We start from the raw sequence: 225,571 nt of genomic DNA, 5'->3' as shown, positions 1-225,571 counted from the left end.
CCGCGGAGGACTCGGCCGAGGCCCCGGCGGGCGAGGTCCGCTGGCTGCGCGCCGTGCCGTAGAAGAGATTCAGAGCTACCGCGACGTCCGTCGTGGTCCGGACCGTTACTCCCGTGGCCTCACCGTCCGTGGGTAGTTACGGCAGAGGGCGCTACGCGCCCCACGGTCCGCGGTGGCTAAGGGCGGCGGGCGCTGCGCGCCCCATGGTCCGTGGCGGTTAAGGCGGAGGGCGCTGCGCCCCACGGTCCGCGGGTAGCTGCGGCAGACGGTCCGTGGGCGGCTACGGCAGAGGGCGCTGTGCGCCCCATGGTCCGAGGGTGGCTGCGGCAGAGGGCGCTGTGCGCCGCATGGTCCGTGGCGGTTAAGGCGGAGGGCGCTGCGCCCCACGGTCCGCGGGTAGCTGCGGCAGAGACGGTCCGTGGGCGGCTACGGCAGAGGGCGCTGTGCGCCCCATGGTCCGCGGGTGGCTGCGGCAGAGGGCGCTGTGCGCCCCGAAAACGGCCCGCCGAAGCGCCCACGGACACCCGCCGACCCCGACGCCAGGAGACCGGTCGCAACGCCCAAAAAGCGCACCTGAGCTGGGGAAAGACCGAAAGTGGGTAAGTCGATTTCGTGCCCGGCCCGGGGCCGTGTACGCTTAGCGAGCGCGTGTGCGGGAACGTATGCGACGCGCCCCCTTAGCTCAGTCGGCAGAGCGTCTCCATGGTAAGGAGAAGGTCTACGGTTCGATTCCGTAAGGGGGCTCGAGACCGGGCTTGAGACATCGAGTCCGCCGCGGCGGTGTAGCTCAGATGGCAGAGCAAGCGGCTCATAATCGCTGTGTCGCCGGTTCAAGTCCGGCCACCGCTACAGAAGCACCACGGGACGCCCGATTGGGCGTCCATCTGTGTGAGCCGCTATGATGGTTCGCTGGATCTGTTTCCGCCCCACCTGAACGCTCTGAAGGAAGGCACTTCCGCCATGGCCAAGGCGACCGACGTTCGTCCGAAGATCACGCTGGCGTGCACGGAGTGCAAAGAGCGGAACTACATCACGAAGAAGAACCGCCGCAACGACCCGGACCGCATCGAGCTGAAGAAGTTCTGCCCGCGTGACGGCAAGCACACCGTCCACCGCGAGACCCGGTAGTCGCGGCCCCAAGCGCGACCATCGACGAAGCCCCGGCCGCTCGGCCGGGGCTTCGTCGCGTCCCGGGCCGGTAGCAGAGAACGCGGTGGGGAGTCAGGCCCGCGGCTGAGAAGGCGGTGGGACAGCCAGGCCGGCGGCCGGGAAGCGGTCGGAGAGCCAGGCCCGGCGGCCGGAAAGACGATGGATCAGCCACGCCGGCGGGCGAGAAGGCGGTGCAGGGGCGCGGCCGAGCGAGAGCCGGGTGCGGGATCCTGCGATACAGAGTGAGCCGGCGGGCGAAAGATGGCCGCCGAGGTAAGCCGAACCTGAATGAGTGCCGGCCGCGGAAGACGGACGGGCGTGTCACAGCGCCGGGCGCGGACATGGCGGCGAACGGGACGCCGAGCCGGGCCGGGAGACGGCGCCGGGTGGGACGCGATGCCCCCCCGCGGCCCGGCGCCGGACGTGGCGTGCCCCTGAGGGTGAGAAAGTTGCGTGCGGCAGGTGTCGATCGCAAAGGCGGCGGCCTGCGACCGGTGGTGCCGCGCGTTACCGGTAAATTTCAGGGTATGCCGTTGGATCAGTCGTTCATGGGCCGGGTTTACCCGCCGACCCCGCCGTACGAGGTAGGACGGGAGAAGATCCGTGAGTTCGCGGACGCGGTCTTCGCCGCCGACCCCGTGCACCGTGACCTCGCCGAGGCGCGGGCCCGGGGGTACAGCGACGTGATCGCCCCGCCCACGTTCGCGATCATCCTGAGCCAGAACGCCGGGCAGCAGCTCGTCGATGATCCCACGCTCGGCATGGACTACAGCCGGGTCGTGCACGGCGGGCAGACCTTCCGGTACGTGCGGCCCATCCAGGCCGGCGACCACCTCGTCACGGTGATGACCGTGGAGGAGATCACCAGCCGGGCCGGGCACGGGTTCCTGACCACTCGCCACGAGGTGGCGACGGTCGAGGGCGAGCCCGTGGTGACCGTCTGGACCCGGCTCGTCATCCGTGGGGAGGGCTGAACGATGCAGCCAGGCACCGAGTTCCCGGCCCAGACGTACCAGCTGACGCGGGCCACGCTGGTGCGCTACGCGGGCGCGTCCGGCGACTTCAACCCGATCCACTGGAGCGACCGCCAGGCGACCGCCGTCGGACTGCCCGGTGTCATCGCGCACGGCATGCTGACCATGGGTCTGGCGGGTCAGGCGGTGGCGTGCTGGGTGGGCGGTACCGCCGCAATCGTGGAATTTTCCACCCGGTTCGCCAACCCGGTCGTCGTGCCCGACGACGACAAGGGGACCGAGGTTGTGATCAGCGGCGTGGTGAAGAAGATCCATGAAGACGGCCTCGTGCAGATCGACGTGACCGCTACGTGCCAGGGGGACAAGGTGCTGGGTGCCGCGAAGGCACTCGTGCGCAACCACGAGGACAACCGGTAGAGGGGGGTGGTTGGGATATCCCGCCACCAACCCGTACACTGGTCCGCCGTGGGGTGAGCAACTCGACACCGGCCCGTCAGGGCCCGTCGGAGGGCATTCCTCACGAAGGGGTGTGGCGCAATTGGTAGCGCAGCGGTCTCCAAAACCGCAGGTTGCAGGTTCGAGTCCTGTCGCCCCTGCGCCGAAGGCCTGACCTGGGTCTGGTGCGCTCGGCCATACGGCCGGGTCGTCGACCACAGCGGTCACGGTTGGTCCGACCGCGTGCCACCGGCTCTCGCCGGTGTCTCGCGACTTGAACCGAACCGGTGGTCTACGGGTCCAAAAGGCCCGGGGTCTTGCTGCCGGCCGACACGGACCGAGCACTCGCGAGATCACGGAAGAGGGCGAAAGTGGCCGAACGCAGGCGACGCGGGACCAATCCCGCCGACGATCGCCGTGAAGAGGAGCTCAGCGCCGAGGACGCCGCCATCGAGGAAGAGTTCGCCGACGAGCTGGACGGCCTCGACACCGCGGACGACGTCGATGACGAGGTCGACGAGGACGATGACCTCGACGACGACGACGAGACCGCGAGCAAGAACGGTCGTTCCAAGGACAAGGTCAAGGACGCCAAGTCCGAGGACCTGAAGACCAAGGACGGCAAGAAGGTCAAGGTCAAAGAGGGCGGCTCGAACAACATCTTCGCGCGGCTCATCAACTTCATCCGCGAGGTCGTCGCCGAGCTGCGTAAAGTTATCTGGCCGACCCGCAAGGAGCTGACCACCTACACCCTCGTCGTGGTGGTGTTCGTGATCATCATGCTGGCCATCGTCGGCGGCCTCGACTTCGGCTTCGCCAAGCTCGTGCTCTGGTCCTTCGGCAACGGCAACGCCGACCAGTAACGGCGCTGGCAACGCCGGCCGGAAACGGCATCGGCGGCGCCGACCGAACCGGCGACGCTGACCGGAAACGGAACCGGCGGCGCCGGCCCGAACCGGCGACGCTGACCGGAAACGGCATCGGCGGCGCCGGCCGGAACCGGCGCCGGCCAGCAACGGCGGCGTCGGTGGCCGAGGGCGCCGGCGACGCCGGCGCCACAGGGGCGGCACCAGCACAGACGGCGACCGAAGATCAGACAGACGGAAGTGAGCAGCGTGCAGGAATTCGACGAGACGCCCGGTACCGACGACGACGAGCAGCACGAGGAAGCGTCGACGGTGATGACGGCCGCCACCCCGACGGTGGCGACCGACGCCGAGGACCCCGTCGCCGAGCTGCGTGCCGCACTGCGCTTCGCGCCCGGTGACTGGTACGTCGTGCACTCCTACGCCGGCTACGAGAACAAGGTCAAGACGAATCTCGAGACCCGCATCACGAGCCTCGACATGGAAGAGTTCATCTACCAGGTCGAGGTCCCGACTCGTGATGAGGTCGAGATCAAGAACGGCAAGCGCACCCAGGTGCAGAACAAGGTCTTCCCCGGCTACATCCTCGTCCGGATGGAGCTGACCCCGGAGTCGTACTCGTGCGTGCGCAACACGCCGGGCGTCACGGGCTTCGTCGGCGCGACCGACCGGGCCGACCGCCCGGCGCCGCTGTCGCTCGACGAGGTGCTCAAGTGGCTCGCCCCCGTCGTGCAGCAGGAGGGCGGCAAGAAGGCCGGCGGCAAGGCCGAGATCAAGGTCCTCGACTTCGAGGTCGGCGACTCGGTCACGGTCACAGATGGCGCCTTCGCCTCGCTGCAGGCCACGATCAGTGAGATCAACGCCGACCAGCAGAAGCTCAAGGTGCTCGTCTCGATCTTCGGCCGCGAGACCCCGGTGGAGCTCAACTTCAACCAGGTCACGAAGATCTAATTAGCCTGCGGTACGCTTGAGCGTCCGGCCTCGGTTGCCGGGCGCTCAATCGTGCCTAGATTCAGCACGAACCGAATTCCAGCCCAGGAAGACGAAAGCAGCCATGCCTCCGAAGAAGAAGCTCGTCAAGACCTTCACGCTTCAGTTGCCGGGCGGCCAGGCCACCCCGGCGCCGCCGGTCGGTCCCGCCCTCGGTCAGCACGGCGTGAACATCATGGAGTTCGTCAAGGCGTACAACGCCCAGACGGAAGCCATGCGCGGTGACATCATTCCGGCGCAGATCAGCGTCTACGAGGACCGCACGTTCACGTTCATCCTCAAGACGCCTCCGGCCGCCCGTCTGCTGCTCAAGGCCGCCGGCGTGCCGAAGGGCTCCGGTGTTCCGCAGTCGACCAAGGTCGGCTCGATCACCAAGGCCCAGCTGCGCGAGGTCGCCGAGAAGAAGATGGCCGACCTGAACGCGAACGACATCGAGATGGCCGAGCGGATCATCGCCGGCACTGCCCGTTCCATGGGCATCGTCGTCAAGGACTGAAGCACCGCCGAAGAGTGGGAGGACGCCCCCGGGCGTCCGCACTGAGACCACAGGAGAAATCAGCGACATGTCGCAGCACGGCAAGAACTACCGCAAGGCCGTCGACCTCGTCGACCGCAACGCGCTCTACAGCCCGATGGCCGCCGTCAAGCTGGCGAAGCAGACGACGACCGTGAAGTTCGACCCCACCGTCGAGGTGGCCATGCGCCTGGGCGTCGACCCGCGCAAGGCCGACCAGATGGTCCGGGGCACGGTCAACCTGCCGCACGGCACCGGCAAGACCGCCCGCGTCATCGTCTTCGCGCAGGGCCCCAAGGCCGCCGAGGCCGAGGCTGCCGGCGCGGACGCCGTCGGCACGGACGAGCTGGTGGCCCGGATTCAGGAAGGCTGGCTGGACTTCGACGCGGCGATCGCCACGCCCGACCAGATGGCCAAGATCGGCCGGATCGCGCGGATCCTGGGCCCGCGCGGCCTGATGCCGAACCCGAAGACGGGCACGGTGACCATGGACGTCACCAAGGCGGTCAACGAGATCAAGGGTGGCAAGATCACCTACCGCGTGGACAAGCACTCCAACCTGCACCTCATCATCGGCAAGGCCAGCTTCAGCGAGCAGCAGCTCGTGGAGAACTACGCGGCCGTGCTGGAGGAGGTCAACCGGGCGAAGCCGTCCGCCTCCAAGGGCAAGTACCTGCGGAAGATCTTCCTCACCACCACCATGGGCCCGGGCATCCCGGTCGACCCGGGTAAGACGCGGAACCTCCTCGAGGACGACAGCGTCACCCCCGGCGCGGAGTAGCCAGCAGACTCCCAGCCAAGCGGGAACACCCGGGACAGCGTGTCTATGGCACGCTGTCCCGGTGCGTTTCCGGGACGTGTGGTTTCGATATGGCCGCCGTGCACCCTGGACGCTGCGCGGCGTCGACCTGGCCCTCGAGCCGGGGGAGACGGCGGTCGTGGCCGGCCCGAACGGCTCCGGCAAGTCCACGCTGCTGCAGCTCGCCGCGGGGGTACTGCGGCCGGGCCGGGGCCTGGTGACGGAGCGGCCGGCGGTCGTCGGCTGGGTCCCCGAACGCTTTCCGGCGGATCAGCCGTTCACCGCGCGGGCCCTGCTGAAGCACATGGCGGCCATTGGCGGCCTGGACGCCACCGAGGACATCGAGCGGTGGGCGCGCCGGCTGCACTTCGAACACTTCCTCGACGTCCGGCTCAACCGGCTGTCGAAGGGCTCCGCCCAGAAGGTCGGCCTCGTGCAGGCCCTGCTGCAGCCGCCCGGGCTGCTGGTGCTCGACGAGCCCTGGGAGGGCCTCGACGCGCAGACCCGGGAGCAGGTGCCCGCGATCGTCGCCGAGGTCGTCGGGCGCGGCGGGTCGGTGCTGGTCAGCGACCATCTGGGTGAGGTCGCGCGGCTGCCGGGCGCGCGCCGCTGGCACGTCCGCGACGGCGAGGTGCTCGCCGGCGAGCGGCCGGGGCGCAAGAAGGTGATCGAGCTGGCGGTCGACGCGGCGGAGGCGGGCGATGCGGTGTCGCGGCTGCGTTCGGCCGGATTCGACATTTTGACGGTACGCGACGAGGTGCCGCTGTCATGACCGCCCTCATCCGCATGCGGCTGACCGGCTTCGTGCAGACCGGCCGGGCCGCCGCCCCGCTCCTGGCCGCGCTCGTGGTGCTCTCCGTGCTCTACGGCGGCGGCCAGGCCCAGGCCGGCGAGGCCTACGGGGTCTCCGCGGCCGTCCTATTCGCGGTGTTCGCCTGGCAGACCAAGGTCCTGCTCGACGTCGAGCCCGATGTGCAGCGCCGACTCGGCCGGGTCGCGGTCGGCGGCGCCGGGCGGGAGATCTCGGCCGGGCTCGTCGCCGCGGTGCTGGCCGGGCTGCCCCTGGTCCTCATCGCGATGATCCTGCCGTGGGTGGTCGGCGGCGTGACCACCCCACGCGCGGGCGACCCGTCCCTGTCGACCGGCATCGCGCTGGGCCTCTGGGCGCACCTGCTGCTCCTGCTGCCGGCCGTGGCCCTCGGCGGCCTGGCCAGCCGCGCGGTGACCGTGCAGGCCGCCCGCGGGCTGACCGTGCTGGTCGCCGGCGTCGTGTTCGCGATCGTCTTCGGCCTCAAGAGCTTTCCGGTGCCCTGGCTGGCCCCGCCGGTGATGACCACCGCGCGCGACACGATCGGCGCGGCGCATCTCCCCGCATTGATCGTCACGACCCTGTGGGCCGTCGCCTGGAGCGCCGTCTCCGTCCTCGCATACGGCCGAATCCGGATGCATCGCGCCTGATTTGGCGCGGCGCAGGTCGTCACGTACTGTGTTACACGAAAACCCGAAGACCGCTGGTCATGTCCGCGTGAGCGGATATCGAAGGCCCCGCCGCAATGCGGGCGACCCGCGCAGGGACGCGAAACTGGTGTGAATGCCGGCGCAGTCATGTGCCGCCCTCCGCTCCGAGCGCCCCTGCGCCCGGGGCGTTTTTCATTGCCCGGGGCCGTGATCGGCACCGAAGCAAGAGAGGAGGGACATGGCGGACAAGCCGGTTCGAGACGACAAGGCCACGGCTGTCGCGGAGCTCACCGAGAGCTTCCGGGGCGCCTCGGCCACCGTGCTGACCGAGTACCGCGGCCTCACCGTGGCGCAGCTGAAGACCCTGCGCCGCAGCCTGGGCCGCGAGACCACGTACGCCGTCGCGAAGAACACGCTCGCGAAGCGTGCCGCGACGGACGCAGGTATCAGCGGGCTCGACGATTTGTTCTCCGGTCCTACCGCGCTCGCCTTCGTCGGCGGCGACCCGGTGGAGGCGGCCAAGAGCCTCCGCGAGTTCGCGAAGGCCAACCCGATGCTCGTCATCAAGGGCGGCGTCTTCGAGGGCAAGGCCATCAGCGCGGACGAGGTCCGTCGCCTGGCCGACCTGGAGTCCCGTGAGGTGCTGCTGGCGAAGCTGGCCGGCGCCATGAAGGGCAACCTGAGCAAGGCCGCGGCGCTGTTCCAGGCTCCGCTGTCCAAGGCGGTCCGCACCGCCCAGGCTCTGGTCGACAAGCGCGCGCAGGAAGCCGGTGGCGCGGCCGAATAGTGCGGCCCGCCCCGAATATTCAAACTTTCGAGAGGAAACGCCACCATGGCGAAGCTGAGCACCGACGACCTCCTCGAGGCGTTCAAGGAGATGACCCTGATCGAGCTCTCCGAGTTCGTGAAGGAGTTCGAGAAGGTCTTCGAGGTCACCGCGGCCGCGCCGGTCGCCGTGGCCGCCGCCGGCGCTGCGGCCGCCCCGGCCGAGGCCGTCGAGGAGCAGACCGAGTTCGACGTCATCCTCGAGGGTGACGGCGGCAAGAAGATCCAGGTCATCAAGGTCGTGCGCGAGCTGACCGGCCTGGGCCTGAAGGAGGCCAAGGACCTCGTCGAGGCCGCGCCGAAGGCCGTCCTCGAGAAGGCCAACAAGGACGCCGCCGACAAGGCCAAGGCGAAGCTCGAGGCCGAGGGCGCCAAGGTTACCCTCAAGTAACTTTGCCCCAGGGCATGGGCGGTCGCCGGACTCCGGCGGCCGCCCTTTTCGTGAGCAACTTGTAAGGACCCCAAGATCTAGGGTGTCGACCACAACACTTAGTGGTCGGGGTGCGAGATATCTGTCACGAAGCCCCGACGCGCGCCGGAACCCTTGACGTGGTGACCGGCGGGCAGGCACGCTAATCAGGCACTGCCTTCCGCGGACGCGGCGGCCGGGCGGACCGACTAGATGTGCCCCGATCCTTCTTGGGTCGGCTCAGCGCGCATCGACAGGGAAACCGCAGGCCACAACCGACGCGAGCGGCTCGGCCGGTGGAGAAACGATCTTCGCAAAAGGTCGTTGGAAACATCGTGCACGATGCCGCTGGACAGCGGTGAGCCTCTCGGCTACACTGCTAGTTTGCGCTGTCTTCTGACTTCACCTTCGGCGTGAGGTGTCCCTTCGTGGGCTCCTCCACATCGGAGGTCGTCAGGCTGCACGCGAAACGGCCTGTCTGCAACACCGGTCCTCGGAAGGACGCATCTTGGCAGCTTCCCGCCCTGCGAAGACCAGTTCGAGCGCTTACGCTCCCCGCCGGGTCTCCTTCGGCAGGATCACCGAACACCTTGAGGTTCCCAACCTCCTTGCCATCCAAACCGACTCGTTCGACTGGCTGGTTGGCAACGAGAATTGGCAGAGCCGCTCGGCCGGTGATCAGCACGCCCGTTCCGGGCTCGCGGAGATCCTCGAAGAGATCAGTCCCATTGAGGACTTCTCCGGCACGATGTCACTGTCGTTCTCGGCGCCGCGCTTCGACGAGGTCAAGGCCCCGATCGAGGAGTGCAAGGAGAAGGACCTCACCTACTGCGCCCCGCTGTTCGTGACCGCGGAGTTCACCAACCACACCACCGGCGAGATCAAGAGCCAGACGGTGTTCATGGGTGACTTCCCGATGATGACGCCCAAGGGCACCTTCATCATCAACGGCACCGAGCGCGTCGTGGTGAGCCAGCTTGTCCGCTCCCCGGGCGTGTACTTCGACAAGCAGCCGGACAAGACCTCCGACCGCGACCTCACCAGCGTCAAGGTCATCCCGAGCCGGGGTGCCTGGCTGGAGTTCGACATCGACAAGCGCGACACCGTCGGTGTCCGCATCGACCGCAAGCGCCGGCAGGCGGTCTCCGTCCTGCTCAAGGCCATCGGCTGGTCCGCCGAGCGCATCCGTGAGAAGTTCGGCTGGTCCGAGCTCATGATGACGACGCTCGAGAAGGACCACATCGCCGGCCAGGACGAGGCGCTGTTGGACATCTACCGCAAGCTGCGGCCTGGTGAGCCGCCGACGCGGGAGAACGCGCAGAACCTCCTCGACAACCTGTTCTTCAACCCGAAGCGGTACGACGTCGCCAAGGTTGGCCGATACAAGTTCAACAAGAAGCTCGAAGTCGGCGTGCCGATGCACCAGGGCGTCCTGACCGAAGAGGACATCGTCGCCACGGTCGAGTACCTCTGCCGCCTGCACACGGGCGAAGAGGGCTACGAGGCCGACGACATCGACCACTTCGGCAACCGGCGCCTGCGCACGGTCGGCGAGCTCATCCAGAACCAGGTCCGCGTGGGCCTGTCCCGGATGGAGCGCGTCGTGCGCGAGCGCATGACGACCCAGGACGTCGAGGCGATCACGCCGCAGACCCTGATCAACATCCGCCCCGTCGTGGCGGCGATCAAGGAGTTCTTCGGCACCTCGCAGCTGTCGCAGTTCATGGACCAGACCAACCCGCTGGCGGGCCTGACCCACCGGCGCCGGCTGAGCGCGCTCGGTCCGGGTGGTCTGTCTCGTGAGCGGGCCGGCTTCGAGGTCCGTGACGTGCACCCGTCGCACTACGGCCGCATGTGCCCGATCGAGACCCCTGAGGGTCCGAACATCGGTCTCATCGGCGCGCTGTCGACGTTCGCGCGGGTCAACCCGTTCGGCTTCGTCGAGACGCCGTACCGCAAGGTCGTCGACGGCCGGGTGACCGACCAGATCGACTACCTGACCGCGGACGAGGAGGACCGGTTCGTCAAGGCGCAGGCCAACGCTCCGCTCAAGAGCGACGGCAACTTCGCCGAGGACCGGATCCTGGTCCGCCGGAAGGGCGGCGAGGTCGACAACGTCCCCGCCGACCAGGTCGACTACATGGACGTGTCGCCGCGGCAGATGACCTCGGTCGCGACCGCGATGATCCCGTTCCTCGAGCACGACGACGCCAACCGGGCACTGATGGGCGCGAACATGCAGCGCCAGGCCGTGCCGCTGGTCAAGGCGGAGTCGCCGCTGGTCGGCACCGGCATGGAGTACCGTGCCGCGGTCGACGCCGGCGACGTGGTCGTGGCCGAGGTCGGCGGGGTCGTCGAGGACATGTGCGCCGACTACGTCACGGTCCACCAGGACGACGGCCACCGCCGGACCTACCTGCTGCACAAGTTCCGCCGCTCCAACTCCGGCTCCTGCGTCAACCAGAAGCCGGTGATCTTCGAGGGCGACCGGGTCGAGGCGGGGCAGGTCATCGCCGACGGTCCGTGCACCGACGAGGGCGAGATGGCGCTCGGGCGAAACCTGCTCGTGGCGTTCATGCCCTGGGAGGGCCACAACTACGAAGACGCGATCATCCTGTCCCAGAAGCTGGTGCAGAACGACGTCCTCACCTCGATCCACATCGAGGAGCACGAGGTCGACGCGCGCGACACCAAGCTGGGGCCGGAGGAGATCACCCGCGACATCCCGAACGTCAGCGAGGAAATGCTCGCCGACCTCGACGAGCGGGGGATCATCCGGATCGGTGCCGAGGTCGTCACCGGCGACATCCTCGTCGGCAAGGTCACGCCCAAGGGTGAGACCGAGCTGACCCCGGAGGAGCGGCTGCTGCGCGCGATCTTCGGCGAGAAGGCCCGCGAGGTGCGCGACACCAGCCTCAAGGTGCCGCACGGCGAGACCGGCACGGTCATCGGCGTGCGCACGTTCAGCCGCGAGGACGGCGACGAGCTGTCCCCGGGCGTGAACGAGCTGGTGCGCGTCTACGTGGCCCAGAAGCGGAAGATCCAGGACGGCGACAAGCTCGCCGGCCGCCACGGCAACAAGGGTGTCATCTCCAAGATCCTGCCCGTCGAGGACATGCCGTTCCTCGAGGACGGGACCCCGGTCGACATCGTGCTCAACCCGCTCGGCGTGCCCAGCCGTATGAACATCGGCCAGGTGCTGGAGACCCACCTCGGGTGGGTCGCCAAAACGGGCTGGAAGATCGACGGCGACGACACGGAGTGGAAGCGGGCGCTGAAGGCCATCAACGCGGGGGAGTCCGAGCCGGACACCAACGTGGCGACCCCGGTCTTCGACGGCGCCAAAGAGGAAGAGATCGCCGGCCTGATGAGCAGCACGCTGCCCAACCGGGACGGCAACCAGCTCATCGGGGCCAGCGGCAAGGCGCGGCTGTTCGACGGCCGCTCCGGCGAGCCGCTGCCGGACCCGATCGCGGTTGGCTACATCTACATCCTCAAGCTCAACCACCTGGTCGACGACAAGATCCACGCTCGCTCCACCGGCCCCTACTCCATGATCACCCAGCAGCCGCTGGGTGGTAAGGCGCAGTTCGGTGGCCAGCGCTTCGGTGAGATGGAGTGCTGGGCGATGCAGGCCTACGGCGCGGCCTACGCGCTGCAGGAGCTGCTGACGATCAAGTCCGACGACGTCCTCGGACGCGTCAAGGTCTACGAGGCGATCGTCAAGGGCGAGAACATCCCGGAGCCGGGCATCCCGGAGTCCTTCAAGGTGCTCCTCAAGGAGCTGCAGTCGCTGTGCCTGAACGTCGAGGTGCTCTCCAGCGATGGTGTGGCCCTCGAGATGCGTGAGACGGACGATGAGGTGTTCCGCGCGGCCGAGGAGTTGGGCATCGACCTCTCGCGGCGCGAGCCGAGCAGCGTCGAGGAAGTCTGATTCGCCGGTGATGCCCCTCCCCTCGGAGGGGCATCACCGCCGACCTAGCAATTACCCGAGCAACTGAATCGTGAGGACATAGACGAAGTGCTCGACGTCAACTACTTCGACGAGCTCCGCATCGGCCTGGCCACGGCCGACGACATCCGGCAGTGGTCGCACGGCGAGGTCAAGAAGCCAGAAACGATCAACTACCGCACCCTGAAGCCGGAAAAGGACGGGCTCTTCTGCGAGAAGATCTTCGGCCCGACCCGGGACTGGGAGTGCTACTGCGGTAAGTACAAGCGGGTCCGCTTCAAGGGCATCATCTGCGAGCGCTGCGGCGTCGAGGTGACCCGGGCGAAGGTCCGCCGCGAGCGCATGGGCCACATCGAGCTCGCCGCGCCGGTCACGCACATCTGGTACTTCAAGGGTGTGCCCAGCCGCCTCGGCTACCTGCTCGACCTGGCGCCGAAGGACCTCGAGAAGATCATCTACTTCGCGTCGTACGTGATCACCAGCGTCGACAAGGAGGCCCGCCACCGCGACCTGGCCACCCTCGAGAACGAGGTGTCGGCCGAGAAGCGGCAGGCGGAGAACGCGCGCGACTCCGAGATCGAGAAGCGGGCCGCCAAGCTGGAGCAGGACCTGGCCGAGCTCGAGGCCGAGGGTGCGAAGGCCGACGTGCGCCGCAAGGTCAAGGAGGCCGGCGAGCGCGAGATGCGGCAGATCCGCGACCGCGCGCAGCGCGAGATCGATCGTCTCGACGAGGTCATGGACACGTTCCGCAAGCTGGAGCGCAAGAACCTCATCACCGACGAGCTGCTCTACCGCGAGCTGCGCGACCGGTTCGGTGAGTACTTCAACGGCGCCATGGGCGCCGAGGCGATCAAGGCTCTGCTGGAGAACCTCGACCTCGAGGACGAGGCCGAGCTGCTGCGCGAGACCATCCGCAGCGGCAAGGGCCAGCGCAAGATCCGGGCGCTCAAGCGCCTCAAGGTCGTCGCCGCGTTCCTCAACACGTCCAACTCTCCGCTGGGCATGGTGCTGGACTGCGTCCCGGTCATCCCGCCGGACCTGCGCCCGATGGTGCAGCTCGACGGTGGCCGCTTCGCCACCAGCGACCTGAACGACCTGTACCGGCGCGTCATCAACCGCAACAACCGGCTCAAGCGCCTGATCGACCTGGGTGCCCCGGAGATCATCGTCAACAACGAGAAGCGGATGCTGCAGGAGGCCGTCGACGCGCTGTTCGACAACGGCCGCCGCGGTCGTCCCGTCACCGGCCCGGGCAACCGGCCGCTGAAGTCGCTGTCCGACATGCTCAAGGGCAAGCAGGGCCGATTCCGGCAGAACCTGCTCGGCAAGCGCGTCGACTACTCCGGCCGTTCGGTCATCGTCGTCGGCCCGCAGCTCAAGCTGCACCAGTGCGGCCTGCCGAAGCAGATGGCGCTGGAGCTGTTCAAGCCGTTCGTGATGAAGCGCCTGGTCGACCTCAACCACGCGCAGAACATCAAGTCGGCCAAGCGCATGGTCGAGCGTCAGCGTCCGGTCGTGTGGGACGTGCTGGAGGAGGTCATCGCGGAGCACCCGGTGCTGCTCAACCGCGCGCCGACCCTGCACCGCCTGGGTATCCAGGCCTTCGAGCCCCAGCTGGTCGAGGGCAAGGCGATCCAGATCCACCCGCTCGTCTGCACCGCCTTCAACGCCGACTTCGACGGCGACCAGATGGCCGTGCACGTGCCGCTGTCCGCGGAGGCGCAGGCCGAGGCCCGCATCCTCATGCTGTCCAGCAACAACATCCTCAAGCCGGCCGACGGCAAGCCGGTCACCATGCCCACCCAGGACATGGTCATCGGCCTGTACCACCTGTCGCACATCCAGAAGAACCTGCTCGGCGAGGGACGCACGTTCAGCTCCGACGCCGAGGCGCGGATGGCGTTCGACAACGGCGAGCTGCACCTGCAGGCGCCGGTGCGGATCCGGCTCAAGGAAATCGTCGGGGTCGACAACGGCGTCGGTGCCGAGCCGTGGGAGGCGCCGGAGGGCTGGCAGCCGGGCGAGCCGGTCGTGGTCGAGACCACGCTCGGGCGCGTGCTGTTCAACGAGGCGCTGCCCGTGGGGTACCGCTTCGTGAACTACGAGATCCGCAAGGGTCAGCTGTCGGCGATCGTCAACGACCTCGCCGAGCGCTTCCCGAAGGTCTCCCTCGCGGCGGCCCTCGACGCGCTGAAGCTGGCCGGCTTCCACTGGGCCACCTGGTCCGGCGTCACCATCGGCATGGAGGACGTCATCCAGCCGCCTCGTAAGCGCGAGATCCTCGAGCGCTACGAGAAGGAGGCCGAGCGGATCGACAAGCAGTACCAGCGTGGTCTCATGACCGCCGAGGAGCGTCGCGGCGAGCTCATCGAGATCTGGACCAAGGCGACCGGCGAGGTGGCCAAGGAGATGGAGAGCGCGCTGCCGCGCGAGAACCCGTTGTGGAAGATGATCAACTCGGGTGCCCGCGGTAACCTCCTCCAGCTCCGTCAGATCGCCGCGATCCGTGGCCTGGTGGCCAACCCGAAGGGCGAGATCATCCCGCGGCCGATCAAGGCCAGCTACCGGGAGGGTCTGTCCGTGCTGGAGTACTTCATCTCCACCCACGGTGCCCGCAAGGGTCTGGCCGACACCGCGCTGCGGACCGCCGACTCGGGTTATCTGACCCGTCGTCTGGTCGATGTCTCGCAGGACGTCATCATCCGCGAGGAGGACTGCGGGACCGACCGCGCCATCCCGATGGCGGTCGGCGAGCTGGCCGACGACGTGCTGCGTATCCACCAGCACGCGGAGACCGGTGTGCACGCGCGCACCCTCGCCGACGACGTCCGCAACAAGGACGGCCAGATGGTCGCCGAGCGGGGCACGGACATCAACTCGATCGTGGTCGACCAGCTGATCGCCGCGGGTACCGAGAACGTCCGGGTCCGCAGCGTGCTCACCTGCGAGTCCAAGCTGGGCGTCTGCGGCGCCTGCTACGGCCGGTCGCTGCCGACGGGCAAGACGGTCGACGTCGGCGAGGCGGTCGGCATCATCGCCGCCCAGTCGATCGGTGAGCCCGGCACGCAGCTGACGATGCGTACCTTCCACACCGGTGGCGTCGCGGGTGAGGACATCACCCAGGGTCTGCCGCGTGTCACGGAGATCTTCGAGGCCCGCGTGCCGAAGGGTAAGGCGCCTATCGCCGACACCCCCGGCCGCGTGCGCATCGAGGACGGCGAGCGGATGCGGAAGATCATCATCGTGCCGGACGACGGCAGCGAGGAGATCGTCCACGACAAGCTCAGCCGCCGCGTCAAGCTGCGGATCCAGGACGGCGAGCACGTCGAGGTCGGCGAGAAGCTCACCGAGGGCACGATCGACCCGCACGAGCTGCTGCGCATCATGGGTCCCCGGGCGGTGCAGGTGCACCTCACGTCCGAGGTCCAGGAGGTGTACCGCTCGCAGGGCGTGCTCATCCACGACAAGCACATCGAGATCATCATCCGGCAGATGCTCAAGCGGGTGACGGTCATCGACTCCGGCTCGACCGAGTTCCTGCCGGGCGTGCTCGTCGACCGCGCGATGTTCGAGGCGGAGAACCGCCGCGTCGTCGCCGAGGGCGGTGAGCCGGCCGCTGGTCGTCCGGTGCTCATGGGCATCACCAAGGCGTCGCTGGCGACGGAGTCGTGGCTGTCCGCGGCCTCGTTCCAGGAGACGACCCGGGTGCTGACCGACGCCGCGATCCACGCGCGCAGCGACTCGCTGATCGGTCTGAAGGAGAACGTCATCATCGGCAAGCTCATCCCGGCGGGTACTGGCATCAGCAAGTACCGCAGCATCCGGGTCGAGCCGACCGAGGAGGCGAAGGCGAAGGTCTACTCGATGACGGGCTACCCGGAGGCCGACTACGGCTTCGGGCCCGCGAGCGGCCAGGCCGTCCCGCTGGACGACTTCGACCTGGGCTCCTTCCGCTAGTCGAACCGGCCAAGGGGCGGGGACTCTCAGGGGTCTCCGCCCCTTCGTCGTTCACCGGATAGAGTCGGGTGGTGAGCTCTCCCACGCGGCATCCGCTCGATCCGGATCCGGTCCGGGCGACCAAGGCCAACGCCGTGTTCGGGCTCGGCCTGCTGTCCGTGGTCACGGGTCCGTTCCTCGGTGGGGTGATCCCGGCGACGCTGGCGCTGCTCATGGCCCGCGACTCGCACCGGGAGCTCGTCGCCGCGGAGGGCTTCCTGCTCGGCGCCCGGCGGCTGCGCAACGGCGTCCGGCTGGCCTGGACCGGGATCGTGCTCGCCATCGCCGGCCTCGTCGTGCTGGCGATCATCGGCCTGCTGCACTACGCCCGGCAGCGCGGCACCGACTTCGACCCGACGGTGAACTAGATGTCGTACCCGCCGTACCAGCCGCAGCCGCCCGCGTATGGGCCGCAGCCGCCCGCGTACGGGCCGCCACCGCCGATGTACGCGCCGCCCCCGCCCTCGCCCGCGCTGGCCCCCGCCATGCGCGTCGACGCCATCCAGGGCACCCCGTTCGGCGTCGCCTATCCGGCCGTCCCCACCAGCCCGAGCGGCCCTTCCATCGGCTCGCTGGTCGCCGGCATCGCCTCGATCCTCGTGGCCCTCTTCGCGATGTGCCTGGGATTCACCGGATCGTCGGAAGGCTGGGGCCTCGCCGCCGCCGGCGCGTTCACCGTCCTGGGTATCTTTCTCGGCGCGGGCGCGGCCGGCCTGGGCCTCGCCGGCACCCGCCAGATCCGCCGGGCCGCCGGCAGTGGGCGCACGGTGAGCGGGCGGGGCATGGCCATCACCGGGATTGTGCTGGGCTGCGTCGGGGGCGGGCTGGCCATGGTCGTCGTTCTGCTCACGTTTTTGATGAGCTGACCGGCGAAAACGGGCCCCCCGGACACTTCGATCGGCGACCAGGTACTCTTGGTGTGAAGAGTGTTCCGTCGGCGGATGCCTCGGGCGATTTTGACCAGCGTCCTTACGGTGGGTACTCTTTCCCCTCGTGCCCGGCTTTGCCGGGCAACTCGTGCGTGCGCCCACATCGGTCCCGCTCCGCGGGAGTGAGAGTGGGTGCGGACCACAACCCCGGGCTGGGATCAATCGGGCCGGGTCGCGGATCTGGCGACACGCCCGACCGCGGGTGCCGGTCCCGCCGGGAAAGACACTAGAGAAGAAGACGTGCGGCCGCGAGGCCGAAGGGAGAGGCAGGCCCAGTGCCTACGATCCAGCAGCTGGTCCGCAAGGGCCGCCAGGCGAAGCTGAGCAAGACGAAGACGCCGGCGCTCAAGGGCAGCCCGCAGCGACGTGGCGTCTGCACGCGTGTGTACACCACCACGCCGAAGAAGCCCAACTCGGCGCTGCGCAAGGTGGCCCGTGTGCGGCTGAGCAACGGTATCGAGGTGACGGCCTACATCCCCGGTGTCGGTCACAACCTTCAGGAGCACTCGATCGTGCTGGTCCGCGGCGGCCGGGTGAAGGACCTCCCCGGCGTCCGGTACAAGATCATCCGTGGTTCGCTGGACACCCAGGGCGTCCGCAACCGCAAGCAGGCTCGCAGCCGTTACGGCGCGAAGAAGGAGAAGAGCTGACATGCCGCGTAAAGGCCCCGCGCCGCGCCGGCCCCTCGTGGCGGACCCGGTCTACAACTCCCTGCTCGTGACCCAGCTGATCAACAAGATCCTGGTCGAGGGCAAGCGCCAGCTCGCCGAGCGCATCGTCTACACCGCTCTCGAGGGTGCCCGCGAGAAGACCGGCACCGACCCGGTGGTGACGCTCAAGCGCGCCATGGACAACGTCAAGCCGACCCTCGAGGTCCGCAGCCGCCGCGTCGGTGGCGCGACCTACCAGGTGCCGGTCGAGGTTCGCCCTCCCCGGGCGACGACGCTGGGCCTGCGCTGGCTGGTCACCTACTCCCGCGCCCGTCGCGAGAAGACCATGACCGAGCGGCTCATGAACGAGCTGCTGGACGCGAGCAACGGCCTCGGTGCTTCGGTGAAGCGCCGCGAAGACACCCACAAGATGGCGGAGTCCAACAAGGCCTTCGCGCACTACCGCTGGTAAGCGACGCTTCCCCAGCATCCGACGAGAGACGAAGTAGGGATTTGTAGTGGCTGCCGCAGACGCCGCCCTCGCCAAGGTCCGCAACATCGGCATCATGGCGCACATCGACGCCGGTAAGACGACGACGACCGAGCGCATCCTCTTCTACACCGGCATCACGTACAAGATCGGCGAGGTCCACGAGGGCGCGGCGGTCATGGACTGGATGGAGCAGGAGCAGGAGCGCGGCATCACCATCACCTCCGCCGCCACGAAGTGCGAGTGGAAGGGCCACACGATCCAGATCATCGACACGCCCGGCCACGTCGACTTCACGGTCGAGGTCGAGCGGTCGCTGCGCGTCCTCGACGGCGCGGTTGCGGTCTACGACGGCGTTGCCGGGGTGGAGCCGCAGACCGAGAACGTCTGGCGTCAGGCGGACAAGTACAACGTCCCGCGTATGTGCTTCGTCAACAAGCTGGACCGGACCGGGGCCGACTTCTTCCGCTGCGTGCAGATGATGGTCGACCGGCTCAACGCGACCCCGCTGGTCCTGCAGATCCCGATCGGGCTCGAGAGTGAACACATCGGCGTCGTCGACCTGCTGGAGATGCGCGCGCTGACCTGGCGCGGCGAGACCCAGAAGGGCGAGGACTACGCGATCGAGGACATCCCGGAGCACCTGGTCGAGCAGGCCAACGAGTACCGGGACAAGCTCCTCGAGACCCTGTCCGAGACCGACGACGACATCATGGTCCGCTACCTCGACGGCGACACCTTCGACGTCAAGGAGCTCAAGGCCGCGATCCGCAGGGCGACGATCGCCGGCAAGCTCAACCCGGTCGTGTGCGGCTCGGCGTTCAAGAACAAGGGCGTTCAGCCCATGCTCGACGCCGTCGTCGAATTCCTGCCGTCGCCGCTGGACATCCCGGCGGTCGAGGGCGTTGCGACCGACGGTGAGACCCCGCTGCTGCGCAAGCCGTCGAACAGCGAGCCCTTCTCCGCGCTGGCGTTCAAGATCCAGACGGACAAGCACCTGGGCAAGCTGACCTACGTGCGCATCTACTCCGGCACGCTCGACTCCGGCGCCCAGGTGGTCAACTCCACCAAGGACCGCAAGGAGCGGATCGGCAAGATCTACCAGATGCACGCCAACAAGCGTGAAGAGCGTCCCAACGCCCAGGCGGGGGACATCATCGCCGTGCAGGGTCTCAAGCAGACCACCACCGGCGACACGCTGTGCGACCCGGCCAACCCGGTCATCCTCGAGTCGATGACGTTCCCGGAGCCGGTCATCCAGGTGGCCATCGAGCCGAAGAGCAAGGCCGACCAGGAGAAGCTGGGCACCGCCATCCAGCGCCTGGCCGAGGAGGACCCGACCTTCCGCGTCAAGAACGACGAGGAGACCGGCCAGACGATCATCGCCGGGATGGGCGAGCTCCACCTCGACATCCTGGTCGACCGCATGCGCCGCGAGTTCAGCGTCGAGGCCAACATCGGCAAGCCGCAGGTGGCCTACCGCGAGACCATCAAGGGCACCGTGGACAAGATCGACTATGTCCACAAGAAGCAGACCGGTGGCTCGGGGCAGTACGCGAAGGTCATCGTCAAGCTCGAGCCGCTCGAGATGTCGGCCGACGGCGCGACCTACGAGTTCGTCAACGCGGTCTCGGGCGGTCGCATCCCGAAGGAGTTCATCCCTTCGGTGGACGCCGGCGCCCAGGACGCGATGCAGTACGGCGTGCTCGCCGGCTACCCCATGGTGGGTGTGAAGCTGACGCTGCTGGACGGCCAGTACCACGAGGTCGACTCGTCGGAGATGGCGTTCAAGATCGCTGGTTCGATGGTGATGAAGGAGGCGGCCCGCCGGGCCACTCCGACGCTCCTTGAGCCGCTGATGGCCGTCGAGGTCACCACCCCGGAAGAGAACATGGGTGATGTCATCGGTGACCTCAACTCCCGGCGGGGCACCATCCAGGCGATGGAGGAGCGTGGCGGCGCCCGTGTCGTCCGCGCCACCGTGCCGTTGTCGGAAATGTTCGGCTACGTCGGCGACCTGCGGTCGAAGACTCAGGGCCGAGCGAGCTACTCGATGCAGTTCGACTCCTACGCCGAGGTTCCCGCGAACGTGGCGAAGGAGATCATCGCGAAGGCAACCGGCGAATAAGTTCCCAGTCCGGCTCGTAGGCCGCTACGCGGAGTTCGAGTCGGACCGGGCCTGCACTCGCCGGTAATGGCCGTGAGGCTGTGTCAGCGGGGCTGAGGCTTCAAGTTTTTTGGAGCCGGCCAGACCCAAGTCGACCGGGTGCGTCGGCGCTTCCAGCGTCGGCGCACCGTGAACCAAGAAGTCCACAGGAGGACACCAGTGGCGAAGGCGAAGTTCGAGCGGACTAAGCCGCACGTCAACATCGGCACCATCGGTCACATCGACCACGGTAAGACGACGCTGACGGCGGCCATTACCAAGGTGCTGCACGACGAGTTCCCGGACCTCAACCCCTACACGCCTTTCGACGAGATCGACAAGGCGCCGGAGGAGAAGGCCCGCGGTATCACGATCTCGATCGCGCACGTCGAGTACCAGACCGCGAACCGGCACTACGCGCACGTCGACTGCCCGGGTCACGCCGACTACATCAAGAACATGATCACCGGTGCCGCGCAGATGGACGGCGCGATCCTGGTGGTGGCGGCGACCGACGGCCCGATGCCGCAGACCCGCGAGCACGTGCTGCTGGCCCGCCAGGTCGGTGTGCCGTACATCGTCGTGGCGCTGAACAAGAGCGACATGGTCGAGGACGAGGAGCTCCTCGAGCTCGTCGAGCTCGAGGTCCGTGAGCTGCTGTCGAGCCAGGAGTTCCCGGGCGACGACGCTCCGGTCGTGCGTGTCTCGGCGCTGAAGGCGCTCGAGGGCGACGAGCAGTGGACCGGCGCGCTGCTGGAGCTGATGAACGCGGTCGACACCGCGATCCCGCAGCCCGAGCGTGAGACCGAGAAGCCGTTCCTCATGCCCGTCGAGGACGTCTTCACGATCACCGGTCGTGGCACGGTCGTGACCGGTCGCGTCGAGCGTGGCATCCTCAAGCCGAACGAGGAGGTCGAAATCGTTGGCATCAAGGCCAAGTCGATGAAGACCACCTGCACGGCGATCGAGATGTTCCGCAAGATCCTCGACGAGGCGCGTGCCGGCGAGAACGTCGGTCTGCTCCTGCGTGGTATCAAGCGCGAGGACGTCGAGCGCGGCATGGTCGTGGTGAAGCCGGGCAGCAACACCCCGCACACCGAGTTCGAGGCGACCGTCTACATCCTCTCCAAGGAGGAGGGTGGCCGGCACACCCCGTTCTTCCAGAACTACCGGCCGCAGTTCTACTTCCGCACCACGGACGTCACCGGCGTCGTCACGCTGCCCGAGGGCACCGAGATGGTCATGCCGGGCGACAACACCAGCATGTCGGTGCAGCTCATCCAGCCCATCGCGATGGAGGAAAACCTCCGCTTCGCGATCCGCGAGGGTGGCCGCACCGTCGGCGCCGGCCGTGTGACGAAGATCATCAAGTAGCACCAGAGGTACCCCGATTTCACTTTGTCGCAGTACATGCGGCATAATGGTCGGGTTGCGTCGTGGGGCGGTCGAGACGCTCGCTGAGAAGTCTCGACCGCTTCTGCGCGGCGTCGGTCCAGTGGGCCGGCGCTGATCCCCTCGACTGGGCGTGGCACGCCCTGGGGTTGGTCTCCACAGCGGAAATCGCGTGTGGCGGAGCCTGGCCCTTGGCCGCGACACGCCCGACCGCGGGGGTCGGACAAAATCAATAGGCGGCACCGGACCCTGCGGGGTTTGGCGGGGCTGCGAGGCCCCGCATGAGAGAGGGAACTGAAGCCACCATGGCGGGACAGAAGATCCGCATCCGGCTCAAGGCCTACGACCACGAGGTCGTCGACTCCTCGGCGCGGAAGATCGTCGAGACGGTCACGCGCACCGGGGCTCAGGTCGCTGGGCCGGTGCCGCTGCCCACTGAGATCAACCGCTACTGCGTGATCCGCTCGCCGCACAAGTACAAGGACTCGCGCGAGCACTTCGAGATGCGCACGCACAAGCGTCTGATCGACATCATCGACCCCACCCCGAAGACGGTCGACTCGCTCATGCGGCTCGACCTTCCGGCCGGCGTCGACATCGAGATCAAGCTGTAGGGACTCTGACTTATGGACAGGCAAGTCAAGGGCATCCTGGGTGAGAAGCTCGGCATGACCCAGGTCTGGGACAACGGCAAGGTTGTCCCCGTGACCGTGGTCCAGGCCGGCCCGTGCGTCGTGACCCAGGTGCGCACGCCCGACAACGACGGCTACTCGGCGGTCCAGCTGGCCTGGGGCCAGATCGACCCCCGCAAGGTCAACAAGCCGCGCGCCGGCCACTTCGCCAAGGCGGACGTCGCGCCGCGCCGGCACGTGGTCGAGCTGCGCACCACCGACGCCGGCGAGTACGCGCTCGGCCAGGAGATCAGCGCCGACACGTTCGCCACCGGCCAGCGCATCGACGTGACCGGCCGCACCAAGGGCAAGGGCTACGCCGGCGTCATGAAGCGGCACGGCTTCCACGGTCTGCGGGCCAGCCACGGTGTCGAGCGCAAGCACCGCTCGCCCGGCTCCATCGGCGCCTGCGCGACCCCCGGTCGCGTCTTCAAGGGCGTGCGGATGGCCGGTCGCATGGGTGGCGCGCGCTTCACCGTGCAGAACCTCACGGTTCAGGCGGTCGACGCCGAGCAGGGTCTGATCCTGATCCGGGGCGCCGTCCCCGGCCCGAAGGGCAGCCTCGTGCTCCTGCGCACCGCGGCCAAGGTCGAGACGAAGGCGCAGAAGGGCGGGATCACGCGATGAGCACCGTCGACGTTCGTAAGGCCGACGGCACCACCAACGGCTCCGTCGAGCTCCCCGACGACATCTTCGACGCCCAGGCCAGCATTCCGCTGCTGCACCAGGTCGTCGTCGCCCAGCTCAACGCCGCCCGCCAGGGCACGCACAAGGCGAAGAGCCGCGGCGAGGTCGCCGGCGGCGGCAAGAAGCCTTACAAGCAGAAGGGCACCGGTCGCGCCCGCCAGGGCTCGATCCGCGCGCCGCAGTTCACCGGTGGTGGCGTGGTCCACGGCCCCGTGCCGCGCGACTACACCCAGCGGGTGAACAAGAAGATGAAGGCCGCCGCCCTGCGCGGTGCGCTCTCGGACCGCGCCCGCGAGGGTCGCATCCACGTCGTCGAGACCTTCGTCGAGGGCGAGTCGCCGAAGACGAAGGACGCGCTGACCGCGCTCCGCGGCATCACCGAGGCCCGCCGGGTCCTGGTGGTGCTCGCCCGCGACGACGAGGCCAACTGGCTGAGCCTGCGCAACGAGCAGTCGGTGCACCTGCTGGTCGCCGACCAGCTCAACACCCACGACGTGCTCGTGGCCGACGACGTGGTGTTCACCACCGCGGCGCTGGACGAGTTCCTCGGGGTTCCGGCCGAGTCCGGCGCGAGCGCCGACGCCGACACCAACGAGGAGGGCTGAGCCATGGCGACGATCGCAGACCCGCGTGACGTGATCATCCAGCCGGTGGTCTCGGAGAAGAGCTACAGCGAGCTCAACCGCAACTGGTACACGTTCCTGGTGCACCCGGACGCCAACAAGACCGAGATCAAGATCGCGATCCAGCAGATCTTCAACGTCCGCGTCCTGTCGGTCAACACCATCAATCGCGAAGGCAAGCGCAAGCGCACCCGCACGGGTTGGGGCAAGCGCAAGGACACGAAGCGGGCGATGGTGAAGCTCGCCGAGGGTGACCGGATCGAAGCCTTCGGCGGACCGGTCAGCTGAGGGGTATAGACGATGGCTATCCGTAAGTACAAGCCGACGACGCCCGGTCGTCGTGGTTCGAGCGTTGCCGACTTCGCGGAGATCACCCGATCGACGCCGGAGAAGTCGCTGCTCGTGCCGCTGCCGAACAAGGGCGGCCGCAACGTGCACGGGCGGGTCACCGCTCGGCACCAGGGCGGCGGGCACAAGCGCCAGTACCGGTTGATCGACTTCAGGCGCGCGGACAAGGACGGGATTCCCGCCAAGGTCGCGCACATCGAGTACGACCCCAACCGCACCGCGCGCATCGCCCTGCTGCACTACGCCGACGGCGAGAAGCGCTACATCATCGCCCCGAAGGACCTCAAGCAGGGCGACCAGGTCGAGGCGGGCGTCGGCGCGGACATCAAGCCGGGCAACAACCTGCCGCTGCGCAACATCCCGGTCGGCACCACCGTCCACGCGGTGGAGCTGCGCCCGGGCGGCGGCGCCAAGCTGGCCCGCTCGGCCGGCGTCGGCATCCAGCTGCTGGGCCGCGAGGGTCAGTACGCCACGCTGCGCATGCCCTCGGGCGAGATCCGGCGTGTCGACGTGCACTGCCGTGCCACCGTCGGCGAGATCGGCAACGCCGACCAGTCGAACATCAACTGGGGCAAGGCCGGCCGCATGCGGTGGAAGGGCAAGCGCCCGACCGTCCGTGGTGTCGCGATGAACCCGATCGACCACCCGCACGGTGGTGGTGAGGGCAAGACCTCTGGTGGCCGCCACCCGGTCAACCCGAAGGGCAAGCCGGAGGGCCGCACGCGGCGCAAGGGCCAGCCGAGCGACCGTCTCATCGTCCGTCGGCGTTACGCCACCCGGAAGCGCGGCTAAGGAGCCTGAGCAATGCCTCGCAGCCTGAAGAAGGGCCCGTTCGTTGACGACCACCTGATCAAGAAGGTGGAAGTCCAGAACGCCAAGAATTCCAAGAACGTCATCAAGACCTGGTCGCGCCGGTCGACGATCGTCCCCGAGATGCTCGGGCACACGATCGCCGTCCACGATGGGCGCAAGCACGTACCGGTCTTCGTGACCGAGGCGATGGTCGGGCACAAGCTCGGCGAGTTCGCGCTGACCCGCACGTTCAAGGGTCACGAGAAGGACGACCGGAAGAGCCGCCGCCGCTAAGGCAGCCGATAGGAATCAAGAGGATTTCCCGATGCCAACGAAGAGCGAGGCGGCGCTGCCCGGTGCGCGGGCAATCGCGCGGCACGTGCGCGTGTCGCCGATGAAGGCGCGCCGTGTGGTGAACCTTGTGCGCGGCCTGCCCGCGCGCGAGGCGCTCACGGTGCTGCAGTTCGCGCCGCAGTCGGCGAGCGAGCCGGTCTACAAGGTGCTTGCGAGCGCCATCGCCAACGCAGAGAACAACGAGCGTCTCGACCCCGATTCGCTCCTGGTCGCGGCGGCGTACGTCGACGAGGGCCCGACGCTCAAGCGGTTCCGGCCGCGGGCGCAGGGCCGGGCGTACCGGATCCGCAAGCGCACCAGCCACATCACGATCGTGGTCGAGAGCGTCCCGGCCGCCCAGGCCCGCGCGGCGAAGGCCGGCGTGGCCAAGGCGACCAAGGCCGCGAAGGCCGTGACGCCGGAGGTCGACGAGGTCGACGAGGTCGACTCGCCGCCCGCGAAGAAGGCGGGTGCGAAGAAGGCTCCGGCCAAGAAGGCCGCGCCCGCCAAGCAGGCGGAGGCCACGAAGGCGGACGCCGACGAGGCTGACGCCGAGGAAGGGACCGAGTAATGGGTCAGAAGGTTCACCCGCACGGGTTCCGGCTCGGCATCAGCACCGACTGGAAGTCGCGCTGGTACGCGGACAAGCTCTACAAGGACTACATCGCCGAGGACGTCAAGATCCGTCGGATGATGTCCAAGGGCCTGGAGCGCGCCGGCATCGCCAAGGTCGACATCGAGCGCACCCGCGACCGGGTCCGCGTGGACATCCACACGGCCCGCCCGGGTATCGTGATCGGCCGTAAGGGCGCCGAGGCGGACCGCATCCGCGCCGAGCTCGAGAAGCTCACCGGCAAGCAGGTGCAGCTCAACATCCTCGAGGTGAAGAGCCCGGAGTCGGACGCGCAGCTCGTTGCGCAGGCCGTCGCGGAGCAGCTGTCCAGCCGCGTCAGCTTCCGCCGCGCGATGCGCAAGTCGATGCAGTCGGCCATGAAGAACCCGCTCGTGCGCGGAATTCGGGTGCAGGTCTCCGGCCGTCTCGGCGGCGCGGAGATGAGCCGTACCGAGTTCTACCGCGAGGGTCGCGTGCCGCTGCACTCGCTGCGCGCGAACATCGAGTACGGCTTCTTCGAGGCCCGTACGACCTTCGGCCGCATCGGCGTGAAGGTCTGGATCTACAAGGGCGACGCCGTTCCGGGTCGCGAGGCGCCGGCCGAGGCCGCCGCTCCGCGTGGCCGCCGTGAGCGTCCCGACCGGCCCGAGCGTCCGCGCCGCGGTCGTTCCGGCTCGTCCGGTACGACCGCCGGTGGCACCGAGGCCGGTCGCGCCGCGGCCGCCGCGCACGCACAGGCCGCCGCCACCGAGAGCGCTCCGGCCGCCGAGGCCGCGCCCGCTCCGGCAGAGACGCAGCAGGAGGGCTGACGAATGCTTATCCCTCGTAAGCCCCCGAAGGGCTTCCGCAAGCCGCACCACCCGGACCGTCACGGTCCGGCCAAGGGCGGCACGCGAGTGGTCTTCGGCGAGTTCGGTATTCAGGCTCTCGAGCCCGCGTACATCACGAACCGCCAGATCGAGGCGGCCCGTATCGCCATGACCCGGCACATCCGCCGTGGTGGCAAGGTCTGGATCACGATCTTCCCGGACCGCTCCATCACCAAGAAGCCGGCCGAGACCCGCATGGGTTCCGGCAAGGGTTCGCCGGAGTGGTGGGTGGCCAACATCAAGCCGGGCCGGATCCTCTTCGAGATGTCGTTCCCGAACGAGCAGATCGCCCGGGAAGCAATGCGCCGCGCGATCCACAAGCTTCCGCTGAAGTGCCGGATCGTCACGCGCGAAGGGGCTGATGTGTGATGGCCGCCGGTATCAAGGCGACCGAGCTGCGGGATATGTCCGACGAGGGCCTGGTCGAGAAGCTGCGGGAAGCCAAGGCGGAGCTGTTCAACCTCCGCGTCCAGTCGGCCACCGGCCAGCTGGACAACCACGGGCGTCTGCAGACCATCCGCAGGGACATCGCCCGGATCTACACGATCATGCGCGAGCGCGAGCTGGGACTTTCGGCCGCGCCCGACGCTGTGGCTGAGGTGGCGTGAACATGAGCGAGCAGACGACCGAGTCGGGCACCGAGACCGAGGTGCGCGGCCGCCGCAAGGTCCGCGAGGGCCTCGTGGTGAGCGACAAGATGAACAAGACCGTCGTCGTGGCGGTCGAGGACCAGGTCAAGCACCCGCTGTACGGCAAGGTCATGCGCCGCACCAGCAAGCTCAAGGCGCACGACGAGCAGAACGCGTGCGGCGTCGGTGACCGGGTGCTGCTCATGGAGACCCGCCCCCTGTCGGCGACCAAGCGCTGGCGGGTCGTGGAGATCCTCGAAAAGGCCAAGTAAGGCCGTCGTTCCGCCAAGCTCGGCGCCGGGCGTGCCCGGCGCCGAGAACTGGCAGACATTAGGAGACAAGCGTGATTCAGCAGGAGTCGCGGCTGCGCGTCGCCGACAACACGGGTGCCCGGGAAATTCTGTGCATCCGTGTGCTCGGTGGCTCCGGCCGCCGCTATGCAGGCATCGGCGACATCATCGTGGCTACGGTGAAGGACGCCATTCCGGGCGCCGGCGTGAAGAAGGGCGACGTGATCAAGGCCGTCGTCGTCCGCACCACGAAGGAGCGGCGCCGGCCGGACGGTTCGTACATCCGGTTCGACGAGAACGCCGCCGTGATCATCAAGGATGGCGGCGACCCGCGCGGTACCCGTATCTTCGGCCCGGTCGGGCGTGAGCTCCGGGACAAGCGTTTCATGAAGATCATCTCGCTCGCGCCGGAGGTGTTGTAGCCATGAAGGTGAAAAAGGGCGACACCGTCCTCGTCATCGCCGGCAAGGACAAGGGGTCCCGCGGCAAGGTCCTCTCGGCTATGCCGCGCGAGGACAAGGTCGTCGTCGAGGGCGTCAACCGGGTCAAGAAGCACACCCGCATCCGCACCACCCAGCGGGGCTCGAAGACCGGCGGCATCGTGACGCAGGAAGCCCCGATCCACATCTCCAACGTGATGGTGATCGACTCGGACGGCAACGCCACCCGCGTCGGCTCCCGCGAGGACGAGAACGGCCTGAAGACCCGCGTGTCCCGCCGTTCGGGTAAGGAACTGTGATGACGACGGTCGAGAAGGTGAACCCGCGCCTGAAGCAGCGCTACCGCGACGAGATCGCGGGCGCTCTGCGGGAGCAGTTCAAGTACGCCAACGTCATGCAGATCCCGGGCGTGGTGAAGGTCGTCGTGAACATGGGTGTCGGCGAGGCTGCTCGCGACTCCAAGCTCATCGACGGCGCGGTGCGCGACCTGGCCACCATTACGGGCCAGAAGCCGCAGGTCCGGCGGGCGACCAAGTCGATCGCGCAGTTCAAGCTGCGCGAGGGCATGCCGATCGGCGCCAAGGTCACCCTGCGCAACGACCGGATGTGGGAGTTCCTGGACCGGCTGCTGTCGATCGCGCTGCCGCGTATCCGCGACTTCCGCGGTCTGGACGGGCGCAAGCTCGACGGCAACGGCAACTACACGTTCGGTCTCACCGAGCAGTCGGTGTTCCACGAGATCGACCAGGACCGCATCGACCGGCCGCGAGGGATGGACATCACCGTGGTCACCACCGCCCGCACGGACGAGGAGGGTCGCGCGCTGCTCAAGCTGCTCGGCTTCCCCTTCCGTGAGAACTAGGGAGAACTGACCATGGCGAAGAAGGCCCTTGTCCTCAAGGCCGCCGCGAAGCCCAAGTTCGCGGTCCGCGCTTACACCCGCTGCCAGCGCTGCGGCCGGCCCAAGGCCGTCTACCGCAAGTTCGGCCTGTGCCGCGTGTGCATCCGCGAGATGGCGCACCGGGGCGAACTGCCCGGCGTTTCCAAGGCTTCCTGGTAATCCTCCTTCGCCGCAGGCCCACCGAGCCGGTGCGGAACCGCGGCGAGAAAGGCAAACAAACCCATGACCATGACCGACCCGATCGCAGACATGCTGACCCGTCTGCGCAACGCCAACCAGGCGTACCACGACCGGGTGTCGATGCCATATTCGAAGATCAAGGCGAACATCGCCGAGGTGCTCAAGGCCGAGGGCTACGTGTCCGCGTGGCTGGTTCAGGACCCCGAGGAAGGCAAGGTCGGCAAGACCCTTGTCGTCGACCTCAAGTACGGCCAGAACCGTGAGCGCAGCCTCGCCGGCATCCGGCGCGTGTCGAAGCCCGGCCTCCGCGTCTACGCGAAGTCGGTCGAGATGCCGCGCGTGCTCGGCGGCCTTGGCGTGGCCATCATCTCGACGTCCCAGGGTCTGCTGACCGACAAGCAGGCTCGCAAGCGAGGGGTGGGCGGGGAAGTCCTCGCCTACGTCTGGTAAGGGAAGGCATCACATGTCTCGAATCGGACGTAAGCCGATCACGGTGCCCAGCGGCGTCGACATCAAGGTCGACGGTCCGCGCATCACCGTCAAGGGCCCCAAGGGCGAGCTGTCCCACACGCTGGCCGAGCCGATCACGGTCGAGCGGGCCGAGGATGGCAGCTTCAACGTCGTCCGCCCGAACGACGAGCGGAAGTCCAAGGAGCTGCACGGCCTCTCGCGCACGCTGATCTCCAACATGGTGATCGGCGTCACCGAGGGCTACCGCAAGAGCCTGGAGATCGCCGGTACCGGTTACCGCGTGACCGCCAAGGGCAGTGACCTCGAGTTCGCGCTCGGGTTCTCGCACCCGGTGCTGGTCACGCCGCCGCCGGGGATCACCTTCTCGGTCGAGAAGCCGACGGTGTTCCACATCGCCGGCATCGACAAGCAGCAGGTCGGCGAGGTCGCCGCCAACATCCGCAAGATTCGCCCGCCGGAGCCGTACAAGGGCAAGGGCGTGCGGTACCAGGGCGAGGTCATCCGCCGCAAGGCCGGAAAGGCTGGTAAGAAATGAGCGCCACGCTGCTCAAGCGCCGCAACTCCGGTGGCGTTGCCGCCGCGCGCCGCACGGGGCGTGCTCGCCGGCACTTCCGCATCCGCAAGCACGTGGGTGGTACCGCCGAGCGTCCTCGCCTGGTGGTCACCCGTTCGCTGCGGAACGTCACGGCGCAGATCGTCGACGACCTCAAGGGCCACACGCTGGCCTCGGCCTCGACGCTCGACGCGACCATCCGTGGCACCGAAGGCGACAAGAAGGCCCAGGCGGCGAAGGTGGGCAAGCTGCTCGCCGAGCGGGCCCGGGCCGCGGGTGTTGGCAAGGTCGTCTTCGACCGTGGTGGCAACAAGTACGCCGGGCGCCTCGCGGCCCTGGCGGACGCCGCCCGCGAAGCCGGACTCGAGTTCTAAAAAGGAGAAACGTTCATGCCTGGTCCTCAGCGCAGGGGCGGCGGGTCCGGTAACACCCAAGAAGGTGGTGGCGGCCGTCGCGAAAATCGTCGTGACGGCGGCGGTCGTGGTAACGCGCCCGCCGAGAAGACCCCCCACCTCGAGCGGGTCGTCGCGATCAACCGTGTTGCCAAGGTCGTAAAGGGTGGTCGTCGCTTCAGCTTCACCGCCCTGGTCATCGTCGGCGACGGCGACGGCACGGTCGGCGTCGGCTACGGAAAGGCCAAGGAGGTGCCCGCGGCCATCGCCAAGGGCGTCGAGGAGGCCAAGAAGCACTTCTTCAAGGTTCCGCGGCTCGCGGCGTCCATCCCGCACCCGGTGATCGGCGAGGACGCGGCCGGTGTCGTGCTGCTCAAGCCGGCCTCCGCCGGTACGGGCGTCATCGCCGGCGGCCCGGTCCGTGCCGTCCTGGAGTGCGCGGGCATCCACGACGTGCTGTCCAAGAGCCTCGGCTCCTCCAACGCCATCAACATCGTCCACGCGACGGTGGCGGCGCTGAAGATGCTCGAGTCGCCGGAGGCCGTGGCCGCGCGCCGTGGCCTGCCGGTCGAGGACGTCGCGCCGGCCGCCATGCTGGCCGCACGTGCCGGGGCGGGGGCATAGCCATGGCCCGTCTGAAGGTGACCCAGATCCGGTCCGAGATCGGGGGCAAGCAGAACCAGCGGGACACGCTGCGTTCGCTCGGCCTGAAGCGGATCCGCGACGTGGTCGTCAAGGAGGACCGCCCGGAGATCCGCGGCATGATCCACACTGTGGCGCACCTCGTCACCGTGGAAGAGGTGGAGTAATCCGATGACGATCAAGCTGCACCACCTGCGGCCCGCCCCGGGTGCCAAGACCGCGAAGACCCGTGTGGGTCGCGGTGAGGGCTCCAAGGGCAAGACCGCCGGTCGTGGTACCAAGGGCTCCAAGGCCCGCAAGAACATCTCGGCGGCGTTCGAGGGTGGGCAGATGCCCCTCCACATGCGCCTGCCGAAGCTCAAGGGCTTCCGCAACCGCAACCGGATCGAGTTCCAGGTTGTGAATCTTGCACGCCTCGCGGAGCTCTTCCCGCAGGGCGGCGAGATCGGCGTGCCCGAGCTGGTCGACGCCGGCGCCGTCCGCAAGGGCGAGCTGGTCAAGGTCCTCGGTGACGGGGAGCTCGGCGGCGTGAAGCTGCAGGTCAGCGCGCACAAGTTCAGCGCGACGGCCAAAGATAAGATCGAGGCGGCCGGCGGCTCTGTGAAGCTGCTCGGCGGCGACAGCGAATAGAACGCTATCGTGGCGTCCACCGTCCCGGTGGGCGCCACGCGGCGCCTCAAAAGCCGGACGTGATGTGCCCCGGACATCCTGTTAGAGTCCGTTGCGCAGTAACACGCTCGACTCATACGTTCGACAGCGTCCCAAGCACCACCCGGACCCCACCTCGTCGGCCGAACGACCGGCCGCCTTGCGCAGGAGGATGAAGTTGCTCTCCGCCTTTGTTAGTGCGTTCCGAACGCCTGACCTGCGCAAGAAAATCCTGTTCACGTTGCTGATGATCGGCATCTACCGGCTCGGCGCGACGCTGCCCAGCCCGGGCGTGTCCTACGGCAACGTGCAGAAGTGCCTCAACATCGTCGAGAACAGCAAGGACAACCAGGTCTTCACCCTGTTGAACCTGTTCTCCGGTGGGGCATTGCTCCAGCTGTCGGTGTTCGCGCTGGGCATCATGCCCTACATCACCGCGAGCATCATCCTCCAGCTGCTGACGGTGGTGATCCCGCGCCTTGAGCAGCTGCGCAAGGAAGGCCAGTCCGGCCAGGCGAAGATCACGCAGTACACGCGGTACCTGACCCTCGGGCTCGGCATCCTGCAGGCCTCGGCGTTCGTCGCCCTGGCGCGGTCCGGCCAGCTCTTCGGCGGCGCCTGCGACCAGTCGCAGTACCCGATCATCCCGGACACCGGCAAGATCCCGATGTGGCTGACGCTGACCGCCCTGGTCGTCACCATGACCGCCGGCACCGGCGTCATCATGTGGCTGGGTGAGATGGTCACCGACCGCGGCGTCGGCAACGGCATGTCCGTCCTCATCTTCACCTCGATCGCGGCCCGGCTCCCGCTCGAGGGCATCCAGATCTGGCAGGACAACAAGACCACGTTCTTCGTGATCGTCGGCCTGGCGGTCGTCGTCATCGCCTTCGTGGTCTTCCTCGAACAGGCCCAGCGGCGCATCCCGGTGCAGTACGCGAAGCGCATGATCGGCCGGCGCATGTACGGCGGCACCTCGACCTACATCCCGCTGAAGGTCAACCAGGCGGGTGTCATCCCGGTCATCTTCGCCTCGTCGCTGCTCTACATCCCGCAGCTGATCACGTCCTTCGCCGGCACCAGCTCGACGAACAAGACGATCCTGTGGATCAACCGGAACATCGTGCCGCAGAACAGCGCCTGGCACATCTCGATCTACTTCCTGTTGATCATCTTCTTCACGTACTTCTACGTGTCCATCACCTTCAACCCGACCGAGGTGGCGGACAACATGCGGAAGTACGGTGGTTTCGTGCCCGGCATCCGCCCGGGCAAGCCGACCGCCGAGTATCTTGACTTCATCCTCAGCCGCATCACCCTCCCCGGCGCGCTCTACCTGGGCATCATCTCGATCCTGCCCAACCTGCTCATCGGGATCGTGGGCGGCGGGCAGGCTCTGCAGAACTTCCCGTTCGGCGGCACGGCGGTCCTCATTATTGTTGGTGTTGGCCTCGAAACGGTGAAGCAGATCGAGAGCCAGCTGATGCAGCGCAACTACGAAGGGTTCCTCCGGTAGTGAGGCTGGTGCTGGTAGGTCCCCCCGGGGCGGGCAAGGGGACCCAGGCCGAGTACATCGCCGCGCATCTCGCCGTGCCCAAAATCTCCACCGGCGACATCTTCCGCGCGAACGTCGGGCAGGGCACGCCGCTCGGCGTAGAGGCCAAGCGCTACATGGACGCCGGCCAGCTGGTGCCCGACGAGGTCACGATCAACATGGTGTCCGACCGGCTGGCCGAGGGCGACGCGGTCGACGGCTTCCTGCTCGACGGCTTCCCCCGCACGGTGCCGCAGGCCAACGCGCTCGACAAGCTGCTGGCCGACCTCGGCACCGGCCTGGACATCGTCCTCGAGCTCGTCGTGGAGAACGAAGAGGTCATCCGCCGGCTCTCGGGCCGGCGGACCTGCCGTGGCTGCGGCAAGATCTGGCACGTCGAGTTCGACGCGCCGACGCACGACGAGGTCTGCGACCGGTGCGGCGGCGAGCTGTTCCAGCGCGACGACGACAAGGCCGAGACCATCGCCGAGCGGCTGAAGGTCTACGCCCGCGACACGTCGCCGCTGGTGGACTACTTCGGCGCACAGGGCAAGCTGGTGGGCATCGACGCGACGGGTCCGGTCGAGGACGTCACCGTGCGCGCGATCGACGCCCTGCGCTCCTACGGCGCCTGAACAACACGACGGGTAAGTTTCATGGCCCCTCACCAGCTCGAGATCGAGCTCAAGACGCCCGAAGAGATCGGCCTCATGCGCCGTGCCGGGCTGGTCGTCGCCGACGCACTGGAGCGGATGCGGGCCGCGGTCGCGCCCGGCGTCTCCACCGCCGAGCTCGACCGCATCGCCGAGGAGACCATCCGGTCCGCGGGTGCCGTGCCGTCCTTCAAGGGCTACCACGGGTACCCGGCGTCGATCTGCTCCTCGGTCAACGACCAGGTCGTCCACGCAATCCCGAGCCCGCGGCAGGTGCTGCACGAGGGTGACCTCATCTCCATCGACTGCGGCGCGGACCTCGACGGGTGGCACGGAGACGCCGCGATCACGGTCGGCGTCGGTGAGGTACACCCGGATCTGCTGCGGCTCGTGCGGGTCGCCGAGGACGCCATGTGGGCCGGCATCGCCGCGGCCGCTCGCGGGGCGCGTTCGGGCAAGGGGCGGCTGACCGACATCTCGTTCGCCATCCAGTCGGCGATCCGCAAGGCCAGCCGCTTCGGCATCGTCGAGGGCTACGGCGGGCACGGCATCGGCAGCGCCATGCACCAAGACCCCTTCGTGCAGAACTCCGGCCGCCCGGGCAAGGGCCCGATGCTGCGTCCGGGCATCGCGCTGGCCATCGAGCCCATGATCACCAAGGGGAAGCCGAAGGTCGCTGAGCTCGACGACGGCTGGACCGTGGTGACCGTCGACGGCTCGGTCGCGGCGCACGTCGAGCACACCATGGCTCTCTGCGACGACGGCGTCTGGGTGCTCACCGCCCACGACGGGGGTCGTTCCCGCCTCGGTGACCTGGTCACCGCCCGTGAGCCGGTGCCGGCCGGCGAGTAAGGGAAAAGCCGGGGTGGAGGTGCACGTGCCTCGGTGCGATGCTGTGTGCAGTGTCCGAAGGGGGAGCGGTGGCAGACCGGCGGGAAGACCTGCGCGCGGCCGATGTGGATCGGCAGTTCGTGGCGGAGCGTCTGAAGGCGGCACTCGACGAGGGCCGGCTGTCGCTCGGCGAGTACGACGACCGGCTCAAGGAGACGTACTCCGCGCGGACCTACGGCGACCTGGACGACATCCTCAAGGACCTCCCCGGCTTCCATCCGATGGGCGGCTCGCAGCTGGAGCCCAGCGAGCCCGTCGCCGACGAGCCGGACGAGCGGCCCCGCCGGTCGGGTGACGGCAACCCCAAGTGGCTGGTCGGCATCTGGAGCGCCTGGCTCGTCGCCGTGTCGGTCAACGTGGTCATCTGGGCCCTGGTGAGCCTGTCCGCCGGCGAGCCCGTCTACTTCTGGCCGATGTGGGTCGCGGGCCCCTGGGGTGCGGTGCTGCTCGCCTCGACCTTCTCGGTCAAGGCGCTCGGCCACAACCCGGAGAGCAACCAGCGGCGCTACCGCGACAGCTGAAACACCGCTCGGCCGGTCCGTTTCCGCCGGCTGCAGGCCCCGATTTGGTGCACGGGGCGCACACGCGTAGACTTGCCCATTGGCGCAAAGCGTCCACTCCGGCATGCCCCCACGCGCTTCTAGTGGCAGGACCGGAGCCGCGGCTGGCTTCAGGCCTTCTGGCCTGGAGAAATGGATGCGAGCGTCAACCACCAGACCCGATGTCAGGTAGCGGAGGACATGCCGAAGAAAGACGGGGCCATCGAGATCGAGGGCCGAGTGATCGAGCCACTTCCGAACGCGATGTTCCGGGTGGAGCTCGCCAATGGCCATAAGGTCTTGGCGCACATCAGCGGCAAGATGCGGCAGCACTACATCCGCATCCTGCCCGAGGACCGTGTTGTCGTGGAGCTCTCGCCCTACGACCTCACCCGCGGGCGCATCGTCTACCGCTACAAGTAATCGGTATCCGGTACCCAGTTAACGGTCGGGTTCTGTCGTGCCCGTTCGTACGAGCGCGCACGCAGCGAGAGTTAGGCAAACCGTGAAGGTCAAGCCGAGCGTCAAGCGGATCTGCAACAACTGCCGGGTCATCCGGCGGCACGGCCGGGTCATGATCATCTGCAGCACCGACCCGCGCCACAAGCAGCGCCAGGGCTGAGTCCCTAGCACCCGCTTCAGTTATTTGCCCGTTCCAGCCTCGGGCGGCCCGCCGATTCGGCGTGGCCTGCGTGGGGTGCACCCTTGGTCGGAGGCCAGGGCCCGTCTGTGGGCAGACGGGAGTGGAGCGGGTACAGACCTCCGCACACTTGAGGAGCACGCCCACCTATGGCACGTCTCGTCGGTGTCGATCTCCCGCGCGAAAAGCGCACGGAGATCGCACTCACCTACATCTACGGCATCGGGCGTACCCGGGCCGTCGAGACCCTGGCCGCCACCGGAATCGACCCGAACAAGCGGGCCCGGGACCTGACCGATGAAGAGGTCGTGCAGCTGCGCGACCACATCGAGGCGAACTACAAAGTTGAAGGCGACCTGCGCCGCGAGGTCGCCGCGGATATCCGCCGCAAGGTCGAGATCGGCTGCTACGCCGGTATCCGGCACCGTAAGGGCCTGCCGGTGCGCGGTCAGCGCACCCGGACCAACGCGCGCACCCGCAAGGGTCCGAAGCGCACGGTCGCCGGCAAGAAGAAGCCGGGCAAGAAGTAATCCCGCCGGTCGAGATCAGAAACGAATCTAGGAGCGCATAGAGAATGCCGCCGAAGGCTCGCGCCGGCGCGACCGCTGTCAAGAAGGTCCGGCGCAAGGAACGCAAGAACGTCGCCCACGGGCAGGCGCACATCAAGAGCACGTTCAACAACACGATCGTGTCGATCACCGACCCGACCGGTGCCGTCATCTCCTGGGCCTCGGCCGGCCAGGTGGGCTTCAAGGGCTCGCGCAAGTCGACCCCGTTCGCCGCGCAGCTGGCCGCCGAGGCCGCCGCTCGCCGCGCGATGGAGCACGGCATGCGCAAGGTCGACGTGTTCGTCAAGGGCCCTGGCTCCGGCCGGGAGACCGCGATCCGCTCGCTGCAGGCCGTGGGCCTGGAGGTCGGGCAGATCTCTGACGTCACGCCGCAGCCGCACAACGGCTGCCGTCCGCCGAAGCGCCGCCGGGTCTAAGGGAAGAGACGAACTATGGCTCGCTATACAGGTGCCGACTGCCGCCGTTGCCGGCGCGAGAAGATGAAGCTGTTCCTCAAGGGCAGCAAGTGCGACGGGCCGAAGTGCCCGTTCGAGTCGCGTCCCTTCCCGCCCGGCCAGCACGGCCGCGGCCGGCCGAAGGAGACCGAGTACCTCCTGCAGCTGCGCGAGAAGCAGAAGGCCCGCCGCATCTACGGCGTGCTGGAGCGTCAGTTCGCCGGCTACTACGAGGAGGCCGTGGCCAAGCCGGGTAAGACCGGCGAGGAGCTGCTGCGCATCCTCGAGTCGCGGCTGGACAACGTCGTGTACCGGGCCGGCCTGGCCACGTCGCGCGACGCGGCCCGCCAGCTCGTGAAGCACGGCCACATCGTGGTCAACGGCCGGAAGGTCGACATCCCGTCGTACCGCCTGCGTGAGCACGACATCGTGCAGGTGCGGGAGAAGTCGCGGGAGCTCACCCCGTTCCAGATCGCGCAGGGCCTCGCGGGCAGCAAGACCGTCCCGGCCTGGCTCGAGTTCATCCCGAGCGAGTTCAAGGTCCTGGTGCACAGCCTGCCGGCCCGGCAGGTCATCGACACCCAGGTCCAGGAGCAGCTCATCGTCGAGCTCTACAGCAAGTAGCAACATTGTCGGCGGAGCCTGGTCCGGGTCGATCATCGCGAAGCGTCATCGAGCCAGACCAGGCGTAGGCCGTGCGGCCACCGCCGATCCGGAGCGCGTCATATAGCGGGCGCGCAACGAACTGGAGGAAAAGAACGTGCTCATCTCACAGCGGCCCAGCCTCGCCGAAGAGTCGATCAGCGAGGTCCGTTCCAAGTTCACCATCGAGCCCCTCGAGCCGGGCTTCGGGTACACCCTCGGCAACTCGCTGCGGCGCACCCTGCTCAGCTCGATCCCGGGCGCGGCGGTCACCAGCATCAAGATCGACGGCGTGCTGCACGAGTTCACCACGATCCCCGGGGTCAAGGAGGACGTGGTCGAGCTCGTCATGAACATCAAGGAGCTGTGCGTCAGCTCCGAGCTGGACGAGCCGGTCTCGATGTACCTGCGCAAGCAGGGCCCGGGCGACGTCACCGCGGGCGACATCCAGCCCCCGGCCGGCGTCTCCGTGCACAACCCCGACCTGAAGCTGGCCACGCTCAACGGCAAGGGCCGTCTCGACATGGAGCTCACGGTCGAGCGGGGCCGTGGCTACGTGACGGCCAACCAGAACAAGCAGCAGGGCCAGGAGATCGGGCGCATCCCGGTCGACTCGATCTACTCGCCGGTGCTCAAGGTGACGTACCGCGTCGAGGCGACCCGTGTCGAGCAGCGCACCGACTTCGACCGGCTCATCATCGACGTCGAGACCAAGGCGTCGCTGACCCCGCGTACCGCGCTGGCCTCGGCCGGCTCGACGCTGGTGGAGCTGTTCGGCCTCGCGCGCGAGCTGGACGAGACCGCCGAGGGCATCGACATCGGCCCGTCGCCGCAGGACGCGCAGCTCGCGGCCGACCTGGCGCTGCCGATCGAGGAGCTGGACCTCACCGTCCGGTCGTACAACTGCCTCAAGCGTGAGGGCATCAACTCCGTGGGGGAGCTGATCAGCCGCACGGAAGCCGACCTCCTCGATATAAGGAATTTCGGTCAGAAGTCGATCGACGAGGTCAAGATGAAGCTCGCCGGGATGGGCCTGGGTCTGAAGGACTCCGCCCCGACGTTCGACCCGGCCCACGTCGTGGACTCCTTCGCCGAGGTGGACTACGACGCCGACGACTACCGCGAGACCGAGCAGCTGTAGTTCAGCCGCTGTATTAGAGGAGTCCCAACAATGCCCACGCCCACCAGAGGTCCCCGCCTCGGCGGCAGCCCCGCGCACGAGCGGCTGATGCTGGCGAATCTCGCCACGTCGCTGTTCAAGCACGGGCGCATCACGACGACCGAGACGAAGGCCAAGCGGCTGCGCCCGCTCGCCGAGCAGCTCATCACCAAGGCCAAGCGCGGCGACCTGCACGCGCGCCGTCAAGCGCTCTCCGTGGTGCGGGACAAGGACGTGGTGTTCCAGCTGTTCGACCAGATCGCGCCGCGGTTCAGCAACCGGCCGGGTGGCTACACCCGCATCGTGAAGACGGGCCCCCGCAAGGGCGACGCGGCTCCGATGGCGATCATCGAGCTGGTCGAGGAGCTCGAGGTGGCCGCCCCGAAGGCGCCGCGCAAGACCGCCGCTCGTAAGGCCGCCAAGGCCGACTCGATCGCGGTGCTCGCCGGCGACGCGGACGAGGACGAGACCCCGGCCCCGGCCGCCGCGTCGTCGTCCTCGGACGAGGGCGACACCGAGGCGAAGGACGAAGAGACCAAGGCCTGATCACCGGTCGAGGTTTGTCGGCCCGGCACCCTTTCGGGGGTGCCGGGCCTTCTTTTGGGAGTTGTACCCCATGAGCGTTCGCGTCCGCCTGGACGTCTCCTACGACGGCACCGACTTCTCCGGGTGGGCCGTGCAGCCGGGCCGCCGGACGGTCGCCGGCGAGCTCCTGGGGGTGCTGGAGCGCCTCTTCGGCTCGGTGGAGGGCCTGACGGTCGCGGGGCGCACGGACGCGGGCGTGCACGCGACCGGGCAGGTGTGCCACATCGAGGTCGCCGAGGAGCGCTGGGCCGCGCTGGAGGCCGCGCTCGTGCACAAGCTGGCCGGGCTCCTCCCGCCCGACGTGCGCGTCCTGGCCGCGGCCGCGGTGCCGCCGGAGTTCGACGCGCGCTTCTCGGCGCTGGCGCGGCGGTACGAGTACCGCGTGACGGACGCCCCCTTCGGTGCCGAGCCCCTCCGCCGCCGCAACACCCTGGCCTGGCCGCGCCCCCTGGACCTGGCCCGGCTGAACGAGGCCGCGGCGGGCCTGGTGGGCGAGCACGACTTCGCCGCGTTCTGCCGGCGCAAGGAGCACGCGAGCACGATCCGCGCCGTGTCGCGGATGGACTGGCGCCGCGACGCCGACGGCATCGTGGTGGCCACCGTGTCGGCGGATGCGTTCTGCTGGTCGATGGTGCGCAGCCTGGTGGGGGCCCAGCTGGTGGCGGGGGACGGCCGGCGGCCGACCTCGTGGCCGGGCGCGCTGCTCACGCGGACGGTCCGGGCCGACGAGGTGATGGTGGCGCCGGCGCACGGCCTGACGCTGGTCGAGGTGACGTACCCGGCGGACGCGGCCGCGCTGCGGGCGCGGGCGGAACTGACCCGCCGGCGCCGCGACCTCTGACCCCTGTCGGCGCCCCGGCCGGCTCGCAAAGCTACGCCTTGCAGTCTGCGCACCGCGGCCAACCGTCAAGCCGGACGCCGCACCGCGTGTTCGATAAGTCGGGCGCTCCGCGCCGCGACTTATCGCTTATTTCAGCATTTTTCGCGCGCTGCGGCTTACGCCCGAATTGGCAGGCGACAGGGCTAGTTCGACGGCGCCGAGGCGGGCAGGGACGCGGCCGGGGTCGCCTCGGGCTGGATGACCGAGCGGTTCTCGATGATCCCGTTGTCCAGGTACGTCTCGACGATGTCGTACGTGATCTGGTTCGGGTACGGGTCGCCCTGGGCGAAGTTGTTGCCGTCGACGCGGGCGATCACGCAGTACGTGATGAAGTGCCCCTTGTAGTTCCACCCGAGCTGCGTCGGCGCGCGCACGAGGGCGTCGGTGCCGGTGCCCGCGCCCACGCTCATGCCCGCGAACCGGCCCTTCTGGCCGTCGACGATCGGCTTGATCCCGTCGAAGGTCTTGGCCGCGACCTGCTCGCTCGTCACGTTGAAGATGCCGGCCGTGATGAGGTACTCCTGGTTCGGCGACTTCATCGTCGCGCGCACGACCTCCGTGCACCCCGCGCCCGCCAGCAGGGTCGCCAGCTGCTCGGTCGCGGCCGCCTTGCAGTCGTTGGACGCCTTGGTGGCGAGGATGACATACGGCGGCTCGTCGGGCACCGCGACGATGTTGTTGCTCGGGAACACCTCGGCCTCGGTCAGCGCCTTCGGGTCCACGTCGCGGCTGCTGATGTCGCGCTTCTGCGGCGCCGACGACGAGCCGGACTTGGCCGAGTCCGGGCCGTTCTTCTCGTCCTTGAAGATGAACCAGGTGCCCACGCCGCACGCGCCGAGCACGACCAGCACCGCGATCGCGCTGAGCGTGGCGACCCACCGGTGCGGACGCGGCCCGGGGCGCACCGGGTCGACGACGGCCCGGGGGCGGTCGAGCCGGTCGTCACGGTCGGGCGGTCCGCCGCGGTCGGAGCGGCGGGGCGACTCGCGCAGGGCGCGCTTGGTCCCCCCGGTGGTGTATTCGCCGGTGTACTCGCCCGTGCCCCGGCCGCGCCTACGCACGCCGGACGGCTCGTCGTACGGGTCGTAGCCCATCTCGTCGTCGGGCGCGCGGCGCTGCTGCGGGGGCTCGTCGTACGCGGGCCGGCGCCGCATCGCCTCGTCGCGCCGTCGCACGCCGCTCTCGTCGCGACGCACGGTCTCGGGCGGGGCCGCGGCCTCGAACCCGGCGCGGGCGCGGCGGCCGGTGTCCTCGAAGCCGCGTGGCTCGTCGTCGTACGGCGGGCGGCTCCGGCGCCCGCGCGGGTCCTCGCCGGGCCGGAACATCGTCGTCTCACCCGCGTACGGCGCGCCGCTGCGCGGGCCCGCGTCCTCGAAGCCGCGCGCGGGGGCGTCGGCCGGCGGGACGCCGTACACGCGGGCGGAGCCGTTCGTGCGCGCGCCGTCGGCCGCGTCCCGGGTGGCGTCGCGCCGCCGCCGCACGCCGCTGTCGTCGCCGGGGCGGAACATCGTGGTCTCGCCGGCGTACGGCACACCGTGCCCGCCGTTCGCCTCGTCCCCGAAGCCGTTGCGGCGGGGGTCGGCGTCGGGCTCGGCCGCGCGTCGGCGGCCGCCCAGGTCTCCCGTGCGCGGCGAGTCGTCGGCGGCCCGGCGGCGCCCACCACCGGTCACGTCGGCGGCGCGCTCACCGCCGCGGGGGCCCAGGTCGCCGGTCAGGCCGCCCCGGACGCTCAGGTCGCCGTTCGCGCCGCCGCGGGGGCCCAGGTCGCCGCTCATGCCACCGCGGCCGCTCAGGTCGCCCCGGGCGCCGCTCAGGTCGCCCGGGGCGCCGTTCGCGCCGCCACGGGCCCCGTTCGCGCCACCACGGGTCGTGAGGTCGCCGGTCCGGGGGCCGAGGTCGCCGGTCCGAGGGCCGAGGCCGCCGGTGCGTGGGTCGGCGTACGCGGCCGGCTGCTCCTCGGCGGCGCGGCGGGCCCGGCGGGCGGCGCCGCTCGTCGGGGCCGAGTCCGGGCGCATGTTCGGGAAGATCGGCACCAGCGGCGGCGGGTCGGCCGTCGGGGCGGCCGCGGCCAGCTCGGTGAGGGGCTTGATGATCGGGGTCAGCTCCGGACCGCGATCGTACGACTGCGCATCGCGCTCCCGGGCCCGCCGCCGGCCGCGCGGCTCGTCGCTCGCGGGCGGGACGGGGATCTGCTGGTCGAGCGGGGGGCGGGCCGGGGGCGCCGGCATCCGGCCGAAGGTGCCGCTCGGGGAGTCGTCGGCGGCCCGGCGGCGGCCGCCCGGGGCGGTGGCGTCCGGGGTCGACCAGCCGTCGACGTTGGCCGGGCGGGCCGGGGGCGGGGCCGGCGGGAGCGCGCCCGGGCCGAAGACGCCGCTGGGGGATTCGTCGCGGGAGCGGCGGCCGCGCACCTCACCGGTGCGGGGGTCGCCACCGCGCGCGTCACGGAGATCGCCCGTGCGCGGATCGCCGCCCCGGGAGTCGGAGCGCAGGTCGCCCGAGCGTGGGTCCGAGCGGAGGTCGCCGGTGCGTGGGTCCGAGCGGAGGTCGCCCGTGCGGGGATCGGAGCGCAGGTCGCCGGTGCGCGGGTCGGGGCCCGTGCGCGAATCGGGGCCCACGCGGCGCAGGGCCGTCGTACGGTCGAACGAGCCCGAGCGGTCCATCGGGTCGGGACGGTCGAAGGACCCGGCCCGCTCGCCCGTGCCCGAGCGCTCCAGACGACCCGGGCCCGGCCCGTCGAAGTCGAAGGGGTCGGGCGGCGGCGCGGAGAAGGGGTCGGGCTCGCCCCGGCTGCTGCCGCGTAGACCGGCCAGCCAGTTGTCGGCTTCGTCCGCCTCGTCCCGGCGGAACGAGTCGGAGCGCCGCTTCCGGCGCTGCTCGTCCCGAGAAGTCATGTCGCACAGGGTAGCCGACGTCGCCGTGCGGTGGCTTGTCGGCGATGTCTCGTACCTCTCGAACGGGTGGCCGCCGAAACCGCCGGTCACCTGCGCGTGGACAATGCGTTGCGAACGGCGGGGCAGGAGGGGCATGTTGGCAGGCGAGCACTACTTCTCGGCCGACCCGGCGGTGGCGCACGAGCGGCACGAGGTCGTCTTCCACGCGCTGGACCAGGAGTTTCGCCTGGCCTCCGCGTCCGGGGTGTTCTCGTGGAGCGGCCTGGACCGGGGCACCGCGGTGCTGCTCGGCGAGGCCCCGCTGCCGGGCCCGCAGACCGAGGGCGCGCTGCTGGACCTGGGCTGCGGGTACGGCCCGATCTCGGTCGTCCTCGCGACCGCGGCGCCGCGGACGACGGTCTACGCGATCGACGTGAATCAGCGCGCGCTCGAGCTGGTGCGGGAGAACGCTGGCGGGCGCCGCATCGTCGCGGCGATGCCCGACGAGGTGCCGGCGACTGTCAGCTTTGCGCAGATCTGGTCCAACCCGCCGATCCGGGTCGGCAAGGCGGAGCTGCACGCGCTGCTGCTGCGCTGGCTGCCCCGGCTCGCCCCGGACGGGGTCGCGTGGCTGGTCGTGGCCAAGAACCTCGGCGGCGACTCGCTGCAGCGCTGGCTCGCCGAGCAGGGCTTCGCGGCCGAGCGCCACGCCTCCGACAAGGGTTTCCGGGTACTCAAGGTCGGAAAACCGCTTTCGTAAGGTACGACTGCCGATGAAGCTCTTCAGACGTGGGATATGTGGACGTCGCAGGGGTCGGGCACACGCTGCCGGACGGCCGTGAGCTCTTCTCCGAGGTCTCGTTCCGGGTCGGCGAGGGCGCGAAGGTGGCGCTCGTCGGGCCGAACGGGGCCGGCAAGACGACCCTGCTGAAGATGGTCGCCGGCGACCTGCCGGTGCACGAGGGCGCCGTGGCGCGCTCCGGCGGGCTGGGCGTGATGCGCCAGTTCATCGGCATGATCGGGGACGACCGGACGCTGTACGACCTGGCGCTCGACCTGGCCCCGCCGCGCCTGAACGAGATCGGCCGCCGCGTGGCCGACGCCGAGCGCGGGCTGGCCGACGGCACCGAGAAGTCGCAGCTCAGGTACGCCAATGCGCTCGCGGCGTGGGGCGAGGCGGGCGGGTACGACGCGGAGGTCCTCTTCGACACCGCGAGCGTCGCCGCGCTGGGCCTGCCCTGGGACGCCACCCGCGACCGGCCGGTGCGCACGCTCTCGGGCGGGCAGCAGAAGCGGTTCGCGCTCGAGCTGCTCCTGCGCGGCGAGGACGAGGTGCTGCTGCTGGACGAGCCGGACAACTTCCTCGACGTACCGGGGAAACGCTGGCTCGAGGACCGTCTGCGCGAGTCCGCGAAGAGCGTGCTGTACGTCTCGCACGATCGCGAGCTGCTGGCCCGGTCCGCGGATCGCGTGGTCGCGGTCGAGGGCGGCTCCGCGTGGGTGCACCCGGGCGGGTTCGCGTCGTGGCACGAGGCCCGCAGCGCCCGCCACGAGCGCCTGGACGAGCTGCGGCGCCGCTGGGACGAGGAGCGCGAGAAGCTCAAGGCGCTCGTGCTGATGTACCGCACGAAGGCCGCCTACAACGACGGGCTGGCCTCGCGCCTGCAGGCCGCCGAGACCCGGCTGCGCAAGTTCGAGGAGGCCGGGCCGCCACCGGCGCCGCCGAAGGAGCAGGACATTCGGATGCGGCTTTCCGGCGGGCGTACCGCCAAACGCGCCGTCATGTGCGAGCAGCTCGAGCTCGACGGGCTGACCTACCCCTTCGACCTGGAGATCTGGTACGGCGACCGCGTGGCCGTCCTCGGCGGCAACGGCACCGGCAAGTCGCACTTCCTGCGGCTGCTGGCCCGCGGCGGCACCGACCCGGACGGCCCGCAGATCGGCATGGAGATGACGCCGGTGGCGCACGGCGGCCGGGTGCGCCTCGGCGCGCGGGTGCGGCCGGGCCACTTCTCGCAGACCCACGACCGCCCGGAGCTGCTGGACAAGACCCTCGCCGAGATCCTCTGGCGCGGCGACGACTGGCGCACCGGCCTGCCGCGCCCGCAGGCGATGCCGGCGCTGGGGCGGTACGAGCTCGCGGCCCAGGCCGACCAGCGCTTCGGCAGCCTGTCCGGCGGCCAGCAGGCCCGGTTCCTGGTGCTGCTGCTGGAGCTGTCCGGGGCGACGCTGCTGCTGCTCGACGAGCCGACCGACAACCTCGACCTGGCCAGCGCCGAGGCCTTGGAGGAGGGCCTGCGCGGCTTCGACGGCACGGTGATCGCGGTCACGCACGACCGCTGGTTCAGCCGCTCCTTCGACCGGTACGTGCTCTTCCGCGCCGACGGTGAGGTGGTGGAGGTACCGGAACCGGTCTGGGAGGGGCGCGGATAACGGACCGGTTGTGCGGTCCGTCGGTCACCCTCCGTGGTGATCTGGCGCCCGTGGAGCCGACTGTTGTACTCACGATCGGGGCGTCCGACTGCTCCGGCGGCTCGGGCCTGCAGGCCGACCTGCGGACCCTGGCCGCGCTGCGGATGCACGGCGCCTCGGTCGTGACCGCGGTGATGTCGCGCAACACGCGCGACACCGCCACCCTCTTCCCGCAGCCGACGAACGTCGTCACCGCGCAGCTCAGCAGCGTGCTGGAGGACCTGCGGGTGGCCGCGGTGAAGACCGGCATCCTGCCCACGCCGGAGACGGCCGTGGCGATCGCGGCCCGAGCGCGCACCGGCGCCCTGCCCAACCTCGTCGTCGACCCGGTCCTCACGGCGGCGTCGGGCTCGCGGATGGGGCTCATCGCGGCGTACGAGCGGCTGATCCCCCACGCGAGCGTCCTCACCCCGAACCGCGAGGAGGCCTCGGCCCTGCTCGGCTGGAACGTCTTCACGCCGGAGGACATGGCGACGGCCGCGTCCCAGCTCTCCGCGCGCGGCCCGCGCTGCGTGGTCATCACCGGCGGCGACTTCGCGGCCGGCACCGACGCGATCGACGTGGTCTGGTCGGACGGCGAGGCGCGCCAGCTGCACAGCCCGCGCATCGCGAGCCGCAACACCGACGGCAGCGGCGCGACCTTCGCCACGGCCGTGGCCGCGCGCCTGGCCACCGGCGACGAGGCCGATGTGGCGGTGTCCTGGGCGAAGGGCTTCGTGGGCCGCGCGATCGGCGACGCGACGGACTGGCGCCTGGGCGGCGGCACCGGCCCGATCGACCAGTTCGGCTGGTCCTCCCTCACCCTGCGCTGAGCCGCGGCGGGTGGTGGATGATGCATGCCATGGACGAGAAGACGCTGATCCACCAGATCTCGACGCTTGTCGACGAGGAGCACGGGTTGCGCACGCAGCTGCAGACAGGCAAGATCACCGAGCAGGAGGAGCACGACCGGCTGCGCTCGCTCGAGGAGCAGCTCGACCAGCTCTGGGACCTGCTGCGGCGCCGGCGCGCGGCGAAGCTCCAGGGTGTTTCGCCCGACGAGGTCGAGGTGCACTCCGTCGACGAGGTCGAGCACTACCTGCAGTAGCTAGTCCACCCGCAGGCGGTAGCCGCGCTTCACCACCGTCTGGACGAAGGCCGAGCCGCCCAGGGCCGCCCGCAGGCGGGCCACCGCCATCTCCACCGCGTGCTCGTCCGCGCCCCGCGGCAGCTCGCGCAGGAGGGCCGCCCGCGACAGGACGCGGCCGGGCGAGGCGGCCAGGGCGCGCAGCACCGCCATCGGGCCCGGGGCCAGGGGCTTCAGGGTGCCGTCGATTATCGCGGCGTGCCCGCGCAGGGTCACCGCGGCGCCCGCGACGTGCAGGGTGGGGGAGCGCTTGGGCAGCTCGTCCACCAGGATGCGCACGAGGGCGCCGAGCCGGGCCCGGGCCGGCGCGGCCACCGGGACGCCCAGGCGCTGCAGCGGCGCCGCGGTGACGGGGCCCACGCAGGCCGCCAGGACGTCGGTGCGCAGGGCCTCGAGCACGTCCGGCGCCTCGGGGCCGGCCACGCGCAGCAGCGAGCTGACGGCCGGCGCCGACGTGAACGTGACCGAGTCGACCAGGCGCGAGCAGATCAGGTCGACCAGCCGGCGCAGGGGCGCGGGGTCGACGGGGGGAGCCCAGCGGTACACCGGGATCTCCACCACGACCGCGCCCGCGTCGCGCAGGGCGGACGTGAACTCGGGGTGGGGCTCCCCGTGCAGCTGCAGGGCGATGCGCCGCCCCGCGATACTGCCCGGGTAGCCGCCCGACGTCAGGTAGTCGAGGACCTCGTCGCAGCTCTCCGTCTCCGGGGACCAGGCCTCCAGCATGCCCGCCGCCCGCACGGCGCCCTTGGCCTTCGGGCCGCGCGCGATCAGGTACGCGCCGTCGAGCCGCGCCCGCAGCGCCTCGCCGAGGCCCCAGCCCTCCGCGGCCTCGATCCAGCCCCGCAGGCCGATGCCCGTGGTGGCGATGACGATGTCGGGCGGCACGTCGACGCACGAGATCGTGGCCGCCTTGAGCTCGGTGTCGTCCGCAACGGGCACGATGCGCAGCGCCGGGGCGAGCACCACCCGGGCGCCGCGCCGCTCCAGGAGCGCGCTGAGCTCGTCGCGGCGCCGGTCGGCGGTCACGGCCACGGTGAACCCGGCCAGGGGCAGGTCCTCGCCCGAGTCCGGCCGCACCTCGATCGTGCTGCTGGTGCTCACGGGCGATCTCCAGAACCGGACGTCGTGAGGGCGGCGGCGATCTCGACCATGCCGTCGGCGATGCGCACCTCGTACACCGGCACCCGCACCCCCGGCTCGTCCAGGCACTCCCCGGTGGCCAGGTCGAACGCCTGCTTGTGCATGGGGGAGGCGACCACGGCCCGGTCGCCCCGGCTGCCGACGATCCCGCGCGAGAGCACGGCCGCGCCGCTGATCGGGTCGACGTTGCCGATGGCGTGCACGGTGCCGTCGGAGGTCCGGAAGAGCGCCACCTGGTCCCCGCCCACGAGGGCGGCCACCCCCCGGTCCGGCTCGAGGCGGACGAACGGGCAGACGACGGTCCAGCTCATGGGCGTGCTCCCAGGACGAGGGGGACAGGCTGTCCGCGTTCGGATACGAAGGTGATCGTCGGGTCGGGGGTGCCGGGGGCGTTGACGAACGAGACGAACCGCGCCAGGCGCTCCGGGTCCTCGACGGTCGCCCGCCACTCGTCGGCGTACGACGTGACGTGGCGGGCCATCATGGCGTCGAGCTCGGCGGCGATGCCGAGGGAGTCCTCCACGATTACCGAGCGCAGGTAGTCGAGGCCGCCCTCCAGCCCCTCGATCCAGGCCGCGGTGCGCTGGAGCCGGTCGGCGGTGCGGATGTAGAACATCAGGAACCGGTCCACGACCCGGATGAGCTCCTCGGTCGGCAGGTCCGAGGCGAGCAGGTCGGCGTGGCGGGGCCGGAAGCCGCCGTTGCCGCCGACGTAGAGGTTCCAGCCGTTGTCGGTGGCGATGATGCCGAAGTCCTTGCTCCGGGCCTCGGCGCACTCGCGGGCGCAGCCGGACACCGCGGACTTGAGCTTGTGCGGGGCGCGCAGGCCGCGGTACCGCAGCTCCAGTTCGATCGCCAGCCCGACCGAGTCCTGCACGCCGTAGCGGCACCAGGTCGACCCGACGCAGGACTTCACGGTGCGCAGCGCCTTGCCGTACGCGTGCCCGGACTCGAACCCGGCCCCGACCAGCCGGCTCCAGATCGCGGGCAGCTGCTCGACCCGGGCGCCCAGCAGGTCGATGCGCTGGCCGCCGGTGATCTTGGTGTAAAGGTTGAAGTCCCGCGCCACCTCGCCGATCACGATCAGCTTCTCCGGCGTGATCTCGCCGCCGGGGATGCGCGGGACCACCGAGTAGGTGCCGTTGCGCTGGATGTTGGCCAGGAAGTGGTCGTTGGTGTCCTGCAGCGAGGCCTGCTCCCCGTCGAGCACGTAGTCGTTGTGCAGCGAGGCGAGGATCGAGGCGACCGTCGGCTTGCACACGTCGCAGCCGCGCCCGCGCCCGTGCTCCTCGATGAGCTGCGAGAACGTGCGGATCTCGCGGATCCGCACGATGTCGAAGAGCTCGGCGCGGGAGTACTCGAAGTGCTCGCACAGCGCCTTGGAGGCCGCGACACCGTTGGAGACGAGGATCTTCTTCAGCAGCGGCACGCAGGACCCGCAGCTCGTACCGGCCCGGGTGCACTCCTTGATCGCGGCGACGTCGGTGCAGCCCTCCGCGATCGCGGCCACCACCTGGCCCTGGGTGACCGCGTTGCAGCTGCAGACCTGCGCCTCGGCCGGCAGCGCCACGTCGCCGGCCACGTCCCCGGCCAGCAGGGCGAGCGGGTGCCCGGGCAGCGGGCCGCCGACGCTGGCCCGCAGCGTGGGGTACGCGCTCGCGTCCCCCACGAGGATGCCGCCGAGCAGCGTCTGGGCGTCGTCGGAGAGCACCAGCTTCGCGTAGCGCCCGTTCGCCGGGTCGAGGTACACGATGTCGAGGAGGTCTTCCCGGCCGCCCGTCCCGGAAGGCAGGGCGTCGCCGAAGCTGGCCACGTCGACGCCGAGCAGCTTGAGCTTCGTCGAGGTGTCCGCGCCGGGGAACTCGGCGGCCCCGCCGAGCAGCCGGTCGGCGACGACCTCGGCCATCGCGTAGCCGGGCGCGACCAGCCCGTAGCACTGGCCCTCGATCGCGGCGCACTCGCCGACGGCGTAGATCGCGGAGTCCTCGGTGCGGCAGCCGGCGTCGACGAGCACGCCGCCGCGCGCCCCCGTGGCCAGCCCGGCGGCCCGGGCGAGCTCGTCGCGGGGCCGGATGCCGGCCGCGACCACCACGATGTCGGCCGGCACGTGGGCGCCGTCGGAGAGCGTCAGGTTGAGCCGCCCGCTCGGCGAGGTCTGGCGGATCGCGGTCGTGCCGGCGCCGAGGTGCACGCGCACGCCGAGGTCCTCCACGAACCGCCGCAGCACCGCCCCGCCCGCCGCGTCGACCTGCACCGGCATCAGCCGCGGGGCGAACTCGATCACGTGGGTGCGCAGGCCCAGCAGGCGCAGCGCGTTGGCCGCCTCCAGGCCGAGCAGCCCGCCGCCGATCACCGCGCCGACCTCGCGGCCCTGCGCGTGGTCCCGGATCGCCTCGAGGTCGTCCAGGGTGCGGTACACGAACACGCCCGCCTGGTCCACCCCGGTGATCGGCGGCACGAAGGCCGAGGACCCGGTCGCGAGGACCAGGGCGTCGTACTCGTACACGCCGCGTCCGGTGAAGACCTTGCGCGCGGCCCGGTCGATCGACTGCACCGGCTCACCGAGTCGCAGGTCGACCCCGTCGGGCAGGTCGTAGGTCAGCTCCTGGGCCGAGACCCCGTCGAAGTACGCCGACAGGCGCACCCGGTCGTAGGCCGGGCGGCTCTCCTCGGCGAGCACGGTGATCTGCCACCGGCGCCCCGCGTCGCGGGCGGTCAGGGCCTCGGCGAACCGGTGCCCGACCATGCCGTGGCCGACCACGACCACCCTCATCGACGAACCTGAGTCAGCCACCGCTTCGGACATGGCCAAAGGCTGCCGAAGGGCGGTTTCGCTCCAAAGTCCCGAATGTTTCGCGCCTGCTAAGAGCGCCTCACACGCGGCTCAAGCAGGGCGTTACCGAGCCGTGTTGGATTCGACGCCGCATTGTAGATTGGCGACCGTCCGCGGCTGGGTAGAACAACCAGGGACCCCTATGTACTAGGAGGAAGCAGATGCGCACGACCGGCAAGGTCGCACTCGCGGCCGTTGCGGCGCTCAGCATCGGGCTCACCGGATGCAGTGGCGACAGCGCCAAACCCGGGGCTGGCACCTCGGCGGGAGCTTCCGGCGCCACCGGCGCGGGCGGCGGCACGTCGGGCGGCGCCTCCACCGGCGCCTCGGGCGACACGAACGGCACCACCGGCGGCGGCCAGGGCAGCGTCGCGTCCTGCCTGGTCGGCAGCTGGAAGGCCGACAACATCACCGGCAAGCTCTCCGGCCCGGTGGGCGGCACCTTCCAGGGCGGCAGCGGCACGCTGCTGACCATCGACTCCGGCGGCAAGACACAGGTCGACTTCGGCTCGATGCAGCCGGTCACCTTCACCTTCTCCGTCTCCGGCAACGACGTGAAGGGCAGCTTCTCGTACGGCGGCAAGGTCAACGGCGCGATCAAGAGCCCGTCCGGCACGACCGGCACGCTCGAGCCGACCGGTTCGGTGGACTTCAGCACCCTCACGGTGACCGTCGACCTGACCGCGCCGGTCGCCCAGCGCGTCGCCGACAAGGTCGCGATCTCCGAGTTCGCCGGCACCGGTACCGCCAACACCGGCGGCGCGGTGGACTCCCAGCCGATCCTGAAGAAGAGCGCGTACGAGTGCGGCAGCGGCACGCTGAAGCTCTCCCCGCCCGCGGGCGCCGACGACACCGGCACCTGGACGTTCAAGAAGGCCTGACCAAAGCCCGGGCGGCGGATCTCACAAGCCGAGATCCGCCGCCGTGGGGGAAACGTTTCGACCTCGATAACTTCGTCGCGACGACCCGAAACGGGCCGTTCGTAGCGTCCACGGTCATGACGCTTGCCGTGGAGAAACCGCAGTCTCAGCCCGAGCCGCGCCGCGGCCGGTGGATCGACGACTGGCACCCCGAGGACCCCGAGTTCTGGATGCGGACCGGCGCGAAGATCGCCCGCCGGAACCTGATCGTCTCCATCCTCTCCGAGCACATCGGCTTCTCGATCTGGAGCCTGTGGTCGGTCTTCGTACTCTTCCTGGGGCCGAAGTACGGCTTCGACCCGGCCCAGAAGTTCCTGCTCACGACCGCGCCGACGCTGGTCGGGGCGGTGCTGCGGCTGCCGTACACCTTCGCCGTGGCCCGGTTCGGCGGCCGCAACTGGACGATCTTCAGCGCGCTGCTGCTCCTGGTGCCGACCGTCTTCGCGGGCATCGTCCTGGAGCCGGGCGTCTCGTTCACCACGCTGCTCATCGCCGCCTCCGTGGCCGGCGTCGGCGGCGGCAACTTCGCCTCCTCGATGGCCAACATCAACGCCTTCTACCCGCAGCGGCTGAAGGGCTGGGCGCTGGGGATCAACGCCGGCGGCGGCAACATCGGGGTGGCCGCGGTGCAGCTCGTCGGGCTGCTCGTGCTCGCCACCGCCGGGGTGGCGCACCCGCGCCTCATCGTGCTGATCTACCTGCCGCTGATCGTCGTCGCCGCGCTGCTGGCCGCCGTCTTCATGGACAACCTGACGCACGCGTCCAACGACCGGCGGGCGATGCGCGACGTGATCAAGGATGCCCACGCGTGGATCATGTCGCTGCTGTACATCGGGACGTTCGGGTCGTTCATCGGCTTCGGGTTCGCCTTCGGGCAGGTGCTCCAGGTGCAGTTCAAGGCCGACTTCGATACCCCCGTGAAGGCGGCCTACCTCACCTTCCTGGGTCCGCTGCTCGGCTCGCTGATCCGCCCGTTCGGCGGCATGCTGGCCGACCGCTTCGGCGGTGCGGTGATCACCTTCTGGAACTTCGTGGCCATGGCGCTCGGCGCGGGCACGGTCCTGCTCGCCTCCCGCCAGCACTCCCTGCCACTCTTCGTGACCGGGTTCGTGTTCCTGTTCGTCTTCAGCGGCCTCGGCAACGGCTCGACGTACAAGATGATCCCGGCGATCTTCCGGGCGAAGTTCCCGCACGACGAGCGCACCGCGCGGCGGCTGGCGACCGCGCTCATCGGCGTGGCCGGGGCGGTCGGGGCGGCCGGCGGCGTGCTGGTGAACCTCGCGTTCCGGCAGTCGTTCCTGACGTACAAGACGGGTGACGGCGCCTATCTCGTGTTCATCGGGTTCTACGCGCTGTGCTTCCTCGTCACCTGGCTGGTCTACCTGCGCCGTTCGCCCCGCCGGTTGGCCGGGGTGTGAGCGGTACCGAGCGTAGCGAGGTGGGCGCTCACCAGAAGCACAGCCTGACGCTCAGGCCGGTGCCGGAGCCTGCGGAGGCGCCGGTCTGAGCGACCCGGATTTGGTTCATCTGGGGGCGCCGAGTATCGTGGACTGCTGTTGTGCGATGACAAGGCGTCCCCACTGTTCGGGTACGCTGGGTGACTGTGCGCCCGGACTAATCGGTTCAGCGCCATCATCGAGGACGCACCCCGGACCGACGACGTGGAAGACAAGGTAGACCTGTGGGTACGTACAGCCCGAAGCCGGGCGAGATCGAGCGCGTGTGGCATGTCATCGACGCCACCGACGTGGTGCTCGGCCGCCTGGCCACGCACGCTGCGACGCTGCTGCGCGGCAAGCACAAGCCGACGTTCGCCCCGCACGTGGACACCGGCGACTTCGTCATCGTGATCAACGCCGGCGCGGTGGCGCTGACCGGCAACAAGCGCCAGACCAAGGTGGCCTACCGCCACTCCGGCTACCCGGGTGGTCTGAAGCGGGTCGGTTACGAGGAGCTGCTCACCAAGAACCCCGAGCGGGCGATCGAGCTGGCCGTCAAGGGCATGCTCCCGCACAACCGCCTGGGCGCGCGCCAGATCCGCAAGCTGAAGGTGTACGCGGGCGCCGAGCACCCGCACGCCGCTCAGCTGCCCCAGCCGTTCGAGATCAAGCAGATCGCGCAGTGAGCGCGGACGAAGGACTGAGCGTGACCGACGAGACCATCGACGCCCCGGCGCCGGCCGCTGACGCGACCGTCGAGGCTCCGGCCGCCCCGGCCGCCGCTGCCCCGGCCCCCGCCGCTACGGCTACCGCCCCGGCCGCCGCCGCTACCGCCCCGGCGGCCACGGCTACCGCCCCGGCGGCCACGGCTACCGCCCCGGCGGCCACGGCCACGGCCACGGCCACGGCCACGGCCCCGACCACGGCCACAGCCACCAGCGCGGCGCCGACCCGTGCCCGCCGCGCCGGCCAGCCGATCCAGACCGTTGGCCGCCGCAAGGAGGCCATCGTCCGGGTTCGCCTGGTCCCCGGCACCGGCAAGTTCACGCTGAACGGCCGCGAGCTGGAGAACTACTTCCCGAGCAAGGTGCACCAGCAGTCGGTGCGGGAGCCGCTCGTGATCGTCGAGAAGGCCGAGGCCTTCGACGTCTTCGCCAACCTGCGTGGCGGCGGCACCACCGGCCAGGCGGGCGGGCTGCGCCTCGCGATCGCCCGCGCCCTGATCGAGAACGACCCGGACGACCGTCCCGCCCTCAAGAAGGCCGGCTTCCTGACCCGGGACGCCCGCGCGACCGAGCGCAAGAAGTACGGTCTGAAGAAGGCCCGTAAGGCTCCTCAGTACTCGAAGCGCTAACGAAGCATCTCGGCCGGGTGCCACCCTGGAGGTGGGCACCCGGCCGTTTCGTGTTGCGCGGGCGGTACGCCGGCCGATGTGCCGGTTGGAGCGCGCGGTGGGTTCGACCTTGGGAGGTTTCGCGATGGGGCGACTCTTCGGCACCGACGGAGTTCGTGGGCGGGCCAACGCCGACCTGACTCCGGAGCTGGCGATGGCGGTCGCCATCGCGGCGGCCCAGGCGCTGTTCGAGCATGATCACTCCCACGCGCCGGTCGCGGTCGTCGGGCGGGATCCGCGCGCGAGCGGCGAGATGCTGGAGTCGGCCGTCGTGGCCGGCCTGACCAGCGCGGGGGCCAACGTGGTGCGGGTCGGCGTGCTGCCGACACCCGCGGTGGCGTACCTCACCGGCGTCCTCGACGCCGACATCGGCGTGATGCTCTCGGCCTCGCACAACCCGATGCCCGACAACGGGATCAAGCTCTTCGCCGCCGGTGGGCACAAGCTGCCCGACGAGGTCGAGGACGAGATCGAGCGCCTCATGGACGGCACCAGCCACCGCCGTCCCACCGGCGCCGGGGTCGGCCGGGTCACCGACTACGCCGACGGCGAGGACCGCTACGTCCGGCACCTGCTGACCTCGCTGCCCAGCCCGCTGGCCGAGCTCACCGTCGTGGTCGACTGCGCCAACGGCGCCGCCTCCTCCGCCGCGCCCGAGGCCTACCGCCGCGCGGGCGCCTCGGTCATCGCGATAAACGCGGACCCCGACGGTCTCAACATCAACGACGACTGCGGCTCCAACCACATCGCGCAGCTGCGCCGGGCTGTCGTCGAGCACGGCGCCGACCTGGGCATCGCGCACGACGGCGACGCCGACCGCTGCATCGCGGTGGCGGCCGACGGCACCGAGATCGACGGTGACCAGATCATGGCCGTCCTCGCCCTGTCGATGCGCGAGGACGGGCTGCTGACCGAGGACACGCTCGTCGCGACCGTGATGAGCAACCTGGGCCTCAAGCTGGCCATGGCCGAGGCCGGCATCCGGCTGCTGGAGACCAAGGTCGGCGACCGGTACGTGCTGGAGGAGCTGCGCGCCAAGGGCCTCGCGCTCGGCGGCGAGCAGAGCGGGCACATCGTGATGCCCGCGTTCGCCACGACCGGGGACGGCGTGCTCACCGCCCTGCACCTCATGGGGCGCATGGAGCGCACGGGCAAGAGCCTCAAGGAGCTCGCGGCGGTGGTACACCGGCTGCCGCAGGTGATGATCAACGTGCCCGTGCTCGACCGGGCCGCGGCCGCCCGCTCGCCGCAGGTGCTCGACGCGGCCAAGCAGGTCGAGGGCGAGCTCGGCGGCACCGGCCGGGTGCTGCTGCGCCCCTCCGGCACCGAGCAGCTCGTGCGCGTCATGGTCGAGGCCGGCACGCAGGAGATCGCCAAAGAGGCGGCCGAGCGGATTGCTCACATCGTGCGAACGGTGTCGCCTACCCAGTAGTAACGTGCGCCCATGACAGAAGCCCGCACCGTCATCGTCACCGGCGCCTCCCGGGGTATCGGCAAGGCGAGCGCCCTGGCCTTCGCCGCCGAAGGCTGCAACGTCGTGCTCACCTCGCGCAAGATCGAAACCCTGGACGAGGTCGCGGCCGAGATCACCGCGCAGTTCCCGGGGGCCGGCGTGCTCACCCACGCCGCCCACGCCGCCGAGCCCGACCAGGCCGAGGCGGTCGTCGCGGCGGCGATGGAGCGCTTCGGCGCGATCGACGTGCTGGTGAACAACGCCGGCACCAACCCGTACTTCGGCCCGCTCATGGACATCGACCCGGTGCGCGCCGAGAAGACCGTCCGGCTCAACCAGTTCGGCCCGGTGCTGTGGAGCCAGCTGGTGTGGAAGGCGTCGATGTCGCAGCGCGGCACGGGCGCCATCGTCAACGTCGCCTCGGTCGGCGGCGTGCTCACCGAGCCCGGGATCGGCTACTACAACGCGACAAAGGCCGCCGTCATCCACCTGACCCGCCAGATGGCCGCCGAGCTGGCCCCGGTGCGGGTCAACGCGGTCGCGCCCGGGATCGTGCGTACCCACCTGGCCCGCGGGCTGTGGGAGAACAACGAGGACTTCCTCAGCGACAAGCTCCCCCTCGGCCGCATCGGCGAGCCGGACGACATCGCCGAAGTCATCACCTTCCTGGCCGGTACTGCGTCACGCTGGATGACGGGCCAGACCCTGGTGGTCGACGGCGGCGCCCAGATCCGTTCGTCGCTCATCTAGGGTCGGCTGTTCGTGCGCATTTCCCGTGCGCGTATACGACACTTTCGCGCACGGGTTCTGCGCGAAAGTCTGCTACGGTACGGGGCATGTGCGGAATCGTGGGGTACGCCGGCGCCCGGCCGGCCTTGAACATCGTGCTGGACGGGCTGCGGCGGCTGGAGTACCGCGGCTACGACTCCGCCGGCGTTGCGATCGTCCAGTCAGGCGACCCAGGCCACGTCGGTGGGGACGTAGTCGGCCGGCGCCGGCATGGTGAGCTGCTCACCGCCAAGCGCGCCGGCAAGCTCGCCAATCTCGAGAAGGCGCTCGCCGACGAGGCCGGCCACAGTCTCGGCATCGGCACGACCGGCATCGGGCACACCCGCTGGGCCACGCACGGCGGGCCGACCGACCGCAACGCGCACCCGCACCGCTCGTTCGACGGCCGGGTCGCGGTCATCCACAACGGCATCATCGAGAACTTCGCCAAGCTGCGGGCCGAGCTGGAGAACAGCGGCATCGAGTTCGCCAGCGACACCGACACCGAGTGCGCCGCCCACCTGCTCACCCAGGCCCTGGCGGACGCCGAGGGCGACACCCCGGGCGCGCGGCTGGCCGAGGCCATGCGGGCCGTCTGCCGCCGCCTGGAGGGCGCGTTCACGCTGCTCGCCGTCGACGCGCAGGCCCCCGGCGTGGTCGTCGGGGCCCGGCGCAACTCCCCGCTCGTGGTCGGCCGCGGCCCGGGCGAGAACTACCTCGCCAGCGACGTCTCCGCGTTCATCGAGCACACCCGCGAGGCCGTCGAGCTCGGCCAGGACCAGGTCGTGCTCATCACCGCCGACGACCTCGTGATCACCGACTTCCTAGGCAACCCCGCCGAGGGCAAGCCGTTTCACATCGACTGGGACGCCTCGGCCGCCGAGAAGGGCGGCTACGACTACTTCATGCTCAAGGAGATCGCCGAGCAGCCGCACGCGGTCGCCGAGACCCTCCTGGGCCGGCTCAACGAGCACGGCGACCTCATGCTCGACGAGGTCCGCCTCACCGACCAGGACCTGCGCGACGTCGACAAGGTGTTCATCGTCGCCTGCGGCACGGCCTACCACGCGGGCATGGTCGCCAAGTACGCGATCGAGCACTGGACCCGCATCCCCTGCGAGGTCGAGCTGGCCAGCGAGTTCCGCTACCGCGACCCGGTGCTCGACCGCTCCACGCTGGTCGTGGCCATCTCCCAGTCCGGCGAGACCATGGACACCCTGATGGCCCTGCGCCACGCCAAGGAGCAGAAGGCGCGGGTGCTGGCGGTCTGCAACACCAACGGCTCCACCATCCCGCGCGAGTCCGACGCCGTGCTCTACACCCACGCCGGGCCGGAGATCGCGGTCGCCTCCACCAAGGCGTTCCTGACCCAGCTGGTCGCCTGTTACCTCGTCGGGCTGCACCTGGCCCAGGTCCGCGGGGTGAAGTACGCCGACGAGGTCGCCGCCGTCGTCGCCCAGCTCCAGGAGATGCCGGCCAAGGTCGAGCAGGTCCTGACGATGATGGCCCCGATCCGTGAGCTCGCCCGCGACCTGGCCGAGGCCAAGAGCGTGCTGTTCATCGGCCGGCACGTGAGCTACCCGGTGGCCCTGGAGGGCGCGCTGAAGCTCAAGGAGCTGGCGTACATGCACGCCGAGGGCTTCGCCGCCGGCGAGCTCAAGCACGGCCCCATCGCGCTGATCGACGAGGGCACGCCGGTCGTGTGCGTGGTGCCCTCGCCCCGGGGCCGCGGCGTCCTGCACGACAAGGTCGTCTCCAACATCCAGGAGGTCCGCGCCCGCGGCGCCCGCACGATCGTGATCGCGGAGGAGGGCGACGTGGCGGTGAAGCCCTACGCGGATCACCTCTTCCACGTCCCGATCACCCCGACGCTGCTCGCCCCGCTGGTCACCACCGTGCCGCTGCAGGTGCTGGCCTGCGAGATCGCCTCGGCGCGCGGCCACGACGTCGACCAGCCGCGCAACTTGGCCAAGTCCGTGACCGTCGAATAGGGACGGTGTGGTTGGGTTGTCTCTGTGAGAGCAGCCTGGCGGGTCGCGCAGGTACGCGCGGCCGAAGAGTCCGTGATGAAGACCCTGCCCGACGGCGCGCTCATGCAGCGCGCCGCGGCGGGGCTGGCCCGGCGCTGCGCCGACACCCTGCCGAGGGTGTACGGCAGCCGCGTCCTGCTCCTCGTCGGCCCCGGCAACAACGGCGGCGACGCGCTCTACGCCGGCGCGCGGCTGGCCCGCCGCGGCGCGCGCGTCGACGCGCTGCTGTTCGACCCCGACCGGGTGCACCGCGGCGGGGCCGACGCCCTGTACCGCGCGGGCGGGCGCCTCGGCGAGCGGGCCCCGGACCAGGCCGACCTGGTGGTCGACGGCATCCTCGGCATCGGCGGGCGCGGCGGCCTGCGCGAGCCCGCCGCGGCCAGGGTCGCCGACATCGCCGGCATCCTGCTCGGCGCGCCCGTCATCGCCGTCGACGTGCCCTCGGGCGTCGACGCCGACACGGGGGCCGTGAGCGGCATGGCGGTGCACGCCGACATCACCGTGACCTTCGGCGTGCTCAAGCCGGGCCTGCTCGTGGGCGCCGGGGCGGTACACGCGGGAATGGTCGAGCTCGTCGACATCGGCCTGCACGGGCACCTCGACGGCGACCCGGCCCTGTACGTGCCCGAGTCCGACGACATCGCCGCCTGGTGGCCCCGGCCGCAGGCCAACGACAACAAGTACTCCCGCGGGGTCGTCGGGCTCGCGACCGGCTCGGCGAAGTACCCGGGCGCCGCGGTGCTGTCCACCGCCGGAGCGCTCGCGGGGCCGACCGGGCTGGTGCGGTACGCCGGGAGCGCCGCCGACGCCGTGCGCTTCCACCACCCGCCGGTCATCGCGGCCGAGCGGGTCGCCGACGCCGGGCGGGTGCAGGCCTGGGTCTGCGGCAGCGGCCTCGGCACCGACGAGCGCGCCTACGGCGAGCTGCGTGCGGTGCTCGGCGTCCCGGTGCCCGTGATCCTCGACGCCGACGCGCTCACCCTGCTCGCCGACGCCCGGCTGGCCGACTGGCTGCGCGAGCGCGACGCGCCCACCGTGGTCACCCCGCACGACGGCGAGTTCCAGCGGCTCTCCGGCGGCGCGCCCGGCGACGACCGGGTGGCCGCGGCCCTGTCCCTGGCCCGGCGGATGGACTCGGTGGTGCTGCTCAAGGGCGACCGCACCATCGTCGCGACGCCGGACCAGCGGGTGTACGTCAATCCGACCGGGACGGCGGCGCTGGCCACCGGCGGCACCGGGGACGTGCTCGCCGGGCTGCTCGGCGCGCTGCTGGCCGGGGGGCTCCAGGCCGAGCACGCCGCCGTCGCCGCCGCCTACGTGCACGGGCTGGCCGGGCGCCGCGCCGCCGAGGCCGGGCCCGTCACCGCCGCGGACGTGGCCGCCCACCTGCGCGGGGCGGTCGGGAGCTTAACTCACCGGTAACGACCGTTTAGGCTCTTCGGCATGGGTACCGAGGTGGTGAAGGCCGGCAGCCGCAAGCGCGCGGCCGGGATCGTCGGGGCGATCGTCGGTCTCGCCGCGGCCGGGGTCGCGGCGGGGGTGGCCACCGAGCGGTACCTCGTGCGCCGCTCCAAGAACGCCGAGGACCCGTACGCCGAGGAGCCGTTCGGCATCTGGGCCGCCGACGAGGTGTTGTCGGTCACCACCGACGACGGCATCGACCTGCACGTCGAGGTCGTGGACGGCCCGGGCCCGACGCTGGTCTTCGTCCACGGCTTCTGCCTGGACATGGGCACGTTCCACTTCCAGCGCACGTACTTCGAGGGCAAGCACCGGATGGTCTTCTACGACCAGCCCGGGCACGGCCGTTCGGGGCGGCTGACCAAGGGCGAGTACACCATCGACTCCCTCGGCTCCGGGCTCCGCGCGGTGATCCAGGCCACCTGCCCCGAAGGCCCGATCGTGCTCGTCGGGCACTCGATGGGCGGCATGACGGTCATGGCCCTGGCCGAGCAGCTGCCCGAGCTGTTCGAGACCCGGGTCGAGGCCTGCGTGCTCATCTCCACCTCGGCCGGCAAGCTCGACCAGGTCACCTTCGGCTTCCCCGAGGTCGTGGCCCGCTTCCGCCGCCCGCTGCTGCCGATCGTGGGGCTCGCGGGCCCGATCAGCTCGTCCGTGATCGACCGCGCGCGCAAGGCGTCGACCGACCTCGCGTGGCTGCTGACCCGCCGCTACGGGTTCGGCACGTCCCGCCCCAGCCCGGCGCTGGTGTCGTACGTCGAGACGATGAACTCGACCACGTCGACGGAGGTCATCGCCCGGTACCTGCGCACCCTCTACACGCACTCGCGGCTGCTCGTCCTGGGCCCGCTACGCTCGGTCCCCGTACTGCTGGTCTGCGGCGACAAGGACGTGTTGACGCCGCTGGCCCACACGTACGAGATAACGTCGGTGCTGCCCGAGGCGGAGCTGGTCGTCATCGCCGACGGCGGCCACGTGGTGCTGCTGGAGCACGCCGACGAGGTCAACGAGGCCATCGACACGTTCCTCACGAAGGTGCAGCAGTGACGAGAATCCTGTCCACCGTCGAGCAGACGCGGGACTTCGGCAAGACGCTCGCGTCCGTCCTGCGCGCGGGCGACCTGGTCGTGCTCACCGGCCCGCTCGGGGCCGGCAAGACCGCCCTGGCCCAGGGCGTCGGCGCCGGCCTGCACGTACGCGGCGCCGTGACCTCGCCGACGTTCGTGATCGCGCGCGTGCACCAGCCCGACCCCGCACTCGGGGGGACGCTGCCGATGGTGCACGTCGACGCCTACCGGCTCGGCAACGTCGCCGACCCGATCGGCGAGGTGGACGCGCTCGACCTCGACGCGACGCTGGAGAACTCGGTGACGCTCGTCGAGTGGGGCGAGGGGCTGGTCGAGCAGCTCAGCGACGAGCACCTCGAGGTGCGCCTCGACCGCCGCGACGACGACTCGCGCGTGGTGGCCCTGATCCCCCGCGGCGGCGACTGGCCCGCCCGGGTCTCAGACGGGCTGTAGAACCTCCCACACGTCGACCCAGGCCCCCTGCTCGTCCGAGCCCCGGGCGAGCAGGTGGCGCCCCTCGTGGCAGAACGCGGTGCTGACCGCCCGGCCCGGGGTGAGGTCGGCGCGGAAGACCTCCGCCTCGGTCTCCAGGTCGCGCACCGACAGGGTGCCGTCCAGCGCCGCCGCGCGCAGCCGGCCGTCCGGGCTCTCCATCTGCGCCGCGAACGCGTCCGCGCGGCTCGTCTCGGCGTACCCGGTGAAGCGCTTCGGCAGGTCCTCGCCCACGATCCGGTCGAGGCGGGCCCCGGTGGCCAGGTCCCACACGGTCGCGACGTCGCGGCGGTAGCGGCCGACGTGGGCCGCGCCCTCGCCGGTGGTGACGAGGCGCCACTCGGCCTCGTTCAGCAGTACCGCGTCCGGCTTGTGGGCATCCGAGAAGGACGCCGTCACGCGGCCGGAGAGCACGTCCCAGACCGCGAAATGCCCCTCCGCGTCCCAGGTGACCAGGGCCAGCTGCTGCCCCGGGCCCAGCGCGACCTGCGCGTGCCCGCCCCGCCCGGCGCCGCGGCCCGGCCGCAGCTCGGTGACCAGGGCGCCGCTGGCGATCGCGCGGACCTTGACGTACTCGCCGTCGCCCGAGCACTCGACGAGGGCGCGCCGGTCCGGCGTGAGCAGCCAGTCCCCGGCCACGCGCAGGTGGTGGCGCTTGGCGAGCTGGAAGCGCTCGGCCCCGGCCGGCTCCAGGCGCGCGTGCGCGGCCACGGCGCCGGACACGACCATGTCGCCGACCGCGATGCGCTGCTCCAGCAGGATGCCCTCGCCGCGGCCGGAGGAGAGGTCGAACACGCGGTCGTCGGCGGTGCGCACCTGGGCGAGCCGGGTCTCGCGGCCGTACGCCTCCCCCTCCTTCACCAGCCAGCGCACGAGCCGCCCGCGCCCGCCCGGGACGGTCCACGACAGCGGCTCGACCCGCCACGACGGCGGGTCGGCCGGCACCGCTCGGGCCGGGAGCGCGCGCACCCACGCCGCGGCGCCGCGCAGCACCGCCAGCTCCGGGTCGGCCGGGCGGGTCACCGGTACCCCCAGGCCCGTGTGCAGGATCTGGCCGACCCCGGGCAGCCGGGCGCCGCCGCCGACGAGCAGGACGGCGGCCACGTCCGGGGGCCGGATGCCCGCGCGCGCCACCACCGCCCGGGCGCTGGCGATCAGCCACCGGGCGGCGGGCTCGGTGAGCCGGTCGAGGGCGCGGCGGTCCAGCCGGTACGGCGGGACGCCCGCCTCCACCTCCTCCGCCGCCTCCGGCACGTCCGCGAGGCGGTGCTTGAGCCGCCGCACGATGTCCAGCGCGTGCAGGCCGGCCCGCACGCCGGTGTCGCCGCCGGCCGCGAACGCGGGCTCGACCCACTCGGCGAGCGCGGCCCGCAGGTCGGCGACGAGCAGCACGTCGATGTCGCGGCCGTGGCCCGAGCTCTCCTGGCTCAGCGGCACCGGCCGGCCCTGCTGCACCTGCGCGAGCGTCGCCGTCCAGTTCGCCCCGAGGTCGCACACGAGCACGTGGCCGCCCTCGGGCACCTCCACCATCGTCGACGGGTCGAGCACCGCGGCGCTCGCGTCGGTGACGAGCTCGGCGTCGGGGAAGCCGGCCAGGGACGCGGCCGCGACCAGCGCCTCGCGCCGGGGGTCGTGGGTCCGGTACGCCGCCGGCGCGCTCAGCACCAGGCGCTCGACCGGGCCGTACACGCGGCGGGCCTCTTCCACGACCGCCTCCAGCGCCGCGCCGACCAGCTCCACGCCGTGGACCTGCCGATCGCCGAGCCAGACGGGGGCGCTGCCGTCGACCGCGCGGCGGACGCCGTCGACGTACTGGCGGGGATGCTCGTCCCGGGCCTGCTCGGCCGCGGCCCCGACGAGCAGGCCGGACCGGCCGGCCATCGTGGCGCCGCCCGGCCAGCGCAGGGCCCCGGAGGTGCGCTCCCGCACCGGGTGGAGCGCGTCGGGCTGGACGACGGCGGCGGACAGGGCCCAGGAGCCGATGTCCACAACCAGAATCGGTGAATTGACGGCGTCGATAGCGGCCGATGCTAGGTGTCTCTCATTGCGGCGCTGTTAACTCATTTAGAGTTGGGGCCGTGCTGGTGATGGTGGTGGACACGGCGACGGCGGCGGTGACCGCGGCGCTCGCGCGGATCGACGACGAGGTCACACTGCTCGCGGAGCGGGTGACGGTCGACGCGCGCGGCGCCGGCGAGCTGCTGGCCCCGCAGATCACCGCCGTGCTGGCCGAGGGCGGGGCGGCCCCGGGCGACCTGGCCGCGGTGGTCGCGGGCGTCGGCCCCGGCCCGTTCACCGGCCTGCGCGCCGGGCTGGTCACGGCGGCCGCGCTCGGCCACGCCCTGGCGATCCCGGTCTACGGCGTGTGCACCCTCGACGCGATCGGCCTCGGCCTTCCGGGTCGCGCGCTGGTCGCCACCGACGCGCGGCGCAAGGAGATCTACTGGGGCGTGTACGCCGACGGCCGGCGCATCGCCGGACCGGACGTGGCCCGGCCGGCGGCGGTCGCCCTCGACGGCATCGGGCACGCGGCCGGCGACGGCGCGGAGAAGTACGCCGATATTCTCAAGCTTCCCGTCGACGGGCCGCGCTACCCGCCGGCGCTCGCCCTGGCCGAGCTCGCGGCCGACCGGGTGCGCGGCAAGGCGCCCGGCGAGACGCTGACGCCGCTGTACCTGCGCCGGCCCGACGCGGTGCTCCCGGGCGAGCGGAAACCGGCGCTGCAGTGACGGACGCGGTCGTGCGCGACGTCGAGCTCGCCGAGATGCGCTGGTTCCACATCGCGGACCTGCTGCCGATCGAGGACGAGCTGTTCGGCGAGGAGCAGTGGTCGGCGGGCATGTTCTGGAACGAGCTCGCCCTCGGCCACCACTACCTCGTGGCCGTGGACGGCGACCGGGTCGTCGGCTACGCCGGGCTGGCCGTGGCCGCGCCCGACGAGGCCTGGGTGCAGAACATCGGGGTGCGCAAGGACGCCCAGCGGCGCGGGATCGGCCGGCGGCTGCTGGAGGCGCTGCTGGCCGAGGCGCAGCGGCGCGGGGCGCGGCAGGTGCTGCTGGAGGTGGCCGTGGACAACGCGCCGGCCCAGCGGCTCTACGCGGAGTACGGGTTCGAGGCCGTCGGCATCCGCCGCGGTTACTACCAGCCCAGCAACACGGATGCACTGGTGATGAGTCGTGAACAAGGCTGAGCCGCTCGTTCTGGGGATCGAGACGTCGTGCGACGAGACCGGCGTCGGGATCGTCCGCGGGCACACGCTGCTCGCGGACGAGATCGCGTCGAGCGTCGACGAGCACGCGCGGTTCGGGGGCGTGGTGCCCGAGGTCGCCAGCCGGGCCCACTTCGAGGCCATGGTGCCGACGATGCAGCGGGCCCTGGACAAGGCCGGCGTGACGCTGTCCGATGTGGATGCCATCGCGGTCACCGCCGGGCCCGGGCTCGCGGGCGCGCTGCTGGTCGGGGTCGCGGCGGCCAAGGCCTACGCGCTGGCCGCCGGCAAGCCGATCTACGGCGTCAACCACCTCGCCGCGCACGTCGCCGTCGACACGCTGGAGCACGGGGCGCTGCCCGAGCCCGCGGTCGCGCTGCTCGTCTCCGGCGGGCACTCCTCGCTGCTGCGGGTCGACGACCTGGCCGGCGGCGTGGTCCCGCTCGGCGCGACGATCGACGACGCCGCCGGCGAGGCCTTCGACAAGGTCGCGCGCCTGCTCGGGCTGCCGTTCCCGGGCGGCCCGCCGATCGACAAGGCCGCCCGCGACGGGCAGGTCGTGATCCCCTTCCCGCGCGGGCTCACCGGCCCCCGGGACCTCGCCGAGCACCGCTTCGACTTCTCGTTCTCGGGGCTGAAGACGGCGGTGGCGCGCTGGGTCGAGGCCCGCGAGCGCGCCGGCGAGCCGGTGCCGGTCGGCGACGTGGCGGCGAGCTTCCAGGAGGCGGTCTGCGACGTGCTCACGGCGAAGGCGGTCGGCGCCTGCCGGGAGTACGGCATCGACACCCTGGTCATCGGGGGCGGCGTCGCGGCCAACTCGCGGATCCGGTCGATGGCCCAGGAGCGCTGCGAGAAGTACGGCATCACGGTGCGCGTACCGCGGCCGAAGCTCTGCACCGACAACGGGGCGATGGTCGCCGCGCTCGGCTCCCATCTCGTCGCGGCCGGAGCGGCGCCGGGCGACCTCGGGCTGCCGTCGGATTCGGCGATGCCGATCACGCTGGTGACGGCCTGATGTCCGGGGTAGTAGAGTCCAGCGCCGTGATCGTGCGCATGTGGGAGGTCAGGGCGCACCCGGAGGCGTTCGGGGAGCTGCTGTCCTGGGTGTGTGAGGCGATGCTGCCCAAGGTCGAGGTCCACCCGATGCATCTGAGCAGCGAGGTGTACTCGTCCACGGACCAGCGCCTGGTGGTCCTGTCGAAGTGGCGCGGCAGCACCCCCGAGCCGTTCGCCGAGCCGCCGTCGCACCTGGTCGCCCGCAAGCCGCAGTTCTGGGACTTCACCGAAGTCGACCGCTGAATAATGTAAGGCGCTCCGGGCGCCCCTGCGGTTACCGTCGGGGGTTGTGCGGAGACTGCCACAAGCCGAGCCCGGGGAGCCCGACAGCCGATCGGCGGCCCGTTACCTACTCTGGATCGTCCGCGGGCAGCGCTCGCTGATCGCGGGCGGCATCTTCTTCGGCGTCCTCTGGATGGTCAGCCAGGCGCTCGTTCCAGCCGCGATCGGGGCCGGCGTCGACGCCCTGACGCGGCGCGACCGCGCGGGGGTGCTCATCGCAGGCGCGGCGCTGCTCGGGCTGGGGGCGGCCACCGCCGTCACCGGGGTCATGCGGCACCGGTTCGCCGTGTCCAACTTCCTCAGCGCCGGGTTCAAGACCGTCCAGGTCACCGCGCGGCAGGCGACCCGCCTGGGCGCCGCGCTGCCGAAACGGGTGGCGACCGGCGAGGTCGTGAGCATCGGGACCACGGACTTCGACCACATCGGGTACTCGCTGGACGTCAGCGCCCGGGCCGGCGGCGCGCTCGTCGCGCTCGTCGTCGTCACCGCGCTGCTGCTGCGGGTCTCGGTGCCGCTCGGGCTCGTCGTGGTGCTCGGCGTTCCCGTGCTCGTGGTCGTCGTCGGGGCGCTGCTGCGGCCGCTGCACCAGCGCCGGCGGCACCAGCGGGACCTGGCCGGGGAGCTGACCGGCCGGGCCGGCGACATCGTGGCCGGGCTGCGGGTGCTGCGCGGGGTCGGCGGCGAGGCCGAGTTCTCCCGGCGCTACCGCGTGGAGTCCCAGCGGGTCCGCTTCGCCGGGGTCCGGGTGGCGAAGGTGGAGTCGACGCTGGAGGCCGCGCAGATCCTGCTGCCCGGCTGCTTCATCGCGCTGGTCACCTGGCTGGGCGCGCGGTTCGCGGTGACGGGCCGGATCACCCCGGGCGAGCTGGTCGCCTTCTACGCCTATGCGGCGTTCCTGATCGGGCCGCTGCGCACGCTCACCGAGTTCGCCCAGAAGCTGACCCGCGGGCTGGTGGCCGCGGGCCGGGTCGTCGCCGTTCTGCGCCTCGAGCCCGATTTTCAGGAGCATCCGGATTCGGTACCCGCAACAGACGGCGACCTGGACGACCCCGACTCGGGCCTCCTCGTGGCCCGGCACCGGCTCACGGCGGTCGCGGCGGTCCGGCCCGAGCACGCCGAGGCGATCGCGGAGCGCCTGGCCCGGCTGGACCCCTCGTCGAACGCGCGGCTGCACGGGGTACCGCTGCGGGAAATCGCCCTCGCGGACGTCAGACGGCACGTGCTGCTGGCCGACAACGACGCGACGCTGTTCCGGGGCCGGCTGCGCGACGAGGTCGGGGCCGGGGCGACGCTCGCCGACGCGGCCGCCACCGACATCGTCGACGCGCTGCCCGGCGGGCTCGACGCCGAGATCGCCGAGCGGGGGCGGGACTTCTCCGGCGGCCAGCAGCAGCGGCTGCGGCTGGCCCGGGCGCTCGCGCTCGACCCGCCGGTGCTCGTGCTCGTCGAGCCGACCAGTGCGGTCGACGCGCACACCGAGGCGCGCATCGCCGAACGGCTGCCGGCCGCCCGGGCCGGGCGCACGACAGTGGTCTGCACGACCAGCCCACTGCTGCTGGACCGGGCCGACACCGTCGCGTTCGTCGGCGCCGACGGGCGGGTCGCGGCCACCGGGTCGCATCGGGAACTGCTGGACACCTGCCCGGCGTACACCGCGACCGTCACCCGCGGAGAGGACTGACATGCTGCCGACCGCGTCGCGGGCCGAGGTGCGCACGTATCTGCGCACCCTGTTCACCGACTACCCGGGGCGGCTCGCCGGCGTCCTCGCGCTGCACGTGGCCGGGGCCGCGGCCGGGCTCGCCGCCCCGCCGCTGCTCGGCGGGCTGGTCGAGCGGGTCGCGGCCGGGACCACGACGTGGACCGTGGACCGGACCGCGCTGGCCATCGCCGGGTTCGTGGTCGCGCAGTCGGTGCTGGTGCGCTACGCGCGGGTCGCCGCCGCGCAGCTGGCCGAGCGGGTCCTCGCGCGGCTGCGGGAGGAGTTCGTGGACGGGGTCCTCGCCATCCCGCTGTCCACCGTCGAGCGGGCCGGCACCGGCGACCTGCTCAGCCGGGCTTCGCGGGACGTGTCGCAGACGTCGGACTCGGTGCAGACCGCGCTGCCCGCGATCGTGGTCGGCGGGCTGCAGATGCTGCTCACCTTCGGCGCCGTCGCGCTGGTCGCGCCGATCCTGCTGCTGCCCGCCCTGGTCGCGGTGCCGCTGCTCTACGGGCCCTCCCGCTGGTACTTCCGCCGCGCCAACGCCGGCTACCTGCGCGAGACCGCGGCCCTGGCCCGCGTGGCCGACGGGCTCGCCGAGACCGTCGAGGGCGCCCGGACCGTGGAGACCCTCGGCCGGCAGCGGCAGCGCATCGAGCGCACCCAGGAGCAGCTGGAGGGCACCTACGCGGCGGCGATGTACACGCTGCGGCTGCGCACCGTCTGGTTCCCGCTCTCGGAGTTCGGCTACGCCCTGCCGGCCGCGGTCACGCTTGTCGCGGGCGGCTGGTTCGTGCTGGAGGGCTGGGCGACGGTCGGGCAGGTCACCGCCGCGGTGCTGTACTTCGTGTCGATCATCGACCCGCTCGACCGCATCCTCAGCTACGTCGACCAGCTGCAGCTCGGGCTCGCCTCCTTCGCGCGCCTGATCGGGGTGCGGGCCGCGGCCGCGCCGCCGGTGCCGGCCGACGGGCCGAAGCCGGTGGACGAGGTGCTGGTGGCCAAGGACGTCCGGTACTCCTACGTGGACGGCCGCGACGTCCTGCACGGCATCGACCTCGCCGTGCGCCCGGGGGAGCGGCTGGCCATGGTCGGCCCCAGCGGCGCCGGCAAGTCCACGCTGGGCCGGCTCCTGGCCGGGGTGCACGCCCCGCGCGCGGGGGCGATCGAGCTCGGCACGGTACCGCTGGATGAACTGCCCCTCGAGGAGCTGCGCGGCCACGTCGCGCTCGTGACCCAGGAGCACCACGTGTTCATGGGCAGCCTGCGCGACAACCTGACCCTGGCCCGCGCGGGCGCGACCGACGCCGAGCTGTGCGCGGCCCTGGCCACGGTCGACGCGCTGGACTGGGCGCTCGCGCTGCCGGAGGGGCTCGACACCACGGCGCTGTCGCTCTCGCCGGCCCAGGCCCAGCAGCTGGCCCTCGCCCGGCTCGTCCTGGCCGACCCGCACACGCTGGTGCTGGACGAGGCGACGTCGCTCATCGACCCGCGCGCGGCCCGGCACCTGGAGCGCTCGCTGGCCGGGGCGCTGGAGGGGCGGACCGTGATCGCGATCGCGCACCGGCTCTTCTCCGCGCACGACGCGGACCGGGTCGCGGTCGTCGAGGACGGCCGGATCAGCGAGCTGGGCAGCCACGACGAGCTGGTCGCGGCCGGGGGTGCCTACGCCGCCCTGTGGCGGTCGTGGCACGGTGCTCGCGCTACTTGAGGTTCGCGCGTTGCTCGAGCTACTTGAGGCCTCGCGTTGCTCGAGGCGCTCGAGCTACTTGAGGCCTCGCGTTGCTCGAGGCGCTCGAGCTACTTGAGGTTCGCGCGTTGCTCGAGGCGCTCGAGCTACTTGAGCAGCGCGTATATCAGGCCGATCAGCACCACGGCCGCGATCGCCAGCGCGAAGGTGAGGAGCAGCTGGCGGTCGTGCGACGTCTCGTGCACCGGTTCGGGCGCCGGCCTGGCCGGGGTCAACGCCGGCAGGTCGACGATCGCGGCCCGCAGGTCGTCGAGGGTCTTGGCCGCGTAGACGGTCCCGACCCGGTCGGAGAACTCGTCGAGCGTCAGCCGGCCCGCCTCGGTGTGCCGCTGCAGGACCCCGATCACGCGCTGCCGGTCCTCATCCGATGCCCGCACGACCGACATGGTTTCAGTGCGACGCGATCGGCGCCAGGGTCGCGCCGGTGACCTGTACGAGGTCGGCCGGGGCGAGCTCGATCTGCAGGCCGCGGCGGCCGCCGGAGACGTACATCGTGGCCAGGCCCTCCGCCGAGGCGTCGACGACGATCGGCAGCCGCGAGCGCTGCCCGACCGGGGAGATCCCGCCGGTCACGTAGCCGGTGGCGCGCTCGGCCGCGGCGGGCTCGGCCATCGCGGCGCGCTTGCCGCCGACCGCGGCCGCGAGGGCCTTGAGGTCCAGCGAGGCCGAGACCGGCACCACGCCGACGGTCAGCCGCCCGTCGACCGTGGTCACCAGGGTCTTGAACAGCCGTGCCGGGTCGACGCCGAGGGCCGCCGCGGCCGCCTCGCCGTAGGAGGAGGCGCGCGGGTCCACCTCGTAGGTGTGCGGGGTGAACGTCACCTTCGCGCGCGTCAGCAGTGCGGTCGCCGGGGTACCCTTGCTCGCCACTGGCCCACAATAGCGAGATGCAGATCGGCTCGGTCCAGTTGTACCTCGGCCACGGCCACCTGTTCCTGGGCGCGACGAACAGCGTCGACCTGGCGGTGTTCGACGGCGACGGCGCGGTGACCGCGACCGAGCACCACGTCCGCATCGCGGCGCGCCCGCAGGTCGGGCCGGTGCGGGTGCGGCTGTGGCAGGGGGCGGGGCCCCGGGTCGGGCGGCTGGTCTTCGACGGGCTCCTGAAGCTGCCCGACGCCAAGTTCTGCGTCGAGGAGGGCGGGGGGCTCTCGCGGTACGTCACGAAGGTGAACAGCCACAGCCCGCGCGTGCTCATCGCGGTCGACGACCCCGGCCACGCCTCGCGGGTCGAGGTCGTGCTGGAGCCCGAGTTCGTGCCCCGCAGCGCGCAGGTGTGGACCGCGGGCGAGCCGCCGTTCCCGAAGCTGACCGTGTCGCCGACCGCGCCCCGGCACCGGGCCGACGCGTTCGCCGACGCCCTGTCCGGGCACGACTTCGCGCGCCGGCGCCTGGCCGCGGCCCTGCTGGTGGTGGCCGAGGAGCGCCGGCAGCGCAACTCCGAGCAGAGCGTGGCCTTCTACGTCAACGACATCGTGGAGTGGCTGCGCTGGCTCAACGACCGCCTGACCTACGAGATGTGCCGGGACACCGGGCGGCAGCTCCTGGGCCAGCTCGGGCTGCGCCCGGCCGAGGTGCTCGCCGAGGACACGCTCAGCGACCTGCAGCGGCGGCTGGGACATCCACTGGTTTGAGCAGGATCGCGGCGGGTTCGTTGCTGATGCGGGTCAGGGCCAGGACGGCGCTCTGGGAGCCTTCGAGCCTGAGCTGCCGGCGCAGGTCTTCCACGTCGTGGGCCGAGCCGCGCTTGAGGATCTGCAGTGCGCCGATGTCTCTTGCCTTCAGCTCCGCACGGAGCTTCTTGAGGGCGATGGGGAGGCGGGCGATGGTCTTGTACTTCTTCGCGAAATCTGTGGCTATGTCAACATTTGTCGTGACATAGGCGATCGATTCGTCCAGCAGGTTGCCGTTGATGCTCTCCGCCAGCTCCTTGATCAGGTGGGAGCGGACGACGGCGCCGTCCGGGTCGTAGAGGTACTCGCCGAGCGGGCCGACCGGGGCCTGCTCGTTGCCGCGGCCCGTGAGCTCGAAGGTGCGGCCGGCTTTGATGAGCGTCGCGCGCCGGGGGACCTCGGCGAGGGGCCCGCACCAGACGGCCGCCTCGACCACGTCGCCGTCCACCGACACCCACTCGCCCTCGGCCCCGGCCGGCAGCAGCGCGTGGTCGATGCCGGGCGCCAGCTTCAGCACCGTGTTCGGCACCCGCTCGGGCAGGGCGGTGACGAAGTCCCACGGCGGGGAGTACGCGCGCGGGTCGAACACCCGGCGCCCGCCCGATGTGCGGCGGGCCGGGTCGCAGAACACCGCCTCGACGGCGACCAGGGGCGTCCCGGTGGCGTCGCGGGCCTCGACCATCGCCAGGTCGCCGAGGCCGAGCGCCCGGATGTTCGCGGCCGCCACGGCGGCCGTCCCGGGGTCCGCGTCGACGGCCAGCACCCGCATTCCGGCCCGGGCGAACGCGATCGTGTCCGCGCCGATGCCGCAGCCCAGGTCGGCCACCCGGGTCGCGCCGGCCGCGGCGAGCCGGGCGGCCCGGCGCCGGGCGACGGCGGAGCGGGTCGCCTGCTCCAGCCCGGCCCGGGTGAAGTACATCTGCCCGGCATCGGTACCGAACTTCGCCCGCGCCTTCCTGCGCAGCTCGACCTGGGTGAGGGCCGCGGCGGCGAGGGCGGGCGGGAAGCCCTGGGCGCGCAGCTTCTCGGCCGCGGCCAGGGGATCGCCGTCGGGCTGCGCGGCCGCGGCGGCGAGCGCCTCCCGGCCGGCCGGGGTGGTCAGAGCCTCGACGTCCTCGGGCAGCACGGCGTCCTTTGCTGGGATCCAGGGTGAATTCGTGGCGTGTCTGGCACTCTAGTTGACGGAGTGCTAGCCACCGGCATAACCTCCGAGTTAGCACTCTCCTATCGAGGGTGCCAGACATACCCGGCCGGGGCCGGCACCCGCGACGACGGCTTCACCGGGCACTCGATAGCAAGCTCGATACCCCAGGAGGGTATGCCCGTGACTACCGCGACGCAGGTTGCGATCAAGCCGCTCGAGGACCGCATCCTGGTCCAGGCCAACGAGGCTGAGACGACCACCGCCTCGGGCATCGTCATTCCGGACACCGCGAAGGAGAAGCCCCAGGAGGGCACCGTCATCGCGGTGGGCCCGGGTCGCATCGACGACAAGGGCAACCGGGTTCCGATCGACGTAAAGGTCGGCGACACCGTCATCTACTCGAAGTACGGCGGCACCGAGGTCAAGTACGCCGGCTCGGAGTACCTCGTGCTCTCGGCCCGCGACGTCCTCGCCGTCATCGAGAAGTGACCGTTCTTCACTAGAAGCAGTGGCCACCGCCCCGGACCCGTGCGCAAGGCGCGAGGCAGCCGGGGCGGTGTCGCTTTGAAGGGAATCCACCAAGCATGGCGAAGATCCTGAGTTTCTCCGACGAGGCGCGCCACCTTTTGGAGCACGGCGTCAACCGCCTGGCCGACACGGTCAAGGTCACGCTCGGCCCCCGCGGGCGCAACGTCGTCCTGGACAAGAAGTTCGGCGCCCCGACCATCACCAACGACGGCGTGACGATCGCCAAGGAGATCGAGCTCTCCAACCCGTACGAGAACCTTGGCGCGCAGCTGGTCAAGGAGGTCGCCACCAAGACGAACGACGTGGCGGGCGACGGCACCACCACCGCGACCGTCCTGGCCCAGGCGCTCGTGCGCGAGGGCCTGCGCAACGTCGCCGCCGGCGCCAACCCGGCCGGCGTGAAGCGCGGCATCGACCAGGCCGCCGCCGCGGTCGTCAAGGCGCTGAAGGACAAGGCCACCCCGGTCGCGAGCCACACCGAGATCGCGCAGGTCGCCACCATCTCCGCCCAGGACGCCACCATCGGCGACCTGATCGCCTCGGCCATGGAGCGCGTCGGCCGCGACGGCGTCATCACGGTGGAGGAGGGCTCGATCCTCACCACCGAGCTCGACGTCACCGAGGGCATGCAGTTCGACAAGGGCTTCATCTCCCCGCACTTCGTCACCGACGGCGAGGCGCAGGAGGCGGTCCTCGAGGACGCCTACGTCCTCATCACCACGCAGAAGATCTCCGCCATCGAGGAGCTCCTGCCGCTGCTGGAGAAGATCGTCCAGAACAGCAAGCCGCTGCTGATCATCGCCGAGGACGTCGAGGGCCAGGCCCTGTCGACCCTCGTGGTGAACGCCATCCGCAAGACCTTCCGGGTCGTCGCGGTCAAGGCTCCCGGCTTCGGCGACCGCCGCAAGGCGATGCTGCAGGACATCGCCATCCTCACCGGCTCGGAGCTGGTCGCGCCGGAGCTCGGCTACAAGCTCGAGGGCACCGGCCTGGAGCAGCTCGGCACCGCCCGCCGCGTAGTGGTCACGAAGGACCTGACCACGATCGTGGACGGCGGCGGCGAGCAGTCCGAGGTCGCCTCGCGCGTCGAGCAGCTGCGCAAGGAGGTCGAGGCCTCGGACAGCGACTGGGACAAGGAGAAGCTGAACGAGCGCATCGCCAAGCTCTCCGGCGGCGTCGCGGTCATCAAGGCGGGCGCCGCGACCGAGGTCGAGATGAAGGAGCGCAAGCACCGCATCGAGGACGCCATCTCGGCGACCAAGGCCGCGGTCCAGGAGGGCATCGTCCCCGGCGGCGGCGCGGCCCTCGCCCAGGTGACCTCGGTCCTCGACGGCGACCTCGGCCTGACCGGCGACGAGAAGGTCGGCGTGTCGATCGTGCGCAAGGCTCTCGTGGAGCCGCTGCGCTGGATCGCGCAGAACGCGGGCTTCGACGGTTACGTCGTGGTCGGCAAGGTCCAGTCCCTTGACTACGGCCACGGCCTGGACGCGGCCACGGGCGAGTACGTCGACCTCGTGAAGTCCGGCATCGTCGACCCGGTGAAGGTGACGCACAGCGCGGTCGCCAACGCCGCGTCGATCGCCGGCCTGCTGCTCACGACGGAGAGCCTGATCGTCGAGAAGCCGGAGGCGTCCGAGCCGGCGACCGGCGGCCACGGCCACGGCCACGGCCACTCGCACGGCCCGGGCTTCTGACCGGTTCCCCGCGATACGCACAACGAGCCCCGAGCGGTTTGTTCGCTCGGGGCTCGTCCATGTCCACGGCGCGTGCACGTTTACTGAGATCTGTTCCGCCCGACGCACGTTCGTGCGCGAGGAGTGCGCGTGTCGAACTCAGGCGCCTCGGCTCGGGGTTCATTCGTGCACGTTTGCTGAGGCCTGTTCCGTCCGGCGCACGTTCGTTCGTGTGCGAGGAGTGCGCGTGTCGAACTCAGAGGCCCCGCTCGGGGTTCATTCATGCATGCAAGGGTGCGCGAATAGCCACGGCGTTGTCCGTCCGGCGCACGTTCGTTCGTGTGCGAGGAGTGCGCGTGTCGAACTTGGGGGTCCCGGCTCGGGGTTCATTCGTGCACGTTTGCTGAGGCCTGTTCCGTCCGGCGCACGTTCGTTCGTGTGCGAGGAGTGCGCGTGTCGAACTTGGGGGTCCCGGCTCGGGGTTCATTCGTGCACGTTTGCTGAGGCCTGTTCCGTCCGGCGCACGTTCGTTCGTGTGCGAGGAGTGCGCGTGTCGAACTTGGGGGTCCCGGCTCGGGGTTCATTCGTGCACGTTTGCTGAGGCCTGTTCCGTCCGGCGCACCTTCGTTCGTGTGCGAGGAGTGCGCGTGTCGAACTCAGAGGCCCCGCTCGGGGTTCATTCATGCATGCAAGGGTGCGCGAATAGCCACGGCGTTGTCCGTCCGGCGCTCGTTCGTGCCCAAGGACTGCACATCTCGAGCGCAGAGGCCTCCCGCGTGAAGTTCATTAACGCGCGTCGAGTGCACATATCGGCTTCGAAATCTCCACCCATGGTTCGTTTGCGTGCGTGGGATGCACATTTCCGGCGCAGAGTGCTCCGCCCGGTGCTCGTTCATGTGTGCGGGCTGCAGGTGTCGAGCGCCCAACGCATGCAAGGATGCGCATGACGTGCACCCGAGTGCGTGTTTGTGCGTCCGGGGCTGCGTGTGAGGTGCACAGGGCTGTGCGTGCGGGTGTCCGGTAGCGCGTGTGGGGTGCACGGAGTTGTGCGTGCGGGTGTCCGGTAGCGCGTGTGGGGTGCACGGAGTTGTGCGTGCGGGTGTCCGGTAGCGCGTGTGGGGTGCACGGAGTTGTGCGTGTGGGCGTCCGGTAGCGCGTGTGAGGTGCACGGAGTTGTGCGTGTGGGCGTCCGGTAGCGCGTGTGAGGTGCACGGGGCGGTGCCTGCGGGTGTCCGGGATTGCGTGGAGGGCGCGGGGTTGTGCGTCCAGGCTCGGGTGCGTGCGCGAAGTGTTCGTGGGGTGCGCGATGTCGTGCAGCGCTCAAGTCCGTTTGCATGCGCGAGGTGTCCGCGGTGCTCGTCGCGTGCAAACCAGCTCACTCCGGCGTGTGGAGTTCGCGTGTTGAGCGCCAACCGGTGTCCGTTCACCCAGCCCCCGTCGGCAGCTGCCGTGCGATAGGTCGGGCGTTCCGCCGGCCCGGCCGCCGTTGGCGGTTGCCGTGCGATAGGTCGGGCGTTCCGCCGGCCCGGCCGCCGTTGGCGGTTGCCGTGCGATAGGTCGGGCGTTCCGCCGGCCCGGCCGCCGTTGGCGGTTGCGGTGCGATAGGTCGGGCGTTCCGCCGGCCCGGCCGCCGTTGGCGGTTGCGGTGCGATAGGTCGGGCGTTCCGCCGGCCCGGCCGCCGTTGGCGGTTGCGGTGCGATAGGTCGGGCGTTCCGCCGGCCCGGCCGCCGTTGGCGGTTGCGGTGCGATAGGTCGGGCGTTCCGCCGGCCCGGCCGCCGTTGGCGGTTGCGGTGCGATAGGTCGGGCGTTCCGCCGGCCCGGCCGCCGTCCGCGGCTGCCCTCCGATAAGTCGGGCGCTCCGCGCCGCGACTTATCGGATTTATCCCCCGACAGGCGAAAAGTCCAAACCCGGAAAAGGTTAGGGACTCATTACGCCACTTGGTGACGTGTGGATGATCGCAGCATGCTGTAGGCGTGCAGACTCGTAGGTTCGGGGCGCTCGCCGGGCTCGCCGCCGCGGGGGTCGCGCTCGGTGTTGCCGAAGTGGTCGCGATCCTCACCGGGGCGTCCACGTCGCCCCTGCTCAGCGTCGGTGGTGTCGTCATCGACAGCGTTCCGGCGTCCGTCAAGGACTTCGCCGTCGACGTGTTCTACACGTACGACAAGCTTGCGCTCAGTATCGGCACGCTCGTCGTGCTCGCGGCCATCGCCGCGGGCATCGGGGTGCTGGCGACCCGGCGGCGCATCTGGGGGTACACCGGAATCGCGCTGTTCGGGGTTGTCGGAATCGCCGCCGCGCTCAGCCGGCACAACGCGCCCTGGTATGCGTTCGTCCCCACGCTGCTGGGCGCGGCCGCCGGGGCCGGGGTGCTGCACTGGCTGCTGACCCACGAGGCGGGCGACAACGCCACGCCCGAGGAGCGGCGGTGGTTCCTGCGCGCGGCTGGGTACACCATCCTCGGCGCCGCCGTCGTGGGCTTCGCCGGGCGCTGGTGGTCCACCCGCCGCAACGTCGAGGCCGACCGGGCCGCTATCGACCTGCCCAGCGTGCCGCCGAACACGGTCGCCCCGCTGCCGCCCGAGGCCGACGCCAACCTGCCGGATCTGGCCCCGTTCGTCACGCCCAACAAGGACTTCTACCAGATTGACACCTCGCTCGTCGTGCCGCAGCTCACGACCGAGGACTGGAAGCTGCGCATCTTCGGCCGGGTCGAGAAGGAGATCACGATCAGCTGGGCCGAACTGCTGAAACGGCCGATGATCGAGCGGTACGTCACGCTCGCCTGCGTCTCCAACGAGGTCGGCGGCGGCCTCATCGGCAACGCGAAGTGGCAGGGCGTGCGCGTGGACGACCTGCTCGCCGAGGCGCGGCCCAAGGCCGGGGCCGACCAGGTGGTCAGCCGCTCGATCGACGGGTTCACCGCGGGCACCCCGACCGCCGTCCTGCGCGACGGCCGCGACGCCATGCTCGCCATCGCCATGAACGGCGAGCCGCTGCCCGTCGCGCACGGATTTCCGGTGCGAATGGTGGTGCCGGGATTGTACGGATACGTCTCCGCCACGAAATGGCTCGTCGAACTTGAGCTGACCTCGTTCGCCGATTTCGACGCCTATTGGATCAAGCGCGGATGGTCCGCTCAGGGGCCGATCAAGACCGAGTCAAGAATCGACACGCCGCGGGACGGGAGCAATCCCCGGGCCGGCGAGATCATGATTGCGGGCGTGGCCTGGGCGCAGCACCGGGGCGTTTCCAAGGTCGAAATCCGGATCGACGACGGGGCCTGGCAGACCGCGACGCTGCTGCCGGTGCCGTCGATCGACACCTGGCGCCAATGGACCCTGAAGTGGGCGGCCACGCCGGGGCGGCACCGCATCACCGTGCGCGCCAGCGACAACGGCGGCCAGACCCAGACCGACGCCGTGGCGCCGCCGGATCCCGACGGCGCCACGGGGTGGCACTCGATCAACATCGACGTCAAGTAGAGACGTCAGTAGAGGTCAAGCGGCCCTAGCGGGCCGCGGTGCGCGACCGGGCGTTGCCGGCCGACAGCTGCGGCCTCCGCTGCGACGGCACGCCCGGCGCCGGGTGCGTCGAGCCCGGGCGGCCCGGCACCACGCGCAGCGGCTGCTGGGCGCCGGCGTTCGGGGCCGCCATCGGCGGGGTCGGGCGCAGGCCCAGCTTCGCCTCCAGGCGCGCGACGTCGACCCGGGTGTGGCGCCGGTCCGCGGCGTCCTCCCAGCCCAGCGCCAGCAGCCGGAGCCGCTCGCCCTCGGTGAAGCCGCCCCACACGCCGTAGGGCTCCCGCGTGGCCAGGGCCTGCGCGGCGCACTCCGCGCGGACCGGGCACACCCGGCAGACGTTCTTGGCGGCGGTCTCCCGGCGACCGCGCGACGCGCCGCGCTCACCGTCGGGGTGGAAGAACTGGGCGCTGTCCCGTCCGCGGCACAGGCCGAGCCGCTGCCAGTCCCAAATGTCCGCGATCGGACCGGGCAGGCGAGTTACATTCGTCATTCGCTCCTCCTTCCAGGCGTGCGGCCTGGAATTCGCGCGCGGCCCATTTCGGGTACAACGCGCGAGACCGCCACAGGTAACGGCATGTCGTCGGTCAATTTCTCGTAGGCCAATCGCGGCAAAACCACGTCTAGATCTCGCCATTTCGTGTTTCTCTCTTTGAGAGAGAGGAGCACGACGGTGCGTACGATTTTGGTGTGTGTGCGAACGCAGGTTGCGGCACAGACGGTTGCCGCGGCCGCGGCCAGACTGGGAGTGGCACACGCGGTGCGGACCGCCGTCACAATGGTCGAGGCCCTGGCGCGTCTGTCTGAGCAGCCGGCCGACCTGGTGCTGGCGGACCCGTCGCTGGCCCGGCCCGACAGTGCGGAGTTCTCCCGCCGCGTGCTGGCCGTGGCGCCGGGCGCGACCGTGGTGTTCTTCGGCACGGAGGAGCCCCGGGCGGCCGCGGCTGCGATCGCGGCCGGTGCGCGGGCGGTCATCCGCGTCGACACGGCCGATCCGGTCACGACGCTCGCGAAGGCGGTGCTGCTGGTGCTGAGCCAGGTGGGCCGCAGCAACGGCGACCCGGTGCTCCAGGCGCGCATGGGCGCGCCGAGCCAGGCGGCGGGCGGGATGCTGCAGGCCGGGCGCGGGCTGCCCGCAGCGGCGCGGACCGCGGTCGGGATGCCGGGGGCCCGGGTGGCCGGGGCCGGCGTACCGCAGCAGCGCGGCGACGTGCCCGGCGAACCCCCGCGCCGGCGCGTGGAGCTGACCGAGCGCGAGCTGCAGGTGCTCCGCGGCATGGCGGACGGCAAGAGCAACGCCGAGATCGGGCGGGAGCTGTTCGTCTCCGAGGACACGGTCAAGACGCACGCTCGCCGGCTGTTCCGGAAGCTCGGCGCACGCGACCGGGCACACGCCGTAGCGGCGGCATTCCGTGCCGGGCTTGTGAGTTAGCGGCGCTGCAGGCCATCCGGGGCATGCCGCAGCGGTACCCGCCGCGCGGTGAACCTAAACGAGGCCTGCTATCCGTCGCCGTCGTCGGTCGCACTCGCCAGTGCGTCGTGAACCCCGTCAGCGTAACCCCGCGCGTACTCCCATGTGACGTAATGGTCCGGGTCGGGGTCGAAGGCGGGCTCGTGCACGCGCGGGCGCCCCGACGTGAGCAGGTGTTTCAGGTTGCCCCGCAGCAGATCCCAGTCGAAATAATGCGGTTCGTGGCAGTCCTCACACTCGATGACGAGCCCGCGGACGCCGATCGCCGTGAGCAGCGCCTGGTAGATCTCGAGGTCCGCGAGGTCCTCGAGAACGTCCTGGCGCTCGGCGGCGGTCAACGGGTCTTCGTTCCCGCTGTCGTCGAGCTCGGCCGAGGGATCGGCCGGGTCGCCGGCGAACGGGTCGATGGGCTCTTCGTGCACGCCTCAACGGTATCCCCATTCGGCCCTGGTGTGGGGCCGGGCACGGCTCTGCCATGGCGGACGGGTGCGCCGCCGGGGCGGAAGTACGATAAGACGCACCCGCCGGACGACCGAGAGCTGGGATGCGCTTCATGGATTTTTCGCGACCTGACGTGCTGCCTTTGGGCCTGACCTTCGACGACGTGCTGCTGCTTCCGGGCGAATCGGACGTGGTGCCCAGTGGCGTCGACACCTCGAGCCGGGTCACCCGGAACATCACTCTCCGGATACCGCTGGTGTCCTCGGCAATGGACACCGTGACCGAGGCCCGGATGGCGATCGCCATGGCGCGGCAGGGCGGCATCGGCACCCTGCACCGCAACCTGTCGATCGAGGACCAGGCGCTGCAGGTCGACCAGGTGAAGCGCTCCGAGGCCGGCATGGTCACCAACCCGGTGACGTGCTCGCCCGACGACACCCTGGGCGAGGTCGACGCGCTGTGCGGCCGCTACCGCATCTCCGGCGTGCCGGTCACCGACGCCGACGGCCAGCTCGTCGGCATCGTGACCAACCGCGACATGCGCTTCGTGTCCGACCCGAACATCCGGGTCCGCGAGATCATGACCGTCGCGCCGCTGATCACCGCGCGGGTCGGGGTGAGCAAGGACGAGGCCCTGGCCCTGCTGCGCAAGCACAAGGTCGAGAAGCTGCCGATCGTCGACGGCTCCGGCAAGCTGCGCGGCCTGATCACCGTGAAGGACTTCTCCAAGAGCGAGAAGTTCCCGCACGCGACCAAGGACGAGGCCGGCCGCCTGCGCGTGGCCGCCGCGGTGGGCGTCGGCGAGGACTCGTACAAGCGGGCCCGCACGCTCATCGACGCCGGCCTGGACATCGTCATGGTCGACACCGCGCACGGTCACAACCGGCAGGTGATCGAGATGGTGGCGCGGCTGAAGAAGGAGTCCACGGTCGACGTGGTCGGCGGCAACGTGGCCACCTACGAGGGGGCCAAGGCGCTGGCCGAGGCGGGCGCGGACGCGGTCAAGATCGGAGTCGGGCCCGGCTCGATCTGCACCACGCGCGTGGTCGCGGGCGTCGGTGTGCCGCAGATCACCGCGATCATGGAGGCCTCCCGGGCCTGTCGTCCCTTGGGTGTACCGGTCATCGCCGACGGCGGCATGCAGTACTCGGGCGACATCGCCAAGGGCATCGTGGCCGGCGCCGACACCGTGATGCTGGGCAGTCTCCTGGCCGGCTGCGAGGAGAGCCCCGGCGACCTGATCTTCATCAACGGCAAGCAGTTCAAGACGTACCGCGGCATGGGCTCCCTCGGCGCGATGCAGTCCCGCGGCCAGGCGCGCTCCTTCTCCAAGGACCGCTACTTCCAGGACGACGTGAACTCCGACGACAAGCTGGTCCCCGAGGGCATCGAGGGTCAGGTCGCCTACCGCGGCCTCCTCTCCGCGGTGGCCCAGCAGCTCGTCGGCGGCCTGCGCTCCGGGATGGGCTACGTCGGCGCGGCCACGATCCCCGACATGCACGAGCGCGGCCGGCTCATCCGGATCACCGCGGCCGGGCTCAAGGAGAGCCACCCGCACGACATCCAGATGACCGTCGAAGCGCCGAACTACCACTCGCGCTAGAGCGCCGAGCACCCCCCGAATTCAACAGGAGCTGACAATGCGTGACGTGGTCGAGATCGGGCTGAGCAAGAGCGCCCGGCGGGGCTACCACCTGGACGACATCGCGATCGTCCCGACGCGCCGCACCCGCGACGTGGACGACGTTTCCACGAACTGGCAGCTCGACGCGTACCCGTTCAAGATCCCCTGCGTCGCCCACCCCTCCGACGCCACCATGAGCCCGGCCTCCGCGGTCGCGCTCGGGCGGCTCGGCGGCCTCGGCGTGCTGAACGTGGAGGGGCTCTGGACGCGGTACGCCGACCCGACCAAGATCCTCGAGGAGCTGGCCGGACTCGACGACGAGGCCCCCGCCACGCAGCGCCTCCAGGAGGTCTACGCCGAGCCGATCAAGCCCGAGCTGATCGGCGAGCGGGTCAAGGAGATGCGCGACGGCGGCATCACGGTCGCGGTGCGCGTGTCGCCGCAGCACACCCTGGCGCTCGCCCCGGTGATCCTCGACGCCGGCGTGGACATCCTGGTGATCCAGGGCACGCTGGTCTCGGCCGAGCACGTCTCGACCACCGACGAGCCGCTGAACCTCAAGGAGTTCATCGCCGACCTCGACCTGCCGGTCATCGTCGGCGGCTGCACCAACTACCAGACCGCCCTGCACCTGATGCGCACCGGCGCCGCCGGCGTCATCGTGGGCATCGGCGCCGACGAGTGGTCGACCACCGACCGCGTGCTGGGCATCCGGGTGCCGATGGCGACCGCGATCGCCGACGCCGCCGACGCGCGCCGCGACTACCTGGACGAGACCGGCGGGCGATACGTGCACATCATCGCCGACGGCAACATCCAGACCTCGGGCGACATCGCCAAGGCCCTGGGCTGCGGCGCCGACGCCGTGATGGTCGGCGAGCCGCTCTCGCGCAGCGACTCTGCCCCGGCCGGCGGCGCCTGGTGGCACTCGGTCTCGAGCCACCCGAAGCTGCCGCGCGGCTCGTTCGGGTCGGCCGAGCAGACGCTGGGCAGCCTGGAGAAGGTGCTCTATGGCCCGTCCGAGGACCCCGACGGCGCGCTGAACCTCTTCGGCGGGCTCAGGCGGGCGATGGCGAAGTGCGGGTACCGCGACCTCAAGGAGTTCCAGAAGGTCGGCCTGATCCTGGACAAGTGAGCCACCGCCGGGTGCTCGGGCTGAGCCTGAGCACCCGGCGTCGTTCCCGGATCAGCGGGGCAGCGCCTGCTGGAGCTCCGCCCGCAGCGCCGGGGTCAGCATCTCGCCCGCCTGCTTGGCCAGGCGGGCCATCTCGTAGCCGACCACGCCGATGTCGGCGTCGCGGCCGGCCAGCGTGGCCAGGATCGAGCCGTCGCGGATCGACATGACCAGGAAGAAGCCCTGGCCCATCTCCACCACGGTCTGCTTGACCTCGTCGCCGTCGAAGATCCGCGCGGCGCCGCTGGTGACGCTCACCAGGCCCGACGTGACCGCGGCGAGCTGATCGGCGCTGTCACGGGGCAGATGGTCCGATACGGCCACGAGCAGGCCGTCGGAGGAGACCACCACAGCATGGGCGATGCCGGGTACCCGCTCGGTGAACGCGTTGATCAGCCAGCTCAGGTCCCGTGCTTGTTGGCTCAGGGTCACGCCGTGCTCCCTCGATGTTCGTTGATCGGCACCGTGGGCACCTCGTCCTCGTTCGCGGCCCGATGCACGCCACTGTAGAACCGGGTGAGCATGCTGCCCACGCTCGCCGGGTCCGGCTCGGTGTGCGGCATCGTCACCTGCTGGGTCTCTTCCGGCGCCGGAACCGGCTGGTTCGGGTCGCCCGGCAGCTGCGCCTGCGGTACCCGGATCGGCAGGCCGGCGCTGCTCGTGCCGGCGGTCACCGGCTGCCGCTGGGCCGGGATCACCAGCGCCGGCCGCGGGGCCTCGCCGCCCCCGCCGCGCGACCACCAGCGCGTGCCCTTCGGGGCCGGCGCCCCGTTGGGCCGGGACGCGCCGGCGATGATGTCCTCGGCCCGGCCCGGGCCCCGCTTGGCCGGCCCGCCGTTGGGCGGCGCGGAGGCCGGCGTCGCCGAGACCGGTACGGCCGAGACGGGCGCCGCGGACACCGGGACGGCCGAGACCGGGGCCGCGGACACCGGGACCGCGGAGACCGGCGCCGCCGAGACCGGGGCCGATGAGACGGGCGCCGCCGACACCGGGGCATTCGGGACCGGCGCGGCGCGAGGCGCCTGGGGCAGCGGCGGCGCGGCGACCGAGGGCACGTCGGAGTCGGCCTCGTCGTCCGCGGGCTCGCCGTCGACCGGCTCGGTCTCCGGCGGGGCCGGTTGGGAGGGCCGGGACGGCAGCGCCGGCAGCACCGCAGTCGGCGCGTCCACGATCGGCGTGGCGCCGGCCGGGGCCTGCGAGGCACCGCCGTCGACCGGGATCGGCAGGCGCGCCGCCCCGGCCAGCCGGGTGGCCGCACTGTTGCCGTAGAGCCCGACGCCGTCCGGCGGGGTCGCCAGCAGGCGGGCGGGCAGCGTGACGTACGCGGTGACGCCGTCCTCGCTCGCCGTGAGCCGCACCGACACGCCGTGCCGGTCGGCGAGGTGGCCGACCACGACCAGGCCCATCCGCTCGGACGCGGCCACATCGATGGCGATCGGGCTGGACACGCGCTCGTTCGCCTCGAGGAGGCCGGACTCGGTCATGCCGATGCCCTTGTCCTCGATGACGATCGTCGCCTCGCGGGCCTGCTGGGCCGGCCAGCCGGTCACCGTCACCACCGTGTCGGGCGGGGAGAACGTGGTCGCGTTCTCCAGCAGCTCCGCGAAGAGGTGCACGATGTCGGAGACCGCGTGCCCGACGACGAAGACGTCGTTCGACACGTCGTGACGGATGCGGGCGTACTGCTCGATCTCCGCCATCGCCGCGAGCATGACCGCGGACAGCGACACGGGCTGGGCCCACCGGCGGGTCGCCTCGCTGCCCGCGAGGACCAGCAGGTTCTCGTCGTTACGGCGCATGCGGGTGGCCAGGTGGTCCAGCCGGAACAGGTTGGCCAGCTGGTCCGGGTCGGTCTCGGCCGACTCGAGCTGGTCGAGCAGCTGCAGTTGGCGCTCGACGAGCGTCTGCGAGCGGCGGGCCAGGTTGACGAACATCGAGTTGACGTTGCGCCGCATGACCGCCTGCTCGACGGCCAGGCTGACCGCGCTGCGGTGCACGGCGGTGAACGCGTCCGCCACCTCGCCGATCTCGTCGGACGAGCGCACGCGGGTCGTGGTGTCGACGGTGACCGTCTCGCCCCGCGGCAGCGTCCGCAGGCGCTGGATCGCCTCGGGCAGCCGGTGCTGGGCCACGTCGAGCGCCTGGGCCCGCAACTGGCGCAGCGAGCGGGCCATCGACCGGCCGATGAGCCAGGACAGCAGTAGGGCCAGGAGCATGACCAGCACGATCGCCGAGGTGGCGACGATGGCGTTGGTCCGCTGCGTACTGCTCCGGTCGCCGGCGCCGTTGATCGCGTCCTCGAGCATCAGCTTCTCGATGCTGCGGATGTACTCCAGCTCCTGTGTGCTGGCCCGCCACCAGTCCTCGGCGGAGACGCCGACCGCGGCGCCCCGGGACCGGGAGATGATCTCCTGCTGGAGCCGGGCGACGGTGGACACGGCGGTCTGGCGCAGGTTCTGGTCGTACAGCGCGAGATGGCGCGGGCTCGCCGAGGCGCGGAACCGCTCGATCGCGGCGATCTGGCGCGCCTGGATCTCCGAGAAGGTCTCGAAGTCGTCCGGCGCGAACTTCCCGGCGCTGGTCGCGGCGAAGATCCGCCCGCGCAGCTGGTCCTTGAGCTCCTTGGCCTGGGCGAGGTCCATGAGCGAGGAGACCTCGGCCACCGACTGGGAGTCGCCGCCGATGTCGGGGCGGTCCGGCACCAGGTCGAAGAGGTGCTGGATGGTCACCGAGAACTGGTCGAACACCGCCTCCTCGCGCAGCCACCGGTGCGCGACGCCGTCGCGGACCAGGCCGAGGTCGGTGAAGTCGGCGGCCATCCGGTTCTGCACGCCGCTGAAGATCGGGTTCTTGAGCAGCGGGCGGGCCTGCTCGGAGAAGGCCTGCAGGGCGGCGTCGGTCGCGGCCTGGCTCTCGGCCAGGTCGTCGGCGGCCGGATTCGGACCGGACGGCGGCGGACCGCTGGTCGTCTTGGCGAGATATCCGACCGTTCGGTCCCTCTCCAGCTGCAACTGGTGGATGAGATCGGTCAATTGGCGGCCGACCTTGACCCCTTGGGCGAACTGGTCCAGCTTCGTCGCGTCCTGCACGGACACGTTGATCTGTACGCCGGCGATGACCAGGAAGGCCACGGCCGGCAGGACGAGCACGGCCGCGAGCTTCGTGGGCACGCGCCAGTCGCGCACCCGGAACAGGGATGCGCTGCGCCGTTGCGGTTCCCCGGGCCGCCTCCGGCGATGGCTGTTCACCTTCATCACGACGGCCGGAGCCCTCGAGGAAGGCGGCGAAGCGAAGGTCTGCACCCCTCCACACCTTTCGCATGCGTCATCGCGCTGCCGAGCAGCGTGCGGCACTTATCAAACCAGGGTTGCGACCTGTGTCCAACCACGTCATAGTGGCGCAGGTCACAATACTCGAAGCCGGACAGCGGGCTTGCTACGCATTGATCAGACGGGAAGGATACGGCCGTCCGACCTGGCACGCTTCACAAGGAGTCATCCGCCGTGCTCACCCGGGGCCATCGGCCCGCAGTGACCGCCCTGGTGCTGGCGACGGCGTTACTCATGTCGGCCTGCACCGGGTCCGCCAAGCCGGTCGCCACGACGCCCGCCAATGTCGCCATCGGGCTGCTGGTCCCCACGAGCGGGCCCAACGCGCAGCTCGGCCAGCAGGCCACCCTCGGCGCGCGGCTCGCCATCGAGGTGGTCAACCGCGACGTGCCGAACAAGCCGCTGCCCCTGCCCCTCGGCCCCGGCGTCGGCCTGCACGGGGGCACCAAGATCACGCTGCTGACCGGCGACACCGCCAGCGCTCCGGAGAAGATCGAGAAGGAGGCCGGCAAGCTCGTCGACGACGGCGCGGTCGGCCTGGTCCTGGCCGACACGATCGACATCGCCCAGTCGACCAGCCGCTCGGCCGACTATCTCGGCGTCTCCCTGGTCGACGCGCTGAGCACCTCGGACAGCTTCGCCGAGAACAACCGCAACGGGCACTTCCGCATCCAGCCGACCGACCGGAGCTCGGTCAACACCGCGCTCGACCTGCTGTATCGGTACAAGAGCACGAACGGCCAGATCAAGCGGGTCGTGACGGCCGCGGGGGCGCCGAGCGGCGAGCTGATCGGCAAGGAGGTCGCCAACCTCAAGAGCTCGATCGAGGACCTCAGCCAGGCCGCCGGGTACGACGTCGCGGGCAAGGACCACATCCTGCCGCTGGCCGGCAGCGAGGCGGGCCAGCCCAACGGGCAGGTGCAGAAGGGCGATGCGGTACTCGCCATCGTCACCACCCCCGCCGAGGCGACCGTCGCCAACGACCTGGCCGGCCGGCTCAAGGGCACCGCCCCGGTGATCGCGATCGGCCCGGGCGTCGCGGCGCTGGACGGCGTGAAGAACCCGGTGGCGATGCGCACCGCGGGCTGGTCGAACGAGTTCGCCGCCCGCAACCCGACGGCCCAGGTGGTCGGCGCGATGTTCGAGCAGGCGTACCACACCAAGCTCACCGAGGTCGCCGCCGACGCCTTCATGGCGACGCTGACCCTGGTCATGGCCATGGACCAGGCGTCGGACTACTCGAAGCAGTCGGTCCGCAACGCGGTCCAGCAGCTCACCCTGCCGGCGACGCAGACGATCATGCCGTGGAACGGGGTGCGCTTCGACGGCACGGGCGTGAACCAGCTCGCGGCCGCGGTCGTGGAGCAGCGCACGCAGAACGGCTACATGGTCATCCACCCGGCCGAGCTGTCGATCACCCAGGCGAGCCTGTAGTCCTCACCCCAGGTGGGTGCGCAGGGCGCCCGGATCGCTGCGCACCAGTTCGTTGAGGTCCAGCACCGACGCCGAGTCGGGGGAGAGCAGCCGCCGGGGCAGCAGGGGGTGCTCGCGCCGCCAGCCCTTGCGCAGCAGCGCGTACTCGACCACCACCGCCAGCAGCGCCGCGCCCATCCACGGCGGCGGCGCCTCGGCCTCGGCCTCGGCCGGCGGGAGTCCGTGCCGGGCCCGCTCGACGTCGACCGGGCGGCGCAGCAGCGTCCCGGCCAGCTCGTCGCGCCCGTCCGGCGCGCGGCCCAGGACCTCGTTGACGGCCTCGACGTACTGCCGCGCCCGCCGCTCCACGTCCGGCAGGTAGGACTCGACGGGCAGGTCGGCCAGGCGGACCCAGGGCTCGTCGGAGGCCGGCAGCACCTGGGCGGCCAGCGAGCGTAGGGCCGGTACGTCGAGCTCGTCGACGTGGGCCGCGTCCGGGTCCAGGGTCACCAGCGGGCCGTCGGCGGCCGCGCGCAGCTCCTCGGCCAGGCCGGGGTGGCGCGCGGCCAGGTCGCCGCGGTCGAGGTCGGCGCTGGGGGCGCCCCAGCGGGACAGGCGCAGCCGCCAGCCCGCGTGCAGGTCCTCGGCCCGGATCGCGCCCGTCGTGGGCAGGGAGCCGGTGCTGAAGGCCGACATCGTGCCGGAGGCCAGCGGGGAGGCGGCGAAGGCCGAGAACGCCGCGGCGATCGCGGCCGCCTTGAGCAGCGCGCGGGCCGCGTCCTCGACGGCCGAGAGGCCGCCGCCGGCGGCGGTGATCGCGGCGGCGTCGCGGACCTGCTCGGCCTCGGCCAGCAGCGGCTCGGTGGCGGCCAGCAGGCGCGCGTGGCGGATCGCGGCCTTCTCCGAGGCCGGGGCGCGGCGGCGGGCGTCGAGCAGGTTCCGTACGAGATCGGGGTGGCGGGAGGCGGGCAGGGCGAGCTCGTGGGTGAGCAGCACGCGCATCTGGTCGGCGGAGAGGCCCCAGGCCAGGGGCAGGCCGATGACGAGCGCGCCGCCGTCGAACCGCACGGCCGCGGCGCCGCCCAGGTGCACCGAGTGCGGAGCCGCCACATCGGCGAACTTCAGGGCGTCCAGGACCACGGCGTGCAGCGCCGCGTGGTGGTTCGCATCGACGGCCGGCAGCGCGGGCGGCGGCGGCGCGTCGGCCGGTCCCCCCAGCAGCCGGCGACCACGCCAGACGGGCAGCCCGCCGGGAAGTCTCGCCATAGTTGACCAGTCTGCCGCAAACGGCATACGAAACCGAAGGGGCTACCGCCTAAGTTACTCGTGAGTCACTATGGGGCCATGCGCTACGACGTCGTGGTGATCGGGTCCGGTTTCGGCGGCAGCGTGACCGCGTTGCGCCTGGCGGAGAAGGGGTACTCGGTCGCCGTCCTCGAGGCCGGGCGCCGCTTCGCGGACGAGGATTTCCCCAAGACCTCCTGGGACGCACGCCGATTTCTGTGGGCCCCGGCGCTGCGCTGCTTCGGCATCCAGCGGATCACCATGCTCCGCAACGTGCTCGTGCTGGCCGGCGCCGGGGTCGGGGGCGGCTCGCTGGTGTACGCCAACACGCTGTACCGCCCCCTGCCGCCGTTCTACGAGGACCCGCAGTGGCGGGGCATCACCGACTGGCGGGCCGAGCTCGAGCCCTTCTACGACCAGGCCGAGCGGATGCTCGGGGTCGCGACCTACGCCCGCACCACCGCCGCCGACCGGGCGTTCCGGCGGGTCGCGGAGCGCATGGGCGTCGGGGACTCCTTCCACGCCACACCGGTCGGGGTGTACTTCGGCCGCTCGGGCGTGGACCCCTACTTCGGCGGGGCCGGGCCGGAGCGCCGGACCTGCGAGCACTGCGGGGCCTGCATGACCGGGTGCCGTGTCGGGGCCAAGAACACGCTGGTGAAGAACTACCTCTTCCTGGCCGAAAAGCTGGGGGCGCAGGTGTACCCGCTGACGACCGTCACCGCCGTGCGCCCCGCGGAGGACGGCTACGTGGTCGAGACCCGCGGCACCGACCGGCGGCGGCGCCGGACGACCTTCGAGGCCGGCCAGGTCGTCTTCGCCGCCGGCGCGATCGGCACCCAGCGCCTGCTGCACCGGATGCGGGCCGACGGCATCCTGCCCCGGATCTCGCCGCGGCTGGGCACGCTCACCCGCACCAACTCCGAGTCCATCGTCGGCGCGCGCTCGCTGCGCAAGGGCGCCGACTTCACCGACGGCGTGGCGATCACCAGCTCGTTCCACCCCGACGCCAGCACGCACATCGAGCCGGTCCGCTACGGCCCCGGCTCCAACGCGATGGGCCTGCTGCAGACCGTGCTCACCGACGGCGGCCCCTGGCGGCCGCTGCGCTGGTTCGGGGCGTTCTTCCGGCACCCGATCCGGCACCTGCGGGTCCTTTCGGTGTACCGCTGGTCCCACAAGACCGTGATCGCGCTGGTCATGCAGTCGCTCGACAACTCGCTGAACGTGCACTACAAGCGCTCGTGGACGGGCCGGCGGCGGCTCACCACGACGCAGGGGCACGGCGAGCCGAACCCGGCCTGGATCCCGGCGGGCAACGAGGCCGTACGCCTGCTGGCCGAGGAGATCGGCGGGCTGCCCGGCGGCGGCTGGTCGGAGGTGTTCAACATCCCGCTGACCGCGCACATCCTCGGCGGCGCCGCGATCGGGGACTCGGCCGAGAGCGGGGTCGTGGACGCGTACCACCGCGTCTTCGGCCATTCCGGGCTGCACGTCGTCGACGGCGCCGCGGTCTCGGCCAACCTGGGGGTGAACCCGTCGCTGACGATCGCGGCCCAGGCCGAGCGGGCGGCGTCGATGTGGCCGAACAAGGGCGAGCCGGATCGGCGGCCGGAGCTGGGCGCTCCCTATGTTCCCGTGCCGCCGGTGTCCCCGACCCGTCCGGCCGTCCCCGCGGAGGCTCCGGCGGCGCTCCGACTAGGCTTTTCGGCATGACCACGCCACCGCCAGTGCTCGTCGTCGACTTCGGTGCCCAGTACGCCCAGCTGATCGCCCGCCGGGTGCGCGAGGCCCACGTCTACTCGGAGATCGTGCCGAGCTCGATGCCGGTCGCCGAGATGCTGGCCAAGCGGCCCGCCGCGATCATCCTCTCCGGCGGCCCGTCCTCGGTCTACGAGGAGGGCGCGCCGCAGGTCGACGCCGGGCTGTTCGAGGGCGGCGTGCCGGTCTTCGGCATCTGCTACGGCTTCCAGGCGATGGCCGTGGCGCTGCGCGGCGAGGCCGCCCACACCGGGAACCGCGAGTTCGGCGGCACGCCGCTGACGATCGCGTCCGGCGGCGGCGTGCTCCTGCGCGACCTGCCGGGCGAGCAGTCGGTGTGGATGAGCCACGGCGACTGCGTGACCGCGGCCCCGGCCGGGTTCACCGTCACCGCCGGCTCCCCGGGCGCGCCGGTGGCCGCGTTCGAGGACACCGCGCGCCGGCTGGCCGGCGTGCAGTTCCACCCCGAGGTGGCGCACACCCCGCACGGCCAGGAGGTGCTGCGCCGCTTCCTCTACGACATCGCCGGCATCGAGCCGACCTGGACCTCGAACAACATCATCGAGGAGCAGGTCGAGGCGATCCGGGCCCGGGTCGGCGCCAAGCGGGTCATCTGCGGCCTGTCGGGCGGCGTGGACTCCGCGGTCGCCGCGGCGCTTGTCCACCGGGCCGTCGGCGACCAGCTCACCTGCGTCTTCGTCGACCACGGCCTGCTGCGCGCGGGCGAGGCCGAGCAGGTCGAGAAGGACTACGTCGCCGCGACCGGGATCAACCTCAAGGTCGTCGACGCGTCCGCGACGTTCCTCGGGGCGCTGGCGGGGGTGATCGACCCCGAGCAGAAGCGCAAGATCGTCGGGCGCGAGTTCATCCGCACGTTCGAGGCCGCGGCCCGCGAGCTCGACGCCGAGGAGCACGTCGAGTTCCTCGTGCAGGGCACGCTGTACCCCGACGTGGTCGAGTCCGGCGGCGGCACCGGCACCGCCAACATCAAGTCCCACCACAACGTGGGCGGGCTCCCCGACGACCTCAGGTTCGCTCTGGTCGAGCCGCTGCGGACGCTGTTCAAGGACGAGGTACGCCAGATCGGGGCCGCGCTCGGGCTGCCCGAGGAGATCGTCATGCGCCACCCGTTCCCGGGGCCGGGCCTGTCGATCCGGATCATCGGCGCGGTCGACGAGGAGCGGCTGGCGATCCTGCGGGCCGCCGACCTCATCGCCCGCGAGGAGCTCACCGCGGCCGGACTGGACCGCAGCGTGTGGCAGTTCCCGGTGGTGCTGCTCGCCGACGTGCGCAGCGTCGGGGTGCAGGGCGACGGGCGGACGTACGGTCACCCGATCGTGCTGCGCCCGGTCTCCAGCGACGACGCCATGACCGCCGACTGGTCGCGGCTGCCGCACGAGCTGATCGCCAAGATTTCCACCCGGATAACGAACGAGGTCCGGGAGGTCAACCGCGTGGTCGTCGACGTTACGTCGAAGCCGCCGGGCACCATTGAATGGGAGTGAATCCCCCTTCAGGGTGCTGGGGCCCTTGCGACCTGCGGCAAAAGCCGGACAATTTATCTCCGTGACTCCAGCGTTACAGCCGCTGCGGCGCATCGCGGCCTACTGCCTCTGCGCCGACGGCGACACGGTCCTGCTCGTGCGGGCGTCGGCCAAGTCCGGGACGCCCGGCGCATGGTCGCTGCCCGGCGGCGCCGTCGACCACGGTGAGAACCCGGTCGACACCGTCGTGCGGGAGACCGCGGCCGAGACCGGCCTGTCCGTCGCCGTGGTGAAGCTGCGCGACGTGCTGGCCGACATGCGGGCGCTGCCGGCGCGGGGGCTCACGATCCACACCGACCGGCTGATCTACGAGGTCACGATGCGCGGCGGCGCGCTGCGCGACCGGGTCGGCCAGCCCACCGACCTCGCCCGCTGGGTGACGCTGGAGGAGGCGCAGGCCCTGCCGCTGCGGCGGTTCACCGCCGACGCGCTCGGCCTGCCCGACGCCACCGCCGACATCCGGCCCGACGGCACGCCCGAGGTGCCGTCCTTCTACGCGGTGCCCGGCCCCGACGGGCTGCACCGCGCCCAGCGCTTCGCCGCCTACGCGGTCTGCACCGACCGGCGCAGCCGCGTCCTGCTCACCCGCATCGCCGACGGCTACCCCGGCGGCGGCTGCTGGCACCTGCCCGGCGGCGGCACCGACTTCGGCGAGCAGCCCGGCGTCGCGCTCATCCGCGAACTGGTCGAGGAGACCGGCCAGGAGGGCGAGATCGTCGAGCTGCTCGGCGTGGCCAGCCACCGCGACGCGGCCCAGCTCGGGCCCGAGGGTTACCCGATCGACTGGCACGGCGTCCGCGCGTTCTACCGCGTCCAGGTCGCCCGCTCGAGCCGCCCGGTCATCCACGACGTCGGCGGCTCGACCGCCGAGGCGCGCTGGTTCGACCCGGACGACCTCGACGAGCTGCCATTGACGGAGGTGACGGAGGAGGCCCTTCGCGGGGTCGGCCTACGCTGATCACCATGACGCAGACACGGGTGATCACGGTCTACGGCCGGCTGCCGGGCGCGGCCGAGGAGTTCGGTGGTCCGATCCGGCACGGGGAGAACCCGGCGTCCGCGGTGGTGCGGCTGTTCCGCGAGAGCGCCGGGCTGCCGGTGGCGGTTTCGCGGGTACGCGAAGTGCTCGCCCTGACCACCCCTGAGCTCCACGAGGATCGCGTCCTCTTCGACGTCGTCCCCGCGCGGTCCCCGGCCCGGCCGGACGCCGAGCCGGCCGCCGAGTCCGATCTGCCGAAGGGTCAGCGCTTCGCCGCGTACGGGTTCGTTACCGATCCGGCCGGGCGCGTCCTGCTCACCGAGATCGCCCGCGGGTTCCCCGGGGCCGGGCGCTGGCACCTGCCGGGCGGCGGGACCGACGTCGGCGAGCAGCCGGCCGAGGCGCTGCTGCGGGAGCTGTACGAGGAGACCGGCCAGCGCGGCGAGATCGTCGAGCTGCTCGGGGTGACCCACCGGCGCAGTTCCGGGCTCGTGGGCCCGGAGGGGTACCCGATGAACTGGCACGCGGTCCGGGCGCTCTACCGGGTGCTCGTGCCCGAGCCGTCGACACCGAGCGTGACGGAGGCGGCCGGCGGGTCGACCGCGGCGGCGGCCTGGTTCGAGCCGACCGACCTCGATGGCCTGCCCGTCACGGAAGTTGTCCAGTGGGCGGCATCACTGCCCGCAACGGGCGAGTGACCGGCTTCGTTACAATGGACTAGAGGTTAACGCAAAACTACAGGCAGTAGTTCCGCGACTCGCCTGAAACGGCGGTTTCCATCCTGAGGCATCGCCAATCGCGACCTGATATGAGACCGTGTAGATCGCGAGACCGTCTCGCGAAACGGACACCGGGGGTCAAAAGCCCCGGAAAAGCGACCGTGGGAACCTCGTTCCTACAGTGGAGGATCAGTGCCGAGCACACCTTGGCAGCGACGACGCACCACGGACAGTCCCCGCCCCGGTGGCGGTCGGCAATGGGCGGGACGGCTGCGGCGCAGCGGCTCCCTCGCCCGCCAGGTGCTCTTCGCCGGACGCGCCGGACGCCGCGGTGACGGCAATGTCGCCGGCGCGACCACCCTGCTCGTCCCCGCCGCGGAGACCGACGCCCGCACCGGCCGCGTCCGGCTGCCGCGCCTGCGGATGCGTCGCCGTGACGGACTGTCACGAGACCTGACGGCTCTCGCCCCGGTCAGCCCGGCGGTCGAGCTCGCGCCGCCGGTGCAGCTCCCGCCCCAGCTGGACGACGAGCCGCAGTCGCTCGCCATCCCGCTGCTGCCCGGCGAGCGCACCGTCGCCCGCCGCATCCGCTTCGCCCTGGTCAACGCCTGCACCCTGAGCAGCCTCATGCTCGGCCTGTCGGCGATCTTCATCGCGGTCAACCAGGGCGACGTGCGGGTCGCGGCCTCGCTGCTCATCGCCTGCGTCATCTTCGACGGCCTCGACGGCTTCCTGGCCCGCCGGCTCGGCGTGGCCAGCCCCTTCGGCGCGCAGATGGACTCGCTCGCCGACATGTGCTCGTTCGGCCTGGCCGCGCCCGTGGTCGTGTACGCCTGGCTGAACGGCTCCGCGCCCGGCTGGCTGCTCGTCCCGGCCTGCGCCCTGGTCGCGGCGGCCGCGGCGATCCGCCTCGCCCGCTTCAACGTCTCGCCGAAGGACGGCCGCTTCTTCTGCGGCGTGCCGACGACGATGTGCGCCGCGGTGCTCGCGCTGAGCACGCTGATCGCCCCGCAGATGCCGGCCGCCCTGCGCGTCAGCGGCGTGGTGCTGCTCGGCCTGGCGATGGTCTCGAGCTTCCCGTACGCGAAGCTGGCCCGTCTCGTGAAGCTCCCGCCGTGGCTGCTGGTCCTGCCGGTGGTCGGCGCCCTGGTGAACTACCGCATGACGTTCGTCGTGGTGGTCTTCGCCTACCTGGTCAGCGGCCCGCTGCTCTGGATCAAGCACCGCAAGACAGTCTGAGTTTCCGCGCTGCGCTCCCCCTCGGGGGAGCTCCGCTCCACCCAAACCCCCTCCCACACGTGGGTCACCGTCCGGGGGCCAAGGAGCCGGGTTCGTTCGGCTTCGGGCCTTCACGGACCGCACCAAACCTGACGAAGAAGCAGAACGGCCCCGCTCCCTCCTGGGAAGCGGGGCCGTTCTCGTTGGGTCCGATAAGTCGGGCGGTGCGCGCCGCGACTTATCGGATATTTCGGTTACGCGCCGTTTGGGCCGGTTCGGCGCTTACTTCCAGCTCGCGATGACCGTCTGGCCGCCGACGACGCGGTCGCCCGGGGCCACCTCGGGGTCGGCCTGGTCCGCGGGCAGGTAGACGTCGGTGCGGGAGCCGAACCGGATCAGGCCGAAGCGCTCGCCCTTGGCCAGCAGCGAGCCGATCGGGGCGCGCTGGACGATGCGCCGGGCGATCAGGCCGGTGCGCTGGACGACCGCGACCGGGCCGTGGGCCGTCTCCAGCAGCGTGTACGCCGCGACGTTGTGCTCCGCCTCCGGCTTCATCGCCGCCGCGTAGCCGCCGTCCTCGACGAAGTAGTCGACGACCTTGCCGGCCACCGGCGCGCGGTTCACGTGCACGTCGAGCACCGACAGGAACACCGCGATGCGCAGGAACTCCATGTCGCCGAAGCGCTTGTCGTGCATCCGCTCCACGCCGAGCACCTTGCCGTCGCTGGCCGCCACGACCGCCTTCGGGTCCTCGGGCACGTCGCGCTGCGGGTCGCGGAAGAACGCCGCCACCGGGGCCGCGGCCAGGGCCGGGACCAGCCACAGCTTCGACTTCGGCCGGGCCGCCTTGGCCAGCGCGGCCAGGCCGAGCGCGATGCCGGCCGCGGCCACGCCGTTGGAGTCGATGTTCATGCCCCGGGTCAGCGGCACGCTCGACGGGCGCAGCGCCGGCAGCAGGCTCGCGGCCACGCTGTGGTGGGCGGGGGTGTGCCGCAGGCGGTGGATGCGCACCGGCGGGACGTTGCGCAGGACCAGGTCGCTGCCGACGCCGTACAGCGCCGCCTGCCGCTCGACCTCGTCGGCCGCGCCGCTGGGCAGGCGGGTCGCGGGCACCACCACGGTGAGCACGCCGCCGTCGGTGACCAGCTTGGCCAGGCCGGCCAGCACCTCGCGGGCGTCCTCGGCGCTGCCGGTCAGCGCCTCGGCGTGGATCACCACGTCGGAGGGCTCGGCGGTGTCGATCGAGTCGATCACGCGGGTGCGCTCGGCGACCCAGCGGCCCTGGCGCTCCACGTGCTCACGCAGGGCGTCGGCCGCGCCGGGACCGGAGCCGACGAGGGTCAGCCGGTCGTCGGGCAGCAGCGCGTCGATCACCGCGGCCAGCGCCGCGGAGCCGGCGGCCGCGCCGATCACCAGGCCGGTCTTGGGACCGCCGTGGCGGGCGAGCTCGGAGGCGAGGACCCGGGCGGCCCGGTCACCGATCTGGATCGGGCGGCGGGAAGCGCCGGATGTGCCGCCAACGGGAAACTGGGTCATCTCGGAAGGGCTCCTCAAAGGCAGATGATGGTCTGGACCGGCCCAGCCGGAACAGACAGCCGGCCGACGGGGTCACGAACCCCGTCGGCCAGCATATTCCGTGCCGCGATGTACCGGTCCACGTCCTCGCTCGCGAACCCGGGCCCCCCGCCCGGTTCAGTCCGCGTCGAGGTCGTAGTCCAGCCCGTCGCCGTTCGCCCCGGCCTTGCTGCGCTCCGGTTTCTCCTTGTCGGAGCGCAGTGCCCCCAGCAGGCCGAGGCCCCCGAACAGGATCAGGCCCACGGCCACGATCCAGCCGGCGTTCAAATTCACCGAGACGGCCTGGTTGAACAGCCAGACCACCACGATGCCCAGGAAGATCAGGCCGAACGTCAGCGAGACGCCGTCCAGACGGTGTGGCTTCATCGTTCCACCCTCACATCGCCCCACTGCATGTCCAGGTTGAGCTCCAGCTTGCCGCCGCCCGGCCCGTCGGCCCCGTAGTCGGTGACCGTCGTGCTCGTGCGGAAGCCGCCGCAGCCGTTGTTGTCGAAGATGTGGCAGTCGCCGCCCTGGATGTGCACGTTGACGGTGACGTCCACGTTCGGCGGGACCTGGATGTCGAGGTTCCCGGCCCCGACGTGGAACTCGACGACCGTCGGCGACACCTCCTGGGCCACGAAGTTGAGCTGGGTGAGATCGGCGTCGATGTCGCCGATGTCGGTGCTGTACCGATCGTGCAGCTCGTCGAACGAGCCCGGCTGGATGCTGATGTTCTCGCTGCTGTGCGGCATCGTGGTCTGCGCCGCGGCGGTCGCGATCGCCAGAGCGATGCTCAGCACGGCGCCGAGCAGGATCAGGACCCGCGCCCGGCCGAGCCAGGCGCCAGTGATCAGACCAAGGGCGGTGATTGCCAGCGGTACCGCGAAAAATGTGCTCGCCTTGAAATCCGCCACGGTGACCTCGAGCGCCGCGAGGACGCCCAGGGCGAGCAGGATCAGCGAGAACGTGATCCGGCCCAGGCGCGACTTCTCCTTGGGCTTCTTCGGCGGCGGCATAGGGGCCAGGCCCGGGTACGGCGACACCGGCGCGCCGGGCGGCGGGTAGCCGAGGCTGGCCGCGTACGGGCTGCTGGCCGCGTAGGGCCCGTGCGGCGCGAACGGCGGCCGGTAGCCACCCGGCAGCGGGGCCAGGGGCGGCAAGGGCGGCAGCGGCGGCAGCATCGGGGGCCGCGGGCTGGTCATCGCCGGCTTGCCCTCCGCGTACGCCGTGGGCTGCGGCGCCGGGGGAGCGGTGGCCGGCTGGGCGCCGGTCGCGGACTCCTCGGCCGTGCTCACGCCGCCCTGGGAGCCGGCCGGGGGCGCGCTCGCCACGGGTGCGCCCGGGGTGACCGGGGCCTGCGGCGGGGTCGGGGCGGAGCCGAACGAGGGCGCCCCGAACGCCATGGGACCGTACGACGGGTTCGGCGCGCCGGCGGTGGGCTGGTACGACGGGCCGCCGAACTGGGGGCCGCCGAAGGACGAGCCGGTCGCCGCGAACGGGCCGGGCGCCGGGTTCGGCACGGCCGGTGGCACGTACGGCCCGGGGGGCGGCCCCTGCTGCTGGTTGCCCTGCCCGCGCACGACCAGGGCGATCACGCCGACGACCACGGCCAGCCCGACCAGCGCGGCGCCGAAGTTCTGGGACATGACCAGCAGGAACGCGAGCACCGCGCAGACGCCGATGACGATCGCCAGCGGCGCGGAGGTGCCGGAGCGGCCGCGGCCGAGCAGCGCCTCCAGCGGGGAGCCGGTGTCACCCTCGGACGGCAGCAGGAGCCAGCCGAGCAGGTACGCGACGATGCTCACCCCGCCGGCCAGGGTCAGCACGGCGAAGATGACCCGCCACAGGGTGGGGTCGGTGTTGGTGGCGCGGCCGATGGCGGCGCAGACGCCGGCGACGTACCGCCCCTGCTGGGGGCGTACGAGCAGGTTCCGGTTGAACCCGGCCGAGCCGAAGCCGAACGGCGGTGCCCCGAACGGCGGCGGTGGCGGCATGCCTCCGGGCGGCGGCATGGCCCCGGGGGGCGGCATGCTCCCGGGCGGCGGCATCGCTCCCGGCATTGCCCCCGATGGCGGCGGGGGCGGCGGCGCGGCCGGCTGGTCCGTGTCCTCGGCGGGCCACTCGAACGGGGCCGCGGGGTCGGGCGAGGCGTACTCGGCCTCGAGGCGGGGAGCGTCGTCCTTGAGCGTTTTGTCGGTTTCGTCCGCGTCGAGGTCCTCGGTCACCTCGGCGGAGCTGGGGGTGGGGTCGCCGGCGCCGGATGCGGTGAGCGGCGCGGGGTCGTGGGCGGGCTTGCGTTCGTCCACTGGCTCCGCGGCCCGTTCCGCGGCGGCGTTGGCGGCCGGCTCGTCGGCGGCAGGCGGGTTCGTCATGCCTTCCATGCTCGCGGACGGGTGGGGTGGAACGCCTCAGGCATCGACCCTGACGCCACCCTGATTCTGCGGCTCCGGGGCGCTCGGAGTGGTTTCGCCTGGTGGTTCGTGTGACGATCTGAGGTACCGAATCCGCAGTCGAGCAGAGACGAGCCCGATGAGCAGCCCGTTCCCCGTCCGCCGCCTCTACCGCGAGCCCGCCGACCGGGTCGTGGGAGGCGTGGCCGCCGGCATCGCCGCGCACCTGGGTGCGTCGGTCGTGCTGGTGCGGGTGGCGTTCGTGGTGCTGGCCGCCTTCAACGGGCTCGGCGCGCTGCTCTACGCCGCGTTCTGGGCCGTCCTGCCGCTGCAGCCGCACGGGCGCGGCGGCGGGCGCAACGTCAACCAGCTGTTCTCGTTCCTCGCGCTCGGCGTCGGCATCGTGATCCTGCGCCTCATGGTGCAGCCCGACGGCAGCATCTCCTCCGTGATCGGCTGGCTCGCGGCGATCATCGCGCTGGGCGCCGGCATCATCTGGCACCAGGCCGACCCCAAGCGCCGTGAGCGCTGGTCGGCGACCGTGCCGGGGATGCCGTGGCTGGGCTCCGTGATGGACAACAACCGCAAGTCGTACCTCGTCCGCTTCGTCGGTGGCGGCCTGCTCGTCGTGGCCGGGATCATCGGCGTGTTCGTGGTGGGGGTACCGCTGCGGGGTGTGCCCTTCTCCTCCATCGGCTACGGGCTCGGCTTCGCGGCCGTGGCCCTGGCCGGCGTGGGGCTCGCGCTCGCGCCGCTGCTGTACCGCATGTTCACCCAGCTCAGCACCGAGCGCGAGGCCCGCGTGCGGGAGCAGGAGCGGGCCGAGCTGGCCGCGATGATCCACGACCAGGTGCTGCACACGCTCGCCCTGATCCAGCGCAACGCGGGCGACGTCAAGGAGGTACAACGGCTGGCGCGCGGGCAGGAGCGGACCCTGCGCAACTGGCTGTACAAGCCGACGGCCTCGCCCATGGAGAAGCTCAGCGCCGCGCTGGAGGAGGCCTCGGCCGAGGTCGAGGACACCTTCGCGGTCGCCGTGGAGACCGTAGTGGTCGGCGACGTGGACGTCGACGAGAAGGCGGGCGCGATCGTCGCGGCCGCGCGTGAGGCGCTGGTCAACGCCGCGAAGCACGCGAAGGTGCAGACGATCTCGCTGTACGCCGAGGTCGAGCCCGACTGCATCAGCGTCTTCGTACGTGACCGGGGCGCCGGCTTCGACCTGGCCGCGGTGGACGATGATCGCCACGGGGTCCGTGGCTCGATCATCCTGCGCATGCAGCGCCACGGCGGCAAGGCCGAGATCCGCAGCACGCCGGGAGAGGGCACCGAGGTGCGCCTCAGCATGCCGATCGACACCGAGGCCCGGCGCCGCAAGCACCCGGCCAACACCGAAAGCGGAGAGCGATGAGCACCGAAGAGACCCAGCGCCTGCGAGTGTTCCTGGTCGACGACCACGCGATGTTCCGCGCCGGCGTACGCGCCGAGCTAGGCCTGCACGTCGACGTGATCGGCGAGGCGAGCGCCGTGGCCGAGGCGGTCCAGAAGATCTCCGCCCTGGAACCCGACGTAGTCCTGCTCGACGTCCACATGCCCGACGGCGGCGGCCGAGCGGTCCTGGACGCGATGCGCCGCACCCACCCGCACGTGCGTTTCCTGGCCCTGTCGGTCTCGGACGCGGCCGAAGACGTGATCGGCTTGATCCGAGCGGGCGCCCGCGGCTACGTAACGAAGACCATCTCCCCGGACGAGCTCGCCGACGCGATCCGCCGAGTGGCCGACGGCGACGCGGTGTTCTCGCCGCGCCTCGCCGGCTTCGTGCTGGACGCGTTCGCCGCCCGCCCCGACGCGCCCGTGGCCGACCCGGAGCTGGACCAGCTGACGAACCGCGAGCGCGAGGTCCTGCGCCTGCTGGCGCGCGGGTACGCGTACAAGGAGATCGCCAAGGAGCTCTTCATCTCGATCAAGACGGTCGAGACGCACGTGTCAAACGTGCTGCGCAAACTGCAGATGTCGAACCGGTACGAATTGTCGCGCTGGGCCGCCGACCGCCGCTTGGTCTGATCGCCCGCCGCGGATACTGATTGATTGGTGCGCGTATTGGAGCACCGGCCGAACGGCGCGATAATGGTGCCGACGGGCAGCGGTGCGGACGCGCGACGCCATCCATTGTTCGGCCGCGGCGCGGGATCGCCGTAATTGTCGGCGATGACAGGCTCCACGGCCCGCCCATCCGGCGGGACAGGAGATCCGGTCTCCTCAACGGACGGAATCGACGCGCCCGCGCATTCGTTGTGTTCGACCGTCGGGTCCGGTTGGACTGTGCATTCGAGCTGCCTGACCGGCGGAATCGGCGCGACCGGGCATTCGTTTCGTCCGACCGGCTGGACCGGGCATTCGACCTGCTCAACTACCGGAGCCGACTTGCCTGGCGCAAGGGCAGCCGCAGCCCGCTGCTCGTAGCCCGCCTTCGCCTCCGCCGCCCGCCGCGCGAAGCTCGCCCACCCAGCCGCCTCGCTGCCATATTCCCGCCGAAGCTTCTCCGCATACCGCCGCTTCAGCCCCCAGTAGCGACGCTCCTTGCATTCCCGCCGAAACGCATCCTGAGAAGGCGACCAATTCCGCGCCCGAGTCCGATCCCGCATAGCAGCCACTTGCGACCGACTGAACAAAGATATCTGCCCGACCACAAAACAATTATCCCAACCCACCCAGAAACCCGCCGCCCCCCTTCAGATGGCGCACAAATCCGGGACCACCGAATGACGACCCGCACGAACCCGCCGGCAAACCACGGCCAAGAGGAATAACCGCACGCAACAACGAGCAGGGACCACGCTTACACGTTGCGGGAGCGCAAGCTCCCGCCACCATCGGCCGAGCGTCGTTTCGTCGGCCCCAAAGTCCAGGTAAGCCGACATAAACCCCGTCAGGCGAAAACTCCGACATGTCCGCGCGGCGCGGAGCACCCGACATGTCGGGAACAGACGACTCAACCGGTCGAGAAGACCGAATAGCCCTCAGCGAGCCGACCCTCAGGCAGCCCGCCCGCCCGCGCCACCATCGCGTGCCGCTCGCGCAGCATCTCCTCGAAGTCGTCCAGGTGCGAGGTCTGCGAGGCATGCGCGCGCAGGGCCGCGAGCTTGCGCGGGAACGTGTCGGTGACGTCGACGAAGTGGTCGGGCCCGGGCCCGCCGCTGTACCAGATCTCGCGCACGGTCCACGCCTCGAGGCCGATGTCCGTGAACGTGAATGGGTTGCGCGCGTCCGGGTACACCGCGCACGTCGTGGCCTCGCCCGCCGCCAGGTGGTCCGGGTGGCTCGGGCCGGCGAGGCGTTCCCAGCGCCGCAGTGGCGAGCTCGTGAGCACGCGGTCGGGCCGGAACCGGCGGATGGCCGCGGTGATGTCCCGGCGCAGCCCGATCGTCGGTTCGAGAATGCCGTCGCGGTACCCGTCGAGGAAATCCACCTGCTTGACGCCCACGGCCGCGGCGGCCGCGCGCTGCTCCGCCTCGCGCAGGACGGGCATCTCCTCGCGCGGCGTGTCGTCGAAGCCGCCCGCGTCGCCCCGCGTCACGAGCAGGTACGCGACCTCGATGCCGGCGTCGACCCAGGTGGCGATCGTGCCGGCCGAGCCGAAGTCGACGTCGTCGGGGTGCGCGAGAACGCACAGCACGCGCTCGACGTCCGTCAGGGGCGCGGCCGAGGGAGGAAAGGTCATGTTCCTAGTTGTACCGTCTACAGCGGTCCACGGCCCGCGCGCAGGATCAACAGCGCCAGCTGCGTGCCGTCGGCGCCGAGCTCCTGGGAGAAGCGCTCGAGGATCTCGCGCTCGCGGCTGAGGACGAGACGGGTGCCCCCGGCGGCGACGCGGGTCTTGCCGACCTCCTGCGAGATCGAGGCGCGTTCCTTCCACAGTGCCACGAGCGCGGAGTCGATCTCGTCGATGCGGTTGCGCAGGCCGGCGATGTGCTGGTCGGGGGTTGCCGGCTGGGCGTCGGCGGGCTGCTGCTCCATGGTGATGGCGGCCATTTCTCTTCGTTCCTCTGTGTCGGGTGGGCTCCCCGGGAACGCGAACGCCCCGGGCTTTTCGGAGCCCGGGGCGTCGGTAGGTTCTGCGATCAGGCGCGACCTACGGCTGCCGGACTCCGGTAGCCGTAAAAAAAGTAGTAGCGCACCCGCTCGATCACGTAGCCGAGTATGGCACGCCGCCGAGGCCGCCGGAAAGTTGTTCCGCAACTTGGGACACGTCGGTTTTCGGTCAGGCGTACGACCCGCCCGGCCCGGGACGACGGAAACTGTCGGGGGGTCGGCGTAGAGTCGCCCGTGCGATGCATGCCCTCTTCGAAGTACCTCAGTCGCGCCAGCCGCAGCCCGAGGCCCCGGCGGCGCAGTCCAGGCCACCCAAGCGCGAGCTGCTGGACGGGCTCAACGGTCCCCAGCGCGACGCGGTGACGCACGAGGGGCAGCCCCTGCTCATCGTGGCCGGCGCCGGGTCCGGCAAGACCAAGGTGCTCACGAGCCGCATCGCCTACCTGCTCGGCGAGCGCCACGTGCACCCCGGCGAGATCATCGCGATCACGTTCACCAACAAGGCCGCCGGCGAGATGAAGGAGCGCGTCGCCAAGCTGGTCGGCAACCGCGCCCGGCTGATGTGGGTGTCCACGTTCCACTCCGCCTGCGTGCGGATCCTGCGCGCCGAGCACGACCACGCCGGGCTGAAGTCGACGTTCTCGATCTACGACGCCGACGACTCGCGCCGGCTCATGCAGCTCGTCGCGCGCGAGCTCGACCTCGACCCGAAGCGCTACCCGGCCCGCGGCCTGGCCACCCAGGTGTCGAACCTCAAGAACGAGCTGATCGACCCCGAGACGTTCGCCGGCACCGCCAAGGGCCCGGCCGAGCGGTCGCTGGCCGAGGCCTACACGCTCTACCAGCAGCGGCTCACCGAGGCGCACGCGCTCGACTTCGACGACCTCATCATGCGCGTGGTCCACCTGCTGCAGAGCCACCCGGAGGTCGCCGAGAGCTACCGCCGGCGCTTCCGCCACGTGCTCGTCGACGAGTACCAGGACACCAACCACGCGCAGTACATGCTGGTGAAGGAGCTGGTCGGGGAGACCGGCGAGCTCTGCGTGGTGGGCGATGCCGACCAGTCGATCTACGCCTTCCGCGGCGCGACGATCCGCAACATCCTGGAGTTCGAGCGCGACTTCCCCAACGCGCACACGATCCTGCTGGAGCAGAACTACCGCTCCACCCAGACCATCCTGTCCGCGGCCAACTCGGTGATCGGGCGCAACACCGAGCGCAAGCCCAAGCGGCTGTGGAGCGACCAGGGCGCCGGCGAGCAGATCGTCGGCTACGTCGCCGACACCGAGCACGCCGAGGCCGACTGGGTCGCCCGCGAGATCGACCGGCTCTCCGACACGCAGGGCGTGCGCCCCGCCGACGTGGCCGTGTTCTACCGCACCAACGCGCAGTCCCGCGTCTTCGAGGAGATGTTCATCCGCTTCGGCCTGCCCTACAAGGTCGTCGGCGGCGTGCGTTTCTACGAGCGCAAGGAGGTCCGCGACGCGCTGGCCTACCTGCGTGCCGTGGCCAACGAGGACGACACGGTGAGCGTCCGCCGGGTGCTCAACACCCCGCGCCGCGGCATCGGCGAGCGCGCCGAGGCCTGCATCGAGGCCCTCGCGAGCCGCGACCGGATCTCGTTCGGCGCCGCGCTGCGCCGCGCCGCCGAGGCCCCCGGCATCTCCAGCCGCGCGGTCAACGCGATCGGCGACTTCGTGGCTCTGCTCGACGAGCTGCGCACGATGGCCGAGACGGCGATGCCCGAGGAGGTGCTGGAGGCCGCCCTGGAGCGCTCCGGCTACCTCGGCGAGATCGAGGAGAGCACCGACCCGCAGGAGGCGGGCCGCGTGGAGAACCTCCAGGAGCTCGTCAGCGTCGCCCGCGAGTACACCGAGCGCGCCGAGGCCACCATCGCCGTCGCCGCCGAGCAGGGCGACGCGACGGCCGCCCCGCCCCCGAGCGTCGCCGGCTTCCTCGAGCAGGTCTCGCTCGTCGCCGACGCCGACCAGATCCCGAGCGACGACCCCGACCACACCGGCGTCGTCACGCTCATGACCCTGCACACCGCGAAGGGCCTCGAGTTCCCGGTCGTCTTCCTCACCGGCCTGGAGGACAGCGTCTTCCCGCACCAGCGCGCGATGAGCGACCGCAAGGAGCTGGAGGAGGAGCGCCGCCTGGCCTACGTGGGCATCACCCGCGCCCGCCAGCGCCTCTACATCTCCCGGGCCGTGACCCGCTCGGCGTGGGGCCAGCCGTCCTACAACCCGCCGTCGCGCTTCCTGGAGGAGCTGCCGCCGGAGCTGGTCCGCTGGGAGCGCACGGACGCGGCGTACACGAGCTGGTCCGGCCGCGCGGGCGTCGGCGGCCGCTCCTCGGGCGCGACCCAGTCCCGCACGTCGTCGTTCGTCGGCGGCACCCCGAAGGCCGCCCAGCTGGCCGCGAAGCTGGGCCTGGACGGCTCGAAGCTGTCGACGGCGAGCGAGCTGCAGCGCGACATCCCGTCCCTCGCCGTGGGCGACCGGGTCAACCACCAGCGCTACGGCCTCGGCCGCGTACTGGCGGTCGAGGGCGCCGGCCCGCGTGCGCAGGCCCAGATCGACTTCGGCGACCAGGTGATGTGGATCGTCCTGCGCCACGCCGCGGTGGAGAAGATCTAAGGAACGCCGAGCCCGATATGTCGGGCGCTGCGCGCCGCGACATATCGCATTTATACCCTGTCGGGAGATAAATCCGGCTACTGCGGGCGGGGCCGCGGACAGTCGCGGGCGCGGCCGCAGGCAGTCGGGGCCGCGAGCGGCCGCGGGCGCGGGCTGGGCAATAGGCAGTCGCGAGCAGTCGGGGCCGCGAGCGGCCGCGGGCGCGGGCTGGGCAATAGGCAGTCGCGAGCAGTCGGGGCCGCGAGCGGCCGCGGGCGCGGGCTGGGCAATAGGCAGTCGCGGGCAGGGCCGCGAGCAGCCTCGGCCGCAGGCGGCCGGGGCCGCGGGCAGTCGTGGGCGCGAGCGGCCGCGGGCAGGCGCGGCCGCAGACAGGGCCGCGAGCAGGCAGGGGCCGTGGCAGCCGCAGCCGCGGGCAGGCCCGCCGGCAGTCGCAGACGGACCCGCGGACAGTCGGGGCCGCGGGCAGTCCGGCCGCAGCCGGGGCTGCGGGCAGGCGCGGCCGCAGACAGGGCCGCGAGCAGGCAGGGGCCATGGGCAGTCGGGGCCGGGGGCAGCCGCGGGCGCAGGCGGGCCCGCCGGCAGCCGGGACCGCGGACACCCGCAGTCGGGGCCGCAGCCGGAGGCCGCGACCACCCGGGTCCGCAGGCAGTCGCAGTCGCGCCGGGGCGTTACCGGCGTTCGGCCAGGTCCACGACGTTGGCCAGGAGCATGGCCCGCGTCATCGGCCCGACTCCGCCCGGCATCGGGGCCAGGAACCCGGCCACCTCGGCCACGCCGGGCGCCACGTCGCCCACCAGGCGCGCCTTGCCCGCCTCGTCCACGACCCGGGTCACGCCCACGTCCAGCACCGCCGCCCCCGGCTTGACCATGTCCGGGGTCAGCAGCCCGGCCGAGCCCGCCGCGACGATCACGATGTCCGCGTTGCGCGTGTGTGCGGCGAGGTCGCGGGTCCCCGTGTGGCACAGGGTCACTGTCGCGTTCTCGGTCTTGCGCGTGAAGATGAGCCCGAGCGGCCGGCCCGCCGTCGTCCCGCGGCCGATCGCGGTCACCTCGGCGCCGTTGATCGGCACGTCGTACCGGCGCAGCAGTTGCACGATGCCGTTCGGCGTGCACGGCAGCGGGGCCGGGATGTTCAGGACGAGCCGGCCCAGGTTTGTCGGGTGCAGCCCGTCGGCGTCCTTGTCCGGGTCGATCAGCTGCAGGAGGCGCTGCTCGTCGAGGCCCGCGGGGAGGGGCAGCTGCACGATGTACCCCGTGCACGCCGGATCCTCGTTCAGCTCCCGCACCGCGGTCTCCACCTCGGCCTGGGTCGCGGTCGCCGGCAGGTCGCGGCGGATCGAGGCGATGCCGACCTCGGCGCAGTCGCGGTGCTTGCCCGCCACGTACGCGTGCGAGCCCGGATCGTCGCCGACCAGCACGGTGCCCAGGCCGGGCGTGATGCCCCGGGCCGCCAGGGCCTTCACGCGCACGCGGAGCTCGTCCTTTATGGCGGACGCGGTCGCCTTACCGTCGAGAATCGTTGCCGTCACGGAAACCGATCCTGCCATTAGAGTGCAGGGCGTGCTGCTCCGGCGCGGCGTTGTCGCCCTCCTCATCCTGTTCGCCCTGACGGCGTGCGGCGACGAGGCCACCCCGCAGCCGCAGCCGGCGGCCGCGGCGAGCCAGGGGCGCCAGGCCGGCGACGGGTCGGCGGGGCTGCAGGGCCAGAGCGCCCCGCCCGCGTCCGGCGCCGCGCAGGGCAAGGCCGCGCAGGCGCTCGCGTTCGTGCAGAAGCAGCCGGGCACTTTCGGGATCATCGTGCGGGACCGGCAGACCGGGCAGGTCTGGCGGGCCGGGGACACCCGGGCCACGACCTGGACCGCGTCGACCATCAAGCTGGCGATCGCCGCCGACCTGCTCGAGCGGCAGCAGGCCAAGGCGATCACGCTCGCCGCGGCCGACAAGGCGAACCTGGACAAGGCCCTGATCAACTCCGACAACGACGCCGCCACGGCGTTGTGGAACAAGTTCGACGGGCCGGACATGCTCGATCGGTTCAAGGCGACGTACGGCATGGGCGATCTGGCGGTCATCGACGGGTACGACACCTTCTGGCGCAATTTGCGGTGCAGCGCCGAGGACCTCCAGAACCTGATGACCTACGTGCTGGAGAAGCTCGACGCGACCAGCCGGTCGTATCTGGTGACGACGCTGCGCAAGGTGGCGGGCAACCAGCACTGGGGCGTCTGGGCGGCCGGCTCGGCGCTCAAGCCCGGCAACAAGGACGGCTGGGCCGAGAAGCCGGTCGACGGCAAGAACGTCTGGGTGACCCACACCGTCGGGTTCGCCGGCGACGGGGAGCGTTACGTCGTGGCCGCCATGTACGAGCAGAAGCCCGGCGGCACCCTGGAGAAGGGCGCCCATGCGGTCAGCGACGCGGTCGCGACCTACTTCGGGGCCAAGGTGCCCGCCCCGGTCACGCTGCCGTAACCGGGGCGGTTACACAAAAGCTCAGTGGAAGAAGTGCCGCGTGCCGGTGAAGTACATCGTCACCCCGGCGGCGGAGGCGGCCGCGATGACCTGCTCGTCGCGGATCGAGCCGCCGGGCTGCACGATCGCCTTCACGCCCGCCGCGATCAGGGCCTCCGGGCCGTCCGGGAACGGGAAGAACGCGTCGGAGGCGCAGACCGAGCCGGTGACCCGCTCGCCGGCCCGGCTGATCGCCAGGCGCACCGAGTCGACCCGGTTGACCTGCCCCATGCCGACCCCGACGGTCGCGCCGCCGGCGGCCAGCAGGATGGCGTTGGACTTCACGGACCGCACGGCCCGCCAGGCGAAGGCCAGGTCCGCGAGGGTCTCCTCGTCGGCGGCGGTGCCGGTGACGAGGGTCCAGTTCTTCGTGTAGTCGCCGTCGGCGTCGATGCGGTCCGCCGCCTGTACGAGTACGCCGCCGGAGATCTGGCGCTGCTCGGCCGGGGCCGGCTTCCAGGCCGGGGCCCGCAGCACGCGCAGGTTCTTCTTGGCGGTCAGCAGCTCGGCCGCGCCGTCCTCGTACGCCGGCGCCACCACGACCTCGGTGAAGATCTCGCTGATCTGCTTGGCCAGGTCGACGGAGACCGGGGCGTTGACGGCGATCACGCCGCCGTAGGCGCTGACCGGGTCGCACGCGTGGGCCTTGCGGTGCGCGTCGGCGACGTCCGTGCCGATCGCGATGCCGCACGGGTTGGCGTGCTTGATGATCGCGACGCAGGGCTCGGTGAAGTCGTGCGCGGCGCGCCAGGCGGCGTCGGCGTCGACGTAGTTGTTGTAGGACATCTCCTTGCCGCCCAGCTGCTCGGCCTGGGCCAGGCCCGGGGCGGCGGCGGGGTCGGTGTAGAGCGCGGCGGCCTGGTGCGGGTTCTCGCCGTAGCGCAGGGTCGCCGAGTGGCGCAGGGCCGTGCCCGCGAAGCGCTGGTCGTCGCGGGCGAACCAGGCGGCGACGGCGACGTCGTACTCGGCGATGTGCGCGAAGGCCTGCCCGGCCAGCGCCCGGCGCTCGTCCAGCGTGAAGCCGCCGTCGGCGACTGCCTGGAGTACCGAATCATAGGAAGCGGGCGACGTGACCACCGCGACGCTGGGGAAGTTCTTGGCCGCGGCCCGCACCATGGCCGGCCCGCCGATGTCGATCTGCTCGACGCACTCGTCGTCGGAAGCGCCGGAGGCGACCGTGTCGGTGAACGGGTAGAGGTTGGAGACCAGCAGCTCGAACGGCTCGATCCCGAGCTCGCCGAGCTGGGCGGCGTGGGCCTCCAGGCGCAGGTCGGCCAGCAGCCCGGCGTGGACCTTGGGGTGCAGGGTCTTGACCCGCCCGTCCAGCGCCTCCGGGAAGCCGGTCAGCTGCTCGACCCGGGTGACCGGCAGGCCGAGGGCCTCGATGCGGCCCGCGGTCGAGCCGGTGGAGACGAGCTCGACACCGGCGCCGGCGAGGGCGCGCGCGAGCTCCTCGAGACCGGTCTTGTCGTACACGCTGATGAGCGCGCGCCTGATGGGACGGCGGTTAGCCACGGCCCAGCCTGACCTTTCGTTCGTTGACGGTCCAGCCGTCGCGCACCATCCGCCCGACCGTGTCGACCAGCTGGCGGCGCTCGGCCGCTTTGATCCGCTCCAGGAGCGTGTCCTCGGTGTCGTCGTCGAGGACGGGCACCGCGACCTGCGCGATGATCGCCCCGGTGTCGACGCCGCTGTCGACGAAGTGCAGCGTGGCCCCGGCGAGCTTCACGCCGTAGGCGAGCGCGTCGCGCGGGCCGTGGATGCCGGGGAACGCCGGGAGCAGTGCATTGTGGGTGTTGATATAGCGGCCCTGGTACTCGCTCAGGAACCGCGGTCCGACGAGCTTCATGAATCCGGCCGAGACGACCAGGTCGGGCTTGAACCGGGAGCACTCGGCCAGCAGCGCGGCGTCCCATTCGTCCCGAGTAGGGAAGTTCCCGACCTGCGCGACGAACGTGGGCACGCCGTTACGCTCCGCACGCGCCAGGCCCTCGATCGCGGGGCGGTCGGCGCCGACCGCGACGACCTCGGCGCCGTAGGCCGGATCGGCGGCCGCATCGAGCAGGGCCTGCAGATTTGACCCGGAACCGGACACGAGCACGACAAGCCGAACTGTCACCACGAAACTCTATCGGCCGGGTCGCCCCTGCTCAGCGCCGGGTCCGCCGGCATTTGCGGATGAATTCCGACAAAGTACCCGCGCGTTACCGACACTCAACCATTTACCACTGCGCAGAGTTGATCGGGGCAAGTAGGCTGCCGTGGTTCCGTATCCCCTCGGGACTACCCTGGTGCGAACCACCACGCAGCCGACAGTCCCCAGCCTTAGGAGCCAGAAGTCATGGGCTACCCACCACCGGGCCAGGATCCGTACGGGCAGCAGCCCAACCAGGATCCCTACGGCCAGCCGCAGCAGCCGCAGCAGCCGCAGTACGGCCAGCCCCAGTACGGCCAGCCCCAGCAGCAGCCGGGCTACCAGGACCCGTACGCGCAGCCGCAGCAGCCCGCGTACCAGGACCCCTACGCCCAGCCGCAGCAGCCCGCGTACCAGGACCCGTACGCGCAGCAGCCCCCGGTCTCCGGCACGCCGTACCCGACCTCGGGCGGGGCGTACCCGACCAGCGGCGGCGCCTACCCGACCAGCGGCGGGGCGTACCCGGCCGCCGGCTACCAGGCGCCCTACGGCCAGCCCGGCGGGCAGCCGTCGAACACCCTCGGCCTCGTCGGCATGATCCTGGGCATCGCGGCCATCCCGCTGCTGTGCTGCTTCTCGATCGGTCTGCCCCTGGGCATCGCCGCGGTGATCGTCAGCTACCTCGGCATGAACAAGGTCAAGCAGGGCCTGGCGAACAACCGGGGCCAGGCGCTCGCCGGTCTCATCTGTGGTGGCGTGGCCGTCGGCCTCTGGGTGATCCTGCTCATCCTGTCGCTGACCCTGAACCTCAGCACGGGGTACAGCTACCCGTAAATCGATAGCTGCTTGAAAGGGCGTGCGGGATTTATCCGCGCGCCCTTTTTACTCGCCTCTTTTACTCGCGCGCTCTTTTTGCCCGCAGTGCCAGCTTGGTCGCTGCCGTTGCCAGCAGCGCCCCGATCGCGACCATGAACATGGCGACGAAGCCGACCGCGCCCGCGTGCGGCCCGATGTCGGCCAGGCCGTCGGCGCCCATCGAGCCGCTCGCCGCGGCGCTCGCCAGCGCGAGCAGCAGGCCGGCGACGGGCCCGGCCAGGACCGCCGAGCCGAGCAGCGCGAACCAGGAGCGGTCCGGATCGAGGCGCAGCGACCGGCGCGCCAGCAGCCAGCCCGCGACGAGGGCCGCGAGCAGGGGCAGGCCGAGCAGCAGCGGCGCGTAACCGGTCGCGGGGGTTGAAGGCAGACCAGCCAGCAGCGGTACCGCGGGCAGAGACCCCACCGTCACGTGCGCCGCGCTGATGAAGGTCTCCGAGCCGATGGTGAACCCGGGCCCGACGAGGTAGCTGGCGGTCCACGCGGTCACGTCCGGGGCGAAGAACCCGCAGACGACCACGAGGCCGATCTGCCCGGCGATGCCGGTGTGGTAGTCGTCGATGATCTGGCTCGCGTCGCCGCCGCTGAACGCGACCGCCATGCCGGTGGTCGCCGCGCCCGCGCCCAGGATGAGCAGCGCGGCGACGGCCCCGGTGCGGGTCGCGTCGCGCAGCACGCGCGGCGTGCGCACGGCCAGCCGGGCGATGCCGCGGGCCTCGGCGAACGCCCCGAGGGAGCCCGCGACCAGGCCGAAGCCGCCGAAGGTGAACGCGGCGCGGACGATGGGGACGCTGATGCCCTTGTGGCCGGCGATCGTCGCGGCGAGGGCGCCCAGCCCGGCGTACACCACCATGATCCCGGCCCCGGCGCGCGCGGCCGGCCACGGGGACCACGGTATGCGCTTGTGGTGGGCGCGGGCGCCGATCGCGCGGGCCGTGTGCACGCCCGCGCGGTAGACCCGCCACGCGGCGATGGCGGTGAGCCCGAGCGGGGCGAGGCTGACCGGGCCGATGCCGGTCTGCAGCGGTACCCAGTGCGCCAGGACCCAGCCGGCGAGCCCGAGGCGCAGCACCTGCCCGAGCGGGGCGCCGGAGCTGTCCATCGCGAAGAGGAGCCAGACCACGAGCAGGGTCGGCACCAGGGAGACCAGGGCGGCCCAGAACGAGTTGACGACCGCGGCGAGGGCGAGCGGGGCACGGCGAGCCGGGCGCTTGGCGGGGTCCTTGCCTCGCACCGAGCGCCGCTGGATCGGCAGCCGGACGGTCTCGCGGTCGGCGAGCCGGGTCGGCGCCCCCTCTTCCGGGTCTTCAGGGGTGGTGGTCGGCATCGCCTTGTACTTTGCCAAAGTCCGGACGGCCGGTCACTAACCCCGGCCGTCCGAACTGCGTTTAAAGGGCGGTGACGATGTCCCGCATGAGGTTGGCGGTCTCGGTCGGGGTCTTGCCGACCGCGACGCCGGCCGCCTCGAGCGCGAGCTTCTTGGCGTCGGCGGTGCCCGCCGAACCGGAGATGATCGCACCCGCGTGGCCCATGGTCTTGCCGGGCGGGGCGGTGAAGCCCGCGATGTAGCCGACCACCGGCTTGCGCACGTTGGCCTTGATGAAATCGGCGGCCCGCTCCTCGGCGTCGCCGCCGATCTCGCCGATCATGACGATCGCCGCGGTCTCCGGGTCGGCCTCGAACGCGGCGAGCGCGTCGATGTGCGTGGTGCCGATGACGGGGTCGCCGCCGATGCCGATGCACGTCGAGAAGCCGATGTCGCGCAGCTCGTACATCATCTGGTAGGTCAGCGTGCCCGACTTGCTCACCAGGCCGATCCTGCCCGGGCCAGTGATGTCGGCCGGGATGATGCCGGCGTTGGACTTGCCGGGGCTGGCGATGCCCGGGCAGTTCGGGCCGATGATCCGCGTCTTGTTCCCGGTCGCCTGGGCGTGCGCCCAGAACGAGGCCGTGTCGTGGACCGGCACGCCCTCGGTGATGACCACCGCGAGCGGGATCTGCGCGTCGATCGCCTCGAGCGTGGCCGACTTCGTGCCGGCCGGCGGGACGAAGATGACGCTGGTGTCGGCGCCGGTCTGCTCCATCGCCTCGCGGACGCTGGCGAACACCGGCAGCTTGGTGCCGTCGAAGTCGACCTGCTGGCCCGCCTTGCGCGGGTTCACGCCGCCGACCACGTCGGTGCCCGCGGCGAGCATGCGCCGGGTGTGCTTGGAGCCCTCGGCGCCGGTCATGCCCTGCACGATGACCTTGCTGGACTCGGTCAGCCATACCGCCATGGTCGTTACACCCCACTCGCTGCGAGCTCGGCGGCCCGGCGGGCCGCGCCGTCCATCGTGTCCACCCGCTCGATCAGCGGGTTGGCGGCCTCGTCGAGGATACGGCGGCCCTCTTCGGCGTTGTTGCCGTCGAGGCGCACCACGAGCGGCTTGGCGACGGCCTCGCCGCGGTCCTTGAGCAGCTGCAGCGCCTGCACGATGCCGTTGGCAACAGCGTCGCAGGCGGTGATGCCGCCGAAGACGTTGACGAAGACGCTCTTCACGTCGGGGTCGCCCAGCACGATCTCCAGGCCGTTGGCCATGACCTGGGCACTGGCGCCGCCGCCGATGTCGAGGAAGTTGGCCGGCTTGCTGCCGAGGCCCTCGCCCGCGTACGCCACGACGTCCAGGGTCGACATGACCAGGCCCGCGCCGTTGCCGATGATGCCGACGTTGCCGTCGAGCTTCACGTAGTTGAGGTTCTTCTCCTTGGCCGCCTGCTCCAGCGGGTCGGCCGCGGCCTTGTCCTCGAGCTCTTCGTGGTCCGGGTGGCGGAAGTCCGCGTTGGCGTCGAGCGTGACCTTCGCATCGAGGCACAGCACGGTGCCGTCGGTGGTCTTGGCCAGCGGGTTGACCTCGACGAGGGTGGCGTCCTCGGCGACAAACGCGTCCCACAGCTTGACCGCGATCGCCACGACCTGGTCGGCGACGTCGGCCGGGAACTGTGCCTGCTGGACGATCTGCCGCGCGGTCGCCTCGTCGACGCCCTTCACCGCGTCGATGGCGACCTTGGCGACCTTGTCCGGCGCGTCGTGCGCGACGGTCTCGATCTCCATGCCCCCGGCGACGCTGGCGATGCACAGAAACGTGCGGTTCGCGCGGTCGAGCAGGTAGGAGAAGTAGTACTCCTCGGCGATGTCGGCCGTGGTGGTGACCATCACCTTGTGGACCGTGTGGCCCTTGATGTCCATGCCGAGGATGTTTGTCGCGTGCGTGGTCGCCTCGTCGGCGCCCTCCGCGAGCTTGACGCCACCGGCCTTGCCGCGGCCGCCGACCTTCACCTGGGCTTTGATGACGACCCGGCCGCCGAGTTGTTCGGCGATCGCCCGGGCCTCGTCAGGGGTCTCGGCGACACCGCCGCCCAGCACGGGCAGCCCGTGCTTGGCGAAGAGGGCGCGCCCCTGGTACTCGTACAGGTCCACAGTTGGTCCCGTTCCGTCAACCGTGCCGCCTGCCCCATCGCGAGGACGGCTCAACGATCGCAGCCTAGTCACGGGTGAGCGGCCGGGCGCGGCGCGGGTTCCCCGATGTGCCCCATTCCACTTTCAGTTCCGGGATTTTGCTTTCGCTTCCGGGGACACGGGTTTCACTCCCGGGGACACGGGTTTCACTTCCGGGGGACACGGGCGAGACCCGCGTAACCCCCTCGGCGCATCGTCGTTGAGAGCAGTGTCGGCCCGCCCACGGGAAAACCTGCGGGCGAGGCCGGCACCAGAACGGCCGATGCCCTGTCGGTCGAGGGGTGGCGGCGGGGCATCGTGCGATAGAGGGGCCGGACGTGTGAGGGGTGCGTCCGGCCCCTCCCCCTTTGCCTTTTCGGCTTTGACGCCGGCCTATTCGGCGTTCAGCGTCTTCTGAGCCCATTCCACGATGGACTGCGTGGTCGCGCCCGGCGTGAAGATGGCCGCCACACCCAGCCGCTGCAGCTCGGGCAGGTCCTCGTCCGGGATGATCCCGCCGCCGAACACGGTGACGTCGGGGGCGCCCCGCTCGGCCAGCAGCTCGATCACCCGCTTGAACAGCGTCATGTGCGCGCCCGAGAGCACCGACAGCCCCACGGCGTCGGCGTCCTCCTGGATCGCGGTCTCCACGATCTGCTCGGGCGTCTGGTGCAGCCCGGTGTAGATGACCTCCATGCCGGCGTCGCGCAGCGCACGAGCAACGATCTTGACGCCTCGATCATGTCCGTCGAGGCCAGGCTTGGCGATGACGACGCGGGTCCGCGCGCTCATCCTCACGGTCCTTCCCGGCCGTTCGTGGCGGCCACTGGGTTGGGGTCCCGCACCGTCGCGGGGCCTCAGCCGAAGGTACCGCAGCCTTTTCCGCGATGCTTTTCGAGTGGCCTTTTCCGCAGGGCGGGGTGTCGCAACGACCACAGGACATCGGGTTACGCACAACCAACCCGACGGGCATAATCACGCATCTCCCTCGGCGCGGCGCGCACCACAACTTGTGCGGACGATTCCGGCATGACTACGGTGACGTTCGGTTCAGACCATTTTTGATTCATATTCACGATTTCCTGCCGCTTTATGTTCCGGACGGTTCGCGACTCGGAGGTTCCTGCGTTGCCCACAGCAACCTCGCGCGCCAACTACCGGGGCCGCCGCCGGAGGAGCCTCGAAAGCCCGCGCAGCCGGTACCTGGCCGTGCTCACCACCGCGCTTGTCGCCTCGGGGGTCGTGGCCCTCGGTACCGCGACCGCCCTGGGCGAGCCGCACACCGGCGACCTGACCATGCGGTCGACGAGCAACTACGACGACATCACCACCCGGTCGGGCGACCGCGCGAGCCGCGGCGACGTGCACAGCACCGTGACGACGGCCAACCAGCCGGCCCCCGACGTGTGGATCCTGCCGCTGCGCAAGTACACGCTGACCTCGTTCTACGGGGAGCGCTGGGGCCGCCTGCACCCGGGCGCGGCCCAGGGCGCGGCCCAGGGCACCCCCTTCGTGGCCGTAGCCGCGGGCAAGGTCATCCTGTGCCGCTGGAACGCCGGCTACGGCTACAACGTGATGATCGACCACGGCGACGGCATCGTGACCGTGTACGGCCACGCCTCCAAGCTCCTGTGCAAGGAGGGCGAGCAGGTCCGGGCGGGGGATCAGCTAGCCCTGGTGGGCAACACGGGCCACTCGTTCGGTTCACACCTGCACTTCGAGGTACGCCAGAACGACAGAGCCCCTGTCTTTCATGCGCAAACACGGCGTGGACATCCAGAAACACACGGAAGCGATCTGTTCGTAAATAGCTTTCGCGCTTTCCCTGCACGGCGGTGCCCATTGGTCCGGATCATGCGCGCGACGTCGCCCATTGCGGCCGACCCGGTACACATCATGCGTTTCGGCAGCCGGCTTGAGAGCGCAACTCTCGAGCCTGAATACGGTTGCCAGCCCCGCAGTTCCCGCTCGCCGGCCCGACGCCGCTTTCGGGTTCACGGCGGCCGGTGATTCCCGTCCGCGCCCGTGCCGCGTCCCCGGGCGCCCGCGGCCCGTCCCCTGTCCAGCGCCGACGGGCACTGCTCCTGGCCTCACACGACCGGCACTTCCGCTCGGCGCGGACGGCGCCACTCCTGGCCCGATCCTCCGTCCGGTGCCGCCGGGTGCCGCTCTCGGCTTCATGCGGCCCGGTCTTCCGTTCGGCGTGGACGGGCGCCGCTCCAGGCCTCGCACGGCCCGATCTTCCGTCCAGCGCCGCCGGGTGCCGCTCCTGGCTTCATGCGGCGCGGTCCTCTGTCCAGCGCGAACGGATGCCGCTTCCGGTCTCATGCGGTCAGGTCCTCTGCCCAGCGCGGGCCGGCGCCGCTCCTGGCTTCATGCGCCGCGGTCCTCTGTCCAGCGCGAACGGATGCCGCTTCCGATCTTATGCGGTCCGGTCCTCTGCCCAACGTGGGCCGGCGCCGCTCCCGGTCTCATGCGGCGCGGTCCTCTGTCCAGCGCGAACGGATGCCGCTCCCGGTCTCATGCGGCCCGGTCCTCTGCCCAGCGTGGGCCGGCGCCGCGTCCGGCCTTCTGCGGCGCCGTGGTCAGATTGCGCTCAAGTACAGCTGCGTGGCTTTCTCCTCTCGGGTTGCGACCACCGCGTGGCCGTTCGCTGCCTCGATCGTGGCCTCCGGGCAGCGCGTGTTGCAGGCGATCGCGCGCTCCTCGGTCGTCGAGCCGTCGTTCGTCGAGGCGGTGAGGAGGCGGAGGGCCCCCGCCGTGTTGCGCCACAGGAGGTACGCGCGGCCGTCCGCCGTCGTGGCCGCCACCGGCTGGTAGCCGCCCAGGCCGGCCAGGCCGACGTTCCACTGCACCTTGCCCGTCGCGGCCTCGACGGAGGCGAGGTGGGCCTGGGCCGAGCCCGGGTCGGCGTAGACGATGCTCGCGCCCACCGACAGCGGCAGCGTGCCGGGTGCGTCGTGGCGCGGGCCGACCGAGCCGTTGGCCGCGTCCATGTACGTCGCCCGCTGCGGAGCCGCGCCCGTCAGCGTGACGAACCCGGCGCCGACGGGCAGGACCCGCAGCTCGGCGGTACCACGCTGGATCGCGTGCCACGACCAGCGCTCGGCCCCGGTCGCGGTGTCGAGCCCGACGGCGACGTCGTCGACGCCCTGGGCCCGGCAGCGCAGCCCCACCGCGACGGTCTGCGGCGAGCCGGCCAGGTCGGTCACGTCGCACGGCGCCCCGCCGCGGGCCGGGGTCCACCGCCAGCGCTGGGTGCCGTCGTGGGCGTCGATGCCGAGCAGGTCACCGGCGCCGGTCCCGGCCCCGGACAGCACCGCCGTGCGGCCGGCGGCGTGCACGGTCGCCATCTTCCCGGACTGGTACCGCTTGGAGAACCGCTCCGCCCCGCTCGCCGCGTCGAGGGCGGTGACGAGCACCCCGTCGTCGGTGCCGAACACGACCACGACCGCGCCGTCGACCAGCCCCGCGGTCTGGCTGGGTAAGTCGGAGCGCAGGTACTGCCAGGCCGTGCTGCCGCTGCTGAGCCAGACCGCCCGGATGCCGTCGCTCGCGCGGACGACCGCCAGGTCCTTGTGCACGCCCACGAGCTGGGTCCCGGCGAACGCCAGCGGCCAAATCTGCGTCTGCGAGGCCGAGGGAGCCGCGCCGGCGGTGGTCGAGTCGACGAACCTTCCCTCGCGCGCCCAGGAGATGGCGTATCCGGCGGCTACAGCGAGTACAACTGCGAAAATCCCGACGGGAGTCCATCGTCGCCAGTTCGCGCCGGGCAGGCGGCCCACGCCGGTGACGACCAGCGTCGCCCAGCCGAGGACCAGCGCCGCGGTGCCCACGACGGTGACGGGGCCGCCGAGGCCGATGCCCGCGCTCGGCTCGACCAGGCGGGCGAGCGCCACCGCGATCACGGTCGCCGCCGCGGCCGCGACTCCGGCCACCACCGAGATCAGGCGGGAGCGGCGGGGCTCCGTTCGCCCGTACACGACGCAGAGCCCGCTCAGGAGCGGCCCCAGGAAGGCGATGCCGGCGATGGTGACCAGGTCAGGATGCCGGCCGCCGGCCATCGTCCACGGCAGCGCCAGGCCGGCGACGGTGGCTACCACGCCGAGCCCGATTACTACGACGCCTGCTGCGCGAGCGATGAGGTTCACGGAGACAGGATGACGGGTGGGTACGACAGTTTCTATTCGGGCTGGTCGCGGCGCTTCTGGCGGTAGGCGGCCGACTTGGCACGGTTCTGGCAGGCGAGCGAGCAGAAGCGGCGGGACGCGTTCTTCGTCGAGTCGAGGTAGTACGCGTCGCAGGTGTCGGCCGAGCATTGGCCGAGCCGATGGGTCTGGCGCGTACCGATGAGAAAGGCCAGCGCGGTCGCGGACTCGGCCGCCCAGGCGTCCACGATCGGCGCGTCCGCCCCGTGGAAGGCCAGATGCGGCACCCCTCCGGGAGTGGCATGCAGATTTGGTACCGCTCCGAACTCCGCCAGCACCGTGTTCAGCGCGAACGCGGCGGTCAGCAGGTCGCCGGCGATGCACGTGTCGATCGCGATGTGCAGGCGTCGCGCCGCCGAGCCCAGATCGTCGACGTCGGCCGATGACACCTCGAAGTCCTTGGTCAGCGGGTTGGCCGCCAGGTGCGCGAACGCGTCGGCGAGCCCGGTGTCGGCCGGCACCTGCCGACCCTGCCGTACCTCGATCGCGAGGTCGTTGACGATCGCCAGACACAGATCGACCCAGGTCGCAACGTAACTGTCTATCGCCGCTTGACCAGTGATGCCTCCTCCGACTATCGTCACTGCCATAGCTTAACAAGGCAGTGACGGGGGAGGCCCGAAATGCAGTTCGAGTTCACCGACGCCGGCCGCATCCTGGCCGGGATCGCCCTGCTCTCAATCGTGACCATCGAGTTCGGTGGATACTTCCTCACTAAGATCGTGCGCGGCTCGGTGCCGATGACGCCCTTCCAGCAGGCCTTCGCGCGGGCCGGGCATGCGCACGCCGGGGTTCTCGTCACGCTGGGGCTGGTCGGTGTCCTCTACGCGGACCTCGCCCGCCTCGACGGCGTCATCGGATGGCTCGGGCGGGTCGGGATCCTGGCCGCGGCGATTCTGATGCCGGGCGGGTTCTTCGCCTCGTCGGCCGGGAAGGGGCGGACGACGCCGAACGGGGCGATCGTCATGGTGTGGCTGGGGGCGGTCTGCCTGGCGGCTGGGGCGTTGAGCCTGGGGATCGGGGTTCTGACCTCCTGAGGACGAGGGCGGTCGGAGGCGGCGACGGGCCGGACCGGCGGTGAGGTCACGCGGGTGGGCCGCGGTCGGCGACGAGCCAGTCGGCGGTGAGGTCGGCGGCGGGGTTGTTCATCGAGCACGGTGGACGGGTTGTCGCTGCCCGTGGTTGTGGTTGTCGGGCTTGGCGCCGTCGGCGTGACAAGCGGGCCCTTGGGGTTGGGGTTCGGCGAGCGCTGTCGGTGGGTGTCGCTGCTCGTGGTTGTGGTCGTCGGGCCTTGGCGCCCTGGTTGTGGGGCATGCGCGCCCTTAGGGGGTTGGGTCATGGGTGCCCGGCGGGCCGGGTAGAGCGCTTCCCGCGGGCGCCTGATCGTCGAGAGCGCCGGCGCGACCCACCGTGCCGTCACCAGCGGGCCGGGTAGAGCGCTTCCCGCGGGCGCCTGATCATCGAGACCACCGGCGCGACCCATCGCGCCGTCACCAGCGGGCCGGGCTAGAGCGCTGCCCGGGGGCCGAGTTCGAGCGCGCCCTGCGGGTTCGGGTTCACCTCGGGGGCGCGGGGGTTCGGCGTGCCCTTGTGGGTGGAGGTTCAGCACGCGCCCAACGGGCCGAGTTCCAGCGCTCCCCATGGGGCGGGCTCACGCGCACCCTGCTGGGTTTGGGGTTCAGCGCGCCCTTGCGGGTGCGAGTTCGAGCGCGCCTGCAGGTGAAGTTCAAGCGCGTCCCGCAGTTTCGGTTCAGCTTGCCCATCGGGTTGGGGTTCGGCCGGGTCCTGCGTTCGGGTTCGACTCGGGCGTCGGACGAGGGGCCCAACGTCCGATTTCGCAGAGCGGTGTGATGTCGGCTCGTCAGGGCGTTGGCTTTCCATTGAAGCGCTTACCGGCCTGGTGTGGATCGAGCCTGTTTTCGGCTCGGGCGGATGCCTCCCTGAAAAGGGGCCGGCCCCGCTGCCCTTTCGGGGCGGCGGGGCCGGTGTTGGGCTTTGCGTCAGGCGCTCAGGCGCTTCGCGAGGTTCTGGTCCAGGGCGTTCATGAACTCGTCCGTGGTCAGCCAGGGGGCGTCACGCGAGATCAGGAGGGCCAGGTCCTTCGTCATCTGGCCGCCCTCGACGGTGTCGACGCAGACCTGCTCCAGGGTGTTGGCGAAGTTCGTGACCTCGGGGGTGCCGTCGACCTTGCCGCGGTGGGCGAGGCCGCGCGTCCAGGCGAAGATGGACGCGATCGGGTTCGTCGAGGTCTTCTCGCCCTTCTGCCACTGGCGGTAGTGCCGGGTGACAGTGCCGTGCGCGGCCTCGGCCTCGACGGTCCTGCCGTCCGGGGTCATGAGGACGCTCGTCATGAGGCCCAGCGAGCCGAAGCCCTGCGCCACGGTGTCGGACTGCACGTCGCCGTCGTAGTTCTTGGCGGCCCACACGAAGCCGCCCTCCCACTTCAGGGCCGCGGCGACCATGTCGTCGATGAGGCGGTGCTCGTACGTGAGGCCGGCCTCGGCGAACGCGTCCTTGAACTCGGCCTCGAAGACCTCGGCGAAGAGGTCCTTGAAGCGGCCGTCGTACGCCTTGAGGATCGTGTTCTTCGTCGACAGGTACACCGGGTAGCCGCGGTCGAGGCCGTAGCGGAACGATGCGCGGGCGAAGTCGCGGATCGAGTCGTCGTAGTTGTACATGCCCATGGCGACGCCGCCGCCCGGGAAGTTGGCGATCTCGAACTCCATCGGGGCGCTGCCGTCGGCCGGGGTGTAGGTGATCGTGACCTTGCCCGGGCCGGGGACCACGAAGTCGGTCGCCTTGTACTGGTCGCCGTGGGCGTGGCGGCCGATGATGATCGGCTTGGTCCAGCCGGGGACCAGGCGCGGCACGTTGGACATGATGATCGGCTCGCGGAAGACCACGCCGCCGAGGATGTTGCGGATGGTGCCGTTCGGGGAGCGCCACATCTTCTTGAGCGAGAACTCCTCCACGCGCGCCTCGTCCGGCGTGATCGTGGCGCACTTGACGCCGACGCCGTACTGCTTGATGGCGTTCGCGGCGTCGACCGTGACCTGGTCGTCGGTCTGGTCGCGGTACTCGATCGAAAGGTCGTAGTACTTCAGATCGACGTCGAGGTACGGCAGGATCAGCTGCTCGCGGATCTGCTTCCAGATGATCCGGGTCATCTCGTCGCCGTCGAGCTCGACGACAGGGTTGTTTACCTTGATCTTCGCCATCGGCCGGGCGCTCCTCTCGCGCTGCCCTCCCGCCCGGGGAGGTTCTCCTCCGCCATGGGAGGGCTGATTCCTCGCTTAGCAGTACGAGCGTACTGCATGGGCGGCCCAACACCCGAGCCGACCCCTGAGCCCGCGAGCATACTCAAAAATCGTGAAATGTCCGATAAGTCGTGGCGCGGAGCGCCCGACTTATCGCATCGCGCGAAGCGCCGACTTACCGAGCCCGAGAGCGCCGCTACTCGGCCGACCAGGAGGGCCCGGCCGGAGTGTCCTGAATCGTCACGTTCGCCGAGGCCAGCACGTCGCGCAGCGAGTCGCTCAAGGCCCAGTCCCGCCCCGCCCGCGCCGCCGTGCGCAGGTCGACCAGGGCCGAGACCAGCGGCGTGAACCGATCCGGCCCGGCGAACGAGCCGAGCCGCACCAGCATGCCGCGCAGCGCCGCCCGGGCCTGCTCGCGCTCGTCCGAGACGTCGGTGTCCGCGATCCAGTCCTGCAGCGCCTGCTCCAGGTCGAGGGCCGCGGCGACGCAGCCGTCCGGGTCGCGGGCCTCCAGGCACGCGTCGAAGCGGGCCGTCGTCTCCTGGGTCGAGGCGGCCAGCGACGTGAGCGGCGGCGGATCGGCCGGGGCCGGGGTTGGGGCAAGATCGTTACCCGGAACCAAAACAGTGCCGGTGAAGACGGAGAAGGGCAGCGTCGTACCGGCCGGCCAGCGCTGCGAGTTGCCGCCGCGGCGCAGGGTCAGACCGCCGTTGCCCACGACGGTGACGGTGCGCGCGGCCAGGTCGAACAGCCCCGCGGTGTGCTCGTCGACGCCGATGATGAACGCCTCCGGCGGCAGCAGCGGCTCCAGCATCGCCAGGCGCCGCTCGCCGAGGTAGCAGTAGCGGGTGTCGTGGTGCCCGCCCTCGGCGTTGTCGTAGTGCGGGATGATCACCGCGGGCAGGCCGGTGACCTGGTGGAACAGGTCGAGCCCGGGCACCCAGTGGGGGTCGGTGCCGGCCTTGTAGATCTCGTACACCGGGATCGTGTGCGATCCGAGCGTGAGCGCCGCCGCGGAGGCGAAGCAGACGACGCCGTCGGATTCGAGCACCTCAACGAGTACCGATGGGAAAGGCGTTTCGGCCCATTGCCGGAGGGCGTAGGTCGGACTGCCCGGGCCCGCGAACAGCCAGCCGGCCTCCCGCAGGCCCGTCAGCGCGCGCTCGAGCGGCAGGCCCGGCGCGGGCGCGGTGCGCCAGGTGAGGACCGAGAGGCCGCGGCCGGTGCTGTCGGCGAAGTACTTCACCGCCTTGGCCGAGATGTCGTCGGCGTTCTCCTGGAAGCCGTACGGGGTGTCGAGCAGCACCGCCGGTCGGTCCCCGCAGCGCTGGAAGATCTCGCGGTGCGGCTTGACCATCGTCGGTGCGGTCTCGCCCGAGCCCATGATCACCAGGAGGCCCGTCATGCGAGGCTCAGCAGGTCGGCCGCGATCGACGCGGGGTGCTGGGCGTGCAGGTCGTGGTCGCCGCCCGGGTACGGCCGGACCTTCACGTCGCGCAGGCCGGCCAGGTCGGGCGTGTGCGAGCCGGCCGGGATCGCGAGTACGGGGACGTCGATGCGCGGGAAGTACGGCTGCGGCGGGTCGTCCCACATGCTGCGCACGATCTCCATGTGCTGCGGGATGGGCAGGCGGCGGGTCAGCGAGTCGTCGGGGTGCACGGCCAGGTTGAACACCGTCGCCTCGATCGCCCACGGCTCCCAGTCCGGGTGCGCGGACCGCAGCCGCTCGCGCAGCCGCGTCGCGGTCAGCCCGCTCACGTCCGGGGGCCGCAGCCGCGCCTGGCACGCCGCCCAGCTGGAGAACTGCGCCGCGAGGTTGATCCACCCGCCGTCGACGAGGGCCAGGGCGCGCACCCGTTCCGGATGACGAGCCGCCAGTTGTACCACCACGTTGCCGCCCCACGACTGCCCGGCCACGATCGCCGGCGGCAGGCCGAGCCGGTCGAGATCGTCGGCGGCGGTCGCGGTGTCGTACCCGTCCGGCGGGCTCGGCGACTCCCCGTGCGAGCGCAGGTCGGCCGCGTGCACGGGATGGCCCGCGGCCACCAGGTGCTCGGCCACCCCGTCCCACAGCCGGGCGTTCGAGGACAGCCCGTGGACCAGCAGGTACGGCACTCCAGCAAGACCGTCCCCGTGTACGCGAACGTGAAGCCGCATGGATACGCAGCCTAGATGCCGCGGCCCCTCCGGTGGAGGGCCCCGAGCACGCTTTCGACCTTCACGACGCCGGTGACCGCGGCGAGGGCGATCGCCGCGCGCGGCTCGCGCCAGTTCGAGCGCATCGCCGCCTTCGTCCAGCGCCACGCGTCGCGGCGGTTGCCGGTCGCCGCGCGCGGCTCGCGCCAGTTCGAGCGCATCGCCGCCTTCGTCCAGCGCCACGCGTCGCGGCGGTTGCCGGTCGCCGCGGACCAGCAGGCGAGCTGGCCGTACACGCGCCCGGCTCCGGTCGTGGACGCGGCGATCTCGGGATGGCGGGTCATCATCCAGCGCAGCGAGGCCATCTTGGTCCCGTACTCGTACGCGAACATCGACGTGCGCCCCCACAGCACGCGCACGAGCGGATCGTCGACGTGCACGATCTCGCCGCGCTTGGCCGCGCGCAGCAGCAGGTCCCAGTCCTCGTTCTGGCTCCCGGGCGCGTCCTCGGCGACCAGGCCCATCTCGTCGGCCGCGAACGCCGCCCGGCGCACCAGGAACGTCGACGAGTGCAGCATCGACATGCGCGAGCGCACGAGGTCGTCCAGCCCGACGAGCGAGGCCCCCGCCAGCCGCGGCGTGAGCCGGTCGCCGAACTCCACCTCGATCGCCGAGGTGCAGAACTCGGCCTGCGGTCGCTGCTGCAGCGCGTGTACCTGCCGGCGGAGCTTCGTCGGCAGCCACACGTCGTCGTCGCAGAACGCGACCAGGTCGGTGTCGAGCGCCACGATGCCCGTGTTGCGCGCGCCGGCCAGGCCGGGCTTGTGCAGGTTCGGCAGCACGTCGAGCGGGCGCTCGCCGCCGCGGCACAGGCTCGCGTCCGGGTCGTGCTGGTCGAAGATCACGATGGTGCGCACCGGGCCCGGGTAGTCCTGGGCGACGACCCCGGCCACCGCCCGGCGCAGCAGCTCCGGCCGGTCGCGGGTGGGGATGATGACGCCGACGCTCGGCCAGTGCCCGGACGCGATCATCGGGCCCCCCGGTACCCGTACGCGCCGAGCAGTGGCGCGGTCAGCGCGCTCACGACCCGCCGCTGCCGCCCGGGCAGCGAGGTGCGCCAGGCGTCGTCGCGGCGCAGGGGCACCGGCCCGACGGTGAAGCGCATCGGGTTGCCGGCGGCGCTGTGACACGCGCTGAGGTTGGCCGTGCCGTCGTCCAGGAACGGCAGGTCGCCCGGCTTGATGTCGATGAACCTGGACAGCTCGCGCAGGGTCTCGCCGGGCCGCTCCAGCAGTTCCTCGTACCGCACCCGCTGCACCGGTACCCCGCAGCGGTGCAGCGCCGAGAACGCCACGTTGTGCGCGTTCCACAGCAGGGCCGAGCGGCCGGGGGAGTACCGCGTCATCTCCTCCGCGTTGTCGGTCTCCGGGCGGGCGACCTTCTTGGTCCACGAGTAGGCCACGCCCCGGCTGTCGCGGACCATGTGCACGACGCGCAGGTCGATGCTCGGCGCGAACCGCAGGCAGTAGGCGAGCGCGGCGTGCTTGGAGGAGTCGACGAGCACGTCGGCGCCGGAGACGATCGCGGCGGCCTCGTAGAGGCGGGCGTACCAGTCGGCGTACTCCTCGACGAGCAGCCGGTGCGCCGGACTCATCCGGACGCTGGCCAGCCGCGGGATGTGCCGCGTGCGCTCGACGGCGTGACGCAGGGCAGGACCCGCCACACGTCGACGTGGCGCCAGCCGCCGAACGCCTTCTCGCCGACCGCCTGCCAGAAGCCGCACTCCGAGAAGTGATCGCCGCAGGCGCAGCGCTCGTCGCCGGCGATGTCGCGCTCCCAGAGGTGCACGACCTCCCCGAGCGGGACCACGCCGGGCAGTTCCCCCAGCAGGCGTTCGAGCAGCGTGGTGCCGCTGCGCCCGAGCCCTCCGAGGAACAGAACGCGTACCAAGCGTCCTCCTTGGTCGTTTTGATAGATATGCCAGTTTCGCTGGCATCTGGTAGGTCTAACGAGGAATTGCGGACGAACGATGCTGCGCAGCTACTCCCACACCCGTCGAGTGCCTGTCGGCGGGCTGCCCATCGACCCTCTGACCCAGGCCGAGGTCGTCGCTCGAGTGCTGGGCGCCCTGGAACGGGGCCGCGGCGGCTGGATCGTGACGCCGAACGTCGACATCCTGCGGCAGGTGGCGCGCGACGCGGCCTTGCGCGCGCAGCTCAGCGCGGCCGACCTGGTGGTGGCGGACGGTGCGCCGCTCGTGTGGGCCGCGCGCCTCGCGGGCCGCGCGTTGCCGGCGCGGGTGGCCGGCTCGGACCTGATCTGGTCCTTGTCGCGGGGCCTGGCCGAGCACGGCGGCAGCGTGTTCGTGCTGGGCGGCACCCCGGCCGAGGCCGACCCGCCCCCCGCCCGGAGGCGAGCTCTCCCACCGCGACGGCACTGACGGCGCGGCCGCGCGCCCGCCGGGCGGATTCACCCACCGCGACGGCGCAGATCGTGCGGCCGCGCGCCTGGGGGGCGGGTTCACCCAGCGCCACGGCGCGGCCGCACACCTGGCGGACGGGTTCACCCAGCGCGACGGCGCTCACGGCGCGGCCGCGCGCCCGGCGGGCGGGTTCACCCAGCGCGACGGCGCTCATGGTGCGGCCGCGCGCCTGGGGGGCGGGTTCACCCAGCGCGACGGCGCTCACGGCGCGGCCGCACACCTGGCGGGCGGGCGCACCCACCTCGACGGCGCCCACCGCGCGGCCGCACGCCTGGCGGAGGACTGCCCCGGCCTGCGCATCGCCGGCGCGTACTGTCCGCCGTTCGGGTTCGATCGCGACCCGCGACTGTTATGGGCCGTCTGCGCGAGAGTCATCAAGGCTCAACCGCAGATGGTGTACGTCGGGATCGGCTTCCCCCGGCAAGAGCACCTGATCGCGTCACTGCGGGAGGCGCTGCCCGCGACGTGGTTCCTCGGCTGCGGCGCCGCCGTCAACTTCGTGGCCGGCGACATCCAGCGAGCCCGGCCGGCGTTGCAGAAGGCCGGCCTCGAATGGCTGGACCGACTGGCCCGGGAACCGCAAAGGCTGGCTCGGCGGTACCTGCGGGAAGACGCCCCGTTCGCCGCCGCGCTACTGGCCCGATCCCTCCATCACCGTCTGACCCCCGTAGGCCCGCGCACCGAGCGTGAACTACCTGAGGGCGTGCGCAACCTGAGGGCGTGCGCTGCCTGGGGGCGTGAGTCTCGGAAGGCCCGAATGCCCTGAGGCCGCGAGCGCCCTGAGGCCGCGAGCGCCCTGAGGCCGCGAGCGCCCTGAGGGCCGTGATGTCCCGGGCGGCCTGAACCCCTTGAGGACGCGAACTCTCTGCAGGCGCGAGCTACCTGAAAAACAGCTACCCGAATACAGCTACCCGAAAACGGCTGCCTGCTGAAAACAGCTACCTGAAATGCCCAGAGGGAGAGCGCGAAACCACTGCCCAAACTGCGACATCCCCCACGTGGCCCGAGGCGAATTCCACCGCGGTGGCGGGCCGTCCTATTTACCCCTCTAGCTTAACCGATCCGTCCTAATCGACCTTGCGACAAGGATTCGCTCGGTAATCAGGCCGTCTCAACCGTGCGTACCGAATTCATATAGTGCAAGGCCGCTTGACGCAGGGCGGCCTCGGCGTCCTCTTCCGAGGTTGCCACCGCCTCGAACAGGCGGGCGCCCAGGGTCGACGGTGGGGGGAGGGGCACGTCCAGGCCCGCGCGCGCCACCCGTTGCAGGAGCTTGGCCGCCAGGGCCAGGGCCGGCTGGGAGAGGGCCACGCCGTCCATGACCGAGCCCCGGGACTTCTCGGCCTTCTTGATCTGCTCCCAGTTGGCGATGATCTCGTCCAGGCCGCCCACCTCGGTGTCCGCGAACACGTGCGGGTTGCGGCGGATCAGCTTGGCCACGAGGTCGCCGGCCACGTCGTCGATCGTGAAGTCCGACGTCTCCTCGGCCAGGCGGGCGTGCAGGACCACCTGCAGCAGCACGTCGCCCAGCTCCTCGCGCACGGCGTCCGCGTCCTCGTCGCGGATGGCGTCGTAGAGCTCGTAGGACTCCTCGAGCAGGAACGGGGCCAGCGAGGCGTGGGTCTGGGCGCGTTTCCAGGGGTCGCCCGCCTGCGGGTGCATGAGCCGGTCCATCACGGTCACCACGTCGAGCAGCCGCGCGCCGGCCGGGTCCCACGAGCCGTACACCAGCTCGAGGGTGGCCCGCCCGGGCTCGCGGGCCAGGCGCAGACCCAGTTCGCGGGCCAGATCCTCGTCGCCGTCGGGAGCGGCCAGCCAGACCACGGTGCCGTGCGCGTCCAGGGCCGCAAGCAGCGAGTCCAGAACCGAAGGACGCGGCGAAGCCGAGACCGGAGCAAGCGGCGAATCCAGCAGCGGCAACGGCGAGCCAGAGGCCGAGGCCGAGGGAGGAGACGGGAGAACGGTGACCTCAGCGCCCGCGGCGCGCAGGGCGGCGGTCTGCGCAGACTCCGCCGCCGTCAGCACCGGGTGCGCGCGCACCAGGTCCCAGGCCTGCGCGGTCAGCACCCCCGCCGGCAGACGAGGTGACGTCACCAGCAGGATCACGCTGCCCGACACCGCCGTCAGCCCTCCTCGAAAAGTACTCCGTCCCCGTCCGGGAACCCTACGTCAAGGTGCCGCCCGTCGAGGACGACGGGCAGGACCACCGGGCCGTACCGCGGGTTCACCGACACGTCCGCGCCCTCCATCGCCGCGGCGAGCCGGCGGCGCGCGCCGAAGAGCGGGGCCAGGTTGACCTGGGTCTTGAAGCGGTACACGGCGGCGTCGTAGTCGGCGTCGGGGTCGGCCGCGCCCGCGTCGTAGAGCAGGTCCGCCTCGTCGTCGGTGAGCGGGCGGGCCTGCTCGGCGGCGGCCACGGACTGCAGGCCGGTGAGGTAGTCGGCCCACAGCACCACGTACGGGTCGGCCGGTGGCATGCCGAAGGTCTCCGCGATCGTGTCGGCCGGCGCCGCGCGCTCGCTCAGGCCGCGCTCGGCGATGACGCGATGGCCCAGGTCGGCCAGCACGATCAGGGACACGACCTCGGTGCCGGTGGTGCGCACGATCGGCGGCGGGAGGGTGCCCGGGTCCGTGGCGCGGGCCCGGGCGAACGCGGCGAGGCGCCGGTCGGCCTCGGCGTTGACGCCCTGCACGATCGCGTCGACCTCGGCCGTGGTCACCCTGCGGTCGCCGAGGTACGCGGCCACGTCCGGCTGCGAGCGGCAGGCGGTCAGGGCAGAGCCGGCCAGCAGTACGGCGACCAGCCCGGCGAGGCGACGAACACGCATAGTGCAGGAGCTTCTCACGCAGTGCCGGCCGCGGGCCGGAGCGACGCGGGTTCGCCCAGGACCGTTTTGAGCAGTTCCGCCGCCCACTCCAGCAGCTGCGTGTCGCGCATCGGCTCGCCGCCGACGCGCCGGGTCGAGGGCCGGGGCAGCGAGACCGTGTCGGCCGCCGTCTTGTACACCGACTCCGGGTAGAGCCGCTTGAGCCGCATCTGCTTGGAGTCGGGCAGCGGCAGCGGGCCGAACCGCACGTGCTTGCCCTGCAGCGACACGTCCGTGAGCCCGTAGGCGCGGGCCAGGAACCGGAAGCGCGCGACGGCCAGGAGGTTCGCGACGGGCAGCGGCGGCTCACCGTAGCGGTCGCGCATCTCCGCCACGATCTCGTCGAGCGCCGTGTCGTCCTTGGCCCCGGCGATCTTGCGGTAGATCTCCAGGCGGAGCCGCTCGGCCCCGATGTACTCCAGCGGCAGGTGGGCGTCGACCGGCAGGTCGATCTTGACGTCGGGCTCCTCCTCCTCGGGCCGCTCGCCCTTGAACTGCTGCACCGCCTCGCCGACCATCCGCACGTAGAGGTCGAAGCCCACGCCCTCGATGTGCCCGGACTGCTCGCCGCCGAGCAGGTTGCCCGCGCCGCGGATCTCGAGGTCCTTCATCGCCACGTACATGCCCGCGCCGAGCTCCGTGTGCTGCGCGATGGTGGCGAGCCGCTCGTGCGCGTGCTCGGTCAGCGGCTTTTCGGGCGGGTAGAGGAAGTAGGCGTAGGCGCGCTCGCGGCCCCGGCCCACCCGGCCGCGGATCTGGTGCAGCTGGGCGAGGCCGAGCAGGTCGGCGCGCTCGACGATCAGGGTGTTGGCGTTGGGGATGTCGATGCCGCTCTCCACGATCGTGGTGCAGACCAGGACGTCGTACTCCTTCTCCCAGAACCCCACCATGATCTTCTCGAGGGCCTCCTCGCCCATCTGGCCGTGCGCGACCGCGACCCGCGCCTCGGGCACCAGCTCCCGCAGCCGCCGCGCCGCCCGCTCGATCGACTCGACCCGGTTGTGCAGGTAGAAGACCTGCCCGTCGCGCAGTAGCTCGCGGTGGATGGCCGCGGAGACCTGCTTGTCGTCCTGGGCGCCGACGAACGTGAGCACCGGGTGGCGCTCCTCCGGCGGGGTGGCGATCGTGGACATCTCGCGGATGCCGGTGATCGCCATCTCCAGGGTGCGCGGGATCGGCGTGGCCGACATGGTCAGCACGTCGACGGAGGCGCGCAGCTGCTTGAGGAACTCCTTGTGCTCAACGCCGAAGCGCTGCTCCTCGTCGACGATCACGAGGCCGAGCTGCTTGAACCGGGTCGCGGTCTGCAGCAGCCGGTGGGTGCCGATGACGATGTCGACGGTGCCGTCGGTGACCTTCTCCATGGTCAGCTTCGTCTCGGTCGGCGTCTGGAACCGCGACAGCTGCCGCACCTCGACCGGGAACTGCGCGACCCGGTCCGAGAACGTGTTGAAGTGCTGCTGGGCCAGCAGCGTGGTCGGCACGAGCACGGCGACCTGCTTGCCGTCCTGCACCGCCTTGAACGCCGCCCGCACCGCGATCTCGGTCTTGCCGTAGCCGACGTCGCCGCAGATGAGCCGGTCCATCGGTACCGGCTTCTCCATGTCGCCCTTGACCTCCTCGATCGCGGCGAGCTGGTCGGGGGTCTCGTGGTAGGGGAACGCGTCCTCGAGCTCGCGCTGCCACGGCGTGTCGGGCCCGAACGCGTGGCCCTGCGAGTTCTGCCTTACCGCATAGAGCTGGATGAGCTGCGCGGCGATCTCCCGCACCGCCTTGCGCGCCCGCGACTTGGCCTTCTGCCACTCCGAGCCGCCCATCTTGTGCAGCGTGGGCGCCTCGCCGCCGACGTAGCGGGAGAGCTGGTCGAGCTGGTCGGTCGGCACGAAGAGCCGGTCGCCGGGCTGGCCGCGCTTGGACGGCGCGTACTCGATGACGAGGTACTCCCGGTCGGCCCCGTTCACCGTGCGCTGGACCATCTCCACGTAGCGGCCGATGCCGTGCTGCTCGTGCACCACGAAGTCGCCGGCGCGCAGCTCCAGCGGGTCGATCTGGTTGCGCCGCCGGCTGGGCATCTTGCGCATGTCCTTGGTGGACGCGCCCCGGCCGCCGGAGATGTCGGTGCCGGTGATCACCGCGAGCTTGGCGTCGGCGTCGAGGAAGCCGAGCTCGAGCGAGCCCGTGGTCACCGTGACCAGCCCGGCCGCGGGCTCGGCCGCGATCCCCTCCCAGGCGAGGGAGACCCCGAGGTCGGAGCCGCGCAGCACCTCGGCCGCGCGCTGGGCCGGCCCGGAGCCCTCGAAGACGATCGCGACCCGCCAGCCGTCGCCGGTCAGCCGCTTGAGGTCGTCGACGACCCGGGAGGTCTCCCCGTGGTAGAGCGGCACGGCCTGCGCGGCGAGGGTGATCGAGACGGCGTCGTCGGAGACGGTGGTGACCGGCGCCGGCTCCTCCCAGGGCTCGACCGGCCGCGCCGAGTCGGGCGTGGCGGCGAACGGGCTGAGCGACCACCAGGGCTGCCCGAGCGAGGCGGCCGCCGTGCGGACGTCGCCCAGGTGGCGGAAGGCCGCCGCGCCGAGGTCGATCGGGGCCTTGCCGCCGACCGCCGCCGCGGCCCAGCTGGCCTCCAGGAACTCGTCGCTGGTGCGGACCAGGTCGTGGGCGCGGGTGCGGATGCGCTCCGGGTCGCACAGCAGCACGTGGGTGCCCGCGGGCATGCAGTGCAGCACGAGCTCGAGCGCCCCGGTGTCGCCGAGCAGGGCCGGGGCCAGCGACTCCATGCCCTCGACGGGGATGCCTCCGGCGAGCTTGTCGAGCATCTCGGCCAGCTGCGGGTGGTCGGTGGACAGGGCCGCGGCCCGGGCCCGCACCTCGTCGGTGAGCAGCAGCTCCCGGCACGGCGGGGCCCACAGCCGGTCGGCCTTCTCGATGGTGCGCTGGTCGGCGACGGCGAAGGAGCGGATCTCCTCGACCTCGTCGCCCCAGAACTCCACCCGCAGCGGGTGCTCCTCGGTCGGCGGGAAGACGTCGAGGATGCCGCCGCGCACGGCGAACTCGCCGCGCTTGGTGACCAGGTCGACGCGCGCATAGGCCAGCTCGGCCAGCCGCACCGTGAGCGCGTCGAGGTCGGCCGATCCGCCCGGGTGCAGCTCGATCGGCTCCAGGTCGCCCAGCCCCTTGAGCTGCGGCTGGAGCACCGAGCGGACCGGTGCGACAACGACCCGGGGCCGGGGCGCCTCCGCGGTCGGGTGGGCCAGCCGGCGCAGCACCGACAGCCGCCGCCCGACCGTGTCGGAGCGCGGGGAGAGCCGCTCGTGCGGCAGCGTCTCCCAGGCCGGGTAGACGGCGACCGCGTCCGGCTCCAGCAGGCAGGCCAGGGCCGCGGCGAGGTCCTCGGCCTCCCGGCCGGTCGCGGTGACGGCCAGCAGCGGGCGCTCGGCGGCGATCGTGGCGGCGAGGAACGCGCGCACGGCCGGCGGCCCGGTCAGGTCGACCTGGTCGGTGTGCCCGGCGCGGGCGAGGTCACGCGCCCGGGCGAGAGCGGGGTCGGCGAGGGCGGCGGCGGTGAGACCGGCGAGCTTCATGGTGATTTGCACCCAATGTCTCAGAAAAGGACCAACAGCTGCACGGCAAAGAGCCCCGCGCCCAGATGCGGGCGGGGGTGGTCGATGCGGGTTCAAGCGTATCCGGAGGGTATGACAGAAACCGAGACATGGCTCACCGGAACGCCACGGGCCGCGGACGGAGCCGATACGATGCCGAAGAAATCGGACAGCGCCGTCCCCCGCCCGAGCTGACCGCAACTTGGAGGGGACACATGTCCGACGACGCCGCTGACGCCGCTCTGCGCGCCGATATCCGCCGGCTCGGCTCGCTGCTCGGCCAGAGCCTCGTGCGCCAGGACGGCCAGCAGCTCCTCGACCTCGTCGAGGAGGTGCGCGCGCTGGTGCGCTCCGACCCGGAGGCGGCCGCCGAGCGGCTGCACGGGCTCGACGTGGTCACCGGCACCCAGCTGGCGCGGGCCTTCTCGACGTACTTCCACCTCGCCAACATCACCGAGCAGGTCCACCGCTCGCGCGAGCTGCGCCGGATCCGCGTCCGCGAGGGCGGCTGGCTCGAGCGCGCCGCGAAGCTCATCGCCGACCGCGGCGTGGGCGTGCGCGAGATCGGCCAGATCGCCTCGAAGCTCGCCGTGCGCCCGGTCTTCACCGCGCACCCGACCGAGGCCTCCCGCCGCTCGGTGCTGACCAAGCTGCGTGCCGTCGGCGACGAGCTCGACGCCGAGGCCGTGGCCACCGCGCTGGACGGCTCGCTGGAGCCGGACAAGACCCGCACCGCGCGCACCGACCGGCGCCTGGCCGAGCTGCTCGACCTGCTGTGGCAGACCGACGAGCTGCGCCTGGAGCGGCCGGAGCCCAGCGACGAGGCCCGCAACGCGGTGTACTACCTCGCCGACCTGGCCGAGGGCGCGGCCCCGCAGGTGCTCGACGACCTCTACGAGACGCTGCGCGACCTCGGGGTACAGCTGCCGCCGACCGCCCGCCCGCTCACCTTCGGCTCGTGGATCGGCGGCGACCGCGACGGCAACCCGTTCGTCACCCCGGCGGTGACCCGCGACGTGCTGCTCATCCAGCACGAGTACGGCATCCGGATGGCTGAGGGCGTCATCGACACGCTCATCGACGAGGTCTCGGTCTCCAAGCGGCTGCGCGGCGTCTCGCTGGACCTCTCCGCGAGCCTCGCGGCCGACCTCGACAACCTCCCCGAGCTGCCGGCCCGCTACCGCCGGGTCAACATGGAGGAGTCGTACCGCCTCAAGCTGCGCTGCATCCGCCTGAAGCTCGAGCACACCCGGCAGCGCCTGGCCACGGGCACGCCGCACAAGCCCGGACGCGACTACCTCGGCACGGGCGGGCTCATCGCCGACCTCGAGCTCATGCGCGCGTCGCTGGCCCGCAACGGCGGCCAGCTCGCCGCGACCGGCAAGCTCGCCTCGGCGATCCGCACCCTCTCGGCGTTCGGGCTGCAGCTGGCCACGCTGGACGTGCGCGAGCACGCCGACGCCCACCACGAGGTGCTGGCCCAGCTGTACCGCCGCGTCGGCGAGGTCGACTACGCCTCGCTGTCCCGCGACTCCCGCCGCCAGCTGCTCGTCGACGAGCTCAACGGCCGCCGCCCGCTGGCCACCCGCGACACCGGGCTGACCGACTCGGCGCGCAAGACGTTCGACGTGTTCGCCGCGATCCGCGAGGTGCAGGAGCGCTTCGGGCCGGAGGTCGTGGAGACGTACATCATCTCGATGACCCAGGGCATCGACGACGTCCTCGCCGCCGTGGTCCTGGCCCGCGAGTGGGGCCTGGTCGAGGTGAGCGCCGGGGCCGGCTTCGGCGGCGCCTCGATCGAGTCGGCCCGGGCCCGCGTCGGCTTCGCCCCGCTGCTGGAGCAGGCCCGCGAGCTGGAGATGGCCGGGGAGATGCTCGACGAGCTGCTGTCGATCCCGGTGTACCGCGCGATCGTGCGCGCCCGCGGCGACGTGCAGGAGGTCATGCTCGGCTACAGCGACTCCAACAAGGACGCCGGCATCACGACCTCGCAGTGGATGATCCACAAGGCCCAGCGGCAGCTGCGCGACGTCGCGGCCCGCCACGGGGTGCGCCTGCGGCTGTTCCACGGCCGGGGCGGCACCGTCGGGCGCGGCGGCGGCCCGACCCACGAGGCGATCCTGGCCCAGCCGTGGGGCACGCTGGACGGCGCGATCAAGGTGACCGAGCAGGGCGAGGTCATCTCGGACAAGTACACGCTGCCCTCCCTGGCCCGCGAGAACCTCGAGCTGACGCTGGCCGCGGTGCTGCAGAGCGCGCTGCTGCACACCGAGCCCCGCCAGCCCGCCGACGCGCTGGCCCGCTGGGACTCGGCGATGGAGACCGTGTCCTCCGCCGCCTTCGCCGAGTACCGGGCGCTGGTGGAGAACCCGGACCTGCCGGCGTACTTCTGGGCGGCCACCCCGACCGAGCTGCTGGGCGCGCTGAACATCGGCTCGCGGCCGGCCAAGCGCCCCAACGCCGACGCGGGCCTGTCCGGCCTGCGGGCCATCCCGTGGGTGTTCGGCTGGACGCAGTCGCGCCAGATCGTGCCGGGCTGGTTCGGCGTGGGCCGCGGCCTCAAGGCGGCCCGCGAGGCCGGCCTCGGCGACGTGCTGCGCGAGATGCACGAGAAGTGGCACTTCTTCGCCACGTTCCTGTCCAATGTGGAGATGATGCTGGTCAAGACCGACCTGGAGATCGCCTCCCGGTACGTCGACACGCTCGTGCCCGCCCCGCTGCGCCCGATCTTCGAGGTGATCAGCGCCGAGTACGAGCAGACGGTCGCCGAGGTGCTGGCGATCACCGGCGAGCCGAAGCTGCTCGACCGCCAGCCGGTCCTGCAGCGCACGCTCGGGGTCCGCGACAGCTACCTCCAGCCGCTGCACCACCTGCAGGTGACGCTGCTGGGGCAGTACCGCGACAGCAAGTCGGCCGACAGCGGCAACTGGCCCACCGGCCGCCGCTCGTCGCCCGACCCGGCCCTGGAGCGCGCGCTGCTCACCACGATCAACGGCATCGCGGCGGGCATGCGCAACACCGGCTGAGCCCCGGAGTCGCTTCTATGGCAGGCTTGCGAGGTGTCTGTGAACGGCTGGGGTGTCGATGGGTCGGGCCCGGATGGTTCGGACCCAGATGGTTCGGGCCCGAATAGTTGGACCCTGCCGGATGACGTGCTGCGCGACGCGCCGACCTACACGCCGAAACCGTCCGAGCTCGCCGACCTGGAGCTGCTGGTGTCGGGGGCGTACGCGCCCCTGACCGGGTTCCTCGGCTCGGCGGACCTCATCGCGCTGCGCCGCGCCGGCCGCCTCGCCGACGGCACTGCCTGGCCCGTGCCGGTCACCCTCGAGCTGCCCCGCGCCGTCGCCGAGCAGCTCGAGGTGGCCGACCCGCGCAAGCGGGTGCTGATCCTCGCCGACCTCGAGGGCGCCCCGGTCGCGGCCCTGGACGCGACCGAGATCTACCCGGCCCGCAAGACCACGGTCGGCGTGGCCGGCCGCGTCCGGCGCCTCGGCGACGGCGGGCACGGGGCGTTCCGGCGGATGCGCCGTACCCCCGCGGAGGTGCGCGGAACCCTCCCGTCCGGCCGGATCCTCGGGGTCATCGCCGACCGGCCGCTGCACCGCCCGCAGCTGGCCCAGATCGCGCGCGCCGCCCGCACCCTGGCCGCGCACCTCGTGGTGCTCGTCCCGATCGACGGCACCGGCCCCGACGGCCTGGCCCCGGAGGCGCTGGTGCGCTGCGTGCTGGCCGCCCGCGACCGCATGCCGGCCTCCACGATCGTGGCCCTGCCGCTGCCCAACCACGACGGCGACGACATCCGCGACGCGATGCTGCGCACCCGGGTCGCGGCCGCCTACGGCGTGACCCACCTGCTGGCCTCCAGCGAGTCGATGCTCTCCGGCGGCGGCCTGCGCGTGCTGGTGCCGCGCGAGCTGGCCTACGACGGCCGCGACGGCCAGTGGCGCTCCCTGGACGACATCCCGCCCCGCCACCGCCGCCTGCCGCTGACCTTCGCCGAGATCGACGACCACCTCGACCGCGGCACCATCCTGCCGGAGTGGCACACCCCGCCGGCCGTGGCCCGCGAGCTGGCCCGGGCCCGCCCGCCCCGCCGCCAGCGCGGCCTCGTCGTCTTCTTCACCGGCCTCTCCGGCAGCGGCAAGTCCACGATGGCCACGGGCCTGGCCGACGTGCTGCTGGAGACCGGCGAGCGCACGATCACGCTGCTGGACGGCGACATCGTCCGCCGCCACCTCTCCGCCGGGCTGGGCTTCAGCGCCGAGGACCGCGACACGAACATCCGCCGCATCGGCTGGGTGGCCGCGGAGACGGCCCGCCACGGCGGCGTGGCCATCTGCTGCCCGATCGCGCCGTACCGCGACGCCCGCGCGGCCGCGCGGCAGTTCGCGCACAACACGGGTGCGGGCTTCGTGCTGGTCCACGTCGCGACCCCGCTGGCCGAGTGCGAGCGGCGGGACCGCAAGGGCCTCTACGCCAAGGCGCGGGCCGGGATCATCAAGGGCATGACGGGCATCGACGACCCGTACGAGGAGCCCCTCGACGCCGAGCTCAAGATCGACACGACGAACCTGTCCCAGGGCGAGGCCGTGACGACGGTCCTGCGGTACCTCGGCAGCAACGGCTGGCTCGACCCGCGCCCGATTCCGTAGGGTGACCCGGGCGAAACGCCCATTACGAACACAGCGGTCACGGCGTTAGAGGCTGGAGAACCTGACGCCGAAGGGGCCGCCGCTCAATGGACGCCAACCGCCTGCACTCCGCCGAAGCCGCAACCGACCCTTCCGGCGTCGATCTGCTCGGCATGGCCCGGCGCCATTGGTGGCTGGTGCTGGTGTTTGTCCTGGTCGGGCTGGCCGGTGCGATGCAGTTCACATCGATGCAGACCAAGGTGTTCGAGTCGGCCACGTCCGTGCTCGTCTCGCCGATCGGCAACGGGCAGGATGCGAACTCGACAAGCGGGCGCACCAAGGGCGACATCAACCTCGACAACGAGGCCCAGCTCGTCGCCAGCACCACGGTCGCCACCGACGCCGCGGCCCTCATGCGCTCCACCACGCCGCCCGACACGCTCGCCGCCCGGGTGCGCGTCGAGGTGCCGCCGAACACGACCTTCCTCGTGATCACGTTCTCGGCGAGCACCGCGGAGCAGGCCCAGGCCGGCTCGCACGCGTTCGCCGAGGCGTACCTGCGCAACCGCGAGGAGTCGGCCAAGGCCGACGTCGCCGGCCGCATCGCGATCCTCAACGACAAGATCAACCAGCTCAACACCGGGCTGACGCAGATCAACAACAAGCTCGCCACGCTCAAGCAGACCGACCCCAACCGGCCCAACCTCGAGAGCCAGCGCAGCACCGCCACCGCGCAGATCAACACCCTCGCCGGCCAGCTCAACCAGCTGCTCACCACGACCGGCGCCGCGGTCATGTCCGGCTTCGCGGCGATGCTCTGGTACAACGCCCTGGTCACCCCGCTGGCCCTGACGTTCCTGGCGTACGCCGTCCTGTGGCGCAACCAGCAGAGGGGTTTCAGCCAGCCATGAGTCCGATGAAGACCGCGCCCGCCGCGCTGCAGGCCGACGACGAAGAGCTGCGCGCCCAGTACATCGACGAAGTGCTGGCCCTGCTGTACCCGGGCCGTGGCGAGCGGCCCGTGGAGTACCTCGTCATCCCCAACGCGCGCAAGCCCCGGCTGCGGCCAGCTCACCGCCGGGCGGCGGATGCTGCCGCAGTTCCTCATCTGCGGCGGGCAGCGCTGCGGCACCACCTCGCTCTACCGGGCACTGGCCGCGCACCCCGCGGTCATCAAGGCGGTCCTGCACAAGGGCGTGCACTACTTCGACGTCGGCTACCACCACGGGCTGCGCTGGTACCACGGCCACTTCCCGCTGCAGCGGCGGGCCGAGCGGGTGCGCGCCGAGTTCGGCGTGCCCGCGCAGACGTTCGAGTCCAGCCCGTACTACATGTACCACCCGCACGCGCTGACCCGGATCGCCGCCGACCTGCCCGGCGTGCGCCTGGTCGTGCTCGTGCGCGACCCGGTCGAGCGCGCGTACTCCCAGCACGCCCACGAGGTCGCCCGCGGCTTCGAGCCCGAGGTCGAGTTCGGCCGCGCCCTGGAGCTGGAGCAGGAGCGGCTCGCGGGCGAGCGCGACAAGCTGCTCGCCGACCCGCTCGCGACGAGCGCCTCGCCGACTTCCTGGGACATCGGCCGAGCTGGATGCGGAAGTGACCAGCACGCTGGAACGCCCGGCGACCGAGTCACCGGGCGGGATGCTGCGCGGCGCGGCCCGCGGCGGGATCGCCAACCTGGCCGGCACGGTCTGCACCGGGCTGGCCGGCGTCGGGGTCACCTGGCTCGCCGCGCGGGCGCTCGACCCCCACGCGGCGGGCGCGTTCTTCGCGGCCACGGCGACGTTCGGCCTCGGCGTGACCGTGGCCAAGCGCGGGGTACAGACGTCGCTGGTGTATTGGCCGGCCCGGATGCGCGCGGTCGGCGACCTGTCCCGCTTCGGCGAGTGCCTGCGCGTGGCGATGCTGCCGGTGGCGGTCGCCGCGGTGTGCCTGGCGGCCGGGCTGTGGTTCGCCGCCGACCTGCTGCCGGGCCGGCCCGACCTGGCCCGGGCGCTGGCGCTGTTCCTGCCCGCGGCCGCGTTCACCGACGTGCTGCCCGGTCGGGCCGCCGGAACAGGGCTCGTACCTCGGCGCGTGGGTGCGGCCCGGCAGCCTGACCGAGTCCGGCCGGGTCGTGGCGATGACCGCCTGGGAGAAGACGCTCGGGCGCAAGATGGCGATCGTCAACACGTACCGCCCTTCGACGAGGACTTCAACACCGACTCCGACCGCCGCTTCGCGGCCCGCGGCAGCACGATGATGCAGTCGTGGGCCGGCGGCGACAACCGGCTCATCACGATGGGCCGCTACGACGACCTCATCCGGCAGCGGGCCCGCGAGCTCAAGGCGTTCGGCCACCCGGTGCTGCTGCGGTACCGCTGGGAGATGGACCGCCCCAACCTGCGCGCCCAGATGTGGTCGGGCGCGGACTACATCGCCGCGTGGAAGTACGTGCGCAACATCTTCACCCAGGAGCGCGCGACGAACGCCTCGTGGGTGTGGTACCCGACGGCCGAGGGCTTCCAGAACGGCACCGCGGCGAGCTTCTACCCCGGCGACGACCAGGTCGACTGGACCTGCGTGGACGTGTACGCGGGCACGAAGTACGGCACCATCGGCGCCTTCATGCGCCCGTTCCTCGAGTTCTGCGCCCAGCACCCGAGCAAGCCGGTGATGATCGGCGAGTTCGGCATCGCCCGCAGCCGGGGCAGCGCCCAGCGGGCCGCGTGGCTGCAGGACGCCTCGGCCACGTTCAAGGCGAACCCGCAGATCCGCGCGGTGCTCTACTTCGAGTCCGACCCGACGGAGAACAAGGGCCCGACGAACCAGTACATGGTCTCGGACGACCCGGACGTGCTCAGTGCCTTCCGCTCCTCGCTCGCCCAGGACGCGTACTACAAGCCGATGACCGCCTCGCGGCCCTGACGCTCGGCCGCGGCCAGCACGGGGATCCAGCGCCCGGCGTCGAAGACGTTGCCGCCGATCGCCGCCGTCGCCGCGTCGTCGGGCTCGATGAGCGTGAACGCCGGGTCGAGCGCCTCGCGCTGCAGCAGCGGCATGCGGGGCGCGAGCACGTAGACCCGGTCGTAGCCGGCGGCCAGGTCGGCGTTGGTCCGCGAGCGCACGCCGCCGTCCATGAAGCGCGAGCCGTCGACGGGGACGGGCGGGAAGATGCACGGCACCGCGCAGCTGGCGGCCACGGCGGGCACCAGCGGTACACCCGAATCGGCATCCCAGGCGACGGGCTCTCCGGTGGCGGCGTCCACCGCGGTGACGGTGAGCCGGTCGGGCCACTGCTCGATCGGCAGCCGCCGCCCGAACGCGGCCAGCCAGGGGCCGGGCGGCCCGACCTCGGCCTCCAGCGCGATCGCGCCGATCCGCCGGCGCATCTCGGCCGGCTCCAGCGAGGCGTCCTGCAGCAGCTGGAACGCGACGGCGCCGCGGTTCCAGTCGGCGACGATCGGCGGGTCGCCGGGGCCGAGCGGGGCCTCGATCGCCGCGGCGGTGCGCGGGTCGCCGAACGCGGCGACCAGGGCCCCGGTCATGGCCCCGGCGGAGGTGCCGAGGATCAGGTCGGCGCGGCCGAGGTCGATGCCCCGGTCGTGCAGGCCGATGAGGATGCCGAGTTGCCAGGCGACGCCGGTGATGCCGCCGGCGCCGAGGACGAGCGCGGTGCGTTCCATCCATCTTGCTTAACACGCGGCGCTGAACGCCCGTCGCGCGGCGCTGAACGCAGGGACGCCGCCAGGAGGCCGAGCCCCACCAGCAGCACGCCGAGGACCTTCGGCACGCTCGGGAGCGCGCGGTCGACCACGGCCGTGGTGAGCAGGGCGAACACCGGCACGAGGCCGACGAAGACGCCCGCGCGGTCGACGCCGAGCCCGGCGACGCCGGTGTACCAGCACACGAATGCGACAACGGTCAGCACCAGCCCGAGGAACGCCAGCGCGGCCGCCTCCGACGGGTCCGGAAGACGCGGCCGCTCGCCGGCGAAGGGCAACAGCAACAGCAGCAGTGGTACCGCCAGAGCCGTGCTCCAGGCCGAGACGCGCACGGGCCCCAGCCGGGGCAGCAGCGGCGCGGCCAGCAGCGAGAAGGCCGCCTCGCAGCCGAGTACGCCGGCCGCGGCGACGAGCCCGGCGGCGTCGTGCGCGCCGAAGCCGGAGACCAGCGCCGCGCCGCCGACGACCAGGGCCGCGGCCCCGAGCAGGCGCGGGGCGGGGCGGCGGCCCTCCTGCAGCGGGCCGAGCAGCGCCAGCAGCAGCGGGCTGACGCCGACGATGGTGGCGATGACGGCCGGGTCGGCGTGCCGCAGCGCGTACAGCAGCAGGATGTTGAACGCGACCAGCCCGGTCGCCGCGACCAGCGCGAGCCGGACGAGCTCTCGCCCGGTCGGGTGAATCCGTTCCCTCGCGCGCCGGACCAGCGCGAACAGGGCGAGCGCGGCCAGCGCGTAGCGGAGAGCCTGGCCGGTGAGGATCGGATAGCCGACGATCGAGCGGCTCACGACGAATGAGCCGCCGAGAATCGCGCAGGTCAGCACGCAGTAGGCGGAGTGGCGCCGAGTCATGCGCATGAACTTACGAGCGCGAGTGGTACCCGCTACAGTGCCACCGAGCGACGGTTTAGCAGGGCCACTTTCCGCCGATCCGGTGCTTTTGGGCCGGTCGGACGCGGTTTTCGGGTGGAGGTGCTGATCGATTTGTCTGTCTGGGAGGCGCTGGTCGAGCTCGACCGCACCCGGCCGCGGGTCGGTGAACAGCTCGTCGGCGCGCTGCGGGAGGCGATCACGCGCGGCCGCCTCGCCCCGGGGACGCGGCTGCCCTCGACCCGGGACCTCGCCGCCGACCTGGGCGTCTCGCGCGGCCTGGTGGTCGGCGCCTACGAGCAGCTCGCGGCCGAGGGCCGCCTGGTCAGCCGGCGCGGCTCCGGCACCGTGGTGGCCGAGGTGGTCGCGGCCGTGCCCCGCCGCCGCGCCGACGTCCTGGAACGGCGGGCCGCGGTCCCCCCGCTGCGCCCGGGCGTGCCGGACCTCGGCGCCTTCCCGCGCACGGCCTGGCGGCGGGCCTACGAGACGGCCCTGACCAGCGCCCTCGACGCGGACTTCGACTACGGCGACGCGACCGGCGTGCCGCGGCTGCGGGCCGAGCTCGCGGGGTACCTCGGGCGCGTCCGCGCGGCGCTGGTGCCGGCCGACGGGCTGATCGTCACCGCCGGCGTCACCCAGGGCCTGGCGCTGCTGGCCCGGGTGCTGCTGGCCCGGGGCGCCCGCCGCATCGCGCTGGAGGACCCGGGCCCGGCCGCGCTGCGCGAGCACCTGAGCCGGCTCGGCCTCGACGTGGTGGCGGTGCCCGTCGACGCCGACGGCCTCGACGTCGCCGCCCTGGCCCGCACCCGCGTCCGCGCGGTGGTGCTGACCCCGGCGCACCAGTTCCCGACCGGCGTGGTGCTCGCGCCCGGGCGGCGGGCCGAGGTGGTCGCCTGGGCGCGGCGCGTGGACGGGCTGGTGGTAGAGGACGACTACGACGCGGAGTACCGCTACGACCGCGAGCCCGTGGCCTGCCTGCAGGGCCTCGCGCCCGACCGGGTGGCGCTGGTCGGCTCGGTGAGCAAGGTCCTCGCGCCCGGGCTGCGGCTGGGCTGGCTGGCCGCGCCGCCGGAGTGGCTGCCCGAGCTGTGCGCGGCCAAGCACGACGCCGACAACGGCGGCCCCGCCCTGCAGCAGCTCGCCTTCGCGGAGTTCCTGGCCGGCGGCGCGTACGACCGGCACCTGCGCCGCGCCCGCCGCCTGCACCGCGAGCGCCGCGACGCGGTGGTCGCCGCGGTGCGCCGCCACCTGCCCCGCGCGCGGATCGGCGGCATCGCGGCCGGCCTGCACCTGGTCATCGAGCTCCCGCCCGGCGTGGACGACCTGGCCCTCGCGGAGCGCGCGGCCGACGCCGGCCTGGGCCCGCTGGCGCTGTCGACGCTGCGCATGCGCAAGAGCGGCCCGTGCGGGCTGGTGCTGGGCTACGCCGCGCACACGCCGCACGAGCTGGCGGCCGCGGTCCGGAAACTCGCCACGCTGGTGTGAGCGTCCGCGGGGTCCACCCGATACGGTCGGGGCATGTCCCAGCACTTTGTTCCACTCGCCGAGCACATCGCCGACGCGTTGCTCGAGTGTGCGCCCGCGCTGGCCGCCGGCGCCGGGGATCACCGCTTCGACGACCGGCTGCCCGACTACTCCGCCGAGGGGGTGGCCGGCGACGTCGACATGCTGCGCGACGCCTCCGCCGCGCTGAGCCAGATCGACGTCGACGAGCTCGACGGGCAGGATCGGGTCGACCACGCGGTGCTGCTGGCCCGGGTGGAGCGGATGCTGTTCGAGCGCACCGAGATCCGCGAGCACGAGTGGAACCCGCTCGTGCACAACCCCGGCGGCCTGCTGCACGGCCTGATCTCGCGGCCCTTCGCCCCGGCCGAGGAGCGGCTGATGTCCATCGCCGCCCGGCTGAGCGCGGTCCCCGACGCCCTGGCGACCGCCCGCGAGGTGCTCGGCGACTCGCCCCGCGTGCACGTCGAGACCGCGATCGGGCAGTTCGCGGGCACGGCCCGGCTGGTGCGCGAGGAGCTCGGCGAGCTGCTCAAGGAAGAGCCGGGCCTGGCCGAGGTGATCGCGCCGTCCCAGGAGCGGGCCGCGGCCGAGCTCGACGGGTTCGCCGAGTGGCTGCGCGGGCGCCTGGACTCTTCCGACCGCGACCCGCGCCTGGGCCGGCGGCTGTGGGAGGCGCGCCTCTGGCACACGCTGGACACCGAGCTGGGCGCCCGGGCGGTGCTCGAGCGGGCCGAGGCCAACCTCGACCGGGTGAGCGCGGAGCTCTCGGCGGTGGCGGCCGAGCTGACCGGCGGCGCGCCGGGCCCCGACACCGTGCGCGAGGCCCTGGGCCGGGCCGCCGCCGACGGGCCGGACAACGACACCATCGTCGAGCTGGCCAAGGTGTCCCTGGACGAGGCGACCGCCTTCGTGCGCAACCACGACCTGGTCACCCTGATCGACGACCCGCTGGTGATCATGGAGATGCCCGAGTTCGCCCGCGGGGTGGCCGTGGCCTACTGCGACCCGCCGGGCCTGCTGGAGCCCGCGGAGCTGCCGACGTTCTTCTGCATCTCCCCGACGCCCGCGGACTGGTCCGAGGAGCGGGTGGCGTCGTTCTACCGCGAGTACAACAGCCACATGCTGCGCGACCTGACCGTCCACGAGGCGACGCCGGGCCACTTCCTGCAGCTGGCCCACGCCCGCCGCTTCCGGGGCCGGACCCGCGCGCGGGCCATCGGCTGGAGCGGCCCGTTCGTCGAGGGCTGGGCCGTCTACGCCGAGGAGTTCATGGCCGACCGCGGCTTCGGCGGCCCGGCGGTCCGCCTGCAGCAGCTGAAGATGCAGCTGCGGATGAGCATCAACGCGATAATCGACCAGCGCGTGCACTGCGACGGCATGACCGAGGCCGAGGCGATGGCCCTCATGATGGATCGCGGCTTCCAGGAGGAGGGCGAGGCGGCCGGCAAGTGGCGGCGCGCCCTGCTGAGCTCGACGCAGCTGTCGACCTACTTCGTGGGTTACACCGAGATCCGGCAGATCGCGGATGAACGCCCGGCGAACGTCACCCTCCGCGACTGGCACGACCGGATGCTCGCCCACGGCTCCCCGCCCCCGCGCCACCTGCGCACGCTCCTGGATCTCTGACGGACCCGGAGGGCTGTGGTGCGGTCTCCGCCGGCCGCGCGCACAGCCCTCCCGGCCCCTTCCCCACGGACGGTGACCGGCGTGCGGGAGGGGGTTTGGGTGGAGCGGAGCTCCCCCAATGGGAACCGGGGGTAGAGCGCGCGAGATACTGCTCTTGCCGCACCGTGGCGGCCGACCAATCTTTTTCGGCAAGGAGTGACACGACAGTGGCCACTATCGAAGCAATCGGCGCGCGGGAGATCCTCGACTCGCGGGGCAACCCGACGGTCGAGGTCGAGGTCGTCCTCGACGACGGCACCCTGGCCCGGGCGGCGGTCCCCTCGGGCGCCTCCACCGGCGCGTTCGAGGCCAACGAGCTGCGCGACGGCGACAGCAAGCGCTACCTCGGCAAGGGCGTCGAGAAGGCCGTCGAGAACGTCAACGAGCGCATCGCCGAGGCCGTGCGCGGCTTCGACGCCACCGAGCAGCGCCTCGTCGACCAGGCGATGCTCGACCTCGACGGCACGCCGGAGAAGTCCGAGCTGGGCGCCAACGCCATCCTCGGCGTCTCGCTCGCCGTGGCCAAGGCCGCGGCCGACTCGGCCGGCCTGAGCCTGTTCAAGTACCTCGGCGGCCCGAACGCGCACCTGCTGCCGGTGCCGATGATGAACATCCTCAACGGTGGCTCCCACGCCGACTCCAACGTCGACGTGCAGGAGTTCATGATCGCGCCGATCGGCGCCCCGACCTTCCGCGAGGCCCTGCGCACCGGCGCCGAGGTCTACCACACGCTCAAGTCGGTGCTGAAGAAGAAGGGCCTGTCGACCGGCCTCGGCGACGAGGGCGGCTTCGCGCCGAACCTGCCGACCAACGCGGCCGCGCTCGACCTGATCGCCGAGGCCGTCGAGAAGGCCGGCTACTCGCTGGGCAGCGACATCGTGCTCGCGCTCGACGTGGCCGCGACCGAGTTCTTCAAGGACGGCGCGTACGGCTTCGAGGGCGCCAGCAAGTCGTCCGCCGAGATGATCGCGTACTACACGCAGCTCGTCGACGCCTACCCGATCGTGTCCATCGAGGACCCGCTGTCGGAGGAGGACTGGGACGGCTGGAAGGCGATGACCGACTCGCTCGGCTCGCGCATCCAGATCGTCGGCGACGACCTGTTCGTCACCAACCCGCAGCGCATCGCCCGGGGCATCGCCACCGACACGGCCAACGCGGTCCTGGTCAAGGTCAACCAGATCGGCTCGCTCACCGAGACGCTCGACGCCGTGGACCTCGCGCACCGCGCGGGCTTCCGCACGATGATGAGCCACCGCTCGGGCGAGACCGAGGACACCACCATCGCCGACCTCGCCGTCGCCGTGGGCAGCGGCCAGATCAAGACCGGCGCGCCGGCCCGCTCCGAGCGGGTCGCGAAGTACAACCAGCTGCTGCGCATCGAGGACGAGCTCGACGACGCGGCGCGCTACGCCGGCCGTGGCGCCTTCCCGCGCTACCGTTAAACATTTGTTGAGTGCGTGGGTGCGGTCCGCGAAGGCCGCGCCCACGACGAACCCGGCTCCCTGCCCGTAACGGCGACCGAAGTGTGGCAGGGGGTGTGGGTGGGCGGAGCCCTCCACCGGGGAGGGAGCGAAGCGACCGCGAAGGGCAGGGGTGGAATGCAGCAGCGCACCAGGCCCGGCGGGCGTTCGACTCCGCGCAGCCCGAACCGGACCAATGCGCAGCGGGCCGGGCGGGCGCCCTCCCGCCCCATGGTCGCGCGCCGGGCCGTGGCCACCGGCGGCGCCGCGCTGCGCACCCGGGCCCCCCAGCCGCGCCGGTTCACCAGCCGCGCCGTCGTGCTCAGCCTGGTGCTCCTCGTACTGCTGCTGGCATACGCGTACCCGGTGCGGGTGTACCTGGCCCAGCAGGCCGAGATCGAGGCGATGGAGCAGAGCCAGCAGCGGCAGACCGCCAAGGTCGCCGAGATGCAGGCGCGCGCGAAGAAGTGGGACGACCCCGAGTACGTGATCTCCCAGGCCCGCCAGCGGCTGCACATGGTGCTGCCCGGCGAGAAGCCCTACGTGGTGGTCGACCCGGCCAACAACCAGCAGACCGACCCCGCCGAGCGGCCCGGCGCGCCCAAGCCGCCCCGGCCCTGGTACGGCAAGCTCTGGTCGAGCGTCGAGGCGGCGGACAAGCAGTGAGCGACTACGAGAAGGCCACCGACGAGGACCTCGCGGTGGTCGCGGCGCAGCTCGGCCGCACGCCCCGCGGCACGCGGGCCGTCGCCCACCGCTGCCCGTGCGGGCTGCCCGACGTCGTCGAGACCACCCCGCGGCTGCCCGACGGCACGCCCTTCCCGACGCTGTTCTACCTGACCTGCCCCCGCGCCGTGCACGAGTGCAGCCGGCTCGAGTCGTCGGGCCTGATGCGCGAGATGGGCGCCCGCCTCGCCGCGGACCCCGAGCTCGCCGCGCAGTACCAGCGCGCCCACGAGGACTACCTGCGCCGCCGCGAGACCGTCGGGCACGTCGAGGAAATCGACGGCGTCTCCGCGGGCGGCATGCCCACCCGCGTGAAGTGCCTGCACGTCCACCTCGGCCACGCCCTGGCGGTCGGGCCCGGCGTCAACCCGTTCGGCGACGAGACGCTGCGGAAGGCCGGCGAGTGGTGGGCCCAGGGCCCGTGTGTGTCACTCGATGCTGGTGACGACTGAGCGCAGGATCTCGTAGCCCTCGGCGTCGTCCTGCGTGCCCGTGTGCGGCCGGCGGAAACGGCGCACCTCGACCGCGATGTCCGACAGCGCCCACCGCAGCTGGAACAGCATGATCGTGGACGGGCGGACCAGGACGCCGGTGCCCTCGGCGTAGGCCGCGAAGATCGACCCGTCGCCCGGCTCGATCAGCCACAGGTCCCGCTCCGGCGGGGAGACGAGCACCGTGTCCCAGTCGATGAGCCGCCACCCGGTCGGGGTGCGCATGGTGTTGCCCGAGTGCGGCTCGCCGTGGGTGAGCACCGCCCGCACCGGCTCGGCCCGGCTCTGCAGCACGAGCTCGTCGTAGCGGGCCAGCACCCGCTCCAGCGGGCGGCGGTGCTCCTCGAGCAGGTCGGCGGCGGGCACGGCGTAGGGGCCGCAGGCGGAGTCCTCCGCGGGGCCGCGCAGCGCGGCCTCGACCTCGTCGCGGTGCGGCACCGCGAAGTCGTCGACCCGGGCGTGCCGGCGCGCGATCGGCGGGGCCGTGTGCAGCCGGATGATCATGTCCAGGGTGGCCTGGCGGTGCGCGGGGCCGGTGAACGCGTTCCACTCGAAGCTGGCGCCCTCGACGAACGGGTACACGGCGATCGTGAAGGGCCCCTGGTGCTCGCTCACGGCGCCGTTCAGCGCCGGGACCGGGGCGACCACGAAGGAGTGCCCGGTGGCGTGCAGGTCGGCGGCGACCCGCAGGGAGGCGTCGAGCCGCGTCGCGTCGGCCGGCTCGTCGACGGTCACGAACCAGCGCGCGCCCGCGGTGTCGATGAGCTCCCAGTGGTGGCTGCCGAAGCCGACGGGCCGATAGGCGAGCGACTTGACCGGAATACCCCACTTTCGCAGGAGCACCTCGCCGAGCGTTTCCTCGGGGAGCCCGGCCGGTGGGGTCAGCACCCCAAGACGGTACGTCAGACTTCACCCCGGGGCGGGACCGGAGTCCGTTCACATCCAAACAGTCGGATTTTTGACGTTAGCAGGGTGCCCCATTGACGGAGCAGCTCTTCGGTGGTCCGGCCGGCCCTTTCGCCTCGAACCCCATCCGGATCGCCCCGCCGGCCTCCAGGTAGGTGTTGTACGCCTGGGAGCGCAGCACGAGCCGCCCGGGCAGCTGCTCGGCGGTGGCGCCCCACGTCGAGGTGACGTCGACGTCCTTGGGCAGCTCGAGCTGGACGATCCAGCCCATGAGCGGCTGGCTGCTGATGTTGGTCACGGTGACCTCCGCGTTGAAGCCGTCCTTCCACTTGCTCCGCACCGCATAGGCCGCCTTGATCGTTCCGGGCGCGGCGGTACCGTGAACGCTCGGGCTCTGGTGCGGGGGGCCGCTCGTGCGCGCCACCGGTGTCATGGGCCGCCGTGCGGGCCCGTCCTTGGTCACGTACAGGACCGTCATGGTGACGGCCGCCACCGTCATCAGTGCCGTCGTGACCATCAGCACTCGATCGCGTGTCAGGTGCCACATCCGCGCGCCACTACCCTTGCGCCATGGAGGTAACCGTCCGGCGGGCACGAACCGCCGACGTGCGGGGGATTCGGCGCCTGGTCGCGATGTACGTCGCGGACCGGCGGCTGCTCTCCAAGCCCACCGTCGCGCTGTACGAGGCCGTGCCCGAGTTCTGGGTGGCCGAGCGCACGAGCGACGGCGCGATCGTCGGCTGCGGCGCGCTGCACGTGATGTGGGAGGACCTCGCCGAGGTCCGCACGGTCGCGGTCGACCCGCTCCTGCGCGGGCACAAGATCGGCCACCGGATCGTCGCCGAGCTGCTGCAGGCGGCCCGCGAGATCGGCGTGCGCCGGGTGTTCGTGCTGACCTTCGAGACCCGCTTCTTCGCCTCGTTCGGCTTCGCGCCGATCGACGGCACCCCGGTCACCCACCAGATCTACGAGGAGCTCCTGCGCTCCTACGACGAAGGCGTCGCGGAGTTCCTCGACCTGGAGCGGGTCAAGCCGAACACCCTGGGCAACCACCGGATGCTGCTGCATTTGTAGGCTGCACACGTGAAGCGAGTGGCGGCCATCGACTGCGGTACCAACTCCGTGCGACTGCTGGTCGCGGAGGTCGACTCCGATCTGCGCGACGTGTCGCGGCAGATGCGGATCGTCCGCCTCGGCGAGGGCGTGGACCGGACGGGCCGGCTGTCCCCGGCGGCGATCGAGCGGACCCGGCTCGCGCTCGTCGACTACGCCGCGGACATCGCCGCGGCCGGCGTCGACGCGGCCCGCATGGTGGCCACCAGCGCCTCCCGCGACGCCGAGAACGCCGCCGACTTCCGCGCCATGGTGCTCGACACGCTCGGCTTCGCCCCCGAGGTCATCACCGGCGACGAGGAGGCCCGGCTGTCGTTCACCGGCGCGGTGCGCGGGCTCACCGCCGAGGCCCCGTTCCTGGTGGTCGACATCGGCGGCGGCTCCACCGAGTTCGTGGTGGGGGATCGGGACGTTGACGCGGCCATCAGCGTCGACATCGGCTGCGTGCGGATGACCGAGCGGCACCTGCGCGCCGACCCGCCGACCCCGGAGCAGGTCGCGGCGGCCGAGGAGGACATCGCGGCGGCCGTGGACCGGGCCCTGGCCGCGGTCGACGGCTCCCGGGCGCGCACGCTGGTCGGGCTGGCCGGCTCGGTGACGACGGTGGCCGCGCTGGCGCTGGAGCTGCCGGAGTACGACCCCCGGCGCATTCACCGCGCGCGGATCGCGGCCGCCGACGTGGCCAAGGTGACCGCGGACCTGCTGGGCCGCAGCGCCGCCCAGCGCCTCGAGCACCCGGTCATGCACCCCGGCCGCGCCGACGTGATCGGCGCGGGGGCGCTCATCCTGCGGGTGATCGTCGAGCGGGCCGGATTCGACGCGGTGATCGCCTCCGAGTCGGACATTCTCGACGGAATCGCCCTGTCGCTCGCGTAACTTACTCAGGTTTTGCGTGTCGGATTTGTGTCAGCGCAGCTCAGTAGCCCTGCACGCAGCGTCATCCGGTCCGGCGGACCTCGGCCCTCGACTGCTCGCGGGGCTCCGCGTCGTCGCGGGACCACCACCAGCCGTACGTGAGGACGCCGTCGCTGGGCATCGTCATGATGATCTTCGCGAGGAGGGCGCCCTCGTAGGCGTTGAACACGCCCGGCTCGCTCTGCACGAACCGGGTCACGCCGGGCAGCTCAAGGCAGGTGACGTGCAGTTCCAGCCGGCCGGCCTCGCTCGCGGTGAGGATCGTGTGCTCGACGTGCTGCAGTCCCTTGCTGTCGCTGACCGCCTCGTAGTCAAGTGTTATGGCGTTGCCCCGCACCACCGAGGTCACCTTGATCCGGGCGACGAAGGGTCCGGACTCCAGCCCGTCACCGCGTCCGCGGTAGACCCCGGGCGCCGCGGCGAGCCGTTTCAACAGATCGGTCACGGCGGACACCGTAATACGAGCACGCTCGGTAGTGCGCGCATTGGTGCTCAAACGCTATCGTGAGCCGTCTCCAGTGGGTCAGAGGCCGGTTTTCCAAGCTCAACCGTCTTTTTGCCCGTTAGGGTGATCTTTGCGGCATACCCCGGAAGGAAACGCATGTCTGATCAGTACCCGCCGCCCGGCAGCTACCCGCCACCCGGTGGCGGGGGTTACGGCGGTGACCAGCAGCCGCCGTACGGGCAGTCGTCCGGCGCACCCTACGGCCAGCAGCCGCCCGGCGGCCCCTATGGCCAGCAGCCCCCGGCCGGCTCGCCTTACGGTCAGCAGCCGTCGTCCGGCTCGCCTTACGGTCAGCAGCCGTCGTCCGGCTCGCCCTACGGCCAGCCCTCGTCCGGCGCTCCGTACGACCAGTCGTACGGCCAGCCCCCGGCGTCCGGCTCCCCGTACGACCAGCAGCCGGCCTACGGTGCCCCGGCCGCGCCCGGTGGCGCCCCCTACGGCGCCCCGCCGCCCCCGAAGAAGAGCAGCGCCGGCAAGATCATTCTGATCATCCTCGGTGTGGTCCTGGTGCTCGCGCTCGTCTGCTGCGGCGGCATCTTCCTCTTCGCCCGCAGCACCTGGAACGACATCGTCGACAGTGTGAACTCCGACGCGTCGAACGCCAAGGTGGGCGACTGCCTCGCCGGCGACTCGATCAGCGACAACACGTCGAAGAACGTCAGCGTGAAGATCGTCAAGTGCGACGACTCGACCGCGAAGTACAAGGTCGTGGGCATCAAGAACGGCGTGTCCCAGACCGAGGCGCTGAAGGACGAGGCCACCGTCTGCGACGCGTTCTCCGACGCGAAGTACGTGCTTTGGCAGGGTACCGACGTGAGCAGTGGCGACGCCCTCTGCCTCGACGACTCCAAGTAACGCACGACCGCAGTCCTCGCGAGGCGGTCCGCTCCGGGCGGGCCGCCTTTTGCGTGTCCGCGGTGCTGCGTTCTTGATACTACTGTGCATTGCGTACTACTCTGCTTGCCGTGGACACCACCCAGCTGCTCAAGGGGGTGCTCGACCTGGCCGTTCTCGCCGTGCTGCGGGACGAGGACGGCTACGGGTACGACATCCTGCGCCGGCTCCGCGCGGCCGGCCTCGACGACGTCGGTGATGCCTCCGTCTACGGCACCCTTCGCCGCCTCTTCCAGGCCGGCACGCTCACCACCTACGTGGTGCCGAGCGAGTCCGGGCCGCACCGCAAGTACTACGCACTCAACGCCGCCGGCCGCGCCCAGCTCGCCCAGTCCGGCAAGGTCTGGCACGGCTTCGCACAGACCATGGAACGGCTCATCGGGGAGAGAGCATGAGCGGTACGGAGCGAAGCGGAGTGGCCGCTCATCAGGAAGCACAGCTCCCATGCCGACACCGGAGCGAAGCGGAGGGGGCGGCATGAACGCGCCCAGTGGCAGCAGCCTGGAGATCGACTACTACCTGGAGCGGGTCGCGGCCGCGCTCGCCGACCTGCCCCCGGAGGTGCGCGACGACCTCATGGAGGACCTGCCCGCGCACTTCGCCGAGGTCCTCGAGGAGCAGGGCGGCTCGCTCGTCGACCGGCTCGGCCCGCCCGCGGCCTACGCCGCCGAGCTGCGCGCCGCGGCCGGGGTCGAGTCCGGTAGCCCGACGGTCCGGGCCGGCATCGACCTGGACCAGCTGCGGTCCCGGCTGCGTACGCTCGACGAGCGGTCCGGCCGGATCATCGGCTACGAGCGCACCAGCGACTTCCTGCGCCTGCTCCGCCCGGCCTGGTGGGTCGCGCGCGGCGTCGCCGTCGTGGTGCTGGTCTTCGCGCTGGACATCCTCCCGGCCGACCGACTCGACGACCCGATCGGCCTGGTGCTCATGGCCGCGGCCGCGGTCGTCTCGGTGCGCATCGGGGCCACCGGCCGCCCGCGCATGCACCGCCTCGTCGCCGTCGGGGTCAACGCCGTCGCGATCATCGGCCTGCTGGTCGTCGCGGCGAACCTGGACCGGTTCGGGATGAACCACACGTACACCCCGGAGTCCTACAACCCGTACGGCGGCGTCGTGGACGTCTACCCCGTCGACGAGCAGGGGCGCCCGCTGCAGCACGTCACGCTGTACGACCAGGACGGCAACCCGATCTCGCTGGGCGACGCCTGGCGCTGCCACGACGGCCAGGGCCCGGAGCCGGGGTCCGCGCCCGCCTACCCGCTGTGCCCGATCGGCCGCGCCGCCCCGTCGCCGAGCTCGTCCCCGTCGCCGAGCGCCGCCCCGTCGGGGTCCGCGAGCGCGAGCCCGTCGGCGAGCCCCTCGCCGTCCCGCTAACCTTCGGCTGGTGGTAGACGCGCTGGACGAGCTCGACCGGGAGATCTCCGACTGCCGCCGCTGCCCGCGGCTTGTCGCGTGGCGGGAGGAGGTCGCCGTCACCAAGCGGGCGGCGTTCCGCGACGAGGAGTACTGGGGGCGCCCGGTGCCCGGCTTCGGCCCGCACCGGGCGCCCATCGCCATCCTCGGGCTCGCCCCGGCCGCCCACGGGGGCAACCGCACCGGCCGGATGTTCACCGGCGACCGCTCCGGCGACGTGCTCTTCGCGGCGATGCACCGCGCGGGCCTGGCCAACCAGCCCACCAGCACGTCGCGTGACGACGGGCTCACGCTGACCGGCACCCGGATCTTCTCCGCCGTGCGCTGCGCCCCGCCGGACAACAAGCCGACCCCGCAGGAGCGCGACACCTGCGCCCCGTTCCTGCACCGCGAGCTGCGCGAGATCGCGCCTGACCTGCGCGTGGTCATCGCGCTGGGCGCGTTCGCGTGGGCCGCCTTCTGGCCGGCTCTACGAGCCGTCTACGGTGTAGCACCGGCACGGAAGGTACCGTTCGGCCACGGCGCCCTGTGGCAGGCCGAACGCGCCCCCGCGTTGCTCGGTTGTTACCACGTGAGCCAGCAGAACACCTTTACCGGTCGGCTCACGCCAGGAATGCTTGACAAGGTTCTCGCCCGGGCGAAGCAGCTCGCCGGGGCACCAACATAAGACCGACGGGATGCCATGGACCGCACCTTCAGCCGCTGGTTGCCGGTGCTGGGCGTCATCGCCGTCCTGCTCATCGGGGGCCTGGCCGCGTCCATGTCCTCGCCCGAGATCACCAACGTGCCGGTGCCGACGCCCGCGGTGGACGCGCCGACGCCCAGCGCGCTCGCCCCGCAGCAGGAGGAGCCGCCGGCGCCCGGGGCCGACGGCAACCGCGACGACCAGTTCGAGATCCCGGACTGGCTCCTCACGGGCGCGATGCTGCTGTGCGGGCTGCTCGTCCTCGTGCTCGTCGGCAGCCTGCTGTACTACCTGATGAGCAACCGCGCCGCCCGGCCCAAGCCGCGGGTCTTCGTCGAGCCCGAGGCGCCGCGCCCGATGGCCCAGGCCGCCGCCGACGAGGTCATGGCCGCCGTCGAGGCCGGGCTGGTCGAGCTCAGCGACACCGACACCGACCCGCGCCGGGCCGTCATCGCCTGCTGGGTGCGCCTGGAGCGCGCCGCCGCGGCCGCCGGCACCCCGCGCCTGGTCGGCGACAGCCCGACCGAGCTCGTCACCCGCCTGCTGTCCGCCCATCAGGTGAGCCGCCCGACGCTGGAGGGTTTTGCCGAGGTGTACCGCGAGGCCCGCTACGCCACCCACCCCGTCGGCGAGCGCAACCGCCAGGACGCGATCACCGCCCTGCGCCAGATCCGCGCCGAGCTGTCCGGGATCGGCGCGAGCCCGTCCGCGGCGGGGGGTGCCACCGGTGCCCCGTGAGGAGATGGTCGGCCTCGACGAGCTGTTCGACGGCGGCCCCGCGGTCCCGCGCCGCGAGCAGCCGCCGCGGCCGGGCCGGCGGCCGTCGCGCCCGTTCGACTGGCGCTGGTGGGTGCGCCGGCTCTTCGTCGCGTTCGCGCTGACCACGGTCGGCTTCGGGATCCTGTACTTCGTCGGTTACGAGGTGTCGTACCCCCTCGTCCTGCTCACCATCGTGGCCATCCAGGTGATGCGCGAGATGCTGCAGCAGGTGCACGCCGACGACCTGCCCGCCACCGTCACCGGCACCGGCCTCGAGCCGGTCGCCCGGCCCGACGAGAACGCCCGCCCCGACCGGCCCCCGGGCCGCCGCGAACTGCGCGACTCGATCCCGACCGGCGACGGCATCCTGGTGGCCGTGGCCAAGTGGGACGACCGCTTCGTGTGGGGCGAACGCGACCCGAACCGCTTCGCGGCGGTCGTCGTGCCCCGCTTCACCGACCTGGTCGACGCCCGGCTGCGCCAGCGTCACGGCATCACCCTGGCCGGCAATCCGGAACAGGCGCGCCGGCTCGTCGGCGAGGACCTCTGGAAGCTGCTGCACTACACGCCGTCCCGCGTGCCCAGCCCGCAGGACATAGCATCGATCGTCGCAAAGGTGGAGGCGCTATGAAGACGCTCGCACCGGCCGAGGTGGGCCGGATCGCCAAGGTGGTCCTGGACCAGGTCGGCACGGTGGTCGTCGGCAAGCGCGACTCGCTGGAGCTGGTCCTCGCCGGGATCCTCGCCGGCGGCCACGTGCTGCTCGAAGACCTGCCGGGCCTGGGCAAGACGCTTACCGCGCGCTCGTTCGCCCAGGCGCTCGGCATCGGCTTCCGCCGCCTGCAGTTCACCCCCGACCTGCTGCCCGCCGACGTGACCGGCTCGTTCCTCTACGACCAGCGCAACCACGAGTTCTCGTTCCGCGCCGGCCCGGTCTTCACCAACCTGCTGCTCGCCGACGAGATCAACCGCACGCCGCCGAAGACGCAGTCGGCGCTGCTGGAGGCGATGCAGGAGCGGCAGGTCTCGGTCGAGGGCGCGACCTACCGCCTCGACGCGCCGTTCCACGTGCTCGCCACGGCCAACCCGATCGAGTACGAGGGCACCTACCCGCTGCCCGAGGCCCAGCTCGACCGGTTCCTGCTGCGGGTGTCGTTCGGCTACCCGGAGGCCGACGAGGAGTGGGACGTGCTGCGGCGGCGGATGTCGCGGCGCAAGGAGGAGGCCGTCCTCGAGCCGGTAGTCGACTCCGAGACGCTGCTGGCCATGCAGAACGCGCTCGAGGACGTCATGCTGGAGGACTCGATCGGGCGGTACATCGTCGCTCTGACCGCCGCCACCCGCGTCCACCCGCACGTGCTCGTCGGCGCCTCCCCCCGTGGCTCCCTGGCCCTACTGCTGCTCTCGCGCGCCTCCGCGGCGCTGAGCGGGCGCGACTACGTGGTGCCCGAGGACGTCAAGGCGGTGGCCATCCCGGCCCTGGCCCACCGCATCTCGCTGCGGCCGGAGATGTGGCTCAAGCGCATCGACCCGCGCTCCGTGGTCACCGAGGTCCTGGCCCAGACGCCGGCCCCGGCGAGCGGGGCGCTGCCGACCTACGGCGGAAGGCGTGGCTGACCAGGGGGTACCCCGGTCGCACGCGCGGGCGTTCGAGCCGACCCGTGCCCTCGGCCGGGCCGTGCTCGTCGCCGGCGTGCTCGTGCTCATCGCCGTGCTCACCGGCCGCTTCGACCTCGTGGTCATCGCCGTGCCGTTCGCCATCGGCACCGCGGTGTCGCTGGTGCGCCGGCCGCGCCGGGGGCCCACCGTCGAGGCCATCGCGGCCGAGCCGTTCCTGGTCGAGGGGGCCGACCTCGGCGTCACGATCAACATCGGCAACCCCAACCCGGCCGGCTTCGACCTGGTCGTGGTCCGCTCGGTCGTGCCCCGCTGGGTCCGCCTCAGGCACACCGACCGCCCGTATGCGGTGAACGTCGACGGCGGCACCATCTCCGGCGTCGAGCTGGAGGGCCGCATCCTGCGCTGGGGCCGCCACCCGCTCGGCCCGGTGACCGCGCACGCCATCGCCTCCGACGGCCTGCTCGTCGGCCGCGCGGTGCAGACCCCGCCGCTGCCGCTGAAGGCGTACCCGGCGACCGAGCACTTCGACGCGGCCGAGGCGATGCCCCGCGCGGCCGGGCACGTCGGCGGCCACCGCTCCCGGCGCACCGGCGAGGGCGGCGAGCTCGCGGGCGTGCGCCGCTTCGGCCCCGGCGACCGCCTGCGCCGCATCGACTGGCGGGTGTCGCTGCGCACCCGCGAGATCCACGTCGTGAGCACCCTCTCCGACCGCGACGCCGAGGTCGTCGTGCTGCTCGACGCGCTGCACGAGGCCGGGCGCTCCGGCGGCATCGACGGGCGGGCCTCGGTGCTCGACATCACCGTGCGCGCCGCGGCCGGCATCGCCGAGCACTACCTGCACCGGGGCGACCGGGTGGCGCTGCTGCAGTACGGCGGCACCGTCCGCCACCTGCGCGCGGCCAGCGGCCGGCGGCACTACATGACCGCGCTGGAGTTCCTGCTCGACGTCGCCGCCGGCGAGGAGGCCGACGAGCCGCCGCCGTCGTCGTTCGGGCCGCACATGATCCAGGGCAACGCGCTGGTGATGGTGCTCACCCCGCTGCTCGACGTGCGCAGCGCGGCGATGCTGGCCAACCTGGCCCGCGCCGGGCGGTTCGTGGTCGCCGTGGACACCCTGGCCGACCCGGTACTGCGGGTGCGCGCGACGGGCCGCTGGGGCGACGTGGCGTGGCGCATGTGGCGCCTGGAGCGCGAGGCGATCATCGGCCAGCTGCGCGAGCACGGCGTGCCGGTCGTCGCCTGGGGCGGGGCGGGCAGCCTCGACGAGGTCCTCCAGGGCGTGGCCCGGGTGGCGGTCGGGCGGACGGTGACGACGTAATGCTGGACGAGCTGGCGGGCTACTTCTCCGAGCGCATCGGCCGGGTGCGCGACAAGGCCGAGCGGGCCGCGGCCGCGCCGCTGCTGGTCCGCGGCGCCGTCACGGTCTTCGCCGCCCTGAGCCTGGTGCTGGCCTTCCCGCCCGAGGTCATGCGCAACTTCGCGGCGATCGTGCTGGCCGGCATCGTGGCGCTGCTGCCGGCGGTGTTCCCGCGCTCGCGCCTGGTCGGGCTCGCGGTCTTCGCGTGCGCCTTCGGGTGGGTGCTGGGGACGCTGGTGTACGGCGAGAGCGTCTCCGTGCCCCGGCTCATCGGGCTGTCGACGGCGCTGTACCTCATGCACTCCCTGGCCGCCCTGGCCGCGGTGCTGCCCTACGACGCCATCGTCTCGCCGGGCGTGCTCAGCGGCTGGCTGCTGCGGGCCGGCGCCATCGTGGCCGTGAGCGCGGTCGTCAGCGTGGCGATGCTGCTGCTGGTCAAGGTCACGCTCGGCCCTGTGTTCCTCGTCGCATCCCTCGTGGGGGTGCTCGCGGCCGGCGCGCTGGCCTACCTCGTGGCCCGGCGCGCCTCGAACTGACCTGCGACGATGGCCGGGTGCACGCTGTGGCCGCCGTTACACCGCTCGTAACGGTCGTTACATTGTCCGGCTCCAGGCCGAAGCCGGCCCCCTCCCGTGCCTAGCGTTGAGGACGTGGCTGCCAAGCGAATCCTGATCGTCGGTGCCGGGCACGTCGGGCTCTACGCCGCCCTGCGCCTGTCCAAGAAGCTCAACCTGCACGAGGCTGAGGTCACCGTGGTCGACCCCCAGCCCCACATGACGTACCAGCCGTTCCTGCCGGAGTCGGCGGCCGGCAACATCTCGCCCCGGCACAGCGTCGTCCCGCTGCGCCGCGAGCTCAAGCGCTGTCACGTGCTCTCCGGCACGGTGACGAGCATCGAGCACGCGCGGAAGGTGGCGATCGTCCAGCCGATCATCGGCCCGGCGCGCGAGGTGCCCTACGACCACATCGTCGTCGCGCCCGGCTCGGTGTCGCGCACCCTGCCGATCCCCGGCCTGCGCGAGCAGGCGGTCGGCTTCAAGACCATCGGCGAGGCCGTGTACCTGCGCAACAGCGTGCTGGACCGGCTCGACGTCGCCGCGACCACCGACGACGAGGCCACCCGGCGGCGCGCGCTCGCGTTCGTCTTCGTCGGCGGCGGCTACGCGGGCGTCGAGGCGCTGGCCGAGATGGAGGACATGGTCCGCGGCGCGCTGCGGTACTACCCCGAGATCCCGCGCGACGACGTCCGCTTCGTGCTCGTGGAGGCGGCCAACCGCATCCTGCCCGAGGTCGGCGCGGAGATGGGGGCCTACACCGCGGTACAGCTGACGCGGCGTGGCATCGACATCCGCCTCGGCACGCGGCTCGAGTCGTGCGTCGACGGCCTCGTGAAGCTCTCCGACGGCGACGCCTTCGAGGCCGACACGATCGTGTGGACCGCGGGCGTCAAGCCGCACCCGATGCTCGAGGACACCGACCTGCCGCGCAGCCCGCGCGGGGCGATCACCTGCAAGCCGACGCTGCAGGTCGTGGACGCCGACGGCAACGTGGTCGAGGGCGCGTGGAGCGCCGGCGACTGCGCCGCGGTGCCGGACCTCACCGCCGAGGACCCGAACGCCCTGTGCTCGCCCAGCGCCCAGCACGCCGTGCGGCAGGCCTCCCGCCTCGCCGACAACATCGCGGCCGTGGTGCGGGGCCGCGCGCCCGTCGACTACCGGCACAAGCACGTGGGCTCGGTGGCCGGGCTCGGGCTCTACAAGGGGGCCGCGCGGGTGTACGGCATCAAGGTCCGGGGCGTTCCGGCGTGGTTCATGCACCGGACGTACCACCTCAGCCGCATCCCCACCCTGAACCGCAAGATCCGGGTGCTGGTCGACTGGACCCTGCAGCTCGTCCTGCGCCGCGAGGTCGTCGCGCTGGGCTCGCTGCACGAGCCGCGCGAGGCGTTCACCGAGGTGGCGGTGCCGATCCCGCTCCCGGTCCGGTCGTCCGCCGCGCCCGAGCAGAAGGCCGCTTAGCTCCGGGCTCGCCAGACCCAGACGTCTTCGACGCGTTCGCCCGGGCCCAGCAGGGCGTCGAGGGTGCTCCTGAGCGCCCCGGCGCCCGGCTGGCCGTCGGCGAGCACGAAGCAGGAGGCGTGCCAGTAGGCGATGTCCCGGCGCAGGTCGATGCGGTCCTGGTCGGACAGCGCCGGCGGGCTGTCGTTGGCCACCGCGCGGTGCAGCAGCTGCGAGGTCGGCCGCGGGAACACGCCCACGGCCGAGCGGCCGCCGTCGCCGTACGGCCCGATGAACCAGCCCTGCGGTGTGGCGAAGGCCACGTCGGTCGCCGCGGCCCAGCGCATCGCCTGCGGATCGTGCCAGTCCGGCAGCGGCACCGGGACGATCGTGCCGTCGCGACGGCCGCGGCCACCGCCAGCCCGGTGCCCAGGGACGGCAGCAGGCGGCGCAGCGCCGGCCGGGTGGTCGCGGCGAAGACGAGACAGAACAGCCCGAGGGCCAGCGCGGCCAGCAGCAGTACCTCCTCGCCGAGGAAGAACTGCGCCGCGACGAGCCCGCCCAGCAGCAGCCCGGTCCGCACGGCGCGGCCGCGGCCGGGGCCGCGCGCCAGCTCGAACACGCACCACGCGATCGGCGGCACCAGCCACGCGGCCGTCATGTGCAGGTGCCCGTTGGACTGGCTCACCATGCCCGGCGCGAAGCCGCAGAAGGCGCCGCCGATGAGCGCGGCCAGGCGGTGCCGGCCGGCGGTGCGGGCGAAGAGGAGGTACCACCCGGCGCCATTGGCCGCGAGGTTGCCCGCGGTCGCCACCGCGAACGTGACCGGCGCGCCGGACGCGAGGGTCAGCGGGGCGAGGAGCACGCCGAGCCCCACGAGCGAGGCGTTGCCGAGGACGTTGATGCCGTCGGGGGCGTTCAGCGCTCCGGTCACGAGCTGGAAGTCGCCGCGATAGGCCCGGGTGGCATACGCGAGGAACCACTCGTCGAGCGCCTGGTCATTGGCGTTCAGACCGAGCGCGCGGCCCGCCGGATCCGCCAAGAGTCCCTTGGTGACGAGGGCCGCGGCGAGCATCATGAAGAGACAAGCGACGGCATCGCTAATCCATGGACGACGAATGCGCAATGGCTGCGCGGCCGGTGTTGCATGGTCAACCGGAGCAGTGCCCGCCTCGTCGGTCTGTGGGGCGATGGTCACCCGGTCGACAGTAACGGCCAACCCGTTGTCGGTGTTGGCAGTTCATCGGACGGGCTACCGTGAGATCGCGTTCATCGCCCGGGTGGTGGAACGGCAGACACGGCCGCCTTAAAAGCGGCTGCCGCGAGGCGTGCGGGTTCGAACCCCGCCCCGGGCACAGCTGTATTTCGCGTTTCCTTCGGTCGCTCCCCATTGGGGGAGCTCCGCTCCACCCAAACCCCCTCCCACACGTTGGTCGCCGTTTTCGGTAATGGGGCGGATTCGTTCCGTGTGCGGCCCTCACAAACCGCACCAAGTTACCGTTTTTTACGAATCGCCTAAAGCGCACTTCCGGCACCGTAACGCGGCACTGTACGGTGGGCGTTTCCCTCGCGCGCGTTCGCGGTATCCTGGGGGCACACGTGAATGAGAGCCCATGGAGGCCGATCGTGCAGAGTTCCAACCCGGTGCTCACCCGCCTTGGCGAGGCGGCGCGAGCTTCGCGTTATGAGACCGGGTCCGCACCCGGCTATCCGGGCGCGCCCGCGCGTGCCATGACCATGGACGACGTCGTCGTCCGCACCGTCGCCCTGCTCGCCGTGACCGGCGTGGTCGGCGCCGGGGCCTGGATCCTGCTTCCCCCGAGCAGCGGCCTGACCTACTTCGCGGCCTTCATGTCCAGCATCGCCGGGCTGGTCCTGGGCCTCGTCATCTCGTTCCGGCGGGTCACCAGCCCTGCCGTCATCGTCCCCTACGCCGTGCTCCAGGGCGTGGCGCTCGGCGTGTTCAGCCGCGCGTTCGAGAGCTGGTACTCCGGCATCGTCCTGCAGGCCATCGTGGCGACGTTCGGCATCTTCGCCGTCATGGCGGTGCTGTACAAGCTCAAGGTGCTGCGCGCGACGCCCCGCTTCACCAAGTTCGTCATCGGCGCCCTCATCGGCGTCATGGTGCTGGCCTTCGCCAACTGGCTGTTCTACCTGTTCGGCGTGAACCTGGGCCTGCGCGAGTACAGCATGAACGGCCAGGTCAGCTGGCTGCCGATCGTCTTCAGCCTGGTGATCATCGGCGTCGGGGCGCTGACCTTCATCCTGGACTTCGACGCGATCGAGCAGGGCACCCGCTACGGGCTGCCGGAGAAGTACGCCTGGTACTGCGCCTTCGGCATCCTCGTGGGCCTGATCTTCCTGTACTACGAGATCCTGCGCCTGCTGAGCTACCTGCGACGCTGATGACCGACGACGACCGGCTCGGCGCCGCGGTGCGCAAGCTGGTCGGCCAGGTCTCACACTGGACGCCGCCCCGATGGGCGGCGTCCGGTCTGTCTGGGGCCAGCCGGGCCGACCTGATGCACGACCTCGTCCAGTGGATGGCCGACCGCGGCGCGGAGGCCGAGGGCCGGCCGCCGATCCCCGTGCCCCGGCTGGAGAACGACCTGGCCCTGCCGGACCAGCTCCAGGTGGTGGCGGCCGACCTGCACCGCCACGCACCGGAGGCGGTCCAGCTGGCCGCCGCCGAACGGGTGGATGCCCTACGCGGGGCTTTTTGAGTTTCGCGCCGCTCAGGTCAGGTGGGTCAGCAGGTCCTGGCGGGTGATGACCCCGGCCGGCTTGCCGTCGATCAGTACGACGGCCGCGTCGGTCTTCTCCAGCATGGCCACCGCCTCGCTCACCGGCTGGCCGCCGCCGATCATCGGCAGGGGGTCGGACATGTGCCGCTCCACCATGTCGTGCAGGTGTGCCTGACCCGAGAAGAGCGCGTCGAGCAGGTCCCGCTCCGCGAGCGAGCCCGCGACCTCGCCGGTGACGACGGGCGGCTCGGCCTTGAGCACCGGCAGCTGCGAGACGCCGTACTCGCGCATGTAGTCGATCGCGTCGCGAACGGTCTCGTTGGGGTGGATGTGCACCATTCCGGGCACGCGGCCGTCCTTGCCGACCAGGACGTCGGCGACGGTCGGGGTCTGGTCGGCGGTACGCAGGAAGCCGTACCGGGCCATCCAGTCGTCGTTGAAGATCTTGGAGAGGTACCCGCGGCCGCCGTCGGGGAGCAGGACGACCACCACGTCGTCGGGGCCGGCCTCGCGCGCGACCTTCAGCGCGGCGGCCACGGCCATGCCGCACGAGCCGCCGACGAGCAGGCCCTCCTCGCGGGCCAGGCGGCGGGTGAGGTCGAACGAGTCCTTGTCCGACACCTCGACGATCTCGTCGCAGATGGTGCGGTCGTAGGTCGTGGGCCAGAAGTCCTCGCCGACCCCCTCGACCAGGTAGGGGCGGCCGGTGCCGCCCGAGTACACCGAGCCCTCGGGGTCCGCGCCGACGACGCGTACGCGACCCTCGGAGACCTCCTTGAGGTAGCGCCCGGCGCCCGAGATCGTGCCGCCGGTGCCGACGCCGGCCACGAAATGGGTGATGCGGCCCTCGGTCTGGTCCCAGAGCTCGGGGCCGGTGGTCTCGTAGTGCGAGCGGGGGTTGGCCGGGTTCGCGTACTGGTCGGGCTTCCAGGCGCCGGGAACCTCCCGGGCGAGGCGGTCGGAGACGTTGTAGTACGACCGCGGGTCCTCCGGCGCGACGGCGGTCGGGCAGACCACGACCTCGGCCCCGTAGGCGCGCATGACATTCTGCTTGTCCTCGCTCACCTTGTCGGGGCAGACGAAGATGCAGCGGTACCCCTTGAGCTGGGCGACCAGCGCGAGCCCGACGCCGGTGTTGCCGGACGTGGGCTCGACGATCGTGCCGCCCGGCCCGAGCAGCCCGGCCTTCTCGGCCTCCTCGACCATCCGCAGCGCGATGCGGTCCTTCACGCTGCCGCCCGGGTTGAGGTACTCGACCTTGGCCAGGACGGTGGCGGAGATGCCGGCGGTGAGGTTGCGGAGCCGGACCAGGGGCGTGTTGCCCACCAATTCGACGACGTTGTCGTAGTAGCGCACGCCGCCAGCGTAACGGGCGGGCCGGGACTACCTGACGACGTGTCCGGGAATGACGTGGTCGCGCTGCTTCTCCCACTCCAGGAAGCGCTCGAGCTCGTCCATGAGGGCGCCGGCGAAGTACCCGGCCACGGCCAGGTCGTCGACGAGCCCGAACACCAGCAGGAAGGCCTCGGGGACGGCGTCGATGGGGGAGACGATGTACACCCCGGCGACGGCCAGCATCGCCAGGCGGGTGCCCCCGTCGTACTGCCCCTTCATCGTCGCCCTGATCATGCGCGGGATCGCGGCGAGCCGCTTGCCGATCCCGGGGGTGTCGCTGCGGAACACGCGCGCGAGCGCCGTCCACGCCATCCGCCGTCGCAGCCCACTGTCCGCCATGGTGACCGCCCTCTCTGCCTTGCATTGAATGTAACGGGGTCTGTCATCCGGCGCCCGAGTAAGAATGTGGACATGGATCTCGATGAGGCTCGGGCCGTGCTCGCGGAGCAGCACCAGGCCGTGCTCGCCACCCGCCGCGCCGACGGCGGAGTGCAGATGTCCCCGGTCGTGGTCGCCGTCGACGCCGAGGGCCGCGTGGTGATCAGCAGCCGCGTGCCGGCCTTCAAGGTGCGCAACCTGCGCCGCGACCCCCGGGCGGCGGTCTGCGTGCTGCCCGACGGCTTCTACGGCCGCTGGATCCAGGTCGAGGGGGAGGCTGAGATCATTCCGCCGCCGGAAAGCGTTGAAGGTCTGGTCGACTACTACCGGCGGGCATCGGGACGGGAACACGACAACTGGGATGAGTACCGCGCGGCGATGATTGCGGAACAGCGGGTGTTGATCCGGATCACCCTGCACCGGGCGGGACCGGACCGATCCGGATGAGCGACGTTTACTTGGAGGGTGGGCGTTAGCCTCGGGTTCGCGAGGACCTCGGGGATGGGAAGGCGGGGGCGGTGAAACTGCAGTCGGAGCGGGTGAAGCGGATAGCCACCGCGGCGGTGGTCGGCGGCGGGGGCGTAGCCGGGGCGGGTGCGTTGTTCTACGGGCTGGTGCTGGGTCAGGCGCTGCTGGCCCGAAAGACGATTCCGCAGGTGGTCAGCCCCCCGCCGCGCGCGGACGGGATCTACGGGACACACTTCGGCGGCGAGCCGGTGCGCCTGGCGGTGCTCGGGGACTCCTCGGCCGCCGGGTACGGCGCGGAGAGCTCCAGCGAGACGTTCGCCGCCGCCGTGGCGGCCGGGCTGGCCGAGCAGCTGCACCGGCCGGTGCGCATGCGCTGCCTGGCCGTGGTCGGCGCCGAGTCCAAGGGCCTCCCGCCGCAGGTGGAGGTGGCCCTGCGCCAGCATCCGGAGGTCGCCGTCATCTGCATCGGCGGCAACGACGTCACCCACCGGGTCAGCATCCAGACCGCCGTGCAGCACCTGGTGCACTCGGTGCGCACGCTGCGTGACGCGGGCGTCGAGGTCGTCGTGGGCACCTGCCCCGACCTCGGCACGATCCGCCCGATCCAGCCGCCGCTGCGCTGGCTGGCCCGGCGCTGGAGCCGGCAGATGGCCACCGCGCAGACCATCGCGGTGGTCGAGGCGGGCGGTCGTACCGTCTCGCTGGGCGACCTGCTCGGCGAGCTCTTCTACGCCGAGCCCGACCGCATGTTCAGCCTCGACCGTTTCCACCCGTCCGGCGCCGGGTACCTCGCCGCCGCCCAGGCCGTCCTGCCCACCGTCGTCGCCGCGCTCACCGAGCCGGGCCCGGTCGCGGGCGTGCCGGTGGGCCTGGAGCCGGCCCTGGCCGCGGGCGAGGGCGTGCGTTCGCTGCCGCAGGCCGCGGCGGAGGCCGCGTACCGGCCCGGCACCGAGGTCAGCGCGGCCCAGGTGGCCGGGCACGACCGCGGGCCGGCGGGCCGCTGGGCCCAGCTGCGCCGGCGCGTCTGGCCGCGGCTGCCGCAGCAGGCCGAGCGAACCCCGGACCGGGCCGCGGAGCCGGCATGAACCCGCCACCGGCCGGCCGTGGTGTTCCCGTTCACCGGCGGTTTCGCAATTCGTCCGGATTTGCCCCTTGTTTGCCTCACCCGCCCCGTGATTCGATGGACTCGCCCGGAACGGAGGTGACGGCGTGAGTGTCGTCAAACGCCTCGCCAAGCTCGCGACCGTGACGGTGATCGCGGGAACGGTCGGCGGGGCCACCGTGCTCGCCGCGCAGGCGGTCGCCGCCCGCGCCCGCAACTACGCCAAGCCCGACATGCGCCTCGCGATGCGCTCGTCGATCGGCGGTGCCGGCCGGCCCCCGATGCGCCTGGTCCTGCTGGGCGACGCGACCGCCCTCGGCGTGGGGGTCGAACGGGTCGCCGACACCGTGGGCGGCCAGCTCGCGGCCCTGCTCGCCGACGGCCCGTCGGGCCGCCGCGTGGAGCTGTCCAGCGTGGCCGTGGCCGGCTCCCGCTCCTCCGACCTCGCCACCCAGGTCGCCCGCGCCCTGGTCGGGCCGGCCCCGGACGTGGCCCTCGTCCTCGTCGGCACCGACGACGTGACCCACGCGGGCCGCGCCGCCGACGCCGCCGAGCACCTGGGCGCGGCCTGCCGCCGCCTGCACGACGCCGGCATCCCTGTTGTCGTCGGCACCTGCCCCGACTTCGGCGCCCTGCGCGCCTTCGCCCCGCCGCTGCGCCAGCTCCTGGGCCTGCGCAGCCGCCGGATGGCCCGCCTGCAGGCGGCCATGGCCGGCGCCGCGGGCGCGGTGGTGGTCGACCTCGGCGCGCGCACCGGCCCGGTCTTCCGCGCGGACGCGGGCACGCTGTGCCACGACGGCTTCCACCCCTCGGCGGACGGGTACCGGGTCTGGGCCCACGCCCTGCTCCCGGCGGTCGAGGAGGCCGCGGCGGTACGCCCGGCCGCGTAACGGGGTTTGCGCACTGCGTGTGATAATTTTGGCTCTGCGTAGGCGGCGGGTGCGGGGTTACCTCGCAGTAGCATCCGAGGTATGCCGGAAGCTGTCATCGTTGCCACCGCCAGGTCCCCGATCGGCCGTGCCGTCAAGGGATCGCTGCGCGACCTCCGCCCCGACGATCTCGCCGCCACCATCGTGCGCGCCGCGCTCGACAAGGTGCCGCAGCTCGATCCGCGCGCGATCGAGGACCTCTACCTGGGTTGCGGCCTGCCCGGCGGCGAACAGGGCTTCAACATGGCCCGCGTGGTGAGCACCCTGCTCGGGTTCGACCACCTGCCGGGCGCGACGACCACGCGGTACTGCGCCTCGTCGCTGCAGACCACGCGCATGGCCTTCCACGCGATCAAGGCCGGCGAGGGCGACGTGTTCATCTCGGCCGGCGTGGAGTGCGTCTCGCGGTACGCCCGCGGCAACTCCGACGGCCTCCCGCCCGACGCGCAGGCGGCCGTCGGCGGCCCCTGGCAGAACCCGGCGTTCGCCGGCGCGTACACGCGCACCAACAAGCGCGCCGAGGGCGGCGCCGAGGCGTGGCACGACCCGCGCGAGGACGGCGAGCTGCCCGACATCTACGTCGCGATGGGGCAGACCGCCGAGAACCTGGCCGAGCTCGAGGGCGTGACCCGGCAGGACATGGACGAGTTCGGCGTACGGTCGCAGAACCTCGCCGAGGTGGCCATCAAGAACGGCTTCTGGGCCCGCGAGATCACCCCCGTCACCACCCCCTCCGGCGAGGTCGTGTCCAACGACGACGGGCCGCGGCCGGGCGTGACGCTGGAGGGCGTCGCCGGTCTCAAGCCGGTGTTCCGGCCCGACGGGCGCGTGACGGCCGGCAACTGCTGCCCGCTCAACGACGGCGCCGCCGCGGTCGTCATCATGAGCGACACCAAGGCCCGCGAGCTCGGCATCACGCCGCTGGCCCGGATCGTCTCCACCGGCGTGACCGCGATGTCGCCGGAGATCATGGGCATCGGCCCGGTCGAGGCCTCCCGCGCCGCGCTGCGGCGGGCCGGCATGACCATCGACGACGTCGACCTCGTGGAGATCAACGAGGCCTTCGCGGCCCAGGTCATCCCGTCGTACCGCCAGCTGGGCATCCCGCTCGAGAAGCTGAACGTGAACGGCGGCGCGATCGCGGTCGGGCACCCGTTCGGCATGACCGGCGCGCGCATCACGGGCACGCTGCTGAACTCGCTCGACTGGCACGACAAGTCCATCGGCCTCGAGACGATGTGCGTCGGCGGCGGCCAGGGCATGGCCATGGTCCTCGAGCGGCTGAGCTGAGTTTCGCGGTCGCTGCGCTCCCTCCCCATTGGGGGCGCTCCGCTCCACCCAAACGTGGACAAGGGGCCGGAGGCGTCTTGGGTGCGGCCTTCACCGACCGCACCCAGTCGCGCTAATCCAGCTGGGCCGGCACCGCGACCACGTCCACCAGGGCGTCCTTGCGGAGCACGGTGATCTGGAGGCGGGCGCCGATCGCCGGCCCCAGCATCAGGCGCAGGACGTCCTGGACGCCCGTGATCGGCCTCCCGCCGGCCGAGAGCACCACGTCGCCCACGTAGAGCCCGGCCAGCCCGGCCGGGCTCCCGGGTACCACCTCGGCCAGCCGCAGGCCCTTCGACTGCCCGAGGCGCTCGGCCAGGGGCGGCGGCAGCGGTACCGTCGCCCCCGCGACGCCGAGCCAGGCGCGCCGCACGTGGCCGCTGGACATGAGCTCGGACATGATCAGGCGGGTCGTGTTGTTGATGGGCACCGCCAGGCCGAGCCCGATCCCGGCCACCGCGGTGTTGATCCCCACGACCCGGGACGCCGAGTCGGCCAGGGCGCCGCCCGAGTTGCCCGGGTTCAGGGCCGCGTCGGTCTGGATGACGTCGTCGACGAGGCGGGTGTGCCGGCCGTCGCGGACCGGCAGCGAGCGGCCCAGCGCCGAGACCACGCCCGCGGTGACCGAGCCGGCCAGCCCCAGCGGGTTGCCCACGGCCACGACGAGCTGGCCGATGCGCAGGTCGTCGGCGTTGCCCAGGGTCGCGGGCGGCACGCCGGCCTCGCGGATGCGCAGCACCGCCAGGTCGGAGAGCGGGTCGGCGCCGACCACGTCGAAGCGGGTCTGGGTGCCGTTGGTGAACTCGGCGACGCCCCCGTCGGCGCCGGCGACGACGTGTGCGGAGGTCAGGGTGAAGCCGTCCGGGGTGTAGACGACGGCCGAGCCGGCCCCCTCGCCGCGGCGGCTGCGCACGGTCAGGCTGGCCACGCTCGGCAGCAGGGTGGCCGCCACGGTGGAGACGACCCGGCTGTACGCGTCCAGCGCATCAATCTCAGGGTCCATGCTCGGACGAACACCGAACGCGGCCCGTCAATGCCGCATTACGCCAACAGCGATACCGCCGGCAGGTCGAACCAGCGCAGAGCCTCGAAATTGGCGGACACGACGCCGTCGGACTCCACCGCCGCCGGCAGCGATTCGCACAATTCGCGCGCATATCGCAAATATCCGGACAAGTCGGTTTCAGGCGCGCGCTCGTGCCGCGAAGGCCAGGTCAGCTCGCCCTCCTCCGAGTACGACAACTGCGACAAGCGCAGCGGCGGCTCCACGACCCCGTCCCGGTGCTTCCAGAGGCCCGTGTACGGGTCGAAGCGGTACTGCGGCAGCAGCGCCCACCCGTGCGTGGCCACGAGGTGCACGGCCTCGACGATGTACCGGAAGACCGTCTCGGAGATGAAGTAGTTGAAGCTGACCCGCACCCAGCCGGGCTTGATGCCCTCGCAGCCGGCGATGATCTCCTGCTCGAAGCGGTGGGAGCGCTCGATGTCGATGCCCAGCAGCCGGTGGCCGTAGGGGCCCGCGCAGGAGCAGCCGCCCCGCGACTGGATGCCGAAGAGGTCGTTGAGCAGCGAGACGACGAAGTTGTGGTGCAGGTACCGGCCACCCGGCTTTTTGATCACGAACGACACGATCGACAGCCGGGGGGCGTCCAGGTTGCCCAGGATCTCGATGTTGGGGTTGGTCTGCCAGGAGGCGATGGCCTCGCGCAGGAAGCCCTCCTCCAGGGCGCGGATCGTGTCCGTGCCGACCGCCCGCTTGAGCTGGAACACCAGTCCGGCCCGGATCGACTCGACGATGGCCGGGGTGCCGCCCTCCTCGCGGTGCGCGGGGTCGGCGATGTAGTGGTGGTCGGTCGGGTTGACGTAGTCCACCGTGCCGCCGCCGGGCACGGTCGGCACCCGGTTGGTGAGCAGTTCGCGGCGCACGACCAGCACGCCCGGGGTACCGGGGCCGCCGACGAACTTGTGCGGCGACAGGAAGATCGCGTCCTTGTCGTGCATCTCGATCTCGACGTAGGGCGCCGCGGCCGCGAAGTCCCAGAACGACAGCGCCCCGTGCTCGTGCAGCAGCGCCGAGACCGCGTGCGAGTCGGTGACGATCCCGGTCACGTTGGAGGCCGCCGAGAACGATCCGATCTTCAGCGGGCGGTCGGCGTACCGCATGAGCTCCGCGCGGAGCCGTTCGAGGTCGATGTGGCCGTTGTGATCCTCGGGGATCACGACGACGTCCGCGATCGACTCCCGCCACGGCAACTCGTTGGAGTGATGCTCGAAGGGCCCGATGAACACGACCGGGCGATCCGCGGCCGGGATCCGCTCCGAGAGCGCATAGCGGTCCTCCAGCGCGGCCGGCACCCGCAGGCCGAGGATATGCACCATCTTGTCGATCGCCGCGGTGGAGCCGGACCCGGTGAAGATCACGACGGTGCCGGCGTCGCCGCCCACCGCCTCGTTGACGATCTGGCGCGCGTCCTCCCGCAGGCGGGTCGTCTGCAGGCCGGTGCCGGACGATTCCGTGTGCGTGTTGGCGTACCGCGGAAGGACCTCGTCGCGGATGAAGCGCTCGATGAAGTCCAGCGCGCGACCCGAGGCGGTGTAGTCCGCATAGGTCACGCGGCGCGCGCCGAACGGCCCCCACATGACCTGGTCGTCGCCGATGACCGCGGCCCGAATGCGCTGCAAGAGGGGGGTCTCCATGGCGCCATCATTACAGGCGCCACGCCGTCCCCTTTCGTGTGGTCGGGAGAATGTCGCACTCGTTGTCCGGCCCGCCGGACGGTCCGATTGTTTAACGTTTCGTCCGGAGGTGCTCAGGAAGCCTCATGAGACTGGGGGTAGGGAAGTTGGTCAGTGTTGACCAGTCCGAGCCAACAGACGTCGTCGACCGTCTGCTGTGGCGGGACGCCACGCAGATCCTGACTCGGCACAGCGAGTCCGACGGCGAGGGTCAGTGCCTGTGGTGCGGGCGCGAGTGGCCCTGCGCGCCGCGCCGGCTGGCGGAGAACGCCGCCGAGGCGAGCCGCCGCCCGTGGAACGAGGCCTGGACCGCCCGTCACGACCTGTACAGCCTGCGGACGATGCCCGACTGGCGCATCGACCTCGGCCGGCCGAGCGCGTCGCGCGGCGGCTGGCACCGAGCCGGCGGAAACCGGGGAACCTTCCTGTAACACGATCGTTGATACCAGCGGAGACTTCGGGGCGCCCCGCCAGTGCGACGCAGTCCCGCGACACAAAGACCCGCTCGGACTCGGTTGCCGGCATGCCTCCGCCGGCTCCGAACGCCTCCGGCCAGGCGTCCTCCCCAGGGATCGGGCGGGTCTACCCGGCAGGCGAGGGCACCGCTCGTGGTTCCCCCGCATATATCGCGAATTGTGCCCTCGCCTGCCAAAACCCCATATGTGGTACCTCGAGCGCCCCGGCTGCGGCCGGGGCTCTTCTTGGCTGATTTGAGTAACTCTCAGCTACTGCACTGCTACTTTGCGTGAAGTACAGACCCTCAAGTCAGCTTGGCTGTGGAACCCACCGGAGGAGACCACACATGAAACACCCGAAGACTCGTCTTCGTCCCTGGCGGGCACGGGCCGCCGTCATCGGCACCACCGTTGCGGCCGTAGTCATCGGCTCGGTGGCCCCGGCCTACGCGGCGGCCGTACCGCTCACGTTGAGCGCGGCGACCGGCCCGAGCGGCGGCACCAACACGATCACCGCCACGGCGACGACAAACATCTTCACGACGGCCATCACGCCGGCGGCGGAGTTCCAGTACGTCGGCACCGGCACGGCGGCCGCCTGCTCGCCGACCTACCTGGGCGCCGCGGTAATCGCCCCGATCACGGCCCCGAGCGGTACCACGCCCTACGTGCAGACCGCCGGCGTCATCGTCGTGCCGGCTGCGAACGTGAAGAAGCTGGGCGGCACCACCACCAACAAGATCTCCGTCACCGTGCCCACCGGGCTCGCGCTGGCGGCGACGGCCGCCAGCCCGCCCGTACTGCTGCAGTCGACGGCGAAGTACAACCTCTGCGTCTACTCCGGCACCACCACCGGTGCGAGCGGCAGCCCGCTGATCGCCAACGCGGCGTACACGATCGCCGGCAAGCCCACGCTCCTCACCGTGACGCCGGGTAACGGTCCCGCCCTGGGCGGCAACACCATCAGCGTCACCGGCACCAACTTCCCGACGACCGGCATGACGGGGACGCTGGGCGGTCTGGCCCTGACCAACATCGTCGTCGCGGCGGGTGGTACCAGCTTCACGGCCACCGTGCCGGCCCACGCCGCCCAGACGGGGGTGTCGCTGATCATCAACTCGTCGGGCGGCGCGGCCACGAAGACCGCCGCCTACTCCTACACCAACGGCATCGTGATCTCGCCGAACACCGCCATCCCGTGTAGCACGGTCGACATCGACGTGGCGGGCGTGGGCTTCTCGGCGATGGACTTCTCCACCAGCGGCACTCCCGGAACGATCGACAGCAAGGCGCACGTGTACCTGGTCTCGGGCGCCTACGACCCGTCCCCGGCCGCCGCGCCCAACGCCACGAACAAGGCCAACGGCGGTGTCGGCGAGTGCGGCAGCGTGCTGGTCGTCAGCGACACCGAGCTGATCTGCACGCTGGACATGACCAGCTCGCTCAGTGCGGCCGGCGCGCTCATCGTGGCCCCGGCCACCCTGGTGCCGGTGCCGACGGGCACCTACACGCTCACCGTCGTCAGCGATGGCGATTTCGACATCCTGACCGGCGGCACCAACGAGGACCTGGACGCCACCTTCTCGCTGATCACCAGCGGCTCGACCTTCACGGTCGCCCCGTACTGATCCAGCCCGTACGGGAACGGCCCGGGAGCTCAGCTCCCGGGCCGCTTTCGTCGGTGTTCGTGGTTCTCGTGCTCGTCAGCCCAGCTCGTCCCACGTCTTGTCGATCGCGGCCACGCTGTCCGCCTCGGACGGGTGGCCGTCCTGGTCGACGAGCACCGTGAAGACGCTCTTCGTGGCGCTCACCCGCCAGCAGATCAGCAGGTTGGGCTTGTGCGAGACCGGCGCCCCGCGCTCAGGCGGAAGTCCTGGGTGCACAGCGCGTCGCCCACGGCGTGGCCGGCGTCGGCGACCCAGGCCAGTTGCCGCTGCCCGGTGAGGTCGGCGTGCGCGCTCACGATGCGCAGCGTGGTCCCGCCCGGCCCGGTGGTCTCGTTCACCGACGCCGAGGCCGAGGCCCCGCCGGGCGCCGGCGGGAGCGGCGGCCGCACGTTGTTGCTGGCCCGCGCCGCGGCCGAGCGCGCCGCCCCGATCCGCTGCTCGCTCGTCATCGGGCTCGGGCTCGGCGCCTCCGTGGTGCTCAGGACCGAGGCCCCGGCGTGCTCGCGTCAGCACTCGCCGCCGGGGCGGCGGCACTGTCACTGGCCGCGGCGGCGGACGTGTCGCTCGCCGCGACGCTCTCGGTGGCCGTCCTGGCAACCGGGTCGGTGGCCGCGCCGGCGCCGGTCTGCAGGGCCATGAAGCCCCCACCCCCAGTACCGCCGCCAGCCCGACGCCCCCGAGCGCGATCGGCCGCCGCCGCCGCGCCCACCGGGGCACTCTCGTCCCGTCCGCCGGCTGTTGGTCCTCTGCGTGGCCCATGCTCTCGGTCCCCCGCGTGTCTCTACTTCGATGGATGCCCGCCCGCGCGGAAGCCTCCGCGGGGCGGCCTCATGCCCCCGATCATCCCACCGAAGTAGTGACAAAAACCCCCAAATGCGCTACACCCGGACCGCGCCGCTCCAGTGGGGGTGGTCGCCCGTCCGTGGAAGGTCAGGCGGGCGGAGGTGCCGACGGGGGGCGAAGGTCGACCGCGCTGGGCCGCCTTCGCCGGGCCGAGCTCGACGCCATGCAGGCAGAGCCGAGGCGTCTGCGGCGCGAGGCCGCGCGTGAGGTCGCGCTGACCGCCATGCAGGCGGACCGCGGTGCCGGACCCGCCGACGAGGCGCGGGTGTTCACGCGTGGGCAGCTCGCCGAGGCGTGGGGAATTCGTGCCTGACCGGCAACTTCGCTTTCCTGAGCAAGCGTGGCAACAGGTATGAGGCACTTCCCCAGCAACTGCGATGGACAGTCCAGCGTGCGATCTTCCACCTTCTCGATGAGCTGCACTTGCCCGCCGACGGCGTAACCATCTGGTACATGGTCACGCCGCACGACGGGAACGAGGTCATCAGCATTCAGCACGTGCGGGCCGACACCTGACCTGGTGTCGAGGGATCAGGACGGCAGGGTGCCGACGCCGATCGGGCAGGTCATGCCGTTCGGGCCGTGGTTGCAGTACCCGCCCGGGTTCTTGGCGTCGGACAGGTACTGCTGGTGGTAGTCCTCCGCGTAGTAGAACGCCCCCGCCGGCGCGATCTCGGTCGTGATCTCGCCGTGGCCCGCCTGGCGCACGACCGGCGCGAACGCCTGGCGCGACGCCTCCGCCGTGGCCGCCTGGGCCGGCGTGGTGGTGTAGATCGCCGAGCGGTACTGGGTGCCGACGTCGTTGCCCTGGCGCATGCCCTGGCTCGGGTCGTGGTTCTCCCAGAACGCCTTCAGCAGCGTCTCGTACGACACCTTGGCCGGGTCGTAGACCACCTGCACGGCCTCGGTGTGCCCGGTGCGGCCGGAGCAGGTCTCCTCGTAGGTCGGGTTCGCGGTGAATCCGCCCTGGTAGCCCACCGCGGTGGAGTACACCCCGGGAATCTCCCAGAAGATGCGCTCGGCGCCCCAGAAGCAGCCCATGCCGAAGTAGGCGACCTCCAGCCCGGCGGCCCACGGGCCGCGCAGCGGGGTGCCGAGGACGGTGTGCTTCGCGGCGACCGGCATCTCGGTGTCGCGCCCGGGGATGGCCGACTCGGCGGTCGGCAGGTCAAGCTGCTTGGTGTACCGCAGGAACACGATTCGCTCCTTAACTTGAGGCTCTCGGACTCAAGTTTGCCGCAGAAATCGCCGCGAGGCCTTATGAGCCCATTACGGCGGAGACCTTCTCCGCGAAGGACAACGCCTCGTCGTCCGACGCGTATTTCGTCCGCGGCCAGAAGAAGCCCTTGAGGCCGTCGCCCTTGGTCCGCGGTACGACGTGGGTGTGCAGGTGGGCGACGCTCTGGGACACGCGGTTGTTGATGGCGACGAAGGTGCCGCCCGCGGACAGCCCGGTCTCGACGGCCGCCGCGATCTGCCGGACGAAGCCGAAGTAATCCGGAATGTCCGCCGGGTCGAGATCGGTCAGCGTGACCACGTGCGTCTTCGGTACCACGAGCACGTGGCCCTTGAACACCGGGCGGACGTCGAGGAACGCGGCGGCGGTGTCCGTGGACGCCACCAGGAAGCCGGGCGCGGCGCCCGACGCGATCGAGCAGAACAGGCAGTCCGACACGAGCGCCAGCCTAGTCGCCGCTAGGTTGGAGCCCATGACCCACGGCTTCGAGACGCTCGCCATCCACGCGGGCCAGGAACCAGACCCCGTCACCGGCGCGGTCGTGCTCCCGATCTTCCAGACGAGCACGTACGCCCAGGACGCCGTCGGCCGCCCGCGGCTCGGATACGAGTACAGCCGCACCACCAACCCGACGCGCGACTCGCTGCAGGAGTGCCTGGCCGCGCTCGAGGGCGGACGCCGGGCCCTGACCTTCGCGTCGGGCCTCGCCGCCGAGGACACGCTGCTGCGCACGGCGTGCCGGCCCGGCGACCACGTGATCATCCCGGACGACGCCTACGGCGGCACCTTCCGGCTCTTCTCGAAGGTCGCCGAGCGCTGGGGCCTGACCTGGACCGCCGCCTCGATCCACAGTGTCGAGTCGGTCCGCGCCGCGATGACCGACCGCACGAAGATCGTGTGGGTGGAGACGCCGACCAACCCGCTGCTCGGCATCGCCGACATCGCGGCGCTGGCCCAGGTCGCCCACGACCGCGGGGCGCTGCTCGTGGTCGACAACACGTTCGCCTCGCCGTACCTGCAGCAGCCCCTGCACCTGGGTGCCGACGTGGTCGTGCACTCGACCACGAAGTACCTCGGCGGGCACTCCGACGTCGTCGGCGGCGCGCTCATCGGCACCGACGAGCAGCTCATGGGCGAGCTGGCGTTCCACCAGAACGCGATGGGCGCGATCAACGGCCCGTTCGACGCCTGGCTGACGCTGCGCGGCATCAAGACGCTCGGCGTGCGGATGGACCGGCACTGCGACAACGCCGAGAAGGTCGTCGAGTTCCTCTCGCGCAACCAGGCCGTCTCCCAGGTGTTGTACCCGGGCCTGCCCGACCACCCCGGCCACGAGACGGCGGCCAAGCAGATGCGGCGCTTCGGCGGCATGGTGAGCTTCCGCGCGCAGAGCGAGGAGCACGCCGTCGAGATCTGCAACCGCGCGCGCCTGTTCGTGCTGGGCGAGTCGCTCGGCGGCGTCGAGTCGCTGATCGAGCACCCCGGGCGCATGACCCACGCGAGCGCGGCCGGCAGTCCGCTGGAGGTACCGGGGGACCTCGTCCGGTTGTCTGTCGGAATCGAGACGATCGACGATCTTCTGGCCGATCTGGAGTACGCGCTCGCTCGTTGACACACTTGACCGCACCGCTGCGCGGAGCCTTCGGCGACGGCCGCGGCGCCGACGGGGTACGGAGAGGTGTTTCGATGCTGGACCGCGCAACCACCTGGGTAGGGGCCACGGCCAGGGAGATCGCCCGCGCGGTGCGCCGCGGCGACACCTCCGCGACCGCCGTCGTCGCCGATCATCTGGACTCGATCCGGGCCTACGACCGGATCATCGGCGCGTTCCGCGAGGTGCGCGGGGGTGCGGCGATCGCCGAGGCGGAGATCGTCGACGACCAGCCGGACCTGGCCAACCTGGCCCTGGCCGGGGTGCCGGTCGCGGTCAAGGAGAACCTCCCGGTCGCGGGGCTGCCGACGTGGAACGGCTCGTCCGCCGCGCGCGGCCCCGTGGCCGAGCGCGACCACGAGGTCGTCCGGCGGCTGCGCGGGGCCGGCGCGGTCGTCGTCGGCGTGACCCGGATGCCGGAGCTGGCCATCTGGGCCACCACCGACGACGCGGGCACCGTGACCCGCAACCCGTGGCGGACCGACCGCACCCCCGGCGGCTCGTCGGGCGGCGCGGCCGCGGCCGTCGCGGCCGGCCTGGTGCCGATCGCGCACGGCAACGACGGGCTCGGCTCGATCCGCATCCCGGCCGCCTGCTGCGGCATCGTCGGGCTCAAGCCCGGATCGGGCGCGGTGCCGGCCGGGATCGGGGCCAACGACTGGTTCGGGCTGGCCGAGAACGGCATCCTGGCCACCACCGTCGCCGACGCGCACCTGGGCTTCGCGGTGCTGGCCGGCCGCACCCCGCGCGCGCTCACCGAGCCGGGCCCGCTGCGGGTCGCGGTGTCCCTGCGCAGCCCGGTCGCCGGCGTGTTCCCCGACGCCGGGGCGAAGAAGGGCGTCAGCGATGCGGTACGCCTCCTGCTCACCCACGGCCACGGCGCCGTCAAGGCCGACCCGACGTATCCGCCCGCCCTCGCCGCCCGCGTCCTCGCCACCTGGTTCGCCGGGGCGAGCGCCGACGCCGCCGAGCTCGACCGGGCCGCGCTGCAGCCGCGGACCCGCCGGCACGTCGCCCTCGGCGAGCGGGCGCTGCGGCAGGGCCTCGTGCGCGACGCGGACCGCGCGGCGTGGCGCGAGCGCTGCCGCACCTGGTTCGCCGACGGCGGCTTCGACGTGCTCGTGACCCCGGCCCTCGCCTGCGCACCCCCGGCCGCGGTCCGCTGGTCGGCGCGCTCCTGGGCCGCGAACATGCTGGTCAACACCCGCTACGCGCCCTATGCGGCGCCGTGGAACTTCGCCGGCTTCCCCGGCCTCGTGATCCCGGTCGGGGTCCGCGCCGACGGGCTGCCGGCCGCGGTCCAGCTGGTCGGCCCGCCCGGCTCGGAGCTGCTGCTGCTCGCCCTCGCCGGCCAGCTGGAGCAGGCCGCGCCCTGGCGCCGGCACGCGCCCGGCTGGCCCCGCGAGGCGGCGCGGCGCCGATGATCAGGGCGATCTCGGGGCACGCGAGCGCCGCGATGCTCCTCGTCGCGGCGGCCGCGCTGGTCAACCTGGGGATCGCGTTCCTGCCCCTGGCGGATCTGCACGCGCTGCATCACCCCGGTCGCGAGTCCGCGGCGCTCGCGATCACCCTGCGGGCCGGCGGCTGGGTGCTGCTGGCCGGTTGCTGCCTGGGCGCCGCCGCCGCCTGGGCGGGCTGGCTCGTCCGGGCCCGCGCCAACCTGGTCGCCTTCGGGGTGCGCTCCCGCCGGGTCGTCGACAGCGTCGGGCGCGCCCCCGAGGTGCGCCGGCGCATGACGGTCTTCACCTGGGCGTTCCGGGGCACGCTCCTGGCCGGGGCGGCGACGCTGCCGGTGGCGTCGCTGGCCGGGCGGGAGACCGCGGCCGAGATGGGCGGCGTGCGCGCGCAGGCGCGGGCCGGGCAACCGGTCGACGACGCGCTCGCCGCGCACCTGTTCGGCCGGGAGCTGGTGCTGTACCTGCCGGCGGCCGCGCTGTTCGTGCTCGCCGCCGCGTTCGCCCTCCTGCTGATCGCGCACATCACCAGCGCGCAGTACGGGCGGGTGGCCCGCCTGCGGGCCCGAGACTCGGCCGTGGCGTCCGAGGCCGTTGATGGCACCATCAGGGCATGACCGTCTCCTCAGATCTCGTAACCCTGGCCGAGATCGAAGCGGCGCGGCAACTCCTGGCCGGCGTGACCCGCCTGACCCCGGTGGAGCCCTGCCGGCCACTGACCGCCAAGCTCGGCGGCCCGACATGGCTCAAGTGCGAGAACCTGCAGCGCGCCGGCTCGTTCAAGGTGCGCGGCGCCTACGTGCGCCTGGCCCGCCTCTCCGCCGACGAGCGCGGCCGCGGCGTCGTGGCCGCCAGCGCTGGCAACCACGCGCAGGGCGTCGCGCTGGCCGCGAGCCTGCTGGGCATCGACAGCACCGTCTACATGCCGTTCGGCGCCCCGCTGCCGAAGATCGCCGCGACCAAGGGCTACGGCGCGGCGGTCGAGTTCGCCGGCAGCACCGTCGACGAGGCGCTGGTCGCGGCCCAGGAGTTCGCGGAGCGCACCGGCGCCGTGTTCATCCACCCCTTCGATCACCCCGACGTCATCGCCGGGCAGGGGACCGTCGCCCTGGAGATCCTCGAGCAGGTGCCCGAGGTCAAGACCGTGATCACCGGGATGGGGGGCGGCGGGCTGGTCTCCGGCCTGGCCGTGGCGATCAAGGCGCTGCGCCCCGACGTGCGGGTGATCGGCGTGCAGGCCGCGGAGGCCGCCGCGTTCCCGCGCTCGCTGCGCGCGGGCCGGCCGGTGCGGCTGGAGAACTTCGGGACGATCGCCGACGGCATCGCGGTCGGCCGGCCCGGTGACATCACCTTCGAGCACGTGGCCAAGCTCGTGGACGAGGTCGTGACGGTCACCGAGGAGGACATCTCCCGGGCGCTGCTCATGCTGCTGGAGCGCGGGAAGATGGTGGTCGAGCCGGCCGGGAGCGTGGGCGTCGCGGCCCTGCTCGCGGGCGTCGTGCCGGTCGAGACGCCGGCCGTAGCGGTGCTCTCCGGCGGCAACATCGACCCGATGCTCATGGTGCGGGTGATCGAGCACGGGCTGGCGGCGGCCGGGCGGTACCTCACCTTCACCGTGCGCTGCGGAGACCGGCCCGGGCACCTGGCGAAGCTGCTGACGTACATCGCGGAGCAGGGGGCCAACGTCGTCGACGTGGCCCACCGGCGGCAGGACCCGCGGCTGCAGCTGGGGGAGGTCGAGCTGGCGCTGTCGGTCGAGACGCGCGGGTCCGAGCACTCGGACCGGCTGGTCACCGCGCTGCGCTCGGCGGGCTACACGGTGACGTTCGGGTGAGTGGGCATGCCTGCGCCCCGGTCGCGGCGCGTCGAACGGCCACGACCGGAGCGGTCGGCAGGGTCGTCGGTCAGCCGGCGAAGGGCTCGAACGCGATGATCTTCACCTTGATCGCCGCGCCGTTGGGCGCGGTGTAGGTGACGGTGTCGCCCTGCTTCGCGCCGAGAATCGCCTTGCCCAGGGCGGACTCGGGGCTGTACACGGTCAGGTCGGTGGTCGCGGCGATCTCACGCGAGCCGAGCAGGAACTGCTCCGTGTCATCCTCGTCGTCGTCGAACTGGATGGTGACGACGGTGCCGGGCGCCACCGCGTCCGAGGTGGGCGCGTCACCCACGACCGCCTTGCGGAGGAACTCCTTGAGGTACAGGATGCGGCCCTCGGCCTTGCCCTGCTCCTCGCGGGCGGCGTGGTAGCCGCCGTTCTCGCGCAGGTCGCCCTCTTCACGGCGTGCGTTGATCTCGGCGGCTATGGCCGGGCGGTTGGCGATGAGCTCGTCGAGCTCGGCCTGCAGCCGGTCAAAGGCGTCCTGCGACAGCCAGGTGGTGGCCTGGTTGCCGTCGGTGGTCGACACTGAAGATCTCCTTCGGGCACGCTCGGGTCAAACCACCAAAGTACCAGTGACTCGCATCACCGCGGCCACTTGAATTTCCCGAGCCGTCACTTCCCCGTCGTCTGCCCCTTGAACGGGCCGCAGGCGGGCACCTCCACCGTGACGGGCCGGTCGCTCGTGGCGAGCCGGTATGTGACGAACGCCTCGGCCCCGTCGGGCACGTCGACCTGGGCCAGGCCGACCTCCTCGCCGCTGGCCGAGCGGGCCCGGACGCTGCAGGTGGCCCGCTGGTCCGCGTCCTTGCGCACCACGAAGTCGACGGTGATGCCGTCGTCGGTGACGTTGTAGAAGCGCTGGACCTGCGGTTCGTAGTCCTGCGGGCCGTACTGCCGGTACAACTGCCAGGCGACCGCGAGGCCGGCCACGGCGACGACCGCGGCCAGCACGAACACCAGCCAGGTGCGCCGCGGTTGCGGCTCCCGGCGGCGGCCGTAGCGGCCGGGCGGGTACTTGGCTGTGGCGTGCGTCTCTTCGGCAGCGTTCACGGGAGTGCGTCCTCGTCGTTTTTTGTCGGAGGTACCGACAACAATAGGGTCGTTACGTTCCAGCGCCCCGCGGTGGGTCTCTATGGAGGGGAAGCTCGTGACCGAGCAGTTGCGGTTGATGGCGGTGCACGCACATCCCGACGACGAGTCGAGCAAGGGCGCGGCCGCCATGGCGAAGTACTCCGCCGACGGCGTCGACGTCCTGGTCGTCACGTGTACCGGCGGCGAGCGCGGCAGCGTGCTCAACCCCAAGCTCGACCGGCCCGAGATCTGGGAGAACATCGCCGAGATCCGCCGCGCCGAGATGGACCGGGCCCGCGAGATCCTCGGCGTGCGGCAGGCGTGGCTCGGCTTCGTCGACTCGGGCTTCCCCGAGGGCGACCCGCTGCCGCCGCTGCCGGAGGGCTGCTTCGGGCTCGTCGACCCCGAGGTCGGCGCGGAGCCACTGGTCAAGCTGATCCGCAGCTTCAAGCCGCACGTCATCACGACCTACGACGAGCGCGGCGGCTACCCGCACCCCGACCACGTCATGACGCACAAGGTCAGCATGGTCGCCTTCGACGCGGCCAACGACCCGGAGCGCTACCCGGACGCCGGCGAGCCGTGGCAGCCGCTGAAGCTGTACTACAACATGGGCTGGTCGCGGAAGCGCATGACGCTGCTGCACGAGGCCATGCTGGAGGCGACGGGGGAGTCGCCCTACACGGAGTGGCTGAAGGAGTGGGAGGAGCGCCGCGACGGGCAGGACTGGCCCGACCCCGACCAGCGCGTCACCACCAAGGTCCCGTGCGGCGAGTTCTTCGAGGTCCGCGACGACGCCCTGCGCGCCCACGCCACCCAGGTCGACCCGGACGGCTTCTGGTTCGCGGTGCCGATGCCGATCCAGCAGAAGATCTGGCCCACCGAGGACTTCGAGCTGGTCAAGTCCTTCGTCGAGACCACCACGCCGGAAGACGATCTCTTCACCGGCGTAGGCTGAGGTTATGGGCGTGTTGGACGTTCTGGCCGAGAACAACTTCGGCGACACCCGCTCCGGGGGCCTGGCCGGCCCCATGGGGCTGCTCATCATCGTGCTCCTGGGCATCGCGACGGTGTTCCTGATCCGCAACATGACCGCGCGGATCCGCCGCCTGCCGGCCGAGTTCCCCGATCCCGATGCGCCGAAGCCGGAGGACCGCGACGACCCGGCCCCACCGTCTGAGTAGTCATCGCCCTTCATCTGAGTTAGAAACGCATCGCTGGCCACTGTTGCCCCAATCCTGCGTGGCTTAGCCTTCACGAGGTGCGCGTTCCATCACGCTCTGCGCGCATCCCTGTGGGGCAGGGAAGGGGGCACCGGTGATCGCCTTGGCGCGCGCCCAACGATCCCTGCCGACCCGCCTCGTCACCATCATGGTCATCGCCGCCGGGCTGGGCGTCGCCGCCGCGCTGGTGGCCGCGCGGCGCCTGCCCGAGGGCACGGTCGCCGCGGCGCTGAACCGGTTCAATGTTCAGGGGCTGCCGGCGGTACCCGCGGTGCCCGTGGCGCTGCTCACCGGCGGCGCCGTGGCGATGGTCTCGCAGCTCGCCCGCCTGCGCGTGCGGGCCGGCGGCGGCCTGGCCCGGCTCGCCTGGGGCGAGGCCGCGATCGTCGTCCTGCTCGCCAGCCTTCCGCCCGAGGTCGTCCCGATCGTCGGCCTCCTCGGCTTCGCGGCCGCCCACGCCGCCCTGCACATGGTCGACGCCCGCGCGAGCCGGGCCCGCCCGGTGCGCGAGAGCATCTACGGCGTGGCCGCCCTCACGGTGGGCGCCGTCCTGGCCACGGTCGTGATGGTGCTCGTGTGGGGCAGCGGCCCCGAGCGCGAGGGCCTGCCGCCGCGCTTCGTGGTCGCTCTGTGCGCCGCCGCCGCGGTGTACTTCGTGGCCACGTTCGCCCTGGTCGTCCTGCGCATCGTGGCCGCCGGCGGCGACCTGCGGGACACCGTGTCGTCGATGGTGACCAGCACGCCGCTGATGCTCGTCGGCAACGTGACGGTGGGCCTGGTGATCGTCTGGGCCTGCGCCACGAGCGGCTTCCTGCTGCTCCTGCTGCCCCCCGTCCTCTGGCTGATGCACCAGTTCTACGCGAACCGCATCGGCGAGGACGACGAGCGCCGGACGTGGGCCGAGTTCGCCGAGGTGGCCCGCGACCTGAACCGCCTGAACGAGCGGGACGCGGCGCGGGCCGGCATCGCCGGTGCCGTCCGCCTCTTCCACGTGCCGGCGGCCCGGATCGTCCTGTCGGGCGGCCGCTCCCACGGCGAGCTGCCCCCGGGCCCGTACACCAGCCGCGCCCTGACCGTCGGCTCCGTGCCGGTGGGCGAGCTGCAGCTCGCGGGGGCCGAGCCGCAGCGCGCACGGGACCGCCTGATGCTCGCGACCTTCGGCGACGCCCTGGCCGCGGCCCTGCACGACGCGATCACCCACGGCGAGCTGCGGGTCATGAGCGAGCGCACCACCTACGACGCCGTGCGCGACCCGCTGACGGGCCTGCTGAACCGGGCGGCGCTGCTGGCCCGGGGCAACGTGCAGCTCTCCGCGAAGTCCCCGGGCGCCCCGGTGGCCCTGCTCCTGCTGGACGTGAACGACTTCAAAGAGGTCAACAACGCGCTGGGCCACACCGCGGGCGACGAGGTCCTGAAGGTGATCGCGCGCCGGGTCCAGGCCCTGCTCGCCACCGCCGACCCGGCCGCCCCGCTCATCCCGCGCCCGCGCTCGGGCGACTTCTTCTTCACCGCCGCGCATCCGAGCCCCAACGGCGCCTCCTCGGCCCCCGGCCCGGAGAGCGCCCCCGCCGACCTGCACGCCCGCCTGGGCGGCGACGAGTTCGCGATCCTCATCACCGACCTGGCCGCCGGCGCCGACGACCTGGCCCTGGCCGCGGCCGTGGAGCGGGCCCGCCGGCTGGGCGGCGAGATCGCGGCGCCCATGGAGATCGACGGCGTGGTGCTGTCCAAGGAGACGTCCATCGGCGTGGTGGTGGCCCCGGCGGGCTCGGCCGACCTCACCGAGCTCCTGCGGCGCGCCGACATCGCGATGTATCAGGCCAAGAACGGCGGCCAGCCGGTCGCCTGGTACGACCCGGCCCGCGACGACGCCAGCACCGACCGCCTGGCCCTGCTGGCCGAACTGCGCGAGGCCCTGAACACCGGCGCGGGCGACGAGCAGCTGACCCTGGACCTCCAGCCGGCCATCGCCCTGACCCCGGCCTCGGTCCCCGGCGGTGCCGCCCCGGTCACCAGCGTCGAGGCCCTGATCCGCTGGCGCCACCCGCGCCGCGGCCGCCTGATGCCCGCCCAGTTCCTGCCGGCCGTCGAGGCCAGCGAGCTCATCGGCCCCCTGACCCACTGGGTCCTGGAGCGGGCCATCTTCCTGGCCGCGGGCTGGCGCCGGTCGGGCCTGGCCGTGCCGGTGGCGGTCAACATCTCGGCCCGCAGCCTCGCCGAGCGCCAGCTCCCCGAGACGATCAAGGAGCTCCTGGGCCGCTACCGCCTCCCCGCCGAGCTCCTGATCCTCGAGATCACCGAGACCGTCATGCTCTCCAGCTCGCCGGTGATCGACGACGTGCTGTCGCGCATCCGGCGCCTGGGCGTACAGCTCGCGGTGGACGACTTCGGCACCGGCTACTCCGCCTTCACGCTCCTGACCCGGGTCCCGGTCCAGGAGGTCAAGATCGACCGCGAGTTCGTGGCCCAGATGCTCGACTCGCCGAAGGCCGGCGCGATCGTGCAGACCACGGTGGACCTCGCCCGCCGCATGGGCCTGCGGGTCGTGGCCGAGGGCGTGGAGCACCCGGAGCAGCGGGCCCGCCTGACCGAGCTGGGCTGCACGTCGGCCCAGGGCTTCCTGTTCTACCCGCCGCTGTCGCCCGAGGGCCTGCAGTCCGTCCTGCGCGAGCGCCGGCAGGTGCAGCGCCGCCACCTGAGGGCCGAAGGCGCCGGCTGAACCGACCGCACCACCGCCCGAAGACTCTTGCGCCCTCCTATTGGAATGGAGCGTTCCGTTCTGATAGAGTGGTGACATCGCAAGACGGCGACCCCGATGGGAGCGGCAACCATGAACGAGCAGCTGACGAGCACCTGGACCGTGCTGGACGAGGCCCACCGCGCGCTGCGCACCGTCGTCGCCGGCATCCGGCCGGCCGACTGGACCCGCCCGACCCCGTGCGCCAAGTGGAACGTCGCCCAGGTCCTCCAGCACGCGGCCGGCGACCAGCTCGGCTACGCCGCCGCGATCACCGGCACCGGCTGGCCGGCCTTCGACCCCTTCGCCCCGACGGGTCACCTGTCCGACCACACCTCGGCCGCCGTTGAGCCCGGAAGCGGCCTGGCGGCCTTCGCCGAAGAGGCCATGCGGGCCTCCGCCGCGACGTGGTCGACCATCCCGCAGGACGCCACCGAGGTCGCCAGCCCGCTCCCGCAGGGCAAGCTCCCCGGCTGGCTCGGCGCGGGCGCCTGCGCGCTCGACGCCGCCGTGCACGCCTGGGACATCGCGCTGGCCACCGGCCAGGCCTCCCCGCTCGGCAACGCCCTGGCCCGCGACCTGCTCAAGGTCGCGCGGGAGCTCGTGGAGCCGCTGCGCGCCTGGGGTGCGTACGCCGCGGTCGTGCCCGCCGATCCCGCCGACGACGACACGGCCGCCCTCCTGCGCTACCTCGGCCGCGATCCGCACTGGACGGCCTGAACACCGGACGGATGCCCCCGCCCGCCGGCCGCGGCGAGCGGGGGCATCCGTCCGTGGTCACGGCGCGAGCAGACCCCAGGACGCGACCCAGGGCAGGAGCAGCAGCGCGGCGCCGACGGACAGCCCGAGCCGCACCCGGTCCCGCCGGCCGCGGCCGGACCGCCACCACGAGACCGCCGCGGCGATCCCCGCCGCCGTGGTGGCGACGGTGAGCAGCTCCAGCGCCAGCCACGGCACGGGGCGCCCGAGGACCAGCGGGCCGGTCACCTTGCCCGCGGTGGCGAGCAGGAACATGAGGTACGCCAGCGTGCCCACCACCACCGCCGGACCGGCCGCGGCCAGCCAGCGAGTGAGCCACACCGCCCGGGTGCGCCCGCCCCGCCGGCGCAGCGGTGCGGCGAGGAACCCGGCCAGGAGCAGCAGCGTCGTGACGAGGAACGGCCAGGTCCGGTGGTACCACGGCGCCGGGCCGACCGCCGCGGCCGACGAGTCCGACGCCGGGGTGCCGCCCTCGGCCGGCAGTGCCGGGCCGGTCGCTCCCGCGTCGACGATCGCGGCCGACCGCATCCAGGCCACCTCGACCTCGGCCGCGTCGCCCGGCAGGGTCGGCCGCCGGTCGAAGCCCCCCGCGGCGGTGACGTGCAGGTTGTGGTTCACGCCGGGCACTACCCGGAGCTTGTAACGCGTGTTGCCGCCCGCATCCAGCGCGTCCCGCATGATCCGCATGCTCTCGGCCGGCACGCTGTCGCGGTCGAGCTCGCCCCACTCGGCCAGCACCGGCTGGCGCACCCGGCGCCAGAGCGGCGCCGGGTCGAAGCCGGACTCGGCGAACAGCCCCGCGTCGACCGCGGCCGGGAGCACGGCCTCGCGAAGCCCGCGTGACACGGCGCCGGTGACCCCGGCGTGGCGCAGGTACTCGTCGTACTCCCACGCGGTCTCGGCGGCCGGCGTGGTACCGACGGCGCCCACCGTGATCAGGAACTTGACGTCCTCGGAGCGACTCGCGGCGATGGGTGCGGCGAACGCCCCCTCCGACAGTGCCCAGAACCCCAGCCGCGCCGGATCGACGTCCGGCCGGGCGCGCAGGAGCATCAGCCCGGCCAGGGCGTCGTCCGCGAGGACGGAGTAGTCGCGGTGCAGCAACGAGTACCCGGCCGTGCGCTTGTCGTAGATCAGGGTCACGACGCCACGGCGGGCGTAGGCCTCCGCGTCGGGGCGCAGGTAGTCGCGGCCCCGGTTGCCCGCGCCCTCCAGCATCACCAGGCCGGGGCGGCGCCCGGTCGCGCCCGGCCCGGCGAGCACGGTGCCGTGCAGCACCACCCCGCCGTTGCCGGTGAACGTGACCTCGGTACTGGTCAGGCCGGCCGCCTCGGCGTGGGACGGGCCGGCCGGGGCCAGAACCGCCGCGGCCGCCGCCAGAACCGCCGGCACTCGCCATACTCGTCGCATCGACGTCCCTCCTCGTTTCGGGTCGCCGTCGAGCTTGGTCGGCGCAGGGTGCGCGGCCCAGGGTGCCTGCACCTGAATCGGATCGAGGTGCAGGCACCCTGTCGGATGTCCGGCGTGCCGCCTACCTTCGATGCTTGACCGGGGGGAGCGGACATGAGACGTCGCATCAGGGCGCACATCGGTGACATCGGCTCGATCGGGATCGGCGCGCTGCTCGGCGCGGCGGCGCTGCCGCTGCTCGTGCTGCTCGTGATCGCGGGGCCGGCGAGCCTCGTCGGAGGGCTCGGGCTCGCGCTGTTCGCGGGCGTGGCCTGGACGTCGCGGCGCGTGGCGGGGGTCCAGCGGCGCCGCCTGGCCCGCGACCTGGACCGGGAGCCGCTGCCGCCCTATCGGACCGGGCCGGACCGGGCGGCGGCCGCGGCCGGCCCGGTGGGGCGCGCCTTCGCCCGGCTGGGCGTGGTCGCCGCGGACCCGCAGACGTGGCGCGACTTCGCGTGGCTGCTGGTCCAGCTCCCGCTCGGGATCGGCTCGCTCGTGGTGGTCGTGGCCCTGTGGCTGCAGGCGCTCCAGTGCATCGCGGCGCCGCTGCTGCTCGCCCTGCTGCCCCGGCCGGCCGGCTTCGACCCGGTCGTGCTGGAGCTGACCGGGCGGTCGGCGCCGGGGGTGTGGCTGCTGGTACCGCTGGGCGTCGCTTCGGCGCTGCTGACGCCCCTGGTCGCCCGGTGGCTGGTGGCGCTCCAGCGGCGGCTGGGGGCCCGGCTGCTCGGGCCGCGCACGCGGGACGTCCTCGACGCCCGGCTGCGCCGGGTCACCGCCGCCCGGACGGACATCGCCGACGCTTCGGCGGCCGAGCTGCGGCGCATCGAGCGCGACCTGCACGACGGCGCCCAGGCGCGGCTCATCTCGGTCGCGATGAGCCTCGGGGTCGCGGAGGACGTCATCGACGACAACCCCGCCGGCGCGAAGGCGATGCTGGCCGAGGCGCGGGCCGACGCCGGGGCGGCGCTGACCGAGCTGCGCAGCCTCGTCCGCGGCATCCATCCGCCGGTGCTGTCCGACCGCGGGCTGAACGGGGCGATCCAGGCGCTCGTGCTCGGCAGCCGGCTCCCGGTGGACCTCGACATCCGGCTCGAGCGGCGGCTGAAACCGCCGGTCGAGGCGGCGGCGTACTTCGCGATCGCGGAGTCGCTGGTCAACGCGATCCGGCACAGCGGGGCCCGGCGGGTCCGGATCAGCGTGGAGGACCGGGGCCGGCGGCTGGCGATGACCGTGTCGGACGACGGGCGGGGCGGCGCCGAGCCCGAGCGCGGGACCGGGCTGCTGGGCATCCGGCGGCGGCTGTCGGCGTTCGACGGGAGCCTGAGCGTCGTGAGCCCGCCCGGCGGGCCGACGGTGCTGGACATGGAGCTCCCGTGCGGGTCCTGATCGCCGAGGACCAGATGCTGCTGCGCGACGGGATGAGCCGGATGCTGACGGCGTACGGGTTCGAGGTGGTCGCGACCGTCGCCTCCGGCGAGGGCCTGGCCGAGCGGCTCGTCGAGGTGCGGCCCGACATCGCCGTCGTGGACGTGCGGATGCCGCCGACGTTCACGGACGAGGGGCTGCGGGCGGCCGTCGCGGCCCGGCGGGCGGTGCCGGGGCTGCCGGTGCTGGTGCTCTCGCAGTACGTCGAGCGGCTCTACGCGCGGGAGTTGCTGTCCGGCCCCGCGGGCGGGGTCGGGTACCTGCTCAAGGACCGGGTCGGGGAGGTACGGCAGTTCGTCGAGGCGCTGCGGCAGGTGGCGGCCGGCGGGACCGTGATGGACCCGGAGGTGGTCGGGCAGCTGCTCGAGGTCCGGGACGAGCCGCAGGGGTTCACGCCGCGGGAGCTGGACGTGCTGCGGCTCATGGCGCAGGGGATGTCGAACGCGGCGATCGCCGAGGGGCTCGGGATCACCGAGAAGTCGGTCAGCAACCAGATAAACGTGCTGTTCGCCAAGCTGGGGCTGCCGCCCGGCGCGCGTCAGCACGATCGGCGGGTGGTGGCGGTGCTGACGTACCTCGATCGAACCTCGGTGAACCCGCCGCCGGAGGAAGGGACGGCGGGCTGACACACCGGGCAGATGCTCGGCGTTCGGGGTCAGTTGTCCTAGCGTCACTCGATGTGAGCAGGCGGGGGATGGCCGGGGCGGCGGGATTCGCCGTGGCCGCCATGGGGGCGTTTGTCGTGCTCGATCACTTCGGGGGGAGCGAGCGGTTCGCCGATCTGCCGGGCGGGGCCGACGTGCGGCTCGTCGGGCGGTTCACGCCGCAGCAGGTCGAGCGGCTCGCCGCGCTGCCGGAGGCGGAGGCCGTCGAGTGCGACGACACGCTGTACGACGTCGGGATCGCGAGCGGGCGGCTGCAGCTCGACCAGGTGACGGTGCTGACGGCGGTGCACAGCGCCGGGCTGCAGCGGGCCGCGTTCGTGCGCGGGCGGGCGGTGCAGAGCGACGCCGAGCTGCTCGCCGTGGACGGGCGCGGGCTGAAGCTGGGCGACCGGGTCACCGTCACGCGGGGCGGCCGGGGCGTGGCCGGGAGCGTGGTCGGGGTCGTGGCCCGGCCGGCCGGGCAGCCCGACGCCGTGGCGCTGCTGCCCGCCGGGGCCGTCGCCCGGCTCGACGGGGGCGGCGGGTGCCGGGAGGTCGCGGTGCAGCTGCGGCGGCGCAGCCAGGCCACCGCGTTCCAGCGGGCGGCCAAGGGGGTGCTCGGCGGGGACCCGGACGTGACCTACGACGAGTCGTTGCGCGGGCACGTCTGAACAGCGTCAGGCGGGGGTACCCGACCAGGTCATGGACAGGGCCGTGGCGGCGCGCTCGGCCCGGATCTCCATGGCCGAGCCCAGGATCACCGCCCGGTCGGCGACGGCCAGGCGACCGTCCACTGTGTACGTCCGCCGCTCGCTGACGAAGACCGGAGTGTTCGCCGGGGCCGACAGCAGCGCCGCCGACGCGGGGTCCAGCACGCCCGGGCTGATGGTCTCCGTGGCCCGGGCCACGGAGACCTCGATCGACGACAGGGCCGTGTAGAGCGCGGTCGTGGTGAAGTCCAGCGCCAGCAACGCCGCGGACCACGGGGCCGGCACCCACGAGACCTGGTGGATCGACGGGCGGCCGGCGAACCGGCGGACCCGCTCCAGGCGCAGGGCGTCGGGACCCAGTGCCGGGGACTCCAGCAGCGCCACCGCCACCACCGTGGTGTGCACCTCGAAGCCCTGGTCGAGCAGGTCGTCGGTCAGGCTCCGCAGCGAGCCCAGGCGGTAGGCCAGGGGGGACACGAACGTGCCCCGGCCCGGCTGCTGGACGATCAGGCCCTCGTCGCTCAGCTGGCGCAGGGCCTGGCGGAGGGTCATCAGGGTCACGCCGTAGGACGTGCTGAGGTCGCGCTGGGCCGGTAGGGCGGAGCCGGGAGCGTAGAAGCCGCTGTGGATCTTCGCGGCCAGGTCGGCGGCGATGGCTCGGTAGCGGGGCTCGCCGTCTCTTGGCAACCGATCGTCCTCACTCTGCATGGCGGTCAGGTCGACGATATCGCCGCCCTCAGGGACCGGACGTACGCGCCCGCCTCGTCCGGGGTCGCGCCGTCCAGGACCCGGCGCATGACCGCCGCGCCCACCACCACGCCGTCGGCGAGGGCCGCCGCCTCCGCGGCCTGGGCCGGGGTCGAGATGCCGAAGCCCAGCAGCACCGGCCGGGACGTCCTCGCCTTGAGGCGCGCGGCCAGGCCGGCGGCGGTCGCCGCCAGCTCGGCGCGTTCGCCGGTCGTGCCCATCACGGTGACGCCGTAGACGAAGTGGCGGCTGCGCCGGCCGATCTCCGCCAGGCGCGCGTCGGGGGTCGCCGGGGACGCGAGCAGGACCAGGTCGATGTGGCGGGCCACCTCCTCGCACTCCTCCAGGGGCAGGTCGGGCACGATCAGGGCGGTGACCCCGGCCGCGCGGAGGCGGCCGCAGAACTCCGCGGCGCCCGAGCGGATCACGAGGTTGGCGTACGTGGAGGCGACCACCGGTACCGGCGGCGCAGCGGCGGCCAGGTCGGCCAGGATGCGGTCCAGCGTCGCGCCGCGGGACAGCGCCACCGAGGTCGCCTCCTGGATCGTCGCGCCGTCGAGGGTCGGGTCGGAGAACGGCAGCCCCACCTCGAGGTAGGAGGCGCCCGCGGCGGCGAAGGCGGGCAGGTAGGCGGTCCAGTCCGCCGTCACGCCCGCGGTGATGTACGGCATCAGCAGCTTCACAGCGACTCCCGCAGGGTGGCCAGGTCCTTGTCGCCGCGGCCCGACAGGGTCACGAGCACCGTCGAGCCCGCCGGCAGGCCGCCGCGCATGACCCAGGCCAGGGCGTGGGCCGACTCCAGGGCCGCGATGATGCCCTCCGAGCGGGCGAGGTGGTGCGCGGCCGCGACGACCTCGTCGTCGGTGACGGTGACGTACCGCGCCCGGCCGAGATCGCGCAGGTGCACGTGCTCGGGGCCGATGCCCGGGTAGTCCAGGCCGGCCGCGACGGAGTGCGCCTCGGTCACCTGGCCGTCGTCGTCCTGCAGGAACAGGGAGCGCACGCCGTGCAGCACGCCCAGCCGGCCCCGGGTCGCGCCCGCGCCGCCGTCGGCCTCGACGCCGATCAGGCGGGCCGGGGTGTCGACGAAGCCGGCGAAGGTGCCGGCCGCGTTCGAGCCGCCGCCGACGCAGGCGACGACGTAGTCGGGCACGGCCGCGCGCAGCTCGGTCGCGCACTGGCGGCGGGCCTCGTCGCCGATGACGCGCTGGAACTCGCGGACCATCCACGGGTACGGCGCCGGGCCCAGCACCGAGCCCATGCAGTAGTGCGCCGTCGCGACTGCGCCCACCCAGGCCCGCATCGCCTCGCTCGTCGCGTCCTTGAGCGTCCGGGCGCCCGTGTGCACCGGCACGACCTCGGCGCCCAGCATGCGCATCCGGAAGACGTTGAGCTCCTGCCGCTCGATGTCCTTCGCGCCCATGTACACGGTCGCCGATAGGCCGAACAGCGCCGCCGCCGTCGCCGTGGCCACGCCGTGCTGGCCGGCGCCGGTCTCGGCGATGAGGTGCGTGCGCCCCATCCGCTTCGCCAGCAGCGCCTGCCCGAGCACGTTGTTGATCTTGTGCGAGCCGGTGTGCGTCAGGTCCTCGCGCTTGAGCAGTACCGTCACCCCGAGCTCGGCCGAGAGCCGCAGCGCCGGCGTGAGGGGCGTCGGGCGGCCCGCGTACGTGGTCAGCAGGCGGTCGAGCTGCCCGCGGAACGCCGGGTCGGCCCACGCCTCCCGGAACGCGTCCTCGACCTCGCGGCACGCGCCGATGAGCGACTCGGGCACGTACCGCCCGCCGTACTCCCCGAAGCGTCCGAGCGCGCCCGGGTCGCCCATGAGCGGCCCGCGCTGGACCTCCCGGCGCGGACGGATGAGCAGCTCCGCCATGGTAAGCCTCCACAGTTCTAGAACAGCTGACTGTTCTAGAACTGTGGCACGATCCGGCCCTCCTGTCCATACCTGACGCCGGGGCCGCGGCTGAGCCAGAGCAGCAGCCCGCCGACGGCCACGGCGGTCGCCGCGGACGCGGGGGTCACCGGCACGACGACCAGCATCGCGGTGCGGCCGGCGAGGATGCCGCCGAAGCCCACCGCCGACAGGCCGAGCACGCCGAGGGTGCACAGGACCGCCCCGCCGATCGCGGCCACCGTGCCGGGGCGCCCGGGCCCGCCGATCGAGGCCCGGCGCGGCCGGTCGGCCCAGCGCAGTACCGAAACCACCGCCAGGGTCAGGAGGGCCAGCGCGGCGATCCACAGTGGACGCAGCCCCCACCACGCGGCCGAGCCGACCGGCGGGCCGGCGACGCCGAGCGCGAGGAGGCCGCCGAGCACGGCGAAGAGGACCGTGAGGTGCCACAGGAACGCGGTCATCGCGGCGCCGTTGGCGCGGATCACGGCGGCCCACACCCGCGGGCGCTCCAGCCACCGGGCGGCCGGGGCGCGCAGCAGCAGGGCCAGGCCGACCAGCCAGGCCGCGTGGGTGAGCAGCGCGAGGGTCGGCGGCGACATGTTCGACACGGGGGCGCCGGGCAGGCCGACCATGGAGACCGGGTAGGGGCCCGCGGTTGTCAGCGCCACGGTGGCGGCGAGCCCGAGGCCGGCCAGGAGCCCGGCGGCCCGGCGGCCCAGCCGGGCGTCGGCGTAGAGATACCCCAGCTGGTGTACCGCGAGCCAGACGAAGGCGACGTTGAGGTACGCCACCATCGGGACCTCGAACGCGAACCGCAGCACGTCGACCAGCGCCGCGGCCGCCCCGAGGCCGGCCGGCACCAGCCACGCGCGGCGCCCGAGCGCGCGGTGCAGCCGGTGCAGCGGCGGGGCCAGGGCGACGATCCCGAGGTACACCCCCAGGAACCACAACGGCTGCGCGACGGTCCGCATCGCCAGGCGCAACAGCCCCTGGTCGTGGCCGGCGGCCTCCACCGCCAGCGCGACCGCGAGCCACAGGCCGACGAACACGGCCGTGGGCCGCAGCAGGCGCCCGGCCCGGGAGCGTACGAAGTCCGCGTAGCCGCCGCCGCGCCGGCGCACCGACGCGATGGCGGTCGCGTGCGAGAACCCGCCGACGAGGAAGAACACCGGCATCACCTGCAGCAGCCAGGTCACCGGCTGCAGCCCGGGCAGCACCGCGAGCGTGTTCGTCGCGCGCACGCCGGTCGCGGTCGGCTCGACGATCACCATGAGCCAGTGCCCGGCGATGACGACGCCGAGCGAGACGACGCGCAGCAGGTCCACGTAGCGGTTTCTCATACCGTCGAGGGTGGCCGCGCGCGGGTGCCCGGCGGATCGGTACATGTACTCAACCGGCCTGGGTAGCCTGACCCACATGGCCAACCGTCTCGCCGGGGCGACCTCGCCCTACCTGCAGCAGCACAAGGACAACCCGGTCGACTGGTGGCAGTGGTCGCCGGAGGCGTTCGCCGAGGCGCGCCGGCGCGACGTGCCGGTGCTGATCTCGGTCGGGTACGCGGCCTGCCACTGGTGTCACGTGATGGCCCACGAGTCGTTCGAGCACGAGGGCGTCGCGGAGATCGTCAACGAGCTCACCGTGCCGATCAAGGTCGACCGGGAGGAGCGGCCCGACGTCGACGCGGTGTACATGACCGCCACCCAGGCGATGACCGGCCAGGGCGGCTGGCCGATGACGGTGTTCGCCACGCCCGGCGGGGAGCCCTTCTACTGCGGCACCTACTTCCCGCGCGACGCGTTCGTGCGCCTCGTCCAGGCCGTCGCGGGCGCCTGGCGCGACCAGCGCGACGGCGTGCTGCAGCAGAGCGCCGCCGTGGTCGACGCCGTTCGCAAGGTCGCCGAGCGTCCGCCGTCGAACCCCATGGACGATGCGGTACTGCGAGCCGCGGCCGCGACGCTCATGGAGTCGTACGACGAGCAGCACGGCGGCTTCGGCGGCGCGCCCAAGTTCCCGCCGCACATGGCGCTGCTGTTCCTGCTGCGGCACTACGTGCGCACACGGGACGACGCCGTGCTGGCCGCGGTCCGCCACACCTGCGAGCGGATGGCCCGCGGCGGCATGTACGACCAGCTCGCCGGCGGGTTCGCGCGCTACGCCGTGGACGGCACCTGGACCGTGCCGCACTTCGAGAAGATGCTCTACGACAACGCGCTGCTGCTGCGGGTGTACACGCACCTCGACCGCATCGCCGGCAGCGGGACCGGGCGCCGGGTCGCCCACGAGATCGTCGCGTTCCTGGCGCAGGAGCTGCACGACGGGCACGGCTTCATCTCCGCGCTGGACGCCGACGCGGACGGCGAGGAGGGCCTGACCTACGTCTGGACGCCCGCCCAGCTCGACGAGGTGCTCGGCGAGATCGACGGGGCGTGGGCGCGGTACCTGCTGCAGGTCACGCCGGAGGGCACGTTCGAGCACGGCGCGTCGGTGCTGCAGCGGCCCGACGACCCGGAGAACGCCGAGCGCTGGCACGACATCCGCACCCGCCTGCTGGCCGCGCGCGCGACCCGGCCCCAGCCCGCCCGCGACGGCAAGGTGGTCGCGGCCTGGAACGGCCTCGCGATCACCGGGCTGGTCGAGTTCGGCAAGGCGTACAACGACCCTGACGCGATCGCGCTGGCCGTCGAGACCGCCGAGTTCCTGGCCGGCACCCACCTGGTCGGCGGCCGCCTGCGCCGCGTGTCCCGCGACGGCGTCGTCGGCGAGCCGGCGGGCGTCCTGGAGGACTACGGCGCGGTGGCGGAGGCGTTCTGCGCGGTACACCAGGCCACCGGCGACGGCCGCTGGCTCGACCTCGCCCGGCAGCTGCTGGACGTGGCGCTCGAACACTTCCGCGACCCCGCGTCCGGCGGCTTCTTCGACACCGCCGACGATGCCGAGGCCCTGGTGGCCCGCCCGGCCGACATCACGGACAACGCCACCCCGGCGGGCCTGTCCGCGGTGGCGGCGGCGCTCGTGACGTACTCGGCCCTGACCGCCGACACGACGTACCGCGCGGCGGCCGAGGCGGCGCTCGCGACCGTCTCCGTGGTGGCCGCCACGCACGGGCGCTTCACGGGCTACGCGTGCGCGGCGGGGGAGGCGCTGCACTCGGGCCCCTTCGAGATCGCGATCGCCACCGAGGACCCGGCCGATCCGCTGGTCACCGCGGCGTGGTGGCACGCCCCGCCCGGCGCGGTGGTGGTCTCGGGGTCGCCGGATGCGGCGGGTGTACCGCTGCTGGAGGGGCGGCCACTGCGTGGGGGCCTGGCCACGGCGTACGTGTGCCGCGGCTTCGTGTGCGACGCGCCGGTGACTTCGCTGGAGGACCTGGTGGCCAAGCTCGCCTGAGCCGCCGATTCCGCTGCGGGCGTAGTTCGCTCCGTTGGCGCAACGGTGTAATGGTGTAATCGTGTAAGCATGATGATGCGACGAGGAGACGCCCCCTGGGGGCGGGGTGGCGGGCCGCGCAGCGAGCCGCCACCGGCCGACGACGCCACCGCCTGGATCGGCGGGGCGCTGCCCGAGAGCTGGTTCCAGGGGCCGGCCGAGGTGACAATCGACCGCGACGAGATCCTGATCGTGGGGCGGCTCAGCGAGCCGTCCCTGGCCGACGACGCGAGCGACGCCGACCGGGCCGCGGCCGAGCAGGGTCGCATCGCGGGCTTCCGCGAGACGACCCGCGACCAGCGGATCGGGATCGCCCAGCAGCTCGAGCGGCGATACCGCCGCAAGGTCGCCTGGGGCGTGCAGGTCGGCGAGGTGCGGGAGCTGTTCACCACGCACTCGGCGCCGGTGATGACGCGCCTGCGCCAGGCCGAGCGCCAGGTGCTCGACACGCTCGTGGACTCGGGGGTGGCGCGGTCGCGCTCCGAGGCGCTGGCGTGGTGTGTGGCGCTGGTCGGGCAGCATGCGGACACGTGGCTGACCGAGCTGCGGGACGCCATGGAGTCGGTGGACGAGCTGCGCAAGCGGGGCCCGGCGGTCTGACCGCGCGACGCGGCGGCGCCGCTGACAGTCCGGGTAAGTCGGACATATCCGGAATGTTGCCGGCAGTGCCGCCGCTCGTGCGCCATCACGTGCTACCAGTTGCACGCGGCGTACCCCGATTGATCCTGGAATCCGACTTTTCGCCTGGCGGGGTATAAATCCGATATGTCTGGCGCGCCAGCGCCCGACATATCGTCCCTGCGTGGGCCCGCAACGCGGAACGATAGGCTGGCCAGCCTATGGACACCCGAACCGGACTTCCCGTCGTCGGCATGGTGGGCGGGGGGCAGCTGGCCCGGATGACCCACCAGGCGGCGATCGCCCTCGGCCAGTCGTTGCGCGTGCTCGCCGTCTCGCCCGACGACGGGGCCGCGCTCGTCGCCGCCGACGTGCGGATCGGGCGCCACGACGACATCGACGCGCTGCGCGAGTTCGCCAAGGGGTGCGACGTGGTCACGTTCGACCACGAGCACGTGCCCGGCGACCTGATCCGGCAGCTGGTGAGCGAGGGCTTCACGCTGCTGCCGGGGGCCGACGCGCTGCGGTACGCCCAGAACAAGCGCGTCATGCGGGAGCACCTCGGCGCGCTCGGGTTCCCGATGCCGCGCTGGACCGACCGCGACGTCGAGGCGTTCGGCGACGAGGTCGGGTGGCCGGTGATCGTGAAGACGGCGACCGGCGGCTACGACGGGCGGGGCGTCTTCGTCGCGCAGTCCATGGCCGACGTGCCGCCGGGCGTCGAGGTGATCGCCGAGGAGCTGGTGCCGCTGCGGCGCGAGCTCGCCGCGGTCGTGGCGCGCTCGCCGCTCGGGCAGGTCGCCGCGTACCCCGTCGTCGAGACGGTCCAGGAGGGCGGCATCTGCGTCGAGGTGCTCGCGCCGGCCCCCGGGCTGGACGAGGACCTCGCGATCACCGCGCAGCGGCTGGCCATCGACATCGCGACCGGGCTCGGCGTGGTCGGCGTGCTCGCCGTGGAGCTGTTCGAGACGACCGACGGGCGGCTGCTCATCAACGAGCTCGCGATGCGCCCGCACAACTCGGCCCACTGGACCATCGAGGGCGCCCGCACGTCGCAGTTCGAGCAGCACCTGCGGGCCGTGCTCGACTACCCGATGGGCGACACGCGGCTCACCGCGCCCGCCGTGGTCATGGCCAACGTGCTCGGCGGCGAGGCGGGCGGGATGTCCGTCGACGAGCGGCTGCACCACCTGTTCGCCGAGGAGCCGGGGGCCAAGGTCCACCTGTACGGCAAGCAGGTCCGCCCCGGCCGCAAGATCGGGCACGTGACGGTGCTCGGCGACGACATGGAAGACTGCCGCCGGCGCGCCCGGCGGGCCGCCCGCATTCTCGAAGAGGGGTACCAGCATTGAGCGCGCCAGTGATCGAGGTCGGCGTCATCATGGGCAGCGACTCGGACTGGCCGGTCATGCGGCTGGCCGCCGAGGCCCTCGGCGAGTTCGGGATCGGCTACGAGGTCCGCGTGGTCTCGGCCCACCGCACCCCGCACCTCATGCTCGACTACGCGGGTGAGGCCGTGGCCCGGGGCCTGAAGGTCATCATCGCCGGGGCGGGCGGGGCCGCGCACCTGCCCGGCATGGTCGCGTCGGCCACGCCGCTGCCGGTCATCGGCGTGCCGGTACCGCTGAAGCATCTGGACGGCCTCGACTCACTGATGTCGATCGTGCAGATGCCGGCCGGCATCCCGGTCGCCACCGTGTCGATCGGCGGCGCGCGCAACGCCGGCCTGCTCGCGGTGCGCATCCTCGCCGCCGCCGACCCGGAGCTGCTGGCCCGGGTCCGGGACTTCCAGGAGTCCCTGCGCGCGATGGTCGCCGAGAAGGACGCGGCGCTGTCGGCGTCCCTGATCGAGCCCGCCGCGCAGTAATCCGGAGGCGTGGGAGCGGTCGGGAACCTACCCTCGACGGGCATGGGACGGCTGCTGAACGTGATCGATGTCGAGGCGACGTGCTGGGCGGGCCAGCCGCCCGCCGGGCAGGTCAACGAGATCATCGAGATCGGCGTCTGCGTCGTCGACCTCGACGCGCGGGAGCGGGTCGGGCGGGACCGGATCATGGTGCGGCCCGCGCGGTCGGTCGTCAGTCCATTCTGTACGCAGCTGACCGGCATCACGCCCGCCGAGGCCGCGAACGGGGTCTCGTTCGCCGAGGCCTGTGCGCGGCTGCGCGCCGCGCACCACAGCGACTCGCGGCCGTGGGCGAGCTGGGGCGACTACGACCGCAAGCAGTTCGAGCGGCAGTGCGCCGGGCCGCTGCGGTACCCCTTCGGCTCCAACCACACCAACGCGAAGGCCGTCTTCGCCGAGGCGCACGGCGCCCGGAAGCAGGGCATGGCCGGCGCCCTGGCGACGGCCGGCCTGCCCCTGGAGGGCCGGCACCACAACGGCGCCGACGACGCCTGGAACATCGCCGCGCTCGTGCTGCACCTGCTCGAGCGCGACCAGTGGACCTACGGCGCCTGACCCGCCCGGTCCTCTGCACAAACATTTCGCTCGGTCATCACTTCTGTCTCTGCGCGAGGCCGCAAACGAGTTCACGGCGCAACCGTTTGCCGGTTTCTTTCGTTATCGCAGGTGTTGGTGCGAGCGCGACGAGGGCGGTACGGCATGGCGGCGCAGCAGGGCGACAGGCTCCCCCGGTGGACGGCACGAGCACTCGTCGGCGGCGCCGCGGTGGGCTCCGCGCTCGCCTTCGGGTCGGCGGCCGCCGCGCGGCCCGGGTCCGCGCCCGGCGCCGAGCCGGCCGGCGCGGTGAGCACGGTCGTGGTCGCCGGTGTTGCCTCGGTCACACTCCTGCTGCTGCTCGCCGGGGCGGTTCTGGTCGCGGCGCCGCGCTTGCTGCGACTTGTCCGCGTCTTCAATGCCCGGCGCCAGGTTCGCTGAGCAGGGCCGGAAAAGGTCGGTCGTTTCGAACTTCGATCGGTAACCCCACGCAGCCGGTTCGTAGCGGTACAGTGACCGCGACGCTTGGACGGTGAGGGGGATCGATGTCCGATTACTCGGTGGCCGGCGGGGTCGGTTCGTTCGAGTACCGCCGGCGCGACAGCGCGCGCTTCGACGCCGCGCTCGAGGCCGTCGAGGAGGCGGTCGCCTGCTACGCCCGGCTGCGCAACCGCGCCGTGGTGAGCGGCAATGCCGCCGAGGCGGACCGGCTGCTCGCCGGGCAGGCGGCCTGTCTCACCCAGCAGCAGCAGCTGCGGCCGGACGACACCGCGACCGTCGACCGGATCCTCGCCGAGTACCCGGCCCTGATCGCCTGGCTCCGCGACCGCATCGGCTGAGCTCAGAACCCCGGGCGCACCAGCCCGGTCTCGTACGCGTACACGACCGCCTGCACCCGGTCGCGCAGCGCCGGCTTGGTCAGCACGCACGATCCGGTAGGCCGACAGGTCCACAGTGGACGGCAGCGGCACCGGGTCGCCGCCGATCTGCAGCTGTACCGCGACGCCCGCCTCCCGCACCTGCTCCAGCAGCGCCGGCAGCGCGACGAGGCCCGGTGGCGGCCGCCAGGCGTCGCCCACCGACAGCACGCGGCGCCGACCAAACGGCCCCCTCGCTGCCCGCGAACCGGCTGGAGCTCAGCGACAGCAGCAGCATCGCGCCCAGCACGGCGAGGGACACCGCCCAGCCGTAGCGGGTGGCCACCGTGTAGAGCAGGACCGGCACCCCGAGGTCGACGAGCAGGAGGGGCAGGAGCAGCCCCAGGTGTACCGACGCCGCGAAGGTGCCCACCGTGAGCATCGACAGCGGCCAGCGGGTCCGCAGCGCGACCGCGGCCGCGAGCAGACCGCCGGCCGCCCACCACAGCGCGAGCCGGTCGCCGCCGGCGTCGCCGGCCGGGTTGGCCACGACGCCGGACAGCAGCACGGCGACCGCCGGCGCCGCGTCCCGCACCGCCGGATGACGGCGGCCCAGGTCGCGGATACGCCCCCCGAAGACGTCGGCCATGGTCCCGTGAGCCTACGGGCCGGCCGCCAACCGACACATCCATCGCAAGACATATATCGCGTACCTCTGAAGGCTGACGCGCGTAGCGCCGCTCACCCCGCAGGGTGAGCCCATGCATACCTCCAAACGCTGGATCGCGTCCGCGGCCCTGCTCGGTGGCGTGGGCGCGCTGCTCGCCGCGTCGCCCGCGGCCGCCGGGCGCGCCGGGCCGGCCGTCGACTGGAAGCCGTGCCCCACCTACTCCGACGCGGCGCTGCGTGCGCTCGCCCCGCCGGACCGTCTCGAGCAGTACAAGGCCCTCCTGGGACGGATGCAGTGCGGCACCGTCACCGTCCCGCTGGACTACCGCAACCCGCGCGGCCGGCAGATCACCGTCGCGCTGACCCGCCTGCCGGCGACCGACAGGACCCACCGGCTCGGCAGCCTGGCGCTGAACCCGGGCGGCCCGGGCGGCAGCGGGTACCTGATGCCGCCGCGCGTCATGATCACCAATGACACCGACGCCCAGCTCAACGAGCGCTACGACCTGATCGGCTTCGACCCGCGGGGGGTCGGTTACAGCACGAAGGTCAACTGCGCACCGCCCACCGGCGCGCCCGAGCCGCCGCCCGGCGCGCTGTCCAAGGAAACAGCGCGGCAGCTGTACGTCACCGAGGCCGCCTTCAACCAGACGTGCGGCGGCAGCGACCCGGCGTTCCTGAGCCAGTTGACGACGGCCAACGTGGCCCGCGACCTCGACGTGATGCGCGCGGCGCTGGGCGAGCGGAAGCTGAACTTCCTCGGGGTCTCCTGGGGCACGTGGCTGGGTGTGGTGTACCGGACCATCTTCCCCCACAGCGTGGACCGCATGCTGCTGGACAGCGTCGCCATCCCGCGTTTCACCATCCCCGCGTTCGAGGACGGCCGGGCGGCCGCGGCCGAGCGCAACGCCGGCCGCTTCGTGGCCTGGGTCGCCGAGCGCGACGCGACGTACCACCTGGGGTCCACGGCCGCGCAGGTCCGCGCGACGATCATCGCGATGCGCGAGGACTTCGACGCCCACCCGCGGCAGTTCACCGACGTGCCGATGACCCTGGACGGCTCGCTCATCGCGCTCGCCGCGGCCCAGGAGCACCCGGGCTGGGACGTGGCCGCGACCGTACTGGCCGAGCTGCGCACCGCGACCGGCCCGGCCGCGCCGCCGACGGTCAAGGAGGTGCTCGGTGACGACGGAGGCCCCGGCGAGCCGCCGCCGGCCGACCTGCCCGAGCAGGCCAACCGGACGATGAACCAGGCCGCGTTCTGCAACGAGGACACCGCGCGGCTCGGGTTCGAGGCGGACTGGGCGGCGTACCAGCGCCGGCTCGCCGACAACCCGCTGACCGGGCGCGTCAACGGCTTCTCCGCGGGCTGCGCGGGCTGGCCCCTGCCGGCCCAGCCGGTGCGCATCACCCCCGGCGGCGGCCGGCTCGTGCTCGTCGGGCACCGCTGGGAGACCCCGTCGCCGTACGAGTGGACGTGGCAGACCCACGCCATGGTGGGCGGCCAGGTGTACACAGTGGAGGATGACATCCACGGCTCGGTGCTCCTGGTGCCCGAGTGCGCCGCGGACGCGGTGCTCTTCTTCGACACCGGCCGCATCGACGCGGGCTGCCCGGGCCTGGGTGACCCGCCGCCGCGGGCGCTGAGCGCCACCGGCGGCGCTGCGCTCCGGGGTTGGTCGGCCCAGGTGATGTGATCTGATGGGCGGGCGGGCCGGCCGGATCGTACGGTGGAGTGCGTGACACTTCCCGAACCCTTGCAGCGCCTGCTCGCCCAGCCCAACCCGGCCGTCATCGCCACCGTGCGCCAGGACGGCCAGCCCGTCACGGTGGCGACGTGGTACCTCTTCGAGGAGGGCCGCATCATCGTCAACATGGACGCGGGCCGCAAACGCCTCGCGTACCTGCGCGACGAGCCGCGCGTGAGCCTGACGGTGCTGGACAAGGAGAACTGGTACACCCACGTATCGGTGACCGGCACCGTGACCGACCTCACCGACGACCCGGACCTGGCGGACATCGACCGCATCGCCACCGCGTACACGGGCAAGCCCTACCCGAACCGAGAGCGCCCGCGCGTTACCGCGGTGATCGACATCACGTCGTGGCACGCCTGGCCGCCGAACGCCCTCGACGACTGAGCACTGCGAGCCCAACTCGCCATCCTGGTCCACGACGCGACCCTGACGTAGGACCGGAGCGCCCGGACGCCCGAGCCGCTTTTGTGAATTAAATCGGTACGGTAACCGCGTTAATTTGCGCATCGACCTTTTCAGTGGTTTTCGGGTATCCGTGGAAGGTCGGGCCATCGACCCCGGCGTGTGGTCCCAGCGCAAGCCCGCGGCCCTGGTCAAGCTGCTCGCGCTGGCGCCGGGGCACCGATTGCGGCGGGAGCAGGTGACGGCGGCGCTGTGGCCGGAGTTCGAGCCGGCGGCGGCCGCGGCCAATTTGCGCAAGACGCTCCATTCCGCCCGGCGAATTCTTCATTCCGCGGAAGGTGCGGAATTCATCGTTTCGTCGGGGGATCTGCTGTTCCTGCCGCCCGGCGGCCTTTCGGTCGATGTCGGCGATTACTGGTCCCTGGTCGCCGAGGCCCGCGGGAGCAGGAACGTCGATGCGTATGCCGCCGCGATCGCCGTCTACCGGTACGGACTGCTGCCCGAGGACCTGTACGAGGAGTGGGCGGCCGCCCCGCGCGAGGAGCTCAACGTCGACTTCCTCGCCCTGGTCGGGGAGTACGCCGGGCTGCTCGAGGCCGGTGGCAACCTGATCGAGGCGGCCCGCGCCGTGCAGCGGCTGGTGGCCGCGGACCAGCTCGGTGGCTACATGGCGAAGGTCAAGCCGGAGTTCGACAAGCGCGGCGTCAAGCTGATGGCGCTCTCGGTGGACCCGGTCGACCGGCACGCCCAGTGGGCCGCCGACATCGAGGAGACGCAGGGCGCGGCCCCCAACTACCCGATGATCGGGGACGCGGACTTCGTCGTCTCCAAGGCGTACGGGATGCTCGGCGCCGACGTCAGCGGTGACGCGGCCGACCGGACCGCCGCCCAGAACCAGACCGTCCGCGGCGTCTTCGTGATCGGCCCGGACAAGAAGATCAAACTGATCCTGCTGTACCCGATGACCACCGGGCGCAACTTCGACGAGATCCTGCGGGTCATCGACTCGCTGCAGCTGACCGCGCGGCACGCGGTCGCCACGCCGGTGAACTGGCGGCAGGGCGAGGACGTGGTGATCGCCGGCTCGGTCAGCAACGACCGGGCGCGCGAGGTCTTCGGCAGCTGGAAAGAGCCGAAGCCGTACATCCGCATCGTCGCGCAGCCGGCCTGATCATCATGCGCGTCCTGGTGCTGGGTGCGGGCTTCGGCGGGCTGGAGTTGACCACCCGGCTGTCCGAGGCCCTGGGTGACGAGGCGGAGATCACCCTGATCGACAAGGCCGACGGGTTCGTCTTCGGCTTCTCCAAGCTCGACGTCATGTTCGGCCGCACCACCGCGGCAGCGGTACGGCACTCGTACGCGGGCCTGGTCAAGCCGGGTGTGCGCTTCGTGCGGACCACGATCCGGTCGATCGACCCGGCGGGGCGGCGGGTCGAGACCGACGAGGGTCCGTACGAGGCGGACGTCCTGGTCATCGCACTCGGCGCCGACCTGGACCCGGGCGCGACCCCGGGCCTGGTCGAGGCCGGTCACGAGTTCTACACGGTGGACGGCGCGTTCGCGGTCCGCGACGTGCTCGACCGGTTCGCCGGCGGCCGGGTGATCGTCGGGGTCACGTCGACACCGTTCAAGTGCCCGCCGGCCCCGAGCGAGACCGCGCTCATGCTGCACGACCTCCTGCTCGCCCGGGGGCTGCGGGACCGTTCCCGGATCGAGCTGGTCATGCCGCTGGGCGCGCCGATCCCGCCGTCGCCGGCCGCCTCCCAGGCGCTGCTCAAGGCATTCGCCGAGCGGGGCATCGGCTGGCACCCGGACCGGCTCGTGCGCGGGCTCGACCCGAAGCGGAACGTGGCGATGCTCGCCAACGGCGACGAGATGCCGTTCGACCTGTTCCTCGGGGTGCCCGTGCACCGGGCGCCGCAGGTGGTGCGGGACTCGGGGATGTGCGTCGACGGCTGGATCCCGGTGGACTCGCTGACGCTGCGCACGCAGTACCCGGGTGTCTACGCGGTCGGCGACGTGACGAGTGTCGGCACGCCCAAGGCGGGGGTCTTCGCCGAGGGGCAGGCGGCGGTCGTCGCCGCCCAGATCATCGCGGCGCACCGGGGCGAGGGCGACGCGGCGACCTACGACGGCACCGGCATCTGCTTCGTCGAGTTCGGCCATGAGCGCATCGGCCGCGTCCAGGTGACCTTCCGCCGGGGCGAGACCCCGTTCGGCACCTTCGACGACGCGTCGGACGTTTATCGGGCGGACAAGACGGAGTTCGGGTCGAGCCGGGTACGGCGGTGGTTCGGCCGCACCTGGCACTGAACCGCCGCGCGGGGCTCGGGTGGACCCGAGCCCCGCGTTCGGGCGAACGCCGCCGACGCGGTCGCGCCTATGCGCCCGAGGTGCCCGAGATGGCCTTGAGCGCCGTGTCGAGTGCCTGGTCGGCCGGGACGGAGATATCGGGGACCACTCCCACGCCTTCCCAGTTGGTGCCGGTGACGCTGTTGATGGTCCGGGCGGTCGGCACGGTCACGAGGATGTGTTCGGTGACCGGGTGGCGGTCCGTCGGATGGGCGCCGCCACGGGTCGTCTCACCGACGACGACGGCCCGGCCGTGCGCCTGCAGGGTGTACGCCACGTCCTCGCCCCCGGAGAACGTGACCGCGCTGGTGAGCGCATAGACCGGGCGGTCCGCATAGCGCGGCGCGGGAAGGTACGCGCTCGTCCAGAACTGGCGGGTGGCGCCGGTGGACCGCTCGTAGAAGTCGTTGAGGTGCACCTGGTCGTCGCGGAAGAAGTAGCTGCACCACATCGCGGCCCCCTCCGGGGCCCCGCCGGCGCAGGCGCGCAGGTCCAGGATGAGCGCGGAGCTGTGGGCGACCAGCTGCATGGCCGCGCCGATCGCGCCGGCCCCTTGGTCGGCGTACGCGATGCGCCGCAGGTCGATGAGCCCGACGTTCCCGTCCAGCTGCTCGACCCGGCGGACCCCCTGGTTCTCCGCCCTGAGCAGCGCGAGGAACGCGGCCCGCCCGCCGTCCTCGTCCGCTGGGTCCAGCGACTGCGGCTCGTCCGTCCACAGCAGCCGCAGGTGCTTGTCCGGGCACGCCTCCTGAAGGTGCGCGGTCACCGTCGCGCAGAGCGCCGGCCCGTCCAGGTCGTCGTACTCGCCGGCCGCGAGACGGCGCCGGATCGCGGCGTCGATGTCCGCGACCTTCGCCGGGAAGACGTACCCTGCCTCGATCCGATCCAGGGCCTGTCCGATGATCTGTTCGTTTGTGAGCACGGCGGGCCATGATAGACCGCGGCCGAACAGCGGTCCTCAGCCCTGCAGGAGCTGCCGGGCCATCACGATCCGCTGGACCTGGTTCGTGCCCTCGTAGATCTGGGTGATCTTCGCGTCGCGCATCATGCGCTCCAGCGGGAAGTCCTTCGTGTAGCCGTAGCCGCCCAGGAGCTGGACCGCGTCCGTTGTGATGGACATCGCCGCGTCCGAGGCGAAGCACTTCGCCGCCGCGCCGAAGTAGGTCAGGTCGGCGTCGCCGCGCTCCGACTTCGCGGCCGCCGCGTAGGTGAGCTGGCGCGCCGCCTCCAGCTTCATGCCCATGTCGGCCAGCATGAACTGGATGCCCTGGAAGTCGGCGATCGCCTTGCCGAACTGCTTGCGCTCCTGTACGTAACCCAGCGCGAAGTCGAGCGCACCCTGCGCGATGCCCAGGGCCTGCGCCGCGATCGTGACGCGCGTGTGGTCGAGCGTGCGCATGGCCGTGCCGAAGCCGGTGCCCGGGTCGCCGATGATGCGGTCGGCCGGGATGCGGACGTTGTCGAGGTACACCTCGCGCGTCGGGCTGCCCTTGATGCCGAGCTTCTTCTCGGGTGCGCCGAAGCTCACACCCGGGTCGGACTTTTCGACCACGAACGCCGAGATGCCCCGCGAGCGCGCGGTCGGATCCGTGACAGCGAAGACGGTGTAGTACTCGCTCACCCCGGCGTTGGTGATCCAGCGCTTGACCCCGTTGAGCACCCACGTGTCGCCGTCGAGCTCGGCGCGGGTCTTCATGCCCGCCGCGTCGCTGCCCGCCTCGGGCTCGGACAGGCAGTACGAGAACATCGCGTCGCCGCGGGCGACCGGGGACAGGTAGCGCTCCTTGAGCTCGTGGGAGCCGGCCAGGAGGAGAGGCATGGTGCCGAGCTTGTTCACGGCGGGGATGAGCGAGGATGAGGCGCAGGCGCGGGCGACCTCCTCGATCACGATCGCGGTGGCGAGCGCGTCCGCGCCGGCGCCGCCGTACTCCTCCGGGATGTGCGGAGCGTGGAAGTCGGCGGCACGCAGCGCATCGTACGAAGCCTGGGGGAACTCGCTCGTTTCGTCCGCAGTCGCCGCGTTCGGTGCGACCTTTCCGTCACACACTGCGCGCACCGCCTCGCGCACAGCGATGTGCTCCTCGGGCAGCGAATAGGCCTCGAACACGGTAAACCCCCTCGTCACAGCGCTGCTGAACCTCCGTTCAGCGGCCCGCCGTTGTGAGCATACCGACGAGTAACGAAACGGCCGAAGGCACGGTTGCCGCCAAGGGTCTATCCTCGCCGTGGCGACGTCGGCCCGATCCCATAAGGCGAGGGTCGGCCGAGCGGACCTCGATCGAGCGGAGACTAAGGCGTGACCATCGCGTACCCCAGCACCCCACCCGTCGTAGCCGCGCCCTCTGGATCGGCGCGGCCCCGGCTGACCTTCCTGGGCACCGGATACCTCGGCGCGACCTACGCGATCTGCTTCGCGGAACTCGGCTATGAGGTGATCGGCTTCGATATCGACGAGGCCAAGATCGCCAAGCTGGCGGGCGGGGACGTGCCGTTCCACGAGCCCGGCCTGGACGAGCTGCTCCGCAAGAACCTGTCGGCCGGCCGGCTGCGGTTCTCGACGTCCTACGAGGAGGTCGCCGAGTTCGGCGACATCCACTTCATCTGCGTCGGCACCCCCCAGCGCGCCGACGGCATGGCCGCCGACCTCTCCCACGTGGAGAGCGCGGTGTCCAACCTGGTCCCGCACCTGACCCGCAAGGCGCTCATCGTCGGCAAGTCGACCGTCCCGGTCGGCACCGCCGAGTGGATCGAGCAGCTCGTGGCCCGCAACTCCACCGTCGACCTCGGTGTCGAGGTTGCCTGGAGCCCCGAGTTCCTGCAGGAGGGCGTGGCCGTCGAGGACGTGCTGCGGCCCAACCGCGTCATCTTCGGCGTCAAGTCCGAGTGGGCGACCGGCATGCTCTACTCGGCCCACAAGGGCGTGTTCGACCTGGCCGTCACCGAGGACCGCGAGGTCCCGGTCGTCGTCACCGACTTCGCCACCGCGGAGCTGGTGAAGGTCGCGGCCAACGCGTTCCTGGCCACCAAGATCTCCTTCATCAACGCGATGGCCGAGGTCTGCGAGGCGGCCGGCGCCGACGTGACCCAGCTGGCCCGCTCCATCGGCTACGACGCCCGCATCGGCAACAAGTTCCTGCGCGCCGGCGTCGGCTTCGGCGGCGGCTGCCTGCCCAAGGACATCCGCGCGTTCCAGGCCCGCGCCCAGGAGCTCGGCGTCGGCGAGGCGCTGCGCTTCCTGCACGAGGTCGACCTGATCAACCAGCGCCGCCGGCAGAAGATCGTCCAGCTCTCCGCCCAGCTGCTCGGCCGCGGCTACGGCCCGGCGGGCCCCGACCTGGCCGGCACCAAGATCACGGTGCTGGGCGCGACCTTCAAGCCCAACTCCGACGACGTGCGCGACTCGCCGGCCCTCTCGGTCGTGCGCAAGCTCGCCCGCTCCGGCGCCGAGGTCACCGTCTACGACCCGGAGGGCATGGAGCAGGCCCGGGCCGAGGTCGCCGACGTCGCCTACGCCAAGACGCTCAACGACGCCGTCACCGGGTCCGACCTCGTGTGCGTGCTCACGGAGTGGGAGGAGTTCCGCAACACCGACCCGAACTCGCTCTCCCCGCTGGTCTCGGCGAAGCGCGTGATCGACGGCCGGAACTGCCTCGACCAGGCGGTCTGGGTCGCCGCCGGCTGGGAGTACCGCGGCATGGGGCGTCCGGTCGTTTCATAGAGAACCTCCCGAACGGGCACTTCGCTTTCGTAGCCCGTCGAAACAAGGCATTCTTCCCAGTAGGGCGTGAACGGCCGGGGCACCGCAGCGCGGGGTCCCGGCCGAGAGCACCGGGGGAGGAGTGGCGTGGAGACGTACCCGTGCCCAGCGTGTGGTGGGCCGGCCAGCGAGGCCACCGGCTGCCGTTCGTGCGGCCGGCCGCACGATCCGGACGCGGCGGCGCTCGCCCTGTTCCAGCGGACCGTCGCGGCGCTGGAACAGAAGAAGCGCGACCTGACCGAGAACCACCAGATGCTGCGCAAGCAGCTCGCGCACACCTCCGCGCAGCGCGACAGCCTCCGGCGCAAGGTCCGGGCGACGGTCGACGCCGAGCGCGCCGCCCAGGCCGCGAAGGCCAAGCGCCCGCTGCTGGGCCGCCAGCGTGAGGCCGCCCCGCCGGCCGTGACCCAGGCCGCGGCGCCGGTGAGCCCGCCCCCGGAGCCGGTCACCGCCGCCACGACGGCCACCACCACGACGACGAGCGCGACGACCACCACCACCGCCCTGCCGCCGGTACCGCCGAGCCAGCAGCGCTTCTCCCCGCGCGCGCCGCACGCGGTCGAGAGCGGCCACGTGCCCGCCACGAGCCGCATCGCCCCGCTCGACGTGCCCCCGCCGCGCCGGCCCCGCGCCGGCGAGCGCAGCCTCCCGGCCGGCGACCAGCCCGAGGCGACCGAGAGCAGCATGCAGGCGTCGGTCCTGGCGCTGGGCGGCCTGTTGCTGGCCGGTGCCGCGATCGTGCTCACCCTCGACGCGTTCGGCAGCATCGGCACCGTCGGCCGGGTGCTGTCCCTGGCCGCCATCACCGCGATCGCCCTGGCCCTGCCGCTCGTGCTGGTCAAGCGCGGGCTGAGCGCGACCGCCGAGACCGTCGCCTCGGTCGCCCTGCTGCTCGTGCTCCTCGACGGCTACGTGGTGCGCTCGGAGCACCTGCTGGGCGCGGACCGGCCCCGGTTCAGCACCTATCTGGGCCTTGTCTGCCTGGTCACGGCCGGGGTCGCGGCCGTGTACAGCATGCAGAGCCACCTGATCGCGTCCCGCTACGCGACGCTGCTGGCCCTGCAGCCGGTACTGCCGCTGCTGTTCTACGACGCGATCCACGGCCCGACCGGGTGGGCGATCGCGCTGTCCGGCGTGGCGCTGATCGACCTAGCCTTCGCCGTCGCGCTCAAGCAGTCGATCCAGCGGCGCGTCGACGCCCACCACGAGGACGCCGCCGCCGAGGACGAGCTCGCGCACACCGGCCGCACCAACCGCATCGCCGACGGGCTGATGCGCGACATGGCCTGGATCCTCTTCGCCGTCGCCACCGGGGTCGCGCTGCTGGCCGCCGCGGTCGGGCTGGCCGTCACCGACGAGCGCGTGCCGACGCTGCAGGCCGCCGCGGCCATGCTCGTGGCCGCCGCGCTCGGCGTCGGCGGCGCGCTGAGCTGGCGCCGCGGGGTGCTGCCCGACATCGCCGCGGGCGTGGCCACCGGCGCCGTCATCGTCGCCATAGCGCGGGTCGGGGCGGTCTGGCTGCCCGGCTCGACCCCGCTGTTCCTCGCCCTCGCGGTGACCGTCGCGGCCGCCGGGGTACCGCTGCTGCCCGCCGACGCGCGCCGCGGCCCCCGCTACGCCGTGTCCGTGTCGGCCGCCGGCGCGGCGCTGCTGGTGCTGGTGCGGGCCTTCCCCGGCATCGCCGCGCCGCTGCGGGCCGCGTGGCCGGTCTGGGACGCGGACCTGAGCACGTACGAGAGCCGCATCCACGCCGCCGTCGGACCGGACGGCTGGCAGTACGTCATCGCGATCCTGCTGCTCACCGGCGCCTGCATCCTCATGCTCAGCGGCCGCAGCGAGCCGGTGGGCGTCCCGCTGCGCGACGGCATCGGCCCGGAGGTGGCCCCGGACGAGCTGCGGATCGACATCGCCGTCGTCGGCGCGGCCCTGACCCTGCTCGTCGCGCCCGCCGCGCTCGGCCTGAGCTGGCTGGCGATCCCGGCCCTGGCGGTCAGCGCGGCGATCGTGGCCGGCGCCCTGGCGCTGCGCGTCCGCGCCCCGCACACCGCCTGGGTCTGCCTCGGCGCCGCGCTCGGGCTCGGCCTCTACGCGGCCGCGGCCGCCCTGGTGCGCCCGGGCGCGACCGCGCTCACGCTGACCGCGATCACCGTCGCCGGGGCCGCGATCGCCTGGCTGCCGCGCCCGCACCACACCGACGGCGACCGGCTCGCGGTCACCCAGCGGGTCGCCGACGCCGCGGCCGGCGGCGCGCTCTTCGCCCTGCCCGGCGCGGCCGCGGCCGCCGCCGCGATCGTCTTCGGCGACCTGCCCGGCGGCGCGACCGTCGTGCTGGTGCTGAGCTTCCTCGCGCTCGCGGTCAGCCTCGCGGTGGCCGCGCTGACCCAGGTCGCCCGCGGCGGCGAGCCCAGCGTGCCGCTGCTGGCCGGGGCCACCGCCGCCGCGCTCGCGGTCGGCCTCGCCACCGTCATCGCCGAGGGCGCCACCACCATCGACCTCGTCATCGGCCTGCTCATGGTGATCGCCGCGGTGACGCTGTGGGCGGCGCCGCGGATGGACGACCGGCAGACCTTCGGCGTCGAGTTCACCGGCTCCGACGCCGCCGCCGCGGCCGTCACCATCGCCGCGATCGGCGCCGTGGCCCGGGCCGTGTCGCTGGCCGCCTCCGGCATCGAGGTGGTCACCCTCGCCCTGCTCGTGTTCCTCGTCGCGGTCGCGGCCCGCTCGTCGCTGCCGGAGGAGTGGCGGCGCGGCCCGGTCGCGGGCGCCGCCATGGTCGGCTTCGGCACGGGGCTGTACGCGGGCGCCCTGTCCGTGATCGGCGCCGTCGGCGTGATCCGGGCCGCCGACCCGATGTGGCACGCCCCGCTGGACGCCCGGTGGGCCCAGAGCGCGCACGGGCTCGCCGAGTTCGGCTGGCAGATCCCGGTCGCCCTGCTGCTGCTGGCCGGGGCGGCCGCGATCGCGCTGCCGCAGCCGTACGGCGACGACATCGCCTCGGCCGCTTTGGTGCTCGCCACCCTCGGCGCCCCGGTCGGGCTGGGCCTGGGCTGGCAGGCGCCGATGGTGATCGGCTGGGCCGCGGCCACCGGCGTCGCCGCGTGGGCGTCCTTCGCCCGCAGCTGGCGCGGCGTCTACACGCGCCTCGGCGCGGCCCTCGTGGCCGGGCTCTTCGCGGCCGGCGGGAGCCTCGTGCGCCCCGGCGCCACCGCCGGAACCCTCGCCGCGCTCGGCGTCAGCGGCGCGCTCATCGCCGGCCTGGCCCGCACCGTGGCCCTGCGGCGCGAGGCCTCCGACCGCCCGGCCGACCAGGACGTCGACGACGAGGACGTCGACGGCGGCCCGCTGACCGTCGTCGGCGGGGCCGGGGTGGCCGGCGCGCTGTTCGCGTTCACCGGAGCGGCCGCGGCGATGGTCGGCAGCCTGCATCCGGACCGGCCCAGCACGATCCTCATCGCGGCGCTCGCGACCGCCGCCGTGGGCCTGGCCGCCGCCGCGGCCTCGGCCCAGCAGGCGCCCGGCTACATGCCGTACGTCAGCACCGGCGTCGCGGTCTCCGCGACCACGATCGCGCTGGTGGCGCTCGTGGTCCAGCGCGACGGCGCGGTCGTCTACGCCGCGGCCGCCGCCCTGCTCGGGGTGCTGGCCGAGCTGCTGCGGGCCAACTGGTACCGCCCAACGGAGCCCGAGTACGGGCGCTTCCGGCCGGACCGCGGCGGCCGCCCGGTGCGCTGGGACCCGTCGCGGCAACAGCAGCGGATCCCGCGCAACTTCGCGCTCGGCGTCGCCGCGGCCGCCGGCATCCCGGCCGCGATCGTCGTGGTGTTCCTCGCGCCCGCGCTGTTCGCCGCGCTCGCCGGGCCGTACCGCTGGGTCCAGCACCCCTGGACCGGCACCCCGCAGAGCGCCGTGGACCTGGGGTCGCTGGCGCAGTACGCCGGCAACAGCACCCACGTGCTGGGCGCCTTCCTGCTCACCGTCGCGGCCGCCCTGATGGCGGTGGGGCTGAGCGGCGACGCGCAGGCGGTGGCCAACCGGGCGGTCGCCATCGTGGTGCCCGGCGCGGCCCTGACCCTGCTCATCGCCCCGGCCGCGCTCGACGCGCCGTGGCCGGTGCAGCCGACCCTGGCCCTGCTGGTGGCCACGATCGCGGGGCTCGGCCTGGCCCTCACCGTGCCGCCGTCGCCCGAGAGCCCCGACGCCCGGCTCATGATCGGCGCGCGCCGGCTGGTGTTCGTCATCGCGGTGCTGGCCGCGGGGGCGGGCGGGGCCGGCAGCCTGGCCACCCGCAGCCAGACGCTGACCTGGCTGGCCGGCTCGGTCGTGGTCGGCGCGATCGGCGGCATCTGGGGCAAGACCCCGAACGGCCGGATCCTCGGCTGGCACGTGGCCGCCTCGACCGCCGAGGGCTTCGCCATCGCCGCCGGGCTCGCGGCCGGCCTGGGCCTGAAGCAGTGCGCGTTCCCGCTGCTCATCGTGGCGACCGTGCTGCTGGTGCTCGGCGCCGCCCTGCCCCGCCTGCGGCCGAGCGACAGCATCAACCGCGAGGCGATGACGGTCGAGGCGGCCGGGTACGCCGGCGCCGGCATCGCGGTGCTGCTCACCCTCGGCTCCCCGGCGCACACCGCGGCCGCCCTGACCGCCGTCGGGGCGATCCTCGGCCTGTCGGCGGCGCGCAAGGGCCGCAGCGGGCGCCAGCGCACGATCCTCATCATCGCCGCGTCGATCGCCGAGCTGCTGGCGATCTGGCTGCTGCTCATCACCGTGCGGGTCGCGGTCCCGGAGGCGTACACGCTGCCGTTCGCCGCCCTCGCCCTCATCACCGGCCTGATCGAGATCCGCAACCGGCCGGAGCTGGGCAGCTGGCTCGCCTACGGCCCGGCGCTCGTGGCCGGGTTCGGCCCCAGCCTGGCGATCGCCGTGGCCCAGCCCGACTCGCCGGAGCTGCGCCGGGTGCTGCTCATCCTGGCCGGCGTCATCTGCGTGGCGATCGGCGCGGCCCGCCAGCAGAAGGCCCCGGTCGCGGTCGGGGCCGCGGCGACGGTGATCGCGACGGTGAACGAGCTGTTCCGCATCGGCCTGCCGTTCTGGATGATGCTGCTGCTGTTCACCGGCACCGGCGTGCTGCTGATCAGCCTCGGCGCAACCTACGAGCAGCGCCAGCGCCTCGACCGCCTGCGCGGCGCCTACCGCGGGATGCGTTGAACGACCTCGAGCGTCCGGGAGCCCTCGGCGGCGGTGTAGACGACGAGCAGCTGGTCCTCGTCGCCGGGCCAGCGCAGCGTCTCGTACGAGAACGCGAGCGACCCGAGCGACGGGTGCTCGATCAGTTTGTCGCCGTGCGTCTTCTCGCGCACGTCGTGGCGGGCCCACAGCGCGGCGAACCCGGGGCCGGCCGCGGAGACCTCGGCCACGAGCTCGGCCAGGAGCGGGTCGCCGGGGTGCCGCCCGGCGTCCAGGCGCAGGTAGGCGACCGCCTCGCCGGCCACGGTGGCCCAGTCGGCGTAGAAGTCGCGGGCGGCCGGGTCGCAGAAGGTGTGCCGGACCACGTTGAACCCGGGCGCGAAGCCGCCGATCGCCCCCGCGAGGGCGTTCCAGGCGAGCACGTCCATCCGCCGCCCGAGGATGAACGCGGGCGTGTCCGCCATCATCGCGAGCATTCGCAACGCGCCGTCACGCACCGTTTGTTCAGACGCGGCGGCGGTACCCGTTGTGCCTCGCACCAGCGCCGACAGGTGCTCGCGCTCGGTGCCGTCCAGCCGCAGCGCCCTTCCGATGGCATCCAGCACCGCATCGGAGACGTTGGGGGTGCGCCCCTGCTCGAGGCGGACGTAGTAGTCGACGCTCACCCCGGCCAGCTGCGCCAGCTCCTCCCGCCGCAGCCCCGGCACCCGGCGCCGCCCGTACTGCGCCAGCCCCGCGTCCTCGGGCCGGATGCGGGCCCGTCGCGACCTGAGGAACTCCCCGATCTGCTCCATGCCCCGATCCTGGTCCTGTCAGACCTGGGGTACAACCGCACCCTGGGCCGGACCGGCCGCGGGCCCGAGCCTGAACCCATGAGCGAATACGCGAACCTGAAGGACCGCACCGCCCTCGTCACCGGCGCCGCCAGCGGGATGGGCGCGGCCACCGCCGAGCTCCTGGCCGCCGCGGGCGCCCGGGTGGCCCTGCTGGCCCGCCGCCGGGACCGGCTCGAACAGCTGGCCGCGGCGACCGGCGGCCTGCCCGTGGTGGCCGACATCACCGATCCGGGCGCGGTCGCGGCCGCCGTGCGGACCGTGCACGAGGCCGTCGGCCCGGTCGACCTGGTGGTCAACGCGGCCGGCGTGATGCTGCCGAACCCGCTCGACGCCGGCCGCGAGGACGAGTGGGTGCGGATGATCGACACGAACCTGACCGGGGCGCTGCGCATCATCCGCGGCTTCGGGCCCGACCTCGTCGCCGCGGCGGCGGCGGGGCGCCCGGCCGACCTGGTGAACGTCTCCTCGATCGGCGCGCACGTGACGTTCCCGGCCTACGCCGTCTACGGCGCGACGAAGGCCGCGCTCACGCACCTGTCGGCGACGCTGCGCACGGAGCTCGGGCCGCGGGACGTGCGGGTCACGAACATCGAGCCGGGCCTGACCGACACCGAGCTGGGCGGGCACATCGACAACCCCGAGCTGTCCGGGCAGCTCGCCGGCATGTTCGGCGCGATCGGCCCGCTCGCCGCCGCCGACGTGGCCGACCTGATCGCCTATGCGGTCAGCCGGCCGCGGCACGTCAACCTGCGTCAGCTGGTCGTGCTGCCGACGCGTCAGGCGTAGCGGGGTCCCGCTCCAGCTGATCGAGCACCCAGCGGGCCCAGTCGCGCTGCAGCGCGTAGTACCGCCGCCCGAACTCGGCGGCGAAGCGCGCGTAGCCGTGCGGCTGGCCCGGGGGCGTGAACTCCTCGATGGTCTTGATCGCCTGGTCCAGCTCGCCGACCGCCTCGTCGCTCTGCCCGGCCATCTGGTCCACGAGCACGCGCACGTCGGGCAGGTCGAGCGAGGACAGCATGAACAGGCGCAGCACGAACTCGTTGCGGGCCGGGGCCTCGCCGAGCGGGCTGAACATCCACCGGCGCAGCTCCCCGCGGCCGGCGTCGGTCACGCCGTACACCTTGCTGCCCCGCGAACCCTCGTCCACGACCTCGACGAGCCCGTCGGCCGTCATGCGCTTGAGCTCCGGGTAGATCTGGCTGTGGCCGGCGTTCCACGCGTGGCCCGCGAGCGTCTCCTCGAAGCGCTTCGTCAGGTCGTACCCGTTCTGCGGGGTGTCGGCGAGCAGCCCCAGCAGGGCGTGGCGGAGGGACATGCGACAAGCCTAACCTGTCGTACTCGACATGTCGAACACGACATGACGGTATTGACATGTCAGATGTGACATGTAAAAGTTTGCATATGGATGACGACGAGCACGGGTACACCAGCCCGGTGCCGGACGAGATCGAGGCCCGTGACCTCCCGGTCGAGGGGGCCCTCCCGCCGGAGCTCACCGGGCGGTACTTCCGCAACGGCCCGAACCCGCGCCCGGGCGACTTCGCGCCGCACTGGTTCCTCGGCCGGGGCATGCTGCACGGCGTCCGGCTGCGCGACGGGCACGCCGAGTGGTACCGCAACCGCTGGGTCGACGCCGAGGGCGAGCCGAACACGTCGGTGCTGCACCACGCCGGCCGTCTCTTCGCGCTCGTCGAGGCGGCGCTGCCGGTCGAGATCGACCGCGAGCTCGGCGTGCTCGGCCCCTGCGACTTCGGCGGCCGGCTCACCACCGCGATGACGGCGCACCCCAAGGAGGATCCGGCCAGTGGTGATCTTCACTTCTTCGGCTACAGTGCGCTGCCGCCGTACCTGACCTACCACCGGCTCGACGCCGACGGCCGGCTGGTGGAGAGCCGCGAGATCGAGGTGCCGGGGCCGACGATGATGCACGACTTCGCCGTGACCGAGCACCACATCGTCTGGCTCGACCTGCCGATGGTCTTCGACGCCGACCTGCTCGGCAAGACCATGCCGTACCGCTGGAGCGACGACTACGGCGCGCGGATCGGCGTGATGTCCAAGTCCGGCGACTCCGTCGAGGGTCACCCCAACGGGAAGGGTGCGGTGCGGTGGTTCGACGTGGAGCCCTGCTACGTCTTCCACGTCGGCAACGCCCGCGAGGACGCGGCCGGGCGGGTCGTGCTTGACGCGGTCCGGCACGCTGGGGACCACCGCCGGCTGCACCGCTGGACGTTCGACCCGGCGTCCGGCCGCGTCCGCGAGGAGGGGCGCGACGACCGGCAGATCGAGTTCCCCACGATCGCCGACACGCTGACGGGGCGGCCCAACCGGTACCTGTACGCCGTCGAGGCCGACACGGTGCTGAAGTACGACGAGGTCTCCGGCACGGTCGACACCTGCTCCCTCGGCGCCGGCTGGCACGTCGGCGAGGCGGTGTTCGTGTCCACTGCGGAGTCGAATGCCGAGGACGACGGGTGGCTGGTGTCCATCGCCACCCACGACGACCCGGACGTCGCCTCCCGCCTGCTCGTGCACGACGCCACCGGCCTGGCCGCGGGCCCGGTCGCCACTGTCCACCTCCCGCGCCGGGTGCCGGCCGGGTTCCACGGTCGCTGGATCGGAGACGCGCGATGAACAAGACCCCCGGCCTCCTCACCATCCTCGGCTCGCTGCTGTGGGACGTGGGCCTGTCGCTGGCCGCCTACTTCGTCGCGCACTGGCTCGGCGCGAGCGACTACGTGGCCCTGCTCTGCGGCTCCCTCGCCGCCCTCGTCCGGGTCGTGTGGGTCGCGGCCCGCACCCGCAAGTTCGACGTCTTCGCGGCCGTGATGCTCGGCGTGTTCCTCGTCGGCCTGGGCCTGTCGTTCCTGACCGGCTCGCCGAAGTTCCTGCTCGTCAAGGAGTCCTTCGGCACCGGCATTGCCGGCCTGGCCTTCCTGGTCTCGTGCTTCGTGGGCCGCCCGCTGATCTTCCACGCGGCCCTGCGCATGCAGGAGGGCGACCCGGACCGGGCCGCGGAGTTCGAGCAGCGGTGGCAGCAGCTGCCCGGCTTCCGGCGCAACTTCCGCATCATGTCCGCGGCCTGGGGCGCCGGGCTGCTCTTCGACGCCATCGTGCGCATCCCGCTGGTGCTGAGCCTGCCGACCTCGGCCGCGGTGACGGCCTCGACCGTGCTGTTCATCGCCACGATGGTGCTGCTGGCGCTGTGGAACGTCCGCTTCGTGAAGCGCATCCAGGCCGGGCCGCAGCCGGAGCTGAAGCAGGCCTGACGGCGAGAGCCCGAAAAGCCGGGTCACGAAAAGTCGGGCGCTCCGCGCCGCGACTTTTCGGACTTTTCTCCCGACGGGTCTTATGACGGATTCAACGCCGGCTCGGCCGGGGCCGCGGTCTCCGCGACCTTGCGCGCCTTCGAGCGCATGAGCAGGATCGGCACGAGCGTCAGCGCGGCGGCGCCGGCGGCCCACCAGAAGGTGGTGCCGAAGGCGTCGCCGAGCGCGTCGAGGGAGCCGGCGCCGGAGGCGTTGCGCTGCAGCGCCACCGCCAGCACGGCCACCCCGAACGAGCCGCCGACCTGCTGGAACACCCGCACCGCGGTGGTGGCGTGCGGCATCGCGGCGCGGTCGAGCCCGGAGAAGACCCCGGACTGGGCGCCCACGATGACGCCGCCGAAGCCGGCCCCGCCGAGCGCGATGAGCGCCGCGATCTCCCACTGCCCCGTCCCGGCCGAGAGCCGGGTCAGCGCGAGGGTGACGCCGAGCAGCAGCAGCGAGCCGGTGAGCGCGACCGGGCGCGCGCCGAAGCGGTCGGCGAGGCGCCCGGCGACGATCAGGGACAGGGCCGAACCGATCCCGTGCGGGGCCATGAGCAGGCCCGCGTGCAGCGGGGTGAAGCCGTGGACCTGCTGGTAGTACAGCGGAATCAGCAGGATCGTGCCCAGCAGGGCCATCATGCCGAGCAGCATCACGACCGCCGAGGCCGCGAAGTCGCGGCTGCGGAACAGCCGCAGGTCGACCACGGGGCCGGCGGTCCGCAGCGCGTGGACGACGAACCAGCCGAGCAGGGCGACGCCCACCGCCAGCACGAGCAGTGTCGCCGGGCCGAAGCCGCCGTCGGTGCCGGCCCGCGACAGGGCCCACACGATGCCGACGAGGGCGGGGGAGAGCAGCGCGAGGCCGAGCACGTCGAGGCGGGCCGGGCGCTCGATCCGCTCGACCGGCATCACCCGCACGGCCGCCCACGCCGCCAGTGCACAGATCGGCAGGTTGACGAGGAAGATCCAGCGCCAGCCGGGGCCGTCGACCAGCACGCCGCCGAGCACCGGGCCCAGCACCGGCCCGAGCAGCATCGGCGCGCCGACCAGCGCCATGACCCGGCCGAACTGCTGACCGGCGGCCCGGCGGGCCAGGATCGTCTGGAACAGCGGCATGAGCATCCCGCCGCCGGCGCCCTGCACGACCCGCATCGCGATGAGGCTGCCGGCCGACCAGGCCAGCCCGCACAGCAGCGAGCCGAGCGTGAACAGCCCCAGCGAGACGAGCCACGCCGACCGCGCGCCGAAGCGGTCGATCGCCCAGCCGGCCACCGGGATCACCGCGGCCATCGCCAGCAGGTACGCGGCGCTGACCCACTGCACGGTGCCGAGGTCCGCGCCGAAGTCGCGCCGGAAGCTCTCCAGCGCGATGTTGACCATCGTCGAGTCCATCTGGACCAGGAACACGCCCAGCAGGATCGCGCCGATGAGCGCGAGCAGGTCCCGGGGCAGTCTCTCCGCCATCTTCCAGCTCCTCCGTACGGCGTACCGAATAGCGATACAGCGTATCGCTGATCGATACACCGTATCGCAATCTCGTACGCCATACAATTACCGCGTGACCGACGCCCGGGGACCGCTCTGGACCCGCCCCGCCGCGGCGAAGCCGGAGAAGCTCACCCGCGAGGCGGTGGTGGCCTGCGCCGTCGGGCTCGCCGACCGCGAGGGGCTCGAGGCCGTCTCGGTGCGGCGCGTGGCCGCCGAGCTCTCGGCCCGGCCGATGAGCCTGTACTCGTTCTTCAAGCGCAAGGACGACCTGGTGGACCTCATGGTCGACCACGTGCTCGGCGAGATGCTGGTCGACGAGGTGCCGGGCGGCGACTGGCGCACGGCGCTCAAGGCCGTGCTGCATCGCCAGCTCCAGGTCGGCCGGCGGCATCTGTGGATCATGGGCCAGTTCGGCGCCCGGGCCCCGATCGGCCCCAACGCGGCCCGCCACGCCGAGCAGTCCCTGGCCGCGATCGCCGGCCTCGGCCTGCCCGGGGAGCGCGCGGTGCGCCTGCTGCGCGCGGTCGACACCTACCTGTGGGGGTTCGCCACGCTGAGCGGCCAGGAGCTCGAGGCCCGGCGGCGCGACCAGCTCACCGAGGAGGAGTGGCGCGCCTCCACCGACGAGTACTTCGCCGGCCTCATCGCCGCCGGTGACCTGCCCTACCTGGCCGAGGCCGGGCGCCACGGCCTGATGCGCGGCGGGGTCGAGGAGTGGGTCGCGGACTTCGACGAGGGTCTGGACTGGTTGCTGGACGGGTTCGCCGCCACCCTGCGCTGACGGCCGCTCAGCTCGCGCGGGGACGTGCCGATAGCAGGGCCATGTCGAGCACGAGTGAGCGCTGGTTCGGCGCCGGCCACAGCACGGCCGCCGACTCCGCCCGGGCCGGCGGGGAGGCCGCGGCCGCGGCTCTGGCCGGGCGTACCCCCGCCGCGGTCTTCGTCTTCACGTCGGGCGGGCACGACGCGGGCGTGGTGCTCGCGGCGGTCCGCGCCCAGGCCCCCGGGGCCGTCGTCGTCGGTGGCACCGGGGCGGGCGAGCTGACCGCCGCCGGCGCCACCGTGCACGGCGTGGCGGTGGCGGCCCTGGGCGGCCCCGGCTTCACCGTGCGCGCCCGCGCGGCCGGCATCGGCCCGCTCGGCGCCCGCGCGGCCGCGGCGGCGGCCATGCGGACCGGCTCGCTGCAGGTCGACGAGGACGGGGCGGGGCCGGCAATCCTCGCCGTACCGGTGCTGGTGACCGGGGAGACCGCCGGCGCCCTGGTGGCCCGGGTCGGCGCCGGGTCGCACGCCGAGCAGCTGGAGGCGTTCGCGCAGCAGGTCGGGCTGGCGCTGACCGACGCCCGCACCCTCGAGCAGGTGCACGAGGCCCACCACGACCACGTCACCGGCCTGCCCAACCGCGCCCTGTTCCTGAAGACGTTCCACGGCCGCCCGCGCGCCGGCGCGCTCTTCATCGACCTGGACCGGTTCAAGGCGGTCAACGACAGCCTCGGCCACGACGCCGGCGACCAGTTGCTCGCGGCCGTCGCCGAGCGGATCCGCTGCTGCGTGCGGGCCGGCGACAGCGTGGCCCGCCTCGGCGGCGACGAGTTCGCGGTCCTGCTGGGCGATGCGCACCGCGACACGGCGGTGGCGACGGCGCCCGCGGCCTGCAGGTGTCGATCGACGACTTCGGGACGGGCTACTCGTCGCTGGCGTACCTGCGCGACCTGCCCGTCGACGAGCTGAAGGTGGACCGCGCCTTCATCGCCCGCAGCCAGCTCACCGTGCGGGACATGGCGCTCGTGTCGACCATCATGGAGCTCGGCCACATCCTGGGCCTGCGCGTGGTGGCCGAGGGCATCGAGAACCAGGCGCAGCTGGATGCGGTACGACGGCTGGGGTGTGCCCTCGGGCAGGGTTTCCATCTCCATCGGCCGCTCGATCCGGCCGCGGAGCCGCCGCTGCTGGAAACGCCGCCGCTGCACCGCGCGGCCTGAGCGGGCCGGGCGGTGCAGCGGCGGCGGAGGGTCAGCGGCCTTCCAGCGACTTCACGTTGTCGCCGAAGGACCAGCCCTTCGAGCCGTCCCAGTTGATCGACCACGTCATGAGGCCCTTGATGCCACTGACGCTGTTGTACCCCTGCGACACCAGCGACGGCGCCATGTACCCGCCGCCGGCGCCCGACTGCGCGGGCAGGCCGGGGACCTGCTTGTCGTACGGGACCCGGATCGTGGTGCCCTGGATCGTCAGGCCCGAGTTCAGGCACTGCGTCTGCACCGTGAAGCCCTGGACCGTGCCGGCCGAGTACGAGTCGCCGGAGCAGCCGTACATGGAACCGTTGTAGTACTGCATGTTCAGCCACCACAGGCGGCCGTTGTCCAGGTACTTCTTGATGATCGGCAGGTACGAGCCCCAGATCGAGCCGTACGTCACGCTGCCGCCGGTCACGTACGCCGTCTCCGGCGCCATGGTGAGCCCGAAGTTCGACGGCATCTGGGCCAGCACGCCGTCGATGATGCGGATCAGGTTGGCCTGCGACGTCGAGAGTGTGCCGATGCTGCCGCTGCCGGTCAGCCCGGTCTCGATGTCGATGTCGATGCCGTCGAAGTTGTTGGCCTTGAGGATCGGCACGATCGTGGCGACGAACTTGTCCGCCACCGCCGAGGAGCTCAGGTCGATGCCGGCCGCGGCCCCGCCGATCGACATCAGCAGCGTGGCGCCGTTGGTCTTGGCCTGGCACATCTCGGCCGGGGTCGGCACCTTCACGCCCGCGTCCATGCCGTTCTCCCACAGCACCGTGCCGTCGGAGCGGATGACCGGGAAGGCGAGATTGATGACGTTGTACCCGTGCTGGGCGATCCGGCTGTCGGTGATCGGGATCCAGCCGAGGCCCGGGTGCACGCCGTTCGAGGCGCCGTCCCAGTTCTCCCAGTACCCCTGCAGCACCTTGCCGGCCGGGCGCGACTTCACCCCGCAGCTACCGGTGCCGCCGGTCGGCGTCGGCGTCGGGGAATTGGTCGGGGTCGGCGACGTGGTGCGGCTCGGCGACGTCGACGGCGACGGCGAGTTCGTGCGCGTCGGCGACGGCGAGGCGGTGGCGGTCGTGCCGCCGCCGGTGCACGTGCCGAGGTCCTTCCACAGCGACGGCGTGGCCGCGGGGTTCCAGCCGGCGCCCACATAGGCGGTGTGGGTCACCAGCGCCTGGTACGTGTGGCCGTTGTACGTCACCTGCGTACCGACCGTGTAGGTGTTGCCCTCGGCCCAGACCGGCGCCGAACAGGCGGCGGCGGCGACGTTGGTGGCGGCCTGGGCCCCGAGTACGGGCGCGAGGGCCAGCGCCGTAATGAGAGCCGCGGCCGCCCCGGTCACCAGGGCGAATGTGCGACGACGAGATCTCACGGGACCTCCTGCCCATCGATGGATCGATGAGCACGGACGCTATCAGTTAACACTATTAAATGTAAGAGTCGCCTGTCTTAAGGCTCGCTGCGCTCGCGTTGGGGGAGCTTCGCTCCACCCAAACCCCCTGCGCTGAACGCGGCGGCCCCGATGCTCTTCGTGCGATCAGCTGCGCCCGCGGGGTGACAGTGACCACGCCAGTTGTATCGGTCTACGTGTCGGTGGTGGGTATCGCGCGATGCCGGCGTGGGGGTTCACCACGGGGAAACTGCGCTGTGCGTCGCTCAGTTCTACGAGTACGGAACGGCCCCGTCGCTCGTGAGCGACGGGGCCGTGGTGCTTGTCGTGCGGGTCAGCCGCGCTCGCGCGGCGGCTCGGCCCAGGGGTTGTCGCGGCGCGGAGGCGTCTGGGTCTCCTCGGCGTCGTCGCCCGCACCGGTCTGTCCCGCGGCCGGTTGCGCGCCGGTGGCCTGGGTCGCCGCCCGCTCGGCCGCGATGCGGTCGAGCTGGGACTGCGCCGCTGTCGCCCGCCGCTCGGCCTCGCCCCGCGCGAACGCAGAACGCCGCTCGGCCGCCTCCGACGGGCTGAGCGTCTGGCCGCCGAACCCGAAGTTCGCGGTCTCCTCGGCATCGTCCACCGGAGCCTCGAACCGAGCGGTGGCCTCGTCGTTCCCGCCACCGTACGGCCACAGCGTCGCCGCATCCGCGCCCGCACCGGACTCGCGCGCGGACATGTCCCGGGCGGCCGCCGAGGAGTCGTGCCGCAGCACGGTCGTGGCCTCGTCGGCGCCCGACGCCGGAGGCTGGAACGTGGTGCCGGTGTCGCCGCTCGGCGCGGGCGCCGGGAACGCGGGATTCCCGTCCCCGCCGGGAGCGGGCGCGTGGAACGCGGTGGTGGCGTCCTCGCCCGGGGCCGGGGGCCGGAACGTGGGGTTCGCGTCGCCGCTCGGGGCGGAGGTGCGCAACGCGGTGCTGGCGTCCTCGCTCGGCGCGGCCCGGAACGCCGTGCTCGCGTCGCCGCTCGGGGCGGGTGCACCGTAGGCCGCGGCGGCGTTGCCGGGGAGTGCGGTGGTGGCGTCCTCGCTCGACGGCCCGGGAGCCTGGAACGCGGTGGTCGCCTCCTCGACCGGCGGCTGCGGGGCCATCGGCTGGAACCGGCCCCGTCGCTCGTCGGAGTCGTCGCCGGGCGC

Annotated in this window: 217 protein-coding genes, 4 tRNA genes and 6 pseudogenes (2 of these 227 cut by a window edge); 161 read left to right on the top strand and 66 right to left on the bottom strand. The window is 72.0% G+C overall.

Annotation, left to right across the window (positions count from 1 at the left end; translation table 11 throughout):
- The 56 genes and pseudogenes from ACPPVO_RS57295 to truA form a co-directional block, all read left to right on the top strand.
- Positions 1-62: the 3' portion of a putative bifunctional diguanylate cyclase/phosphodiesterase gene (locus ACPPVO_RS57295; RefSeq protein ID WP_426514898.1), read on the top strand. It extends 2,392 nt beyond the left edge of the window; 62 of the gene's 2,454 nt are visible here — the last part of the coding sequence; its start codon lies beyond the left edge, outside the window; its stop codon occupies positions 60-62.
- A gap of 609 nt (positions 63-671) precedes the next feature.
- Positions 672-744: transfer RNA gene (locus tag ACPPVO_RS57290), tRNA-Thr, on the top strand.
- Positions 745-776: 32 nt separating this feature from the next.
- Positions 777-849, top strand: a tRNA-Met gene (locus ACPPVO_RS57285).
- A gap of 111 nt (positions 850-960) precedes the next feature.
- Complete coding sequence (gene rpmG / locus ACPPVO_RS57280) at positions 961-1,128, top strand: 50S ribosomal protein L33 (RefSeq protein ID WP_033357682.1); 168 nt, start codon at positions 961-963, stop codon at positions 1,126-1,128.
- A 548-nt stretch (positions 1,129-1,676) separates the two neighbouring features.
- Entirely contained in the window at positions 1,677-2,123 is a 447-nt protein-coding gene (locus tag ACPPVO_RS57275; protein WP_360374688.1) for an FAS1-like dehydratase domain-containing protein, read from the top strand.
- Positions 2,124-2,126: 3 nt separating this feature from the next.
- Positions 2,127-2,540: a MaoC family dehydratase gene (locus tag ACPPVO_RS57270; protein WP_426508138.1), complete on the top strand. Its 414-nt coding sequence runs from the start codon at positions 2,127-2,129 to the stop codon at positions 2,538-2,540.
- A 106-nt stretch (positions 2,541-2,646) separates the two neighbouring features.
- Positions 2,647-2,719: transfer RNA gene (locus ACPPVO_RS57265), tRNA-Trp, on the top strand.
- Positions 2,720-2,929: 210 nt separating this feature from the next.
- A complete protein-coding gene (secE, locus tag ACPPVO_RS57260; RefSeq protein ID WP_426508136.1) occupies positions 2,930-3,421 on the top strand; it encodes a preprotein translocase subunit SecE in 492 nt (163 codons plus the stop codon).
- Positions 3,422-3,736: 315 nt separating this feature from the next.
- A complete protein-coding gene (gene nusG, locus ACPPVO_RS57255) occupies positions 3,737-4,375 on the top strand; it encodes a transcription termination/antitermination protein NusG (protein WP_426514897.1) in 639 nt (212 codons plus the stop codon).
- Positions 4,376-4,478: 103 nt separating this feature from the next.
- Positions 4,479-4,910 (top strand): 50S ribosomal protein L11, encoded by a 432-nt coding sequence (gene rplK, locus ACPPVO_RS57250; protein WP_360374899.1) that lies wholly within the window; start codon positions 4,479-4,481, stop codon positions 4,908-4,910.
- A 67-nt stretch (positions 4,911-4,977) separates the two neighbouring features.
- A complete protein-coding gene (rplA, locus tag ACPPVO_RS57245; protein WP_426508134.1) occupies positions 4,978-5,709 on the top strand; it encodes a 50S ribosomal protein L1 in 732 nt (243 codons plus the stop codon).
- A 61-nt stretch (positions 5,710-5,770) separates the two neighbouring features.
- Complete coding sequence (locus ACPPVO_RS57240) at positions 5,771-6,499, top strand: ATP-binding cassette domain-containing protein (protein WP_426508133.1); 729 nt, start codon at positions 5,771-5,773, stop codon at positions 6,497-6,499.
- The gene (locus tag ACPPVO_RS57235) at positions 6,496-7,185 is read left to right on the top strand and encodes a hypothetical protein (protein WP_426508132.1); all 690 of its coding nucleotides are present in this window, start codon (positions 6,496-6,498) and stop codon (positions 7,183-7,185) included. Before ACPPVO_RS57240 ends, ACPPVO_RS57235 begins: the two co-directional genes overlap by 4 nt.
- A 238-nt stretch (positions 7,186-7,423) precedes the next feature.
- Positions 7,424-7,972: a 50S ribosomal protein L10 gene (gene rplJ / locus ACPPVO_RS57230; protein WP_426508131.1), complete on the top strand. Its 549-nt coding sequence runs from the start codon at positions 7,424-7,426 to the stop codon at positions 7,970-7,972.
- 45 nt (positions 7,973-8,017) lie between these two features.
- Positions 8,018-8,401, top strand: a complete 384-nt coding sequence (rplL, locus tag ACPPVO_RS57225) for a 50S ribosomal protein L7/L12 (protein WP_360374674.1) — start codon at positions 8,018-8,020, stop codon at positions 8,399-8,401.
- A 526-nt stretch (positions 8,402-8,927) separates the two neighbouring features.
- On the top strand, positions 8,928-12,353 hold the full coding sequence (locus ACPPVO_RS57220) for a DNA-directed RNA polymerase subunit beta (protein WP_360374672.1): 3,426 nt from the start codon (positions 8,928-8,930) through the stop codon (positions 12,351-12,353).
- 87 nt (positions 12,354-12,440) lie between these two features.
- A complete protein-coding gene (locus tag ACPPVO_RS57215; RefSeq protein WP_426508129.1) occupies positions 12,441-16,328 on the top strand; it encodes a DNA-directed RNA polymerase subunit beta' in 3,888 nt (1,295 codons plus the stop codon).
- 71 nt (positions 16,329-16,399) lie between these two features.
- Positions 16,400-16,735: a hypothetical protein gene (locus ACPPVO_RS57210; RefSeq protein ID WP_360374668.1), complete on the top strand. Its 336-nt coding sequence runs from the start codon at positions 16,400-16,402 to the stop codon at positions 16,733-16,735.
- Positions 16,736-17,233 (top strand): hypothetical protein, encoded by a 498-nt coding sequence (locus ACPPVO_RS57205; RefSeq protein WP_426508126.1) that lies wholly within the window; start codon positions 16,736-16,738, stop codon positions 17,231-17,233.
- A 338-nt stretch (positions 17,234-17,571) separates the two neighbouring features.
- The gene (gene rpsL / locus ACPPVO_RS57200) at positions 17,572-17,946 is read left to right on the top strand and encodes a 30S ribosomal protein S12 (protein WP_033357671.1); all 375 of its coding nucleotides are present in this window, start codon (positions 17,572-17,574) and stop codon (positions 17,944-17,946) included.
- A gap of 1 nt (position 17,947) precedes the next feature.
- The gene (gene rpsG, locus ACPPVO_RS57195) at positions 17,948-18,418 is read left to right on the top strand and encodes a 30S ribosomal protein S7 (RefSeq protein ID WP_426508124.1); all 471 of its coding nucleotides are present in this window, start codon (positions 17,948-17,950) and stop codon (positions 18,416-18,418) included.
- A gap of 46 nt (positions 18,419-18,464) precedes the next feature.
- Positions 18,465-20,564 (top strand): elongation factor G, encoded by a 2,100-nt coding sequence (gene fusA, locus ACPPVO_RS57190; RefSeq protein WP_426508122.1) that lies wholly within the window; start codon positions 18,465-18,467, stop codon positions 20,562-20,564.
- A 198-nt stretch (positions 20,565-20,762) separates the two neighbouring features.
- Entirely contained in the window at positions 20,763-21,956 is a 1,194-nt protein-coding gene (gene tuf / locus ACPPVO_RS57185) for an elongation factor Tu (RefSeq protein WP_360374660.1), read from the top strand.
- Between the two features lie 323 nt (positions 21,957-22,279).
- Positions 22,280-22,588, top strand: a complete 309-nt coding sequence (gene rpsJ / locus ACPPVO_RS57180; protein WP_018347762.1) for a 30S ribosomal protein S10 — start codon at positions 22,280-22,282, stop codon at positions 22,586-22,588.
- A 12-nt stretch (positions 22,589-22,600) separates the two neighbouring features.
- Positions 22,601-23,272 (top strand): 50S ribosomal protein L3, encoded by a 672-nt coding sequence (rplC, locus tag ACPPVO_RS57175; protein WP_360374658.1) that lies wholly within the window; start codon positions 22,601-22,603, stop codon positions 23,270-23,272.
- Positions 23,269-23,937 (top strand): 50S ribosomal protein L4, encoded by a 669-nt coding sequence (rplD, locus tag ACPPVO_RS57170; protein WP_360374656.1) that lies wholly within the window; start codon positions 23,269-23,271, stop codon positions 23,935-23,937. Before rplC ends, rplD begins: the two co-directional genes overlap by 4 nt.
- Positions 23,938-23,940: 3 nt before the next feature.
- A complete protein-coding gene (gene rplW / locus ACPPVO_RS57165) occupies positions 23,941-24,243 on the top strand; it encodes a 50S ribosomal protein L23 (RefSeq protein ID WP_033357665.1) in 303 nt (100 codons plus the stop codon).
- A gap of 12 nt (positions 24,244-24,255) precedes the next feature.
- Complete coding sequence (rplB, locus tag ACPPVO_RS57160) at positions 24,256-25,095, top strand: 50S ribosomal protein L2 (RefSeq protein ID WP_360374653.1); 840 nt, start codon at positions 24,256-24,258, stop codon at positions 25,093-25,095.
- Between the two features lie 12 nt (positions 25,096-25,107).
- Positions 25,108-25,389 (top strand): 30S ribosomal protein S19, encoded by a 282-nt coding sequence (rpsS, locus tag ACPPVO_RS57155; RefSeq protein WP_190249384.1) that lies wholly within the window; start codon positions 25,108-25,110, stop codon positions 25,387-25,389.
- Positions 25,390-25,420: 31 nt separating this feature from the next.
- Positions 25,421-25,861, top strand: a pseudogene (gene rplV / locus ACPPVO_RS57150) (50S ribosomal protein L22); the annotation flags it as partial.
- A gap of 137 nt (positions 25,862-25,998) precedes the next feature.
- A complete protein-coding gene (rpsC, locus tag ACPPVO_RS57145; RefSeq protein WP_426508117.1) occupies positions 25,999-26,850 on the top strand; it encodes a 30S ribosomal protein S3 in 852 nt (283 codons plus the stop codon).
- Between the two features lie 3 nt (positions 26,851-26,853).
- Complete coding sequence (rplP, locus tag ACPPVO_RS57140) at positions 26,854-27,279, top strand: 50S ribosomal protein L16 (RefSeq protein ID WP_190249381.1); 426 nt, start codon at positions 26,854-26,856, stop codon at positions 27,277-27,279.
- The gene (rpmC, locus tag ACPPVO_RS57135) at positions 27,279-27,518 is read left to right on the top strand and encodes a 50S ribosomal protein L29 (RefSeq protein ID WP_360374648.1); all 240 of its coding nucleotides are present in this window, start codon (positions 27,279-27,281) and stop codon (positions 27,516-27,518) included. Before rplP ends, rpmC begins: the two co-directional genes overlap by 1 nt.
- Before the next feature lie 2 nt (positions 27,519-27,520).
- Entirely contained in the window at positions 27,521-27,811 is a 291-nt protein-coding gene (gene rpsQ / locus ACPPVO_RS57130) for a 30S ribosomal protein S17 (protein WP_360374646.1), read from the top strand.
- A gap of 71 nt (positions 27,812-27,882) precedes the next feature.
- Positions 27,883-28,251: a 50S ribosomal protein L14 gene (rplN, locus tag ACPPVO_RS57125; RefSeq protein WP_426508114.1), complete on the top strand. Its 369-nt coding sequence runs from the start codon at positions 27,883-27,885 to the stop codon at positions 28,249-28,251.
- Between the two features lie 2 nt (positions 28,252-28,253).
- Positions 28,254-28,568, top strand: a complete 315-nt coding sequence (rplX, locus tag ACPPVO_RS57120; protein ID WP_426508112.1) for a 50S ribosomal protein L24 — start codon at positions 28,254-28,256, stop codon at positions 28,566-28,568.
- Positions 28,568-29,131: a 50S ribosomal protein L5 gene (gene rplE / locus ACPPVO_RS57115; protein ID WP_360374642.1), complete on the top strand. Its 564-nt coding sequence runs from the start codon at positions 28,568-28,570 to the stop codon at positions 29,129-29,131. Before rplX ends, rplE begins: the two co-directional genes overlap by 1 nt.
- Before the next feature lie 12 nt (positions 29,132-29,143).
- The gene (locus tag ACPPVO_RS57110; protein WP_190249376.1) at positions 29,144-29,329 is read left to right on the top strand and encodes a type Z 30S ribosomal protein S14; all 186 of its coding nucleotides are present in this window, start codon (positions 29,144-29,146) and stop codon (positions 29,327-29,329) included.
- 63 nt (positions 29,330-29,392) lie between these two features.
- The gene (gene rpsH, locus ACPPVO_RS57105) at positions 29,393-29,800 is read left to right on the top strand and encodes a 30S ribosomal protein S8 (protein ID WP_426508109.1); all 408 of its coding nucleotides are present in this window, start codon (positions 29,393-29,395) and stop codon (positions 29,798-29,800) included.
- Positions 29,801-29,813: 13 nt separating this feature from the next.
- Positions 29,814-30,356: a 50S ribosomal protein L6 gene (gene rplF, locus ACPPVO_RS57100; RefSeq protein WP_360374637.1), complete on the top strand. Its 543-nt coding sequence runs from the start codon at positions 29,814-29,816 to the stop codon at positions 30,354-30,356.
- Positions 30,353-30,748 (top strand): 50S ribosomal protein L18, encoded by a 396-nt coding sequence (gene rplR, locus ACPPVO_RS57095; RefSeq protein WP_360374635.1) that lies wholly within the window; start codon positions 30,353-30,355, stop codon positions 30,746-30,748. Before rplF ends, rplR begins: the two co-directional genes overlap by 4 nt.
- Positions 30,749-30,763: 15 nt before the next feature.
- Entirely contained in the window at positions 30,764-31,390 is a 627-nt protein-coding gene (rpsE, locus tag ACPPVO_RS57090; protein WP_426508106.1) for a 30S ribosomal protein S5, read from the top strand.
- A 2-nt stretch (positions 31,391-31,392) separates the two neighbouring features.
- Positions 31,393-31,575 (top strand): 50S ribosomal protein L30, encoded by a 183-nt coding sequence (rpmD, locus tag ACPPVO_RS57085; RefSeq protein ID WP_360374631.1) that lies wholly within the window; start codon positions 31,393-31,395, stop codon positions 31,573-31,575.
- Between the two features lie 4 nt (positions 31,576-31,579).
- On the top strand, positions 31,580-32,038 hold the full coding sequence (rplO, locus tag ACPPVO_RS57080; protein ID WP_426508104.1) for a 50S ribosomal protein L15: 459 nt from the start codon (positions 31,580-31,582) through the stop codon (positions 32,036-32,038).
- Between the two features lie 196 nt (positions 32,039-32,234).
- Positions 32,235-33,572 (top strand): preprotein translocase subunit SecY, encoded by a 1,338-nt coding sequence (gene secY / locus ACPPVO_RS57075; protein ID WP_360374897.1) that lies wholly within the window; start codon positions 32,235-32,237, stop codon positions 33,570-33,572.
- Positions 33,572-34,225 carry an adenylate kinase gene (locus ACPPVO_RS57070; protein ID WP_426508102.1) on the top strand — a complete coding sequence of 218 codons (654 nt, stop codon included), beginning with the start codon at positions 33,572-33,574 and terminating at the stop codon, positions 34,223-34,225. The genes secY and ACPPVO_RS57070 overlap by 1 nt, the downstream gene beginning before the upstream one ends.
- A gap of 21 nt (positions 34,226-34,246) precedes the next feature.
- A complete protein-coding gene (gene map / locus ACPPVO_RS57065; RefSeq protein ID WP_426508100.1) occupies positions 34,247-35,095 on the top strand; it encodes a type I methionyl aminopeptidase in 849 nt (282 codons plus the stop codon).
- Positions 35,096-35,163: 68 nt separating this feature from the next.
- Positions 35,164-35,655: a DUF1707 SHOCT-like domain-containing protein gene (locus tag ACPPVO_RS57060; RefSeq protein WP_426508098.1), complete on the top strand. Its 492-nt coding sequence runs from the start codon at positions 35,164-35,166 to the stop codon at positions 35,653-35,655.
- A 219-nt stretch (positions 35,656-35,874) separates the two neighbouring features.
- Positions 35,875-36,096 (top strand): translation initiation factor IF-1, encoded by a 222-nt coding sequence (infA, locus tag ACPPVO_RS57055; RefSeq protein WP_007073013.1) that lies wholly within the window; start codon positions 35,875-35,877, stop codon positions 36,094-36,096.
- A gap of 82 nt (positions 36,097-36,178) precedes the next feature.
- Positions 36,179-36,295: a 50S ribosomal protein L36 gene (rpmJ, locus tag ACPPVO_RS57050; protein ID WP_091262778.1), complete on the top strand. Its 117-nt coding sequence runs from the start codon at positions 36,179-36,181 to the stop codon at positions 36,293-36,295.
- Positions 36,296-36,462: 167 nt separating this feature from the next.
- Entirely contained in the window at positions 36,463-36,843 is a 381-nt protein-coding gene (gene rpsM, locus ACPPVO_RS57045; protein WP_360374620.1) for a 30S ribosomal protein S13, read from the top strand.
- A 44-nt stretch (positions 36,844-36,887) separates the two neighbouring features.
- On the top strand, positions 36,888-37,298 hold the full coding sequence (gene rpsK / locus ACPPVO_RS57040; protein ID WP_033357646.1) for a 30S ribosomal protein S11: 411 nt from the start codon (positions 36,888-36,890) through the stop codon (positions 37,296-37,298).
- Positions 37,299-37,313: 15 nt separating this feature from the next.
- Complete coding sequence (gene rpsD, locus ACPPVO_RS57035) at positions 37,314-37,940, top strand: 30S ribosomal protein S4 (protein WP_360374618.1); 627 nt, start codon at positions 37,314-37,316, stop codon at positions 37,938-37,940.
- Between the two features lie 136 nt (positions 37,941-38,076).
- Entirely contained in the window at positions 38,077-39,099 is a 1,023-nt protein-coding gene (locus ACPPVO_RS57030) for a DNA-directed RNA polymerase subunit alpha (RefSeq protein WP_350611890.1), read from the top strand.
- Positions 39,100-39,129: 30 nt separating this feature from the next.
- On the top strand, positions 39,130-39,663 hold the full coding sequence (rplQ, locus tag ACPPVO_RS57025) for a 50S ribosomal protein L17 (protein WP_360374615.1): 534 nt from the start codon (positions 39,130-39,132) through the stop codon (positions 39,661-39,663).
- A gap of 70 nt (positions 39,664-39,733) precedes the next feature.
- Complete coding sequence (gene truA, locus ACPPVO_RS57020; protein WP_426508093.1) at positions 39,734-40,543, top strand: tRNA pseudouridine(38-40) synthase TruA; 810 nt, start codon at positions 39,734-39,736, stop codon at positions 40,541-40,543.
- A gap of 182 nt (positions 40,544-40,725) precedes the next feature.
- Here the strand turns inward: truA and ACPPVO_RS57015 are convergent, their stop codons facing one another.
- Positions 40,726-43,473 (bottom strand): hypothetical protein, encoded by a 2,748-nt coding sequence (locus ACPPVO_RS57015; protein ID WP_426508091.1) that lies wholly within the window; start codon positions 43,471-43,473, stop codon positions 40,726-40,728.
- A 136-nt stretch (positions 43,474-43,609) separates the two neighbouring features.
- Here ACPPVO_RS57015 and ACPPVO_RS57010 point away from each other — a divergent pair, with 136 nt between their 5' ends.
- Genes ACPPVO_RS57010 through ACPPVO_RS56995 form a run of 4 tightly spaced genes read left to right on the top strand, consistent with a single transcriptional unit; the run spans position 43,610 to position 47,011 of the window.
- Positions 43,610-44,212 (top strand): class I SAM-dependent methyltransferase, encoded by a 603-nt coding sequence (locus ACPPVO_RS57010; protein WP_426514896.1) that lies wholly within the window; start codon positions 43,610-43,612, stop codon positions 44,210-44,212.
- 29 nt (positions 44,213-44,241) lie between these two features.
- Positions 44,242-45,885, top strand: a complete 1,644-nt coding sequence (locus ACPPVO_RS57005; protein WP_360374609.1) for an ABC-F family ATP-binding cassette domain-containing protein — start codon at positions 44,242-44,244, stop codon at positions 45,883-45,885.
- 50 nt (positions 45,886-45,935) lie between these two features.
- Positions 45,936-46,736 (top strand): bifunctional hydroxymethylpyrimidine kinase/phosphomethylpyrimidine kinase, encoded by an 801-nt coding sequence (gene thiD / locus ACPPVO_RS57000; RefSeq protein WP_426508089.1) that lies wholly within the window; start codon positions 45,936-45,938, stop codon positions 46,734-46,736.
- 29 nt (positions 46,737-46,765) lie between these two features.
- On the top strand, positions 46,766-47,011 hold the full coding sequence (locus ACPPVO_RS56995) for a DUF2630 family protein (protein ID WP_426508087.1): 246 nt from the start codon (positions 46,766-46,768) through the stop codon (positions 47,009-47,011).
- Here the strand turns inward: ACPPVO_RS56995 and ACPPVO_RS56990 are convergent, their stop codons facing one another.
- The 3 genes from ACPPVO_RS56990 to nirB are packed head-to-tail and all read right to left on the bottom strand — an operon-like array spanning position 47,012 to position 50,966.
- Positions 47,012-48,106: a uroporphyrinogen-III synthase gene (locus ACPPVO_RS56990; protein ID WP_426514895.1), complete on the bottom strand. Its 1,095-nt coding sequence runs from the start codon at positions 48,104-48,106 to the stop codon at positions 47,012-47,014.
- Positions 48,107-48,150: 44 nt separating this feature from the next.
- A complete protein-coding gene (gene nirD / locus ACPPVO_RS56985) occupies positions 48,151-48,504 on the bottom strand; it encodes a nitrite reductase small subunit NirD (protein WP_426508085.1) in 354 nt (117 codons plus the stop codon).
- Positions 48,501-50,966, bottom strand: a complete 2,466-nt coding sequence (gene nirB / locus ACPPVO_RS56980; protein WP_426508083.1) for a nitrite reductase large subunit NirB — start codon at positions 50,964-50,966, stop codon at positions 48,501-48,503. Before nirB ends, nirD begins: the two co-directional genes overlap by 4 nt.
- A gap of 221 nt (positions 50,967-51,187) precedes the next feature.
- Between nirB and ACPPVO_RS56975 the strand changes: the two genes are divergently transcribed.
- The 10 genes and pseudogenes from ACPPVO_RS56975 to tsaE all read left to right on the top strand — a co-directional run bounded on the left by ACPPVO_RS56975 (position 51,188) and on the right by tsaE (position 62,010).
- On the top strand, positions 51,188-51,907 hold the full coding sequence (locus tag ACPPVO_RS56975) for a hypothetical protein (protein ID WP_360374597.1): 720 nt from the start codon (positions 51,188-51,190) through the stop codon (positions 51,905-51,907).
- 116 nt (positions 51,908-52,023) lie between these two features.
- The gene (locus ACPPVO_RS56970; protein WP_426508080.1) at positions 52,024-53,364 is read left to right on the top strand and encodes a nitrate/nitrite transporter; all 1,341 of its coding nucleotides are present in this window, start codon (positions 52,024-52,026) and stop codon (positions 53,362-53,364) included.
- A 263-nt stretch (positions 53,365-53,627) separates the two neighbouring features.
- Positions 53,628-54,071: a 50S ribosomal protein L13 gene (gene rplM / locus ACPPVO_RS56965; RefSeq protein ID WP_360374593.1), complete on the top strand. Its 444-nt coding sequence runs from the start codon at positions 53,628-53,630 to the stop codon at positions 54,069-54,071.
- Between the two features lie 212 nt (positions 54,072-54,283).
- Positions 54,284-54,739 (top strand): annotated as a pseudogene (gene rpsI, locus ACPPVO_RS56960) (30S ribosomal protein S9); the annotation flags it as partial.
- 124 nt (positions 54,740-54,863) lie between these two features.
- Positions 54,864-56,210: a phosphoglucosamine mutase gene (gene glmM, locus ACPPVO_RS56955; protein WP_426508079.1), complete on the top strand. Its 1,347-nt coding sequence runs from the start codon at positions 54,864-54,866 to the stop codon at positions 56,208-56,210.
- Positions 56,211-56,222: 12 nt separating this feature from the next.
- The gene (locus tag ACPPVO_RS56950; RefSeq protein WP_360374589.1) at positions 56,223-56,981 is read left to right on the top strand and encodes an SDR family oxidoreductase; all 759 of its coding nucleotides are present in this window, start codon (positions 56,223-56,225) and stop codon (positions 56,979-56,981) included.
- Between the two features lie 86 nt (positions 56,982-57,067).
- Entirely contained in the window at positions 57,068-58,990 is a 1,923-nt protein-coding gene (gene glmS / locus ACPPVO_RS56945; RefSeq protein ID WP_426508077.1) for a glutamine--fructose-6-phosphate transaminase (isomerizing), read from the top strand.
- Positions 58,991-59,014: 24 nt separating this feature from the next.
- Positions 59,015-60,451, top strand: coding sequence for an NAD(P)H-hydrate dehydratase (locus tag ACPPVO_RS56940; protein WP_426508075.1), 1,437 nt, complete (start codon positions 59,015-59,017; stop codon positions 60,449-60,451).
- 21 nt (positions 60,452-60,472) lie between these two features.
- Positions 60,473-61,537: an alpha/beta fold hydrolase gene (locus ACPPVO_RS56935; RefSeq protein WP_426508074.1), complete on the top strand. Its 1,065-nt coding sequence runs from the start codon at positions 60,473-60,475 to the stop codon at positions 61,535-61,537.
- Positions 61,534-62,010 (top strand): tRNA (adenosine(37)-N6)-threonylcarbamoyltransferase complex ATPase subunit type 1 TsaE, encoded by a 477-nt coding sequence (gene tsaE, locus ACPPVO_RS56930; RefSeq protein ID WP_426508072.1) that lies wholly within the window; start codon positions 61,534-61,536, stop codon positions 62,008-62,010. Before ACPPVO_RS56935 ends, tsaE begins: the two co-directional genes overlap by 4 nt.
- On the opposite strand, the gene ACPPVO_RS56925 is transcribed toward tsaE, so the two are convergent.
- Positions 61,996-64,038, bottom strand: coding sequence for an Hsp70 family protein (locus ACPPVO_RS56925; RefSeq protein WP_426508071.1), 2,043 nt, complete (start codon positions 64,036-64,038; stop codon positions 61,996-61,998). The genes tsaE and ACPPVO_RS56925 overlap by 15 nt on opposite strands.
- An 89-nt stretch (positions 64,039-64,127) precedes the next feature.
- Here ACPPVO_RS56925 and tsaB point away from each other — a divergent pair, with 89 nt between their 5' ends.
- The 6 genes from tsaB to ACPPVO_RS56895 are packed head-to-tail and all read left to right on the top strand — an operon-like array spanning position 64,128 to position 70,008.
- A complete protein-coding gene (tsaB, locus tag ACPPVO_RS56920) occupies positions 64,128-64,778 on the top strand; it encodes a tRNA (adenosine(37)-N6)-threonylcarbamoyltransferase complex dimerization subunit type 1 TsaB (RefSeq protein WP_426508069.1) in 651 nt (216 codons plus the stop codon).
- Positions 64,779-64,813: 35 nt separating this feature from the next.
- Positions 64,814-65,239, top strand: coding sequence for a ribosomal protein S18-alanine N-acetyltransferase (gene rimI / locus ACPPVO_RS56915; protein WP_426514894.1), 426 nt, complete (start codon positions 64,814-64,816; stop codon positions 65,237-65,239).
- Complete coding sequence (gene tsaD / locus ACPPVO_RS56910) at positions 65,226-66,272, top strand: tRNA (adenosine(37)-N6)-threonylcarbamoyltransferase complex transferase subunit TsaD (protein WP_426508068.1); 1,047 nt, start codon at positions 65,226-65,228, stop codon at positions 66,270-66,272. Before rimI ends, tsaD begins: the two co-directional genes overlap by 14 nt.
- A 26-nt stretch (positions 66,273-66,298) precedes the next feature.
- Entirely contained in the window at positions 66,299-66,556 is a 258-nt protein-coding gene (locus ACPPVO_RS56905; protein WP_360374893.1) for a hypothetical protein, read from the top strand.
- A gap of 46 nt (positions 66,557-66,602) precedes the next feature.
- Positions 66,603-68,276 (top strand): ABC transporter transmembrane domain-containing protein, encoded by a 1,674-nt coding sequence (locus ACPPVO_RS56900; protein ID WP_426508066.1) that lies wholly within the window; start codon positions 66,603-66,605, stop codon positions 68,274-68,276.
- Between the two features lies 1 nt (position 68,277).
- A complete protein-coding gene (locus ACPPVO_RS56895) occupies positions 68,278-70,008 on the top strand; it encodes an ABC transporter ATP-binding protein (protein WP_426508064.1) in 1,731 nt (576 codons plus the stop codon).
- A 125-nt stretch (positions 70,009-70,133) separates the two neighbouring features.
- Here ACPPVO_RS56895 and ACPPVO_RS56890 read toward each other — a convergent pair whose 3' ends face one another.
- Together ACPPVO_RS56890 and ybaK are read right to left on the bottom strand one after the other, a co-directional pair.
- On the bottom strand, positions 70,134-70,433 hold the full coding sequence (locus ACPPVO_RS56890) for a DUF1707 SHOCT-like domain-containing protein (RefSeq protein ID WP_360374567.1): 300 nt from the start codon (positions 70,431-70,433) through the stop codon (positions 70,134-70,136).
- Positions 70,434-70,437: 4 nt separating this feature from the next.
- On the bottom strand, positions 70,438-70,917 hold the full coding sequence (gene ybaK, locus ACPPVO_RS56885) for a Cys-tRNA(Pro) deacylase (protein ID WP_360374565.1): 480 nt from the start codon (positions 70,915-70,917) through the stop codon (positions 70,438-70,440).
- A gap of 17 nt (positions 70,918-70,934) precedes the next feature.
- Here ybaK and ACPPVO_RS56880 point away from each other — a divergent pair, with 17 nt between their 5' ends.
- Positions 70,935-71,681, top strand: coding sequence for a hypothetical protein (locus ACPPVO_RS56880; RefSeq protein WP_426508061.1), 747 nt, complete (start codon positions 70,935-70,937; stop codon positions 71,679-71,681).
- Here the strand turns inward: ACPPVO_RS56880 and ACPPVO_RS56875 are convergent.
- Complete coding sequence (locus ACPPVO_RS56875; protein ID WP_426508059.1) at positions 71,641-72,846, bottom strand: THUMP-like domain-containing protein; 1,206 nt, start codon at positions 72,844-72,846, stop codon at positions 71,641-71,643. The two genes, ACPPVO_RS56880 and ACPPVO_RS56875, sit on opposite strands and share 41 nt — an antisense overlap.
- 192 nt (positions 72,847-73,038) lie before the next feature.
- Between ACPPVO_RS56875 and groES the strand changes: the two genes are divergently transcribed.
- The 3 genes from groES to ACPPVO_RS56860 all read left to right on the top strand — a co-directional run bounded on the left by groES (position 73,039) and on the right by ACPPVO_RS56860 (position 78,550).
- Complete coding sequence (gene groES, locus ACPPVO_RS56870; RefSeq protein WP_223099008.1) at positions 73,039-73,353, top strand: co-chaperone GroES; 315 nt, start codon at positions 73,039-73,041, stop codon at positions 73,351-73,353.
- Between the two features lie 95 nt (positions 73,354-73,448).
- Positions 73,449-75,086, top strand: coding sequence for a chaperonin GroEL (groL, locus tag ACPPVO_RS56865; protein ID WP_426508057.1), 1,638 nt, complete (start codon positions 73,449-73,451; stop codon positions 75,084-75,086).
- 1,955 nt (positions 75,087-77,041) lie between these two features.
- Complete coding sequence (locus tag ACPPVO_RS56860; protein ID WP_426508055.1) at positions 77,042-78,550, top strand: molybdopterin-dependent oxidoreductase; 1,509 nt, start codon at positions 77,042-77,044, stop codon at positions 78,548-78,550.
- Between the two features lie 190 nt (positions 78,551-78,740).
- Here the strand turns inward: ACPPVO_RS56860 and ACPPVO_RS56855 are convergent.
- A pseudogene (locus ACPPVO_RS56855) lies at positions 78,741-79,079 on the bottom strand (WhiB family transcriptional regulator); the annotation flags it as partial.
- Between the two features lie 180 nt (positions 79,080-79,259).
- Between ACPPVO_RS56855 and ACPPVO_RS56850 the strand changes: the two are divergent.
- Entirely contained in the window at positions 79,260-80,018 is a 759-nt protein-coding gene (locus ACPPVO_RS56850) for a LuxR C-terminal-related transcriptional regulator (protein WP_426508053.1), read from the top strand.
- Between the two features lie 68 nt (positions 80,019-80,086).
- On the opposite strand, the gene ACPPVO_RS56845 is transcribed toward ACPPVO_RS56850, so the two are convergent.
- Positions 80,087-80,479, bottom strand: coding sequence for a DUF5319 domain-containing protein (locus ACPPVO_RS56845; protein ID WP_350611924.1), 393 nt, complete (start codon positions 80,477-80,479; stop codon positions 80,087-80,089).
- 122 nt (positions 80,480-80,601) lie between these two features.
- Between ACPPVO_RS56845 and guaB the strand changes: the two genes are divergently transcribed.
- A complete protein-coding gene (guaB, locus tag ACPPVO_RS56840) occupies positions 80,602-82,101 on the top strand; it encodes an IMP dehydrogenase (protein ID WP_426508051.1) in 1,500 nt (499 codons plus the stop codon).
- Between the two features lie 37 nt (positions 82,102-82,138).
- Positions 82,139-83,257, top strand: coding sequence for a GuaB3 family IMP dehydrogenase-related protein (locus ACPPVO_RS56835; protein ID WP_360374551.1), 1,119 nt, complete (start codon positions 82,139-82,141; stop codon positions 83,255-83,257).
- A gap of 51 nt (positions 83,258-83,308) precedes the next feature.
- Here the strand turns inward: ACPPVO_RS56835 and ACPPVO_RS56830 are convergent, their stop codons facing one another.
- Both ACPPVO_RS56830 and ACPPVO_RS56825 read right to left on the bottom strand, forming a co-directional pair.
- Positions 83,309-83,728: a roadblock/LC7 domain-containing protein gene (locus ACPPVO_RS56830; protein ID WP_246655828.1), complete on the bottom strand. Its 420-nt coding sequence runs from the start codon at positions 83,726-83,728 to the stop codon at positions 83,309-83,311.
- Positions 83,725-86,481 (bottom strand): nitrate- and nitrite sensing domain-containing protein, encoded by a 2,757-nt coding sequence (locus ACPPVO_RS56825; RefSeq protein ID WP_426508049.1) that lies wholly within the window; start codon positions 86,479-86,481, stop codon positions 83,725-83,727. The genes ACPPVO_RS56830 and ACPPVO_RS56825 overlap by 4 nt, the downstream gene beginning before the upstream one ends.
- 318 nt (positions 86,482-86,799) lie before the next feature.
- On the opposite strand from ACPPVO_RS56825, the gene ACPPVO_RS56820 reads away from it, so the two are divergent.
- Positions 86,800-88,059, top strand: coding sequence for an ABC transporter substrate-binding protein (locus ACPPVO_RS56820; protein ID WP_426508048.1), 1,260 nt, complete (start codon positions 86,800-86,802; stop codon positions 88,057-88,059).
- Between the two features lie 3 nt (positions 88,060-88,062).
- Here the strand turns inward: ACPPVO_RS56820 and ACPPVO_RS56815 are convergent, their stop codons facing one another.
- Positions 88,063-89,304, bottom strand: coding sequence for a hypothetical protein (locus tag ACPPVO_RS56815; protein ID WP_426508046.1), 1,242 nt, complete (start codon positions 89,302-89,304; stop codon positions 88,063-88,065).
- Between the two features lie 78 nt (positions 89,305-89,382).
- Between ACPPVO_RS56815 and ACPPVO_RS56810 the strand changes: the two genes are divergently transcribed.
- The 5 genes from ACPPVO_RS56810 to ACPPVO_RS56790 all read left to right on the top strand — a co-directional run bounded on the left by ACPPVO_RS56810 (position 89,383) and on the right by ACPPVO_RS56790 (position 95,564).
- Positions 89,383-91,038, top strand: a complete 1,656-nt coding sequence (locus ACPPVO_RS56810; protein ID WP_426508045.1) for an FAD-dependent oxidoreductase — start codon at positions 89,383-89,385, stop codon at positions 91,036-91,038.
- A complete protein-coding gene (gene guaA / locus ACPPVO_RS56805; protein WP_426508043.1) occupies positions 91,035-92,588 on the top strand; it encodes a glutamine-hydrolyzing GMP synthase in 1,554 nt (517 codons plus the stop codon). Before ACPPVO_RS56810 ends, guaA begins: the two co-directional genes overlap by 4 nt.
- A gap of 61 nt (positions 92,589-92,649) precedes the next feature.
- On the top strand, positions 92,650-93,585 hold the full coding sequence (locus tag ACPPVO_RS56800; RefSeq protein WP_426508042.1) for an NUDIX domain-containing protein: 936 nt from the start codon (positions 92,650-92,652) through the stop codon (positions 93,583-93,585).
- A gap of 5 nt (positions 93,586-93,590) precedes the next feature.
- Positions 93,591-94,304, top strand: a complete 714-nt coding sequence (locus ACPPVO_RS56795; RefSeq protein WP_426508041.1) for an NUDIX hydrolase — start codon at positions 93,591-93,593, stop codon at positions 94,302-94,304.
- 291 nt (positions 94,305-94,595) lie between these two features.
- Complete coding sequence (locus ACPPVO_RS56790) at positions 94,596-95,564, top strand: CDP-alcohol phosphatidyltransferase family protein (protein ID WP_426514893.1); 969 nt, start codon at positions 94,596-94,598, stop codon at positions 95,562-95,564.
- A 261-nt stretch (positions 95,565-95,825) separates the two neighbouring features.
- Here ACPPVO_RS56790 and ACPPVO_RS56785 read toward each other — a convergent pair whose 3' ends face one another.
- The 3 genes from ACPPVO_RS56785 to ACPPVO_RS56775 all read right to left on the bottom strand — a co-directional run bounded on the left by ACPPVO_RS56785 (position 95,826) and on the right by ACPPVO_RS56775 (position 99,472).
- Positions 95,826-97,079: a phosphatidylserine decarboxylase gene (locus ACPPVO_RS56785; RefSeq protein WP_426508040.1), complete on the bottom strand. Its 1,254-nt coding sequence runs from the start codon at positions 97,077-97,079 to the stop codon at positions 95,826-95,828.
- A gap of 156 nt (positions 97,080-97,235) precedes the next feature.
- On the bottom strand, positions 97,236-97,484 hold the full coding sequence (locus ACPPVO_RS56780; RefSeq protein WP_426508038.1) for a hypothetical protein: 249 nt from the start codon (positions 97,482-97,484) through the stop codon (positions 97,236-97,238).
- Positions 97,481-99,472: a PspC domain-containing protein gene (locus ACPPVO_RS56775; RefSeq protein ID WP_426508037.1), complete on the bottom strand. Its 1,992-nt coding sequence runs from the start codon at positions 99,470-99,472 to the stop codon at positions 97,481-97,483. Before ACPPVO_RS56775 ends, ACPPVO_RS56780 begins: the two co-directional genes overlap by 4 nt.
- Before the next feature lie 157 nt (positions 99,473-99,629).
- Between ACPPVO_RS56775 and ACPPVO_RS56770 the strand changes: the two genes are divergently transcribed.
- Together ACPPVO_RS56770 and ACPPVO_RS56765 are read left to right on the top strand one after the other, a co-directional pair.
- Positions 99,630-100,898 (top strand): PspC domain-containing protein, encoded by a 1,269-nt coding sequence (locus ACPPVO_RS56770; protein WP_426508036.1) that lies wholly within the window; start codon positions 99,630-99,632, stop codon positions 100,896-100,898.
- Positions 100,895-101,551, top strand: coding sequence for a response regulator transcription factor (locus ACPPVO_RS56765; protein WP_360374527.1), 657 nt, complete (start codon positions 100,895-100,897; stop codon positions 101,549-101,551). The genes ACPPVO_RS56770 and ACPPVO_RS56765 overlap by 4 nt, the downstream gene beginning before the upstream one ends.
- Before the next feature lie 928 nt (positions 101,552-102,479).
- Here ACPPVO_RS56765 and ACPPVO_RS56760 read toward each other — a convergent pair.
- Entirely contained in the window at positions 102,480-103,208 is a 729-nt protein-coding gene (locus ACPPVO_RS56760) for a PIG-L deacetylase family protein (protein WP_426508034.1), read from the bottom strand.
- Between the two features lie 17 nt (positions 103,209-103,225).
- Positions 103,226-103,504: a chorismate mutase gene (locus ACPPVO_RS56755; RefSeq protein ID WP_426514892.1), complete on the bottom strand. Its 279-nt coding sequence runs from the start codon at positions 103,502-103,504 to the stop codon at positions 103,226-103,228.
- Between the two features lie 314 nt (positions 103,505-103,818).
- On the opposite strand from ACPPVO_RS56755, the gene pcrA reads away from it, so the two are divergent.
- Positions 103,819-106,218, top strand: coding sequence for a DNA helicase PcrA (gene pcrA, locus ACPPVO_RS56750; RefSeq protein WP_426508032.1), 2,400 nt, complete (start codon positions 103,819-103,821; stop codon positions 106,216-106,218).
- A 668-nt stretch (positions 106,219-106,886) separates the two neighbouring features.
- Here pcrA and ACPPVO_RS56745 read toward each other — a convergent pair.
- The gene (locus ACPPVO_RS56745; protein ID WP_360374519.1) at positions 106,887-107,747 is read right to left on the bottom strand and encodes a bifunctional methylenetetrahydrofolate dehydrogenase/methenyltetrahydrofolate cyclohydrolase; all 861 of its coding nucleotides are present in this window, start codon (positions 107,745-107,747) and stop codon (positions 106,887-106,889) included.
- A gap of 31 nt (positions 107,748-107,778) precedes the next feature.
- Between ACPPVO_RS56745 and ACPPVO_RS56740 the strand changes: the two genes are divergently transcribed.
- Positions 107,779-108,687, top strand: a complete 909-nt coding sequence (locus tag ACPPVO_RS56740) for a hypothetical protein (RefSeq protein WP_426508030.1) — start codon at positions 107,779-107,781, stop codon at positions 108,685-108,687.
- Between the two features lie 21 nt (positions 108,688-108,708).
- On the opposite strand, the gene purH is transcribed toward ACPPVO_RS56740, so the two are convergent.
- Positions 108,709-110,241, bottom strand: coding sequence for a bifunctional phosphoribosylaminoimidazolecarboxamide formyltransferase/IMP cyclohydrolase (purH, locus tag ACPPVO_RS56735; RefSeq protein WP_426508028.1), 1,533 nt, complete (start codon positions 110,239-110,241; stop codon positions 108,709-108,711).
- Positions 110,234-110,845: a phosphoribosylglycinamide formyltransferase gene (gene purN / locus ACPPVO_RS56730; RefSeq protein WP_426508027.1), complete on the bottom strand. Its 612-nt coding sequence runs from the start codon at positions 110,843-110,845 to the stop codon at positions 110,234-110,236. The genes purH and purN overlap by 8 nt, the downstream gene beginning before the upstream one ends.
- A gap of 222 nt (positions 110,846-111,067) precedes the next feature.
- On the opposite strand from purN, the gene ACPPVO_RS56725 reads away from it, so the two are divergent.
- A complete protein-coding gene (locus tag ACPPVO_RS56725) occupies positions 111,068-111,694 on the top strand; it encodes a DUF4190 domain-containing protein (RefSeq protein WP_426508025.1) in 627 nt (208 codons plus the stop codon).
- Positions 111,695-111,755: 61 nt separating this feature from the next.
- Here ACPPVO_RS56725 and ACPPVO_RS56720 read toward each other — a convergent pair whose 3' ends face one another.
- From ACPPVO_RS56720 to ACPPVO_RS56705, 4 genes are all read right to left on the bottom strand, one after another.
- Positions 111,756-113,060, bottom strand: a complete 1,305-nt coding sequence (locus ACPPVO_RS56720) for a DUF6350 family protein (protein ID WP_426508023.1) — start codon at positions 113,058-113,060, stop codon at positions 111,756-111,758.
- A gap of 61 nt (positions 113,061-113,121) precedes the next feature.
- On the bottom strand, positions 113,122-114,009 hold the full coding sequence (sucD, locus tag ACPPVO_RS56715) for a succinate--CoA ligase subunit alpha (protein WP_426508022.1): 888 nt from the start codon (positions 114,007-114,009) through the stop codon (positions 113,122-113,124).
- A gap of 5 nt (positions 114,010-114,014) precedes the next feature.
- Complete coding sequence (gene sucC / locus ACPPVO_RS56710; RefSeq protein WP_360374505.1) at positions 114,015-115,190, bottom strand: ADP-forming succinate--CoA ligase subunit beta; 1,176 nt, start codon at positions 115,188-115,190, stop codon at positions 114,015-114,017.
- Between the two features lie 411 nt (positions 115,191-115,601).
- A complete protein-coding gene (locus ACPPVO_RS56705) occupies positions 115,602-116,000 on the bottom strand; it encodes a cobalamin B12-binding domain-containing protein (RefSeq protein WP_360374503.1) in 399 nt (132 codons plus the stop codon).
- Positions 116,001-116,417: 417 nt separating this feature from the next.
- Between ACPPVO_RS56705 and ACPPVO_RS56700 the strand changes: the two genes are divergently transcribed.
- A complete protein-coding gene (locus ACPPVO_RS56700; protein WP_426508019.1) occupies positions 116,418-117,218 on the top strand; it encodes a M23 family metallopeptidase in 801 nt (266 codons plus the stop codon).
- 575 nt (positions 117,219-117,793) lie between these two features.
- Here ACPPVO_RS56700 and ACPPVO_RS56695 read toward each other — a convergent pair.
- Both ACPPVO_RS56695 and ACPPVO_RS56690 read right to left on the bottom strand, forming a co-directional pair.
- A complete protein-coding gene (locus ACPPVO_RS56695; RefSeq protein WP_426508017.1) occupies positions 117,794-119,359 on the bottom strand; it encodes a hypothetical protein in 1,566 nt (521 codons plus the stop codon).
- A gap of 32 nt (positions 119,360-119,391) precedes the next feature.
- Positions 119,392-120,000, bottom strand: coding sequence for a CGNR zinc finger domain-containing protein (locus tag ACPPVO_RS56690; RefSeq protein ID WP_426508015.1), 609 nt, complete (start codon positions 119,998-120,000; stop codon positions 119,392-119,394).
- 39 nt (positions 120,001-120,039) lie between these two features.
- Between ACPPVO_RS56690 and ACPPVO_RS56685 the strand changes: the two genes are divergently transcribed.
- Entirely contained in the window at positions 120,040-120,453 is a 414-nt protein-coding gene (locus ACPPVO_RS56685; protein ID WP_426508013.1) for a hypothetical protein, read from the top strand.
- A gap of 963 nt (positions 120,454-121,416) precedes the next feature.
- On the opposite strand, the gene ACPPVO_RS56680 is transcribed toward ACPPVO_RS56685, so the two are convergent.
- From ACPPVO_RS56680 to ACPPVO_RS56655, 6 genes are all read right to left on the bottom strand, one after another.
- The gene (locus ACPPVO_RS56680) at positions 121,417-122,634 is read right to left on the bottom strand and encodes an NADP-dependent isocitrate dehydrogenase (RefSeq protein WP_426508012.1); all 1,218 of its coding nucleotides are present in this window, start codon (positions 122,632-122,634) and stop codon (positions 121,417-121,419) included.
- 235 nt (positions 122,635-122,869) lie between these two features.
- A complete protein-coding gene (locus ACPPVO_RS56675) occupies positions 122,870-124,078 on the bottom strand; it encodes a hypothetical protein (RefSeq protein ID WP_426508011.1) in 1,209 nt (402 codons plus the stop codon).
- Positions 124,075-124,830 (bottom strand): alpha/beta fold hydrolase, encoded by a 756-nt coding sequence (locus ACPPVO_RS56670; protein WP_426508009.1) that lies wholly within the window; start codon positions 124,828-124,830, stop codon positions 124,075-124,077. The genes ACPPVO_RS56675 and ACPPVO_RS56670 overlap by 4 nt, the downstream gene beginning before the upstream one ends.
- Before the next feature lie 11 nt (positions 124,831-124,841).
- Complete coding sequence (locus ACPPVO_RS56665) at positions 124,842-125,840, bottom strand: glycosyltransferase (RefSeq protein WP_426508007.1); 999 nt, start codon at positions 125,838-125,840, stop codon at positions 124,842-124,844.
- On the bottom strand, positions 125,837-126,463 hold the full coding sequence (locus tag ACPPVO_RS56660; protein ID WP_426508006.1) for a sulfotransferase: 627 nt from the start codon (positions 126,461-126,463) through the stop codon (positions 125,837-125,839). The genes ACPPVO_RS56665 and ACPPVO_RS56660 overlap by 4 nt, the downstream gene beginning before the upstream one ends.
- Positions 126,460-126,759, bottom strand: a complete 300-nt coding sequence (locus ACPPVO_RS56655) for a hypothetical protein (RefSeq protein WP_426508005.1) — start codon at positions 126,757-126,759, stop codon at positions 126,460-126,462. The genes ACPPVO_RS56660 and ACPPVO_RS56655 overlap by 4 nt, the downstream gene beginning before the upstream one ends.
- A 109-nt stretch (positions 126,760-126,868) precedes the next feature.
- Here ACPPVO_RS56655 and ACPPVO_RS56650 point away from each other — a divergent pair, with 109 nt between their 5' ends.
- Together ACPPVO_RS56650 and ACPPVO_RS56645 are read left to right on the top strand one after the other, a co-directional pair.
- Positions 126,869-127,249, top strand: a complete 381-nt coding sequence (locus ACPPVO_RS56650) for a WecB/TagA/CpsF family glycosyltransferase (protein WP_426508003.1) — start codon at positions 126,869-126,871, stop codon at positions 127,247-127,249.
- A gap of 67 nt (positions 127,250-127,316) precedes the next feature.
- Entirely contained in the window at positions 127,317-128,057 is a 741-nt protein-coding gene (locus ACPPVO_RS56645) for a WecB/TagA/CpsF family glycosyltransferase (protein WP_426514891.1), read from the top strand.
- A 335-nt stretch (positions 128,058-128,392) separates the two neighbouring features.
- Here the strand turns inward: ACPPVO_RS56645 and ACPPVO_RS56640 are convergent, their stop codons facing one another.
- From ACPPVO_RS56640 to mfd, 3 genes are read right to left on the bottom strand one after another with little or no spacing between them, the layout of a single operon-like run.
- On the bottom strand, positions 128,393-129,409 hold the full coding sequence (locus ACPPVO_RS56640) for a MazG family protein (RefSeq protein ID WP_426508001.1): 1,017 nt from the start codon (positions 129,407-129,409) through the stop codon (positions 128,393-128,395).
- A 5-nt stretch (positions 129,410-129,414) separates the two neighbouring features.
- Positions 129,415-130,119 (bottom strand): hypothetical protein, encoded by a 705-nt coding sequence (locus tag ACPPVO_RS56635; RefSeq protein ID WP_426508000.1) that lies wholly within the window; start codon positions 130,117-130,119, stop codon positions 129,415-129,417.
- A gap of 14 nt (positions 130,120-130,133) precedes the next feature.
- Positions 130,134-133,739, bottom strand: a complete 3,606-nt coding sequence (gene mfd / locus ACPPVO_RS56630; RefSeq protein WP_426507998.1) for a transcription-repair coupling factor — start codon at positions 133,737-133,739, stop codon at positions 130,134-130,136.
- 233 nt (positions 133,740-133,972) lie between these two features.
- Here mfd and ppc point away from each other — a divergent pair, with 233 nt between their 5' ends.
- The 5 genes and pseudogenes from ppc (at position 133,973) to ACPPVO_RS56605 (ending at position 141,298) form a co-directional block, all read left to right on the top strand.
- Positions 133,973-136,783: a phosphoenolpyruvate carboxylase gene (gene ppc / locus ACPPVO_RS56625; RefSeq protein WP_426507996.1), complete on the top strand. Its 2,811-nt coding sequence runs from the start codon at positions 133,973-133,975 to the stop codon at positions 136,781-136,783.
- Positions 136,784-136,909: 126 nt separating this feature from the next.
- A complete protein-coding gene (gene cysC / locus ACPPVO_RS56620) occupies positions 136,910-138,412 on the top strand; it encodes an adenylyl-sulfate kinase (RefSeq protein ID WP_426507995.1) in 1,503 nt (500 codons plus the stop codon).
- Positions 138,413-138,498: 86 nt separating this feature from the next.
- Entirely contained in the window at positions 138,499-139,302 is an 804-nt protein-coding gene (locus tag ACPPVO_RS56615) for a Wzz/FepE/Etk N-terminal domain-containing protein (RefSeq protein WP_426507993.1), read from the top strand.
- Between the two features lie 177 nt (positions 139,303-139,479).
- A pseudogene (locus ACPPVO_RS56610) lies at positions 139,480-139,776 on the top strand (sulfotransferase domain-containing protein); the annotation flags it as partial.
- 211 nt (positions 139,777-139,987) lie between these two features.
- Positions 139,988-141,298: a glycoside hydrolase family 26 protein gene (locus tag ACPPVO_RS56605; protein WP_426514953.1), complete on the top strand. Its 1,311-nt coding sequence runs from the start codon at positions 139,988-139,990 to the stop codon at positions 141,296-141,298.
- Here ACPPVO_RS56605 and ACPPVO_RS56600 read toward each other — a convergent pair.
- Both ACPPVO_RS56600 and ACPPVO_RS56595 read right to left on the bottom strand, forming a co-directional pair.
- Positions 141,268-142,056, bottom strand: coding sequence for a patatin-like phospholipase family protein (locus ACPPVO_RS56600; protein WP_426507992.1), 789 nt, complete (start codon positions 142,054-142,056; stop codon positions 141,268-141,270). The genes ACPPVO_RS56605 and ACPPVO_RS56600 overlap by 31 nt on opposite strands.
- Positions 141,942-142,943, bottom strand: a complete 1,002-nt coding sequence (locus tag ACPPVO_RS56595) for an EamA family transporter (protein WP_426507990.1) — start codon at positions 142,941-142,943, stop codon at positions 141,942-141,944. The genes ACPPVO_RS56600 and ACPPVO_RS56595 overlap by 115 nt, the downstream gene beginning before the upstream one ends.
- 114 nt (positions 142,944-143,057) lie before the next feature.
- Between ACPPVO_RS56595 and ACPPVO_RS56590 the strand changes: the two genes are divergently transcribed.
- The 5 genes from ACPPVO_RS56590 (at position 143,058) to ACPPVO_RS56570 (ending at position 148,773) form a co-directional block, all read left to right on the top strand.
- Positions 143,058-144,446 (top strand): PLP-dependent aminotransferase family protein, encoded by a 1,389-nt coding sequence (locus ACPPVO_RS56590; RefSeq protein WP_426507989.1) that lies wholly within the window; start codon positions 143,058-143,060, stop codon positions 144,444-144,446.
- A gap of 33 nt (positions 144,447-144,479) precedes the next feature.
- A complete protein-coding gene (locus tag ACPPVO_RS56585) occupies positions 144,480-146,093 on the top strand; it encodes a DUF885 domain-containing protein (protein WP_426507988.1) in 1,614 nt (537 codons plus the stop codon).
- A 206-nt stretch (positions 146,094-146,299) separates the two neighbouring features.
- Positions 146,300-147,577 carry a phosphopyruvate hydratase gene (gene eno, locus ACPPVO_RS56580; RefSeq protein ID WP_426507987.1) on the top strand — a complete coding sequence of 426 codons (1,278 nt, stop codon included), beginning with the start codon at positions 146,300-146,302 and terminating at the stop codon, positions 147,575-147,577.
- Positions 147,578-147,826: 249 nt separating this feature from the next.
- Complete coding sequence (locus ACPPVO_RS56575) at positions 147,827-148,261, top strand: FtsB family cell division protein (RefSeq protein WP_426507985.1); 435 nt, start codon at positions 147,827-147,829, stop codon at positions 148,259-148,261.
- The gene (locus ACPPVO_RS56570; RefSeq protein ID WP_360374461.1) at positions 148,258-148,773 is read left to right on the top strand and encodes a DUF501 domain-containing protein; all 516 of its coding nucleotides are present in this window, start codon (positions 148,258-148,260) and stop codon (positions 148,771-148,773) included. The genes ACPPVO_RS56575 and ACPPVO_RS56570 overlap by 4 nt, the downstream gene beginning before the upstream one ends.
- Here ACPPVO_RS56570 and ACPPVO_RS56565 read toward each other — a convergent pair.
- Both ACPPVO_RS56565 and ACPPVO_RS56560 read right to left on the bottom strand, forming a co-directional pair.
- Complete coding sequence (locus ACPPVO_RS56565) at positions 148,750-149,700, bottom strand: phosphotransferase (protein ID WP_426507984.1); 951 nt, start codon at positions 149,698-149,700, stop codon at positions 148,750-148,752. The two genes, ACPPVO_RS56570 and ACPPVO_RS56565, sit on opposite strands and share 24 nt — an antisense overlap.
- 76 nt (positions 149,701-149,776) lie before the next feature.
- Entirely contained in the window at positions 149,777-150,235 is a 459-nt protein-coding gene (locus tag ACPPVO_RS56560; protein ID WP_426507982.1) for a cellulose binding domain-containing protein, read from the bottom strand.
- Between the two features lie 53 nt (positions 150,236-150,288).
- On the opposite strand from ACPPVO_RS56560, the gene ACPPVO_RS56555 reads away from it, so the two are divergent.
- Together ACPPVO_RS56555 and ACPPVO_RS56550 are read left to right on the top strand one after the other, a co-directional pair.
- Complete coding sequence (locus ACPPVO_RS56555; protein ID WP_426507980.1) at positions 150,289-150,792, top strand: amino-acid N-acetyltransferase; 504 nt, start codon at positions 150,289-150,291, stop codon at positions 150,790-150,792.
- An 18-nt stretch (positions 150,793-150,810) separates the two neighbouring features.
- Complete coding sequence (locus tag ACPPVO_RS56550) at positions 150,811-151,707, top strand: exopolyphosphatase (protein WP_426514890.1); 897 nt, start codon at positions 150,811-150,813, stop codon at positions 151,705-151,707.
- 61 nt (positions 151,708-151,768) lie between these two features.
- Here the strand turns inward: ACPPVO_RS56550 and ACPPVO_RS56545 are convergent, their stop codons facing one another.
- The gene (locus tag ACPPVO_RS56545) at positions 151,769-152,191 is read right to left on the bottom strand and encodes a hypothetical protein (protein WP_360374453.1); all 423 of its coding nucleotides are present in this window, start codon (positions 152,189-152,191) and stop codon (positions 151,769-151,771) included.
- A gap of 156 nt (positions 152,192-152,347) precedes the next feature.
- Here ACPPVO_RS56545 and ACPPVO_RS56540 point away from each other — a divergent pair, with 156 nt between their 5' ends.
- The 10 genes from ACPPVO_RS56540 to ACPPVO_RS56495 all read left to right on the top strand — a co-directional run bounded on the left by ACPPVO_RS56540 (position 152,348) and on the right by ACPPVO_RS56495 (position 160,997).
- The gene (locus tag ACPPVO_RS56540) at positions 152,348-153,106 is read left to right on the top strand and encodes an LppU/SCO3897 family protein (RefSeq protein WP_426507978.1); all 759 of its coding nucleotides are present in this window, start codon (positions 152,348-152,350) and stop codon (positions 153,104-153,106) included.
- Positions 153,107-153,216: 110 nt separating this feature from the next.
- Positions 153,217-153,540 carry a PadR family transcriptional regulator gene (locus ACPPVO_RS56535; RefSeq protein WP_426507976.1) on the top strand — a complete coding sequence of 108 codons (324 nt, stop codon included), beginning with the start codon at positions 153,217-153,219 and terminating at the stop codon, positions 153,538-153,540.
- A gap of 82 nt (positions 153,541-153,622) precedes the next feature.
- Positions 153,623-154,519 carry an HAAS signaling domain-containing protein gene (locus ACPPVO_RS56530; protein ID WP_426507974.1) on the top strand — a complete coding sequence of 299 codons (897 nt, stop codon included), beginning with the start codon at positions 153,623-153,625 and terminating at the stop codon, positions 154,517-154,519.
- Positions 154,520-154,529: 10 nt separating this feature from the next.
- Complete coding sequence (locus ACPPVO_RS56525; RefSeq protein WP_426507972.1) at positions 154,530-155,225, top strand: uracil-DNA glycosylase; 696 nt, start codon at positions 154,530-154,532, stop codon at positions 155,223-155,225.
- A 15-nt stretch (positions 155,226-155,240) separates the two neighbouring features.
- Complete coding sequence (locus ACPPVO_RS56520; protein ID WP_426507970.1) at positions 155,241-155,981, top strand: DUF4129 domain-containing protein; 741 nt, start codon at positions 155,241-155,243, stop codon at positions 155,979-155,981.
- Positions 155,971-156,633, top strand: a complete 663-nt coding sequence (locus ACPPVO_RS56515; protein WP_426507969.1) for a hypothetical protein — start codon at positions 155,971-155,973, stop codon at positions 156,631-156,633. The genes ACPPVO_RS56520 and ACPPVO_RS56515 overlap by 11 nt, the downstream gene beginning before the upstream one ends.
- Positions 156,630-157,619 carry an AAA family ATPase gene (locus ACPPVO_RS56510; RefSeq protein ID WP_360374439.1) on the top strand — a complete coding sequence of 330 codons (990 nt, stop codon included), beginning with the start codon at positions 156,630-156,632 and terminating at the stop codon, positions 157,617-157,619. The genes ACPPVO_RS56515 and ACPPVO_RS56510 overlap by 4 nt, the downstream gene beginning before the upstream one ends.
- Complete coding sequence (locus tag ACPPVO_RS56505) at positions 157,612-158,940, top strand: DUF58 domain-containing protein (RefSeq protein WP_426507967.1); 1,329 nt, start codon at positions 157,612-157,614, stop codon at positions 158,938-158,940. The genes ACPPVO_RS56510 and ACPPVO_RS56505 overlap by 8 nt, the downstream gene beginning before the upstream one ends.
- Entirely contained in the window at positions 158,940-159,515 is a 576-nt protein-coding gene (locus ACPPVO_RS56500) for a hypothetical protein (RefSeq protein WP_426507966.1), read from the top strand. Before ACPPVO_RS56505 ends, ACPPVO_RS56500 begins: the two co-directional genes overlap by 1 nt.
- 114 nt (positions 159,516-159,629) lie before the next feature.
- The gene (locus ACPPVO_RS56495; RefSeq protein ID WP_426507964.1) at positions 159,630-160,997 is read left to right on the top strand and encodes an NAD(P)/FAD-dependent oxidoreductase; all 1,368 of its coding nucleotides are present in this window, start codon (positions 159,630-159,632) and stop codon (positions 160,995-160,997) included.
- Here ACPPVO_RS56495 and ACPPVO_RS56490 read toward each other — a convergent pair.
- Positions 160,994-161,356, bottom strand: a complete 363-nt coding sequence (locus ACPPVO_RS56490; protein WP_426507962.1) for a hypothetical protein — start codon at positions 161,354-161,356, stop codon at positions 160,994-160,996. The two genes, ACPPVO_RS56495 and ACPPVO_RS56490, sit on opposite strands and share 4 nt — an antisense overlap.
- Positions 161,357-161,643: 287 nt before the next feature.
- Between ACPPVO_RS56490 and ACPPVO_RS56485 the strand changes: the two genes are divergently transcribed.
- The 4 genes from ACPPVO_RS56485 (at position 161,644) to ACPPVO_RS56470 (ending at position 163,699) form a co-directional block, all read left to right on the top strand.
- Positions 161,644-162,237: a hypothetical protein gene (locus ACPPVO_RS56485; RefSeq protein ID WP_426507961.1), complete on the top strand. Its 594-nt coding sequence runs from the start codon at positions 161,644-161,646 to the stop codon at positions 162,235-162,237.
- A 13-nt stretch (positions 162,238-162,250) separates the two neighbouring features.
- Positions 162,251-162,331 (top strand) — tRNA-Leu (locus ACPPVO_RS56480).
- Positions 162,332-162,602: 271 nt separating this feature from the next.
- Positions 162,603-163,382, top strand: coding sequence for a Bax inhibitor-1/YccA family protein (locus ACPPVO_RS56475; protein WP_426507959.1), 780 nt, complete (start codon positions 162,603-162,605; stop codon positions 163,380-163,382).
- Positions 163,382-163,699 carry a hypothetical protein gene (locus ACPPVO_RS56470; RefSeq protein ID WP_426507957.1) on the top strand — a complete coding sequence of 106 codons (318 nt, stop codon included), beginning with the start codon at positions 163,382-163,384 and terminating at the stop codon, positions 163,697-163,699. The genes ACPPVO_RS56475 and ACPPVO_RS56470 overlap by 1 nt, the downstream gene beginning before the upstream one ends.
- Positions 163,700-163,711: 12 nt before the next feature.
- Here ACPPVO_RS56470 and ACPPVO_RS56465 read toward each other — a convergent pair whose 3' ends face one another.
- Positions 163,712-165,076: a cystathionine beta-synthase gene (locus ACPPVO_RS56465; protein WP_426507955.1), complete on the bottom strand. Its 1,365-nt coding sequence runs from the start codon at positions 165,074-165,076 to the stop codon at positions 163,712-163,714.
- 27 nt (positions 165,077-165,103) lie between these two features.
- Positions 165,104-165,454 (bottom strand): YkvA family protein, encoded by a 351-nt coding sequence (locus ACPPVO_RS56460; protein WP_360374423.1) that lies wholly within the window; start codon positions 165,452-165,454, stop codon positions 165,104-165,106.
- 72 nt (positions 165,455-165,526) lie between these two features.
- On the opposite strand from ACPPVO_RS56460, the gene ACPPVO_RS56455 reads away from it, so the two are divergent.
- From ACPPVO_RS56455 to ACPPVO_RS56440, 4 genes are all read left to right on the top strand, one after another.
- Entirely contained in the window at positions 165,527-165,940 is a 414-nt protein-coding gene (locus ACPPVO_RS56455) for a PPOX class F420-dependent oxidoreductase (protein WP_360374421.1), read from the top strand.
- 71 nt (positions 165,941-166,011) lie between these two features.
- A complete protein-coding gene (locus ACPPVO_RS56450) occupies positions 166,012-167,046 on the top strand; it encodes an SGNH/GDSL hydrolase family protein (protein ID WP_426507952.1) in 1,035 nt (344 codons plus the stop codon).
- Between the two features lie 124 nt (positions 167,047-167,170).
- On the top strand, positions 167,171-167,953 hold the full coding sequence (locus tag ACPPVO_RS56445) for an SGNH/GDSL hydrolase family protein (protein ID WP_426507951.1): 783 nt from the start codon (positions 167,171-167,173) through the stop codon (positions 167,951-167,953).
- Between the two features lie 81 nt (positions 167,954-168,034).
- Entirely contained in the window at positions 168,035-169,282 is a 1,248-nt protein-coding gene (locus ACPPVO_RS56440) for an acetyl-CoA C-acetyltransferase (RefSeq protein WP_426507949.1), read from the top strand.
- Positions 169,283-169,394: 112 nt separating this feature from the next.
- On the opposite strand, the gene ACPPVO_RS56435 is transcribed toward ACPPVO_RS56440, so the two are convergent.
- Together ACPPVO_RS56435 and ACPPVO_RS56430 are read right to left on the bottom strand one after the other, a co-directional pair.
- A complete protein-coding gene (locus tag ACPPVO_RS56435) occupies positions 169,395-170,324 on the bottom strand; it encodes a S1C family serine protease (RefSeq protein WP_426507947.1) in 930 nt (309 codons plus the stop codon).
- Positions 170,325-170,362: 38 nt separating this feature from the next.
- Positions 170,363-172,018 (bottom strand): aminotransferase class V-fold PLP-dependent enzyme, encoded by a 1,656-nt coding sequence (locus ACPPVO_RS56430; protein ID WP_426507945.1) that lies wholly within the window; start codon positions 172,016-172,018, stop codon positions 170,363-170,365.
- A gap of 125 nt (positions 172,019-172,143) precedes the next feature.
- Between ACPPVO_RS56430 and ACPPVO_RS56425 the strand changes: the two genes are divergently transcribed.
- Both ACPPVO_RS56425 and ACPPVO_RS56420 read left to right on the top strand, forming a co-directional pair.
- Positions 172,144-172,488, top strand: coding sequence for a hypothetical protein (locus tag ACPPVO_RS56425; RefSeq protein WP_426507944.1), 345 nt, complete (start codon positions 172,144-172,146; stop codon positions 172,486-172,488).
- 371 nt (positions 172,489-172,859) lie between these two features.
- On the top strand, positions 172,860-174,140 hold the full coding sequence (locus tag ACPPVO_RS56420; protein ID WP_426507942.1) for a hypothetical protein: 1,281 nt from the start codon (positions 172,860-172,862) through the stop codon (positions 174,138-174,140).
- A 194-nt stretch (positions 174,141-174,334) separates the two neighbouring features.
- Here the strand turns inward: ACPPVO_RS56420 and ACPPVO_RS56415 are convergent, their stop codons facing one another.
- Positions 174,335-174,628: a hypothetical protein gene (locus tag ACPPVO_RS56415; protein ID WP_426507940.1), complete on the bottom strand. Its 294-nt coding sequence runs from the start codon at positions 174,626-174,628 to the stop codon at positions 174,335-174,337.
- 29 nt (positions 174,629-174,657) lie between these two features.
- Positions 174,658-174,816: a hypothetical protein gene (locus ACPPVO_RS56410; protein ID WP_426507939.1), complete on the bottom strand. Its 159-nt coding sequence runs from the start codon at positions 174,814-174,816 to the stop codon at positions 174,658-174,660.
- 369 nt (positions 174,817-175,185) lie between these two features.
- Between ACPPVO_RS56410 and ACPPVO_RS56405 the strand changes: the two genes are divergently transcribed.
- Positions 175,186-175,335, top strand: coding sequence for a hypothetical protein (locus tag ACPPVO_RS56405; RefSeq protein WP_426507937.1), 150 nt, complete (start codon positions 175,186-175,188; stop codon positions 175,333-175,335).
- Positions 175,336-175,553: 218 nt separating this feature from the next.
- Here the strand turns inward: ACPPVO_RS56405 and msrA are convergent, their stop codons facing one another.
- Together msrA and ACPPVO_RS56395 are read right to left on the bottom strand one after the other, a co-directional pair.
- On the bottom strand, positions 175,554-176,219 hold the full coding sequence (gene msrA / locus ACPPVO_RS56400) for a peptide-methionine (S)-S-oxide reductase MsrA (RefSeq protein WP_426507935.1): 666 nt from the start codon (positions 176,217-176,219) through the stop codon (positions 175,554-175,556).
- A gap of 61 nt (positions 176,220-176,280) precedes the next feature.
- Entirely contained in the window at positions 176,281-176,697 is a 417-nt protein-coding gene (locus ACPPVO_RS56395) for an HIT family protein (protein WP_426507933.1), read from the bottom strand.
- A gap of 34 nt (positions 176,698-176,731) precedes the next feature.
- Here ACPPVO_RS56395 and ACPPVO_RS56390 point away from each other — a divergent pair, with 34 nt between their 5' ends.
- From ACPPVO_RS56390 to ilvA, 4 genes are all read left to right on the top strand, one after another.
- Positions 176,732-177,871, top strand: a complete 1,140-nt coding sequence (locus ACPPVO_RS56390) for a cystathionine gamma-synthase (protein ID WP_426507931.1) — start codon at positions 176,732-176,734, stop codon at positions 177,869-177,871.
- Positions 177,872-177,945: 74 nt separating this feature from the next.
- The gene (locus tag ACPPVO_RS56385; protein ID WP_426507929.1) at positions 177,946-179,334 is read left to right on the top strand and encodes an amidase; all 1,389 of its coding nucleotides are present in this window, start codon (positions 177,946-177,948) and stop codon (positions 179,332-179,334) included.
- Entirely contained in the window at positions 179,331-179,981 is a 651-nt protein-coding gene (locus tag ACPPVO_RS56380; protein WP_426507928.1) for a hypothetical protein, read from the top strand. Before ACPPVO_RS56385 ends, ACPPVO_RS56380 begins: the two co-directional genes overlap by 4 nt.
- Entirely contained in the window at positions 179,978-181,198 is a 1,221-nt protein-coding gene (ilvA, locus tag ACPPVO_RS56375; protein WP_426507926.1) for a threonine ammonia-lyase, read from the top strand. Before ACPPVO_RS56380 ends, ilvA begins: the two co-directional genes overlap by 4 nt.
- A 70-nt stretch (positions 181,199-181,268) precedes the next feature.
- On the opposite strand, the gene greA is transcribed toward ilvA, so the two are convergent.
- A complete protein-coding gene (gene greA / locus ACPPVO_RS56370; RefSeq protein ID WP_426507924.1) occupies positions 181,269-181,769 on the bottom strand; it encodes a transcription elongation factor GreA in 501 nt (166 codons plus the stop codon).
- Between the two features lie 86 nt (positions 181,770-181,855).
- A complete protein-coding gene (locus ACPPVO_RS56365; RefSeq protein WP_426507922.1) occupies positions 181,856-182,293 on the bottom strand; it encodes a DUF4307 domain-containing protein in 438 nt (145 codons plus the stop codon).
- Positions 182,294-182,390: 97 nt separating this feature from the next.
- Between ACPPVO_RS56365 and mca the strand changes: the two genes are divergently transcribed.
- The 4 genes and pseudogenes from mca (at position 182,391) to ACPPVO_RS56345 (ending at position 186,994) form a co-directional block, all read left to right on the top strand.
- Entirely contained in the window at positions 182,391-183,272 is an 882-nt protein-coding gene (gene mca, locus ACPPVO_RS56360) for a mycothiol conjugate amidase Mca (RefSeq protein WP_426514889.1), read from the top strand.
- 4 nt (positions 183,273-183,276) lie between these two features.
- Positions 183,277-183,477: pseudogene (locus ACPPVO_RS56355) on the top strand (hypothetical protein); the annotation flags it as partial.
- A 154-nt stretch (positions 183,478-183,631) separates the two neighbouring features.
- Positions 183,632-186,256, top strand: a complete 2,625-nt coding sequence (locus tag ACPPVO_RS56350) for a putative bifunctional diguanylate cyclase/phosphodiesterase (protein ID WP_426507920.1) — start codon at positions 183,632-183,634, stop codon at positions 186,254-186,256.
- A gap of 111 nt (positions 186,257-186,367) precedes the next feature.
- On the top strand, positions 186,368-186,994 hold the full coding sequence (locus ACPPVO_RS56345; RefSeq protein WP_426507918.1) for a TIGR03086 family metal-binding protein: 627 nt from the start codon (positions 186,368-186,370) through the stop codon (positions 186,992-186,994).
- A gap of 57 nt (positions 186,995-187,051) precedes the next feature.
- On the opposite strand, the gene ACPPVO_RS56340 is transcribed toward ACPPVO_RS56345, so the two are convergent.
- Positions 187,052-188,425: an alpha/beta hydrolase family protein gene (locus ACPPVO_RS56340; RefSeq protein WP_426507916.1), complete on the bottom strand. Its 1,374-nt coding sequence runs from the start codon at positions 188,423-188,425 to the stop codon at positions 187,052-187,054.
- Positions 188,426-188,596: 171 nt separating this feature from the next.
- Between ACPPVO_RS56340 and ACPPVO_RS56335 the strand changes: the two genes are divergently transcribed.
- From ACPPVO_RS56335 to ACPPVO_RS56325, 3 genes are read left to right on the top strand one after another with little or no spacing between them, the layout of a single operon-like run.
- On the top strand, positions 188,597-189,868 hold the full coding sequence (locus tag ACPPVO_RS56335) for a sensor histidine kinase (protein WP_426507914.1): 1,272 nt from the start codon (positions 188,597-188,599) through the stop codon (positions 189,866-189,868).
- Entirely contained in the window at positions 189,856-190,533 is a 678-nt protein-coding gene (locus tag ACPPVO_RS56330) for a response regulator transcription factor (protein ID WP_426507912.1), read from the top strand. Before ACPPVO_RS56335 ends, ACPPVO_RS56330 begins: the two co-directional genes overlap by 13 nt.
- A gap of 53 nt (positions 190,534-190,586) precedes the next feature.
- Entirely contained in the window at positions 190,587-191,222 is a 636-nt protein-coding gene (locus tag ACPPVO_RS56325; RefSeq protein WP_426507910.1) for a hypothetical protein, read from the top strand.
- Between the two features lie 6 nt (positions 191,223-191,228).
- Here ACPPVO_RS56325 and ACPPVO_RS56320 read toward each other — a convergent pair whose 3' ends face one another.
- Genes ACPPVO_RS56320 through ACPPVO_RS56305 form a run of 4 tightly spaced genes read right to left on the bottom strand, consistent with a single transcriptional unit; the run spans position 191,229 to position 195,245 of the window.
- Positions 191,229-191,969 carry a GntR family transcriptional regulator gene (locus ACPPVO_RS56320; RefSeq protein WP_426507908.1) on the bottom strand — a complete coding sequence of 247 codons (741 nt, stop codon included), beginning with the start codon at positions 191,967-191,969 and terminating at the stop codon, positions 191,229-191,231.
- Between the two features lie 5 nt (positions 191,970-191,974).
- A complete protein-coding gene (trpA, locus tag ACPPVO_RS56315) occupies positions 191,975-192,691 on the bottom strand; it encodes a tryptophan synthase subunit alpha (protein ID WP_426507906.1) in 717 nt (238 codons plus the stop codon).
- On the bottom strand, positions 192,688-193,884 hold the full coding sequence (gene trpB, locus ACPPVO_RS56310) for a tryptophan synthase subunit beta (RefSeq protein ID WP_426507905.1): 1,197 nt from the start codon (positions 193,882-193,884) through the stop codon (positions 192,688-192,690). Before trpB ends, trpA begins: the two co-directional genes overlap by 4 nt.
- A 35-nt stretch (positions 193,885-193,919) precedes the next feature.
- Complete coding sequence (locus ACPPVO_RS56305; RefSeq protein WP_426507903.1) at positions 193,920-195,245, bottom strand: acyltransferase family protein; 1,326 nt, start codon at positions 195,243-195,245, stop codon at positions 193,920-193,922.
- Between the two features lie 76 nt (positions 195,246-195,321).
- On the opposite strand from ACPPVO_RS56305, the gene ACPPVO_RS56300 reads away from it, so the two are divergent.
- The 7 genes from ACPPVO_RS56300 (at position 195,322) to ACPPVO_RS56270 (ending at position 201,228) form a co-directional block, all read left to right on the top strand.
- On the top strand, positions 195,322-197,292 hold the full coding sequence (locus ACPPVO_RS56300; RefSeq protein ID WP_426507901.1) for a thioredoxin domain-containing protein: 1,971 nt from the start codon (positions 195,322-195,324) through the stop codon (positions 197,290-197,292).
- A gap of 69 nt (positions 197,293-197,361) precedes the next feature.
- Positions 197,362-197,931 carry a hypothetical protein gene (locus ACPPVO_RS56295; protein ID WP_360374367.1) on the top strand — a complete coding sequence of 190 codons (570 nt, stop codon included), beginning with the start codon at positions 197,362-197,364 and terminating at the stop codon, positions 197,929-197,931.
- Positions 197,932-198,170: 239 nt separating this feature from the next.
- Positions 198,171-199,301: a 5-(carboxyamino)imidazole ribonucleotide synthase gene (locus ACPPVO_RS56290; protein WP_426507899.1), complete on the top strand. Its 1,131-nt coding sequence runs from the start codon at positions 198,171-198,173 to the stop codon at positions 199,299-199,301.
- Between the two features lie 29 nt (positions 199,302-199,330).
- On the top strand, positions 199,331-199,816 hold the full coding sequence (gene purE, locus ACPPVO_RS56285) for a 5-(carboxyamino)imidazole ribonucleotide mutase (RefSeq protein ID WP_426514888.1): 486 nt from the start codon (positions 199,331-199,333) through the stop codon (positions 199,814-199,816).
- A 42-nt stretch (positions 199,817-199,858) separates the two neighbouring features.
- Positions 199,859-200,410 carry an exonuclease domain-containing protein gene (locus ACPPVO_RS56280; RefSeq protein WP_426507897.1) on the top strand — a complete coding sequence of 184 codons (552 nt, stop codon included), beginning with the start codon at positions 199,859-199,861 and terminating at the stop codon, positions 200,408-200,410.
- 144 nt (positions 200,411-200,554) lie between these two features.
- Positions 200,555-200,830 carry a hypothetical protein gene (locus ACPPVO_RS56275; RefSeq protein WP_426507895.1) on the top strand — a complete coding sequence of 92 codons (276 nt, stop codon included), beginning with the start codon at positions 200,555-200,557 and terminating at the stop codon, positions 200,828-200,830.
- A gap of 104 nt (positions 200,831-200,934) precedes the next feature.
- Entirely contained in the window at positions 200,935-201,228 is a 294-nt protein-coding gene (locus ACPPVO_RS56270) for a hypothetical protein (RefSeq protein WP_426507893.1), read from the top strand.
- A gap of 2 nt (positions 201,229-201,230) precedes the next feature.
- Here ACPPVO_RS56270 and ACPPVO_RS56265 read toward each other — a convergent pair.
- Both ACPPVO_RS56265 and ACPPVO_RS56260 read right to left on the bottom strand, forming a co-directional pair.
- Positions 201,231-201,314, bottom strand: a pseudogene (locus ACPPVO_RS56265) (DNA-binding response regulator); the annotation flags it as partial.
- On the bottom strand, positions 201,308-201,895 hold the full coding sequence (locus tag ACPPVO_RS56260) for a DUF7134 domain-containing protein (RefSeq protein WP_426507891.1): 588 nt from the start codon (positions 201,893-201,895) through the stop codon (positions 201,308-201,310). The gene ACPPVO_RS56260 and the pseudogene ACPPVO_RS56265, both read right to left, overlap by 7 nt.
- A gap of 112 nt (positions 201,896-202,007) precedes the next feature.
- On the opposite strand from ACPPVO_RS56260, the gene ACPPVO_RS56255 reads away from it, so the two are divergent.
- From ACPPVO_RS56255 to ACPPVO_RS56240, 4 genes are all read left to right on the top strand, one after another.
- Complete coding sequence (locus ACPPVO_RS56255; protein ID WP_426507889.1) at positions 202,008-203,612, top strand: alpha/beta fold hydrolase; 1,605 nt, start codon at positions 202,008-202,010, stop codon at positions 203,610-203,612.
- 42 nt (positions 203,613-203,654) lie between these two features.
- Positions 203,655-204,056 carry a TIGR03618 family F420-dependent PPOX class oxidoreductase gene (locus ACPPVO_RS56250; RefSeq protein WP_426507887.1) on the top strand — a complete coding sequence of 134 codons (402 nt, stop codon included), beginning with the start codon at positions 203,655-203,657 and terminating at the stop codon, positions 204,054-204,056.
- 151 nt (positions 204,057-204,207) lie between these two features.
- A complete protein-coding gene (locus ACPPVO_RS56245) occupies positions 204,208-205,245 on the top strand; it encodes a redoxin domain-containing protein (protein WP_426507885.1) in 1,038 nt (345 codons plus the stop codon).
- 5 nt (positions 205,246-205,250) lie between these two features.
- Positions 205,251-206,387: an NAD(P)/FAD-dependent oxidoreductase gene (locus ACPPVO_RS56240; protein ID WP_426507883.1), complete on the top strand. Its 1,137-nt coding sequence runs from the start codon at positions 205,251-205,253 to the stop codon at positions 206,385-206,387.
- 67 nt (positions 206,388-206,454) lie between these two features.
- On the opposite strand, the gene ACPPVO_RS56235 is transcribed toward ACPPVO_RS56240, so the two are convergent.
- Positions 206,455-207,348: a S41 family peptidase gene (locus ACPPVO_RS56235; RefSeq protein ID WP_426507881.1), complete on the bottom strand. Its 894-nt coding sequence runs from the start codon at positions 207,346-207,348 to the stop codon at positions 206,455-206,457.
- Positions 207,349-207,384: 36 nt separating this feature from the next.
- On the bottom strand, positions 207,385-208,533 hold the full coding sequence (locus tag ACPPVO_RS56230) for an acyl-CoA dehydrogenase family protein (RefSeq protein ID WP_426507879.1): 1,149 nt from the start codon (positions 208,531-208,533) through the stop codon (positions 207,385-207,387).
- 189 nt (positions 208,534-208,722) lie between these two features.
- Here ACPPVO_RS56230 and ACPPVO_RS56225 point away from each other — a divergent pair, with 189 nt between their 5' ends.
- Entirely contained in the window at positions 208,723-210,144 is a 1,422-nt protein-coding gene (locus tag ACPPVO_RS56225; RefSeq protein ID WP_426507877.1) for a UDP-glucose dehydrogenase family protein, read from the top strand.
- A gap of 126 nt (positions 210,145-210,270) precedes the next feature.
- Positions 210,271-215,385 (top strand): SCO7613 C-terminal domain-containing membrane protein, encoded by a 5,115-nt coding sequence (locus ACPPVO_RS56220; protein WP_426507875.1) that lies wholly within the window; start codon positions 210,271-210,273, stop codon positions 215,383-215,385.
- Here ACPPVO_RS56220 and ACPPVO_RS56215 read toward each other — a convergent pair.
- Positions 215,367-216,158 carry a helix-turn-helix transcriptional regulator gene (locus ACPPVO_RS56215; RefSeq protein ID WP_360378543.1) on the bottom strand — a complete coding sequence of 264 codons (792 nt, stop codon included), beginning with the start codon at positions 216,156-216,158 and terminating at the stop codon, positions 215,367-215,369. The two genes, ACPPVO_RS56220 and ACPPVO_RS56215, sit on opposite strands and share 19 nt — an antisense overlap.
- A gap of 78 nt (positions 216,159-216,236) precedes the next feature.
- Between ACPPVO_RS56215 and ACPPVO_RS56210 the strand changes: the two genes are divergently transcribed.
- Positions 216,237-216,986: an SDR family oxidoreductase gene (locus ACPPVO_RS56210; RefSeq protein WP_426507874.1), complete on the top strand. Its 750-nt coding sequence runs from the start codon at positions 216,237-216,239 to the stop codon at positions 216,984-216,986.
- Here ACPPVO_RS56210 and ACPPVO_RS56205 read toward each other — a convergent pair.
- On the bottom strand, positions 216,943-217,515 hold the full coding sequence (locus tag ACPPVO_RS56205; RefSeq protein WP_426507872.1) for a PadR family transcriptional regulator: 573 nt from the start codon (positions 217,513-217,515) through the stop codon (positions 216,943-216,945). The two genes, ACPPVO_RS56210 and ACPPVO_RS56205, sit on opposite strands and share 44 nt — an antisense overlap.
- An 86-nt stretch (positions 217,516-217,601) precedes the next feature.
- On the opposite strand from ACPPVO_RS56205, the gene ACPPVO_RS56200 reads away from it, so the two are divergent.
- Entirely contained in the window at positions 217,602-218,834 is a 1,233-nt protein-coding gene (locus ACPPVO_RS56200; protein WP_426507870.1) for a carotenoid oxygenase family protein, read from the top strand.
- The gene (locus ACPPVO_RS56195; RefSeq protein ID WP_426507868.1) at positions 218,831-219,469 is read left to right on the top strand and encodes a VC0807 family protein; all 639 of its coding nucleotides are present in this window, start codon (positions 218,831-218,833) and stop codon (positions 219,467-219,469) included. Before ACPPVO_RS56200 ends, ACPPVO_RS56195 begins: the two co-directional genes overlap by 4 nt.
- Before the next feature lie 80 nt (positions 219,470-219,549).
- Here ACPPVO_RS56195 and ACPPVO_RS56190 read toward each other — a convergent pair whose 3' ends face one another.
- Positions 219,550-220,974: an MDR family MFS transporter gene (locus ACPPVO_RS56190; RefSeq protein ID WP_426507867.1), complete on the bottom strand. Its 1,425-nt coding sequence runs from the start codon at positions 220,972-220,974 to the stop codon at positions 219,550-219,552.
- Positions 220,975-221,068: 94 nt separating this feature from the next.
- On the opposite strand from ACPPVO_RS56190, the gene ACPPVO_RS56185 reads away from it, so the two are divergent.
- The 3 genes from ACPPVO_RS56185 to ACPPVO_RS56175 are packed head-to-tail and all read left to right on the top strand — an operon-like array spanning position 221,069 to position 222,980.
- Positions 221,069-221,779, top strand: coding sequence for a TetR/AcrR family transcriptional regulator C-terminal domain-containing protein (locus tag ACPPVO_RS56185; protein ID WP_426507865.1), 711 nt, complete (start codon positions 221,069-221,071; stop codon positions 221,777-221,779).
- Between the two features lie 41 nt (positions 221,780-221,820).
- Positions 221,821-222,729, top strand: coding sequence for a diguanylate cyclase domain-containing protein (locus ACPPVO_RS56180; protein WP_426507864.1), 909 nt, complete (start codon positions 221,821-221,823; stop codon positions 222,727-222,729).
- Positions 222,657-222,980: an EAL domain-containing protein gene (locus ACPPVO_RS56175; RefSeq protein WP_426507862.1), complete on the top strand. Its 324-nt coding sequence runs from the start codon at positions 222,657-222,659 to the stop codon at positions 222,978-222,980. The genes ACPPVO_RS56180 and ACPPVO_RS56175 overlap by 73 nt, the downstream gene beginning before the upstream one ends.
- 31 nt (positions 222,981-223,011) lie before the next feature.
- Here the strand turns inward: ACPPVO_RS56175 and ACPPVO_RS56170 are convergent, their stop codons facing one another.
- Both ACPPVO_RS56170 and ACPPVO_RS56165 read right to left on the bottom strand, forming a co-directional pair.
- The gene (locus ACPPVO_RS56170; protein ID WP_426507861.1) at positions 223,012-224,382 is read right to left on the bottom strand and encodes a carbohydrate-binding protein; all 1,371 of its coding nucleotides are present in this window, start codon (positions 224,380-224,382) and stop codon (positions 223,012-223,014) included.
- Positions 224,383-224,734: 352 nt separating this feature from the next.
- Positions 224,735-225,571, bottom strand: the end of a protein-coding gene (locus ACPPVO_RS56165; protein ID WP_426507859.1) for a hypothetical protein. Its footprint extends 2,196 nt past the window's final position; 837 of the gene's 3,033 nt are visible here — the last part of the coding sequence; its start codon lies off the right edge, out of view; it ends in the stop codon at positions 224,735-224,737.

The organism is Dactylosporangium sp. McL0621 (genome assembly GCF_049995355.1).
Lineage (GTDB): Bacteria > Actinomycetota > Actinomycetes > Mycobacteriales > Micromonosporaceae > Dactylosporangium.
This window is presented reverse-complemented; position numbering and strand designations above follow the sequence as displayed.

Bases quoted from the DNA above. Each gene is read 5' to 3' on its own strand.
- rplW (WP_033357665.1), top strand. From the start codon at position 23,941: ATGGCGACGATCGCAGACCCGCGTGACGTGATCATCCAGCCGGTGGTC.
- ACPPVO_RS56420 (WP_426507942.1), top strand. From the start codon at position 172,860: ATGAAACACCCGAAGACTCGTCTTCGTCCCTGGCGGGCACGGGCCGCC.
- ACPPVO_RS56510 (WP_360374439.1), top strand. From the start codon at position 156,630: ATGAAGACGCTCGCACCGGCCGAGGTGGGCCGGATCGCCAAGGTGGTC.
- rpsJ (WP_018347762.1), top strand. From the start codon at position 22,280: ATGGCGGGACAGAAGATCCGCATCCGGCTCAAGGCCTACGACCACGAG.
- nirB (WP_426508083.1), bottom strand. From the start codon at position 50,966: ATGAGGGTGGTCGTGGTCGGCCACGGCATGGTCGGGCACCGGTTCGCC.
- ACPPVO_RS56585 (WP_426507988.1), top strand. From the start codon at position 144,480: ATGTCCCAGCACTTTGTTCCACTCGCCGAGCACATCGCCGACGCGTTG.
- map (WP_426508100.1), top strand. From the start codon at position 34,247: ATGGCCCCTCACCAGCTCGAGATCGAGCTCAAGACGCCCGAAGAGATC.
- ACPPVO_RS56780 (WP_426508038.1), bottom strand. From the start codon at position 97,484: ATGAAGCCACACCGTCTGGACGGCGTCTCGCTGACGTTCGGCCTGATC.
- ACPPVO_RS56795 (WP_426508041.1), top strand. From the start codon at position 93,591: ATGACGCAGACACGGGTGATCACGGTCTACGGCCGGCTGCCGGGCGCG.
- ACPPVO_RS56935 (WP_426508074.1), top strand. From the start codon at position 60,473: ATGGGTACCGAGGTGGTGAAGGCCGGCAGCCGCAAGCGCGCGGCCGGG.
- guaB (WP_426508051.1), top strand. From the start codon at position 80,602: ATGCGCTTCATGGATTTTTCGCGACCTGACGTGCTGCCTTTGGGCCTG.
- ACPPVO_RS56440 (WP_426507949.1), top strand. From the start codon at position 168,035: ATGCCGGAAGCTGTCATCGTTGCCACCGCCAGGTCCCCGATCGGCCGT.
- ACPPVO_RS56455 (WP_360374421.1), top strand. From the start codon at position 165,527: ATGGATCTCGATGAGGCTCGGGCCGTGCTCGCGGAGCAGCACCAGGCC.
- ACPPVO_RS56190 (WP_426507867.1), bottom strand. From the start codon at position 220,974: ATGGCGGAGAGACTGCCCCGGGACCTGCTCGCGCTCATCGGCGCGATC.
- ACPPVO_RS56660 (WP_426508006.1), bottom strand. From the start codon at position 126,463: ATGAGTCCGGCGCACCGGCTGCTCGTCGAGGAGTACGCCGACTGGTAC.
- ACPPVO_RS56975 (WP_360374597.1), top strand. From the start codon at position 51,188: ATGCGCACGACCGGCAAGGTCGCACTCGCGGCCGTTGCGGCGCTCAGC.
- rpmD (WP_360374631.1), top strand. From the start codon at position 31,393: ATGGCCCGTCTGAAGGTGACCCAGATCCGGTCCGAGATCGGGGGCAAG.
- ACPPVO_RS56810 (WP_426508045.1), top strand. From the start codon at position 89,383: ATGCGCTACGACGTCGTGGTGATCGGGTCCGGTTTCGGCGGCAGCGTG.
- rpsS (WP_190249384.1), top strand. From the start codon at position 25,108: ATGCCTCGCAGCCTGAAGAAGGGCCCGTTCGTTGACGACCACCTGATC.
- ACPPVO_RS56970 (WP_426508080.1), top strand. From the start codon at position 52,024: ATGACGCTTGCCGTGGAGAAACCGCAGTCTCAGCCCGAGCCGCGCCGC.
- ACPPVO_RS56415 (WP_426507940.1), bottom strand. From the start codon at position 174,628: ATGACGAGCGAGCAGCGGATCGGGGCGGCGCGCTCGGCCGCGGCGCGG.
- ACPPVO_RS56760 (WP_426508034.1), bottom strand. From the start codon at position 103,208: ATGACCTTTCCTCCCTCGGCCGCGCCCCTGACGGACGTCGAGCGCGTG.
- ACPPVO_RS56280 (WP_426507897.1), top strand. From the start codon at position 199,859: ATGGGACGGCTGCTGAACGTGATCGATGTCGAGGCGACGTGCTGGGCG.
- ACPPVO_RS56635 (WP_426508000.1), bottom strand. From the start codon at position 130,119: ATGCGTGTTCGTCGCCTCGCCGGGCTGGTCGCCGTACTGCTGGCCGGC.
- ACPPVO_RS56305 (WP_426507903.1), bottom strand. From the start codon at position 195,245: ATGAGAAACCGCTACGTGGACCTGCTGCGCGTCGTCTCGCTCGGCGTC.
- ACPPVO_RS56665 (WP_426508007.1), bottom strand. From the start codon at position 125,840: ATGATCGCGTCCGGGCACTGGCCGAGCGTCGGCGTCATCATCCCCACC.
- ACPPVO_RS56775 (WP_426508037.1), bottom strand. From the start codon at position 99,472: ATGACGAACCCGCCTGCCGCCGACGAGCCGGCCGCCAACGCCGCCGCG.
- ACPPVO_RS56210 (WP_426507874.1), top strand. From the start codon at position 216,237: ATGAGCGAATACGCGAACCTGAAGGACCGCACCGCCCTCGTCACCGGC.
- ACPPVO_RS56295 (WP_360374367.1), top strand. From the start codon at position 197,362: ATGATGATGCGACGAGGAGACGCCCCCTGGGGGCGGGGTGGCGGGCCG.
- sucD (WP_426508022.1), bottom strand. From the start codon at position 114,009: ATGGCGGTATGGCTGACCGAGTCCAGCAAGGTCATCGTGCAGGGCATG.
- ACPPVO_RS56460 (WP_360374423.1), bottom strand. From the start codon at position 165,454: ATGGCGGACAGTGGGCTGCGACGGCGGATGGCGTGGACGGCGCTCGCG.
- ACPPVO_RS56720 (WP_426508023.1), bottom strand. From the start codon at position 113,060: ATGCCGACCACCACCCCTGAAGACCCGGAAGAGGGGGCGCCGACCCGG.
- rplD (WP_360374656.1), top strand. From the start codon at position 23,269: ATGAGCACCGTCGACGTTCGTAAGGCCGACGGCACCACCAACGGCTCC.
- ACPPVO_RS56540 (WP_426507978.1), top strand. From the start codon at position 152,348: ATGTCTGATCAGTACCCGCCGCCCGGCAGCTACCCGCCACCCGGTGGC.
- rplA (WP_426508134.1), top strand. From the start codon at position 4,978: ATGTCGCAGCACGGCAAGAACTACCGCAAGGCCGTCGACCTCGTCGAC.
- ACPPVO_RS56670 (WP_426508009.1), bottom strand. From the start codon at position 124,830: ATGCGGCTTCACGTTCGCGTACACGGGGACGGTCTTGCTGGAGTGCCG.
- ACPPVO_RS56430 (WP_426507945.1), bottom strand. From the start codon at position 172,018: ATGGAGACCCCCCTCTTGCAGCGCATTCGGGCCGCGGTCATCGGCGAC.
- truA (WP_426508093.1), top strand. From the start codon at position 39,734: ATGAGCGTTCGCGTCCGCCTGGACGTCTCCTACGACGGCACCGACTTC.
- ACPPVO_RS56255 (WP_426507889.1), top strand. From the start codon at position 202,008: ATGCATACCTCCAAACGCTGGATCGCGTCCGCGGCCCTGCTCGGTGGC.
- trpB (WP_426507905.1), bottom strand. From the start codon at position 193,884: ATGGCGGAGCTGCTCATCCGTCCGCGCCGGGAGGTCCAGCGCGGGCCG.
- rplJ (WP_426508131.1), top strand. From the start codon at position 7,424: ATGGCGGACAAGCCGGTTCGAGACGACAAGGCCACGGCTGTCGCGGAG.
- purE (WP_426514888.1), top strand. From the start codon at position 199,331: ATGGGCAGCGACTCGGACTGGCCGGTCATGCGGCTGGCCGCCGAGGCC.
- ACPPVO_RS56385 (WP_426507929.1), top strand. From the start codon at position 177,946: ATGCTGGACCGCGCAACCACCTGGGTAGGGGCCACGGCCAGGGAGATC.
- groL (WP_426508057.1), top strand. From the start codon at position 73,449: ATGGCGAAGATCCTGAGTTTCTCCGACGAGGCGCGCCACCTTTTGGAG.
- ACPPVO_RS56425 (WP_426507944.1), top strand. From the start codon at position 172,144: ATGAGACTGGGGGTAGGGAAGTTGGTCAGTGTTGACCAGTCCGAGCCA.
- ACPPVO_RS56675 (WP_426508011.1), bottom strand. From the start codon at position 124,078: ATGACGGGCCTCCTGGTGATCATGGGCTCGGGCGAGACCGCACCGACG.
- ACPPVO_RS56200 (WP_426507870.1), top strand. From the start codon at position 217,602: ATGGATGACGACGAGCACGGGTACACCAGCCCGGTGCCGGACGAGATC.
- ACPPVO_RS56335 (WP_426507914.1), top strand. From the start codon at position 188,597: ATGAGACGTCGCATCAGGGCGCACATCGGTGACATCGGCTCGATCGGG.
- ACPPVO_RS56685 (WP_426508013.1), top strand. From the start codon at position 120,040: ATGCAGTTCGAGTTCACCGACGCCGGCCGCATCCTGGCCGGGATCGCC.
- ACPPVO_RS57275 (WP_360374688.1), top strand. From the start codon at position 1,677: ATGCCGTTGGATCAGTCGTTCATGGGCCGGGTTTACCCGCCGACCCCG.
- rpsE (WP_426508106.1), top strand. From the start codon at position 30,764: ATGCCTGGTCCTCAGCGCAGGGGCGGCGGGTCCGGTAACACCCAAGAA.
- ACPPVO_RS56205 (WP_426507872.1), bottom strand. From the start codon at position 217,515: ATGTCCCTCCGCCACGCCCTGCTGGGGCTGCTCGCCGACACCCCGCAG.
- infA (WP_007073013.1), top strand. From the start codon at position 35,875: ATGCCGAAGAAAGACGGGGCCATCGAGATCGAGGGCCGAGTGATCGAG.
- groES (WP_223099008.1), top strand. From the start codon at position 73,039: ATGCCCGTGACTACCGCGACGCAGGTTGCGATCAAGCCGCTCGAGGAC.
- rplL (WP_360374674.1), top strand. From the start codon at position 8,018: ATGGCGAAGCTGAGCACCGACGACCTCCTCGAGGCGTTCAAGGAGATG.
- rpmC (WP_360374648.1), top strand. From the start codon at position 27,279: ATGGCCGCCGGTATCAAGGCGACCGAGCTGCGGGATATGTCCGACGAG.
- rpsQ (WP_360374646.1), top strand. From the start codon at position 27,521: ATGAGCGAGCAGACGACCGAGTCGGGCACCGAGACCGAGGTGCGCGGC.
- ACPPVO_RS57015 (WP_426508091.1), bottom strand. From the start codon at position 43,473: ATGACTTCTCGGGACGAGCAGCGCCGGAAGCGGCGCTCCGACTCGTTC.
- ACPPVO_RS56555 (WP_426507980.1), top strand. From the start codon at position 150,289: ATGGAGGTAACCGTCCGGCGGGCACGAACCGCCGACGTGCGGGGGATT.
- ACPPVO_RS56380 (WP_426507928.1), top strand. From the start codon at position 179,331: ATGATCAGGGCGATCTCGGGGCACGCGAGCGCCGCGATGCTCCTCGTC.
- rplR (WP_360374635.1), top strand. From the start codon at position 30,353: ATGAGCGCCACGCTGCTCAAGCGCCGCAACTCCGGTGGCGTTGCCGCC.
- ACPPVO_RS56320 (WP_426507908.1), bottom strand. From the start codon at position 191,969: ATGCAGAGTGAGGACGATCGGTTGCCAAGAGACGGCGAGCCCCGCTAC.
- ACPPVO_RS56215 (WP_360378543.1), bottom strand. From the start codon at position 216,158: ATGGAGCAGATCGGGGAGTTCCTCAGGTCGCGACGGGCCCGCATCCGG.
- ACPPVO_RS56680 (WP_426508012.1), bottom strand. From the start codon at position 122,634: ATGGCGAAGATCAAGGTAAACAACCCTGTCGTCGAGCTCGACGGCGAC.
- glmM (WP_426508079.1), top strand. From the start codon at position 54,864: ATGGGGCGACTCTTCGGCACCGACGGAGTTCGTGGGCGGGCCAACGCC.
- ACPPVO_RS56835 (WP_360374551.1), top strand. From the start codon at position 82,139: ATGCGTGACGTGGTCGAGATCGGGCTGAGCAAGAGCGCCCGGCGGGGC.
- ACPPVO_RS56705 (WP_360374503.1), bottom strand. From the start codon at position 116,000: ATGAGCGCGCGGACCCGCGTCGTCATCGCCAAGCCTGGCCTCGACGGA.
- rplQ (WP_360374615.1), top strand. From the start codon at position 39,130: ATGCCCACGCCCACCAGAGGTCCCCGCCTCGGCGGCAGCCCCGCGCAC.
- rpsG (WP_426508124.1), top strand. From the start codon at position 17,948: ATGCCGCGTAAAGGCCCCGCGCCGCGCCGGCCCCTCGTGGCGGACCCG.
- rplX (WP_426508112.1), top strand. From the start codon at position 28,254: ATGAAGGTGAAAAAGGGCGACACCGTCCTCGTCATCGCCGGCAAGGAC.
- ACPPVO_RS56530 (WP_426507974.1), top strand. From the start codon at position 153,623: ATGAACGCGCCCAGTGGCAGCAGCCTGGAGATCGACTACTACCTGGAG.
- ACPPVO_RS56600 (WP_426507992.1), bottom strand. From the start codon at position 142,056: ATGGAACGCACCGCGCTCGTCCTCGGCGCCGGCGGCATCACCGGCGTC.
- ACPPVO_RS56880 (WP_426508061.1), top strand. From the start codon at position 70,935: ATGCAGATCGGCTCGGTCCAGTTGTACCTCGGCCACGGCCACCTGTTC.
- ACPPVO_RS56770 (WP_426508036.1), top strand. From the start codon at position 99,630: ATGAGCAGCCCGTTCCCCGTCCGCCGCCTCTACCGCGAGCCCGCCGAC.
- ACPPVO_RS56595 (WP_426507990.1), bottom strand. From the start codon at position 142,943: ATGACTCGGCGCCACTCCGCCTACTGCGTGCTGACCTGCGCGATTCTC.
- ACPPVO_RS56180 (WP_426507864.1), top strand. From the start codon at position 221,821: ATGTCGAGCACGAGTGAGCGCTGGTTCGGCGCCGGCCACAGCACGGCC.
- ACPPVO_RS56390 (WP_426507931.1), top strand. From the start codon at position 176,732: ATGACCCACGGCTTCGAGACGCTCGCCATCCACGCGGGCCAGGAACCA.
- rplO (WP_426508104.1), top strand. From the start codon at position 31,580: ATGACGATCAAGCTGCACCACCTGCGGCCCGCCCCGGGTGCCAAGACC.
- ilvA (WP_426507926.1), top strand. From the start codon at position 179,978: ATGACCGTCTCCTCAGATCTCGTAACCCTGGCCGAGATCGAAGCGGCG.
- ACPPVO_RS56405 (WP_426507937.1), top strand. From the start codon at position 175,186: ATGCAGGCAGAGCCGAGGCGTCTGCGGCGCGAGGCCGCGCGTGAGGTC.
- ACPPVO_RS56345 (WP_426507918.1), top strand. From the start codon at position 186,368: ATGAACGAGCAGCTGACGAGCACCTGGACCGTGCTGGACGAGGCCCAC.
- rplP (WP_190249381.1), top strand. From the start codon at position 26,854: ATGCTTATCCCTCGTAAGCCCCCGAAGGGCTTCCGCAAGCCGCACCAC.
- ACPPVO_RS56765 (WP_360374527.1), top strand. From the start codon at position 100,895: ATGAGCACCGAAGAGACCCAGCGCCTGCGAGTGTTCCTGGTCGACGAC.
- ACPPVO_RS56520 (WP_426507970.1), top strand. From the start codon at position 155,241: ATGGACCGCACCTTCAGCCGCTGGTTGCCGGTGCTGGGCGTCATCGCC.
- ACPPVO_RS56950 (WP_360374589.1), top strand. From the start codon at position 56,223: ATGACAGAAGCCCGCACCGTCATCGTCACCGGCGCCTCCCGGGGTATC.
- ACPPVO_RS56615 (WP_426507993.1), top strand. From the start codon at position 138,499: ATGGACGCCAACCGCCTGCACTCCGCCGAAGCCGCAACCGACCCTTCC.
- glmS (WP_426508077.1), top strand. From the start codon at position 57,068: ATGTGCGGAATCGTGGGGTACGCCGGCGCCCGGCCGGCCTTGAACATC.
- ACPPVO_RS56725 (WP_426508025.1), top strand. From the start codon at position 111,068: ATGGGCTACCCACCACCGGGCCAGGATCCGTACGGGCAGCAGCCCAAC.
- mfd (WP_426507998.1), bottom strand. From the start codon at position 133,739: ATGAAGCTCGCCGGTCTCACCGCCGCCGCCCTCGCCGACCCCGCTCTC.
- rpsD (WP_360374618.1), top strand. From the start codon at position 37,314: ATGGCTCGCTATACAGGTGCCGACTGCCGCCGTTGCCGGCGCGAGAAG.
- ACPPVO_RS57235 (WP_426508132.1), top strand. From the start codon at position 6,496: ATGACCGCCCTCATCCGCATGCGGCTGACCGGCTTCGTGCAGACCGGC.
- ACPPVO_RS56470 (WP_426507957.1), top strand. From the start codon at position 163,382: ATGACCGACGACGACCGGCTCGGCGCCGCGGTGCGCAAGCTGGTCGGC.
- rplE (WP_360374642.1), top strand. From the start codon at position 28,568: ATGACGACGGTCGAGAAGGTGAACCCGCGCCTGAAGCAGCGCTACCGC.
- ACPPVO_RS56270 (WP_426507893.1), top strand. From the start codon at position 200,935: ATGTCCGATTACTCGGTGGCCGGCGGGGTCGGTTCGTTCGAGTACCGC.
- ACPPVO_RS56755 (WP_426514892.1), bottom strand. From the start codon at position 103,504: ATGGAGCAGCAGCCCGCCGACGCCCAGCCGGCAACCCCCGACCAGCAC.
- rpsC (WP_426508117.1), top strand. From the start codon at position 25,999: ATGGGTCAGAAGGTTCACCCGCACGGGTTCCGGCTCGGCATCAGCACC.
- ACPPVO_RS56785 (WP_426508040.1), bottom strand. From the start codon at position 97,079: ATGACCCAGTTTCCCGTTGGCGGCACATCCGGCGCTTCCCGCCGCCCG.
- nirD (WP_426508085.1), bottom strand. From the start codon at position 48,504: ATGAGCTGGACCGTCGTCTGCCCGTTCGTCCGCCTCGAGCCGGACCGG.
- ACPPVO_RS57205 (WP_426508126.1), top strand. From the start codon at position 16,736: ATGTCGTACCCGCCGTACCAGCCGCAGCCGCCCGCGTATGGGCCGCAG.
- ACPPVO_RS56995 (WP_426508087.1), top strand. From the start codon at position 46,766: ATGGACGAGAAGACGCTGATCCACCAGATCTCGACGCTTGTCGACGAG.
- rplC (WP_360374658.1), top strand. From the start codon at position 22,601: ATGGACAGGCAAGTCAAGGGCATCCTGGGTGAGAAGCTCGGCATGACC.
- ACPPVO_RS56260 (WP_426507891.1), bottom strand. From the start codon at position 201,895: ATGGCCGACGTCTTCGGGGGGCGTATCCGCGACCTGGGCCGCCGTCAT.
- rplB (WP_360374653.1), top strand. From the start codon at position 24,256: ATGGCTATCCGTAAGTACAAGCCGACGACGCCCGGTCGTCGTGGTTCG.
- rpsK (WP_033357646.1), top strand. From the start codon at position 36,888: ATGCCGCCGAAGGCTCGCGCCGGCGCGACCGCTGTCAAGAAGGTCCGG.
- rpsM (WP_360374620.1), top strand. From the start codon at position 36,463: ATGGCACGTCTCGTCGGTGTCGATCTCCCGCGCGAAAAGCGCACGGAG.
- ACPPVO_RS56815 (WP_426508046.1), bottom strand. From the start codon at position 89,304: ATGGCGAGACTTCCCGGCGGGCTGCCCGTCTGGCGTGGTCGCCGGCTG.
- ACPPVO_RS56500 (WP_426507966.1), top strand. From the start codon at position 158,940: ATGCTGGACGAGCTGGCGGGCTACTTCTCCGAGCGCATCGGCCGGGTG.
- ACPPVO_RS56275 (WP_426507895.1), top strand. From the start codon at position 200,555: ATGGCGGCGCAGCAGGGCGACAGGCTCCCCCGGTGGACGGCACGAGCA.
- ACPPVO_RS56240 (WP_426507883.1), top strand. From the start codon at position 205,251: ATGCGCGTCCTGGTGCTGGGTGCGGGCTTCGGCGGGCTGGAGTTGACC.
- ACPPVO_RS57270 (WP_426508138.1), top strand. From the start codon at position 2,127: ATGCAGCCAGGCACCGAGTTCCCGGCCCAGACGTACCAGCTGACGCGG.
- rplK (WP_360374899.1), top strand. From the start codon at position 4,479: ATGCCTCCGAAGAAGAAGCTCGTCAAGACCTTCACGCTTCAGTTGCCG.
- ACPPVO_RS56410 (WP_426507939.1), bottom strand. From the start codon at position 174,816: ATGGCCCTGCAGACCGGCGCCGGCGCGGCCACCGACCCGGTTGCCAGG.
- rimI (WP_426514894.1), top strand. From the start codon at position 64,814: ATGCGCTGGTTCCACATCGCGGACCTGCTGCCGATCGAGGACGAGCTG.
- ACPPVO_RS56435 (WP_426507947.1), bottom strand. From the start codon at position 170,324: ATGGACCCTGAGATTGATGCGCTGGACGCGTACAGCCGGGTCGTCTCC.
- ACPPVO_RS56195 (WP_426507868.1), top strand. From the start codon at position 218,831: ATGAACAAGACCCCCGGCCTCCTCACCATCCTCGGCTCGCTGCTGTGG.
- ACPPVO_RS57110 (WP_190249376.1), top strand. From the start codon at position 29,144: ATGGCGAAGAAGGCCCTTGTCCTCAAGGCCGCCGCGAAGCCCAAGTTC.
- ACPPVO_RS56560 (WP_426507982.1), bottom strand. From the start codon at position 150,235: ATGGTCACGACGGCACTGATGACGGTGGCGGCCGTCACCATGACGGTC.
- rpsH (WP_426508109.1), top strand. From the start codon at position 29,393: ATGACCATGACCGACCCGATCGCAGACATGCTGACCCGTCTGCGCAAC.
- rplF (WP_360374637.1), top strand. From the start codon at position 29,814: ATGTCTCGAATCGGACGTAAGCCGATCACGGTGCCCAGCGGCGTCGAC.
- ACPPVO_RS56575 (WP_426507985.1), top strand. From the start codon at position 147,827: ATGGTCGCGCGCCGGGCCGTGGCCACCGGCGGCGCCGCGCTGCGCACC.
- pcrA (WP_426508032.1), top strand. From the start codon at position 103,819: ATGCATGCCCTCTTCGAAGTACCTCAGTCGCGCCAGCCGCAGCCCGAG.
- ppc (WP_426507996.1), top strand. From the start codon at position 133,973: ATGTCCGACGACGCCGCTGACGCCGCTCTGCGCGCCGATATCCGCCGG.
- ACPPVO_RS56895 (WP_426508064.1), top strand. From the start codon at position 68,278: ATGCTGCCGACCGCGTCGCGGGCCGAGGTGCGCACGTATCTGCGCACC.
- ACPPVO_RS56890 (WP_360374567.1), bottom strand. From the start codon at position 70,433: ATGTCGGTCGTGCGGGCATCGGATGAGGACCGGCAGCGCGTGATCGGG.
- rpmG (WP_033357682.1), top strand. From the start codon at position 961: ATGGCCAAGGCGACCGACGTTCGTCCGAAGATCACGCTGGCGTGCACG.
- ACPPVO_RS56290 (WP_426507899.1), top strand. From the start codon at position 198,171: ATGGACACCCGAACCGGACTTCCCGTCGTCGGCATGGTGGGCGGGGGG.
- guaA (WP_426508043.1), top strand. From the start codon at position 91,035: ATGACCACGCCACCGCCAGTGCTCGTCGTCGACTTCGGTGCCCAGTAC.
- ACPPVO_RS56300 (WP_426507901.1), top strand. From the start codon at position 195,322: ATGGCCAACCGTCTCGCCGGGGCGACCTCGCCCTACCTGCAGCAGCAC.